Source organism: Sulfitobacter sp. M13 (genome assembly GCF_053474885.1).
The window spans coordinates 776,316-1,003,387 of record NZ_CM130281.1; the positions used below are offsets into that span (position 1 = coordinate 776,316).

At 60.1% G+C, this 227,072-nt stretch carries 216 protein-coding genes, 2 tRNA genes, 1 pseudogene and 1 riboswitch (2 of these 220 cut by a window edge); of the genes and pseudogenes, 112 read left to right on the forward strand and 107 right to left on the reverse strand.

Annotated elements, in window-relative coordinates:
• The 6 genes in view from ACVBAU_RS03665 to ACVBAU_RS03690 are tightly spaced (at most 59 nt apart) and all read right to left on the reverse strand, a layout consistent with a single transcriptional unit that may run on beyond the window.
• Positions 1 to 633, reverse strand: the 5' portion of a protein-coding gene (locus ACVBAU_RS03665) for a 2-hydroxyacid dehydrogenase (RefSeq protein WP_448327952.1). It extends 300 nt beyond the left edge of the window; the window shows 633 of its 933 coding nt (coding positions 1-633); the start codon lies at positions 631 to 633; its stop codon lies off the left edge, out of view.
• A 7-nt stretch (positions 634 to 640) separates the two neighbouring features.
• Positions 641 to 1,780, reverse strand: coding sequence for a rod shape-determining protein RodA (gene rodA / locus ACVBAU_RS03670; RefSeq protein ID WP_138924376.1), 1,140 nt, complete (start codon positions 1,778 to 1,780; stop codon positions 641 to 643).
• Positions 1,777 to 3,720 (reverse strand): penicillin-binding protein 2, encoded by a 1,944-nt coding sequence (gene mrdA, locus ACVBAU_RS03675; RefSeq protein ID WP_138924375.1) that lies wholly within the window; start codon positions 3,718 to 3,720, stop codon positions 1,777 to 1,779. Before mrdA ends, rodA begins: the two co-directional genes overlap by 4 nt.
• A 10-nt stretch (positions 3,721 to 3,730) precedes the next feature.
• Positions 3,731 to 4,366: a rod shape-determining protein MreD gene (locus ACVBAU_RS03680; protein ID WP_448327955.1), complete on the reverse strand. Its 636-nt coding sequence runs from the start codon at positions 4,364 to 4,366 to the stop codon at positions 3,731 to 3,733.
• Complete coding sequence (gene mreC, locus ACVBAU_RS03685) at positions 4,363 to 5,268, reverse strand: rod shape-determining protein MreC (RefSeq protein WP_093731433.1); 906 nt, start codon at positions 5,266 to 5,268, stop codon at positions 4,363 to 4,365. The genes ACVBAU_RS03680 and mreC overlap by 4 nt, the downstream gene beginning before the upstream one ends.
• Positions 5,269 to 5,327: 59 nt before the next feature.
• Positions 5,328 to 6,374, reverse strand: coding sequence for a rod shape-determining protein (locus tag ACVBAU_RS03690; RefSeq protein WP_093731432.1), 1,047 nt, complete (start codon positions 6,372 to 6,374; stop codon positions 5,328 to 5,330).
• A 173-nt stretch (positions 6,375 to 6,547) separates the two neighbouring features.
• Here ACVBAU_RS03690 and ACVBAU_RS03695 point away from each other — a divergent pair, with 173 nt between their 5' ends.
• Complete coding sequence (locus tag ACVBAU_RS03695) at positions 6,548 to 7,132, forward strand: VOC family protein (RefSeq protein WP_335744835.1); 585 nt, start codon at positions 6,548 to 6,550, stop codon at positions 7,130 to 7,132.
• A 160-nt stretch (positions 7,133 to 7,292) separates the two neighbouring features.
• The gene (locus tag ACVBAU_RS03700) at positions 7,293 to 8,156 is read left to right on the forward strand and encodes a porin (protein ID WP_138924372.1); all 864 of its coding nucleotides are present in this window, start codon (positions 7,293 to 7,295) and stop codon (positions 8,154 to 8,156) included.
• Positions 8,157 to 8,241: 85 nt separating this feature from the next.
• Here the strand turns inward: ACVBAU_RS03700 and ACVBAU_RS03705 are convergent, their stop codons facing one another.
• Positions 8,242 to 9,810, reverse strand: coding sequence for a 2-isopropylmalate synthase (locus tag ACVBAU_RS03705; protein WP_448327958.1), 1,569 nt, complete (start codon positions 9,808 to 9,810; stop codon positions 8,242 to 8,244).
• A 265-nt stretch (positions 9,811 to 10,075) separates the two neighbouring features.
• Between ACVBAU_RS03705 and ACVBAU_RS03710 the strand changes: the two genes are divergently transcribed.
• Together ACVBAU_RS03710 and ACVBAU_RS03715 are read left to right on the forward strand one after the other, a co-directional pair.
• Positions 10,076 to 10,741, forward strand: a complete 666-nt coding sequence (locus tag ACVBAU_RS03710) for an SDR family NAD(P)-dependent oxidoreductase (protein ID WP_448328901.1) — start codon at positions 10,076 to 10,078, stop codon at positions 10,739 to 10,741.
• Positions 10,735 to 12,264, forward strand: coding sequence for a cryptochrome/photolyase family protein (locus ACVBAU_RS03715; RefSeq protein ID WP_448327960.1), 1,530 nt, complete (start codon positions 10,735 to 10,737; stop codon positions 12,262 to 12,264). The genes ACVBAU_RS03710 and ACVBAU_RS03715 overlap by 7 nt, the downstream gene beginning before the upstream one ends.
• On the opposite strand, the gene ACVBAU_RS03720 is transcribed toward ACVBAU_RS03715, so the two are convergent.
• Positions 12,261 to 13,781: an MORN repeat-containing protein gene (locus ACVBAU_RS03720; protein WP_448327961.1), complete on the reverse strand. Its 1,521-nt coding sequence runs from the start codon at positions 13,779 to 13,781 to the stop codon at positions 12,261 to 12,263. The two genes, ACVBAU_RS03715 and ACVBAU_RS03720, sit on opposite strands and share 4 nt — an antisense overlap.
• 173 nt (positions 13,782 to 13,954) lie before the next feature.
• Here ACVBAU_RS03720 and ACVBAU_RS03725 point away from each other — a divergent pair, with 173 nt between their 5' ends.
• From ACVBAU_RS03725 to ACVBAU_RS03735, 3 genes are all read left to right on the forward strand, one after another.
• Positions 13,955 to 15,613 carry an NAD+ synthase gene (locus tag ACVBAU_RS03725; protein ID WP_448327963.1) on the forward strand — a complete coding sequence of 553 codons (1,659 nt, stop codon included), beginning with the start codon at positions 13,955 to 13,957 and terminating at the stop codon, positions 15,611 to 15,613.
• A 77-nt stretch (positions 15,614 to 15,690) separates the two neighbouring features.
• Positions 15,691 to 17,016, forward strand: coding sequence for a glutamate--tRNA ligase (gltX, locus tag ACVBAU_RS03730; RefSeq protein ID WP_448327965.1), 1,326 nt, complete (start codon positions 15,691 to 15,693; stop codon positions 17,014 to 17,016).
• Positions 17,017 to 17,112: 96 nt separating this feature from the next.
• Positions 17,113 to 18,510: an MATE family efflux transporter gene (locus ACVBAU_RS03735; protein WP_138924366.1), complete on the forward strand. Its 1,398-nt coding sequence runs from the start codon at positions 17,113 to 17,115 to the stop codon at positions 18,508 to 18,510.
• On the opposite strand, the gene ACVBAU_RS03740 is transcribed toward ACVBAU_RS03735, so the two are convergent.
• The gene (locus ACVBAU_RS03740; RefSeq protein ID WP_138924365.1) at positions 18,490 to 19,044 is read right to left on the reverse strand and encodes a gamma-glutamylcyclotransferase family protein; all 555 of its coding nucleotides are present in this window, start codon (positions 19,042 to 19,044) and stop codon (positions 18,490 to 18,492) included. The two genes, ACVBAU_RS03735 and ACVBAU_RS03740, sit on opposite strands and share 21 nt — an antisense overlap.
• Before the next feature lie 152 nt (positions 19,045 to 19,196).
• Positions 19,197 to 19,283: riboswitch (glycine riboswitch) on the forward strand.
• Positions 19,284 to 19,437: 154 nt separating this feature from the next.
• On the opposite strand from ACVBAU_RS03740, the gene gcvT reads away from it, so the two are divergent.
• From gcvT to gcvP, 3 genes are all read left to right on the forward strand, one after another.
• Entirely contained in the window at positions 19,438 to 20,562 is a 1,125-nt protein-coding gene (gene gcvT, locus ACVBAU_RS03745; RefSeq protein ID WP_448327968.1) for a glycine cleavage system aminomethyltransferase GcvT, read from the forward strand.
• Positions 20,563 to 20,581: 19 nt separating this feature from the next.
• Entirely contained in the window at positions 20,582 to 20,941 is a 360-nt protein-coding gene (gcvH, locus tag ACVBAU_RS03750) for a glycine cleavage system protein GcvH (protein ID WP_093731422.1), read from the forward strand.
• Positions 20,942 to 21,006: 65 nt separating this feature from the next.
• Complete coding sequence (gene gcvP, locus ACVBAU_RS03755) at positions 21,007 to 23,850, forward strand: aminomethyl-transferring glycine dehydrogenase (RefSeq protein WP_448327970.1); 2,844 nt, start codon at positions 21,007 to 21,009, stop codon at positions 23,848 to 23,850.
• Between the two features lie 67 nt (positions 23,851 to 23,917).
• On the opposite strand, the gene ACVBAU_RS03760 is transcribed toward gcvP, so the two are convergent.
• From ACVBAU_RS03760 to ACVBAU_RS03770, 3 genes are read right to left on the reverse strand one after another with little or no spacing between them, the layout of a single operon-like run.
• The gene (locus ACVBAU_RS03760) at positions 23,918 to 24,793 is read right to left on the reverse strand and encodes an inositol monophosphatase family protein (RefSeq protein WP_448327972.1); all 876 of its coding nucleotides are present in this window, start codon (positions 24,791 to 24,793) and stop codon (positions 23,918 to 23,920) included.
• Between the two features lie 33 nt (positions 24,794 to 24,826).
• Positions 24,827 to 27,355, reverse strand: a complete 2,529-nt coding sequence (locus tag ACVBAU_RS03765; RefSeq protein WP_448327973.1) for an ABC transporter permease — start codon at positions 27,353 to 27,355, stop codon at positions 24,827 to 24,829.
• Entirely contained in the window at positions 27,352 to 28,035 is a 684-nt protein-coding gene (locus ACVBAU_RS03770; RefSeq protein WP_093731418.1) for an ABC transporter ATP-binding protein, read from the reverse strand. Before ACVBAU_RS03770 ends, ACVBAU_RS03765 begins: the two co-directional genes overlap by 4 nt.
• 48 nt (positions 28,036 to 28,083) lie before the next feature.
• Between ACVBAU_RS03770 and ACVBAU_RS03775 the strand changes: the two genes are divergently transcribed.
• On the forward strand, positions 28,084 to 28,734 hold the full coding sequence (locus tag ACVBAU_RS03775; protein ID WP_448327975.1) for an arylesterase: 651 nt from the start codon (positions 28,084 to 28,086) through the stop codon (positions 28,732 to 28,734).
• 66 nt (positions 28,735 to 28,800) lie between these two features.
• Here ACVBAU_RS03775 and ACVBAU_RS03780 read toward each other — a convergent pair whose 3' ends face one another.
• A complete protein-coding gene (locus ACVBAU_RS03780) occupies positions 28,801 to 29,007 on the reverse strand; it encodes a cold-shock protein (RefSeq protein WP_138663098.1) in 207 nt (68 codons plus the stop codon).
• 283 nt (positions 29,008 to 29,290) lie between these two features.
• On the opposite strand from ACVBAU_RS03780, the gene ACVBAU_RS03785 reads away from it, so the two are divergent.
• Together ACVBAU_RS03785 and preA are read left to right on the forward strand one after the other, a co-directional pair.
• The gene (locus tag ACVBAU_RS03785; RefSeq protein WP_448327977.1) at positions 29,291 to 30,613 is read left to right on the forward strand and encodes an NAD(P)-dependent oxidoreductase; all 1,323 of its coding nucleotides are present in this window, start codon (positions 29,291 to 29,293) and stop codon (positions 30,611 to 30,613) included.
• Between the two features lie 20 nt (positions 30,614 to 30,633).
• Positions 30,634 to 31,938 (forward strand): NAD-dependent dihydropyrimidine dehydrogenase subunit PreA, encoded by a 1,305-nt coding sequence (preA, locus tag ACVBAU_RS03790; RefSeq protein ID WP_138924358.1) that lies wholly within the window; start codon positions 30,634 to 30,636, stop codon positions 31,936 to 31,938.
• A 16-nt stretch (positions 31,939 to 31,954) separates the two neighbouring features.
• Here the strand turns inward: preA and ACVBAU_RS03795 are convergent, their stop codons facing one another.
• Positions 31,955 to 32,590 carry a TetR family transcriptional regulator C-terminal domain-containing protein gene (locus ACVBAU_RS03795; RefSeq protein WP_448327979.1) on the reverse strand — a complete coding sequence of 212 codons (636 nt, stop codon included), beginning with the start codon at positions 32,588 to 32,590 and terminating at the stop codon, positions 31,955 to 31,957.
• A 168-nt stretch (positions 32,591 to 32,758) separates the two neighbouring features.
• Between ACVBAU_RS03795 and ACVBAU_RS03800 the strand changes: the two genes are divergently transcribed.
• The 6 genes from ACVBAU_RS03800 (at position 32,759) to ACVBAU_RS03825 (ending at position 39,250) form a co-directional block, all read left to right on the forward strand.
• Complete coding sequence (locus tag ACVBAU_RS03800; protein ID WP_448327981.1) at positions 32,759 to 34,009, forward strand: Zn-dependent hydrolase; 1,251 nt, start codon at positions 32,759 to 32,761, stop codon at positions 34,007 to 34,009.
• 94 nt (positions 34,010 to 34,103) lie between these two features.
• Positions 34,104 to 35,564: a dihydropyrimidinase gene (gene hydA, locus ACVBAU_RS03805; RefSeq protein ID WP_138924356.1), complete on the forward strand. Its 1,461-nt coding sequence runs from the start codon at positions 34,104 to 34,106 to the stop codon at positions 35,562 to 35,564.
• 105 nt (positions 35,565 to 35,669) lie between these two features.
• The gene (locus tag ACVBAU_RS03810) at positions 35,670 to 36,452 is read left to right on the forward strand and encodes an ABC transporter ATP-binding protein (protein WP_448327983.1); all 783 of its coding nucleotides are present in this window, start codon (positions 35,670 to 35,672) and stop codon (positions 36,450 to 36,452) included.
• A gap of 69 nt (positions 36,453 to 36,521) precedes the next feature.
• Positions 36,522 to 37,388, forward strand: coding sequence for an ABC transporter permease (locus ACVBAU_RS03815; protein WP_138924354.1), 867 nt, complete (start codon positions 36,522 to 36,524; stop codon positions 37,386 to 37,388).
• Complete coding sequence (locus ACVBAU_RS03820) at positions 37,385 to 38,224, forward strand: ABC transporter permease (RefSeq protein WP_448327985.1); 840 nt, start codon at positions 37,385 to 37,387, stop codon at positions 38,222 to 38,224. The genes ACVBAU_RS03815 and ACVBAU_RS03820 overlap by 4 nt, the downstream gene beginning before the upstream one ends.
• A gap of 36 nt (positions 38,225 to 38,260) precedes the next feature.
• On the forward strand, positions 38,261 to 39,250 hold the full coding sequence (locus ACVBAU_RS03825; RefSeq protein ID WP_093731406.1) for an ABC transporter substrate-binding protein: 990 nt from the start codon (positions 38,261 to 38,263) through the stop codon (positions 39,248 to 39,250).
• 81 nt (positions 39,251 to 39,331) lie between these two features.
• On the opposite strand, the gene ACVBAU_RS03830 is transcribed toward ACVBAU_RS03825, so the two are convergent.
• A complete protein-coding gene (locus ACVBAU_RS03830; RefSeq protein ID WP_138924352.1) occupies positions 39,332 to 39,883 on the reverse strand; it encodes a L,D-transpeptidase in 552 nt (183 codons plus the stop codon).
• A gap of 137 nt (positions 39,884 to 40,020) precedes the next feature.
• Positions 40,021 to 40,227 (reverse strand): cold-shock protein, encoded by a 207-nt coding sequence (locus ACVBAU_RS03835; protein WP_005851393.1) that lies wholly within the window; start codon positions 40,225 to 40,227, stop codon positions 40,021 to 40,023.
• Positions 40,228 to 40,624: 397 nt separating this feature from the next.
• Here ACVBAU_RS03835 and ACVBAU_RS03840 point away from each other — a divergent pair, with 397 nt between their 5' ends.
• Positions 40,625 to 41,584, forward strand: a complete 960-nt coding sequence (locus ACVBAU_RS03840; RefSeq protein ID WP_138924351.1) for a response regulator — start codon at positions 40,625 to 40,627, stop codon at positions 41,582 to 41,584.
• Positions 41,585 to 41,685: 101 nt separating this feature from the next.
• Here ACVBAU_RS03840 and ettA read toward each other — a convergent pair whose 3' ends face one another.
• The gene (gene ettA / locus ACVBAU_RS03845) at positions 41,686 to 43,341 is read right to left on the reverse strand and encodes an energy-dependent translational throttle protein EttA (protein ID WP_093731403.1); all 1,656 of its coding nucleotides are present in this window, start codon (positions 43,339 to 43,341) and stop codon (positions 41,686 to 41,688) included.
• Between the two features lie 379 nt (positions 43,342 to 43,720).
• Here ettA and ACVBAU_RS03850 point away from each other — a divergent pair, with 379 nt between their 5' ends.
• The 4 genes from ACVBAU_RS03850 to dacB all read left to right on the forward strand — a co-directional run bounded on the left by ACVBAU_RS03850 (position 43,721) and on the right by dacB (position 48,168).
• Complete coding sequence (locus tag ACVBAU_RS03850) at positions 43,721 to 44,161, forward strand: universal stress protein (protein WP_138924350.1); 441 nt, start codon at positions 43,721 to 43,723, stop codon at positions 44,159 to 44,161.
• Positions 44,162 to 44,172: 11 nt separating this feature from the next.
• Positions 44,173 to 45,726: an alanine/glycine:cation symporter family protein gene (locus ACVBAU_RS03855; RefSeq protein ID WP_138924349.1), complete on the forward strand. Its 1,554-nt coding sequence runs from the start codon at positions 44,173 to 44,175 to the stop codon at positions 45,724 to 45,726.
• A 77-nt stretch (positions 45,727 to 45,803) separates the two neighbouring features.
• Positions 45,804 to 46,433: a nicotinate-nucleotide adenylyltransferase gene (locus ACVBAU_RS03860; RefSeq protein ID WP_448327988.1), complete on the forward strand. Its 630-nt coding sequence runs from the start codon at positions 45,804 to 45,806 to the stop codon at positions 46,431 to 46,433.
• Between the two features lie 223 nt (positions 46,434 to 46,656).
• Positions 46,657 to 48,168: a D-alanyl-D-alanine carboxypeptidase/D-alanyl-D-alanine endopeptidase gene (dacB, locus tag ACVBAU_RS03865; protein WP_448327990.1), complete on the forward strand. Its 1,512-nt coding sequence runs from the start codon at positions 46,657 to 46,659 to the stop codon at positions 48,166 to 48,168.
• Between the two features lie 22 nt (positions 48,169 to 48,190).
• On the opposite strand, the gene ACVBAU_RS03870 is transcribed toward dacB, so the two are convergent.
• Positions 48,191 to 48,613, reverse strand: coding sequence for a tellurite resistance TerB family protein (locus tag ACVBAU_RS03870; protein ID WP_171048941.1), 423 nt, complete (start codon positions 48,611 to 48,613; stop codon positions 48,191 to 48,193).
• A 119-nt stretch (positions 48,614 to 48,732) separates the two neighbouring features.
• On the opposite strand from ACVBAU_RS03870, the gene ACVBAU_RS03875 reads away from it, so the two are divergent.
• From ACVBAU_RS03875 to ACVBAU_RS03885, 3 genes are all read left to right on the forward strand, one after another.
• The gene (locus tag ACVBAU_RS03875; RefSeq protein ID WP_448327993.1) at positions 48,733 to 50,313 is read left to right on the forward strand and encodes a lysine--tRNA ligase; all 1,581 of its coding nucleotides are present in this window, start codon (positions 48,733 to 48,735) and stop codon (positions 50,311 to 50,313) included.
• A gap of 62 nt (positions 50,314 to 50,375) precedes the next feature.
• Positions 50,376 to 50,789: a DUF4864 domain-containing protein gene (locus ACVBAU_RS03880; RefSeq protein ID WP_138924344.1), complete on the forward strand. Its 414-nt coding sequence runs from the start codon at positions 50,376 to 50,378 to the stop codon at positions 50,787 to 50,789.
• A 136-nt stretch (positions 50,790 to 50,925) separates the two neighbouring features.
• Positions 50,926 to 53,214: a glycosyl hydrolase family 28-related protein gene (locus ACVBAU_RS03885; RefSeq protein ID WP_448327995.1), complete on the forward strand. Its 2,289-nt coding sequence runs from the start codon at positions 50,926 to 50,928 to the stop codon at positions 53,212 to 53,214.
• On the opposite strand, the gene ACVBAU_RS03890 is transcribed toward ACVBAU_RS03885, so the two are convergent.
• Together ACVBAU_RS03890 and ACVBAU_RS03895 are read right to left on the reverse strand one after the other, a co-directional pair.
• Positions 53,211 to 53,882, reverse strand: coding sequence for a hypothetical protein (locus ACVBAU_RS03890; RefSeq protein WP_448326310.1), 672 nt, complete (start codon positions 53,880 to 53,882; stop codon positions 53,211 to 53,213). The two genes, ACVBAU_RS03885 and ACVBAU_RS03890, sit on opposite strands and share 4 nt — an antisense overlap.
• A gap of 141 nt (positions 53,883 to 54,023) precedes the next feature.
• Positions 54,024 to 54,209 (reverse strand): PLDc N-terminal domain-containing protein, encoded by a 186-nt coding sequence (locus ACVBAU_RS03895; protein ID WP_138924341.1) that lies wholly within the window; start codon positions 54,207 to 54,209, stop codon positions 54,024 to 54,026.
• 156 nt (positions 54,210 to 54,365) lie between these two features.
• Between ACVBAU_RS03895 and ACVBAU_RS03900 the strand changes: the two genes are divergently transcribed.
• On the forward strand, positions 54,366 to 54,644 hold the full coding sequence (locus ACVBAU_RS03900; RefSeq protein ID WP_448326308.1) for a hypothetical protein: 279 nt from the start codon (positions 54,366 to 54,368) through the stop codon (positions 54,642 to 54,644).
• A 75-nt stretch (positions 54,645 to 54,719) separates the two neighbouring features.
• Here ACVBAU_RS03900 and ACVBAU_RS03905 read toward each other — a convergent pair whose 3' ends face one another.
• The gene (locus tag ACVBAU_RS03905) at positions 54,720 to 54,974 is read right to left on the reverse strand and encodes a hypothetical protein (RefSeq protein WP_138924339.1); all 255 of its coding nucleotides are present in this window, start codon (positions 54,972 to 54,974) and stop codon (positions 54,720 to 54,722) included.
• A gap of 165 nt (positions 54,975 to 55,139) precedes the next feature.
• On the opposite strand from ACVBAU_RS03905, the gene ACVBAU_RS03910 reads away from it, so the two are divergent.
• Positions 55,140 to 55,325, forward strand: a complete 186-nt coding sequence (locus ACVBAU_RS03910; protein ID WP_448326306.1) for a DUF3008 family protein — start codon at positions 55,140 to 55,142, stop codon at positions 55,323 to 55,325.
• Positions 55,326 to 55,336: 11 nt separating this feature from the next.
• Here ACVBAU_RS03910 and uvrB read toward each other — a convergent pair whose 3' ends face one another.
• Together uvrB and ACVBAU_RS03920 are read right to left on the reverse strand one after the other, a co-directional pair.
• Positions 55,337 to 57,556 (reverse strand): excinuclease ABC subunit UvrB, encoded by a 2,220-nt coding sequence (gene uvrB / locus ACVBAU_RS03915; protein ID WP_448327997.1) that lies wholly within the window; start codon positions 57,554 to 57,556, stop codon positions 55,337 to 55,339.
• 99 nt (positions 57,557 to 57,655) lie between these two features.
• Complete coding sequence (locus ACVBAU_RS03920; protein ID WP_138924337.1) at positions 57,656 to 57,940, reverse strand: antifreeze protein; 285 nt, start codon at positions 57,938 to 57,940, stop codon at positions 57,656 to 57,658.
• 140 nt (positions 57,941 to 58,080) lie between these two features.
• On the opposite strand from ACVBAU_RS03920, the gene ACVBAU_RS03925 reads away from it, so the two are divergent.
• The 7 genes and pseudogenes from ACVBAU_RS03925 (at position 58,081) to ACVBAU_RS03955 (ending at position 65,186) form a co-directional block, all read left to right on the forward strand.
• Positions 58,081 to 58,392, forward strand: a complete 312-nt coding sequence (locus ACVBAU_RS03925) for an ETC complex I subunit (RefSeq protein WP_138924336.1) — start codon at positions 58,081 to 58,083, stop codon at positions 58,390 to 58,392.
• 130 nt (positions 58,393 to 58,522) lie between these two features.
• Positions 58,523 to 59,450, forward strand: a pseudogene (locus ACVBAU_RS03930) (MYG1 family protein).
• A 140-nt stretch (positions 59,451 to 59,590) separates the two neighbouring features.
• The gene (gene selA, locus ACVBAU_RS03935; RefSeq protein ID WP_448326299.1) at positions 59,591 to 60,982 is read left to right on the forward strand and encodes an L-seryl-tRNA(Sec) selenium transferase; all 1,392 of its coding nucleotides are present in this window, start codon (positions 59,591 to 59,593) and stop codon (positions 60,980 to 60,982) included.
• Entirely contained in the window at positions 60,979 to 62,850 is a 1,872-nt protein-coding gene (selB, locus tag ACVBAU_RS03940; RefSeq protein WP_448327999.1) for a selenocysteine-specific translation elongation factor, read from the forward strand. The genes selA and selB overlap by 4 nt, the downstream gene beginning before the upstream one ends.
• A gap of 42 nt (positions 62,851 to 62,892) precedes the next feature.
• Positions 62,893 to 62,987: transfer RNA gene (locus tag ACVBAU_RS03945), tRNA-Sec, on the forward strand.
• Between the two features lie 63 nt (positions 62,988 to 63,050).
• The gene (locus ACVBAU_RS03950; RefSeq protein ID WP_448328001.1) at positions 63,051 to 64,640 is read left to right on the forward strand and encodes a TlpA family protein disulfide reductase; all 1,590 of its coding nucleotides are present in this window, start codon (positions 63,051 to 63,053) and stop codon (positions 64,638 to 64,640) included.
• A 24-nt stretch (positions 64,641 to 64,664) separates the two neighbouring features.
• Positions 64,665 to 65,186 (forward strand): UGSC family (seleno)protein, encoded by a 522-nt coding sequence (locus ACVBAU_RS03955; protein ID WP_258182285.1) that lies wholly within the window; start codon positions 64,665 to 64,667, stop codon positions 65,184 to 65,186.
• Positions 65,187 to 65,246: 60 nt separating this feature from the next.
• On the opposite strand, the gene nagA is transcribed toward ACVBAU_RS03955, so the two are convergent.
• Positions 65,247 to 66,365: an N-acetylglucosamine-6-phosphate deacetylase gene (gene nagA, locus ACVBAU_RS03960; protein WP_448328004.1), complete on the reverse strand. Its 1,119-nt coding sequence runs from the start codon at positions 66,363 to 66,365 to the stop codon at positions 65,247 to 65,249.
• Complete coding sequence (locus tag ACVBAU_RS03965) at positions 66,362 to 67,249, reverse strand: BadF/BadG/BcrA/BcrD ATPase family protein (protein ID WP_448328006.1); 888 nt, start codon at positions 67,247 to 67,249, stop codon at positions 66,362 to 66,364. The genes nagA and ACVBAU_RS03965 overlap by 4 nt, the downstream gene beginning before the upstream one ends.
• A 173-nt stretch (positions 67,250 to 67,422) precedes the next feature.
• On the opposite strand from ACVBAU_RS03965, the gene edd reads away from it, so the two are divergent.
• Positions 67,423 to 69,222 (forward strand): phosphogluconate dehydratase, encoded by a 1,800-nt coding sequence (gene edd, locus ACVBAU_RS03970; protein WP_448328007.1) that lies wholly within the window; start codon positions 67,423 to 67,425, stop codon positions 69,220 to 69,222.
• A 21-nt stretch (positions 69,223 to 69,243) separates the two neighbouring features.
• Positions 69,244 to 69,891, forward strand: coding sequence for a bifunctional 4-hydroxy-2-oxoglutarate aldolase/2-dehydro-3-deoxy-phosphogluconate aldolase (gene eda / locus ACVBAU_RS03975; RefSeq protein WP_138924328.1), 648 nt, complete (start codon positions 69,244 to 69,246; stop codon positions 69,889 to 69,891).
• Here the strand turns inward: eda and ACVBAU_RS03980 are convergent.
• Entirely contained in the window at positions 69,888 to 70,412 is a 525-nt protein-coding gene (locus ACVBAU_RS03980; RefSeq protein WP_171048980.1) for a winged helix DNA-binding protein, read from the reverse strand. The genes eda and ACVBAU_RS03980 overlap by 4 nt on opposite strands.
• A gap of 184 nt (positions 70,413 to 70,596) precedes the next feature.
• On the opposite strand from ACVBAU_RS03980, the gene ACVBAU_RS03985 reads away from it, so the two are divergent.
• Positions 70,597 to 71,514 carry a lipid A-modifier LpxR family protein gene (locus ACVBAU_RS03985; protein WP_448328010.1) on the forward strand — a complete coding sequence of 306 codons (918 nt, stop codon included), beginning with the start codon at positions 70,597 to 70,599 and terminating at the stop codon, positions 71,512 to 71,514.
• 106 nt (positions 71,515 to 71,620) lie between these two features.
• A complete protein-coding gene (locus ACVBAU_RS03990) occupies positions 71,621 to 72,694 on the forward strand; it encodes a Hint domain-containing protein (RefSeq protein ID WP_448328012.1) in 1,074 nt (357 codons plus the stop codon).
• A 30-nt stretch (positions 72,695 to 72,724) separates the two neighbouring features.
• On the opposite strand, the gene ACVBAU_RS03995 is transcribed toward ACVBAU_RS03990, so the two are convergent.
• A complete protein-coding gene (locus ACVBAU_RS03995; RefSeq protein ID WP_448328013.1) occupies positions 72,725 to 73,294 on the reverse strand; it encodes a TlpA disulfide reductase family protein in 570 nt (189 codons plus the stop codon).
• A gap of 22 nt (positions 73,295 to 73,316) precedes the next feature.
• On the opposite strand from ACVBAU_RS03995, the gene argH reads away from it, so the two are divergent.
• From argH to ACVBAU_RS04020, 5 genes are all read left to right on the forward strand, one after another.
• The gene (gene argH, locus ACVBAU_RS04000; RefSeq protein WP_448328015.1) at positions 73,317 to 74,708 is read left to right on the forward strand and encodes an argininosuccinate lyase; all 1,392 of its coding nucleotides are present in this window, start codon (positions 73,317 to 73,319) and stop codon (positions 74,706 to 74,708) included.
• Positions 74,705 to 74,884: a hypothetical protein gene (locus ACVBAU_RS04005; protein ID WP_448328017.1), complete on the forward strand. Its 180-nt coding sequence runs from the start codon at positions 74,705 to 74,707 to the stop codon at positions 74,882 to 74,884. Before argH ends, ACVBAU_RS04005 begins: the two co-directional genes overlap by 4 nt.
• Positions 74,881 to 75,084 carry a hypothetical protein gene (locus ACVBAU_RS04010; protein ID WP_448328019.1) on the forward strand — a complete coding sequence of 68 codons (204 nt, stop codon included), beginning with the start codon at positions 74,881 to 74,883 and terminating at the stop codon, positions 75,082 to 75,084. Before ACVBAU_RS04005 ends, ACVBAU_RS04010 begins: the two co-directional genes overlap by 4 nt.
• 148 nt (positions 75,085 to 75,232) lie before the next feature.
• On the forward strand, positions 75,233 to 76,498 hold the full coding sequence (gene lysA, locus ACVBAU_RS04015; RefSeq protein WP_335744804.1) for a diaminopimelate decarboxylase: 1,266 nt from the start codon (positions 75,233 to 75,235) through the stop codon (positions 76,496 to 76,498).
• Between the two features lie 39 nt (positions 76,499 to 76,537).
• Entirely contained in the window at positions 76,538 to 79,120 is a 2,583-nt protein-coding gene (locus ACVBAU_RS04020; RefSeq protein ID WP_448328021.1) for a TIGR02302 family protein, read from the forward strand.
• Positions 79,121 to 79,166: 46 nt separating this feature from the next.
• Here ACVBAU_RS04020 and ACVBAU_RS04025 read toward each other — a convergent pair whose 3' ends face one another.
• Complete coding sequence (locus tag ACVBAU_RS04025) at positions 79,167 to 80,027, reverse strand: zinc-ribbon domain-containing protein (protein ID WP_448328023.1); 861 nt, start codon at positions 80,025 to 80,027, stop codon at positions 79,167 to 79,169.
• Between the two features lie 165 nt (positions 80,028 to 80,192).
• On the opposite strand from ACVBAU_RS04025, the gene ACVBAU_RS04030 reads away from it, so the two are divergent.
• From ACVBAU_RS04030 to ACVBAU_RS04040, 3 genes are read left to right on the forward strand one after another with little or no spacing between them, the layout of a single operon-like run.
• Positions 80,193 to 80,870, forward strand: coding sequence for a cell division ATP-binding protein FtsE (locus ACVBAU_RS04030; protein WP_138925190.1), 678 nt, complete (start codon positions 80,193 to 80,195; stop codon positions 80,868 to 80,870).
• Positions 80,867 to 81,772 (forward strand): cell division protein FtsX, encoded by a 906-nt coding sequence (locus tag ACVBAU_RS04035; RefSeq protein ID WP_138924318.1) that lies wholly within the window; start codon positions 80,867 to 80,869, stop codon positions 81,770 to 81,772. The genes ACVBAU_RS04030 and ACVBAU_RS04035 overlap by 4 nt, the downstream gene beginning before the upstream one ends.
• On the forward strand, positions 81,772 to 82,503 hold the full coding sequence (locus tag ACVBAU_RS04040) for a lysophospholipid acyltransferase family protein (protein WP_138925189.1): 732 nt from the start codon (positions 81,772 to 81,774) through the stop codon (positions 82,501 to 82,503). The genes ACVBAU_RS04035 and ACVBAU_RS04040 overlap by 1 nt, the downstream gene beginning before the upstream one ends.
• A gap of 99 nt (positions 82,504 to 82,602) precedes the next feature.
• Here the strand turns inward: ACVBAU_RS04040 and lpdA are convergent, their stop codons facing one another.
• The 13 genes from lpdA to ACVBAU_RS04105 all read right to left on the reverse strand — a co-directional run bounded on the left by lpdA (position 82,603) and on the right by ACVBAU_RS04105 (position 95,859).
• Positions 82,603 to 83,991: a dihydrolipoyl dehydrogenase gene (gene lpdA / locus ACVBAU_RS04045; RefSeq protein WP_138924317.1), complete on the reverse strand. Its 1,389-nt coding sequence runs from the start codon at positions 83,989 to 83,991 to the stop codon at positions 82,603 to 82,605.
• A gap of 148 nt (positions 83,992 to 84,139) precedes the next feature.
• Entirely contained in the window at positions 84,140 to 84,535 is a 396-nt protein-coding gene (locus ACVBAU_RS04050) for an MAPEG family protein (RefSeq protein ID WP_138924316.1), read from the reverse strand.
• Between the two features lie 12 nt (positions 84,536 to 84,547).
• Positions 84,548 to 84,934 (reverse strand): MAPEG family protein, encoded by a 387-nt coding sequence (locus ACVBAU_RS04055; RefSeq protein WP_138924315.1) that lies wholly within the window; start codon positions 84,932 to 84,934, stop codon positions 84,548 to 84,550.
• Between the two features lie 30 nt (positions 84,935 to 84,964).
• The gene (odhB, locus tag ACVBAU_RS04060; protein ID WP_138924314.1) at positions 84,965 to 86,494 is read right to left on the reverse strand and encodes a 2-oxoglutarate dehydrogenase complex dihydrolipoyllysine-residue succinyltransferase; all 1,530 of its coding nucleotides are present in this window, start codon (positions 86,492 to 86,494) and stop codon (positions 84,965 to 84,967) included.
• A 2-nt stretch (positions 86,495 to 86,496) separates the two neighbouring features.
• Positions 86,497 to 89,460, reverse strand: a complete 2,964-nt coding sequence (locus tag ACVBAU_RS04065) for a 2-oxoglutarate dehydrogenase E1 component (protein WP_138924313.1) — start codon at positions 89,458 to 89,460, stop codon at positions 86,497 to 86,499.
• Positions 89,461 to 89,537: 77 nt separating this feature from the next.
• Positions 89,538 to 90,425 carry a succinate--CoA ligase subunit alpha gene (gene sucD, locus ACVBAU_RS04070; RefSeq protein WP_093731362.1) on the reverse strand — a complete coding sequence of 296 codons (888 nt, stop codon included), beginning with the start codon at positions 90,423 to 90,425 and terminating at the stop codon, positions 89,538 to 89,540.
• 43 nt (positions 90,426 to 90,468) lie between these two features.
• Positions 90,469 to 91,155, reverse strand: a complete 687-nt coding sequence (locus ACVBAU_RS04075; protein ID WP_138924312.1) for a hypothetical protein — start codon at positions 91,153 to 91,155, stop codon at positions 90,469 to 90,471.
• Positions 91,152 to 91,613 carry a succinyl-CoA synthetase subunit beta gene (locus tag ACVBAU_RS04080; RefSeq protein ID WP_448328028.1) on the reverse strand — a complete coding sequence of 154 codons (462 nt, stop codon included), beginning with the start codon at positions 91,611 to 91,613 and terminating at the stop codon, positions 91,152 to 91,154. Before ACVBAU_RS04080 ends, ACVBAU_RS04075 begins: the two co-directional genes overlap by 4 nt.
• Before the next feature lie 91 nt (positions 91,614 to 91,704).
• Complete coding sequence (sucC, locus tag ACVBAU_RS04085) at positions 91,705 to 92,898, reverse strand: ADP-forming succinate--CoA ligase subunit beta (RefSeq protein WP_093731359.1); 1,194 nt, start codon at positions 92,896 to 92,898, stop codon at positions 91,705 to 91,707.
• 281 nt (positions 92,899 to 93,179) lie between these two features.
• Positions 93,180 to 94,217: a MaoC family dehydratase gene (locus ACVBAU_RS04090; RefSeq protein ID WP_448328030.1), complete on the reverse strand. Its 1,038-nt coding sequence runs from the start codon at positions 94,215 to 94,217 to the stop codon at positions 93,180 to 93,182.
• Complete coding sequence (locus ACVBAU_RS04095; protein ID WP_005851513.1) at positions 94,217 to 94,420, reverse strand: DUF1737 domain-containing protein; 204 nt, start codon at positions 94,418 to 94,420, stop codon at positions 94,217 to 94,219. The genes ACVBAU_RS04090 and ACVBAU_RS04095 overlap by 1 nt, the downstream gene beginning before the upstream one ends.
• Before the next feature lie 18 nt (positions 94,421 to 94,438).
• Positions 94,439 to 94,996, reverse strand: coding sequence for an NnrU family protein (locus ACVBAU_RS04100; protein WP_448328033.1), 558 nt, complete (start codon positions 94,994 to 94,996; stop codon positions 94,439 to 94,441).
• 5 nt (positions 94,997 to 95,001) lie between these two features.
• Entirely contained in the window at positions 95,002 to 95,859 is an 858-nt protein-coding gene (locus ACVBAU_RS04105) for an HpcH/HpaI aldolase/citrate lyase family protein (protein WP_448328035.1), read from the reverse strand.
• Positions 95,860 to 96,065: 206 nt separating this feature from the next.
• Between ACVBAU_RS04105 and ACVBAU_RS04110 the strand changes: the two genes are divergently transcribed.
• From ACVBAU_RS04110 to ACVBAU_RS04160, 11 genes are all read left to right on the forward strand, one after another.
• Positions 96,066 to 96,242: a hypothetical protein gene (locus ACVBAU_RS04110; protein WP_448328037.1), complete on the forward strand. Its 177-nt coding sequence runs from the start codon at positions 96,066 to 96,068 to the stop codon at positions 96,240 to 96,242.
• 120 nt (positions 96,243 to 96,362) lie between these two features.
• Positions 96,363 to 97,400, forward strand: coding sequence for a PRC-barrel domain-containing protein (locus ACVBAU_RS04115; protein WP_448328039.1), 1,038 nt, complete (start codon positions 96,363 to 96,365; stop codon positions 97,398 to 97,400).
• A 188-nt stretch (positions 97,401 to 97,588) separates the two neighbouring features.
• Positions 97,589 to 98,551, forward strand: a complete 963-nt coding sequence (mdh, locus tag ACVBAU_RS04120) for a malate dehydrogenase (RefSeq protein WP_138924306.1) — start codon at positions 97,589 to 97,591, stop codon at positions 98,549 to 98,551.
• Positions 98,552 to 98,925: 374 nt separating this feature from the next.
• Positions 98,926 to 99,309, forward strand: a complete 384-nt coding sequence (gene sdhC, locus ACVBAU_RS04125; RefSeq protein ID WP_138924305.1) for a succinate dehydrogenase, cytochrome b556 subunit — start codon at positions 98,926 to 98,928, stop codon at positions 99,307 to 99,309.
• 11 nt (positions 99,310 to 99,320) lie between these two features.
• Entirely contained in the window at positions 99,321 to 99,692 is a 372-nt protein-coding gene (gene sdhD, locus ACVBAU_RS04130) for a succinate dehydrogenase, hydrophobic membrane anchor protein (protein ID WP_448328041.1), read from the forward strand.
• Between the two features lie 31 nt (positions 99,693 to 99,723).
• Positions 99,724 to 101,529 carry a succinate dehydrogenase flavoprotein subunit gene (sdhA, locus tag ACVBAU_RS04135; protein ID WP_138924303.1) on the forward strand — a complete coding sequence of 602 codons (1,806 nt, stop codon included), beginning with the start codon at positions 99,724 to 99,726 and terminating at the stop codon, positions 101,527 to 101,529.
• A gap of 84 nt (positions 101,530 to 101,613) precedes the next feature.
• Entirely contained in the window at positions 101,614 to 101,949 is a 336-nt protein-coding gene (locus ACVBAU_RS04140; protein WP_138924302.1) for a hypothetical protein, read from the forward strand.
• Between the two features lie 50 nt (positions 101,950 to 101,999).
• Entirely contained in the window at positions 102,000 to 102,764 is a 765-nt protein-coding gene (locus ACVBAU_RS04145) for an FkbM family methyltransferase (protein ID WP_448328044.1), read from the forward strand.
• 53 nt (positions 102,765 to 102,817) lie between these two features.
• Positions 102,818 to 103,597, forward strand: a complete 780-nt coding sequence (locus ACVBAU_RS04150; RefSeq protein WP_093731349.1) for a succinate dehydrogenase iron-sulfur subunit — start codon at positions 102,818 to 102,820, stop codon at positions 103,595 to 103,597.
• 61 nt (positions 103,598 to 103,658) lie between these two features.
• On the forward strand, positions 103,659 to 103,874 hold the full coding sequence (locus ACVBAU_RS04155) for a hypothetical protein (RefSeq protein ID WP_448328046.1): 216 nt from the start codon (positions 103,659 to 103,661) through the stop codon (positions 103,872 to 103,874).
• A 51-nt stretch (positions 103,875 to 103,925) separates the two neighbouring features.
• A complete protein-coding gene (locus tag ACVBAU_RS04160) occupies positions 103,926 to 104,768 on the forward strand; it encodes an urea carboxylase-associated family protein (RefSeq protein ID WP_448328048.1) in 843 nt (280 codons plus the stop codon).
• An 80-nt stretch (positions 104,769 to 104,848) separates the two neighbouring features.
• On the opposite strand, the gene deoD is transcribed toward ACVBAU_RS04160, so the two are convergent.
• The 3 genes from deoD to ACVBAU_RS04175 all read right to left on the reverse strand — a co-directional run bounded on the left by deoD (position 104,849) and on the right by ACVBAU_RS04175 (position 108,031).
• Entirely contained in the window at positions 104,849 to 105,559 is a 711-nt protein-coding gene (gene deoD, locus ACVBAU_RS04165; protein ID WP_335744795.1) for a purine-nucleoside phosphorylase, read from the reverse strand.
• An 81-nt stretch (positions 105,560 to 105,640) separates the two neighbouring features.
• The gene (locus ACVBAU_RS04170) at positions 105,641 to 105,955 is read right to left on the reverse strand and encodes an H-NS histone family protein (RefSeq protein WP_138924297.1); all 315 of its coding nucleotides are present in this window, start codon (positions 105,953 to 105,955) and stop codon (positions 105,641 to 105,643) included.
• Positions 105,956 to 106,039: 84 nt separating this feature from the next.
• A complete protein-coding gene (locus ACVBAU_RS04175; RefSeq protein WP_443070055.1) occupies positions 106,040 to 108,031 on the reverse strand; it encodes a methylmalonyl-CoA mutase family protein in 1,992 nt (663 codons plus the stop codon).
• Positions 108,032 to 108,226: 195 nt separating this feature from the next.
• Here ACVBAU_RS04175 and ACVBAU_RS04180 point away from each other — a divergent pair, with 195 nt between their 5' ends.
• The 3 genes from ACVBAU_RS04180 to ACVBAU_RS04190 all read left to right on the forward strand — a co-directional run bounded on the left by ACVBAU_RS04180 (position 108,227) and on the right by ACVBAU_RS04190 (position 112,713).
• Positions 108,227 to 109,573: a 1-acyl-sn-glycerol-3-phosphate acyltransferase gene (locus ACVBAU_RS04180; RefSeq protein WP_448328051.1), complete on the forward strand. Its 1,347-nt coding sequence runs from the start codon at positions 108,227 to 108,229 to the stop codon at positions 109,571 to 109,573.
• 152 nt (positions 109,574 to 109,725) lie between these two features.
• The gene (gene ccrA, locus ACVBAU_RS04185; RefSeq protein WP_093731342.1) at positions 109,726 to 111,006 is read left to right on the forward strand and encodes a crotonyl-CoA carboxylase/reductase; all 1,281 of its coding nucleotides are present in this window, start codon (positions 109,726 to 109,728) and stop codon (positions 111,004 to 111,006) included.
• A gap of 168 nt (positions 111,007 to 111,174) precedes the next feature.
• Positions 111,175 to 112,713, forward strand: coding sequence for an ATP-dependent DNA helicase (locus ACVBAU_RS04190; RefSeq protein ID WP_138924293.1), 1,539 nt, complete (start codon positions 111,175 to 111,177; stop codon positions 112,711 to 112,713).
• Between the two features lie 32 nt (positions 112,714 to 112,745).
• Here ACVBAU_RS04190 and ACVBAU_RS04195 read toward each other — a convergent pair whose 3' ends face one another.
• The 12 genes from ACVBAU_RS04195 to ACVBAU_RS04250 form a co-directional block, all read right to left on the reverse strand.
• The gene (locus ACVBAU_RS04195) at positions 112,746 to 113,516 is read right to left on the reverse strand and encodes a TIGR02186 family protein (protein WP_138924292.1); all 771 of its coding nucleotides are present in this window, start codon (positions 113,514 to 113,516) and stop codon (positions 112,746 to 112,748) included.
• On the reverse strand, positions 113,513 to 114,421 hold the full coding sequence (locus ACVBAU_RS04200) for a sulfite exporter TauE/SafE family protein (protein WP_335744791.1): 909 nt from the start codon (positions 114,419 to 114,421) through the stop codon (positions 113,513 to 113,515). The genes ACVBAU_RS04195 and ACVBAU_RS04200 overlap by 4 nt, the downstream gene beginning before the upstream one ends.
• A gap of 79 nt (positions 114,422 to 114,500) precedes the next feature.
• Positions 114,501 to 115,469 (reverse strand): ABC transporter permease, encoded by a 969-nt coding sequence (locus ACVBAU_RS04205; protein ID WP_138924290.1) that lies wholly within the window; start codon positions 115,467 to 115,469, stop codon positions 114,501 to 114,503.
• A complete protein-coding gene (locus ACVBAU_RS04210) occupies positions 115,469 to 116,599 on the reverse strand; it encodes an ABC transporter permease (protein WP_448328054.1) in 1,131 nt (376 codons plus the stop codon). The genes ACVBAU_RS04205 and ACVBAU_RS04210 overlap by 1 nt, the downstream gene beginning before the upstream one ends.
• Position 116,600: 1 nt before the next feature.
• Positions 116,601 to 118,229, reverse strand: a complete 1,629-nt coding sequence (locus ACVBAU_RS04215; RefSeq protein ID WP_448328056.1) for an ABC transporter ATP-binding protein — start codon at positions 118,227 to 118,229, stop codon at positions 116,601 to 116,603.
• A 2-nt stretch (positions 118,230 to 118,231) separates the two neighbouring features.
• On the reverse strand, positions 118,232 to 119,227 hold the full coding sequence (locus ACVBAU_RS04220; RefSeq protein WP_138924287.1) for a BMP family lipoprotein: 996 nt from the start codon (positions 119,225 to 119,227) through the stop codon (positions 118,232 to 118,234).
• 160 nt (positions 119,228 to 119,387) lie between these two features.
• Complete coding sequence (locus ACVBAU_RS04225; protein ID WP_448328058.1) at positions 119,388 to 119,804, reverse strand: GNAT family N-acetyltransferase; 417 nt, start codon at positions 119,802 to 119,804, stop codon at positions 119,388 to 119,390.
• A complete protein-coding gene (tsaB, locus tag ACVBAU_RS04230) occupies positions 119,801 to 120,457 on the reverse strand; it encodes a tRNA (adenosine(37)-N6)-threonylcarbamoyltransferase complex dimerization subunit type 1 TsaB (RefSeq protein WP_448328060.1) in 657 nt (218 codons plus the stop codon). Before tsaB ends, ACVBAU_RS04225 begins: the two co-directional genes overlap by 4 nt.
• Positions 120,450 to 121,010, reverse strand: a complete 561-nt coding sequence (locus ACVBAU_RS04235; protein ID WP_335744788.1) for a NifU family protein — start codon at positions 121,008 to 121,010, stop codon at positions 120,450 to 120,452. The genes tsaB and ACVBAU_RS04235 overlap by 8 nt, the downstream gene beginning before the upstream one ends.
• A gap of 98 nt (positions 121,011 to 121,108) precedes the next feature.
• Positions 121,109 to 121,567 (reverse strand): universal stress protein, encoded by a 459-nt coding sequence (locus ACVBAU_RS04240; protein ID WP_448328063.1) that lies wholly within the window; start codon positions 121,565 to 121,567, stop codon positions 121,109 to 121,111.
• A gap of 32 nt (positions 121,568 to 121,599) precedes the next feature.
• The gene (locus tag ACVBAU_RS04245; RefSeq protein WP_448328064.1) at positions 121,600 to 122,466 is read right to left on the reverse strand and encodes a branched-chain amino acid aminotransferase; all 867 of its coding nucleotides are present in this window, start codon (positions 122,464 to 122,466) and stop codon (positions 121,600 to 121,602) included.
• Positions 122,467 to 122,480: 14 nt separating this feature from the next.
• Entirely contained in the window at positions 122,481 to 122,717 is a 237-nt protein-coding gene (locus ACVBAU_RS04250) for a hypothetical protein (RefSeq protein ID WP_093731329.1), read from the reverse strand.
• A gap of 124 nt (positions 122,718 to 122,841) precedes the next feature.
• Here ACVBAU_RS04250 and ACVBAU_RS04255 point away from each other — a divergent pair, with 124 nt between their 5' ends.
• Together ACVBAU_RS04255 and ACVBAU_RS04260 are read left to right on the forward strand one after the other, a co-directional pair.
• Positions 122,842 to 123,549: a M48 family metallopeptidase gene (locus ACVBAU_RS04255; protein ID WP_093731328.1), complete on the forward strand. Its 708-nt coding sequence runs from the start codon at positions 122,842 to 122,844 to the stop codon at positions 123,547 to 123,549.
• 9 nt (positions 123,550 to 123,558) lie between these two features.
• On the forward strand, positions 123,559 to 123,909 hold the full coding sequence (locus ACVBAU_RS04260; protein WP_448328903.1) for a YigZ family protein: 351 nt from the start codon (positions 123,559 to 123,561) through the stop codon (positions 123,907 to 123,909).
• 6 nt (positions 123,910 to 123,915) lie between these two features.
• Here the strand turns inward: ACVBAU_RS04260 and trhA are convergent, their stop codons facing one another.
• From trhA to rimO, 3 genes are all read right to left on the reverse strand, one after another.
• Positions 123,916 to 124,536 (reverse strand): PAQR family membrane homeostasis protein TrhA, encoded by a 621-nt coding sequence (gene trhA / locus ACVBAU_RS04265; RefSeq protein ID WP_448328066.1) that lies wholly within the window; start codon positions 124,534 to 124,536, stop codon positions 123,916 to 123,918.
• A gap of 124 nt (positions 124,537 to 124,660) precedes the next feature.
• Positions 124,661 to 125,080 carry a hypothetical protein gene (locus tag ACVBAU_RS04270; protein ID WP_448328068.1) on the reverse strand — a complete coding sequence of 140 codons (420 nt, stop codon included), beginning with the start codon at positions 125,078 to 125,080 and terminating at the stop codon, positions 124,661 to 124,663.
• Positions 125,081 to 125,253: 173 nt separating this feature from the next.
• Positions 125,254 to 126,624, reverse strand: a complete 1,371-nt coding sequence (gene rimO, locus ACVBAU_RS04275; RefSeq protein ID WP_448328070.1) for a 30S ribosomal protein S12 methylthiotransferase RimO — start codon at positions 126,622 to 126,624, stop codon at positions 125,254 to 125,256.
• Between the two features lie 64 nt (positions 126,625 to 126,688).
• On the opposite strand from rimO, the gene ACVBAU_RS04280 reads away from it, so the two are divergent.
• The gene (locus tag ACVBAU_RS04280) at positions 126,689 to 128,641 is read left to right on the forward strand and encodes an AsmA family protein (RefSeq protein ID WP_448328071.1); all 1,953 of its coding nucleotides are present in this window, start codon (positions 126,689 to 126,691) and stop codon (positions 128,639 to 128,641) included.
• A 159-nt stretch (positions 128,642 to 128,800) separates the two neighbouring features.
• A complete protein-coding gene (gene trpB, locus ACVBAU_RS04285; protein ID WP_138924277.1) occupies positions 128,801 to 130,027 on the forward strand; it encodes a tryptophan synthase subunit beta in 1,227 nt (408 codons plus the stop codon).
• A gap of 48 nt (positions 130,028 to 130,075) precedes the next feature.
• On the opposite strand, the gene ACVBAU_RS04290 is transcribed toward trpB, so the two are convergent.
• From ACVBAU_RS04290 to trpA, 8 genes are all read right to left on the reverse strand, one after another.
• Positions 130,076 to 130,657, reverse strand: a complete 582-nt coding sequence (locus ACVBAU_RS04290; protein ID WP_448328073.1) for a DUF4893 domain-containing protein — start codon at positions 130,655 to 130,657, stop codon at positions 130,076 to 130,078.
• Positions 130,657 to 131,046, reverse strand: coding sequence for a DUF2237 family protein (locus ACVBAU_RS04295; RefSeq protein WP_448328075.1), 390 nt, complete (start codon positions 131,044 to 131,046; stop codon positions 130,657 to 130,659). The genes ACVBAU_RS04290 and ACVBAU_RS04295 overlap by 1 nt, the downstream gene beginning before the upstream one ends.
• Positions 131,043 to 132,215 (reverse strand): serine hydrolase domain-containing protein, encoded by a 1,173-nt coding sequence (locus ACVBAU_RS04300; RefSeq protein WP_448328076.1) that lies wholly within the window; start codon positions 132,213 to 132,215, stop codon positions 131,043 to 131,045. The genes ACVBAU_RS04295 and ACVBAU_RS04300 overlap by 4 nt, the downstream gene beginning before the upstream one ends.
• A 67-nt stretch (positions 132,216 to 132,282) precedes the next feature.
• Positions 132,283 to 133,317 (reverse strand): DUF2332 domain-containing protein, encoded by a 1,035-nt coding sequence (locus ACVBAU_RS04305; RefSeq protein WP_138924273.1) that lies wholly within the window; start codon positions 133,315 to 133,317, stop codon positions 132,283 to 132,285.
• Positions 133,314 to 134,036, reverse strand: coding sequence for an aminoacyl-tRNA hydrolase (gene pth, locus ACVBAU_RS04310; protein ID WP_448328078.1), 723 nt, complete (start codon positions 134,034 to 134,036; stop codon positions 133,314 to 133,316). Before pth ends, ACVBAU_RS04305 begins: the two co-directional genes overlap by 4 nt.
• A 152-nt stretch (positions 134,037 to 134,188) precedes the next feature.
• The gene (locus ACVBAU_RS04315) at positions 134,189 to 134,836 is read right to left on the reverse strand and encodes a 50S ribosomal protein L25/general stress protein Ctc (protein WP_138924271.1); all 648 of its coding nucleotides are present in this window, start codon (positions 134,834 to 134,836) and stop codon (positions 134,189 to 134,191) included.
• A 227-nt stretch (positions 134,837 to 135,063) separates the two neighbouring features.
• Entirely contained in the window at positions 135,064 to 136,230 is a 1,167-nt protein-coding gene (locus ACVBAU_RS04320; RefSeq protein WP_138924270.1) for an alpha-hydroxy acid oxidase, read from the reverse strand.
• 98 nt (positions 136,231 to 136,328) lie between these two features.
• Positions 136,329 to 137,120, reverse strand: coding sequence for a tryptophan synthase subunit alpha (trpA, locus tag ACVBAU_RS04325; protein WP_138924269.1), 792 nt, complete (start codon positions 137,118 to 137,120; stop codon positions 136,329 to 136,331).
• Between the two features lie 177 nt (positions 137,121 to 137,297).
• Between trpA and ACVBAU_RS04330 the strand changes: the two genes are divergently transcribed.
• The 6 genes from ACVBAU_RS04330 (at position 137,298) to ACVBAU_RS04355 (ending at position 143,705) form a co-directional block, all read left to right on the forward strand.
• Positions 137,298 to 137,489: a hypothetical protein gene (locus ACVBAU_RS04330; protein WP_138925188.1), complete on the forward strand. Its 192-nt coding sequence runs from the start codon at positions 137,298 to 137,300 to the stop codon at positions 137,487 to 137,489.
• Positions 137,490 to 137,548: 59 nt separating this feature from the next.
• Positions 137,549 to 138,646, forward strand: a complete 1,098-nt coding sequence (gene ychF, locus ACVBAU_RS04335) for a redox-regulated ATPase YchF (RefSeq protein ID WP_448328081.1) — start codon at positions 137,549 to 137,551, stop codon at positions 138,644 to 138,646.
• Between the two features lie 236 nt (positions 138,647 to 138,882).
• A tRNA-Ser gene (locus ACVBAU_RS04340) sits at positions 138,883 to 138,972 on the forward strand.
• Positions 138,973 to 139,141: 169 nt separating this feature from the next.
• Positions 139,142 to 139,363: a hypothetical protein gene (locus ACVBAU_RS04345; protein ID WP_448328083.1), complete on the forward strand. Its 222-nt coding sequence runs from the start codon at positions 139,142 to 139,144 to the stop codon at positions 139,361 to 139,363.
• Positions 139,364 to 139,620: 257 nt separating this feature from the next.
• Positions 139,621 to 142,812 carry an autotransporter domain-containing protein gene (locus ACVBAU_RS04350; protein ID WP_448328085.1) on the forward strand — a complete coding sequence of 1,064 codons (3,192 nt, stop codon included), beginning with the start codon at positions 139,621 to 139,623 and terminating at the stop codon, positions 142,810 to 142,812.
• Positions 142,813 to 142,931: 119 nt separating this feature from the next.
• On the forward strand, positions 142,932 to 143,705 hold the full coding sequence (locus ACVBAU_RS04355) for a DeoR/GlpR family DNA-binding transcription regulator (protein ID WP_448328086.1): 774 nt from the start codon (positions 142,932 to 142,934) through the stop codon (positions 143,703 to 143,705).
• A gap of 166 nt (positions 143,706 to 143,871) precedes the next feature.
• Here ACVBAU_RS04355 and ACVBAU_RS04360 read toward each other — a convergent pair whose 3' ends face one another.
• From ACVBAU_RS04360 to ACVBAU_RS04375, 4 genes are all read right to left on the reverse strand, one after another.
• Positions 143,872 to 144,186, reverse strand: a complete 315-nt coding sequence (locus ACVBAU_RS04360) for a hypothetical protein (protein WP_448328088.1) — start codon at positions 144,184 to 144,186, stop codon at positions 143,872 to 143,874.
• Positions 144,187 to 144,392: 206 nt separating this feature from the next.
• Positions 144,393 to 146,447: an oxidoreductase gene (locus ACVBAU_RS04365; protein ID WP_448328090.1), complete on the reverse strand. Its 2,055-nt coding sequence runs from the start codon at positions 146,445 to 146,447 to the stop codon at positions 144,393 to 144,395.
• 14 nt (positions 146,448 to 146,461) lie between these two features.
• Positions 146,462 to 147,514 carry a flavin reductase family protein gene (locus tag ACVBAU_RS04370; protein ID WP_448328092.1) on the reverse strand — a complete coding sequence of 351 codons (1,053 nt, stop codon included), beginning with the start codon at positions 147,512 to 147,514 and terminating at the stop codon, positions 146,462 to 146,464.
• Positions 147,511 to 148,779 (reverse strand): aromatic ring-hydroxylating oxygenase subunit alpha, encoded by a 1,269-nt coding sequence (locus tag ACVBAU_RS04375; protein ID WP_448328093.1) that lies wholly within the window; start codon positions 148,777 to 148,779, stop codon positions 147,511 to 147,513. Before ACVBAU_RS04375 ends, ACVBAU_RS04370 begins: the two co-directional genes overlap by 4 nt.
• Positions 148,780 to 148,924: 145 nt before the next feature.
• Between ACVBAU_RS04375 and ACVBAU_RS04380 the strand changes: the two genes are divergently transcribed.
• Entirely contained in the window at positions 148,925 to 149,833 is a 909-nt protein-coding gene (locus ACVBAU_RS04380) for a LysR substrate-binding domain-containing protein (RefSeq protein WP_448328095.1), read from the forward strand.
• Positions 149,834 to 149,921: 88 nt separating this feature from the next.
• Here the strand turns inward: ACVBAU_RS04380 and ACVBAU_RS04385 are convergent, their stop codons facing one another.
• A complete protein-coding gene (locus ACVBAU_RS04385; protein WP_448328096.1) occupies positions 149,922 to 151,253 on the reverse strand; it encodes an aspartate aminotransferase family protein in 1,332 nt (443 codons plus the stop codon).
• A 201-nt stretch (positions 151,254 to 151,454) separates the two neighbouring features.
• Here ACVBAU_RS04385 and ACVBAU_RS04390 point away from each other — a divergent pair, with 201 nt between their 5' ends.
• Complete coding sequence (locus ACVBAU_RS04390; RefSeq protein ID WP_448328098.1) at positions 151,455 to 153,047, forward strand: FAD/NAD(P)-binding protein; 1,593 nt, start codon at positions 151,455 to 151,457, stop codon at positions 153,045 to 153,047.
• On the opposite strand, the gene ACVBAU_RS04395 is transcribed toward ACVBAU_RS04390, so the two are convergent.
• From ACVBAU_RS04395 to ACVBAU_RS04415, 5 genes are all read right to left on the reverse strand, one after another.
• The gene (locus tag ACVBAU_RS04395; protein ID WP_138924235.1) at positions 153,044 to 156,160 is read right to left on the reverse strand and encodes an efflux RND transporter permease subunit; all 3,117 of its coding nucleotides are present in this window, start codon (positions 156,158 to 156,160) and stop codon (positions 153,044 to 153,046) included. The genes ACVBAU_RS04390 and ACVBAU_RS04395 overlap by 4 nt on opposite strands.
• Positions 156,157 to 157,416, reverse strand: coding sequence for an efflux RND transporter periplasmic adaptor subunit (locus ACVBAU_RS04400; RefSeq protein WP_448328100.1), 1,260 nt, complete (start codon positions 157,414 to 157,416; stop codon positions 156,157 to 156,159). Before ACVBAU_RS04400 ends, ACVBAU_RS04395 begins: the two co-directional genes overlap by 4 nt.
• 93 nt (positions 157,417 to 157,509) lie before the next feature.
• A complete protein-coding gene (locus ACVBAU_RS04405; RefSeq protein WP_448328102.1) occupies positions 157,510 to 158,244 on the reverse strand; it encodes a TetR/AcrR family transcriptional regulator in 735 nt (244 codons plus the stop codon).
• 273 nt (positions 158,245 to 158,517) lie between these two features.
• Positions 158,518 to 159,354: an NAD-dependent epimerase/dehydratase family protein gene (locus tag ACVBAU_RS04410; protein ID WP_171048979.1), complete on the reverse strand. Its 837-nt coding sequence runs from the start codon at positions 159,352 to 159,354 to the stop codon at positions 158,518 to 158,520.
• 102 nt (positions 159,355 to 159,456) lie between these two features.
• Positions 159,457 to 160,659 carry an NAD(P)/FAD-dependent oxidoreductase gene (locus tag ACVBAU_RS04415; protein ID WP_448328104.1) on the reverse strand — a complete coding sequence of 401 codons (1,203 nt, stop codon included), beginning with the start codon at positions 160,657 to 160,659 and terminating at the stop codon, positions 159,457 to 159,459.
• Positions 160,660 to 160,943: 284 nt separating this feature from the next.
• Here ACVBAU_RS04415 and ACVBAU_RS04420 point away from each other — a divergent pair, with 284 nt between their 5' ends.
• The 4 genes from ACVBAU_RS04420 to ACVBAU_RS04435 all read left to right on the forward strand — a co-directional run bounded on the left by ACVBAU_RS04420 (position 160,944) and on the right by ACVBAU_RS04435 (position 163,436).
• A complete protein-coding gene (locus ACVBAU_RS04420) occupies positions 160,944 to 161,486 on the forward strand; it encodes a sigma-70 family RNA polymerase sigma factor (protein ID WP_335744959.1) in 543 nt (180 codons plus the stop codon).
• Complete coding sequence (locus ACVBAU_RS04425) at positions 161,483 to 162,172, forward strand: anti-sigma factor (RefSeq protein ID WP_335744960.1); 690 nt, start codon at positions 161,483 to 161,485, stop codon at positions 162,170 to 162,172. Before ACVBAU_RS04420 ends, ACVBAU_RS04425 begins: the two co-directional genes overlap by 4 nt.
• A gap of 404 nt (positions 162,173 to 162,576) precedes the next feature.
• On the forward strand, positions 162,577 to 163,071 hold the full coding sequence (gene msrB, locus ACVBAU_RS04430; RefSeq protein WP_448328107.1) for a peptide-methionine (R)-S-oxide reductase MsrB: 495 nt from the start codon (positions 162,577 to 162,579) through the stop codon (positions 163,069 to 163,071).
• The gene (locus ACVBAU_RS04435) at positions 163,071 to 163,436 is read left to right on the forward strand and encodes a DoxX family protein (RefSeq protein WP_448328109.1); all 366 of its coding nucleotides are present in this window, start codon (positions 163,071 to 163,073) and stop codon (positions 163,434 to 163,436) included. Before msrB ends, ACVBAU_RS04435 begins: the two co-directional genes overlap by 1 nt.
• On the opposite strand, the gene hrpB is transcribed toward ACVBAU_RS04435, so the two are convergent.
• Positions 163,433 to 165,847 carry an ATP-dependent helicase HrpB gene (hrpB, locus tag ACVBAU_RS04440; RefSeq protein ID WP_448328111.1) on the reverse strand — a complete coding sequence of 805 codons (2,415 nt, stop codon included), beginning with the start codon at positions 165,845 to 165,847 and terminating at the stop codon, positions 163,433 to 163,435. The genes ACVBAU_RS04435 and hrpB overlap by 4 nt on opposite strands.
• Positions 165,848 to 165,959: 112 nt before the next feature.
• On the opposite strand from hrpB, the gene meaB reads away from it, so the two are divergent.
• The gene (gene meaB / locus ACVBAU_RS04445; protein ID WP_448328113.1) at positions 165,960 to 166,931 is read left to right on the forward strand and encodes a methylmalonyl Co-A mutase-associated GTPase MeaB; all 972 of its coding nucleotides are present in this window, start codon (positions 165,960 to 165,962) and stop codon (positions 166,929 to 166,931) included.
• On the opposite strand, the gene ACVBAU_RS04450 is transcribed toward meaB, so the two are convergent.
• From ACVBAU_RS04450 to fsa, 3 genes are all read right to left on the reverse strand, one after another.
• Complete coding sequence (locus ACVBAU_RS04450) at positions 166,928 to 167,875, reverse strand: tyrosine recombinase XerC (RefSeq protein ID WP_448328115.1); 948 nt, start codon at positions 167,873 to 167,875, stop codon at positions 166,928 to 166,930. The two genes, meaB and ACVBAU_RS04450, sit on opposite strands and share 4 nt — an antisense overlap.
• The gene (locus ACVBAU_RS04455) at positions 167,872 to 168,579 is read right to left on the reverse strand and encodes a DUF484 family protein (RefSeq protein WP_138924223.1); all 708 of its coding nucleotides are present in this window, start codon (positions 168,577 to 168,579) and stop codon (positions 167,872 to 167,874) included. Before ACVBAU_RS04455 ends, ACVBAU_RS04450 begins: the two co-directional genes overlap by 4 nt.
• A 251-nt stretch (positions 168,580 to 168,830) precedes the next feature.
• The gene (gene fsa, locus ACVBAU_RS04460) at positions 168,831 to 169,484 is read right to left on the reverse strand and encodes a fructose-6-phosphate aldolase (protein WP_448328118.1); all 654 of its coding nucleotides are present in this window, start codon (positions 169,482 to 169,484) and stop codon (positions 168,831 to 168,833) included.
• Between the two features lie 118 nt (positions 169,485 to 169,602).
• Between fsa and ACVBAU_RS04465 the strand changes: the two genes are divergently transcribed.
• From ACVBAU_RS04465 to ACVBAU_RS04480, 4 genes are all read left to right on the forward strand, one after another.
• The gene (locus ACVBAU_RS04465) at positions 169,603 to 171,798 is read left to right on the forward strand and encodes a primosomal protein N' (protein WP_448328119.1); all 2,196 of its coding nucleotides are present in this window, start codon (positions 169,603 to 169,605) and stop codon (positions 171,796 to 171,798) included.
• Between the two features lie 143 nt (positions 171,799 to 171,941).
• Entirely contained in the window at positions 171,942 to 173,174 is a 1,233-nt protein-coding gene (locus ACVBAU_RS04470; RefSeq protein WP_448328121.1) for an MFS transporter, read from the forward strand.
• A gap of 59 nt (positions 173,175 to 173,233) precedes the next feature.
• A complete protein-coding gene (locus ACVBAU_RS04475; protein WP_138924219.1) occupies positions 173,234 to 174,106 on the forward strand; it encodes a 50S ribosomal protein L11 methyltransferase in 873 nt (290 codons plus the stop codon).
• Positions 174,107 to 174,215: 109 nt separating this feature from the next.
• On the forward strand, positions 174,216 to 174,563 hold the full coding sequence (locus tag ACVBAU_RS04480) for a hypothetical protein (RefSeq protein ID WP_138924218.1): 348 nt from the start codon (positions 174,216 to 174,218) through the stop codon (positions 174,561 to 174,563).
• A 133-nt stretch (positions 174,564 to 174,696) separates the two neighbouring features.
• Here ACVBAU_RS04480 and ACVBAU_RS04485 read toward each other — a convergent pair whose 3' ends face one another.
• Positions 174,697 to 174,915, reverse strand: coding sequence for a DUF1127 domain-containing protein (locus tag ACVBAU_RS04485; RefSeq protein WP_093733392.1), 219 nt, complete (start codon positions 174,913 to 174,915; stop codon positions 174,697 to 174,699).
• 329 nt (positions 174,916 to 175,244) lie between these two features.
• Here ACVBAU_RS04485 and ruvC point away from each other — a divergent pair, with 329 nt between their 5' ends.
• The 16 genes from ruvC (at position 175,245) to folD (ending at position 190,618) form a co-directional block, all read left to right on the forward strand.
• Positions 175,245 to 175,751, forward strand: coding sequence for a crossover junction endodeoxyribonuclease RuvC (gene ruvC, locus ACVBAU_RS04490; RefSeq protein WP_335744966.1), 507 nt, complete (start codon positions 175,245 to 175,247; stop codon positions 175,749 to 175,751).
• On the forward strand, positions 175,748 to 176,413 hold the full coding sequence (gene ruvA / locus ACVBAU_RS04495) for a Holliday junction branch migration protein RuvA (RefSeq protein ID WP_138924217.1): 666 nt from the start codon (positions 175,748 to 175,750) through the stop codon (positions 176,411 to 176,413). The genes ruvC and ruvA overlap by 4 nt, the downstream gene beginning before the upstream one ends.
• A 49-nt stretch (positions 176,414 to 176,462) precedes the next feature.
• Positions 176,463 to 177,482, forward strand: coding sequence for a Holliday junction branch migration DNA helicase RuvB (gene ruvB, locus ACVBAU_RS04500; RefSeq protein WP_138924216.1), 1,020 nt, complete (start codon positions 176,463 to 176,465; stop codon positions 177,480 to 177,482).
• A gap of 47 nt (positions 177,483 to 177,529) precedes the next feature.
• Complete coding sequence (locus ACVBAU_RS04505) at positions 177,530 to 178,153, forward strand: hypothetical protein (RefSeq protein ID WP_448328124.1); 624 nt, start codon at positions 177,530 to 177,532, stop codon at positions 178,151 to 178,153.
• The gene (ybgC, locus tag ACVBAU_RS04510) at positions 178,150 to 178,536 is read left to right on the forward strand and encodes a tol-pal system-associated acyl-CoA thioesterase (RefSeq protein ID WP_138924214.1); all 387 of its coding nucleotides are present in this window, start codon (positions 178,150 to 178,152) and stop codon (positions 178,534 to 178,536) included. The genes ACVBAU_RS04505 and ybgC overlap by 4 nt, the downstream gene beginning before the upstream one ends.
• Before the next feature lie 132 nt (positions 178,537 to 178,668).
• Positions 178,669 to 179,364: a protein TolQ gene (gene tolQ / locus ACVBAU_RS04515; protein WP_093733387.1), complete on the forward strand. Its 696-nt coding sequence runs from the start codon at positions 178,669 to 178,671 to the stop codon at positions 179,362 to 179,364.
• A gap of 3 nt (positions 179,365 to 179,367) precedes the next feature.
• Positions 179,368 to 179,847: a protein TolR gene (tolR, locus tag ACVBAU_RS04520; protein WP_138924213.1), complete on the forward strand. Its 480-nt coding sequence runs from the start codon at positions 179,368 to 179,370 to the stop codon at positions 179,845 to 179,847.
• A gap of 2 nt (positions 179,848 to 179,849) precedes the next feature.
• Positions 179,850 to 180,995 (forward strand): energy transducer TonB, encoded by a 1,146-nt coding sequence (locus tag ACVBAU_RS04525; protein WP_448328127.1) that lies wholly within the window; start codon positions 179,850 to 179,852, stop codon positions 180,993 to 180,995.
• Complete coding sequence (gene tolB / locus ACVBAU_RS04530; RefSeq protein WP_093733384.1) at positions 180,992 to 182,314, forward strand: Tol-Pal system beta propeller repeat protein TolB; 1,323 nt, start codon at positions 180,992 to 180,994, stop codon at positions 182,312 to 182,314. The genes ACVBAU_RS04525 and tolB overlap by 4 nt, the downstream gene beginning before the upstream one ends.
• Before the next feature lie 99 nt (positions 182,315 to 182,413).
• Positions 182,414 to 182,938 carry a peptidoglycan-associated lipoprotein Pal gene (gene pal, locus ACVBAU_RS04535; RefSeq protein WP_138924211.1) on the forward strand — a complete coding sequence of 175 codons (525 nt, stop codon included), beginning with the start codon at positions 182,414 to 182,416 and terminating at the stop codon, positions 182,936 to 182,938.
• Positions 182,939 to 182,966: 28 nt separating this feature from the next.
• A complete protein-coding gene (gene ybgF / locus ACVBAU_RS04540) occupies positions 182,967 to 183,818 on the forward strand; it encodes a tol-pal system protein YbgF (RefSeq protein WP_448328130.1) in 852 nt (283 codons plus the stop codon).
• Between the two features lie 4 nt (positions 183,819 to 183,822).
• Positions 183,823 to 185,082 carry a tRNA lysidine(34) synthetase TilS gene (gene tilS / locus ACVBAU_RS04545; protein WP_448328132.1) on the forward strand — a complete coding sequence of 420 codons (1,260 nt, stop codon included), beginning with the start codon at positions 183,823 to 183,825 and terminating at the stop codon, positions 185,080 to 185,082.
• Positions 185,083 to 185,160: 78 nt separating this feature from the next.
• On the forward strand, positions 185,161 to 187,077 hold the full coding sequence (ftsH, locus tag ACVBAU_RS04550; protein ID WP_138924208.1) for an ATP-dependent zinc metalloprotease FtsH: 1,917 nt from the start codon (positions 185,161 to 185,163) through the stop codon (positions 187,075 to 187,077).
• Positions 187,078 to 187,191: 114 nt separating this feature from the next.
• Positions 187,192 to 187,773 (forward strand): MOSC domain-containing protein, encoded by a 582-nt coding sequence (locus ACVBAU_RS04555; protein WP_448328135.1) that lies wholly within the window; start codon positions 187,192 to 187,194, stop codon positions 187,771 to 187,773.
• 171 nt (positions 187,774 to 187,944) lie between these two features.
• Positions 187,945 to 189,621: a formate--tetrahydrofolate ligase gene (locus ACVBAU_RS04560; RefSeq protein WP_138924206.1), complete on the forward strand. Its 1,677-nt coding sequence runs from the start codon at positions 187,945 to 187,947 to the stop codon at positions 189,619 to 189,621.
• 94 nt (positions 189,622 to 189,715) lie between these two features.
• Complete coding sequence (folD, locus tag ACVBAU_RS04565; RefSeq protein WP_335744972.1) at positions 189,716 to 190,618, forward strand: bifunctional methylenetetrahydrofolate dehydrogenase/methenyltetrahydrofolate cyclohydrolase FolD; 903 nt, start codon at positions 189,716 to 189,718, stop codon at positions 190,616 to 190,618.
• Here folD and ACVBAU_RS04570 read toward each other — a convergent pair.
• The 17 genes from ACVBAU_RS04570 to ACVBAU_RS04650 form a co-directional block, all read right to left on the reverse strand.
• A complete protein-coding gene (locus tag ACVBAU_RS04570; RefSeq protein WP_448328137.1) occupies positions 190,615 to 191,043 on the reverse strand; it encodes a PaaI family thioesterase in 429 nt (142 codons plus the stop codon). The two genes, folD and ACVBAU_RS04570, sit on opposite strands and share 4 nt — an antisense overlap.
• 41 nt (positions 191,044 to 191,084) lie before the next feature.
• Positions 191,085 to 191,750 (reverse strand): ligase-associated DNA damage response endonuclease PdeM, encoded by a 666-nt coding sequence (gene pdeM, locus ACVBAU_RS04575; RefSeq protein ID WP_448328906.1) that lies wholly within the window; start codon positions 191,748 to 191,750, stop codon positions 191,085 to 191,087.
• 262 nt (positions 191,751 to 192,012) lie between these two features.
• Positions 192,013 to 194,457, reverse strand: a complete 2,445-nt coding sequence (locus ACVBAU_RS04580; RefSeq protein ID WP_448328139.1) for a ligase-associated DNA damage response DEXH box helicase — start codon at positions 194,455 to 194,457, stop codon at positions 192,013 to 192,015.
• A 102-nt stretch (positions 194,458 to 194,559) separates the two neighbouring features.
• On the reverse strand, positions 194,560 to 195,867 hold the full coding sequence (locus ACVBAU_RS04585) for an ATPase (RefSeq protein WP_448328141.1): 1,308 nt from the start codon (positions 195,865 to 195,867) through the stop codon (positions 194,560 to 194,562).
• Between the two features lie 62 nt (positions 195,868 to 195,929).
• Complete coding sequence (locus ACVBAU_RS04590) at positions 195,930 to 196,424, reverse strand: prepilin peptidase (protein ID WP_448328142.1); 495 nt, start codon at positions 196,422 to 196,424, stop codon at positions 195,930 to 195,932.
• Positions 196,425 to 196,429: 5 nt separating this feature from the next.
• A complete protein-coding gene (locus ACVBAU_RS04595) occupies positions 196,430 to 197,284 on the reverse strand; it encodes a tetratricopeptide repeat protein (protein ID WP_138924199.1) in 855 nt (284 codons plus the stop codon).
• Between the two features lie 28 nt (positions 197,285 to 197,312).
• Positions 197,313 to 197,867, reverse strand: a complete 555-nt coding sequence (locus ACVBAU_RS04600; RefSeq protein WP_335745115.1) for a tetratricopeptide repeat protein — start codon at positions 197,865 to 197,867, stop codon at positions 197,313 to 197,315.
• A 56-nt stretch (positions 197,868 to 197,923) separates the two neighbouring features.
• On the reverse strand, positions 197,924 to 198,880 hold the full coding sequence (locus ACVBAU_RS04605) for a type II secretion system F family protein (RefSeq protein WP_254700451.1): 957 nt from the start codon (positions 198,878 to 198,880) through the stop codon (positions 197,924 to 197,926).
• Between the two features lie 12 nt (positions 198,881 to 198,892).
• The gene (locus ACVBAU_RS04610; RefSeq protein ID WP_138924198.1) at positions 198,893 to 199,855 is read right to left on the reverse strand and encodes a type II secretion system F family protein; all 963 of its coding nucleotides are present in this window, start codon (positions 199,853 to 199,855) and stop codon (positions 198,893 to 198,895) included.
• Positions 199,856 to 199,867: 12 nt separating this feature from the next.
• Positions 199,868 to 201,313, reverse strand: a complete 1,446-nt coding sequence (locus ACVBAU_RS04615; RefSeq protein WP_138924197.1) for a CpaF family protein — start codon at positions 201,311 to 201,313, stop codon at positions 199,868 to 199,870.
• 39 nt (positions 201,314 to 201,352) lie between these two features.
• Complete coding sequence (locus tag ACVBAU_RS04620) at positions 201,353 to 202,591, reverse strand: AAA family ATPase (protein ID WP_448328145.1); 1,239 nt, start codon at positions 202,589 to 202,591, stop codon at positions 201,353 to 201,355.
• A gap of 270 nt (positions 202,592 to 202,861) precedes the next feature.
• Positions 202,862 to 203,566, reverse strand: coding sequence for an OmpA family protein (locus ACVBAU_RS04625; RefSeq protein ID WP_138924195.1), 705 nt, complete (start codon positions 203,564 to 203,566; stop codon positions 202,862 to 202,864).
• Complete coding sequence (locus ACVBAU_RS04630; protein ID WP_138924194.1) at positions 203,553 to 204,992, reverse strand: type II and III secretion system protein family protein; 1,440 nt, start codon at positions 204,990 to 204,992, stop codon at positions 203,553 to 203,555. The genes ACVBAU_RS04625 and ACVBAU_RS04630 overlap by 14 nt, the downstream gene beginning before the upstream one ends.
• Before the next feature lie 211 nt (positions 204,993 to 205,203).
• Positions 205,204 to 206,067 (reverse strand): Flp pilus assembly protein CpaB, encoded by an 864-nt coding sequence (gene cpaB / locus ACVBAU_RS04635; protein WP_138924193.1) that lies wholly within the window; start codon positions 206,065 to 206,067, stop codon positions 205,204 to 205,206.
• A 127-nt stretch (positions 206,068 to 206,194) separates the two neighbouring features.
• Positions 206,195 to 206,368 carry a hypothetical protein gene (locus ACVBAU_RS04640; RefSeq protein WP_448328148.1) on the reverse strand — a complete coding sequence of 58 codons (174 nt, stop codon included), beginning with the start codon at positions 206,366 to 206,368 and terminating at the stop codon, positions 206,195 to 206,197.
• A 90-nt stretch (positions 206,369 to 206,458) separates the two neighbouring features.
• Positions 206,459 to 206,650, reverse strand: a complete 192-nt coding sequence (locus ACVBAU_RS04645) for a hypothetical protein (RefSeq protein WP_448328150.1) — start codon at positions 206,648 to 206,650, stop codon at positions 206,459 to 206,461.
• Between the two features lie 147 nt (positions 206,651 to 206,797).
• On the reverse strand, positions 206,798 to 207,088 hold the full coding sequence (locus ACVBAU_RS04650) for a hypothetical protein (protein ID WP_448329017.1): 291 nt from the start codon (positions 207,086 to 207,088) through the stop codon (positions 206,798 to 206,800).
• Between ACVBAU_RS04650 and ACVBAU_RS04655 the strand changes: the two genes are divergently transcribed.
• Positions 207,015 to 207,818 (forward strand): lytic transglycosylase domain-containing protein, encoded by an 804-nt coding sequence (locus ACVBAU_RS04655; protein WP_171048935.1) that lies wholly within the window; start codon positions 207,015 to 207,017, stop codon positions 207,816 to 207,818. The genes ACVBAU_RS04650 and ACVBAU_RS04655 overlap by 74 nt on opposite strands.
• Positions 207,819 to 207,902: 84 nt before the next feature.
• Here ACVBAU_RS04655 and ACVBAU_RS04660 read toward each other — a convergent pair whose 3' ends face one another.
• From ACVBAU_RS04660 to tldD, 6 genes are all read right to left on the reverse strand, one after another.
• Positions 207,903 to 208,529: a 3-oxoacid CoA-transferase subunit B gene (locus tag ACVBAU_RS04660; RefSeq protein WP_335744978.1), complete on the reverse strand. Its 627-nt coding sequence runs from the start codon at positions 208,527 to 208,529 to the stop codon at positions 207,903 to 207,905.
• Complete coding sequence (locus ACVBAU_RS04665) at positions 208,529 to 209,224, reverse strand: CoA transferase subunit A (protein WP_138924190.1); 696 nt, start codon at positions 209,222 to 209,224, stop codon at positions 208,529 to 208,531. Before ACVBAU_RS04665 ends, ACVBAU_RS04660 begins: the two co-directional genes overlap by 1 nt.
• Before the next feature lie 196 nt (positions 209,225 to 209,420).
• Positions 209,421 to 209,993: a L,D-transpeptidase gene (locus ACVBAU_RS04670; protein WP_448328153.1), complete on the reverse strand. Its 573-nt coding sequence runs from the start codon at positions 209,991 to 209,993 to the stop codon at positions 209,421 to 209,423.
• Positions 209,994 to 210,095: 102 nt separating this feature from the next.
• Entirely contained in the window at positions 210,096 to 212,762 is a 2,667-nt protein-coding gene (gene topA, locus ACVBAU_RS04675) for a type I DNA topoisomerase (protein WP_448328155.1), read from the reverse strand.
• A gap of 246 nt (positions 212,763 to 213,008) precedes the next feature.
• Positions 213,009 to 214,148, reverse strand: a complete 1,140-nt coding sequence (gene dprA, locus ACVBAU_RS04680) for a DNA-processing protein DprA (RefSeq protein ID WP_448328157.1) — start codon at positions 214,146 to 214,148, stop codon at positions 213,009 to 213,011.
• A 195-nt stretch (positions 214,149 to 214,343) separates the two neighbouring features.
• Positions 214,344 to 215,768 carry a metalloprotease TldD gene (gene tldD, locus ACVBAU_RS04685; RefSeq protein ID WP_448328159.1) on the reverse strand — a complete coding sequence of 475 codons (1,425 nt, stop codon included), beginning with the start codon at positions 215,766 to 215,768 and terminating at the stop codon, positions 214,344 to 214,346.
• 179 nt (positions 215,769 to 215,947) lie between these two features.
• On the opposite strand from tldD, the gene coxB reads away from it, so the two are divergent.
• The 9 genes from coxB (at position 215,948) to ACVBAU_RS04730 (ending at position 223,463) form a co-directional block, all read left to right on the forward strand.
• Complete coding sequence (gene coxB, locus ACVBAU_RS04690) at positions 215,948 to 216,844, forward strand: cytochrome c oxidase subunit II (RefSeq protein ID WP_093733360.1); 897 nt, start codon at positions 215,948 to 215,950, stop codon at positions 216,842 to 216,844.
• A gap of 65 nt (positions 216,845 to 216,909) precedes the next feature.
• Positions 216,910 to 217,845: a heme o synthase gene (cyoE, locus tag ACVBAU_RS04695; RefSeq protein ID WP_335744982.1), complete on the forward strand. Its 936-nt coding sequence runs from the start codon at positions 216,910 to 216,912 to the stop codon at positions 217,843 to 217,845.
• On the forward strand, positions 217,845 to 218,021 hold the full coding sequence (locus tag ACVBAU_RS04700; RefSeq protein ID WP_093733358.1) for a cytochrome C oxidase assembly protein: 177 nt from the start codon (positions 217,845 to 217,847) through the stop codon (positions 218,019 to 218,021). Before cyoE ends, ACVBAU_RS04700 begins: the two co-directional genes overlap by 1 nt.
• On the forward strand, positions 218,021 to 218,596 hold the full coding sequence (locus ACVBAU_RS04705; protein ID WP_138924185.1) for a cytochrome c oxidase assembly protein: 576 nt from the start codon (positions 218,021 to 218,023) through the stop codon (positions 218,594 to 218,596). Before ACVBAU_RS04700 ends, ACVBAU_RS04705 begins: the two co-directional genes overlap by 1 nt.
• A gap of 23 nt (positions 218,597 to 218,619) precedes the next feature.
• Positions 218,620 to 219,423 carry a cytochrome c oxidase subunit 3 gene (locus tag ACVBAU_RS04710; RefSeq protein ID WP_093733356.1) on the forward strand — a complete coding sequence of 268 codons (804 nt, stop codon included), beginning with the start codon at positions 218,620 to 218,622 and terminating at the stop codon, positions 219,421 to 219,423.
• Positions 219,424 to 219,542: 119 nt separating this feature from the next.
• A complete protein-coding gene (locus tag ACVBAU_RS04715; protein WP_448328163.1) occupies positions 219,543 to 220,223 on the forward strand; it encodes an SURF1 family protein in 681 nt (226 codons plus the stop codon).
• 8 nt (positions 220,224 to 220,231) lie between these two features.
• Positions 220,232 to 221,620 (forward strand): threonine synthase, encoded by a 1,389-nt coding sequence (gene thrC / locus ACVBAU_RS04720; RefSeq protein ID WP_335744984.1) that lies wholly within the window; start codon positions 220,232 to 220,234, stop codon positions 221,618 to 221,620.
• Entirely contained in the window at positions 221,617 to 222,879 is a 1,263-nt protein-coding gene (locus ACVBAU_RS04725; RefSeq protein WP_138924182.1) for a M16 family metallopeptidase, read from the forward strand. Before thrC ends, ACVBAU_RS04725 begins: the two co-directional genes overlap by 4 nt.
• Complete coding sequence (locus ACVBAU_RS04730) at positions 222,879 to 223,463, forward strand: GNAT family N-acetyltransferase (protein WP_138924181.1); 585 nt, start codon at positions 222,879 to 222,881, stop codon at positions 223,461 to 223,463. The genes ACVBAU_RS04725 and ACVBAU_RS04730 overlap by 1 nt, the downstream gene beginning before the upstream one ends.
• Positions 223,464 to 223,546: 83 nt before the next feature.
• Here the strand turns inward: ACVBAU_RS04730 and ACVBAU_RS04735 are convergent, their stop codons facing one another.
• Entirely contained in the window at positions 223,547 to 224,146 is a 600-nt protein-coding gene (locus ACVBAU_RS04735) for a GcrA family cell cycle regulator (RefSeq protein ID WP_448328166.1), read from the reverse strand.
• 245 nt (positions 224,147 to 224,391) lie between these two features.
• Positions 224,392 to 224,532, reverse strand: a complete 141-nt coding sequence (locus ACVBAU_RS04740; protein WP_448328167.1) for a hypothetical protein — start codon at positions 224,530 to 224,532, stop codon at positions 224,392 to 224,394.
• A gap of 45 nt (positions 224,533 to 224,577) precedes the next feature.
• Between ACVBAU_RS04740 and ACVBAU_RS04745 the strand changes: the two genes are divergently transcribed.
• From ACVBAU_RS04745 to ACVBAU_RS04755, 3 genes are all read left to right on the forward strand, one after another.
• Positions 224,578 to 225,753 (forward strand): acetylornithine transaminase, encoded by a 1,176-nt coding sequence (locus ACVBAU_RS04745; protein WP_448328168.1) that lies wholly within the window; start codon positions 224,578 to 224,580, stop codon positions 225,751 to 225,753.
• 77 nt (positions 225,754 to 225,830) lie between these two features.
• Positions 225,831 to 226,736, forward strand: a complete 906-nt coding sequence (argF, locus tag ACVBAU_RS04750; RefSeq protein WP_138924178.1) for an ornithine carbamoyltransferase — start codon at positions 225,831 to 225,833, stop codon at positions 226,734 to 226,736.
• Positions 226,733 to 227,072, forward strand: partial view of a 2-dehydropantoate 2-reductase gene (locus ACVBAU_RS04755; RefSeq protein WP_448328170.1) — the start only. The gene runs 659 nt beyond the window's last position; only the first 340 of its 999 coding nucleotides appear in the window; its start codon is at positions 226,733 to 226,735; its stop codon lies off the right edge, out of view. Before argF ends, ACVBAU_RS04755 begins: the two co-directional genes overlap by 4 nt.

Consider the following 227,072-nt stretch of genomic DNA (forward strand, 5'->3'; position numbering starts at 1 on the left):
TAGGGTTTCGGCATTCAGCGTGTTCTCGGTATCAGGGGTGTTGGGCAGCAGCAGTACCGCGATCTCGGCGCTGCGTAGGGCATCCTTTAGCCCGTCGTTCCCATGCAGACACGTTACGCCTGAAATCTCTTTGGGGCTGCGCGACCAGCCGGTGACGTTGAAGCCCAGAGACACCAATGTCTCGGCCACAGCCGCGCCCAAGGCACCAAGGCCCAGAATGGTGATCTGACGTTCCTGTGCCAGCGGCGGGGTGCGCGGGGTCCAATCGGTGTCCGTCTTGCGAATGTCCTCGTCCAGCCCCAGATGATAGCGCATCACATGGCCCGTGACCCATTCAACCATGCCCTTGGTCAGGCCCGGATCCACCATCCGAGCCAGCGGGATATGCAGCGTGTCATTGTTGGTGATATTTTCTACCCCCGCCCAGAGGTTCAGCACCGCCTTGGCCCGCGTGTAGGGGGTGAAATCCTGTAGCGTGCTATTGGGTGCATAGACGATGTAGTCGACATCTTGGGCCGGAATATCCGTTGACAGATGCGCCGTGATCCCTGCGGCGTCGAGCGCTTGGCGTAGGGGGGCTTCATACGTCACCCAGCGTTCGGGGCGGGCGGCGAAAAGGACGTTCAGGGACATAGGTTTCCTATCTGGGGCGGTGGACATGCGCCGATTGTACAAGGCCAAAGGCCAGCAGCAACACCAGCATTGCCGATCCGCCATAGCTGACGAGCGGCAGCGGCACACCGACAACAGGTGCCAGCCCCATCACCATCGACATGTTCACGGCGAAGAACAAAAAGAAGTTCAGCGCGATACCAAGGGTTAGCAGCGACGAGAAACGGTCCTTGTTGATCAAGGCCGCCGCGACGCAGAACACGATGATCAGCGCATAGAGGCCCAGCAGGGAAAAGCCGCCGACAAAGCCGAATTCCTCGGCCAGCGTGGTAAAGATAAAATCGGTGTGTTTCTCGGGCAGGAAGTTCAGGCGCGACTGGGTGCCTTGCATGAACCCGCGGCCGGTCCAACCACCAGAGCCTAGCGCGATCTTGGATTGGGTGATGTGATAGCCCGCGCCCAACGGGTCGGTACTGGGGTCGATGAAGGTATCGATCCGCCTGAACTGGTAGTCCTTGATCAGTTGCCACGGGGTGCCGCGGGACTGGAATACCGCCGTCACCAGTCCCACCGCGCCTGCGATAACGACGGCGAAATAGCCCCAGTGCACCCCTGCAAGGAACATCAGCCCGCCGCCGGCGGCCATCAACAGGATCGCGGTGCCCAGATCGGGCTGCTTGAGCACCAGCGCTGTGGGGAACAGAATCATCAGGACCGGCAACAACACCCACAGCGGCCGCGAGGTTTTCTTGGGCGGGAGCCAGTCGTAATAGGCCGCCAGCATCATCACCAGTGTGATCTTCATCAGCTCTGATGGTTGCAGGCGGAACGACCCGAGCTCGATCCAGCGCTGTGCGCCCATGCCGACGGCACCGAAAAGTTCGACCCCGATCAACAGGATCACCGTGCCGAAATAGGCCACGCCCGCGAGGTTCCGCCAAAGCCAGATCGGCACCATACCGGCGGCAATCATCAGCACGATCCCCAAGGCAAAGCGTTTCATTTGCGGTTCGGCCCAAGGGTTAAAGCTGCCCCCCGCGACCGAGTACAGCATCAAGAACCCCACCCCCGAGACAGCGGCCAGCAGGATGGTCAGCGGCCAGTTCAGATGCAGGATCTTGGCAAAGCCTGTGGGGACATGTTTGACCGTATATTCAAGATAGCTCATGCTTGGTCTTTCCCGCTGAAATCCGCTTGGGGCTGGATCGCGCGCAGGGCTTTTTGTTGTTCGGCGATGCGGCCACGGTCGGCGGTGGGGTAGGCGTCCAGCGGTGGCTCTCCGCCATAGATCGCTTGCAGCATGACGTCGCGGGCGATGGGGGCGGCTGCGGTCGATCCACCGCCGCCGTGTTCCACCAGCACCGATACCGCATAGCGCGGCTTGTCATAGGGCGCGAAGGCGACGAATAGCGCGTGGTCACGGCGCTCCCATGGCAGGTCTTCGTTGCGGCTGACCCCCCGCGCGCGTTCGGCGGCGGTGATGTTGCGTACCTGACTGGTGCCGCTTTTACCCGCCATGCGCACCCCGTCGGCGATGACCCGCGACCGGTAGCCCGTGCCGCGCCGGTCGTTGACCACCGAATACATGCCTTTGCGGACCTGACGCATGTTGTTTTCGTTCATGCCCAAGGTCTCGCCCGCGCCGCTGGCTTGTTCGACGCCGTCGATCGATTTGATCAGCCGTGGGACCACGGCGCGGTTGGTCGCGATCCGCGCCGTCATCACCGCCAGTTGTAGTGGCGAGCTGAGCGTGAAACCCTGCCCGATAGAGGCATTCACCGTATCCCCGATCACCCATGAATCGCCACGCGCGCTTTGTTTCCATGCTTTCGTCGGGGCCAGACCTGCCGCAACAGAGGACAGTGGCAGATCATGTTTCCACCCCAGTCCAAAGCGGTTTGCCATGGCCGAGATTTTCTCGATCCCGACTTTCATCGCCAGATCATAGTAATAGACGTCGCAGGATTGCTTGAGCGAGTTTTCAAGGTCGATCCAGCCGTGCCCTGCGCGTTTCCAACAGTGGAACCGGCGTCCGCCCACTTCGAGGTGCCCGGGGCAGTATGTGGTTTCCTCGGGGCCGACGATGCCGTCTTCAAGTGCGGCCATGGCGACGACCATCTTGTAGGTCGATCCGGGCGGATAGGTGCCCTGCACGGTCTTGTTCACCAGCGGGCGATAGATGGATTGCAGCAGCGGGTTGTAGTCCGCTGAAGAAATCCCCCCGATAAAGAGGTTCGGATCATAGCTGGGCGACGAGGCGTTTGCGACCAGATCGCCGTTATCACAATCCATGATCACCACCGCAGCGCTTTCGTTACCCAGACGGGCCTGTACGAAGTTCTGCAGATTGGAATCGATGGTCAGCTGAATGTCAGCACCGGACTGCCCTTCGCGGCGGGCCAGTTCGCGCATCACGCGGCCGGTGGCGTTGACTTCGACCTGTTTGGTACCGGCAGAACCCCGCAAAAGGGATTCCTGGCGGGCCTCTACGTTGATCTTGCCGATCTGGAACCGCGGGATACGCAGAACCGCATCGGGGTTTTCCAGCGCGTCCAGATCGGCTTGGCTGACGCGGCCCACACGGCCAACGATATGGGCAAAATCCGATCCGCGCGGATAGACACGGGTCAGGCCGACTTCGGGGCTGACACCGGGCAGGGCAGGGGCGTTCACCGACACGCGGCTGACTTCATCCCAGCTGACATCGTCGGCCACCGTGACAGGCAGGAACGGGGCAGATCGCTTGATCTCGGCCATCGCGCGTGCGCGCACTTCGGGGTCAAGGTCGATCACTTCGCCCAGACGTTGCATCACCGCGTCGACATCATCGGCGTCTTCGCGCACAATCACGATACGGTAGGACGGCACGTTCTGCGCCAACCGCACCCCGTTCCGGTCGAAAATCTCTCCACGCGCCGGCGGGATCAGCCGGATGTTGATCCGGTTCTCTTCGGCCAGCAGGCGAAACTGATCGGCCTGATCCACCTGCAAATAGTTCATCCGTGCCGCCAGCCCGCCCATGAACAACAGCTGCGCGCTGCCCAGCAATACAGCACGGCGGCTCAGCTTTGAGTGGCTGGCGTCGCTATCGGCTCTGCTGCGTCTCATTCTGCTCTCCTCATGAGCGACCGCCCATACTGTCCAGATCACCGGGGGCGGATTTGCGCACGCCCATCAGCGCATGGGTCACGAACACCACAGCCGGATAAGTCAGGATCGTCATGCCCAGCTCAAGCAGGCTAAGCGACCATTGTGGCGGCGGGACCAACAGCAAAGATAACACGATCCGGTTCAGCATCAAAATACCGATCAGCCACAGCGACACCGCCAGCCATTCGGCGCCGAAGGTGCTGTCACGCAGGGTGCGTCCGCGGGTCTTCATGTTTTCGCATGCCAGCAGCGCAAGCAGCGACCATAGGCCCGGTGGACGTTGCAACAGCAGATCGGTCAGCAGAAACGCAACAGCCAGTAGCACCGCAGGCACATAGTCGGGCCGCCGCACAGACCACGCCAACGCAAAGGCGATCAACAGATCAGGGGCAATCCAGATGCGGTCGCTGCCTTGATCCAGCAAAGCGCGCAACCGCGCCTCTGCGGGGTCGATGGTCGCAAGGGGGGGCGACAGGTCGGGTGCGAACAACGCGATCGGCTGGGTATCAAGCGGCAGCAGATGGAAAAACAGCAGCACCAGCGCCAACAGCAGAAACGCCGCGCGCATCAGCCATAACCGCAGGGTCGACAGATCATCCATCATTCAGTCTCAGGTGCAATTGGCAAAGGCGCGATCAGGCGGGGGCCGTCTTCGCGGATGACCGCCGCGTCTTCGTTCACCTTTTCGGACCCATGGTGGCGCAGGACGCGCAGGAACTCTAGCCGTTCAAAGTCAGCCGCAAGCCGCACGCGCAGCCGCCCGCCCGGGTCGGCGGCAACCTGTCCGATCAAGATACCGGCAGGAAAGACACCGCCGTCGCCCGAACTGCTAACACGATCGCCGGGGCGTACCAAATCAGGGTTTTCGAGGAAATCAATCGGCGGCGCGGCTGAATTGTCGCCCGCGATAATCGCCCGTTGCCCCGACGGCTGGATCACGGCTGGTATCCGGCTTGAGGTGTCGGTCACCAGTATCACGCGCGCGGTATTCTCACCCACACCAGAGATACGGCCCACAAGCCCGATGCCGTCCACGGTCGCCCAACCATCAACGATGCCATCCCGCGCACCGACGTTCAGCAACACCGATTGCCGGAAGGGCGAACCCGAGTCTGCCTGCACCACGCCGGTAATATGGGTCAGGCGCGGGTCCAGACGAACCTTGTTCAGGTCCAGCAAACGGGCGTTTTCCTGTTCAAGCTGCAAGGCGGCTTCTTTCCAGGTCTGCATCTTGCGCAGCTCGGAACGCAGTTCCTGATTCTGCACGGTCAGCCGTTGATAGCTTTGGAAGTCGCGAAACAGGTTTACGGTACCGGTGACCGGTGCCATGGCCCATTCCAGATTTGGAACAAAGCGGTCGGTGATCTGGGCCCGAAACCGTTCCACACGGGGGCTGTCGATCCGCCACAGCAGAAAGATACCAGCCAGCACCAGCACGATCACGGCCAGCAACAAGCGGCGCAACGGGCGCCCAAAATCGTTCGAAGAGGATCGGTCGATGGCCATGCGTTATACGTTTCCTACCGCGAGGGCCGCGCCGTCCTGCCGCATCCCGGGCTGTTGGGTTAGCTGTCGTAGTCGATGGCGTGGCGCAGCTGTTTTTCGTACTCCAACGCCTTGCCGGTGCCCAAAGCCACGCAGTTCAACGGCTCGTCCGCCACAGAAATGGCCAACCCCGTCTGTTCGCGCAGCGCCAGATCCAGATCTCCCAGCAGCGCACCGCCGCCGGTCAGCATGACGCCGCGGTCTACGATATCGGCCGCCAGATCGGGCGGAGTGGTCTCAAGCGCGGTCATCACGGCCTCGCAGATTTGCTGCACCGGCTCGGCCAGCGCTTCGGCGATCTGGGCTTGGGTCACTTCGATCTCTTTGGGTACGCCGTTCAACAGGTCGCGTCCGCGGATATGCATCGAGGTGCCACGTCCGTCGTCAGGCATCCGCGCCGTCCCGATAGAGGTTTTCACCCGCTCGGCAGTTGTCTCGCCGATCAACAGGTTATGCTGGCGGCGCAGGTAGTTGATGATCCCTTCGTCCATGCGATCCCCACCGACACGTACAGAGCGTGCGTAAACGATGTCGCCCAGCGACAGCACCGCAACCTCTGTTGTACCGCCACCGATATCGACGACCATGTTACCGGTCGGATCAGTGATCGGCATACCCGCACCAATCGCGGCGGCAATCGGTTCGGCAATCAGACCGGCGCGGCGTGCACCTGCAGACAGCACCGACTGGCGGATCGCACGTTTCTCGACCGGCGTCGCGCCATGTGGCACGCAGACGATGATTTTGGGCTTAGAAAAGGTCGACCGTTTATGCACCTTGCGAATGAAGTGTTTTATCATCTCTTCGGCGGTGTCGAAATCGGCAATCACGCCTTCGCGCATGGGGCGGATCGCTTCGATGCTGCCGGGGGTCCGGCCCAGCATCAGCTTTGCGTCTTCACCCACCGCAAGTACCTTTTTGACGCCGTCCTTGACGTGATAGGCCACGACCGACGGCTCCGACAAAACGATGCCCTTGCCTTTGACGTAAACCAGCGTGTTCGCGGTCCCGAGGTCGATGGCCATATCGGACGAGAACATACCACGGAATTGATCAAAAAAGGACATGAGCAGTGGACCTTGCAAAAATTCATTTTGGCCCGTCGACTCTGACAAGTCCCGGGCTCATCGGCTTATAGGCTGATGACGTCAAAGACGAAAGGGGGGTTGACCTTTGGGGTGGCATGATGCCGCCGCTGCGCTATGGTTTCCGTCAGGGCAGATATACGGGGATGCGAGAAATGCAGAAGATTCAAGTTATTGGTGTGCATCATATCACTTTGATGGGCGCGGATCGTCAGACCAGTATTGATTTCTGGGAGGGGTTGCTGGGCATGCCGTTTATCTTCGATCAGCCAAATCTGGACGATCCCGACGAAGGGCATCTGTACTTTGATCCCGGCGATGGCCGTTTGATCACCATCTTTACCAATGAAAACCGCAAACCCGTGCACAACCGCACACCGACCGATGCAGGCTGCGTGCACCACGTCGCGTTCGAGGTCGACCGCGCCATGTTCGACCAGGTTCTGGATCGGCTCAAGGAACGCGGGATCGGCAATTCCGGCGTCAAGGATCGCGGGTTCATGCATTCGATCTATTTCAAAGATCCGCTTGGATTCCTGATCGAATTGGCCTGCTATACCTTTATTCCGCCGCGCGGGTCATCCCATGCCGAGGTCATGCTCGAAGCGCATAAATTGCGCGTTGCACGTGGCGATCACCACATCGAACGCCAGCATCTGGCCGATGCCACCGTGATGATCGTAGAGCGCTCGCAGAGGTCCCTGTCGGAGGATCGCAGCGCAAAGAACCCCTATCGCTAAAGGCCGTCCGGCACCGATGCAGGCGGGTCAAACGCAGGCGGGTCAAAAATACCACATTCAAACGCATCATGACGGTGATTTCTCTTGGTGGTTGCAGGCGGATTCCGCCGCGCCTAAGAGCTGCCACACGAGCAATCATAAATTGTGCGAAGGAACCAGCATGATCCGTAATCTTTTTATCGCCTCCGTCTTGAGCGTGTCGGCAACCGCCGCTGCAGCCGAACTGACCTACGGCGCAGCATTCGCGAAGCTTCACGACTTTGACGTTGACGGCGCAGGCACGATCGACGTGAAATCCTTGGGCGGTGGCATCGAATACCGCTACGACAACTTCATCTTCTCGGGCGAATTGTCGAACATCGACATCGAAGGCGTCGACATTGAACTGGGCACCGTGGGCGTTGAATACGCGTTGGCCAACGGGTTCAACATCGGTCTGGACTACTCGCGTTTCGACCTTGCGGGGATGGATGCCGATGTGACCAGCCTCTTCGGGATGTATCAGTCCGGCGCACACACTTTTGGTGCCGCGATCGGTGATTCCTCTGATCTGGACGACATGACCTTCAGCATTTTCGCCGCTTGGGATGTAACACCCACAGGCACCGTCGGTCTGGACCTCGTTCACATCGAAGACGAAACGCTGTACGCTGCCTACGCCGACTATGACGTTGCGCAATACAACGTGCAGGCCGATCTGGTGAAACTGGACGATCTGAGCATCGTAGCCGTTGCTGGCGGGTATGAATTCGCCAACGGTTTCTCGGCCATCGGTTCTGTCGGGTTCCTTGATCTGGGCTCCGAAGATGTACGTGCGATCACCATCGGTGGTCAGTATGAATTCACCCCCGGTGCGAACGTAGAGCTGGCCCTGGGCCGCTTGGACTTCGACAACGGCGCAGACGTCGATCAAGTGACATTCGGCGTGAACTACGAACTGGGCCGCCGCACATCCAAGCGTCGTTCGTTGGGCAACATCTTCTCGAGCGCGACAGGTTCCTTTGCAGGTCTGACAGATTTCTAATCTGCGCTAACAAGACGACAGACAAAGAAAAGGCCCCCGAAATCGGGGGCCTTTTTTGCATCTTCGGGGCCGTGGTGCCGATGGTTCAGCCCACGTCCTTATAGCTGATCTCGCGCTTGTCCGTGCCGCCTCTTTCGCGGCGCACCAGCAGGCGGTTCAGCGCGTGGATATAGGCGCGGACCGATGCGACAACCGTATCGGTATCCGCTGACTGCCCTGTGACGATCCGGCCGTCTTCCTCGAGGCGTACAGAAACCGTCGCCTGCGCGTCGGTGCCTTCGGTCACGGCGTGTACCTGATACAGCTGCAAGCGCGCCGAATGCTCGACCAGCGCCTTGATACAGTTGAACGACGCATCCACAGGACCATCGCCAGTCTGCGACGTTTTTGCTTCGGTGCCATCAACGCTCAAGGACATCTCGGCCTTTTGCGGACCTTCGGTGCCGCAGACCACAGTCATGCTGACTAGCACAATACGGTCGCTTTCAGGGTCGGTCGCGGTGCGCATCAAGGCGATAAGATCGTCGTCGTAGATCTCTTTCTTGCGGTCGGCCAGTTCCTTGAAGCGGACAAAGACGTCCTTCAACTGGTTGTCGCCCAATTCATAGCCGAGGTTTTCAAGCTTTGAACGCAACGCTGCACGGCCAGAGTGTTTGCCCATCACGATGTTGGTTTCGGTCAGGCCCACGTCTTCGGGGCGCATGATCTCGAATGTTTCGGCGTTTTTCAGCATGCCATCTTGGTGAATGCCGCTTTCGTGGGCAAAGGCGTTCTTGCCGACGATGGCCTTGTTGAACTGCACGGCAAAGCCAGACACCGCAGCCACGCGGCGCGAGATATTCATCAGCTTGGTGCTGTCGATCTTGGTCTGGAACGGCATGATGTCGTTGCGGACCTTCATGGCCATTACGACCTCTTCCAGTGCGGTGTTGCCCGCACGTTCGCCCAAGCCGTTGATCGTGCATTCGATCTGGCGTGCGCCCGCTTCGACGGCGGCAAGGCTGTTGGCGGTCGCCATGCCCAAGTCGTTATGGCAGTGCGTGGCAAAGATGATGTCGTCCGCGCCGGGCACGTTCTCCAACAGTTTGCGGATCAGATCGGCGCTTTCGCGTGGTGCGGTATAGCCCACGGTATCGGGGATGTTGATCGTGGTGGCCCCTGCCTTGATCGCGATTTCCACGGTGCGGTAAAGGTAATCCAGCTCTGTCCGCGTGGCATCCATCGGGGACCATTGCACGTTGTCACACAGGTTGCGGGCGTGGGTAACCGTTTCGTGGATGCGGTCCGCCATCTCGTCCTTCGTGAGGTTCGGAATGGCGCGGTGCAGCGGCGAGGTGCCGATAAACGTGTGAATGCGGGGCTGTGCGGCATGTTTGATCGCCTCAAAGCACCGGTCAATGTCGCCGAGCTGGGCGCGGGCCAAGCCGCAGATGACCGAATTCTTGGACAGTTTCGCGATTTCGCTGACGGCGGCGAAATCCCCTTCGGAAGCAATGGGGAAACCGGCTTCGATCACATCAACGCCCATCTCGTCCAGCAGGCCCGCGATCTCTATCTTTTCGGCGTGGGTCATGGTCGCGCCGGGGGATTGCTCGCCATCCCGCAATGTCGTGTCGAAAATCAAGACGCGGTCTTGTTGTGTAGTATCTGTCATCTTTTGGGTTCTTTCATTCTGCTGTCTAAATCCGTGGCGCGCGGCACATCCCTCTGAGCGGGCGCGCCGGATGGCACGCTCAGAGGCGGATTAGGAGCAGTAGGTTGGCACGCAGGAAAGTCGCGCAGCGGCGCGGCAGGATCGACATATGATCGGCGTGTGTCATGGCGACAAGTTATACCCGCGCATTCGCAAATGGGAAGGGTTTTTCTGCGCCCTTTTTCCCGCGCTTGAAGGGGGGCTGTTTTCCGCTACGTTTCCCTGCATGAAACAGGTTTTGATTATAGGGGCCTCGGGCGGTGTCGGTGCCGCCTTGGCCGCCGCCTACGCGGCGCGCGGCGATGCGGTCACGCGGCTGTCTCGGTCGGTGGATGGGTTCAACATCACCGATGAGACAAGCGTGGATCGCCACATCACCGCTGTGGGCGGGCCGTTCGACGTGGTGCTGGTCGCCACCGGCGCGCTTGAGATAAACGGCGCTGCGCCCGAAAAATCTATCAAATCCATCAGCCGCGACGGGATGATGGATCAGTTCGCGCTGAACGCCGTCGGCCCCGCGCTGGTGTTGCGCCATGCGGGCGACCTGCTGCGGCGCGACAAGGGGTGCGTGTTTGCCGTGCTCTCGGCACGGGTGGGGTCGATCGGGGACAACCGGATCGGCGGCTGGATCAGCTATCGCAGCGCCAAGGCGGCGCTTAACCAGATCGTGCACACGTCCGCGATTGAACTGGCGCGCAGCCACAGGCACAGCATCTGTGTCGCACTGCACCCCGGCACGGTCAAGACCGGTTTCACTGCGAAATACCTTGCCCGTCATCCGGCTGTGGAGCCATCAGAGGCAGCGGGGAATTTGCTGGGTGTGGTGGACAGTTTGACGCCGAAAGACACAGGCCAGTTCTTTGATTGGTCAGGAAAGCCGGTGCCGTGGTAGGGCGCTTGGTGCTGGTCTTGGGCGACCAGTTGAACCAAACGCTTAGCGCGTTGGCACAGGCGGATAAAACGCATGACACCGTCGTCATGGCCGAAGTCGCGGACGAGGCGGCCTATGTCAGGCATCACCCTAAAAAGATCGCCCTGATCTTTGCCGCGATGCGCAAATTTGCCCAAGCCCTAGAGGCGGACGGCTGGACCGTCGCCTATACGCAGCTGGACGACACGGAAAACGCGGGCTCTATCGTGGGGGAATTGCTGCGCCGCACCGCGCAGACCGGTGCCAGCGATGTGCTGGCGACAGAGCCGGGGGAATGGCGTTTGATCGACAATTTGAAAGACGCCCCGCTGAAGGTGCAGATCCTGCCCGACGACCGCTTTCTCGCATCGCATGCCGAATTCGAGGCGTGGGCCGAGGGGCGCAAGGCGCTGCGGATGGAGTATTTCTACCGTGAAATGCGCCGCAAGACTGGCCTGCTGATGGACGGAGACCAACCCGCTGGCGGCAAGTGGAACTTTGATCACGACAACCGCAAGGCCGCGCCCGATGACGTGACCGTCGATGGCCCCCTGCGGTTTGAACCGGATGCCACCACCCGCGAGGTGCTTGATCTGGTGCAGGCGCGTTTCGGCGATAACTTCGGGGATCTGGAGCCGTTCTGGTTCGCCACCACTCGCGCAGAGGCCTTGCAGGCGCTGGACCATTTCATCGCCAACGCCCTGCCACAGTTCGGCGATTATCAGGATGCGATGCTGAACGATAACGCATTTCTCTACCATGCGATCCTGTCGCCTTACCTCAACATCGGCCTGTTGAACGTGACCGAGATTTGCGAGGCCGCCGCCGACGCCTATGCCGCAGGCGATGCGCCGATCAACGCGGTCGAAGGGTTCATCCGGCAGATCATTGGCTGGCGCGAATATGTGCGCGGCATCTATTTCCTCGAGGGGCCTGACTATACCAGTCGCAATGTCCTAGGGCATGACCGCGCCCTGCCGTGGTTCTACTGGGGTGGCGAAACACGGATGAACTGTGTGGCCAAGGCGGTAGGGCAGACCCAGACGCAAGCCTATGCGCATCATATCCAGCGGCTGATGGTGACAGGCAACTTTGCCCTGCTGGCGGGGATTGATCCGGCGCAGGTGCATGAATGGTATCTGGCCGTCTACGCCGACGCGTTCGAATGGGTGGAGGCCCCGAACACAATCGGCATGAGCCAGTTTGCCGACGGCGGTGTCATCGCGTCCAAGCCCTATGTCTCGTCGGGGGCTTACATTAACCGCATGTCGGACCACTGCAAAAGCTGCCATTATTCGGTCAGTGCGAAAACGGGCGACAAAGCCTGCCCGTTCAATCTGTTGTACTGGCACTTTCTGGACCGGCATCGCGACCGGTTCTCGAACAATCCACGTATGGGCAATATGTACCGCACATGGGACCGGATGGACGCCGACAAACGCAAGACGGTTCTGGCCGAAGGCGATGCCCTGCTCGCCCGTCTGGACGCGGGCGAGGTGGTCTAGCCGTCGTTGCTGTCTGCGTCGGTCGTGCTGTCCGCAGGAGCCTCTGCTGGTATTTCAGCCGTTCCCTTGGGCGTGGTATCGGTGTCGGCATCACTCGCGGGGGCCGCGCCCGTTTCCTGCGCGCCCGTTTCCTGCAATGCACCGTTCACCCACTGGCCAGTGACTTCCTCGCCCGTCTTATAGCGCATGGTGCCTTGGCCCTGACGTTTGCCGCCCTCGAACGACCCTTCGTAGATATCACCGTTGGGGTAGGTCGCGGTGCCGGCGCCGTCGATCTCTCCGCCGGACCACTGGCCGTCATAGGTGAACCCGTCGGGCATGGTGATCTTGCCGGTGCCATCGCGCAACCCGTCGGCAAAGCTGCCGGTATAGACTGTGCCATCGGGATAGGTCGCCGTGCCCATGCCGTTGCGCTGGCCATCTTTCCAGCTGCCATCGTATTTATAGCCGTCGGCATAGGTCATCACGCCCTGACCATCATTGCGGGCATTTTTGAACCCGCCCTCATAGACGATGCCGTTGGGATAGGTCGCTCGGCCTTCGCCTTCGATGACGCCAACGACCCATGATCCTTCATAGGTTGATCCGTCCGGATAGGTGATCTTGCCCTGACCGTCTGCCAGATCATCGCGAAAACTGCCTTCGTAGACTGAACCGTCGGGGTAGGTTACCTTGCCCATCCCCTCGATCTTTCCCGCAACCCAAGAGCCTGTGTAGACATAGCCATCGGTGCCGGTGAATGTGCCTTGTCCCTCGCGGCGGTCTTCCGCAAAGCTGCCCTCGTAGATGTCGCCCGTGGCGTAGGTCACTTTGCCGGTGCCTTGGCGCTGGCCGGCGACCAGATCGCCTTCGTAGATGTCGCCATTGGGCTGGGTCAGCGTGCCGGTGCCGTCGATCTGCCCGTCTTGCCACTGGCCGGTATAGGTCAGCCCGTCGGGCATGGTCAGCGTGCCGGTGCCATTGCGGTCGCCATCGACGATTTCACCATCATAAAGCGCGCCATCGGGGTAGGTGATCTTGCCCACGCCCTGCTTGACGCCGTCCACCCAGTCGCCCTGATACTCATAGCCGCCGGGGGATTGCATAACGCCTTTGCCGTGGTGGTTGGCATTGCGGAACGACCCTTCGTAGCGCACGCCATTGGCATATTGCGCGATGCCCTGACCGGTGATCGCGCCGGCTTCCCATTCGCCCTCGTAAGTGCCGCCATCGGCAAAGGTGATCTTGCCGAATCCGTCCGGCTTGCCCTTTTCAAAGTTGCCCTCGTAGACCGATCCGTTGGGAAAACGCGCGACGCCTTTTCCTTTGATCTCTCCGTCGACCCAATTGCCTTCGTATTCATAGCCGTTGGGCAGCGTGTAGGTGCCTGTCCCGTGCTGAACGCCGTCTTTAAACGTCCCCTCATAGACGCCACCATCGTCGTATTGCTTGCTTTGTACGTCGCCATCTTGCGCAAGTGCGGTGAAGGGCAGCAGCCCAAGGCAAAGGATCAGCGGGGTCAGGTTCAATTTCGTCATACAGCAACTTTCAAAAGAGAGTGCGGCCAAGAGCGGCGGGCGAGTTTGTTAACGCTTAGCCTATTCAATGGCCTGCGAGGGGGCAATCGTCTTTTGCCCGGCGGTGCGCCTTGGTCTTTTACTTGGCGCGTGATCTGCTACATCACTTGCGTAGATTATCGAAGGATCGCCTCATGACATCGCGTTTTCGCATCACGCTTGGCCAGTTGAACCCCACCGTCGGGGATTTGGCCGGAAACGCAGACCTCGCGCGGGATGCCTGGGCCCAAGGCAAAGAGGCCGATGCCGATCTGGTGGCTCTGCCAGAGATGTTCCTTGCCGGATACAATGCCCAAGACCTTGTGATGAAGCAGGCGTTCCAGCTGGATGTCATGACCCACCTCGAAGCGCTGGCCGCTGATTGTGCCGACGGGCCCGCGCTGGCCATTGGCGCACCTTGGGTCGAAGGGGCCAAGCTTTATAACGCTTATGTGATCCTCAAGGGCGGCAAGATCGCCAGCCGCGTGTTCAAACACAACCTGCCAAACGAGACTGTCTTTGACGAGGTGCGTATTTTCGACAGCGCGCCTTTGGGTGGGCCGTACGCCGTCGGCGATACCCGCATCGGCAGCCCGATCTGCGAAGACGCATGGCACCCCGATGTGGCCGAAACACTCGCCGAAACCGGGGCGGAGTTCTTGCTGGTGCCCAACGGATCGCCCTATTATCGCGGCAAGTTCGAGACGCGGTTGAACCATATGGTTGCCCGTGTGGTCGAAACTGAACTGCCGCTGATTTACCTCAATATGGTGGGTGGTCAGGATGATCAGGTCTTTGACGGGGCGAGCTTTGCGCTGAACCCCGGCGGCAAGCTGGCGTTTCAAATGCCGGCCTTTGACGCGCAAATCACCCATGTCGATCTGGAACAAACCGCCGAAGGCTGGCGCGTGGTCGAGGGCGAGAAGGTGCCGATGCCATCGGAGCTTGAACAGGACTACCGCGTGATGGTGCAGGGCTTGCGCGACTACATGGGCAAGACTGGCTTTAAGAAAGTGTTGCTGGGCCTGTCGGGCGGCATCGATTCGGCGATTGTGGCAACGATCGCTGTGGATGCGCTTGGCGCTGACAATGTGCGCTGTGTGATGCTGCCGTCCGAATACACGTCCCAAGCCTCGTTGGATGATGCTGAATCCGTCGCCAAGGCGCTTGGCTGCCGCTATGACTATGTGCCTATTGCGCAGGGGCGCGCGGCGATCACCGACACACTGGCCCCGCTGTTTGATGGCACCGAACCCGACCTGACCGAGGAAAACATCCAGTCGCGCCTGCGCGGGCTGTTGTTGATGGCGGTCAGTAACAAGTTCGGCGAGATGCTGTTGACCACAGGCAACAAGTCAGAGGTCGCGGTGGGCTATGCCACGATCTATGGCGACATGGCGGGGGGCTATAACCCCATCAAGGATATGTACAAAACCCGCGTCTTTGACAGCTGCCGCTGGCGCAATGAAAACCATCGCGATTGGATGATGGGCCCCGCAGGGGAGGTGATCGCGCCGCGTATCATCGACAAGCCGCCGACAGCCGAACTGCGCGAAGACCAGAAAGACAGCGACAGCCTGCCAGATTATCCCGATCTGGATGCGATGCTGACGATCCTTGTCGACGACGATGGGTCCATCGCCGATTGCGTGGCGGCGGGGTTTGACCGCGATGTTGCCAAAAAGGTCGAGCACCTGCTTTATATCAGTGAATACAAGCGGTTTCAGTCCGCCCCCGGTCCCCGTTTGACCAAAGGCGCGTTCTGGTTGGACCGCCGCTATCCCATCGTGAACCGCTGGCGCGACCCCAGTTGATCGCGCGCGAGCTGCTGCACGTTATCTAGACAATGACGCCGCGCTGTGACAAGCCAGCGGCCAATCAGGAGAACCCAATGACCATCACCCGCTTCGCCCCGTCCCCGACCGGTTATATCCACGTAGGCAACCTGCGCACGGCGCTGATGAACTATCTGATCGCCCGCAAAAACGGCGGCGAGTTCATCCTGCGGATCGACGACACCGATCCGGTGCGCAGCAAGGAAGAATACGTCGACGGTCTGAAAGAAGACCTGACGTGGCTGGGCCTGCATTGGGATCGCGTTGAACGCCAGTCCGAGCGGTTGGAGAAATACCACGCCGCCGCGGACGAGCTGCGCAAGATCGGGCGCTTCTATGAAGCGTGGGAAACGCCGACCGAACTGGATCTCAAGCGCAAGAAACAGCTGAACATGGGCAAGCCGCCGGTCTATGACCGCGCTGCGCTGAACCTGTCGGATGCGGAAAAAGCCAAGCTGCGCGACGAACGCGGCCCGGGCGTGTGGCGCTTTAAGCTGGATCAGGAACGGATCGAATGGAAGGACGGCATCCTTGGCGACATCTCGATTGATGCGGCGTCGGTTTCGGACCCCGTTTTGATCCGCGGTGACGGCCAGATTTTGTACACACTGGCGTCAGTCGTGGATGATACAGAGATGGGCGTGACCAATGTTGTGCGCGGGTCCGACCACGTGACCAACACGGCGACACAAATTCAGATCATGCACGCACTTGGCGGCACCGTTCCCTCCTTTGCGCACCATTCGCTGTTGACCGGTCCGCAAGGCGAGGCGCTGTCGAAACGTCTGGGCGTGCTGGCGCTGCGCGATCTGCGCGAACGCGGCGTGCATCCGTTTGCCTTGCTGTCCATCATGTCGCGTCTGGGGTCGTCTGATCCGGTCGAGCTGCGCACCGACATGGAGGCCTTGATCGATGGCTTTGACATCGAACGCTTTGGGTCTGCGCCGACCAAGTTCGACGTCGAAGACCTGTTCCCGATGACGGGCCGCTATTTGCAGACCCTCCCGCTCGAGGCGGTCTCTGATGAGATCGCAGCCCTTGGTGTGCCAGACGACAAGGCTGCACTATTCTGGCAGGTCACCCGCGAAAACGTCACGACACTTCGCGATCTTGAGGGATGGTGGCAGATGTTTAGCGTGGGCGCGGAGCCGGTGATCGCGGACGAAGACAAAGAGTTCGTCGCCGAGGCTTTGGCCTTGTTGCCCGAGGGCGAATTTGACGAAAGCACATGGAGCACATGGACTGCCGCAGTGAAAGAGCAGACAGGCCGCAAGGGCAAAGGGCTGTTCATGCCGCTGCGTCTGGCGCTGACGGGCAAGCCCCACGGGCCGGATATGGCCGCCGTGCTGCCGTTGTTGCAAGTCGTGAAGGCACGCGGGTGAAACGGGTCGGGTTCGCGGGCGCAAGTTCGGGAGCCTTCGGCGAGAGTTTATCTGGCAAAATGAAGCCGCTGTCGGCTGACATAAGGCGCGTCCATCATGGTTGATGGGCGCGCCAAATTTTTATCGGGCAACCTGTTCGGCCATGTGGCCAACATGTCTTTGCTGGCCTCTGTCGGGCTGGTGGCCGTGTTCCTTGTCGATTTCGTCGACATGATTTTCATTTCTATGCTGGGCAAGGCCGAGCTGGCGGCGGCCATCGGCTATGCCGGGGCGATCTTGTTTTTCACCACGTCTTTCGGGATTGGTCTGGGGATTGCGGCCGGTGCTTTGGTCGCGCGGGCCTTGGGGCAGGATGATGCGCAGCTTGCGCGAGAACGTACGACCCATGCGCTGTGCTATGGGGCGTTTTTCGGCGTGATCTTTGCGCTGTGTGTGTTTCTATCGCTGGATGTTCTGGTCGGATTGGTCGGCGCGCGCGGTGAGACGGCGACACTGGCGGTGCATTTCTTGCAGATTGTTGTGCCGTCCGTCCCGTTCCTCATGGTTGGGATGATGGGCAGCGCCATCCTGCGGGCGCATGGGGATGCACGCCGCGCGATGATGGCAACGATCGCGGGGGGTATCGTGAATGCCATTCTTGACCCCATCCTGATCTTTACCTTCGACCTGGGCCTGACCGGTGCCGCCTGGGCGTCTTTTGTCGCGCGGGTGGTGATTGCCTATACCGCGTTGATGCCGATCGTGCGCCATTATGGCGGGATCGCGATGCCACGTCCTTCGGGGCTGTGGCGCGATCTGTTGCCGGTGTTGGCCATCGCGGTGCCTGCCATCCTGACGCAGGTCGCAACGCCTGTAGGACAGGCATATGTCACCCGCGCCATGGCGGCCTATGGCGAAGACGCGGTGGCGGGCATGGCGATTGTCAGCCGGATGATGCCTGTGGCCTTTGCCGTGATCTTTGCCCTGTCTGGAGCGGTGGGGCCGATCATCGGGCAGAATTTTGGCGCGGGCGATCTGGGTCGGGTCAAACGGACCTATGCCGCGGGGGTCAGCTTTGCCGCCTTGGTGATCGTGGCGATTTCCGCCGCGCTGTTTGCGTTCCGCGCACCGCTGGCGGCGATGTTTGACGCCGAAGGCATTACGTTGACGCTGATCTATCTGTTCTGCGGCCCGCTTTCGCTGGCGTTCTTTTTCAACGGCGTGTTGTTCGTGTCGAATGCAGCGTTCAACAATATGGGCCACCCCTATTATTCGACGGTCACCAACTGGGGTCGCAACACGCTGGGGATGATTCCCTTGGTCTGGGCCGGCAGCCTGCTGTTCGGCGCGCCCGGCGTGCTGATCGGGCAGGCGGCGGCGGGGGTGGTCTTTGGGACGCTGGCGTGGCTTCTGGCGCGTCGGATGATCGCGCAAGGGGGGCAGCGCAAACGCGCCAAGCCCGAGGTCTTTGCCCGCGACGGGCGGTTGATGTCGCTACTGCACCTGCGCCGATAGGCGGGTCAGATTGTCGTCCACCAGCGCGGTTTCCTGCGCGGTAAGCGCTTGTGCACGCGGGTATTTCGGCGCGGCGCGGTCATTCAGGATCGGCGTGTCCCAGCCCCGCGTCGTGTCAAAGAACCGCTGCACGCCGTCGACCCCGTATTCGCGCAGGAACCCTTGGACCACGACATCAATATAGCTGAGCAAAATGGTGTGGTCGCCGGATGTCACATGGGTGTCCGTCGGCACTGAATAATGCGCCATGTCGGGGGCGGGAATGATGTCGTGTACGACAGCCCCGTTCGACCCGATGCGGTTGTAGTTGGTTTCGCGGGTATCCAGCGCCACCCAGTCCGCACCAGGCACCGCCGCGATCAACCCGTCGATGACGGTGTCTTTTTCAGGCAGCACGCTGAGAAAGACGTGCGATGCCCCTGCGATGCGAACCCAAAGCCGGTGCCACCCGTGCAACTGCGCCGGACGGGCGTCGGGGTAGGCGTGGGTACTGCGGTTTACGAGGCTGCCATAGCCGAAAAAATATGGTGTCATGCGCGTGTTTTGGCGCCGTGCGGCGCTGATGTCCACATCTTGCGCCTGCAGGTCGCGGTAGGCTGCTCAATATCGCGGCACGGGATGAAAGTTTTAGCGCTGCGCTGTCAACTTTGCTTGACGCAGCGCCGCGATCCGGCATAGCACTTGCCCACACCGTTACGGGAGAACCGGCGCAAGCCGGTGCCGAAGGAGCAACCGCCCCGGAAACTCTCAGGCGCAAGGACCGCAACGGGACCTAACAACTCTGGAGAGTGACGCAACAGCGTCCGCCGAAGGGATAACGATCTCAGGCGAAAGGACAGAGGGGGCATTTGACGGGCTGCATTCCTGCGGTCTGCTGGGTGCCAGTATGGTCAATGGCCTTCTGGATATGGAAAAGGCCGCGTGACCATGAGCGATTTGCAACAGACACCGCTATACGATCTTCATCTGGAACTGGGTGGCAAGATGGTGCCCTTTGCGGGCTATTCCATGCCTGTGCAGTATCCGATGGGCGTGATGAAGGAACACCTGCATACCCGTGCCGCTGCGGGCGTATTCGACGTCAGCCACATGGGGCAGGTGATGGTGACCGGCCCGTCGTGGGAGGCCGCAGCACTGGCGTTTGAAACGCTGGTGCCGATGAACGTGCTGGGGCTGGAAGACGGGCGTCAACGCTATGGGTTTTTCACCAATGACGCGGGCGGGATCGAGGATGATCTGATGTTTGCGCGTCGTGGCGATGACCTGTTTGTTGTCGTGAATGCGGCCTGCAAGGAGTCCGACATCGCGCGGATGAAAGCGGCGCTTGAGCCTGAGCTCACCGTTACACCGATCACCGACCGTGCCTTGATTGCTGTGCAGGGGCCGACCGCAGGCGCGGCCATCGCCACGCTTGATCCGGCCGCAGACGCGATGCGGTTCATGGATTTTGCGACGTTGACGCTGGACGGCGTAGAGGTCTGGGCCTCGCGGTCGGGCTACACCGGCGAGGACGGATTCGAACTGTCTGTACCAGAAGCGCAGGCCGAAGCATTGGTCCGCCGTTTGCTGGAGATCGAGGGCGTCGCGCCGATTGGTCTGGGCGCGCGGGATTCGCTGCGGCTCGAGGCGGGGTTGTGTCTGTACGGCAATGACATCGATGCGGGCACAAACCCGGTGGAGGCAAGCCTGACATGGGCGATCCAGAAGGCCCGCCGCGTTGGTGGTGACCGTGCAGGGGGCTACCCCGGTGCCGACGCTGTGCAGGCCGCGTTCGAAACTGGCACGGCGCGCAAGCGTGTCGGTCTGGCCCCCGAAGGCCGTGCCCCCATGCGCGACGGCACACCGCTTTTTGATGCCGCGACAGGTGGCACGCAGGTGGGCGAAGTGACGTCGGGCAGTTTCGGGCCGACGGTAGGCGGGCCTGTCGCAATGGGCTATGTCAGTGAGGCGCAGGCGGGTATTGATACGATGCTGTGGGGCGAAGTCCGCGGCAAGCGTCTGCCAGTGACCGTTGCCAAGCTGCCCTTTGTTGCGGCGAATTTTAAAAGATAATCTAGTGAAGGATGGAAGTATGAAGTTTACCGAAGAACACGAGTGGCTGCGGGTTGAAGGCGACGAAATCGTCGTTGGCATCACCATTCACGCGGCCGAACAGCTGGGCGACGTGGTGTTTGTCGAGCTGCCCGATGAAGGCACGACTGTCAGCAAGGACGACGAAGTTGTCGTGATCGAATCCGTCAAGGCGGCGTCCGATATTCTGGCACCGATTGATGGCGAGATCATCGAGGTCAACAGCACGCTGTCCGACAACCCCGCCCTGGTGAATGACGACCCGCAGGGCGAGGCGTGGTTCTTTAAGATGAAGGCGTCCGACCCGAGCCAGATGGACGAGTTCATGGACGAAGCCGCCTATCAAAAGTTCATCGGGTAAAGCCCGCTGCCCCGCCGGAGCCTCCGGCGGGGATTTTATACCATTTGGAAGAGGGGCCCTGCGCCATGGTTTTCAAACCGACCGAATATTTGCCGTATGATTTTGCCAACCGCAGACATATCGGGCCTTCTCCGGCAGAGATGTCGGACATGTTGAAAACTGTCGGCGCGCAGAGCCTTGGCGCGTTGATCGATGACACGATGCCCGCTCAAATTCGCCAGAAAGAGCCGCTGGATTTTGGCAAGCCGATGTCAGAGCGCGAAGTGTTAGAATACATGCGCGTGGTAGCGGGCAAGAACAAGGTGCTGACCTCGCTGATCGGGCAGGGCTATCACGGCACGGTGACGCCGCCTGCGATCCAGCGCAACATTTTTGAAAACCCCGCATGGTACACCGCCTACACGCCCTACCAGCCCGAGATCAGTCAGGGCCGGCTTGAAGCGCTGTTGAACTTCCAGACTATGATCAGCGATCTAACCGGCCTCGAGGTCGCCAACGCGTCTCTGCTGGACGAAGCGACGGCCTGTGCCGAAGCGATGACGATGGCGATGCGCCTGTCGAAATCGAAGGCCAAGGCGTTCTTTGTCGACCGCGATTGCCACCCCCAGAACATCGCCGTGATCCAGACCCGCGCGGCCCCGCTGGATATCGAAGTGATCATCGGCGATCCGGACAAAATGGACGCGAGCGCTGTTTTCGGTGCCCTGTTCCAGTATCCCGGCACCTACGGCCATGTGCGCGACTTTACCGACCATATGACTGCGCTGCATGACGCTGGTGCTTTGGGTGTCGTATCCGCTGATCCGATGGCGTTGACGCTGCTGAAAGAACCCGGTGCCATGGGCGCGGATATCGCTGTCGGGTCCACCCAGCGGTTTGGCGTGCCCGAAGGATATGGCGGCCCGCACGCGGCCTATATGGCCTGCAAGGACGCCTATAAGCGCGCCATGCCCGGCCGCATTGTTGGCGTGTCGATTGATGCCCACGGCAACCGTGCCTACCGTTTGTCACTGCAGACGCGTGAACAGCACATCCGCCGCGAAAAGGCGACGTCGAACGTTTGTACCGCGCAAGCGCTGCTGGCGGTGATGGCGTCGATGTATGCGGTTTTCCATGGGCCAGACGGTCTAAAGGCGATTGCACAGCGTATTCACCGCAAGGCTGTACGCTTGGCCAACGGGCTGGAAGAAGCCGGTTTCAAGGTCGATCCGAAATCCTTTTTTGATACGGTGACGGTTGATGTCGGCCCCTTGCAGGCCGCTGTGATGAAATCTGCCGTGGACGAGGGCATCAACCTGCGCCGCGTCGGTGAGACCCGCGTCGGCATCAGCCTCGACGAGCGCAGCGTGCCTGCCACGATCGAAGCCGTCTGGCGTGCCTTTGGTATTCGCCGCACAGATGAGAAGTTCGAGGCGCAATATCGCTTCCCCGACGACATGCTGCGCGAAAGCGCATATCTGACCCACCCGATCTTCCACATGAACCGCGCCGAGACCGAAATGATGCGCTATATGCGTCGTTTGGCCGATCGTGATCTGGCCTTGGACCGTGCGATGATTCCGCTGGGGTCGTGCACGATGAAGCTGAATTCGGCTGCGGAAATGATGCCCGTCAGCTGGCGCGAGTTCTCGATGATCCACCCGTTTGTGCCGCAAGATCAGGCGCTTGGGTATAAGCATATGATCGACGACCTGTCCTCCAAGCTGTGTGACATCACCGGCTATGACGCGATTTCCATGCAGCCCAACTCGGGTGCGCAGGGTGAATATGCGGGTCTGCTGGCGATTGCGTCCTATCACCGTGCCAACGGGCAAGGGCATCGCAACATCTGCCTGATCCCCATGTCGGCCCACGGCACCAACCCCGCCAGCGCAAATATGGTTGGCTGGAAGGTTGTTGTGATCAAAACCGCCCCCAACGGCGATATCGATCTGGACGACTTCCGCGCCAAGGCGGAAAAGCACAGCGAAAACCTTGCGGGCTGCATGATCACCTATCCCTCGACCCACGGCGTGTTCGAGGAAACCGTGACCGAGGTGACCAAAATCACCCACGATCACGGCGGTCAGGTCTATATCGACGGGGCGAATATGAACGCCATGGTCGGTTTGGCGCGTCCGGGCGATGTGGGCGGCGATGTCAGCCACCTCAACCTGCACAAAACATTCTGCATTCCGCATGGCGGCGGTGGCCCCGGCATGGGTCCGATTGGTGTGAAATCGCACCTCATCGCGCATGTTCCGGGCCATCCGAACGGTGGTGAAGGCGCTGTTTCGGCTGCACCCTACGGGTCGCCGTCGCTTCTGCCGATCTCGTGGTCGTATTGTTTGATGATGGGCGGTGACGGGCTAACGCAGGCCACACGCGTCGCGATCCTGAACGCCAACTACATCGCCAAGCGGCTCGAAGGGGCGTTCGAGGTGCTGTACAAAGGGCCAACGGGACGGGTTGCGCATGAATGTATTTTCGATGTGCGCCCGTTCGAGGAAAGCGCAGGCGTGACGGTGGATGACATCGCCAAACGTCTGATTGACGCGGGCTTCCACGCGCCCACGATGAGCTTCCCTGTCGCTGGCACCTTGATGGTGGAACCGACCGAGACAGAGACCAAGGCCGAGCTGGACCGTTTCTGCGACGCGATGCTGGCGATCCGCGAAGAGATCCGCGCGATCGAAAACGGTGACATGCCGCGTGAAAACAACGCGCTGAAGAATGCGCCGCACACGGTCGAAGATCTGGTCGGCGAATGGGATCGCCCCTACACCCGCGAACAGGGTTGCTTCCCCCCCGGTGCGTTCCGCGTCGACAAATACTGGCCTCCGGTCAACCGCGTCGACAACGTGCATGGCGACCGCAACCTGATCTGCACCTGCCCGCCGATGGAGGAATACGCAGAGGCGGCTGAGTAAGTTTCAAGAGATATGAGTGACAAAACGGGCGCGGGGAAACCTCGCGCCCGTTTTGCGTGGGGCGGCCTTAGCTGTCGGCGAGAAAGGCAAAGACCTTGCGCAGGCGGTTCCATGTGGTCTTGTCTGGTGCCACCAGAATATGCCCCGTCCGCAGGGTCGCGTCATAGGGGCCGCCCGACAGCATCTCGACGTGGGCACCGGCTTGGGCGCAGATCAAGGCACCGGCGGCATGGTCCCAAGGGTGCAGTGTGCCGCTTAGGATGAAATCGGCATGGCCTTGGGCGACGGTGCGGTATTCGTGGGCCGAACAGCGCAGGGAGTTCACCTTGGCAAAGCTCGGCAGGGTGGCGGCAACCTTGACCCGAAGCTCCTTGGTAAAGTTTCCCAGCGGGACAAATCCGCTGAGCTCTTCGATCTGCTTGCCCATGCCGACGCGCAGCGGACGCGAAAGCCCAAGGGCGCGTTCAAAGCGCGGGGTGCTGGTATCATCGGCAATCACCCAGTCATCGTTCACCGGATCATAGATCACGCCAAAGGCCGGTTTACCGAAGCGTGTCACCGCAAGGATCATGCCGAAGGTCGATAGCCCGTGGGTGAAGTTCGATGTGCCGTCGATGGGATCAAGGATAAAGGCCAGAGGGGCTTCGGCGATCTTGTCGAGTAATCCGGGGTTCGCCGATACCGCTTCTTCGCCGATGACCAGCGCGTCGGGATAGGCCGTGGCAAGGGCGCGGGTGATCATCGCTTCGGCAGCAAGATCGGCAGCGGTGACCAGATCATGCGGGCCGGATTTGGTGTCAATGTCAGCCGGTGCCAGATTGCGGAAACGCGGCAAAACCTCGGCCCGCGCAGCACGGCGCAGGACATTTATCACATGGGTTTGCTGGGCTGCCGTCAGCACCGGCGGCAGGGGGGCGGGCAGCGTCTGGGTCGTCTGCGTCATTGTCGTTTCCCTTTTTGGTCTATCGGATCCATCTTATTCGCGGGCGCGCAGCACCTGTGCGGGTCTGGCGTTCAAGGCATTGATCGCAAAGCCAAGCGACGCAAGGATCGACGCCAGTGCACCGCCGGTGATGATCAACAGTGCCGAGGGCCAAACCACGGCAAAGCTGGTATCCATCACAAAGCGGCTGACGGCCCACCCGCCCAAAATACCTGCCAGCAGCGCGACGGTCCCTGCGAACAGCCCCAACAGGGCGGCGCGCAACAGAAAGCTGGTGGCGATGCTGCGGCGCGAGGCTCCGAGCGTTTTCAGCAAGGCGGCTTCATAGCGACGGGCGTCTGCCCCTGCCGCGGCTGCCCCGATCAATACCAGAAAGCCGGTCAAAAGAGTAGCCGCCGCGCCGTAAGATGTCGCCGCGGCCAACCCGCTAAGCACCGCCGCCACGCGGTCGATCGCATCGCGCACGCGGATCGCGGTGATATTGGGGTAAGCCGTGGCCAGATCGCGCAGGATCGGTGCTTCGGCTTCGGGGTCGGCATAGACGGTCGAGATATAGGTATGCGGTGCGCCGGTCAGCGCGGCGGGGTTCATGGTCAGGATAAACCCGATCCCTGCGGACGAGAAATCGACCTCTTGAAAGCTGGCGATGGTGCCGGTGATATCGCGCCCCAGCACGTTGATGGTCAGCGTGTCACCAAGCTCTAGCCCGATCTCTTCGGCTTCTTCGGCGGCAAAGCTGATCAGCGGCGGGCCGTCATAATCAGGTGCCCACCATTCGCCCGCGGTGATCACCGTGTCGTCATCAGGGGCCTCGGCATAGGTCACCCCGCGGTCGCCCCGCACAACCCAGTGATCGCCTGCCACATCTTTGGCGGGCCTGCCGTTGATCTGTGTGACGACCCCGCGCAGCATCGGTGCGCTATCGATGCGGCGCACAGCCGGGTCATCGGTTAGCCGTTTAGTGTAGCCCTCGATCTGGTCTTTCTGGATATCGACAAAGAAATACGACGGGGCAACATCGGGCAGGTTGCCCGAAATCGCCTGCCGCAGGTTGCCGTCGATCTGCCCCACGGCGGCCAGTACCGATAGGCCAAGACCGAGCGACAAGACCACGGCACCCGCCCCTTCGCCACTGCCGCCAATCGCAGTCAAGGCCCAGCGAAGCCGCGGTCGTCCGCGTGCCAGAACGGCAGCGCGTTGCGCAAGGAAACGCACCAGCAGTGCAGCCAGCGTGAGTATCCCGAGCGCGCCTGCGATGCCACCCAAGGTCCAAAGCGTCAGCCACCAGCTGCCATTGAACCACCCCGCCAGCCCGACCAGCAGCGCGACGGTCAGCAAGATGACCGCCACGTAGCGCGGCGCGGGAAAGCGTGCGGCCCCGTCCCATGCATCCCGAAACAGGGTCGCCGCGCGGATGTTCTCGCTGCGCGCCAGTGGCCAGAGCGTGAAGGCAAACGCCGTGAGCAGCCCGTAGATCGCCGCCTCGGCCAGCGGTGCGGGGTAGATGGCAAAGGCCGCAGGGATCGGCAGCCGCGCGGAAATTAGTGGCGCAAAAACCAGCGGGGCCACGGCCCCCAACACCACGCCAATGGCGACGCCCAAAAGCGATAGCGCGCCGATCTGGATAAAGTATGTCTGGAAGATCGTCGCACGGTCTGCCCCAAGGGCTCGGAGCACGGCAATGACCTCTGTCTTGCCGGTCAAATAAGACCGTACAGCAGCCGACACGCCGACGCCGCCCACAGCCAGACCGGACAGGCCCACAAGGATCAAAAACGCAGTGAGCCGTTCGACAAAGCGCGATACCCCCGGTGCGCCATTGCGCGCATCGGTCCAGCGCATCCCGCTGTTTTCGAACCGCGCACGGGCGGAGGACTTAAGCTGATCGAGATCGGTTTCGGGGGGGAGCAGCATCCGGTATTTAGAGTTGAACAGCGTCCCTTCGGCCAGCAGGCCGGCACCCTCCAACGCATCGGTGCGCAGCAGGGTACGGGGGCCAAGGGCAAAGCCGCTGGCGGCGCTGTCGGGTTCGCGGGCGATCAGGGCGGACAGGCGGAACTCCTTGACGCCAAGCTTGAAGGTATCGCCGGGGGATAGGCCCAGACGGTCGGACAAGGCGCGCTCCATCACGGCACCCGACAGCCCGTTTTCTATGCCAAGCGCCTGTTCCAGCGGCATCGCGGGTTCCAGCACCATGTCGCCCACCAGCGGGTACAGATCATCGACCGCCTTTACCTGCGTCAGCGCACGGTCTGCTGCGGAGCCGTCACCGGCGACGGCCATGGACCGGAATTCGACGACCTCGGACACGGCGCTGGCTTGGGTTTCGATCCAGTCGCGTTCGTCTTGGGTGGCGAAACGATAGGTGAAATCAATCTCTGCCGCGCCCCCCAGCAGGGCCGCGCCTTCGCGTTGCAGCCCGCCTTCGATAGCGGACCGTACAGACCCTACGGAGGCAATCGCCGCGACGCCAAGGGCGAGGCAGGCCAGAAACAGACGGAACCCGCGCAGCCCCCCGCGCATCTCGCGGCGGGCAAAACGGCCGGCCAGACGCAGGCTCATGCGCCGGTCCCGCCGACGATGCGCCCGTCGGTCAGCGTCACCACCCGATCACAGCGGGCGGCCAGATCATCGGCGTGGGTCACCAGCACCAGCGTTGCCCCATGCTTTTCGCGCAGATCGAACAACAGCTCCATAATCGCGGCCCCGTTGGTGCTGTCGAGATTGCCGGTTGGTTCATCCGCCAACAGGATCGCCGGTCGCGGGGCAGAGGCGCGGGCCAATGCAACCCGCTGCTGTTCGCCGCCCGACATCTGTGCGGGATAGTGGTTCAGCCGGTGACCCAGACCCACGGCGTGCAATTCGGCCTCGGCGCGGTCAAAGGCATCAGCCACGCCGTTCAGTTCAAGCGGGGTGGCGACATTTTCCAGCGCGGTCATTGTGGGGATCAAGTGGAAAGACTGGAACACGATGCCCATCCGTCCGCGGCGAAACTTGGCCAGCCCGTCTTCGGACAGCGTGCTGAGGTCTTCACCCAAGGCCCGCACGGAACCGCCTGTGGCCCTCTCGAGCCCGCCCATCACCATCAGCAGCGAAGACTTGCCCGACCCCGACGGGCCGGTAAAGGCGACCGTCTCGCCTTGTGCGACGTCCAGAGTGATCCCATGTAGGATGTCGACCTTTCCGGCGTTGCCATTCAGTTTCAGGGATGCATCTTGAAGCTGGAACACCGGGTCGGTCATAGGGCTGCCTTTTGAAATACGGTCCCTGTTGGATATGGAGGTTCGACCATGATGCGCAAGGTTACGACGGCACTTGTTCTAGTATTAGCAGGCCCCGCACTGGCGGAACCGCTTGTTCTTGCGGCATTGGGCGACAGTCTGACGCAGGGATACGGTCTGCCTGCCGAAGACGGGTTCGTGCCTCAACTGCAAAACTGGCTGGATCAGAACGGGGCCGAGGTGACGGTCATCAACGCGGGCGTGTCTGGGGATACCACCGCCGGCGGGCTTTCACGTGTTGCCTGGACCATGACGCCCGAGGTGGATGGCATGATCGTGACGCTTGGCGGGAACGACCTTTTGCGCGGGATCGATCCGTCGGTCAGCCGTGCCAATCTGGACGGGATACTCAAGGCCGCGCAGGACGCCGAGGTCGAGGTGCTGCTGGTCGGCATGACGGCACCGGGCAACTTCGGGCCAGAGTATAAAACGACTTTTGACAGCATCTATCCCGATCTGGCCGCGCAGTATGACGCGACGCTGATGGGCAGCTTTTTCGACGGTCTGTCAGAGAATGGCAAACAGCCTGATCTGGCGCAGGCACGGAGCTTTTTCCAAGCAGACGGTGTGCACCCGAACGCGCAGGGCGTCACCAGAATCGTCGATGCACTGGGGCCCAAAGTGCTGACCCTGATCGATCAGATCAACGAGAACCGGTAACTTTGCACAAAAAACGGGCACCGAAGCGCCCGTCGTCAAAATTATTATGATCCGGCGTGGGCCGGGTCAGGCCAGTGCGATATTTGCAGCACTTTCACGGCCGTCACGGCCTGCCTCGATGTCGAATGTCACCTTCTGGTTGTCGGCAAGCCCGGTCAGGCCAGCGCGTTCAACCGCCGAGATGTGAACAAAGATATCCTTGCCGCCGCCATCAGGCGCGATAAAGCCATATCCCTTTGTAGTATTGAACCATTTTACGGTGCCAGTCGCCATGCCCCGTTACTCCTGTGTTTGTCCTGCCCACATTATGCGGCAGCGTGGCTCGGTCAGAACTTGATCGCACCAGCGCCTAAGGGCTGAGGGGTCGAAAGTCTTTCGCGTCGCACCTCTGATTTTGGCGCCAAAAAGGACAAAATCAAGAGTTTTTGCCCGCAAATTCACAACAGGCGGGCGTTTGCGCATGAAATTTCACAACAGTGAAATAATTTTACCAGTTGATAAAAAAATCATTCCGTGGGAGCGTTTCTGAATAAATAGTGACAGCAGGGATAAAAAAATGTCGCAGAAAATCTTTGAACCGGGGGTCGCTGCCGGAAGGCTGGACGCTGATGCCTACACCGCGCAGTTTTCGGATTTGCACCCGCCGCTGGATGTGCACGAGGCGCTGGTCGCCGCAGACCGATGCTATTTCTGTCACGACGCGCCGTGCATCACGGCGTGCCCGACGGACATCGATATTCCGCTGTTCATCCGGCAGATCGCCACCGGCACACCGGATGCTGCGGCCAAGACCATCCTGAGCCAGAACATCATGGGCGGCATGTGTGCCCGCGTTTGTCCGACCGAACAGCTGTGCGAACAGGCTTGCGTCCGCGAAGCGGCCGAGGGCAAGCCGGTCAAGATCGGCGAGCTTCAACGCTATGCCACGGACCATCTGCAAGCCAAGGGGTCGCATCCGTTTAAACGCGCAGCACCGACGGGCAAACGGGTCGCGGTTGTGGGAGCGGGTCCGGCAGGGCTTTCTTGTGCGCACCGTGCGGCGATGATGGGTCATGATGTCACCGTCTTTGACGCGCGACCCAAGCCCGGCGGCCTGAACGAATACGGGATCGCCACCTACAAAACACCAGACGGGTTCGCGCAGGCAGAGGTCGACTGGCTGCTCAAGATCGGCGGCATCACCGTGCAGAATAACGCGGCCCTCGGTGCGGCAATGACGCTGGACAACCTGCGGGCCGACTATGACGCTGTGTTCCTTGGTATGGGCCTTGGCGGTGTGAACGCTTTGGGTGCTGAGGGCGAGGATAAGGCCGGCGTCCTGGATGCCGTCGATTTCATCGCCGATCTGCGTCAGGCCAGCGATGTAGCCGCCGTGCCAATCGGCCGCGACGTTGTGGTGATTGGCGGCGGGATGACCGCGATCGACGCGGCCATTCAGGCGAAACTGTTGGGGGCGTTGAATGTGACGCTGGTCTATCGCCGCGGGCGGGACCGGATGAACGCCAGCGTGTTTGAACAGGATCTTGCCGCCTCTAAAGGGGTGCGGATCGTGACCCATGCCACGCCGGTCGCCGTGATCGGCAACGGTGCCGTGCGCGAGATCGAATTCGAGTATGTGGATGACCAGATGCAGGGCACGGGTCAGACCCTGCGCCTTGCTGCGGATCAAGTGTTCAAGGCCATCGGCCAGACGTTGCAGGGCGACGCGCTGCCGATGCTTGAGGCGCGCAAGATCAAGGTCGATGGCACCGGACGCACTAGCGTTGATGGGGTCTGGGCAGGCGGGGATTGCGCCAGCGGCGGCGATGACCTGACCGTGACAGCCGTTGCCGAAGGGCGCGACGCGGCGATGGACATTCACATGGTATTGATGGGCTAAGCCCCTACAGGAGAACGCAAATGGCTGATCTAAGAAGCGACTTCGTGGGCATCAAAAGCCCGAACCCGTTCTGGCTGGCATCCGCGCCGCCAACGGACAAGGAATACAACGTCCGCCGCGCCTTTGAGGCGGGATGGGGCGGTGTCGTGTGGAAAACGCTCGGCATGGAGGGCCCGCCGGTCGTCAATGTCAACGGCCCGCGCTACGGTGCCATCTATGGGGCGGACCGGCGGCTGTTGGGGCTCAACAACATCGAGCTGATCACCGACCGTCCGCTTGAAGTGAACCTGCGCGAGATGAAAGCGGTCAAACGCGACTACCCCGACCGTGCGCTGATCGCCTCGATCATGGTCCCGTGCGAGGAAGAGGCGTGGAAAGCGATCCTGCCGCATGTGGAGGACACCGGTGCCGACGGGATCGAGCTGAACTTTGGCTGCCCGCACGGGATGGCCGAACGCGGCATGGGGTCTGCCGTGGGGCAGGTGCCTGAATACATCGAAATGGTGACCCGCTGGTGCAAAATGTACACGCGGATGCCGGTGATCGTAAAGCTGACGCCGAACATCACCAATGTGCTTTATCCCGCCGAGGCCGCGAAACGCGGTGGTGCGGATGCGGTGAGCCTGATCAACACGATCAACTCTATCACCTCGGTCGATCTGGACCTGTTCGCGCCCGAACCGACAATCGACGGCAAAGGCACCCATGGCGGCTATTGCGGTCCGGCGGTGAAACCCATTGCGCTGAACATGGTGGCCGAGATCGCCCGCAACCCTGCCACGGCTGATATGCCGATCAGTGGTATCGGCGGCGTGACCACATGGCGCGACGCGGCAGAGTTTCTCGCACTTGGGGCGGGGAACGTGCAGGTCTGTACCGCCGTGATGACCTATGGCTTTAAGGTCGTCGAGGAAATGATCAGCGGCCTGTCAGAATATATGGACGACAAGGGGATGACGTCGGTCGATCAACTGGTCCGCCGCGCGGTGCCCAACGTGACCGACTGGAACCAGCTGAACCTGAACTATGTCGCCAAGGCCAAGATCGATCAGGATTTGTGCATCTCGTGCGGGCGATGTTTTGCAGCCTGCGAAGACACGTCGCACCAGGCGATTGCCATGTCCGAAGACCGGACGTTCAGCGTGATCGACGATGAATGCGTGGCCTGCAACCTGTGCGTCAATGTCTGCCCTGTCGAGGATTGCATCTCTATGGTGGAACTGGCCACGGGCACCACGGACCCGCGTACCGGAAAAACGGTCGAAGCGGCGTATGCCAACTGGACGACGCACCCGAACAACCCCTCCGCCACGGCGGCAGAGTGAACCTTGGCCCCCGCCGCTATTTTGCCGGTGCGGCGGGGGTCAGCAACGTAGAGAACATCAGCCGTAGATGATCCGACGCCTGTTGATGCTGTTCGGCGTCGCCCTCAAGCAACAGCGCCACCTGTGGGGCAAAATCCGCATAGTGCTGCGTTGTGGACCAGATCGAGAATATCAGATGCCGCGGGTCCATCCGTGCGATCCTTCCTGCGTCCATCCAGGCCGCAATGACGGCGCATTTTTCATCAAAAAGCGGCTTTAGATCGCTTTGCAATCGAGGGCCCATATGCGGCGCACCGCGTAAAATTTCACCAGCGAACAGCCGGCTCTCGCGGGGCAAATCCCGCGCCATATCCAGCTTGCGCTGCACGTAATCCAACAGCTCTGTGCGCGGGTCACCGTGGGCGTCGAGCTCTACCAAAGGGTCCAGCCATGTTTCCATAAGCTGGCTGAGAAGGGTCGTATGAATTTCTTCTTTGCCACTGAAATAATACAATATATTTGGTTTGCTGAGCCCCGCCTCTGTGGCAATCTGATCCAGCGTTGCGCCCCGAAATCCGTAGCTGGAAAACACATCCAGCGCGGCGTCCAGTATGACACGCCGGTTGCGCCTTTGGATTCGGCTGGGCTTTTTCTTGGCGGTGGCGTCGGGCATGGCGCGGTCCCTTCCGGTGTAAGTGCCTGAAAATGCGGCAGTCCGCCAGTGACGGGTGGCCCCAAGGAAAGCATTTCTTGACAGACTTAACCCTAGCCGCAATCGTGGATTTACCAAATGGTAAAAATTTACACCTTCCACAAGGTAGAAAACGCAAAGGAAACCGCTATGGCCGCGCCCGGTGAAAACCTGAAGATCAACCCTGATCGTCTGTGGGACAGTCTGATGGAGATGGCCAAGATCGGCCCCGGTGTGGCAGGTGGGAATAACCGCCAGACGCTGACCGACGAAGACGCCGAAGGCCGCGCCCTGTTCCAGAAATGGTGCGAGGAGGCCGGCTGCACCATGGGTCTCGACACGATGGGCAACATGTTTGCGCAGCGCGATGGCACTGACCCCGATGCACTGCCGGTCTATGTCGGGTCGCATCTGGATACGCAGCCTACGGGCGGGAAATATGACGGCGTATTGGGCGTGCTTGGCGGGTTGGAATTGCTGCGCACGATGAACGATCTGGGGATCAAGACAAAGCACCCCGTGGTCGTGACCAACTGGACCAACGAAGAAGGCACCCGCTATGCGCCCGCCATGCTGTCGTCCGGTGTCTTTGCCGGCATCCACACGCAAGAATGGGCCTATGCAAAGACCGATGCCGAGGGCCTGAGCTTTGGTGATGAGCTCGAGCGGATCGGCTGGCAAGGCGACGAAGAGGTCGGCGCCCGGAAGATGCACGCCTTTTTCGAGCTGCACATCGAACAGGGCCCGATCCTTGAGACTGAAGGTAAGGATATCGGTGTCGTCACCCACGGGCAGGGGCTGTCGTGGACCCAAGTCACCGTGACCGGCAAGGATGCACACACCGGATCAACCCCGATGCCCATGCGCAAGAACGCAGGGCTTGGCATGGCGCGCATGCTTGAGGCCGTGGACCAGATCGCATGGTCCCACGCGCCCCACGCGGTTGGTGCCGCAGGGCATTTCGAGGTCTACCCGAATTCGCGCAATGTCATTCCGGGCCAAGTGATCTTTACCGTCGATTTCCGGTCGCCTGATTTGAGCGTGATCGAAGATATGGAAAAGCGTCTGCGGGTCGAAGGCCAGAAGATCGCCGATGACATGGGGCTTGAGGTTGCCTTTGAAAAGGTCGGCGGCTTTGATCCCGTAACGTTTGACGAAGGCTGCGTCTCCGCAATCCGGTCTGCAGCAGAGCGGCTGGGGTATAGTCATATGGATGTCATCTCGGGGGCCGGTCACGATGCCTGCTGGATCAACGGGGTGGCGCCGACAGCAATGGTCATGTGCCCCTGCGTCGATGGGCTAAGCCATAACGAGGCCGAAGAAATCACCAAAGACTGGGCCAAAGCGGGTGCCGATGTACTGCTGCACGCGGTGCTGGAAACAGCCGAGATTGTGGGCTGATCCGGGCGGGGGCCGCAGCTATTGCGCAGTGGGGGCCAGCCCCCACACCCCCGGGATTTAGGCCAATTGGAAGACAGATAGGGGAGAGGGAAAAATGAGTAAGGTTATCAAGGGCGGCATGGTCTGCACGGCGGATCGGACCTGGAAAGCGGATGTGCTGATCGAGGGCGAGATCATCAAACAGATCGGCGAGGATCTGGTGGGCGACGAATACATCGACGCCGAAGGGGCCTATGTCATTCCCGGCGGTATTGATCCGCACACCCACCTCGAGATGCCCTTTATGGGGACCACGGCGGCCGAAACCTTCGAGACGGGGACTTGGGCCGCGGCTGTGGGCGGGACCACGATGATCGTCGATTTCTGTCTGCCCGGTGCGGATGGGTCGATCAAGAACGCGATCAATGAATGGCACCGCAAATCCGCACCGCAGATCTGTTCGGACGTCGGCTATCACATGGCGATCACCGGTTGGAACGAGAATGTCTTTGACGAGATGAAAGACGCCGTCGAGATGGGGGTGAATTCGTTCAAGCACTTCATGGCCTACAAGGGTGCCTTGATGGTCGAGGATGACGAGATGTTTGCATCCTTCCAGCGCTGTGCTGAACTGGGTGCGCTGCCCATGGTGCACGCCGAAAACGGTGATCTGGTTGCGGCCTTGCAAGAGAAGTATTTCAATCAGGGGATCACGGGGCCAGAGGGGCACGCCTATTCCCGTCCGCCCGAGCTGGAAGGCGAAGCCGCGAACCGCGCGATCACCATCGCAGATGCCGCAGGGGTGCCGCTTTATATCGTGCATGTGTCCTGCGAGCAGACCCACGAGGCGATCCGCCGTGCGCGGCAAAAGGGGATGCGGGTCTACGGCGAGCCACTGATCCAGTTCCTGACCTTGGACGAATCAGAATATTTCAACAAGGATTGGGATCACGCCGCACGCCGTGTCATGTCGCCGCCGTTCCGGTCCAAGGACCATCAGGACAGCCTTTGGGCGGGCTTGCAGTCGGGATCGTTGCAGGTGGTTGCGACGGACCACGCCGCGTTCTCGACCGAGCAAAAACGCGCGGGCAAGGACGATTTCCGCATCATCCCCAACGGGTCGAACGGGCTGGAAGAGCGTCTGGCAGTTCTGTGGACCGAAGGCGTCGAGACGGGCCGGCTGACACCGAATGAATTCGTCGCCGCGACCTCTACCAACGTGGCGAAAATCCTGAACATCTACCCGCGCAAAGGGGCCATCGTCGAAGGGGCGGATGCGGATATCGTCGTCTGGGATCCAAAAATCAGCAAGACGATTTCAACCGCGAACCACCATTCCATTCTGGATTACAACGTCTTTGAAGGCTTTGAGGTCAAGGCACAGGCACGCTATACTCTCAGTCGCGGCGAGGTCATCTGGGCCTGGGGGCAGAATTCGCAGCCCAACCCCGGACGCGGACGCTTTGTGCCGCGGCCTGCCTTCCCGTCGGCCAACCTTGCGCTGAGCAAGTGGAAAGAGTTGACTGCGCCGAAACTGATCAAACGCGATCCGTTGAACATCCCTGCGGGGATCTGAACGCGGACCCGCCAAAGCGGCGCGGCGGTTGCGCCGCGCTGACATATGAAGAAAAAGGCCAGCATAAATGCGAGCACGTTGTACGGCAGAAGAGGGACGCAGCATATGAGCACCGCGCCCGTGATCTCGGCCCAGAACCTATCCCTGACATTTGAAACGAACGACGGCCCTGTCCACGCGCTGAAAGACGTCTCGCTTGATATCGAAAAGGGCGATTTCGTTAGCTTTATCGGGCCATCGGGCTGCGGCAAGACGACGTTTCTGCGCTGTATGGCGGACCTTGAGCAGCCAACGGGTGGCGAGATAACGGTGAATGGCGTGAGCGCTGCCGAGGCACGCAGGGCGCGGGCTTATGGCTATGTGTTTCAGGCGGCGGGGCTTTATCCATGGCGTACGATCGGTGGCAACATCCGTCTGCCTCTCGAGATCATGGGGTATTCCAAGGCGGATAAGGCGGCGCGTGTCCGTCAGGTGCTGGAGCTGGTCGAGCTGGCGGGGTTCGAGCGCAAGTACCCTTGGCAACTGTCGGGCGGGATGCAGCAACGGGCATCTATCGCGCGGGCCTTGGCGTTTGATGCGGATATCTTGTTGATGGACGAACCCTTTGGTGCGTTGGACGAGATCGTGCGTGACCATTTGAACGAACAGCTTTTGCGTCTGTGGGCGCGCACGCAAAAGACCATCGCTTTTGTCACCCACTCCATCCCCGAGGCGGTGTATCTGAGCACAAAAATCGTGGTGATGAGCCCGCGCCCGGGACGGATTGCTGATGTGATCGAAAGTACGCTGCCGCGAGAGCGCCCTTTGGACATCCGCGAAACACCGGAATTTCTGGAGATCGCGCATCGGGTGCGCGAAGGGTTGCGGGCAGGGCATGCGGATGATTGATCGCGCACCTGCCGCAGCCCAGCCCTTCGGGGAGGATTTGCAAACCATTTGGAAGCAAGGGGGCGCGCGATGAGGGCGAGCTTTCTGCCTGTGCTGACCGTGGTCGGGGTTTTGTTTGCGCTGTGGTATGCGGCGGCAATCTGGCTGAATTCGGACTGGACCTATGACAAGGCGACGCGGTCGGGTGAGGTGGTGACGACGACATCGCTGGTCGCGGACACGTGGTCGCAGAAAAAGCCCAAGCTGCCCGCCCCGCATCAGGTTGCGTCCGAGATTTGGGATACGACGGTGATGAAAAAGATCACGTCGAAACGGTCTTTGGTGTATCATTCGTGGGTCACGCTGAGCGCGACCCTTCTGGGGTTTGGCATGGGGACGTTGCTTGGCGTCTTGTTGGCCGTGGGGATCGTGTTCAACCGCGTGATGGATATGTCGGTAATGCCGTGGGTCATTGCCAGTCAGACCATTCCCATTCTGGCGATTGCACCGATGATTATCGTGGTGCTGAACGCCGTGGGCGTGTCGGGCTTGCTGCCCAAGGCGATGATCAGCATGTACCTGTCTTTCTTCCCCGTTGTCGTGGGCATGGTCAAAGGGCTGCGTAGCCCTGACCAAATGCAACTGGACCAGATGCGCACCTGGCATGCGAGCACGGCCCAGTCGTTCTGGAAGCTGCGCTTGCCTGCCTCGATGCCGTATTTCTTTACCTCGCTCAAGATTGCTATGGCGGCGTCCCTTGTCGGGGCCATCATCGGTGAACTGCCAACGGGGGCGGTCGCGGGACTTGGGGCGCGGTTGCTGGCGGGCAGCTATTATGGCCAGACGATCCAGATCTGGAGCGCGCTGATTATGGCGGCGGCGCTGGCGGCGCTGCTGGTGGGGATCATTGGTCTGATCCAACGGGTGACGTTGAAACGGATGGGGATGGCGCGATGATCTGGCTGGTATTTGCAGCGCTGGCGTGGGCTTTCGGCATGTGGGTCAACATTCGGCTGGCGCGGTTGCGTCCGGCGCGGTGGGTGTCTTTGGCGGCACCGTTGGTTTTTGGGGCGACGCTGATCGCCGTGTGGGAAGGCATCGTGCGGGGGCTCGAGATTTCGCAGGTCTTGCTGCCTGCGCCGTCGCTGATCGCGCTGCGGTTGGTGTCGTCGGTCGATATCCTTTGGGTGGATTTTGTGCAGACCGTGCTGAAGGGCGCGCTGTCGGGCTATGTTCTGGGCTGCGGTGCGGCCTTCCTGATCGCGATTGCGATTGACCGGTTTCCGTTTTTGCAACGCGGGCTGTTGCCGGTTGGTAACTTTGTCGCGGCACTGCCGGTGATTGGCATGGCACCTATTCTGGTCATGTGGTTCGGGTTTGATTGGCAGTCAAAGGCCGCCGTGGTGGTCGTCATGGTGTTCTTTCCGATGCTGGTGAACACCGTGCAGGGCCTGCAAGCGACGGATGCGATGCAGCGCGATCTGATGCGGACCTATGCAGCCAGTTATTGGGCGACGTTGTTCAAGCTGCGCTTGCCTGCTGCGATGCCTTTCGTGTTCAATGGTCTCAAGATCGGCACGACCTTGGCGTTGATCGGGGCGATTGTTGCTGAATTTTTCGGCTCTCCCGTGCGGGGAATGGGGTTTCGCATCTCTACCTCGGTCGGTCAGCTTGCGCTTGATCTGGTCTGGGCCGAGATTGTTGTCGCGGCGATTGCCGGCTCCGCCTTCTATGGCGCGATGTCCTTGTTTGAACGGCGGGTGACCTTTTGGCACCCCAGCCAGCGGAACTAACCAAAACGACCAACCAACCAAGAGGGAGATATAATAATGAAAAAACTATCAACATATGTCGCCGGGGCCGCTGTGGGCCTGATGGGGACCATGGCGCAAGCTGCGGATGATGTGACGCTACAACTGAAATGGGTCACGCAAGCGCAGTTCGCGGGCTATTATGTGGCGCAGGATAAGGGGTTCTATGAAGAAGAAGACCTGAACGTCACGATCAAACCGGGCGGTCCGGATATCGCGCCAACACAGGTTCTGGCCGGTGGCGGAGCGGATGTTGCCGTTGAATGGATGCCTGCCGCTTTGGCCGCGCGTGAAAAAGGCCTGCCGATGGTCAATATCGCACAGCCGTTCAAGTCGTCTGGCATGATGCTGACCTGCCGCAAGGACGCCGGGATCGAGACCACCGACGACTTTAAGGGCAAGACCTTGGGCGTCTGGTTCTTTGGCAACGAATTCCCTTTCCTTAGCTGGATGAACAAGCTTGAGCTGCCCACCGAAGGCGGCGAGGATGGGGTTACCGTTCTAAAGCAGGGCTTTAACGTGGACCCGCTGCTGCAAAATCAGGCGGCTTGCGTGTCGACCATGACCTATAACGAATACTGGCAGGTGATCGACGCAGGTCTGACACCAGATGATCTGAACGTGTTCAAATACGAAGAGCAGGGCGTCGCCACATTGGAAGACGGGCTGTACGCTCTGGAAGAGAACCTTGCCGATCCGGCGTTCGAGGAAAAGATGGTGCGCTTTGTGCGGGCGTCGATGAAGGGCTGGAAATACGCCGAGCAAAATCCTGATGAAGCCGCGGAAATCGTCTTGGACAATGACGCTTCCGGTGCCCAGACCGAAGAGCATCAGAAACGCATGATGGGCGAAGTGGCCAAGCTGACCGCAGGCAGCAACGGCGCATTGGACGAGGCAGACTATGAGCGGACGGTACAATCGCTGCTGTCTGGTGGCTCCGATCCCGTCATCACAGCCGAGCCGTCGGGAGCCTGGACCCATGCGATCACTGACAAGGCGCTGAACTAAGAGGGTATATCCCTAAGGGTATGCCGAAACGAGAAGGGGCTGGCAGTGATGCCAGCCCCTTTTACGTTGCGAGTCCGATACTTAAAGAACGGTAACTTTGGTGCCGATAGGCACGCGCTGGTAAAGGTCCTTGACGTGTTCGTTCAGCATCCGGATGCAGCCATTCGAGACAGAGCGCCCGATGCTGCTAGGTTGGGTGGTGCCATGGATGCGGAAATACGTGTCTTTGCCGTTCTGGAACAGGTACAGCGCGCGCGCGCCCAGTGGGTTGCTGGGGCCGCCCGGCTGCGCGTCGGTGTTCCCGATGAACCGCGCATAGGATTTGGGTTCGCGTTCGATCATCTCGTCCGTGGGGCGCCACGTGGGCCATTCCTTTTTGACGTCGATCGTCGCGGTGCCGGTGAATTCCAGACCCGCTTTGCCGACGCCCACACCGTATCGCATGGCCTGACCGGGGGCGGTCACCAGATACAGGTAGTGGCTGCGGGGCAGGATCAGCAGTTCACCCACGGCATATTGCGGTTTGATCGACACCATTTGCGGCATGGGATCATAGGCGGCACCCGCGGCGAACAGCGCGTGCGGAAAGGCGAGGGCGGCCAAAGAACCTGCGATAAACTGACGACGGCGCATGGGGGGCTCCTTTAGGATATGATGACGGTATTTTGCCACTTGGGTTGGGTTTGGCAACCCTGAGGGCATAAAAAAACCGGCTGTCCCGTGAGGGTCAGCCGGCAAATTCATGGTGCGGGCCTAAGGCCCTGCATGGCTTATGCCAGTGCGATGTTCGACGCGGATTCGCGGCCGTCACGGCCAGCTTCGATGTCGAATGTCACTTTCTGGTTGTCGGCCAGACCGGTCAGGCCTGCGCGCTCAACAGCGGAGATGTGTACGAATACATCTTTGCTGCCGCCATCGGGTGCGATAAAGCCGAAGCCTTTAGTTGTGTTAAACCATTTTACGGTGCCAGTGGCCATATCCGTAGTCTCCTCTAGTATGCCATCCGCGTCGTGCGATGGCTCGGCGTTGTCGGTCTGGATCGAAGTCTGAACGCCGTATGAGGGAGACAGTTGGTCGAAAAAGAATAACGTTAGCTCCTTCGATATGGCAGGTCGCAGAGATTCGCGCAAGAGGCTGTCAATGGGCGTTAAAAAACAGGCCGTTCATCGCTTATTTCGGCACATTCTTGCCTCACTTCCTTCGGCGAAGGCGTTTTACGCCAATAGATGTTGGCCGTTTGCAACCTCAAAACGGTTAACGCCTTGGCTCATTTTGCCCCACTGCTGACAGATTCTTTTGCGATTTTGTTCCGAGCCGTATCACAAACTTAACGATTCCCCCTTTCTGGTAACCCGACAACGAGTGAGCCCCCTTATGAAAATCCTTGCCGTAGACGACGACCCTACCATCCTCGACCTCCTGCGCGACTGCCTCACGCCGTCGCTTGGGTTTGATCTGGTCTGTGCCGTCTCGGCCGAGGACGGGATGGCCAAGATCGAAGACCACGGGGCAAGTTTTGACTGTTTCTTGCTGGATATCATGTTGCCCGGCGTCGATGGGATTACGCTGTGTGACGATATTCGCACCATGCAGGCCTATAAAAGCGCGCCGATTATTATGATTACCGGCAGCCGCAAACACGATCTGATGGACACGGCATTCCGTGCAGGGGCGACCGATTTCATCTTCAAGCCGCTCAACGGTATCGAGCTGGGCGCGCGGATCAACATGGCGGGGATGCTCAGCGACAGCCTGCGCCGTGAACGCGAGGCGGCCCACACGCTGGCGGAACTGTCGGGCTTAATGAAGGTCCGCGTGGACGAAAGCTTTGATCTGAACGTCGTGGGGGTCGATGATCTGCACGGGTTCGAAAACCACATGCTGCGCCTGCCCGAAGGCTGCTATGCCATGAGCCTTTTCGCGGTGAAGCTCCCACAAATCCGCAATATCTTTGACGCGGCAAGCCCGGCTGAATTCTGCCGCCAGATGGGTTTGGTTGCGCAGGCCACTGTCGCGGCGCTGGTGCACGAGAAATGCTATATGGGCTATGCGGGCGACGGAATCATCGTGGGGACCGTGATCGGCCGCCACCGGATCAAGCCGGATGAAATTCAGAAAGACATCGAGGATATCCTCTCCCATGACGGCACTGCGGTGCGGATTGGGGGGGACTTTAGCGCAGATGTAACCGTAAAGCTCGTGTCGAACCAGCGGCTGTGGTCGGGGCTGTCTGCCTGCAACACGCTGCGCGACTTTCTGGGCCGTGAAACCGTACCAGACAGCGCCAGTACGGACCGCACCGACGGCTATGCCGAGCTGGCCGACGGGGTATAATCGCCCCCCCTTTTTTGCATCGCACTCGCGATGCCCACTAGAAACGAAAAGGCCCCCGCAGTTTCCTGCAGGGGCCTTTGTCATTAAAACCTACGGCTGGATCAGCGCGAGAATTTCTTGTGTTTCATGCGCTTGGGTTCCATGGCGTCTTCGCCCAGACGGCGTTTCTTGTCTTCTTCGTAATCAGAGAAGCCACCTTCGAACCATTCGACATGTGCGTCGCCTTCGAATGCAAGGATGTGCGTACAGATCCGGTCAAGGAAGAAGCGGTCGTGCGAGATGACCACGGCGCAGCCCGCGAAGTCGACCAGCGCGTCTTCGAGCGCACGGAGCGTTTCAACGTCCAAATCGTTGGTCGGTTCATCGAGCAGCAGTACGTTGCCGCCTTCTTTGAGCAGACGCGCCATGTGCACACGGTTGCGTTCACCACCTGACAGCAGGCCGACTTTCTTCTGTTGGTCGCCGCCCTTGAAGTTGAATGCACCGCAATAGGCGCGGGAGTTTACTTCGGCGTCGCCCAGTTTGATGATCTCGGCCCCGCCAGAGATGGCCTGCCAGACGTTATCGTCCGGGTTCAGGTCATCGCGCGACTGGTCGACGTATGACAGATCAACCGTGTTCCCAAGCTCGATCGTGCCGGTGTCGGGTTGTTCGTGGCCGGTGATCATTTTGAACAGGGTCGATTTACCCGCGCCGTTGGGCCCGATCACGCCGACGATCCCGCCCGGTGGCAAGGTAAAGTCCAGCTTTTCGATCAACAGCTTGTCGCCCATAGCCTTGGACAGGCCTTCGACCTCAAGCACCTTGTTGCCCAGGCGTGGGCCGTTGGGGATAACAATCTGAGCGCGCGTCAGACGCTCGCGCTCTGAGCTGTCGGCCATTTCGTTGTAGGCGTTAATACGTGCCTTGGATTTCGCCTGACGGGCCTTGGCCCCCTGACGCATCCATTCAAGTTCGCGCGACAGCGTCTTTTGCTTGGACTTGTCTTCGCGGGCTTCTTGCTCAAGCCGTTTGGCTTTCTGGTCGATCCAGTTGGAATAGTTCCCTTCGTAAGGGATGCCATTGCCGCGGTCCAACTCAAGAATCCAGCTGGTGATGTTATCCAAGAAATAACGGTCGTGGGTCACGATCAGGATCGTGCCCTTATAGTCGATCAGGTGCTGTTGCAGCCAAGCGATGGTTTCCGCGTCCAAGTGGTTGGTCGGTTCATCGAGGAGCAGCATTTCAGGCGCTTCAAGCAGCAGTTTGCACAGGGCAACACGGCGGGCTTCACCACCAGAAAGGGTTGTGACATCCGCATCATCAGGGGGGCAGCGCAGGGCTTCCATCGATACGTCGATCTGGCTGTCGAGATCCCACAGGTTCTCTGCGTCGATCTGGTCTTGCAACGCGGCCATCTCGTCGGCGGTTTCGTCGGAATAGTTCATCGCCAGTTCGTTATAGCGATCCAGAATATCTTTCTTCTTTTTGACGCCCAGCATGACATTCTCGCGCACGGTCAAAGCGGGGTCGAGGTAGGGTTCTTGCTCGAGGTAGCCAACCTTGGCACCCTCGGCGACCCATGCTTCGCCCGAAAAGTCTTTGTCCTGACCGGCCATAATCCGCATCAACGTCGACTTACCCGAACCGTTGATACCGACGACGCCGATTTTCACACCCGGCAGGAAGTTCAGGTTGATGTTGTCGAAACATTTCTTACCGCCCGGATAGGTCTTTGAGACACCGGACATGTGATAGACATATTGAAAGGCGGCCATTGAGAATCCTCGGATAAGCTGAATACGATTTGGAGCGTGCAATATCGCCACTGGCGGGCAAGAGCAAACGTTCAATATATTAGGCTCATATATAAGGCATCTCGTGCGGTTTTGAAGACCCGCCGCCGAGGGACCGCTTTTAGGGTGTGGTGCGCTTTGCTTTGGATCATGGCCCGACGACCCGTCAGCGGAGTTTTGGCAGCAGGTTTCCGTTTTAACTGAGCAAAAGCCGGTAAATGGGGACGATTGACCGCATTTTATACGAAATTCAGTCGAAAAAAATTTCAGACCTCGTTTATATTCTGCAGACTCGGGTGTGTTTGGCGCCCCGATTCAACGCGGCCGCAAAAAGACCGTGTCTCAACATAGGGATAAATACATGACAGCTTCGACTATTATAGTTGGTCTGGACGGGGGAGAGGCCGGAGCGCGCGCTTTGGATTTCGCTATGACCCAGGCCAGATTGATCGGGGATTGCGAGCTCAAGCTCGTGTATGTGATCGAATGGTCTCCGTTCAGTTTCCAGACCTCAGAGGAAAATGACCAGCGTCACAAACGGCGAGAAGAAGAGCTGGCGCTTGCCCGTGAACGCATTGTCGATCCGGCGGTGAAAAAAGCGGACGAAAAGGGCGTAACGGTTCAGGGCATCGTAAAGCACGGCGATGTTGCCGATATTCTGGACGATCTGGCCAAAAAGCATGGCGCACAGCAGATCGTCGTGGGCCGTGTCGGTTTGCGCGGTTTGAAAGAGCGTATGTTCGGTGGCGTGACGGGCCGTTTGGCCGTCGCCTCCCGCGTGCCTTTGACGATCATTCCTTGAAAGGTCATATCATGAAAAACTTTCTGACAACGGGTGTGGGGGCTGCTGCTGTCTCTGCCTTGCCGATGGTTGCCTCTGCACAAGAGGCCGTGGGCATGGATCAACGCATCAACGATATCTTTGCCGGTTCGACGGGCTGGTTCGTGAACCTGATCTTTATGTCGCTGCCGGGCACCAACTTCCCGTGGATCGTGCTGTGGCTGGTGGTCGCGGCGTCTGTGTTTACGCTGTACTTTGGTTTTATTCAGATCAAGGCGTTCTCGCATGCGATATCGCTGGTGAAAGGCGATTATTCCGATCCCGACGACGCGGGTGAGGTCAGCCACTTTCAGGCGCTGACGACGGCGCTGTCGGGGACTGTCGGTCTGGGGAACATCGCGGGCGTCGCGGTGGCCGTGGGCATCGGTGGGCCGGGCGCAACCTTCTGGATGATCTTGGCCGGTTTGCTGGGCATGGCATCCAAGTTCACCGAATGTACGCTGGGTGTGAAATACCGCAATGAATACGCCGATGGCACCGTGTCCGGTGGTCCGATGTACTATATGACAAAGGGCTTTAAGGAACGCGGCCTGCCTTTGGGCGGCTTTCTGGCGATTGTCTTTTCGATCTTTACCATCGGCGGCGCCTTGGGCGGCGGGAACATGTTCCAAGCCAACCAGGCACATGCGCAGCTGTCCGGTATCATCGGGGACTACCCCGGATGGATCACGGGCATCGTGTTTGCCGCCGTGGTGTTTTCGGTCATCGTGGGCGGGATCAAATCCATCGCCAACGTGACTGAAAAGATCGTACCGCTGATGGGTGTGATCTATGTCGGGGCCGCGCTGATTATCCTGATCGTTGAATACGACAAGATCGGTTGGGCCTTTGGCCAGATCTTTGAAGGCGCATTCAGCGGTCTGGGTGTTGCAGGCGGCCTGGTCGGTGCGTTGATTCAGGGCTTTAAACGGGCGGCGTTCTCTAACGAAGCGGGCGTGGGATCGGCTGCGATCGCACACTCTGCCGTGCGCACCAAAGAGCCGGTGACCGAAGGCGTGGTTTCCCTGCTTGAGCCGTTCATCGATACCGTTGTGATCTGTACGATGACGGCTTTGGTGATCACCATCTCTGGCGTGTTGGTTATGGACCCCGAAACAGGGCGTTTCATCCTGAACGAGGCAGGCACCGCGATCCAGACCGTTGACGGGTCCAGCGGCGTGCAGCTGACATCCGCCGCCTTTGCGACCGGGTTCAGCTGGTTCCCCTATGTCCTAGCTGTGGCGGTGATCCTGTTCGCCTTTTCCACCATGATCAGCTGGTCCTACTACGGGCTGAAAGCGTGGACCTATCTGTTTGGCGAAGGCAAAACCAAAGAGATCGTGTTCAAGGTGATCTTCTGCCTGTTCATCATCGTGGGGGCTGCGGCCAATCTTGGGGCGGTCATCGACTTTTCTGATGCGATGATCTTTGCTATGGCGGTTGTGAACATCACGGCGCTGTACTTCCTGATGCCGATCGTCAAACGCGAGATGAAGAGCTATTTCGCACGGCTTAAATCCGGCGAGATCAAGAAGTTCGTCGATTAACGCACGGACTACGCGATTGACAAAGCGGCGTTGCTGCCCTTCTTTCGGCCCCTGATGTATATCGGGGGCCGTTTTCGTTGGGTTATCCATTTCCATATGCGCCCCCAGGGCAGGTGATCGGACTGCTGGGCGGGTCGTTTGATCCGGCACACGAGGGGCACGCGCATATCACCCGCGAAGCGATAAAGCGTTTCGGGCTGGATCGCGTGTGGTGGATGCTGAGCCCCGGCAACCCGTTGAAGGCACAAGGTCCGGCCCCGATGGAGCAGCGTCTGGCGATGGCGCGGCAGGTGATGCAGCATCCGCGGGTCGAGGTCACGGACATCGAGGCCCATCTAGGCACGCGCTATACCGCGCAGACCCTTGCCGCGCTGCGTGCGCGCTATCCCGGCGTGCGGTTCGTCTGGCTGATGGGCGCGGATAATCTGGCGCAGTTCCACCTGTGGCAAGACTGGCAGCAGATCATAGAAACGGTGCCCTTGGGTGTTCTTGCGCGACCCGGCCAGCGGATCTCGGCGCGGATGAGCCGCGCGGCGACGCTGTATGCGCCCTACCGGATTGCGGGGCGGCACAGCCAGCTCTTGGGGCGCTCGCAAGCGCCGGCGTGGTGTTTTGTGAATGTGCCGATGGTCGATGTCAGTTCAAGCGCGATCCGCGCTGCGGGCAAATGGTCAGCGCAGTCTGCAAAAGGCGACGCCCGCCCCTAGATCGTGTCCCGCCCTGCCCAAGGCAAAAGGGACCTCGGCGCAGATGCCGGACCCGCGCCAAGCTCGATTGGCAGGAAATCGCCTGCGGGAATCAGTGACAGGGCGTCAAACATGATCAAAATGGCCCGTTGCGTGTCCCGTCCGTTTCCATGGCCCCGTTGCCCATGAAAATGTGATTTGCTACTGCTTGTGTCACTGGGTCCTGTCAGGTTTAAGTCGCCTCATGAAAACTGTTTTATCACGTCGTTTCTTTCTGGGGTCCGCTGCGGCGGGCATTATCGCGCCGGCTGCGTTTGCGGCCCCGCCGACTGAATCGCTGCGCCCTGTGTTGCGCGGGGATGATCTGTTCCGGCAGTCGATCCCCTCTGCGCAAGAGCTGATCGACAAAGCCAAGCTCGACGGGATGGTGACCTTTAGTCTGGCAGACGCCGAAACCGGTGCGGTGCTTGAACAACATGGCCCGCTTGAGGGCATGCCCCCTGCCAGCGTAACCAAGGCGATTACCGCGCTGTACGCGCTGGACACGCTTGGCGCGGCGCATCAGTTCGAAACGCGGATCATGGCGACCGGCGGTGTCGTGGGCGGCGAAGTGCAGGGCGATCTGATCCTTGTGGGCGGGGGCGATCCGACGCTGGATACCGCCGGGCTCGCGAGGCTGGTGGACGACCTGAAAGCGGCCGGGATCATAGGCGTCAAAGGCGAGCTGAAAGTCTATGAACACAGCCTGCCGATGTTCCCGTTGATTGATGCCGACCAGCCGGATCACGTGGGTTACAATCCGGCAGTGTCGGGGCTGGCGCTGAACTTTAACCGCGTGCATTTCGAATGGAAGCGCGAGAACGGCAGCTATGCGGTCACGATGGACGGACGGTCAGGGTCTTACCGCCCCGATGTCGCAATGGCCGCGATGGAGATCAGCGACCGCAGCGCACCGGTATTTACCTATCGCGATGCGGGCACGCGCGATGATTGGAGCGTTGCCCAAAGCGCCTTGGGGAATGGCGGGTCGCGGTGGTTGCCTGTGCGCAAACCGGGGCTTTATGCGGGCGACATATTCAAGACGTTGGCAGGATCACAGGGCATCCGCCTGCGCAACATGAGCCTGATCACCAGCCTGCCAGAGGGCGAGGTTCTGGTGGCCCGAAAAAGTGCGCCTTTGCGCGATATCCTGCGCGATATGTTGAAGTATTCCAACAACCTGATCGCTGAGATGGCGGGGCTTTCTGCCACGGTCTATCGCACCGGAACGCCGGTCTCCTTGCGGGCCTCGGCGGCAGAAATGAACGTTTGGGCCAAGGCCAATCTGGGCATGAATGCGCCTGCGCTGGTCGATCATTCCGGTCTGGGTGAAGACAGCCGCGTGTCTTCGCAGGACATGGTGACAGCGCTGGTCAGGATCCACGGGTCAGGCACGTTGAAACCCTTGCTCAAGTCGATTTCCTTGCGGGATTCCAAAGGCCGCCCCGTGCAAAACCATCCGATCAAGGTCGAGGCAAAAACCGGAACGTTGAACTTTGTCTCGGCGCTGGCAGGATATCTGACGGCACCAGACGGGCGGGTGATGGCGTTTGCCGTGTTCACTGCCGACACGCCCCGTCGCGCGACCCTGACGCGCGCGCAACGTGAACGCCCTGACGGGGGGCGGGCCTGGAATGGGCGGGCCAAACGGCTGCAGCAGGGGCTGATTGAACGCTGGGGGGCGTTTCATCAGGCCAAGGATACAGCCTCGCTTTAGCGGATCGGCCCGACCAACTGGTTTATTTTACATGGCGCGCGCGGGCACCGCGTTCGATGGCGGCAGCGTGCAGACGGTCCAGATCCAGTTCATAGCGGATTTCTTCGAGCAGGCGCAGCTCTGCCTCTTCGAGGGTGCCGTCGGCTGCGGCCACGTCACAGGCCAAGGCATATGCCGTCTCGTTTAGGCGGTCAGGCATCGCGGCTTTGACCAGCCCGAACAGGGCATCCAGCCCGTCCTCTTGTTCGAACAGATCAAAGACCATGGAACTGACAGTGCTAATGCGGTCCAGATCATAACCTGAGAACACGGGTAGCATATTCACTGCCGACTGAATCTTGAGCAGTTCCGTGGTGCGGATGTCCTCGTCCGAAGCGGAGACCGCGATCATAATGGCGACAAGACAGTCTTGCGCGCTTAAGCTGAGGGAGGTGTCGTCAATCATGCGCATTTCCGTTCGGTTATTGCGTTGATCTGCAGATTATTGACGGGCCTACAGGGACGCAATAGGTACAGCCTGCCTGCGCGCATTGGGTGCGGGGTGAAAATGATGGAATTGATGACATGTCGCAGATGCGTGAAGCAGCCCTAACCAGCAAAGCGTGGCCGTTCGAGGAAGCACGTCGGGTGTTGAAACGCTATGCAAATAAGGCTCCCGAGAAGGGGCATGTCTTGTTCGAGACCGGCTATGGCCCGTCGGGTCTACCGCATATCGGGACCTTCGGCGAAGTTGCGCGCACGACGATGATCCGCCGCGCTTTTCAGCTGATCAGCGACATTCCGACGCGGTTGGTGTGCTTTTCGGACGATCTGGACGGGATGCGCAAAGTGCCGAGCAACGTGCCGGACCCCGAAGCCTTGGCCGAACATCTGCAAAGACCACTGACATCTGTGCCCGATCCTTTCGGCACGCACGACAGCTTTGGCGCACATAACAACGCGATGCTGCGCCGGTTCCTTGATACATTCGGGTTCGAATATGAATTCATCTCGGCCACCGAATTCTACGGGTCGGGCAAGTTCGACGAAGTGCTGCTGCGCGCCGCCGAGAAGTATGGCGAGATCATGGAAGTGATGCTGAAGTCGCTGCGCGAAGAGCGCCGCCAGACCTATTCGATCTTCCTGCCGATCCATCCTGAAACGGGGCGGGTGATGTATGTGCCGATGAAAGAGGTCAACGCCAAGGAAGGCACGATCACTTTCGACGACGAAGACGGTACAGAAATGACCTTGCCGCTGACCGGTGGCCACGTAAAATTGCAGTGGAAGCCTGACTTTGGCGCCCGTTGGGCAGCGCTGGATGTCGACTTTGAGATGTACGGCAAGGACCACAGCACCAACACGCCGATCTATGACAAAATTTGCCGCATTCTGGGCAACCGCCCACCAGAGCATTTCACCTACGAGCTGTTCCTTGATCAGGACGGGCACAAGATTTCCAAGTCGTCGGGAAACGGGCTGACCATCGATGAATGGCTGACCTACGCCAGCGCGGAATCGCTGTCGTATTTCATGTATCTCAAGCCCAAGACGGCCAAGCGCATGTATTTCGATGTGATCCCCAAGGCGGTTGATGAATACCACCAACAGCTGCGCGCGTTTGAGACGCAGGATGACAAGGGCAAGCTAAACAACCCTGTTTGGCATATCCACGGGGGCGATGTGCCCAAGTCGGATATGATCGTGCCGTATTCGATGCTGCTGAACCTTGCGTCTGTTTCCTCGGCCGAGGAAAAGTCGCAGCTGTGGGGCTTTATCCAGCGTTATGCGCCTGATGCGACGCCCGAAGGCAACCCCGGTATGGATGCGGCGGCCGAACATGCGGTGCGCTATTACAACGACTTTGTGAAGCCCACCAAAGTGTTCCGCGCGCCCACCGATCTGGAGCGAGAAGCGCTGGAAGACCTGCGTGACCAGCTGAAAACATGGGACGGCGGGCTGGATGCCGAGGCGTTGCAAACGATGGTTTTCGCTGTCGGGAAAGAACGTTTCGACCCGCTACGTGATTGGTTTACTGCGCTTTACGAAGTGTTGTTGGGCGCAAGCCAAGGCCCGCGTTTCGGCGGCTTCATCGCGCTTTATGGTGTGGATGAGACTGTCGCACTGATCGACGACGCGCTGGCAGGCAAGCTGACCACGGCGTGAAACTATTGCCCTATGGTGTGCGTGGATTAAGTTAAGTCCAACACATCATAGGGAGCATTCTCATGCGTGGCGCGGTTCTTTCGGCCTTTTTCGGGATGGTTTTGACCTTTGCGACGGCGTTTGGTGCCACGGCGCAGCAGTCGGATATCGAAAGCACGATCACCGGCCAGTTCGAGGCCTTTAAGGCAGATGATTTCGAGGGCGCGTTCGAATATGCGAGTCCCAATCTGCAGATGATGTTTCAATCCACCGAAAATTTTAAACGTATGGTGACCTCGGGCTATCCGATGGTCTGGAAAAACACCGAAGTGCGGTTTTTGGACCTACGCGAGATCGCGGGCGCACAGTGGCAGAAGGTGCAGGTGACGGACCTGAAGGGTTTCACCTATTTGCTGGATTATCAGATGGTTGAGACGCCGGAGGGCTGGCGCATTGCCTCTGTTCAGCTGCTGGATGCGCCAAGCGTTTCGGCGTGACGTTGCCCCCGAGCGCCGTACGCTGCGGTTAGCCGTGATTAACCACTTGTGAATATTTCTATCCCCCTGCCGGCCAAGCGTCGGAGTTTTGCAATTCATGGGGGGCGACATCGCACCCTCGGCGAAGGGGATGACGATGAACAAGGCAATCACGGACGGTCTGCTGCTGACACCTGCGGCTTTTGCACAAGGCTTGGATGTGTATTCAAGCGGGGATGGCACGGCGGGGTCTGACACCTATGAAAATGCGATAAATGCGGCGTTTATCCCTGCGGATCAGGACTTTGGCGGGGCGCTTGAGCTGATCAAGACGCAATCTACGCAAAAGCTGCGGTACATGGGGCAGACGCCGCTTTTACCGGGGTGCTATTTGCGGATTACGGCGCGGGTCAAAGCGATCGGTGGGAATTTACCCTCGGTGCGGATCGCGGGGTATCCGGCGCTTGGCAATGGCACCCGTGTGGGAGGGCTGGTCGAAGTGGGGCCGGCGGTGGCGCTTACGAGCTATGGCGAAGTGGTCGAGGTCAGCGCGATTGTCGGGTCGGGGCTGCGCGGCGGTGTCGATATGGTCTGGGGCAACGCGCCGGTCTACGGGCATTTTGGACTGGATCTGACGGGGCAGAACGGCGGTGTCGTTCGTATTGATGATGTGCGGATCGAGGATGTGACCAGCGTTTTCCTGCGCGACATGCTGGCACAGGTCGACGTGCGGGACTATGGCGCGGTGGGGGATGGCAGCACGGATGATACGGCTTCCTTTGTTGCGGCGAATGCGGGTGCACAGGGGCGCAGCGTGTTGATCCCGAGCGGGACGTATCTGCTGAACGGTGATGTGACCTTTGACGCGCCGACACGGTTTGAAGGGACGGTGACCATGCCCGCCAGCGCGATCCTGCTGCTGCGGCGGAATTTCGATCTGCCCCATTATATCGAGGCGTTCGGGAATGAAGAGATCGCGTTTCGCAAGGCGTTTCAGGCGTTGTTGAATAATGCGGATCATGAATCGCTTGATCTGGGCGGACGCAAGGTCAACGTTACCGGCCCGATCGATATGCAGGCGGCGACGCCTGAACGCACCAGCTATGCCACGCGACGGGTAATCCGCAACGGCCAGCTTGAGGCGGCGAGCAATGGCGATTGGGACACGGTAACGGTGACCTCGCAGGCAAGCTATTCGCCCTCGGATGCGCGCAAGCTGACGAATGTCGTGAACGTCGCGAATGTGCCTGTGGGGGCGTTGATCACCGGCAACGGGGTGGGGCGCGAGATTTATGTGCGGGCCAAGAATGTCGCCACACGAGAGATCACGCTGAACGCACCGCTGTATGACGCGGCGGGGACACAGAATTTTACCTTTACGCGGTTTCAGTATCTGCTGGATTTCGGCAACTATAGCCAGCTAAGCAAGTTCGTCCTCGATGACATCGAAATCCAGTGCAACAACGTGGCCAGCGGGATCAACCTTGCGCCGTCGGGGACGATTTTCCATGTGCGCGACTGCTTTATCTCGCGACCCAAGGATCGGGGGATCACGTCGAGCGGCGGCGGGTGTCAGGGGATGTTCGTGGATCGCTGCCAGTTTCTGTCCGCCGAAGACGCGCTGGACGTGCCGGACCGGACCACGATTGCGATCAACTGTAATGCCAATGACGTCAAGATCCGCGATAACCGTGCCACGCGCTTTCGCCACTTTGCGCTGCTTGCGGGGCAGAATAATATCGTCACGGGGAACCATTTCTTTCAGGGGGATACGGTCAAAAACGGCGTCCGCTCTGCTGGGTTGATCCTTGCGGCGCAGCATACGGCGAGCGTGGTGAGCGGAAATTACATCGACAATTGTTTCGTCGAATGGACCAACGAACAAGACCCCGCGCCGGAATACAGCAGCGAGTATTCTTTCAGCTCCCTGTCGATCAGCGGCAATATATTTCTTTCGGGCGAAGTCGCCCCGTGGTTCAGCTATATCGTGATCAAACCCCATGGGGCGGGCCATGTGATCAACGGGCTTACGATCAACGACAACCGTTTCCGCAGCATCAATGGGTTTATTGATCGGGTGGAGCGTATCGACACGAGCTTTGCCGATATGGATTTCTCGCGCATGCGCAACATAGAGATGACCGGCAATTCGTTTCACGGCATCAGCAATCCGGTCTCTAATCCCGTGCAGGTCGAACATACCGAAGGCAGTTTGGCCAAGACCTGGGTGGTGGATATTGCCGGCCGTTTCCCCTTTGGCGGGTGGGCGATCGCGGTGGACAGCATCACAATGGATGGGCCGGTGCGCGACGGATCGAACGTAGCGCAGTACAGCGCACCCTATGTCTTGACAGATCAGGGAACGGAGCGTGATCTGTTGCATCTGGTCTGGAGCACCAGCGTCAAAGGATCGATCTTTATGCAGGCGCGGATGGATAAACGCTAGAATTCGCGCCAAATCGACAGTTTCAGCGCGGGGTTGGAACTGTCGCTTATCAGCGTCTCGGCCCCGATTTGCAGGCGAATATCAGGGCGGCTTTTGATCGGACGCACAACGATGGAGGGCGCGACAGAGGTCGCGGTGGTGGCAGAGGTCGACGCGTAGAAAATTTGCAGCATCCCTGAAAACCTATCGCCAAAGTTGATCCCGAAGGTGCTGTCCACTTTGGCCAGATGCTCTTGAAGATATACGTCCCACGAAAGCGAACTGTCGATGGTGATCCAGCCGTTTTTCTGCGCGAGCGTGAAGCCGCGGCCCCATGACAGCCCCGCTTTTACATTCGGAGTGACCACATCCCCCACCCACGCCGCGCCGATGCCCAGTTCGGCGGACCAAACGCTTGGGCGATCCCGTCGGCCCAACGGACGGCGTAGGAAAAAGGTAGCGGACCCCGACTGCAGCCCATAAGCGCTTGCGAGAAAACTGATCTCTGCCCCGAGGGTGAGGTCATCGCGGGCGCCGTATTCGAGAAACGTGCTTTCCGAGATGTCATAATTTTGCGTGACACTGACAGTATTTGAACTGAAGCCTTTGCCTTTTTCCCGTAACCAAGCGCCGCTGTGGGCGGGGGCTGGGAAAGTGAGGAGGATAAGGAGGATTGACCATAAGCGCATCGGGTACCCTTTCAACGGGTAGCTTGGCGCTTCATGCTTAATAAATTACTTATAACTGAGGGCGGGGGCGCGGTGACGACGGCATGCAAAAAGGCCCGTAGCGTTGCTACGGGCCTTTTTCGTTAGATCATGTAGGGCCGTTTAGACTTTGACGCTGCTGCCGCGTGGGCCAGCAATCAGCCATACGATAAAGCCAACGACGGGGAAGATTAGGACGCCGAGAATCCAGAGGATTTTCGCAAGGCCCGAAGCGCCGGAGGTGAAGATTTGGTAGATCGCGTAAATGTCTGCGATCAGAATGATTAGTCCGAGAATGCCGAATTCCATTGTAAAGCTCCTGAGTTGTAATCTGAATTACTGTCTGGGGTCACAACTTCGTATCTTCGAAAGATGTTCCCGAAATTGTTGTTGGAACTTTTTCGTGATCGACCGAGTTGCTCTCCCGATAGCCCTGACGGGACAGTGTAATTTGAAGGAAATACTATGAAGACCTCTACAGCAGTTATCGCAGGGCTCGCCGCTATTCTGGTGATCGCATTTGCAATCTTTTTCATCGATATTGATCAGACAGAAGAAGGCGCGCTGCCTGATGTCGACGTCTCTGTTGAAGGGGGAAACCTTCCTAAATTCGACGCCGATACCGGTTCGGTTAACGTGACCGAAGAAGAGGTCGATGTTAAAGTTCCTGACGTCGAAATCACCACCGAAGAGAAAACCATCAAAGTTCCCGGTGTTGAAGTAACGCCGCCGTCGAACGACTGATAATACGCATCAGTTTCAACGAAAAAAAACGCCCCCTGATTTGGTCAGGGGGCGTTTTTTCATGTCTGGTTGGTCTCAGTTTCGGGTGAGTTTAGACGCAGGTTTCGCGCCGTTGTCCCCGTCAGATGTAAAGGTGAGCGTGACCTTGTCGCCTGCCATCAGGTCAGACGGAACAAGGGTCTTTGCATCCAAGGTCCACGATGATTTGTCTTGCAGAACAATGATATTGGCCAAGCGATCGTAGGCCAGGATCGTGCCGGTTGTTTCGTCGGCAAAGGCGGGGGCAGAGAGGGCGGTCAGGCCCAGGGTGGCAAGGGCGATCAGGCGCATTTGGGATCCTCCGATAAAGCGCAGATTCCGAATGTGGGGTGGGCGCGGGTGCAAAGCAATCACCTGACAACGGGTGCATGAAAATAATTATGCGTCATGTGATGTCGGGGAACTGCGGACTGTTCGATGTGTTGTGCCGCTACATCCAGCCGAAAGGAGAGAGCGATGAAAGCCCAATCAAAATCCCAGCAACGTGCCGCTGGCGCGGCCCTGTCTGCAAAACGGGGCGAGACAAAGGTGAACGATCTGCAAGGCGCGTCGAAAGATATGTACGACAGCATGTCCGAGGACGAGCTGGAGAAAATGGCCTCGACCGAGCATGATGGATTGCCGGACGAGGTCGAAGACTAGGCGCGCGCCTCTTAGCGTTTTTTGCCACCGTAACGGGATTTACCACCGCGCATCCCGCCGCGGCCACCGGTTGACCGGCCCGATGCTTTTTTTTGCGCGTTGTCAACGGCTTTATCCACCGCATACTGGCGGGCCATTGGATCATCGGCGATGGCGAGATCGACGGCTTCAAGCCGTTTGACCTCGTCGCGCAGACGTGCGGCTTCTTCAAATTCAAGGTTCTCGGCCGCTTTGCGCATGTCGGTGCGCAACCCGTCGAGCACGGTTTGCAGGTTGCCGCCCGCCAAAGGGTTGTCGATCTTGGCGGTGACGCGGCTCATGTCGACATCGCCTTTGTAGAGACCGGCAAGGATGTCATCGACGTTCTTTTTCACTGTGGTCGGCGTGATCCCGTGCTCTTCGTTATAGGCGACTTGCTTGGCACGACGGCGATCGGTTTCGCCCATGGCGCGTTCCATCGAGCCGGTGATGCGGTCGGCGTACATGATCACGCGGCCTTCGGCATTCCGCGCGGCACGACCGATGGTCTGGATCAGCGAGGTTTCAGAGCGCAGGAAGCCCTCTTTATCCGCGTCGAGAATTGCCACCAGCCCACATTCGGGGATGTCCAAGCCTTCACGCAACAGGTTGATCCCGATCAGCACGTCAAACGCGCCGAGCCGCAGGTCGCGCAGAATCTCGATCCGCTCAATCGTGTCAATGTCGCTGTGCATATAGCGCACGCGGATGCCCTGTTCGTGCATGTATTCTGTCAGGTCTTCGGCCATGCGCTTGGTCAGCACGGTACACAGCGTGCGGAAGCCGTCGGCAGCGACCTTGCGCACCTCGTCCAGCAAATCGTCGACCTGCATTTCCACGGGGCGAATTTCGATCTGAGGGTCGACCAGTCCAGTGGGACGAATGATCTGTTCGGTGAAGACACCGCCGGTTTGTTCGATCTCCCACGCTGCGGGCGTCGCCGAGACAAACACCGATTGCGGGCGCATGGCGTCCCATTCCTCGAACTTCAAAGGACGGTTGTCCATACAAGAGGGCAGGCGGAACCCGTGTTCAGCCAGCGTCATCTTGCGCCTAAAGTCACCCTTGTACATGCCACCGATTTGCGGGACCGACACGTGGGATTCATCTGCAAAAACAATGGCGTTGTCAGGAATGAATTCGAACAGGGTGGGGGGCGGTTCGCCCGGGGCACGGCCCGTCAGATAGCGCGAGTAGTTCTCGATCCCGTTGCACACGCCTGTGGCTTCCAGCATTTCGATGTCAAAGTTGCAGCGCTGCTCAAGCCGTTGCGCCTCCAGCAGTTTGCCTTCGCCCACCAATTGATCAAGCCGCATCCGCAGCTCTTTCTTGATGCCGATCACCGCCTGATTCATCGTCGGCTTTGGGGTCACATAGTGGCTGTTGGCGTAGACGCGGATTTGGTCGAAGGTACCGGTTTTCTCGCCCGTAAGAGGGTCGAATTCAGTGATGCTTTCCAGCTCTTCGCCAAAGAAAGACAGACGCCAGGCGCGGTCTTCAAGGTGAGCGGGGAAAATTTCGAGGCTATCACCGCGCACACGAAAGGTGCCGCGCTGGAAGGCGGCGTCGTTGCGTTTATAAGCCTGTGCGATCAGGTCGGCGATCACCTGACGCTGGTCGTAAGAGCTGCCGGTTTTCAAATCCTGCGTCATCGCGCCATAGGTTTCGACAGAGCCGATACCGTAGATGCACGAGACAGAGGCGATGATGATCACATCATCGCGTTCCAGCAGCGCCCGCGTGGCAGAGTGGCGCATCCGGTCAATCTGTTCGTTAATCTGGCTTTCCTTCTCGATGAAGGTGTCAGAACGGGCGACATAGGCTTCGGGTTGATAGTAGTCATAATAGCTGACGAAATATTCAACCGCGTTTTCGGGAAAGAACCCTTTGAATTCGCCATAAAGCTGCGCTGCCAGCGTCTTGTTCGGCGCAAGGATGATGGCGGGGCGCTGTGTTTCCTCGATCACCTTGGCCATCGTGAACGTCTTGCCCGTCCCCGTGGCCCCCAACAGGACCTGATCGCGCTCGCCTGACCGCACCCCTTCGGACAGTTCCTTGATTGCGGTGGGCTGGTCGCCTGCGGGTTCGAATTCGGTCGAAAGCATGAACTTCTTGCCGCCCTCAAGTTTGGGGCGGTCGCGCACATTGGGCGCGGGGTTGGCAAGATAGGCGTCTTTGCGCTCGGGCAAACTATCAGAGTGGGCGTAGGCCATAACATCGTCCTTTGGGGGTGCCCCTAAGGTGTCATGTTTTTGCGCGGGTTCAAGGGGCGTAGCCCTGCGCGAGGCGCATATGTCGCTTTCGTCGCAGGCTTATTTGGTCAGGCGCTTGCGGTTGGCACTGACCTTTTTGCTAACCGGTGCCATCGCGGCCGAAAGAATCTGGTCCGGTGTGCCGCCTGCAAAGGCTGCTTTGGTGGCCGCCTCATAGGCTTTTGCCATGGCAGGGCCCTTTTCATTGACCATGCGGGCGTTTTCTCCGCGGGACTGCGGTAGGGCACCGGCCATCCCCAAAAGCCTAAGCGTCATAACAGCTTGGGTGTCGATCATCAGCTTGGCGAGGTTGGTATTTAGCGTCATCAGGGTAAGAGGGTTCATGGGATGTGCTCCAATTGCATGGGACCAGCTTATGCTGCGCCGCAGCATATGTAACCCGAATTTGTCACAATTCACCGTGATGCCTTGATCCTTGGCTGTATTTGGCTGATAAACCGCCTAATCACAGCGGAGATTCAGCGATGCGCGCGCGTATTTATCAGCCTTCCCGAACTGCCATGTCCTCGGGCACTGCCAAAACCCGTGTTTGGTTGCTTGAGTTTGACCCGGAGCACGCGCGCGAAATTGACCCGCTGATGGGCTGGACCTCGTCGAAAGACACGCAAACACAGGTGCGTTTGCAGTTCGCGACCAAGGAAGAAGCGGTCGAATACGCCCGTGACCACAATATCGACGCGATGGTTCAAGACCCCAACAAGCGCCGCGCGAATGTGCGTGCTGGTGGCTATGGCGAAAACTTTGCCACAGCGCGCCGCGGGTCCTGGACGCATTAACACTTTCTACTTTTTCTCATGTTAGGCCCGATGTGGGCGGTGTGAGCGAGACGCAATACACAGGGCGGCCCCTTCCAAGGTCGCCCGTTTTCTTTTCGACCGATGAACAGACGCGCAAAGGTACAAACTCATGACGATCACCCAACTCGTGACCCACTCCGGCGGCTTTCATGCGGACGAGCTATTGTCGTCAGTCATCCTGACACGGCTGTTCCCCGATGCAACGATCCTGCGCAGCCGCGACACGGCGCTGATCACGCCGGCGGAAGGGCGCATCATCTATGATGTGGGCGGCGACTTTGACGCTGAAGCCGGGATATTTGACCACCACCAACGTCCCAATCCACTGCGCGAAGACGGCCAGCCCTACAGTTCATTCGGGCTGATCTGGGCGCATTACGGGCACGATTATCTGCGCGCGCTTGATGTGCCCGAGGCGGATGTAATCACCATTTACGACAGCTTTGATCGCGGGTTTGTCCTGCCGATCGACCTGCTGGACAATGGTGCCGTCAACGCGTCAGAGGCGGGGCCGCTGTTTGCCGGTCTTACCCTGCCGGCACTGCTGGAAAGCCTCAAGCCCGTGTTCGATGACCGCGAAGAGGGTGTGGACGACCGTGCCTTTGCCGCCGCCTTGCCCATTGCGCGCGCCTTTGTCGAAGCCTCCATCCGCCGAAAGGCCGCCAAATTCCGTGCCGAAGCGATGGTAATGGCCGCGATTGACGCTGCGGGTGACGGGCATGTGCTGGACTTGCCGATGGGCATGCCGTTTCGGGGGCCGGTGATCAAGGCGGGTGCAGACCACCTGCTGTTTGTCATCCACCCACGTGGGTCTGAATGGACGCTGACGACGATCCGGTCGGGGGATGATACCTTCGAAAACCGTGCAGATCTGCCGGTAGCATGGGCTGGCCTGAAAGACGCCGCGCTTGAAGAGGCGTCCGGCGTAAAGGGGGCCAAGTTCTGTCACAACGGTCGTTTTATTGCGGTTGCCGACAGCCGCGAGGCTATCTTGGAAAATGGCCGATATCGCTGTGCGCGAGGCCACGGCGGCTTAGCATTGGCGATGTAATGGGCCGCGGTTTGCCGGTGGTGGTGGTGTGCTGCTGTACCGCGCGGCGCTGATGCGGTGACCGATCTCGCTTGCCCCCCGGGCGGGCGTGAATACACTGCACCTCCAGCCATCGGGGGGCGACGCGTGAACAGCCAGCTAAGACATTTGCCACAGATCGACACGTTGTTGCAGCAGCCACCGATTGCCCAGGTGGTCGCCGCCTATAGCCACGAGGAAGTGCGCAGCGCCCTGCGGCTGACACTGGACGCGCTGCGCGGCGAAATCCTGAGCGGCGCGGCTGTCGAGCTGCCTGATTTTACCAGCGAGGGTTTTGCCCGCACCCTTGCAGATCGGATCGAGGTGGCCCGCCAGCCAAACCTGCGTCCCGTGATCAACGCGACGGGTATCATCATCCACACCAATCTTGGCCGTGCCCGCCTTGCGCCCGAAGCCTTGCAAGCGATGCGCGACATCGGTGCGCGTCCGTCGAACCTTGAACTGAACCTTGCTACCGGCAAGCGTGGATCGCGGTATGACCATGCCGAGGCGCTGATTTGCCATTTGACGGGTGCAGAGGCGGCGCTGATCGTGAACAACTGCGCCGCGGCGGTGGTGCTGGCGTTGATGGGAACCGCGTCGGGGCGCAAGGTGATCGCGTCGCGGGGGGAGCTGATCGAAATTGGCGGATCATTCCGCCTGCCCGACGTCATCGCTCAAAGCGGGGCAGTCCTGAAAGAAGTCGGCGCCACGAACAAAACACGGCTTAGCGATTATGCCGACGCGGTGGATGAGGACACGGCGGTTCTGTTGAAAAGCCATACCAGCAATTTTCGCATTGTTGGATTTACCTCTGCCCCGTCACGCACGGCTTTGGCGCAATTGGCAGCAGAGCGGGACCTGATCCTGATGGAAGATCTGGGCAGCGGCGTGCTGATTGACCTGTCGCCCTTCGGTCTGCGGGATGAACCGGTGGTGGCGGATATTTTGAAAGCGGGCGTCGATCTGGTCATGTTCTCGGGTGACAAGCTGTTGGGCGGGCCACAGGCGGGCATCATTGCGGGGCGAGCCGACATTATTGCAGGGTTGCGCAAGCATCCGCTGCTGCGGGCTTTGCGGATCGATAAGCTGTCCCTCGCCGCACTTGAGGCAACTTTGCGACTGTACCTGCCGCCCCATAATCCGCTGTCACGGGTGCCTGTGTTGCAAGCGTTGTCGCAGCCCCTGGCTGAAGTCGAGGTGCGGGCGCACAAACTGGCGGCGTCTGTAGAAGCTATGAATGGCGTCACAGCATCGGTGACCCCGTCCGCTGCCTATGTCGGTGGCGGATCGTTGCCACAGCAGGACTTGGAAAGCGTAAGCGTCGTGGTGGCCTGTGATCCCCTTTCACCGGAAGCGCTTAGCGACCGGCTGCGCGGGGGGCCGGTGCCGGTCGTCGCGCGCATCCATCAGGGAAAGTTGTGGCTGGATATGCGCACAGTCACCGATGCGGAATTGCCTGATATCGTTGCCGCACTCGGTACGATTGCCGCCCCATGACATCGGCCTGTGTGATCGTGATCGGCCATGTGGACCATGGCAAGACGGCGTTGGTGCGGGCGTTGACAGGCATGGAAACGGACCGGCTGGCCGAAGAGAAAGCCCGTGGTCTGTCGATCGCGCTGGGCTTTGCGCATTGCGAGATGGCAGGCGGTACACTTGACCTGATTGACGCACCGGGACACGAGGATTTCATGCGCACGATGGTGTCTGGCGCAAGCGGGGCGCAGGGCGCGCTGCTGGTGGTTTCTGCTGTGGATGGCGTCGCTGCGCAAACGCGCGAGCATGTGCAGATTGCGCAGCTGTTGCAGGTCCCAGTAGCTGTCGTCGCGGTGACAAAGGCCGATTTGATCCCTGCTGACGATCTGCCAGCGCGGCTGGCCGCGATTGGCGATGCCGTTGCGGCGCAGGGTGTCACGCGGGCCGAACTGGTGCCCTGTTCAGCCACGACCGCTGGCGGGGTGGACGGGCTGAGACAGGCGCTGGCGGCGCAGTTTTCAGACCTGCCACCACGGGCGGTTCCGGCGGGCGCTTTCCTGCCGGTGGATCGGGTGTTCACTTTGGCGGGGCGTGGCACGGTGGTGACGGGGACGTTGCTTGGGGCGGCGCTGTCTGTTGGCGATGCGCTTGTGGTTCAGCCACGCGGCGCAGCAACGGTCGTGCGCGGGCTGCAATCGCGCGGTACTGCGCGGAAACGGGTCGAGATAGGCGAGAGGGTTGCCGTGAACCTGCGCGGCATCTCGGTTGAAGAGGTGGCGCGCGGTGATGTCCTGTGTGGGACCGCATACGCACCGTCTGCATGTATGGACGTGGCGCTGACCGTCTCTGCCAGTGCGGCGCGACCGGTCAAACATATGCAAAAGCTACGCGTGCTCTGGGGCACCGCGCATGAGGTCGCGACACTGCGGCTGATGGGCGGCGGGCAGATCGCGCCGGGTGGGACGGGGCTGGGGCAGCTTCGGTTTAAACAGCCGGTGGTCGGCTTTGCGGGGCAGGCGGCGGTGCTGCGCCAGCTTTCGCCCGCGGCGACGCTGGCGGGTGCGGTGATTCTGGACCCGCAAGCCACTGCGGTCGGGGCGGGCGACAAGCGGCGGCTTGCGGTTCTGCAGGCGGCACACACTCAAGACGCGGCGGCCATCGCGGCAGCGCTATGTGGTCAAGGGCGCGGTGTAGCGTTTCGGGCTGATATGATGCGACTGGCGCGTGGTGCAGAGACTGTAGGCTTGCCAGAGGGCACTGTGCCCCTGTCCGCAGATCATCTCGCGTTGACCGATGATTTTGCCGCGGTGCAAGAGGCGCTGCTGGGGGCGTTGCGGGGATTTCATGCCGAACATCCGATAAAGCAGGGGGCCGCGCCTGCTTTGCTACAACAGGTGACGCCGCTGCGGGCGCTGGTGCCTTTTGCCCAAGCCGCGCTGGTCAAGGCGGGCGAGGTCATGTTGCGCGATGGTTTGATTGGTCTGGCGCAGCATGATCCCTTTGCAGCACTTGCCGCGCAACAGGCGGCGCGCCTGACGGAGATTGAAGAGAGTATTCGTACCGGCGGCACCACCCCCCCTGACCTGCGGCAGTTCGATGCGCCGGACGACGCTGATCTGATTGCCCTGATGGTGGGTCAGGGGCGGCTGGTATCGCTGCCTAATATCGCGCTGAAGCAGCAGGTTGTGTTTCATGAAGCGACCATCAGACAAGCGCAGCGGACCCTCGCGGCGGCCTTCCCTCCGCCCATGGTCTTTACCACCGGCGAGGCGCGCAGTGCCTTGGCGACGAGCCGCAAGTTTATCGTGCCGCTGCTTGAGCATCTGGACGCCCAAGGTATCACCCTGCGGGAGGACGACACACGGCACATGGTAAAGCCTGCGCATTAGACTTTCCCCCGCACCCCACCGCCGCTAGTCTGCCCTCAGTGCGGAGGCGACCGGAGTCTGGTGGCTTCCCTGGTCTTCAAAACCATGGACGCGTCGATACGGCGTGTGGTGGGTTCGATTCCCATCCGTCTCCGCCAACCCGTCTGGACATGCCCTTCGATCCCCCACAGTATGCAGCGGCATACTTGGGAGGGGGCGACATGAGCGATCAGAAACCGGAATTTACGCTGAATGATCTGGAGGGGGCAGCCCATCGTTTTGACGGCACGGGCCCTGCGTTGATCTGTTTTGTGAAAGAGGATTGCGAGACCTGCAATATCGCGGGGCCTGTTCTGCAAGCACTGTCGCAGGCCTATGGCGATGCTGTCCGGTTTTTGGTGCCGGGGCAGTCGGGCGAGAAGAACGCCGATTTCGCACAGCGTCACGGGCTGACCATGCCGGTGCTGGAGGATGCGGGGTGCAAGACCTCGTTCAACTGGGATTTCGAGATCGTGCCGGCGGTGTACTGGATCGACGAAAGCGGCGAGGTTGTGACTCATTTCGAAGGCTTCGTGCGCGATGACTGGCAGGCGTTGTCTGATCAGATGGCCAGTGCCACGGGCAGAGCTGCGGCGCAGATTGATTGGGACGGCCTGCCTGCCTGGCGCCCTGGATGCGGGTCGAAACACTTTGACCCCGAGGTGTATGACACCCTGCGGGCAGAGGCCGACGGCAGCCGTCTGCGCGCCCGCAAGGTAGAGGTCGCCAGCGGGGATGACATGGCGGAATTCATGTTCGATCAGGGCTTTTCGGACGGGTTGCCCTTGGTGCCGCCGACGCCTGAACGGGTGATCCGCATGCTAGAGGGGACGCACCGTGATCCGCAGGATGTCGTTGCCACGGTGCCGCCAAACATGGGCATCGCCACGGTCGAAAAGATCGCGATCAATGCGGTGATGGCAGGGTGTAAGCCCGAATATCTGCCCGTAGTGATCGCCGCGGTAGAGGCCGTCTGCACCGACGAATTCAACATTCACGGGGTCACGGCCACCACCATGGGCGCGGCCACGGTGATGGTGGTCAACGGACCGATTGTGGACCAGATCGGGTTGAATGGCGGGCTAGGGGCTTTGGGGGCCGGCAACCGCGCCAACGCCACCATCGGGCGCGCCCTGCGGTTGATCATTCGCAATGTCGGCGGCGCGACTACGGGCGGCGTCGAACGGTCGGTTTTGGGCAATCCGATGAAATACACCATGTGCTTTGCCGAGAACGAAGAACGCTCCCCCTGGGAGCCGCTGCATGTGGAGCGGGGGTTCAAGGCGGAGGAGTCTGTCGTGACCGTCTTTGCCATGACCGGTGGGCCGGTGCATCTGGTGGACCAGACCTCGCGCAAGCCGGACCAGATTGCAGGGTCGCTGGGGCAGGGGCTTGAAGGGGTTTTTCTGTCCAAGATGCACAACCTGCCCATCGACGCGCTGCTGGTGGTCTGCCCTGAACATATCAACACGCTGACCGTCGATGGCCCCTATTCCAAGGACCGGCTGCGCGACCGCATTCAGGAGGTCACCGCGCGCCCGCTGTCCGAGATGGTGCAGGACGATCATTCGGGTGCGGGTATCCCCGTGGCGGATGCCGAACGCATGGGGCCGGAGAAGCTGGCGCAGCTTGCCCCCAAATTCGCAAGCAAGGAATACATCCATATCGTCGTGGCTGGTGGGGATGCGGGCAAATTCTCGTCCGCGTTCCACGGGTGGGCCACGGGCGAAGTGGGGTCGATTTCCGTTTCCAGAAAGATCGATCTGGGCTAGGTTTCACAGCAGAGGAGGACGTGAATGACAATAATTCTTGACCCGACGGACGAACGTGTCCCCGTCGCGCGTCAGATCAGCGAACGTTCCGGTTCGGTGCAGGGGGTTGTCGGGCTGCTGAATATCAGCAAGCCACGTGGCAATATCCTGCTGGATGAACTGGACAGGTTGCTGACCGAAAACGCACCCGGCGTTGAGATCCGGCACTATACCAAGCCGACTTTCGCCAAACCGTGCCCCGACACGCTGCGCCACCAGATCCGCGATGAATGCGATTTTCTGGTCGAAGGGCTGGCGGACTGAGGATCATGTACCACGTGCAGTATGCACGATACAGTCTGGTTTGAAATCCAGGGGATCCCGTCTGTTTCTATCGCTTCGAGCGTGTTCGGCCAAGCCGCTGAAACGCAGCGCAAGGCGTTAGGCATGGAGGGCGCGCGCTATGTGCTGGTGCCGCATCCTATTCAGGATGCCACGGACGACGAAATGCGGGCCAAGGCCCGCGAGGCGTTCGACCAGATCATCGGGGCGTTGCGCGACGCGTGACTGACGCAAAAATATGAGGCGGCGCGGGGAAACCTGCGCCGCCTTTCTCGTGGGCGGGTGTTAGAGCTCGGACAGCCAGCGCAGAGATGTCAGGTCATCCGCGATCCAGATCATCGCTTTGGCGTGGTCCAGTTCCGGAGGTTTCGGCAGGATGCCGGCAGGGATCACCGTGGCGCGGGCAAGGGATCGCTCGAGAGGCTCGCCCACCGTTTCATGCATGTACCGCACGGCTTGAAGCAGGCTCAGGTCGGCCCCTGCCAGCGTCCCGTCGGCCAGTGTTAACCGTCCGTCGCGGCGCAAGATCTCGCGTCCGTTCAGGGTAAAGCAGGTGAGATCAGAGCCGCCGGTCGCCATTGCGTCGGTCACCAGAAACACCTCCTCCGCGCCACGGTTGGCGGCAAGTGCTGCGCGGATCATCGCAGGATGCACGTGCACGCCATCCGCTATCAGCCCTGAAGCCACGCGCGGATGATCCAGCGCGGCCCCGACCAGACCGGGGGCGCGGGCGTTGGCTTGGCTCATGGCGTTGAACAGATGCGTCGCCATGCGGGCACCCGCATCAAAGGCGCGCATCGCCGTGTCGTAATCGCAATCGCTGTGCCCCAACGATACCAGCACGCCTGCCTCGGTCAGCGCCGCGATCTGGTCGGGGGTGGCGTTCTCGGGGGCGAGGGTCATTATCAGGTTCGGGATTTGCGCGACAGCGTCGGTCAGCATCGATATATCGTCAGCCGTCAAAGAGCGGATCAGGCTACCATCATGCGCCCCTTTGCGGGCAACGGACAGATGCGGCCCCTCAAGGTGGAGGCCCGCGATGCCGGGAATGCCTTGGTGCAGCGCCTCGGTCACGGCGGCGATGGCGGCGCGGCTGTGGGCGGGCGTATCGGTGATTAGCGTGGGCAGGAGCGCATGGGTGCCAAGCCGCCGGTGTGCTGTGGCCATGATACGCAGCGTGGCCAGATCAGGGGCGCTGTTCAGCATCACCCCGCCGCCGCCATTCACTTGTAGATCAACAAGACCGGGCGACAGGATGCCGCCTGCAAGCGGATGTGTCTTGGTACCCTGTGGCAGCTCGGCCTGTGGCATGATGTTGGTCGCGCCGCCGGCATCGACCACCAGCGCATGATCGACCAACAGCGTCTGGCCGTCGAACACACGGGCTCCGGTAAAGGCAATCATGGGCGGGTTCCTTCGTGGGCTGCGCGCAAGGCCAGCGCGATCGCCCCGTCCAGTGCACGGCCCTTGGCATCGATGAGATGAGCGGTCTGGGTTTCGGGCAGATAGGCGGCGTAGTGCGGGCCGACCCCTCCGGTCAGACACAGATGGTCGTCGGGCCGGTGATCCAGCGCGATTAGGGCGCGGGTCAGGTAGTCAGCTCCGCGTGCCATCAGCGCCCGCCCGATGCTGTCGCCCTCTGCGGCGGCCTGTACCACATCAGGGGCGAGGGTGGCGAAGTCGCCGGGTCGCGCCTTGAGGCTGAATTGGACGATGCCCGTGCCGCCGCTGAACCTATCCAGCATCTGTTGTGAAAGCGGGCTGGCGGGGGTGATTCCGTCAACGGCCAGTAGCGTCTGTTCCAGCACCCCGTGCCCCAGCCACGCGCCAGAGGCCTGATCCGACACCTGATAGCCCCAGCCGCCGATGCATGTTTGCACACCTGCCTTCTGACGGCCCACAATAGTGCCTGTGCCAAGCGCGATCAGATAGCAGTCTTGCGCACCCACGGCACCGACGAGGGTGGTGGTCGTGTCTTCGGTCACGACGGATTTGGCAAAGGGCAGACCGGCCTGCACGCGCGGGCCCAATTCGGGCCCTGTGTACCCTGCGAGCCCCAGATGCGCCACGGCGCGGGACATATGGGACACGTCCAGACCCGCCTGCGCAACTGCCTCGCGGGTGGCGGTCAGGATGTTGTCGATTGCGGCGGCGCAGTCTGTGCTGACATTCGCGCGACCCCCTGTGGCTTCGGCAAGGATACGGCCATCGGGGGTGGCAACAGCGACGCGGCATCCGGTGCCGCCGCCATCAACGCCGATCAGAAAGGGAGGGTCAATTTGTGTCATTCGAATTGTGTAGGCCACCTGTTTTGGCGGGGAAAGACAATTTTCACCCTTCGGTTTGCCCGTGACGGCAACGGGTTTGCAAACGGCACTCTGGTGTGATAAGTTAGCGCTAACATACTCACGTATTTGCAGGGAGGCCCCTAGGGTCAACCCCCGCCGCGAAGGGAAGCCTGATGTTGAACGAGACCGTAGCCCGCGTCACCGACCGGATCATCGAACGCAGCGCGCCAAGCCGTGATGCCTATCTTGCACGGATGCGTCGCGCCGCCGAAGACGGGCCAGCGCGGGCGCATCTGTCGTGCAGCGGGCAGGCACATGCCTATGCCGGTGCGGGGCAGGATCAGGCGGCACTGGCGACGCAGTCGGCGGGCAATATCGGGATCATCACGACCTACAACGATATGCTGTCGGCGCACCAGCCGTTTGAACGCTACCCCACGTTGATCCGTGATACAGCGCGTGCCGCGGGCGGTACGGCACAGGTTGCGGGCGGCGTGCCTGCCATGTGCGACGGCGTGACCCAAGGCACACCGGGGATGGAGCTGAGCCTGTTTTCGCGCGATATCATCGCCATGGCGGCGGGGGTCGGGCTGAGCCACAACACCTTTGATTCCGCGATCTATCTGGGGGTTTGCGACAAGATCGTACCGGGGTTGGTCATCGCCGCGCAGGCGTTTGGTCATCTGCCTGCGATCTTCCTGCCAGCGGGGCCAATGACATCGGGTGTTTCCAACGATGACAAGGCGATCGTCCGCCAGAAGTTTGCCGCAGGCGAAGCCACCCGCGAAGAGCTTATGGCCTCGGAGATGGCGGCCTATCATGGGCCGGGCACTTGTACCTTTTACGGCACGGCCAACACCAACCAGATGCTGATGGAATTCATGGGCCTGCACCTGCCCGGCGCGTCCTTCGTGAACCCCAACACGCCCCTGCGCGATGCGCTGACGGTGGCGGGCACGCAGCGGGCTTTGGCTGTCAGCCATCTGGGCAATGAATATACGCCTGTCTGCGATGTCCTGAACGAAAAGGCCTATGTGAACGGCATCGTCGGGCTGAATGCGACGGGCGGGTCGACCAATCTTCTGATCCACCTTGTCGCCATGGCGCGGGCCGGTGGTATCGTGTTGGACTGGCAGGATTTCTCAGATCTGGCTGATGTCACGCCCCTGCTGGCGCGGGTCTATCCAAACGGTTTGGCCGACGTGAACCACTTTCACGCGGCGGGGGGCTTGGGCTTTATGATCGGGCAGCTGATGTCGGGCGGTTTGCTGCATGACGAGGTCAAAACGATCGCGGGCGAGGGGCTGTCGCGCTATACCCAAGATCCCAAGCTCAAAGACGGTGCTGTCGAATGGGTGGCGGGGCCGACCAAGACGCTCAACGAAAAGATCGTGCGCCCCATTGGCGACCCCTTCCAGCCCACGGGCGGGTTGAAACGTCTGGCGGGCAATCTGGGCAATGCGGTCACCAAGGTCTCTGCCGTGAAGCCGGAGCATCACATTGTCGAAGCGCCGGTCCGCGTGTTCCATGATCAGGAAAGCGTGAAAGACGCCTATCGCAACGGTGAGTTCAACGAAGACGTCATCGTCGTCGTGCGCTTTCAGGGGCCCAAAGCCAACGGCATGCCCGAACTGCACAGCCTGACGCCGGTGCTGGCGAACCTGCAAGCGCGCGGGTTGAAGGTGGCGCTGGTCACCGACGGGCGTATGTCCGGCGCGTCGGGCAAGGTGCTGAGCGCGATCCACGTCTGCCCCGAAGCGGTGGACGGCGGACCGATTGCACGTTTGCAAGACGGTGATATCGTGCGTGTCGATGCCCGCGACGGGCAGCTGACGGTATTGACCCCCGGCGCGATGGAGCGTCCGATCACCACGGCTGATCTGTCGGGCAATGAATACGGGCAGGGGCGCGAGCTGTTTGCCACTTTCCGCAACACAGTTGGCACGGCCGATACCGGCGCCAGCAGCATTTGAACCTGACCAGAGGATGACCCGATGACCCCGCAAGACGCCAGCGCCGCTGCCTATGCCATCTGTAAACGTGCGCCCATCGTGCCGGTATTGGTGGTGCATGACGTGCTGCACGCCCGTCCCTTGGCCGAAGCGTTGGTCGCCGGCGGTTTGCCCGCGCTAGAGGTGACGTTGCGCACGGATGCCGCCCTTGAGGTCATTGCCGAAATGGCAAAGGTCGAAGGCGGCATTGTTGGGGCGGGCACGTTGCTGACGCCTGATGACGTCAAGCGTGCGGTGGATGCGGGGGCGACATTCGGTGTGTCCCCCGGTGCCACGGACAAGTTATTGCAGGCGGCCGAAGATCTGGGGCTGCCCATGCTGCCCGGTGCCGCCACCGCGTCAGAGGCGATGCGCCTGTATGAACGTGGCTATGACATGCTGAAATTCTTCCCCGCCGAAGCAGCGGGTGGGGCGCCGTTTCTGAAATCGCTGTCTTCGCCACTGCCACAGGTGCGGTTCTGCCCCACAGGCGGCGTCAGCCCCGCGAATGCGGAAAGCTATCTGTCGCTGCCGAATGTCGTCTGCGCGGGCGGCAGCTGGGTCGCGCCGGACAATCTGATGCGCAAGGGCGATTGGGCGGCGATCACCGAACTGGCCCGCGCCGCCAGCACCCTTGGCAGCCGCGGTTAAAGCGACGCCGCCGCACGACTGGCCTGATCATATTGACCCGAGATCGCGCGCAGCTGCGCCGCGATCTCGCGCAGGTCGTCGCCCTTGATATCGGTGCGCCCCATGCTGTCGATCAGGCAGGTGTTGCGCACCGCGCGGTAGGTCTCTATCAGCTCGGCCCCGCTGGCGGAGGTGCGATAAAAAACCTCTTTGCCACGTTTCTCTGCATCGAGCAGGCCGGACTTCAGCAGTTTGCGCAGCGCATAGTTCACCGTGTGCGTGTCTTCGATGTTCAGCAAAAAACAGATGTCCGTCAGCCGCTTTTCACGGTCGCGGTGGTTGGTGTTGTGCAGCACCAGAATTTCAAGCGGCGTCAGATCGGCATTGCCCGCCGCCGCCATGCAACGCGACATCCAGCGGGAGAAGGCGTTGTAGGCAATGATCATCCCGTATTCGAGCTCGGACGCCTCCCATCCTTCGCCCTCGGCAAGGTGGCGGGACGATACGATACGGCGGGATGGGTGCGATTTTGGGTCTGACATCGGGGCCTCGAGACTGGTTTTCACTGTCGTTATGTTAGCGTATTGTCGGTATGGCGCAATCGGTCTGTGCGCCAAGGACACGCCCGCCCGAGAAAAATGTAGCAAGGATGGCGTGACGCGGCGGGGCACGCTAGCAAAGGGACAACGGACGACGACCCTCACAGCCTTTGCGATAGGATAGACGATGCTGCGATTTCTTATGCCGGTATTGGCCGCGCTTTTGCTTCTTCCCATGGATGCACAGGCGACAGAACGGATGCGCCTTGGCTATGGCCGTCTGATCACCAATGACGCCATCGCAGAGTTCCGCGATCGCGAGCGGACCGGTTCCTACGTGTCCTCGCGTGTCTGGGGGCCAGAATGGACAGGTCGCTTGCCAGACCGCTTTGGGCAGTTGATCGAGCTGCGTTTGGGGGTAGAGCTGCTGGCCCCCGCGAGCCTGCGTCGCCCGCGACCTGGATCGCGCCCTTGGGCCGGTGCGTTGTCTGCCGGGGTGCACACGCATTTCGAACGTGACAGCGTCGAATATTCGGTCGGGGCCGCGATCTATGCCACAGGTCCGCAGACCCATCTGGATGACCTGCAACGGGGGCTTCACGATCTAATCGACGCGACCTCGCCCTCGGATTGGGTGCTGGATAACCAGATCGAAGACGGCTTTCACCCCACGGTTCTGGTCGAGGCGGCTCGCAGCTTTCCGATTGGCGCGCGGACAACGTTGCGCCCCTTTGTCGAAGGGCAAGCGGGGATAGAGACATTCATGCGCGTGGGCTTTGATCTGACCTTTGGCGACATCACGCGGGGCGAGCTTTTGGTGCGCGACAGCACCACCGGCCACCGTTACCGCGTGGTGCAGAACACTGACGCGACGGGGTTCGGCTTTGTTATCGGGGCGGATATGGCGCGTGTCAGCGACAGTGTGTTCCTGCCGTCGGACCGTGGCTATGACCTGACATCGCGCCGGGATCGTGTGCGTGCGGGGGTGCATTGGCAGGGCGAGCGTGCGTCGGCCTTTTATGGTCTGACGTGGCTGGGCAAGGAATACGAGACGCAGCCCGACAACCAGCTGGTGGGCTCGGTGCGCCTCAAACTGGTATTCTGACCCTCAAAGCGCGGCCTGCGCGTTGATTCGTTCTTTCCAGCTGGCGATGGCTTTGATACCGTTGCGTCAATAATAATGCGAAATAATACGACGAGGCATCAGAGCAGTGGTCAAAACGGGCTTTCGAGGCACGTTTGTCATAAGCTGGTCGCAGACAGAAATAGACGGGCTGGACGCCGCACCGGTGCAATCCCTGAAAGTGGGGGCAGCCTGGGCGTGGCGAGGCGATTCACTTCGCGTTGACGGGCCGAATGACGTGTTGCGGCTGGATCAGGCAGACGAAGCAGGTGACCTGCGCAGACGGGCTGCGCGGATGGTGCATCGTTTGGTGGGGACTGCGTTGGACGGCACCGTGCCACCACACCGGACCTTTGCCAGCGACCGTGACACCCCGTTGATGGACAACAGTTTTACCGTGACCGACGGGGCGCAAAGCTATCTGGTGACGGTGATCGAAGTCGGGCAGGGCAGCCAGCCGCTGCTGATGTTCCTCGACGCACTGCCGCCGCGTAACACTGATTTGTGGGTGGTTTCGCATACGCTGAATACAGCCGCTGCAGATCGCGCGGCGCAGTATAGCAGCGGGGTGATCTGTTTTACCCCCGGTACGATGATCCGCACCGCCGACGGTGCCCGCCTCATCGAGCATCTGCGCGAAGACGATTTGATCCAGACCAAGGACAACGGCCTGCAACCCGTGCGCTGGATTGGCAGCCGCCGGATGAGCGGCGCACGTTTGTTCGCCATGCCTCAGCTGCGGCCTGTCCGCTTTCGCGCCAATGCTTTGGGGGCTGCGCGGCCTGACGCGGATTTGCTGGTGTCGCCCAGCCACCGGATGCTGGTGAAAGGCCCCGTCGCACACGCGCTGTTTAACACCGACGAGGTCTTGGTCACCGCACGTGATCTGGTGAACGGGCGCAGTGTCACCATCGATGCCCACGCGCGCGAGGTGACCTATATCCACCTGCTGCTTGATTTCCACGAGGTGCTTTGGGCCAACGGCGTCGAGACCGAGAGCTTTCACCCGGCCTCTGCCGCGCTGGAAGCATTAGACGCCGCAGACCGTGCGCGTCTGCTGGACCAGTTCCCCCAGATCGGGTCCGATCCGCATACCTATGGCGGCTATGCGCGGCGCAATCTTTCGATGTCCGAAGCGGCGATCCTGGCGCACGCCGCCTGACGTCGCCGGACCGCCTGCTTTGCAGTGGGGTTAGCTGTCTGTCTTGCCCGAGATCAACGCCTGAACGATGGCTTTTGCACTGTCGCTGGACCAATCCGCATCGCCGCGCAGGCGGGCAATCTCGCGGCCTTCAGGGTCCATCACCACGGTGATCGGTAGCCCGAAGATGCCCATCTGGCTGGCCAACGCCTGTTTGGGGTCTTGGTGACGGGGCAGGCTGTCGACACCCGCGTCCTCAAAGAACCGTTTGATCCCGTCAGGCGTATTGCGGCCTGTCGCAATTGTCAGCACCTCGAAATCATCCCCGCCGAATTCCTTTTGCAACGCGTTCAGCTGGGGCATTTCCTTGCGGCACGGCGCGCACCATGTGGCCCAGAAGTTGACCAGCACATATTTGCCCTGCCATGCCTCAAGCGTGGTTTCGCCGCCGTCATCCTCAAGCTGGAATGCGACAGACGACGTGGCGACGGGGGAACCGTGGACGACCAGTTTCTTCATATCACCGTCGCGAAGGGTCTTGATGTCGGCGCTTTGGGCAAAGCTGGGGTTTGCACCAAGGGCAAGGGCCGTATAAACGAGCGCGAGCATAATCTTTTTCATTTTCCCTCCGAGGGGTTGCCTGATGACCGAAACGACTTCGAACAAAATGTGGGGTGGCCGTTTTGCCGCCGGACCAGACGCGATCATGGAGGCGATCAACGCCTCGATCTCGTTTGACCAGCGTATGGCCGCCCAGGACATTGCCGGGTCGCGCGCCCATGCCGCCATGTTGGCTGCACAAGACATCATTAGTGATAACGATGCCGACGCCATTCGAAAAGGCCTGCTCACGGTGTTGTCAGAGATCGAGGGCGGTACCTTCGCTTATTCGGCCGCGCTGGAAGATATTCACATGAACGTCGAGGCGCGCTTGAAAGAAGTTATCGGCGAACCGGCAGGGCGTCTGCACACGGGCCGGTCGCGCAACGATCAGGTGGCGACAGATTTCAAGCTGTGGACCCGCGACCAGTTCGACGCCGCCGAAAGCGGATTGTTGGCGTTGATCAAGGCGTTGCTGGATCAGGCAGAGGCCGGGGCCGATTGGGTAATGCCCGGTTTCACCCATTTGCAAACCGCGCAGCCGGTCACTTGGGGCCATCACATGATGGCTTATGTCGAGATGTTTGGCCGCGACCTGAGCCGTATGCGGGACGCACGGACACGGATGAATGAATCGCCTCTGGGCGCTGCGGCACTGGCTGGCACATCCTTTCCAATCGACCGCGACATGACGGCGCAGGCGCTTGGCTTTGACCGCCCGTCGGCCAACTCGCTCGATGCGGTCAGCGACCGTGACTTTGCGTTGGATTTCCTAGGCGCGGCGTCGATCTGCGCCATGCACCTGAGCCGTTTCGCCGAAGAACTGGTGATCTGGTCGTCGGCGCAATTCCGTTTCGTGACCCTGTCGGACCGTTTCTCGACCGGGTCCAGCATCATGCCGCAGAAGAAAAACCCCGACGCGGCAGAGCTGATCCGCGCCAAGATCGGTCGCATCATGGGGGCCAATGTGGCGCTGATGATGGTGATGAAGGGGCTGCCGCTGGCCTATTCCAAGGACATGCAGGAAGACAAAGAACAGGTCTTTGACGCCGCCGACAACCTGATGCTGGCACTGGCCGCGATGGAAGGCATGGTCAAGGATATGTCCGCCAACCGCGAAAGCCTTGCGGCAGCGGCGGGGTCGGGCTTTTCCACCGCGACGGATCTGGCCGACTGGCTGGTCCGCGTGCTGGGGCTGCCGTTCCGCGATGCGCACCACATCACCGGATCGTTGGTAGCACTGGCCGAACAGAACGGCTGCGACCTGCCGGACCTGACGCTGGAGCAGATGCAATCCGCTCATGGCGACATCACGTCGGACGTCTTTGACGTTTTGGGCGTGGAAAATTCTGTCAATTCGCGTATGTCTTATGGCGGGACCGCACCTGCCCAAGTGCGCGCGCAGGTGGCCCGTTGGAAAGGGATCATCGGATGAAACCCGTCGCCGTTATTGCCTTGTTGCTGACCCTCGCCGCCTGTGGTGTGGACGGGGAACCCGTGCCGCCGCAGGTCAATAGCACGGTGACGCTGTCGTCGTCAGGCATGTCGGTCGGGACAGGAGTCACCCTTGGCCGCGGCCCGTTCCGGCTGGGTCTGGGGGCGGCGCTATGATCCGCGCGGCGGCTCTGGCTGTGATCGCGGTGGCGGTGCTGGCGGGCTGTGACGGCCCGCAAGCCCATGCGCCACCTGCCTATGACAGCCGCGCCTACCCCCCCGCGACGGACACCAGCACCCGCAAGAACCGCAGTAACTACCAACCCGGGGTGCATGTCTCGGGGCATGTGGATGTCGGTGTTTCCAAGACGTTCTGACCTTTGGGGCGACTGGCGTTGATTGCCATTCCCGCGCCCTTTGGTATTGGGGTAGGCAATGGTCTGCCGCTGTCTCTTTTCCTGCGGTCCGCCGCCTTTAAAATATCGCCGGCAGCTTTCGGCGGGAAAAGCTTAGGAGCCCGAAAACATGGATCATTTCCTGTACCGTGATGGCGCGCTGTTCGCCGAAGATGTCGCCGTATCCGAAATCGCAGCCGCGGTCGGCACGCCTTTTTACGTCTATTCAACCGCCACGCTTTTGCGCCACTTCAAGGCGTTTGATGATGCGCTCGACGGGATGGACCATTTGGTTTGCTACGCGATGAAGGCGAATTCAAACCAGGCGGTTCTGAAAACGCTGGCACAGGCCGGTGCGGGCATGGATGTGGTGTCGGCGGGCGAATATCTGCGTGCCAAGGCGGCAGGCGTACCGGGTGACAAGATCGTTTTTTCAGGCGTAGGCAAAACAGTGTCGGAAATCCGGCTCGCCCTCGAAGGCGGCATCCGGCAGTTCAACGTCGAATCCGAACCCGAGATGGCGGTGCTGGACGCCGTCGCACGCTCTATGAACAAGGTCGCGCCGATCACGATCCGTGTGAACCCCGATGTCGACGCCAAAACGCACGCCAAGATTGCCACCGGCAAGTCCGAGAACAAGTTCGGCATCCCCATCGCCCGTGCGCGCGAAGTCTACCGCATGGCCGCCGCGATGCCGGGGCTGGAGGTCGTGGGCATCGACGTGCACATCGGCAGCCAGTTGACCGATCTGACGCCATTCGAACTCGCGTACCAGAAGGTTGCCGAGCTGACAGAACAGCTGCGTGCCGACGGGCATACCATCCGCCGTCTGGATTTGGGCGGGGGTCTGGGTATCCCGTATGAGCGCAGCAACGCGGCCCCGCCACTGCCCACAGACTATGGTGCGATGGTGCAAAAGACGCTTGGCCATCTGGGCTGCGAAATCGAGATCGAACCGGGCCGCCTGATCGCGGGCAACGCGGGCCTGATGGTGAGCGAGGTGATCTATGTCAAATCTGGCGAGGGCCGCGATTTCCTGATCATCGACGGCGCGATGAACGACCTGATCCGCCCCGCCATGTACGACGCCTACCACGACATCGTGCCCGTCGTCGAAGCCGAGGCGGGGGCAGAGCAGCAGCCCTATGACATCGTCGGACCAGTCTGCGAATCCGGTGATACCTTTGCCAAACAGCGTATGATGCCAAAGCTGGTTGCAGGCGATCTGGTGGCGTTTCGCAGCGCAGGTGCCTATGGCGCGGTGATGGCCAGCGAATATAATTCGCGCGCGCTGATCCCCGAGGTCTTGGTCCATGGCGATCAATTTGCGGTTATCCGCCGACGCCCGACCTTTGACGAAATGATAAATCGCGATACCATTCCTGAATGGCTGTGACCGCGCTTTGCGTGTCCGGCTTTTAAAGGCAGGGCCCGCATGACGCTTTTCACCGCCAAGGATCACGACACCACGCCCGAGCAGGGTCTCAAGGCGATCCGCTGGCCCTTGCGTCTGACGTGGGCCGGTATCTGGGCAGAGGTAGTGGTGCAGGCGTTCTGGCCGCTGATGGCATTGGTGCTGGCGGTGCTGGCTGTGCTGATGCTGGGGTTGCTCGATAGCGTTCCGATGTCCGTGGTGATGGGCGCTGTCGTCGTTGTGGGGCTCACGGGGGTGGGGGCGCTGGTTTATGCACTGCGCCACCTGCGGTTTCCCCGCCGGATAGAGGCGCTGACCCGCCTTGACGCCAGCCTGCCCGGACGTCCTATTCAAGCGCTGATGGATGTGCAGGCGATCGGTACGGGGGATGACGCCTCTGCCGCGGTGTGGCAGGCGCACCAGCGCCGCATGGCCGCCCGTGCAGCGACCGCGCAGGCGGTGCCTGCAGATTTGCGCGTCGCAGGGCGTGACCCTTTCGCATTGCGCTATGTGGCACTACTGGCCTTTGTGACCGCGGTGGTTTTCGGATCGGTGCTGCGCATCGGATCGGTGGCGGGATTGACCGCGGGCGGGGGGGCTTTGGCCTCGGGTCCGGTCTGGGAAGGCTGGGCCGAGCCGCCGCGCTATACCGGCAAGCCGACGCTGTATTTGTCAGACCTTGCCGAAGGGCCGCTGAACCTGCCTGCGGGCACGCTGATCACCCTGCGCATGTATGGCGAAGTCGGTGCGTTGTCTGTTTCCGAGACCGTTTCGGGCAAGTCCCAACCAAAGGGGGACGCCCCCGCAATCGTGCAGGATTTCAAGGTCACGCAAAGCGGGCAGATCGCCATCGAGGGGCCGAACGGGCGGGCGTGGAACGTGACAATGCTGCCCGATGCCAAGCCGCAGATTGAAATTACCGGACCGCCGGACGTGACCGCGCTTGGCGAGATGCAGCTGCCGTTCGTGGCGCGGGATGATTATGGCGTAGAGGCGGGCGAGGCGCGGATCGATCTGGATCTGACCGCCGTGGATCGGCGCTATGGGCTGACCATCGCCCCTGACCCGCGTGCAAAGCTGATCGTACCACTGTCGCTGCCCATTGCGGGGGATCGCCGCGATTTCGAAGAAAACCTGATCGACGATTTTTCGAAACACCCTTGGGCCAACCTGCCAGTCGAGGTTTCGCTCAGCGTGCTGGACGCATCAGAGCAGCAGGCGACCACTCCACCGACGCAAATGATCCTGCCGGGTCGGCGCTTTTTCGACCCGCTGGCGGCGGCGGTGATCGAACAGCGGCGCGATCTGCTGTGGTCCAAAGGCAATGCCGACAGTCTCGCGCAGGTGTTGCGGGCGGTGTCCTATCGCCCTGCGGATGTGTTCCGCTCTGACACGGCAGCGCTGCGTCTGCGGCGGCTGATTGAACGGATCGAAATTCGCGCCCGCTATGGATTGCCAGACGAGGTGCAGACCGAGATCGCGGATGACCTGTGGGATTTGGCGATTGAACTGGAAGAGGGCGTGCTGGCCGATGCGCTCGACCGGATGCGCCGGGCGCAAGAACGTCTGCAAGAGGCGATGAAGAACGGTGCCTCGGATGCCGAGATCGCAGAGCTGATGGAAGAGCTGCGCCGCGCCACTGACGACTACATGCGCCAGCTGCAACGCCAGCAGGCGCAAGAAGGGCAAGACGGCGAACAGCAGCAGGGCGAGACCATGCAGATGACGCAGGACGACCTGCAACGCATGATGGACCGCATCCAAGAGCTGATGGAAGAGGGCCGGATGGCGGAGGCTGAACAGGCGCTGCGCGAGCTGCAAGAGATGATGGAGAACATGCGCGTCACCCAAGGTCCGCCGGGTGAAGGTGGGCAATCTCCGGGTGAGCAGGCGATGGAGGGGCTCGCCGACAGTCTGCGCGAACAGCAAGAGCTGAGCGATCAGGCGTTTCGCGATTTGCAGGACCGTTTCAACCCCAACGCGGATGACGGCCAGCAGCAGGGGCAGGAACAGGGCCAACAGTCCGGCCCGCCGCAGGACGGGAACCAGCCGGGCCAACCGGGGCAGCAACCCGGTCAGAACAACGGCCAAGGCGAACCCGGACAGGGGCAAGGATCAATTGCGGACCGCCAGCAGGCACTGCGCGATGAACTGCGCCGCCAAGAGGGGCGTCTGCCCGGTGGCGGCACCCCCGAAGGCGACGCTGCCAGTGATGCACTGGACCGCGCCGGTCGTGCCATGGACGGTGCCGAAGAGGCGCTGCGCCGCGATGATCTGGCCGAAGCGATCGACAACCAGTCGCAGGCAATGGAAGCGCTGCGCGAGGGGATGCGCGCCTTGGGCGAGGCGATGGATCAAGACCAGCAGGCGTCCGAACCGGGGCAGGGCACAGCCCAAGGCAACCGCCGTGCCGAGAATCAGGATCCTCTGGGCCGTGAACAGGGTGCCAATGGCCCACAGGGGTCAGAGGGCGAACTTGCGCTTGATAATGACGCCTATGGCCGTGCACGCGAACTGCTGGACGAAATCCGCCGTCGCTCGGGCGAGGCGACACGGCCAGAGGTTGAACGCGATTACCTGCGCCGTCTGCTTGACCGGTTCTGATACGCTTGTTGCAGTCTAGGCGTCAGCGCAGGCTGCCCGCGCGGCCCTAGCTGCCTGACTGGGATGCCCGCGCATCGAGCCATTGCAGCGACACCTGCAATGCACCGTCAAGCCATTGCCGTCCGTTATCCACCTGCGCCACATAGCTGGCAAGATAGGGGCGCAACGCAGGAACAGCCTCTGAAATCTGCGGCGAAAAGACATAGAGCAGCACCAGCACCGACGCGAGTAGCACGATCAGCACGAAACCGCGGCTAAACCCGCTGCGCTTTTGCGGATCAGGCTGTGCGGCGTCGCCACCGGCATTGGGGATTGTGCGTCGCTCTGATCCGGTGCGCAGGGTCGAATTGATTTCTTCGATGTCGGGCAGCAATTCACGGCGCGATCCGACAGCCGCCGCCGCATTGGTTTCGGCCACGCTGGGTTGCGCCTCGCCGCGCAGACGCGACATGCGGACCTTGGCCTGCTGCGCACGGTCGCTCTCGCTTGGGTGATCCGCCTCTTGCAGACCCAGCTCGGGCTGGCTTTCCAGCGGCTCTGCCTGACGGCGACGGCGGGCTTCCTGTTCGGCTTCGGCCTCTTGGCGCAAAATATCAGCAACCGAGGGGTCAAGCTGTTTGCGGGGCGGCGCGGCAGGAGGCACAGGGGCTGGCTGTGCCGGTTCCGGCTCTGCGGGCGTGTCAGCGGGGGCTGGGTTTACCTTGGGGGTATCCTCATCGGGCTGCGACACGGCAGCGGTGACAGTGCTAAGCCGGCCGCCATCCTCTTCGTCAAGGGGCATGAAATCGGGGTGATGCTGGAACCAGGTCTGGCCGCAGTTGGAGCATTGCACATCACGCCCGGACAAGGGCATCACCTCGTCCGGCACTTCGTACTGCGCATCGCAATTGGGACAGATCAGTCTCATGTTGCGCACCGAGCCATTGGAAACCTCTTTGTTTTCACGTCAGATCAACCTTATGTCCTAGAAAACCGTAGGAAAAGTGCAATCTTCATGCAATGCCTGCGCCGGGGTGCATTGAAACCCAAGCGGTGCTGGGGCACAACAGTTCAAACCAAGCGGGATATGCGTGTGATCGAGTTTGAAAACGTGGCCTACAGCTATGGCGGGGGCGAGCTTTTGTCCGATATCTCGGTCAAGCTGGCACCGGGATCGTTCCATTTTCTGACGGGTCCGTCCGGCTCTGGCAAAACCACCTTGATGAAGTTGTGCTATGGTGCGCTGCTGCCGACGGCAGGGCATGTGTCGCTGTTTGACAAGGACGTCCGCACAATGGAACGCGACGACATTGCGATGATCCGGCGGCGTGTGGGCGTGGTGCATCAGGACTGTCAGTTCCTGAACCATCTGCCGGTGGCCGAAAACATCGGGCTGCCGCTGACCGTTTCGGGCCGCCATGCGGAAACCGGCGGTGAAGATCTGCAAGAGCTGCTGTCCTGGGTCGGGCTCAGCAGCCGTGCCGATGCGCTGCCACCAGAACTGTCGGGCGGTGAACGCCAACGGGCCGCATTGGCCCGTGCGGTGATCATGTCGCCCGATGTGGTGCTTGCGGATGAACCCACTGGCAACGTCGACTGGGAGATGTCGCAGCGGTTGTTGCGCCTGCTGGTCGAGCTGAACCGCATGGGCAAGACGGTGCTGATCGCGACCCATGATCTGGGACTTATCCGCGCCACCAAGGCACAGGTGCAGGCGCGGGTGCTGCGCATCGCGAACCGCCGCATCCAGCTGGCGGGGGCGGATCTATGAAGATATTGCGCATTGCGCTGACGTCACTGTGGAACGGCGACCGTCAAGCGGACCGTGTGGTGCCACCGTCAGGATTTACCGCGCAGCTGACCTTGTTTGCTGCCGCAACAATGGCTTTTCTGGCGGTATTTGCGCTGGCGCTGTCGCTCGCGTCGGGGCGGTTGGCGCATATCTGGGGGCAAGAGCTGGCGCGTACCGCAACGATCCGCGTCGTAGCGCCCATTGACCAGCGCAGTGCCCAGACCGACGCCGCGCTGCGCATCCTCGAGACCACCAAAGGCGTCGCCACGGCGCGTGCATTGACCGATGAAGAACAGCAATCACTGCTGGCCCCTTGGTTCGGACCAGAGCTGGCGATTGACGCCCTGCCGGTACCGCGCCTGATCGAGATTATCGAAGAAGACGACGGCATGGACGCCGACGGTCTGCGCTTGCGCCTTGCGGCAGAGGTGCCCGGGGCGGTGCTGGACAACCACAGCCGCTGGCGCGCACCGCTGGTCAAAGCGGCATCGCGGCTGAAGCTTCTGGGCTGGGTGTCCATGACGCTGATCATCGCGACCCTTGCCGCGATGGTGACACTTGCCGCCAATGCAGCGCTGTCGGCCAACGCTCAGGTCATCGCCGTGCTGCGTCTGGTGGGCGCGACCGACAGCTATATCGCACAGGCTTTCATCCGGCGCTTCACTCTGCGTGCGCTATCGGGGGCTGCGGCGGGTACGGGGCTGGGGCTGCTTGCCATTCTGCTGCTGCCAAGCACCGCGGACGCAGGGGGCTTTCTGACCGGCTTGGGCTTTCAGGGCTGGCACTGGATTGTGCCGTTGGTGATCCCGTTTCTCTCTGGTGGGGTGGCGTTTGCCGCGACAGGGGCCGCGGCGCGCCGTACACTGAAGGACCTTGCATGATGTTGCAGTGGGTACGATCGATCACCTTCATCGTGCTGGCCACCGTCTATATGCCCATGATCGGGTTGTTTTACGCACCTTGGGCCATGTTCTCGCGGCGGGGGGCCTATGCCGCGTGCAAGGCCTATGCGGCAGGGACCATGTGGATGGCCAAGGTCATCGTGGGGCTGGGGTGCGAGGTCCGCGGCGACGTGCCGGACGGGGCTGTGCTGGTTGCCGCTAAACACCAGTCATTTCTTGATATCCTGATGATCTTCCATGCCCTGCCGCGCGCGAAATTCATCATGAAGCGTGAAATTTTGTTCACGCCGGTGATTGGGCAATACGCTAAACGCATGCAGATGATCGCGGTAAATCGGGGCAAACGCGGTGCGGCGATTTCCAAGATGCTGGCCGATGTTAAAGCGGGCGAAGCGGAACCGGGCCAGCTCGTTATCTATTCGCAGGGCACACGCGTCGCCCCCGGCCTGTCCGTGCCCTATAAGGCGGGCACTGCCGCGCTGTACGAGCAGATGAACCAGCCCTGCATCCCCGTTGCTACCAACGCCGGATACTTCTGGCCAAGGCGCGGGCTGTACCGGCGACCGGGTATTGCGGTGGTCGAATTCCTGACCCCGATTGCGCCGGGGCTGGAGCGGGGCACGTTCATGGAAATTCTCGAAAAAACGGTCGAGACACGGTCAGACGCGCTGCTGTCAGAGGCGGGCTTCAAGGCATTTCAACCGACATAGGCGCTGCCAACACGGATCGACGCGCAATACAATTAGAACACAATAAAAAAGGGTGGGCCTATCGGTCCACCCTTTGTCGTTTCACTGCAGGCGGCTGCCTTACATGTGGATTGCACCGTCCCCGCAGGCCAGTGCGGCTTCGCGGACCGCTTCGGAATAGGTCGGGTGCGCGTGGCAGGTCATGGCCAGATCTTCGGCAGAGGCACCGAATTCCATCGCGACGCAGACCTCGTGGATCAGATCGCCGGCACCGGGGCCGATGATATGTGCGCCAAGGATACGGTCGGTTTCCTTGTCGGCGATTAGCTTGACGAAGCCTTCGCCCGCGAAGACGGCCTTGGCTCGGGCGTTGCCCATAAAGCTGAACTTGCCGACCTTATAGGCGCGGCCTTCTTCTTTCAGTTGCTCTTCGGTGGCACCGACATTGGCCACTTCGGGGTGGGTGTAAATCACGCCGGGGATCACGCCATAGTTCACGTGACCATGCTTGCCCGCCACGACCTCTGCGGCGGCCATGCCTTCGTCTTCGGCTTTGTGGGCCAGCATCGGGCCTTCGATCACATCGCCGATGGCGTAGATGCCTTTGACAGAGGTTTCCCACGTGTCGTTCACCGCGATCTGGCCGCGTTTGGTAAGCGCGACGCCCAGACTTTCAAGGCCCAGCCCGTCGTGGAACGGCTTGCGGCCTGTCGACACCAGAACAACGTCGGCGTCCAGCGTGTGTTCGCTGTCATCCTTGCGCAGTTTGTAGGTCACTTTGGCTTTGGTTTTGCTCGCTTCTGTGCCCTGCACCGCGGCCCCCATGACAAAGTTGACACCTTGCTTTTTGAGAATGCGCATGAAGTTCTTTTGCACTTCGCCGTCCATGCCGGGGGTGATCGCGTCCAGATATTCAACGACGGTCACTTCGGTCCCGAGGCGCGCGTAGACGGACCCAAGCTCGAGCCCGATCACGCCTGCGCCGATCACGACGAGTTTCTTGGGGACCTTGTTCAGCGACAGCGCACCGGTGGAGGTCACGACGACAGTCTCGTCGACCTCGACGCCGGGGAGGGAGGCAGGCTCGGAGCCCGTGGCGATGATGATGTTCTTGGCCTCGTGGACCTCGTCACCGACTTTGACCTTGCCGGCCTCGGGGATGGTGGCCCAGCCTTTGATCCAGTCGATCTTGTTCTTCTTGAACAGGAACTCGATCCCCTTGGTGTTGGTGTCGATCGTGTTCTGCTTGTAGGTCTGCATCTGCGCCCAGTCGACCGACGGGCTTTTGCCCTTGAGGCCCATGTCGGCAAAGTTGTGTTCGGCTTCGTGCAGCATATGGGTGGCATGCAGCAGCGCTTTGGACGGGATACAGCCGACGTTCAGGCACGTGCCGCCCAACGTCTCGCGGCCTTCGACGCAGGCGGTTTTAAGGCCCAGTTGGGCACAGCGGATCGCGGATACATAGCCGCCGGGGCCGGAGCCGATGATGATGACATCGTAGCTGGACATGGAAGGTCTCCTTGGTGGTCGGAAAGTGGGTAATCGGGAAGGTGTGGGCGGTCAGGGCATAGGCGGGCGGGGCGTGATGTGGCCAAGGCTAGGGGGCGCTGCCCCCGTGCGCAAGCGCACGCCCCCGGGATCTATGCCAATTGGAAGATCAAAAGAGCGCGGCCAGCAGCATCAGCACTGTCGCGCCAAGGCCAACTGCCCAGATCAGCGAGCGTCCGGGGCGCAGGCCAAATGCATAGGCCGGCACGTAAGCGACGCGGGCCGCGAGGAAGACCCACGCGAGGATCGCGGTGTAGGTCGTGTTCTGGCCAGACAGGTGGAGCACAACCACAGCAACGGCGAACAGAGCAAGTGCTTCGAACATGTTATCAAAGGCGCGGCCCAGACGGGCGGTGCTGTCGGACAGCGACTTTGACGGTTCACGGTCGCGCGCGGACATGGTGTAGCCGGGTCCAAGCTGCCGGTTGGCGGGGATCGCATAGGCAACGAACGTCGCGACCTGAAGCAGCGCCGCAAGGGTGAGAACGGTAAGTTCGGGTGTCATGGGCGCGTTCCGCTATAGAGCGAGGAAGTAGAGAATGGCGGTGGCCGCAAAGCCTGCCAGCCAAGCGAGGGTACGAATTGCCGGCACGCCGAGGGCATAGACCGGCAGGTAGATGATCCGCGCAAGCAAGAAGACCTGCGCCGCCAGCAATGACGTTGCATTGGTCCGGTCCAGCAGTTCAAGCAGCAGGATCGCAGGCGCGAAAAGGGCGAGCGCCACGACGGAGTTGTCTAGCGCACGTTTCACCCGGGCCGTCATACCTGTCATCGAGCGGCCTTCGTCGCGCGACGAGATCAGATAGCCCAAGCTGAGTTGTTGGACACCGCCCAGAACCTGAAGCAAGATTGTCAGCATAACGAGCAGGCCGTAAGCGGCGAGGATCGTGGTCTCTGTCATCATATGTCCTTTCTGGGCGGTGGAATGCGTGGATTACAGGTCCATCAGCAGGCGACGTGGGTCTTCGAGCGCTTCTTTGACGCGCACAAGGAAGGTTACAGCACCTTTGCCGTCAACGATACGGTGGTCATAGCTCAGCGCCAGATACATCATCGGACGGATCACAACCTGACCATTGATCGCCATGGGGCGGTCCTGGATCTTGTGCATCCCCAAGATACCCGACTGCGGCGGGTTCAGGATTGGCGACGACATCAGCGAGCCGTAGACACCGCCGTTGGAGATGGTGAAAGTGCCGCCCTGCATGTCGGCCATCGACAGTTTGCCGTCGCGGGCCTTGGCCCCGAGTTCACCGATTTCCTTTTCGATGGCGGCAAAGGACATCGCTTGCGCGTCCTTGACCACAGGCACGACCAGACCGGTTGGTGTTCCAGCCGCGATGCCCATATTGACGTAGTTTTTGTAAACCACATCGGTGCCATCGATTTCGGCGTTCACTTCGGGGACTTCGTTCAGGGCGTGGATACAGGCCTTGGTGAAGAAGGACATGAAGCCCAGTTTCACGCCGTGCTTTTTCAAGAACAGGTCTTTGTATTCGTTCCGCAGGGCCATGATCTCTGTCATGTCGACCTCGTTATAGGTCGTCAGCATCGCGGCGGTGTTCTGGCTTTCTTTCAGACGCTTCGCGATGGTCTGGCGCAGACGGGTCATCTTGACGCGCTCCTCGCGGGAGGCGTCTTGGGGGGCGGAAGGCGCGCGTGGCGCGGCGGCTGCGGGTTTTGCGGCGTTGGTCCCCGCGGCGACGGCCTTGGCCACGTCTTCCTTCATCACACGTCCGTCACGGCCGGTGCCGGTGACCTGATCACGGCTGATGCCTGCTTCGGCCATGGCTTTCTTGGCGGATGGCGCGTCTTCGACGTCGCCCGAGGGGGCGTTGCCTGGCGCAGACACCTGACCGCCGGCTTTGGGCTCGGAGGTTTTGTCAGCAGGGGCGCTGGCGCTGCCGCCTTCGCCCTGGCTGATCACCGCAAGCTTGCCGTTTGCCTCGACGGTGCTGCCTTCTTCGGCGATGATCTGGGTCAAGGTGCCAGAGGCCGGCGCAGGGACTTCGACGCTGACTTTGTCGGTTTCCAGCTCGCACAGCATTTCGTCTGCTTCGACGTGATCGCCGACATTTTTGAACCAAGTGCTGACTGTCGCCTCAGAGACGGATTCGCCAAGTGTGGGGACCATGACATCGACATCATCCGCGGCATCGCGGGGTTTGACGTCTTCGGCACCGGCATCGACGGATTTCGGCGCGTCATTCTTGACCGGTGCGGCGTCCCCTTCGGAGATATTGGCCAGCAGCGCATCAACGCCGACGGTTTCGCCTTCGGCAGCAACGATATCGGCCAGAGTGCCCGCCACGGGAGAGGGCACTTCGACGGTGACCTTATCCGTCTCAAGCTCGCAGAGCATTTCGTCAACTGCGACGCTATCGCCCGGCTTTTTGAACCATGTCGCCACGGTCGCTTCGGTCACGGATTCACCCAGAGTAGGGACGCGTACTTCGCTTGTCATGGTTATTTTCCTTCGATGGTCAGCGCATCGTCAACGAGGGCTGCTTGTTGTGCTTTGTGTTGGGAGGCAAGGCCGGTTGCAGGCGAGGCCGAAGTGGCGCGGCCGACATAGGTCGGACGGGTGTGGGTGGCGTCAATGCGGCCCAGAACCCATTCGATGTTGGGTTCGATAAAGGTCCAGGCCCCTTGGTTCTTGGGCTCTTCCTGACACCATACCATTTCCGCATTCTTAAAGCGTTCCAGCTCTTTTACCGCGGATTGTGCAGGGAACGGATAGAATTGTTCAAAACGCAGCAGGTAGATGTCGTCGATGCCACGCGCGTCGCGTTCTTCCAGCAGGTCGTAGTAAACCTTGCCCGAACACATCACGACGCGTTTGATCTTGTCGTCTGCCGCCAGTGTCGTGTCGGAGTTGCCCTGTTGTGCATCGTCCCACAGGACGCGGTGGAACGAGGAACCGGTTGTGAACTCTTCGGCCTTGCTGACAGCCAGTTTGTGGCGCAGCAGCGATTTCGGCGTCATCAGCATCAGCGGTTTGCGGTAGCTGCGGTGCAACTGGCGGCGCAGCAGGTGGAAGTAGTTCGCAGGCGTGGTGCAGTTGGCCACGATCCAGTTGTCGCCACCACACATGGTCAGGAAGCGTTCCAGACGGGCAGAAGAGTGTTCGGGCCCTTGGCCTTCATAGCCGTGCGGCATCAGGCAAACGAGGCCGGACATGCGCAGCCATTTGCTTTCGCCTGAGCTGATGAACTGGTCGAACATGATCTGCGCGCCGTTGGCAAAGTCGCCGAACTGGGCTTCCCACAGGGTCAGGGCGTTGGGTTCAGCCAGCGAGTAGCCGTATTCAAAGCCCAATACCGCGTATTCCGACAGCATGGAGTCGATGACTTCGTATTCTGCCTGACCTTCGCGGATGTGGTTCAGCGGGTAGTAGCGGTCTTCGTTTTCCTGATTGATCAGGGCCGAGTGCCGCTGAGAGAACGTGCCACGGGAGGAGTCCTGACCGGACAGACGTACCTTGTACCCTTCGGTCAGCAAGGACCCAAAGGCCAGCGCCTCGGCGGTGGCCCAGTCGAAACCTGTACCGGAGTTGAACATCTCGGCTTTGGCATCCAGCAGGCGCGCGACAGTTTTGTGCAGCGGGAACCCGTCGGGTGCGGTGGACAGCGCCTTGCCGACATCGGCCATGGTTTCGGGCGCGATGGCCGTCTTGCCGCGCTGGTATTTCTTTTCTTTCGCCTTATCGAGGTGCGACCACTTGCCATCCAGCCAGTCAGCCTTGTTGGGGCGGTATTCTTTCCCGGCCTCGAATTCGGTGTTCATCTTCGCTTGGAAGGCGGCCTTCATGTCCTCGATTTCGCCTTCGGGGATCAGACCGTCCTTGACCAGCCGCTCGGTATAGAGCGTCAGCGTGGTCTTTTGCTTTTTGATCTTTTTGTACATCACCGGGTTGGTGAACATCGGCTCGTCGCCTTCGTTGTGACCAAAGCGGCGGTAGCAGATGATATCCAGCACCACGTCTTTGTGGAACTTCTGGCGGAATTCGGTGGCCACGCGGGCGGCGTGTACGACCGCTTCGGGATCGTCGCCGTTGACGTGGAAAATCGGTGCCTCGACCACCAGCGCGTTATCGGTGGGGTAGGGGCTGGAGCGGCTGAAATGCGGCGCGGTGGTAAAGCCGATCTGGTTGTTCACCACGATATGCATGGTCCCGCCGGTGCGGTGACCGCGCAGACCCGACAGCGCGAAACATTCGGCTACAACACCCTGACCGGCAAACGCGGCATCGCCGTGCAGCAATATGGGAAGAACGGAGGTGCGTTCCTTGTCGTTCAACTGGTCCTGCTTGGCGCGGACCTTGCCCAGAACAACGGGGTTGACGGCCTCAAGGTGCGAGGGGTTGGCGGTCAGCGACAGGTGGACGGTGTTGCCGTCGAATTCACGGTCAGAGGACGCGCCAAGGTGGTATTTCACATCGCCGGACCCATCGACATCATCGGGTTTAAAGCTGCCACCCTGAAATTCGTTAAAGATCGCGCGATAGGGTTTCTGCATGACGTTTGCCAGCACAGACAGACGGCCGCGGTGCGGCATACCGATGACAACGTCCTGAATGCCCAGCTGACCACCGCGCTTGATGATCTGTTCCATCGCGGGGATCAGGGATTCACCGCCATCAAGGCCGAAGCGCTTGGTGCCCATGTATTTGACGTGCAGGAATTTCTCGAAGCCTTCGGCTTCTACCAGCTTGTTCAGGATGGCCTTGCGGCCATTACGGGTGAACTGGATTTCCTTGCCGTAGCCTTCGATCCGCTCTTTCAGCCAAGCGGCCTGTTCGGGATCAGAGATGTGCATGTATTGCAGCGCGAAGGTGCCGCAGTAGGTGCTTTTGACGATATCGACGATCTGCTTCATGGTCGCGATCTGCAGGCCAAGCACATTGTCGATAAAGATCGGGCGATCCATGTCCTTTGGACCAAAGCCATAGGCGGCAGGGTCCAGTTCGGGGTGGGTGTCGCTGTCGCGCATGCCAAGCGGGTCAAGGTCAGCGGCCAAGTGGCCACGGATACGGTAGGCGCGGATAAGCATCAACGCGCGGATACTGTCGAGCACGGCACGTTGCACCTGCGCATCAGACAGTTCGATCCCCTTGGAGGACGCTTTTTCAGTAATCTTCTGACCGGCGGCTTTTGCTTCGGTCGGGACGGGCCATTGGCCGGTCAGCGCCGCAGTCAGGTCGTCTTGGGGCATGGGGGGCCAGTCGCTGCGTGCCCAGGACGGGCCAGCGGCCTCGGCCTTCACGTCGGCGTGGTCGTCATCCATCGCTTCGAAGAATGCCTGCCATGCGCCATCAACCGCATTGGGGTCGTCTGCATAGCGGGCATACATTGCCTCTAGGTATTCGCCGTTCTGCCCCTCAAGAAAGGAGGTATCGTGGAACTGGGCGTTTTTCGGTTGGTCTGTCATGGCGATACCTCTGATGAGAGCGCGACGTTTAAGTAATAGCGGTCGGGCCTGACGAATGCAGGCCCGACCATCTGGCGTTAGCCGTTGTTGATGGCTTCCTGAACGGCTTCGCCCAAAGTTGCGGGGCTGTCCGCAACGACGATGCCTGCTTCTTTCATGGCTGCGATCTTGGATTCCGCGTCACCTTTGCCGCCTGCGACGATCGCACCGGCGTGGCCCATGCGGCGGCCGGGAGGGGCTGTACGGCCCGCGATGAAACCGGCTGTTGGCTTCCAACGGCCTTTTTTCTTTTCGTCGGCCAGGAACTGTGCCGCTTCTTCTTCGGCGGACCCGCCGATTTCACCGATCATGATGATCGACTGTGTCTCTGGATCGGCCAGGAACATCTCGAGGATATCGATATGCTCGGACCCTTTGATGGGGTCGCCGCCGATACCAACCGCAGTGGATTGGCCGAGGCCAAGATCGGATGTCTGTTTCACAGCCTCGTACGTAAGCGTGCCCGAGCGCGAGACAACCCCGACGGTGCCGCGCTTGTGGATGTGGCCGGGCATGATGCCGATTTTGCAGGCGTCAGGCGTGATCACGCCGGGGCAGTTTGGCCCGATGAGGCGCGACTTGGACCCTTCGAGCGCGCGCTTGACGCGCATCATGTCCAGAACCGGGATGCCTTCGGTGATGCAGATGATCAGTTCCATCTCGGCGTCGATCGCCTCGAGGATCGAATCCGCTGCAAAGGGGGGCGGCACGTAGATGACTGTCGCGTTGGCTTCGGTGACGTGGCGGGCTTCGTGGACAGAGTTGAACACGGGCAGGTCAAGGTGCGTCTGGCCGCCTTTGCCGGGGGTCACACCGCCGACCATTTTGGTACCATAGGCGATGGCCTGTTCGGTGTGGAACGTGCCCTGCGAGCCGGTGAGGCCCTGACAGATCACTTTGGTGTTTTCGTTTACGAGTACGGCCATGTTATGTGCTTTCTTCTCAAGTTCAATTCAGGTGGCGCCGGTCTCAGGGCGCGGTGGAAGGGGCCGCCGCCGCAATGCGCGGCAGTCGGTATGTCAGATAAATCGCAACGGCGAACATCAGCGGGATGCCCAGTTCGCCGACTTCCTCGATGACGTAGGCAAGGTCGATCTGTTCGCGGCCGAGCGTGATGCCAAAGGGTTCCAGCTTGCGGGCCAGCCCGTCGGTCAGCTTGTAGACGACGATGAACAGCAGGCCGATCAGGACAGCCAGCTGCGGTGCCGCGCCTTTTACGACCCCACGGATGAAGCCCCGCGTTTCGCGACGCAACAGGATCAGACCCGCCACGATGATTGTCAGCAGGATGATGCCGGCAATGCCCTTTTCCATCAGGCTGACGCCATCGCTGGAAAACTGGCGCGCTTTCAGCAGGCCTTCGGTGAACGGCTTTTTATCCAAGTCCAGCTCGCGGGCAGCGAACAGGGCCATGAACACCGCAAAGTACCACCGACGCGCAACCGATGCCTTTGGCCACAGCGCGAACATCATCAAGATGCACAGGCCATAGCCGACCACAGACAGCGTCTCGAACGGGCCGCCTTCGGCCAGCAGGGAGCCCTGCATTGGCAAGGGCAGCTGCGCGACAACCGCCATCATTGCGAAAACCAGAAGGGTCATCCCAAGGACGATGGTTTTGCCACCCAAGACGGTGTTTTGCGGGGCTGTAGTCATTGGTTTGCCTCGTTCAGCGGGATCAAGCGTTCGACCCGCGCAAAGGTTTCGACGCCTCGTGCCCCGTCACGGACCCCCGATTGCACCACAGCGATGCGGTTGGGGTTCAGCATAACGGCGGCGCGATAGGTGGCCCCCGTCGTGGTGGGGAACCCTGCGGGGATGTCTACCAGATCAGTCAGGTTTTCCTGTGCCAATCCGGTCGTGATCCCTTGGTGCGCAGCCTGCGGTTCAGCCCCGTCAAAGGACACTTCGCAGCGACGGTCCGTGCCCGCTGTTGCAGCCGCGCCCGTCACCGGAGACTGAGGTGCCGAGGTAAAGGGACGCAGGTCATAGAAATCGACCCGCGCCCCTGTGGTGCCAAGCTGTGCCAGCGCCGTCCAGGCCGTCAGTCGCGGGCTGAAACAATGGTCTGCAAAGGCTTGGGCGATGTCCGCCGCGCGCGTTGTCTGTGCCATAGCGCTACTGGCCGCCCCGAAAGGGACAGCCAGCAACGTGATGGAAAAACAAAAGGCGAGACGATGCATCATCCAAGCTTTCCAGCCAGTTTTAGCCCTTGACCGCTTTCACGATCTTTTGCGCGCCATCTTTCAGGTTGTCCGCAGCGATCACGTCCAGGCCGGAGTTGTTGATGATGGCTTTGCCTTCTTCAACGTTCGTGCCTTCCAGACGGACAACCAGCGGAACCTTCAGACCGACTTCTTTTACGGCTGCAACCACGCCTTCGGCGATGACGTCACAGCGCATGATGCCGCCGAAGATGTTCACCAGGATACCTTTGACCTGCGGGTCGGAGGTGATGATCTTGAACGCTTCGGTCACTTTCTCTTTGGTCGCACCGCCACCAACATCAAGGAAGTTCGCGGGCTCGGCACCGTAGAGCTTAATGATGTCCATTGTGGCCATCGCAAGACCGGCACCGTTCACCATGCAGCCGATTTCACCGTCCAGAGCGATGTAGTTCAGGTCGTACTTTGACGCCTCGAGCTCTTTGGGGTCTTCTTCGGTGGTGTCGCGCAGGTCGGCAATATCGCCGTGGCGATACATTGCGTTGCCGTCAAAGCTGACTTTGGCGTCCAACACTTTCAGGTCGCCGCCGTCGGTGACGATCAGCGGGTTGATTTCAAGCATCTCCATGTCTTTTTCGACGAATGCTTTGAACAGCTGGCCCATCAGGGTGACACACTGTTTGACCTGCTTGCCTTCAAGCCCAAGGGCGAAAGCAACGCGACGGCCGTGGTAGGGCTGGAAGCCCGCGGCGGGGTCTACAGAAAAGCTGATGATTTTTTCAGGAGTGGACTCGGCCACTTCTTCGATGTCCATGCCGCCCTCGGTGGAGCAGACGAACCCGATGCGCGACGTCTGGCGATCCACCAGCAGCGCGAGGTACAATTCGGTTTCGATGCCCGAACCGTCTTCGATGTAGATGCGGTTGACCTGTTTGCCCGCGGGGCCGGTCTGGTGCGTAACCAAGGTGCGGCCCAGCATTTTCTTGGCTTCTTCGGCGGCTTCTTCAACCGATTTGGTCAGGCGTACACCGCCTTTGTCGCCAGCGTCGGCTTCTTTGAAAGAACCCTTGCCGCGGCCACCTGCGTGGATCTGTGCCTTGACGACCCAAAGAGGTCCGTCCATCTCGCCTGCGGCTGTTTTCGCATCTTCGGCTTTCAGCACGACCCGGCCTTCGGATACTGGCGCGCCGTAGCTACGCAAAAGGGCTTTTGCCTGATATTCATGGATGTTCATAAAAAACGGTCCCGTCTTTGTTCCAGTCTAATCGCGGTATACGATTGAGTCTTGATACTCGGTAAACAGTTTTTCGGAGAAATACAGGATTATCCAGAGAAAAGCGACATTTGTGATCACACGAATTTCGCGTGTGATCACAAATTAGCGCTAACGGTGTAAAATCTGCGGAATGTTGCCGATGCAACGGCTGTCGCGCTCGAAATCCCCAAGTTTTAAGGGCCGAACGCGACATATAGTTGTTTGTTTTGCGACCGATCTGGTGTCGTCAAGGGGGCGTCTTACTTGGGAATCAGTGCCCAGTAATCGAGGTCGAGCAGGACATCGGGCAGATATTTGCCGTCTTCGCCCTTCAGCTTGAACGGCTCCCCGCCTTTGGTCGCGACCAGACGCAAGCGCAGCGCGCCGACGCCAGGTTTGTCGGTATCGGCTTTGTCCAGAACCTCGGTCCAGGCGCGGATGGTGTCGCCGGACAGGCAAGGGTTCGCATGGGCCCCGCCGTTCAGCCCGACGATCATTTGCGCATTGGCCAGCCCGTTGAACGACAACGCACGGGCCATCGAAATCACGTGCCCGCCATAAATCAGCCGCGACCCGTCAGGGCGGGCGAAGGTGTCAAAGTGCACTTTCGCCGTGTTCTGCCACAGGCGGGTGGCCAGCATGTGTTCGGCCTCTTCGACAGTAACGCCGTCAACGTGGTCGATCATCTCGCCCACCGTATAGTCGTCCCAGCGGTGCGCTTCGCCCGCGAGGGTAAAGTCATAATTGCTAAAATCGAGCGTTTCGGGGATCGACAGATCGGCAACCGCCAGCGCGTCGGGCAGGTCGGGCACGACCGTTTCGGGGGCAGGCGCATCGACATCGCGTTTGCGCACCATCACCCAGCGGACATATTCCAGCACTTTGGTGTCGTTCTGGTTAAAGCCGGTGGTGCGTACGTAGACGACGCCGGTTTTTCCGTTGGAGTTCTGCTTGAGCCCGATCACTTCGGATTCCGACCGCAGGGTATCGCCGGGCCAGACCGGTGCCAGCCAGCGACCCTGCGCATAGCCAAGGTTGGCGACTGCGTTCAGCGATACATCAGGCACAGTTTTCCCGAACACGATGTGAAAGGTGATCATATCGTCCAGCGGGCTGGCGGGCAGGCCGCAGCTTTGCGCGAACTGGTCAGAGGAATAAAGCGCATGACGCGCAGGATATAGTGCGTGGTATAATGCCCGCTCGCCATCTTTGACGGTGCGCGGCACCGCGTGGTGCAGTGTCTCGCCGACTTTATAGTCCTCGAAGAAGCGCCCTTTGTTGGTTTTTGCCTGTGCCATCAATGCGCCCCTAGTTTTGTATCCGGCGTGTAGGTGCCTTCGACTTCCTTGGTGACGGCCTGACCGCAGCGCATAACATTCGCCGCCGCGTCCCATGTCTGTGTGGGCGTGCCGTATAGTTCCCAACCCTTGTTCAGCGCGTCGGTGACTTTGTGACAAAAGGCGGAAGTGTCCTCTTCGGACAGGAAACGATAGAGTTTCATGGGGGTTCTTTCAGTAACTCAGGAAAAGGGAGAGACGCCAAGCAGGGTGTGGATCGCGGTCACAACAACCAGCATCACCAGCGTAATCACCACAAGGCGGATATAGGTAGCTTTGCCCGCAGGGGCAGGGGGCGTCCAGTTGGGTTCGGCGCGGTTGATCAGGATCACGGACCCGACGGCCCAAGCCAGCATAGAGCCAAACAGCAGGATAGACGCAACATCGCCGTTCACCAGCAAGTGCGCGACCGCCCAGATTTTGACGGCCATCAGCTGCGGGTGGCGGGTTTTCGACGCGGGCCATGCCTTGGCCCCTTTGGCGGCGCTGGACCCGTAGACCCAGAATGCCAGCACCATCAACAGGTTGTTAAGATGCGTCAGGAAGGCCGGAGGCGTCCAGACGGGGATAAACTCGGCCCCGCGGTATCCGATGATGATCAACACCAGCGCCACCACGATGGCGACAGCGATGATGCCTTTGCCCTTTTTACCCATGGCGGCGCGTTGGTCCGGCATGAAGCGACGGAAATAATGGGCACCGACCCATAAGATCAGACCAAGGATCAAAAGCGCCATCATCAAATTCACTCCGTTTGCAGGGCCGCAATTGCGTCCAGTTTTGCCAATGTTTCGCGCGCGGTGGCGACATGCAGGTTTTCAACAATCCGCCCGTCCACAACCGCCACACCCTGACCTGTCGCTTGCATTTCGTCAAACGCTGCAATCTGACGGCGGGCCAGATCGGCCTCGGCCTCGGAAGGGGAGAACGCCTCGTTTGCGACGTCCAGCTGGGCGGGGTGGATCAACGTCTTGCCGTCAAACCCCATGTCACGGCCCTGATCACATTCGACGCGGTGACCTTCGTCGTCCTTGAACGCGTTATGGACACCATCCACAATCGCGATGCCGTTGGCTTTGGCGGCCAGCACACATAGGCCAAGCCCCGTCATCAGCGGCAGCCGGTCCGGGCGCACGCGGGTTTGCAGGTCTTTGTTTAGGTCGTTGGTGCCCATTACCATGCACTGCAATTTCGAATGCGCGCCGATCGCGGCAGCGTTCAGCATAGCGCCGGGCGTTTCCATCATCGCCCAAAGCGGGATGTCGCCGGTGATTTCGGCCAACGCGTCCAGATCGGCAGGGCTGCCGACTTTGGGCAGCAAAATGGCGTCGCATTCCATGTCGACAGCGGCGCGGGCATCGTCGGCCCCCCACTCGGTGTCCAGCCCATTGATGCGGATTACCTTGAACCGGGTGCCATAGCCGCCGTCTTTCAGCGCCTTGGCGAGTGTTTCACGTGCAGCGGTTTTCTCTTCGGGGATTACGGCGTCTTCGAGATCAAAGATAATCGCATCGGCTGGCAGTCCGCGGGCTTTGTCTAACGCACGGTCCTTGGAGCCGGGGATATATAGAACAGAACGCAGGGGGCGGGTGATTTTCGACATTTGCGAGTCTCCAAGAAATAATGTTGCGTGCAGGTCTGCATTTTTAGACGAAAACTTCAAGCTCAAACACGCCGCAGCGCAGCGTCGGATTTTTTGCGGCTTTAACCTGACCTTCAGCTTTCTGCGCCACAAAGACCCGGCAGGATCATGAGGGGTGTCGTCTAGGCTGGCGAAATACGCGTGGTGCCACGTGGAAAGGGGCGAGAATGATAAAGTTTTTTAATCTCATCGGGCTGGCGACGGCCGCGGCGGCGGTGGTCGCGTTGACGCAAGATGTGTCAGCAGCCGTGCTGATGTGTACTGCGGATGATCGAGTGACGATTTTCGTTAGAAATTCTTCTTCGATGGATGATCAACAAACAAAGGGGAATGACGCCATTTGATACGTCATAGATTAATAAATTTGCGAAAAAAGATGCGGAGCGTCGGAACGCAATCGCCTGATCTTGGTTGATATCACAACGGAGTGATTATCACCCGGAACTTCTAAAGGAGTATCATCAATGAAACGTATTCTTGGCACAACCGCAATCATCCTGAGCTTGACTGGCCCCGCATTTGCAGACGCACATTCTGCTGGTTTTGGTACCGTGACAGCGCAAGAAACTGACTTCTTTGCGTCCGACCTGATCGGCATGCGCATCTACAATTCCGAGACCGAAGTCGAAGCGAACTCCACCATCGCTGCTGACGGCGAAAAAGAATGGGACGACATTGGCGAAATCAATGATGTTCTGCTGGATGCCGAAGGCAACGTAAAAGCTGTTATTCTTGGCATTGGTGGCTTCCTCGGCATGGGTGAGCGCGACGTAAGCGTTAATATGGACGAAATCCGCATCGTGACCGAAGAAGGTGACATGGGCGATCGTTTCCTTGTCGTCACCACAAGCAAAGAGATGCTTGAGCAAGCCCCCGTTTTCGAACGTATGGACGACGACGCGGACATGGACAAAGAAGCGAAAGTGGACGCTGACGCCGACATGAAGGCCGATGCTGAAGTTAAAGAAGCAGATGTAGACGCCAACGCCAACGCCAACGCTGACGTCGACACCGAGACCGAAGTTGAAGCAGATGCCGAAGCACTGGCAAACGAAGCTGAAATGGAAGCAAAAGAAGCTGCGGCTGACACCGAAAAGGCCGTTGACGAAGCAACCACCGAGCTGAACGAAGAAGCGAACGACGTTGAAAAAGCCGACATGGACCGCCCCATGCTGACAGCCCCAGCGGTTGAGCGTGAAGGCTATGCCAACGCCACAGTTGACGACCGGAATGCGCTGACCGCAGAAGATCTGGAAGGGTCCTATGTTTACGGTGCTGACGACGAAACTGTTGGTGAAATTGGAGCCTTGGTGATGGGTGACAACGGCGAAGTAAGCCAGGTTGTGATCAACGTAGGTGGTTTCCTGGGCATTGGCGAAAAGCCAGTAGCCGTTACATGGGACGAGCTGCAAATCATGAAGAACGCTGAAGGCGACGACTTCCGCATCTACATCGACAGCAGCGAAGAAGCTCTGGAAGCACAGCCCGAATACAAAGGCTAAGCTTTCGACCCAGCAAACCTCAGCAATAACTTGCTGAAAAGCTGATCAGACGGGATCGTTTCGCAAGAAACGGTCCCGTTTTTTATGACGTTCGCGATGGTGACGTGACGCAGGTTGACGCGCAACTTGCACGGTGCGCCGCATTTCGGTATCCCGAGGCGAAATGTAACCCTGTCGGAGTATACCACATGGCCAGACCCAAGATCGCGCTTATCGGCGCAGGGCAAATCGGGGGCACGCTTGCCCACCTCGCAGCAATCAAAGAACTGGGCGACGTTGTCCTGTTCGATATCGCCGAAGGCATCCCACAGGGTAAAGCCCTCGATATCGCAGAATCAGGCCCATCCGCCAAATTCGACGCGACGATGACCGGCGCGAACGACTATTCCGAAATCGCTGGTGCAGACGTCTGCATCGTCACCGCCGGTGTCGCCCGCAAGCCCGGGATGAGCCGCGATGACCTGCTGGGCATCAACCTCAAGGTTATGAAATCCGTTGGCGAAGGCATCGCAGCCCACGCGCCAGACGCATTCGTTATCTGCATCACCAACCCACTGGACGCTATGGTTTGGGCGCTGCGCGAATTCTCCGGTCTGCCGCACCACAAGGTATGTGGCATGGCTGGCGTTCTTGATTCGGCGCGCTTCCGTCACTTCCTCGCGTCGGAATTCAATGTTTCCATGAAAGACGTTACGGCCTTCGTTCTGGGCGGCCACGGCGACACCATGGTCCCCCTGACGCGCTATTCCACCGTTGCGGGCATCCCTTTGCCTGATCTGGTGAAAATGGGCTGGACCACACAGGACAAACTGGACGCGATCGTTCAGCGCACCCGTGATGGCGGTGCCGAGATTGTTGGCCTGCTAAAGACCGGTTCGGCTTTCTATGCGCCTGCTACTTCGGCAATCGAAATGGCCGAAGCCTATCTGAAAGATCAAAAGCGCGTCCTGCCCTGTGCCGCCTATGTTGATGGTGCCTATGGTCTGGACGGTTTCTATGTCGGCGTGCCCACCGTGATCGGTGCCGGCGGCGTAGAGCGTGTTGTCGAGATTTCTATGAACAAAGACGAGCAGACGATGTTCGACAACTCTGTCAGCGCCGTTAAAGGTCTGGTCGATGCGTGCAAAGGCATCGATGAATCGCTGAAATAATGTGACGGGGCGCAGCGGGCGGGGGCGTAATATCCTCCAGTACCACCCGCTGCGCCCGTTTTTCGATGACAGAGCCGCCGGGACCACCAGTGCCCGAATTGCTCTGCCACTCGGCGTAGATGCCGCTGTTGACCCAACCGCATCTCACAGTTTCCGGATCATTTTCTGGCATTCAGCCCAGCTATATTCACGGTTCTCCGGAGTTGTGATCACACTTTCAAAATTAGTGATCACAAATATCATCAATGTCCGGCGCTAACCGAAGGGTTTCGGCAACTGGGCCAATAAACCGTTGCAAAATCACGCCTCTGGACGTGACAGTGCGGAAAATACCGTTATCTATGACCGTAACCTGACGAGAAAAGGAATCCATCATGGCAGATGTGAACCGGGGCAACCGCCCGCTGTCACCCCACCTGACGATCTATCGCCCGCAACTGACCTCCATGACGTCGATCCTGACGCGCATCACCGGCAACGCAATGCTGATCGCTGCGCTGCTGATCGTATGGTGGTTCCTGGCAGCTGCGACGTCGGCGGATTATTTCGACTTTGTAAACGGTTTCATCACCAGCTGGTTCGGTGACCTGATCATGTTCATGTCGCTGTTGGGGCTGTGGTATCACACGCTAGCCGGCATCCGGCACCTGATCTGGGACAACGGCTATGCGCTGGACATCCCGACGGCTGAAAAGCTGGGCTGGGCCGCGCTGATCGGTTCCGTCGTTTTGACCATCATCACCGCGCTGATCATCTGAGGAATAGACACATGGCTTATTTGACAGACCGCAAACGCGCTATGGGCTTGGGCTCGGCCAAATCGGGCACCGCACATTTCTGGGCGATGAAAGTCAGCTCTGTTGCGCTGCTGATCCTGATCCCCCTGTTCGTTTTCACCTTCGGGTCCGCCCTGGGTGGCACCTACGAAGCGATCATCGCCTACTACAGCAGGCCCTTCCCTGCGATCGTCGCTGCCCTGACGCTGATCGTTGGCTTCAAACATTTTAATGACGGTGTCCAAGTGCTGATCGAGGATTACGTCCACGGGCTGTCGCAGAAAGTTGCGATCATCCTGATGACCTGCCTCAGCTATGGTGCGGCCGCGGTTGGCGTTTTCGCCATCGCCCGCATCGCGCTTTAACACACGCCTACGCTATACCGGAGACCGAGACATGGCTGCATATGAATATGAAACGCATGAATATGATGTCGTTGTCGTGGGGGCTGGCGGTGCTGGCTTGCGTGCGACACTTGGCATGGCCGAGCAGGGGCTGAAGACAGCCTGCGTCACCAAAGTTTTCCCGACCCGTTCGCACACAGTTGCGGCGCAGGGCGGCATCGCGGCGTCCTTGTCCAATATGGGCCCCGACAACTGGCAGTGGCATATGTATGACACCGTTAAGGGGTCGGACTGGCTGGGCGACACGGATGCGATGGAATACCTCGCGCGCGAAGCCCCCAAGGCCGTGTACGAGCTTGAGCACTACGGTGTGCCTTTCTCGCGGACCGAAGCGGGTAAAATCTACCAGCGTCCGTTCGGTGGCCACACCACCGAATTCGGCGAAGGCCCCCCCGTGCAGCGCACCTGTGCTGCAGCCGACCGGACCGGCCACGCGATCCTGCACACGCTTTATGGTCAGTCGCTGAAGCATAATGCTGAATTCTACATCGAATATTTCGCCATTGATCTGATCATGTCAGATGACGGTGTGTGTCAGGGTGTGCTGTGCTGGAAGCTGGATGACGGCACCATGCACCTGTTCAGCGCCAAGATGGTTGTTCTGGCGACAGGTGGTTACGGTCGCGCCTATTTCTCGGCGACATCGGCGCACACCTGCACTGGTGATGGCGGCGGTATGGCGGCACGTGCAGGCCTGCCATTGCAGGATATGGAATTCGTGCAGTTCCACCCCACCGGCATTTATGGCGCGGGTTGCCTGATCACCGAAGGCGCACGTGGCGAAGGCGGGTATTTGACCAACTCCGAAGGCGAACGCTTTATGGAGCGGTATGCCCCCACCTACAAAGACCTTGCCAGCCGTGACGTTGTTTCGCGCTGTATGACGATGGAAATCCGCGAAGGCCGCGGTGTGGGCGAGAACAAAGACCACATCCACCTGCACCTGAACCACCTGCCCAAAGAAACGCTGGATCTGCGTCTGCCGGGGATCTCTGAGTCCGCGCGCATCTTTGCCGGTGTGGACCTGACCAAAGAACCGATCCCGGTTCTGCCGACCGTGCACTACAACATGGGCGGCATCCCCACCAACTATTGGGGCGAAGTGCTGGCACCGACCGACGACGCACCGGACCGCGTGGCACCCGGGCTGATGGCCGTGGGCGAAGCTGGCTGTGCCTCGGTGCACGGCGCTAACCGTTTGGGCTCGAACTCTCTCATCGACCTTGTGGTCTTTGGCCGCGCCGCTGCGATCCGCGCAAAAGATGTCGTCGACGCAGAGGCCCCCGTGCCAACGCCGAACCAGAAATCGGTCGACGCCGCGTTTGAACGCTTTGACAGCCTGCGCTATGCCAAGGGCCAGACCACCACAGCCGAGCTGCGCCTCGAGATGCAGAAAACCATGCAGGCCGACGCCGCCGTTTTCCGCACCGACAAGACGCTGAACGAAGGCAAGGCCAAGATGGATGAAGTCGCGGCCAAGATCGCTGATCTGCACGTGACCGATACATCGCTGGTCTGGAACTCTGACCTGATGGAAACGCTCGAGCTGACCAACCTGATGCCGAACGCCGTGGCCACCATCACCGCCGCTGCCGCACGCAAGGAAAGCCGCGGTGCCCACGCGCACGAGGATTACCCTGATCGTGACGACGCAAACTGGCGCAAGCACAGCCTCGCGTATTTCGACGGCAACAATGCCACGCTCAGCTACCGTGGCGTGCACCTTGATCCGCTGACGACAGAGGCCGAAGGCGGCATCGATATGAAAAAGATCGCACCCAAAGCACGGGTGTATTGATCTTAAACCCTGCTCCCGCTTTTGGGGGCAGGGGACCAAACTGGGGGCTCTTGCCCCCGTCCTGCAAGGCGGAGGGCAGGCGACATGAAACAGTTTATCGCTATGACCATGATCCTGGCCGCGTCTGCTTGTGCGCAAGCAACGCAGCAGGTTGACAGCATCGGCCGCGAAGCCGCCAAAGGGGTCATCACCGAAACCCTTGCCACCCGCTTTCCGCAGGTGCCCAAGCAGCTGATTACGCCGTTTACCAATTGCATCGTCGACAACGCCGACGCCCTAGAGGTGCGCGTTTTCGCCAAATCCGCTGTGATCGGCGTGGATGATACAACCGTCGCCACTGTGCGCTCGGTTCTGTCGCGCCCCGAAACTGTGCAATGTCTGTCGCGCTCTGCCAGCGGCGTCCCGGGGCTTCTGGGCTAATGGGTCACCCGATTGCCACCTCAGATGCGGACGTCGTAGATGCGGGCCATATGGCCGATTTGCGCGCGCAATTCCGAGAGGGCGATACCCATGTGCGCACCCGTATCAAGTCGCAGCTTGGCCCCACAGAGGTTGAGTTTGCCGACATCCGGATGGTGGTGGACCCGCGCGACAATTACACCGAAACCTGCATCTGGCTGAACGAATACCCGCCAGAGATTAAATCGCTGGTCGCCTTGGTCGAACTGGTCGAAGATCGCAACGTGCTGGTTTTTGATATCGGTGCGAACTGCGGTGCGTATTCGATCCCGCTGGCCATGGCTTCGGGCGAAGGGTCGCGCGTCGTTGCGTTCGAACCCAACCCGCTGATGATTGGCCGCCTTGGAATGAACATCGCGCTGAACAATCTGGCCGACAAAGTCCGCATCGAAGGCTGCGCACTGTCCGACCGCGACGGCGAGGCGATGCTGAACTTCCGTGGCCATAACTACGGTCAGGCATCGCTGCTCCCGATCGAGGGTAAGCAACAAAACGGCGGCGTTCTGGTGCCCACCCGGCCCCTGTCCGCCTTTACACACGCCGCACGGCACCACGATGCGGCGATCCTCAAGATTGACGTCGAGGGGGCCGAAGAAGTCGTGCTGAAGCCGATCCTCGCGCAGGGCAAATCCGGCGGCTGGCTGCCCGATGCGATCTTGATAGAGGTCCGCCACGCGGACCAATGGGACACCGACTTGTGTGCAGAAATACTGGCCTGCGGGTACCGCCAAACCCTGCGCGCCGAAGGAAATGCGCTTTACATCCGAAAGACGTAAGCGCCAGAATTGTAACGAACTGGGCATCTGCCCGACAGACCAGGAGAAGCGATATGGTTCAACTCACGCTCCCCAAGAACTCCCGGATGACGACCGGTAAGACATGGCCGAAACCCGAAGGTGCCAAAAATCTGCGGCAGTTTCAGGTGTATCGCTGGAACCCCGATGACGGGAAAAACCCGGCGATCGACACGTATTTCGTCGATATGGATACTTGCGGCCCGATGATTCTGGACGCGCTGATCAAGATCAAGAACGAGATCGACCCGACGCTGACCTTCCGCCGGTCCTGCCGCGAGGGTATCTGCGGGTCTTGCGCGATGAACATCGACGGGATCAATACGCTGGCCTGTACCTATGGCGTGGACGAGGTGAACGGCGCGGTGAAAATCTATCCGCTGCCTCACATGCCCGTGGTCAAGGATCTCATCCCCGACTTGACGCACTTCTATGCGCAGCACGCATCGATCCAGCCGTGGCTTGAAACCAAGACAGCTGAACCCGCCAAGGAATGGAAGCAGTCAATCGATGACCGTGCCAAGCTGGACGGGCTCTATGAATGTATCATGTGCGCCTGCTGCTCGACATCCTGCCCCAGCTACTGGTGGAACGGCGACCGCTACCTCGGGCCAGCAGCATTACTGCATGCCTACCGCTGGATCATCGACAGCCGCGATGAGGCCACAGGCGAACGTCTGGACGAACTTGAAGATCCGTTCAAACTGTACCGCTGCCACACCATCATGAACTGCGCCAAAACCTGCCCCAAGGGCCTGAACCCTGCCGCAGCCATTGCCAATATCAAAAAGATGATGGTCGAACGCACCGTTTGATCCCATCGCAACCCACGGCCCCCGCCGCCATTGGCGCGTGGGGCCGTGACAAGTGCCCCTTATGATCCTCATTGCCTTTGTTATCGCCTTTGCGATTGTCGCCTATTTTGCCTACCGCGATAAAGCGGTGCGCGGGTGCCGCTGGCGCAAGGACAGCAACCGCGACAAAGGCAGCCTTCAGTTCTATCACTGCGTTGCGTGCGGTGCCGAAGCCTATACCGGCACCAATGGCCCGCCCCGCGACTGCAAGGCCAACGTTGGCGGCCGGCCGCTCTGATGTCGCGAAAGCTTGGCACGGGATCGAACCCTAGCAGACAGGATACCCCCTATGACCATGCCCATCGATGCGGATGCCCGCCGCGCTGTCGCGCCCGTGATTTGCTACCCCGTTGAAACCCTGCCCGCGCCTGACATGGCACAATATGGCCGTGCGCGCGAAACGCTGACCAAGGTAGACGAGGTCCTGGTCGCGCCTCGCGACGCGCGCTGCTTTACCGTGCCCGCGGGGCATTTCTTTCGCATCACTTCAGTCGAAGGGCCGCAGGTCGGCGATTTGAACCTTTGGGCACAGCACGACCTGTCTGAACGGTTCTATTCCGGCAAGACGCGCGCGCTGCATGGCACGCATATCACCACAGGCCAGCGTATGTGGTCCAGCTTTCCTACGCTGCGCCCCATGGCGACCCTGACCCATGATACGCTGGATTGGTACGGTATCGATGATTTTGGCGGCTCTGTGCATGATGTGATCGGCACGCGTTGCGATCCTTATACCAACCAGCTTTTATCCGGCGGGCAGTATCACCATTGCTGCCATTCAAACCTGATCCGGGCATTGGCGGACAATCAGGGTATATCCTACGCCGAAGCAGAGCCGTTTGTGCATGATGTGCTGAACGTCTTTATGTGCACCGGCTTTACCCGTGATACCGGCCAGTATTTCATGAAGGCCAGCCCGGTGCGCCCCGGTGATTACCTCGAGTTTTTTGCCGAGATCGACCTGCTCGGCGCGCTCAGCGCTTGTCCGGGCGGCGACTGTTCGTCGAAGCATTCGGCCGATACCGCCGCTTGCTATCCGCTGCTGGTAGAGGTTTTTGCCCCCGCAAGTGGCACGCTTGACGGCTGGCAAAGCCCGCAGCCTAACGGATACGACCGCAGCCACGGGGGCTGAGGGCTAGGGTCGACACCGGCCTGATAATTCAAAATGGCAATAAATCCCCCGCGGAGCGTCCGACGGGGGATCAAGACGCATCAGCTGTTCGGGAACGCCGCCTGCAGCGCGATCTCTACCATATCGCCAAACGACTTCTCACGCTCTTCCGCAGGCAGCGCCTCACCGGTTTGCAAGTGGTCGCTAACGGTCAGCACAGCCAGCGCACGGCGCTTGTGACGCGCGGCAAGCGTATAGAGTTCAGCTGCTTCCATCTCGACGCCCAGAATGCCGTGGCGGGTCATCTGTTCGTCCAGATCAGGGCGTTCGGCATAGAATACATCCGAGGAATAGATCCCGCCGACATGGGTTTTTGTGCCTTTTGCTTCGGCAGCATTCACAGCGGCACGCAGCAGGGACCAATCGGCGCAAGGGGCGTAATTCATCTCGCGGAAGATACCGGAAGAAGGTGAGGTAATTGTCGTCGCCGTCATGGCAATAATCACATCGCGAATACCAACTTGCGGTTGCATCCCGCCACAAGAGCCAATCCGAATTAGGGTTTGTGCGTTGAATTCGGAAATCAATTCATTGGCATAAATCGAGAGCGACGGCATCCCCATGCCTGAGCCTTGAAACGTGACGCGGTTGCCATTCCATGTGCCCGTGAAACCCAACATGCCGCGGACTTCATTCACAAGTTTTGCATCTTTAAGAAATGTTTCCGCCGCCCATTTCGCGCGATAGGGGTCGCCCGGCATGAGAACTGTTTCCGCGATGTCGCCGGGTTTTGCGCCGATATGAATTGTCATAGGATGCTCGTCTATTTCCAAAGCCAAGAGGATGCGCCGCGGGGGCACGGACATCGCAAGGGGTGCGATGTCCAAGTTTACTTACAGTTCCAGGGATTCCGGTGCTGTGCCATTGGAAACAAGATTGCGGAACCAGTTGGGCTGACGGCCTTTGCCGGTCCATGTCTGGCTAGGATCTTCGGGGTTGGCGTATTTCGCGGCAGCTTTTGCAGCTTTGCCCTTTTTCGCGCCGCTGGAAACTTCGTCCAGCGAAAAGCCGTATTCGGCGGCTGCTTTTTCAGCTGCTTTGCGGGCTTCTACACGGTCGCGTTCATATGCGTTTTTAATCGCCATCTTCACGTCTTCCAAATGCTGTTCAAGCTCTTTGTGGGACATTGTGCTCAGATCAATACTCATTTCGCTCATTCCTTTGTCGAAAAGCCATTCGTTGCTTTACTCCAAAAGAATGAACAAAAAAAGTATTTATTGAATAAGCGGCTTTTATTCCGCGGCCACTGTTTCAGGATCGGCCAGTGTGACGATGTCTGCCATAATCGTATTCAATTCAAAGTCCTTCGGCGTGTAAACGCGGGCAACACCCATGGCGCGCAATCTTTTGGCGTCTTCTTCTGGAATAATTCCACCTACGATTACGGGAATATGCGCCAATCCGGCGTCGCGCATTTGTTTCATCAAATCCTCGACCAATGGAATATGCGATCCCGAAAGAATGGAAAGTCCGACGACGTGATGCTCTCCCTCCAGGGCGGCGGAAACAATTTCGGAGGGGGTAAGCCGAATACCCTCGTAGGCGATTTCCATACCGCAATCGCGTGCGCGCACGGCGATCTGTTCGGCACCGTTGGAATGGCCGTCCAGCCCCGGCTTGCCCACCAGAAAGCTCAGGCGGCGGCCCAGACGGGTGCTGACGGCGTCAACGGCGTCGCGCAGATCGTCCAGCCCTTCGGTCTTGTTCGACCGGCCTGATGCGACACCTGTGGGCCCGCGGTATTCCCCGTGGACGCTACGCATCTGTTCCGCCCATTCGCCCGTTGTGACGCCCGCTTTGGCGGCTGCGATCGACGGCTCCATGACGTTGCGACCTTCGGCGGCGGCGGCGCGTAGATCGGCAAGGGCTTTGTCTACGGCCGCTTGATCGCGGCTGTCGCGCCATGCATTCAGACGGTTGATCTGGTCTGCCTCAACCGCGGGGTCCACGACCATGATGCCACCATCGCCGGTCATCAACGGCGAGGGTTCGCCCTGCTGCCACTTGTTGACGCCCACCACGATCGTCTCGCCCGCTTCGATGCGGCCCAGACGGTCGGCGTTGCTTTCGACCAGACGCGACTTCATGTAGTCAATCGCGGAAATTGCGCCGCCCATGTCGTCAAGGTTGGCAAGCTCGGCCCGTGCGCCTTCTTTCAGCGCTTCGACTTTGCGGTCCACAGCGGGGTTGCCGTCGAACAGGTCGTCGAACTCCAGCAGGTCGGTTTCGTAGGCCATGATTTGCTGCATCCGCATTGACCACTGCTGGTCCCACGGGCGTGGCAGGCCAAGCGCTTCGTTCCAGGCGGGCAACTGCACGGCGCGGGCGCGAGCGTTCTTTGACAAGGTCACCGCCAGCATCTCGATCAGGATACGGTAGACGTTGTTTTCGGGCTGTTGTTCGGTCAGTCCCAGCGAATTCACCTGCACACCATAGCGGAAGCGGCGGTATTTGGGGTCCTCGACGCCATAGCGTTCAAGGCAAATCTCGTCCCACAGATCACCAAAGGCGCGCATCTTGCACATCTCGGTGACGAAACGGATGCCGGCATTCACAAAGAAGGAGATCCGGCCAACGAGTTTCGGAAAATCTTCTTCGGGGACGCGGGGGCGCAGAGCGTCCAGCACGGCGGTCGCAGTGGCAAGGGCAAAGGCCAGTTCTTGCTCGGGCGTCGCGCCGGCTTCTTGCAGGTGGTAGGAACAGACGTTCATCGGGTTCCATTTGGGCACGTTTGTATAGCAGTATTCGGCCACATCCGCGATCATCTTGAGCGACGGGGCAGGCGGGCAGATATAGGTGCCGCGCGACAGGTATTCCTTGATCAGGTCGTTTTGTACGGTGCCTTGCAGCTTGGACACGTCCGCGCCCTGTTCCTCGGCTGCGGCGATATACAGCGCCAGCAGCCATGGGGCGGTGGCATTGATCGTCATCGACGTGTTCATCTGTTCAAGCGGGATGTCCTTGAACAGGCTGCGCATGTCGCCCAAATGGCCCACGGGCACGCCCACCTTGCCGACTTCGCCGCGCGACAGGATGTGGTCGCTGTCATAGCCAGTCTGTGTGGGCAGATCAAAAGCGACCGACAGGCCGGTTTGCCCTTTCAAAAGGTTTGCGCGGTACAGCGCATTGGATGCCTCGGCGGTAGAGTGTCCGGCATAGGTGCGGATCAGCCAGGGGCGGTCTTTTTGCGGTTGCGACATGGGGCGGCCTTTCGTGAATCGAATGGGTAATATTGTTGCGCTGGTTGATTGATACGTGAAACAATCGGGCGCTGTCAATTCGCTGCATCGCGGCATGGCAGCTAAAGGCTTCGCGCTGCCTTAGGCGGCGGCGGGTATGGCGTTCTTTCGGGTCTTCTTAACGCAGCGCATTTTGCTTTTGTGTTGCCCAGACTGTGCGCCTCCTGCAAGGGTTGGGCAATGACGCAAACTATTGAACTTCCCGTTTGGCTTTTCGCCGTGATCCTGCTGTTCGCCGCGGTGACCGCGCTGAGCCACTTTTTACTGCCCTCGGTCAGGTGGTTTTTTCGCAGACGGCTGGAAAAGGCTGTCGCGCAACTGAACACGCGGCTGACCCGCCCAATCGAGCCGTTCAAGCTCGCGCGGCGTCACGATATGATCCAGCGGCTGATTTATGATCCGCAGATCAGTCAGGCCATCGTGGATCACGCCCGCGCCAACGGCATCCCTGAAAACGTCGCGTCAGAACAGGCGCGACGCTATGCCCGCGAAATTGTCCCGAGCTTTAGCGCCTTTGCCTATTTCAGCTTTGGCATCCGGCTGGCGCGGTTTCTGGCGAACGCGCTTTATGATGTGCGCACGGGTACCCAAAATGACGCCGTGATCGAAGGTATTCCGTCAGACGCCACGGTCATCTTTATCATGAACCACCGAAGCAATATGGATTACGTGCTGGTCACCTACCTCGCGGGGGAGGCATCCGCGCTGAGCTATGCCGTGGGGGAATGGGCGCGGGTCTGGCCCCTAAGCCGGTTGATCCGGTCAATGGGGGCCTATTTCATCCGGCGCAAATCGCGCGGTGCGCTGTATCGCAAGGTGCTGGCGCGCTATGTGCAGATGGCGACCGAAGGCGGCGTGACCCAAGCGATCTTCCCCGAAGGCGGGCTGAGCCTGAATGGCAAGCTGATGCCGCCCAAGATGGGGCTGCTCGGCTATGTACTGGAGGCCGACCTGAAAGACCGCGATGTCGTTTTTGTGCCCGTGGCGATCAACTATGACCGGGTACTGGAGGATCGCGTCCTGATCTCGGCGGATGAGGCGGGCACGCGGCGGTTCGACGCGCAAATCTCGGTCATTCTGAAGTTCATTGTGCGCAAGGTCTGGCTGCGTATGCGCGGCAAGTTCCTGCGCTTCGGAGAGGCCGTGGTGGTGTTTGGCACGCCGGTGCATCTGCGCGACTATGGCAGCACCCCCGATGTCGACGGGATCGCGCAGGACCTGATGGGCCGGATCGAACACGAGATGCCGCTGCTGTTTGTACCCTTGCTGGCACGGGTGTTGTTGTTGGCGGAAGTGCCGCTGGACGGTGTGGCGCTTGAACAAGAGATGGCCCGTACGGCAGCCCTTGCTCCGGTCAATACATTCGAAGGGGACGAAGGGTTTGGCACCAATGTGGTCAAGGCACGCCAACATCTGTTGCAACGCGGGATAATCACAGCGGTAGAGCGGGGATATCGCCCTGCTGACAGTCAGCGGTCGGTGCTGCGCTTCTATGCGAACTCGATCGCGCATTTCTTTGATCGATAGGTCAAACAGGTGAAATTGCTGCGACTGCAAAGTCATAAAGTTACAATTGGAGGGCAATTGGTGTTGCATTGTTGCGTCAAGGATCATATTCCACCTGTAGACGCCGCGATTCTGCACTGCGGCACAAACCTATTCTGACTGTGGAGACCGACATGGCCTTGGACACGAATATCGCGCAATATGACGCTCCGGAAAAAGACCTTTACGAAATCGGGGAAATTCCTCCGATGGGCTATGTTCCCAAGCAGATGTACGCATGGACCATCCGCAAGGAACGTCACGGGAATCCCAATACGGCGATGCTCGAAGAAGTCGTGGACGTGCCGACGCTCGACAGTAACGAAGTGCTTGTCCTCGTGATGGCAGCGGGTGTGAACTATAACGGTGTCTGGGCTGCGTTGGGCAAACCGATTAGCCCGTTTGACGGGCACAAGCAGCCCTTCCACATCGCGGGCTCTGATGCGTCCGGTATCGTCTGGGCCGTCGGTGACAAGGTTAAGCGCTGGAAGATCGGCGACGAGGTCGTGATCCACTGCAACCAGGATGACGGCGACGACGAAGAGTGCAACGGCGGCGATCCGATGTATTCCCCGAGCCAGCGCATCTGGGGCTACGAGACACCCGACGGGTCGTTTGCACAGTTCACCAACGTTCAGGCGCAGCAGCTTATGCCACGCCCCAAGCACCTGACATGGGAAGAGGCGGCGTGCTACACGCTGACGCTGGCCACTGCGTACCGGATGCTGTTTGGCCACGAGCCGCACGATCTGAAACCTGGTCAGAACGTTCTGGTCTGGGGCGCATCGGGTGGTCTGGGGTCTTATGCGATCCAGTTGATCAATACCGCAGGTGCCAATGCGATCGGTGTGATCTCGGACGAATCCAAGCGTGACTTTGTGATGGATCTGGGCGCCAAAGGCGTGTTGAACCGCAAGGATTTCAACTGCTGGGGCCAGATGCCCACCGTGAACACGCCCGAATACGCCACGTGGTTCAAAGAGGCGCGCAAATTCGGTGCCGCAATCTGGGAGATCACCGGCAAGGGTGTGAACGTCGATATGGTATTTGAACACCCCGGCGAGGCGACATTCCCTGTATCCACCTTTGTCTGCAAAAAGGGCGGCATGGTCGTGATCTGCGCGGGGACCTCGGGCTTTAACCTGACGTTCGACGTGCGCTATATGTGGATGCACCAGAAGCGCTTGCAGGGCAGCCACTTTGCCCACCTCAAGCAGGCGTCGGCGGCGAACAAGCTGATGGTCGAACGCCGTCTTGATCCATGCATGTCCGAAGTGTTCACTTGGGCCGATCTGCCTGACGCGCACATGAAGATGCTGGCAAACGAACACAAGCCCGGCAACATGTCGGTGCTGGTGCAGTCGCCTAAAACCGGCCTGCGCACTCTCGAAGACGCGCTGGACGCGAAAAAATAATCAGACAGCTCATTTCGCGGGGGCACTGACCAGACACCCGTGCGCCGCATCCCGGCGTGCGGGTGTTTTGCGTTTCGGGCCTCGCAGGGACGTTGTGGCGCAAGCTGAATGTGCGAATAACCGTGATGCCATCTGGCCCCCGGCGCGGCGCTCAATTAGGGTCGCGCCATGACAGTACCTGCCCTTACCTATTCCGACGATCAGGCCGCTGCCTTTGATAGCGTAGCCGAAATGTTGCGCCATGCGGGCATTGATCTTGATGACAACTTGCTGATGCCGCCTGCGGGCGGTGCAGATCAGGTGCTGGCGGTGACCGGCAAGGCGGGGTCGGGCAAGACTCTGCTGCTGGCAGAGCTGTACAAGGCATTGGAAAACGCGGGCGTCGACATCGTGTCGGGTGACTATGAACGCAAAAAGAAAGACAAGCGCACGCTGGCGATCCTCGCGCCCACCAACAAGGCGGCATCGGTCCTGCGTTTGCGCGGTGTGCCGGCGACCACGATCCACCGTATCCTCTATACCCCTGTGTATGACCCCGAATATGAACGCATCGCAGAGTGGCTGGCAGGCAACGGCGACCGTCCGGTGATCGAAGGGATGAACGAGATTGCGTTGGATAGGGCACTGGCGTTCTATCAGAAAAACAAATCAATCCCCGGCGCATTGGCTGCAGCGGGGCTGCGCGGCAGTGATTTCATCACCGGATGGAAACGCCGCGAAGAACCGCTCGACATCGGTTTCGTCGATGAAAGCTCTATGCTGGATGACAAGCAGTTCGAGGATCTAAAAGAGATTTTCCCGACGCTACTGCTATTTGGCGATCCGGCACAGCTGGCCCCCGTGGGGCAGTCCGGCACGATGGTGTTCGAAAAACTACCCAAAGAACGCGTGTTGAACCTGAGCCGTATCCACCGGCAGAAGGCCGACAACCCGATCCTTGATCTGGCGCACGCGCTTGCCGATCCGGCGCTGACATTCGAGCAGTTCGAACGCATGATCGAAGACGCGTCAAAGAAAGATGACCGCGTGGTCTGGGGCCAGCGGGTAGAGGTTGACCTGATGGCGCGTTCGCCTGTGCTGGTCTGGCGCAATGCGACGCGCATCCGGCTGATCAACGCATTCCGGGCGGTTTATGGGGCACCAGAAGACGCGCTGCTGGAAGGCGAGCCGCTGATTTGTGACGGGATCGAGCTGCCACTGAAACACCGCAAGAAACGGCTCGACCTCGAAGCACGAGGCCTGATCAAAGGCGCGCAGGTCGTCTATCTGGGCAATGGTCGCAAGCCGGGCTTCAGCCGCCTGCATGTGATGGGGGCCGAAGACCCTCAGATCTCTGCCGCGTCCATCGTAAAGATCGAAAAACCGGACGAGGAAGAGCCGTTCATCCCCTTTGCCGCGCGCATGGGGGCCACGTTCTTGCACGGGGCTGCCGTCACCATCCACAAGGCGCAGGGCAGCCAGTGGGATACAGTGCAGGTGTTTGCACCCGATCTGTTCGCAGCGGCGCGTATGGGCCGGTCTGAGGCGGGGCAACCCCTGTGGAAGCGCCTTGCCTATGTGGCGATCACCCGTGCGCAGGAGCGCCTGATTTGGGTGGTGCGTAACCGTCTGTCGAAACCGTCGGGCGTGTTGCGAGTAGATGACTTGCGTGCAGCCCCTGCGGCACCGCTCAGCCTTGATGTGCAGACGGATGACCCCGCCGCATAAAGGCTGGTTTTGGCTGCTCCCTGCACCGCCACTTAGCGGCGCAGCGCACCAAAGATGGCAGATGCACCCCATCCTGCGGCAATAGCGATGGCGAGTGACATCAGCCCGTATAGCAGCGCGTTTTCACGCGACATGTTGTAAAGCCAACGTTCCAACCCGACCTTGCGCACGTCGATTAACGTCCCGTATTGGGCCACGACCGATCCGCCACGGGTCAGGAAAATGCGGGTATTATAGTCGCCCTCTATCAATGATGCGGGCAGCTGTACCGTCGCCCGGAACAGGGTTTGTTCGTCAACGCTCACGCCTGCTTCGTCCAGCTGGTACTGGTTTGCGTTGCTGCGGATACGGATCAGCGCGTCTGAAAAGGCGGCGGAATCCTCGATATCCATCGGGGCCCCGACAGATCGGATGGCACGGGGCACAGAGATTTTGTAGCGCAGGTCTTCGGTGCGGCTCAGGACGTCTTGGAGTGGGCCGCTGGTGGCGACGGCGTAAAAGCTGGGGGCGCGGTCCACCTCTACGGCAGCGGTGTTAATCCAGATGCCAAAAGTCTTTTCCTTGCGCCGGACTGTCACGGGGGCAGACGGGCCCGAAACGGTAACCACGACCTCAAGCTCGGGGCCCTCTGGGATAGGCTCCTCGCGTTTAACCGCGCCAAAAATGATGATCTCGGACCCGTTAAAGTTGGTCGAGATAGATACTTCGCTTTGGTTCAGCCCCAAAACGATTGCCTCTTCGGCGAGCGCAGAGAACGCGATGCAGGTCAGGACTGCAGCGATTAAAGCACGCCAACGGATCATGATTTGAACCCGATGGAGTAAAGTTCAGCCGGTTGCAACAGCAGGTCCAGCGCCAGCTTGCCGCAGACGATCAGCACCAAAAGCGCCAACAGGATGCGCAGCTGTTCCGCCTTGAGCTTGGTCCCAAGGGTGGTGCCGAACTGTGCGCCGATGACGCCGCCGATCAGCAGCAGCACGGCCAGCACGATATCGACGGTATAGTTGGTGGTGGCATGTAACATCGTGGTAAATGCTGCGACAAAGATGATCTGGAACAGCGACGTGCCGACAACGACTTTGGTCGGCATCCCCAGCAGATAGATCATCGCGGGCACCATGATGAAGCCGCCGCCAACCCCCATGATCGCGGCCAGAAGCCCGACAAAGGCCCCGACCAGCAGTGGCGGAATGACCGAGATATAAAGCCCCGTAACCCGAAAACGCATCTTGAATGGCAGCTTTTGTATCCACGTGTGTTTCTTGCGCGGGGGGCGTTTTCCGGTGCGTGTCTTGTACATCGCGTTCAGCGATTCAACCAACATCAGCCCGCCGATGATCCCAAGGAAAACGACGTAGCAAAGGTTTACCAGCAGATCGACCTGGCCCAGCGATTTGAGGTAGTTAAAGATCGTGACACCAGCCGCAGCCCCGACCAGACCGCCCGCCAGCAAGACGCTGCCCATGCGCAGATCAACCGTCTTGCGTTTAAGATGCACCAACAGCGCCGAAAACGACGACGCCACAATCTGGTTCGCGCCTGTGGCCACGGCCACCGCTGGGGGGATGCCGATAAAAAACAGCAGGGGCGTGATCAGAAACCCGCCTCCGACGCCGAACATGCCGGATAGAACGCCCACAATCCCGCCCAACCCCAAAAGGAGGAACGCGTTGACCGACAATTCGGCGATGGGCAGATAAATTTGCATAGACGCAGTTAGTCCGATCGAAAGGTTGAAATCAATCGTGGATGCTGCGCCGCCGCAATTTGCAACGGCGCAACGAGAGTTAGCGTTCTTTCACGTAGGGCTCGCCACCGGCACGCGGCGGGATCGCCTTGCCGACAAAGCCCGCCAGAATGATCACGGTCATCACATAGGGAAGGGCCGCGAGCAACTGCCCCTGAACCTTGAAGTTCACCAGCGCCTCGATCACGTCGGGGCGGGTTTCAAGCGCACCGAACAGGCCGAACAGCAGCGTCGCCCATAGCGCGTACCACGGGCGCCATTTCGCAAAGATCAGCGCCGCCAATGCGATATAGCCACGGCCTGCGGACATGTCCTTGATAAAGCCGGCCTGAAGCGCTGTGCTAAGATACGCGCCCGCAACGCCGCAAAGCACGCCGCAGATCAACACCGCCGCATAGCGCAGGCCAACGACGGAAACCCCCGCCGTATCGACTGCCGCAGGGTTTTCACCCACCGCGCGCAGGCGCAGGCCGAAACGTGTACGATAGAGCAGCCACCACGTCGCAGGCACCGCAAGGAACGCCATATAGACAAGGATCGAGTGACCCGAGATCAGCTCGGCGTAGAGCGGTCCGATGATGGGTGTCTGAGCAATGTCGTCAGCGAAAGGCAGGGTGATCGGGCTGAACCGCGCCCCGCCGATCAGCGACGGCGTACGCCCGCCTTGCTGGAACCAGTCTTGCGCGATCAGAACGGTCAGCCCCGCCGCGAGAAAGTTGATCGCAACGCCTGAAATCAGCTGGTTGCCCCGAAAGGTAATCGATGCAAGCCCGTGCAGCAGGCTCAGCGCCATCGACGCCGCGATCCCCGCCAACAGCCCCAGCCAGACGTTACCCGTCAGTGACGCCACTGCCGCCGAGAAGAACGCCGCCGCCAGCATCTTGCCATCAAGGCCGATGTCGAAAATGCCTGCACGTTCTGAAAACAGACCGGCAAGGCACGCCAGCAGCAATGGTGTCGCAAGGCGCACGGTGCTGTCGAACAGTTGGATGAGCGTGATGTAATCCATTATTCAACTGGCTCCACCGGTTTGCGTTCAGGCTTGGGGGCGCGGGCGGCGCGCAGCGCCAAAAAGATTTTCTCGAGCGGCATACGCACCATATTGTCCAATGCGCCGGTAAAGAGGATCACCAGCGCCTGGATCACGACGATCAGCTCGCGCGGGATCGAGGTCCAGAGCGCCAGTTCCGCGCCGCCCTGATAGAGGAACCCGAACAGGATCGCGGCAAGGAACACGCCCAAAGGATGGCTACGCCCCATCAGTGCAACAGCGATGCCGATAAAGCCCGCGCCTTCCGTGGCGTTCAAGACCAGCCGTTCGGCTTCGCCCATGACGTTGTTAATCGCCATCATCCCCGCCAGACCACCCGAGATGGTCATCGCGATCATGGTGATCTTGACCGGAGAGATACCGGCGTATTTCGCAGCCGATTCCGAATGGCCATAGGCGCGGATTTCATAGCCAAGCCGCGTGCGCCAGATCAGCACCCACAAGAAGATACAGGCCGCAACCGCCACCAAAAGCGAGATATTGGCCGGTGCCGCCTTGGAAAATTCGATCCCGAGCGGGGCCAGAAGATCGTGCAACGTTGGCAGTTTTGTCGCGTCAGGAAAGCGGGCGGTCGCAGGGTCCATGCTGCCTTGGGGGCGCAGCATGTTGACCAGAATATAGTTCAGTGCCGCGGCGGCAATAAAGTTGAACATGATCGTTGTGATCACGATATGGCTGCCGCGCTTGGCTTGCAGGAACGCGGGGATCGCGGCCCATGCGGCACCAAAGACAGCCGCCATCGCAGTGGCACCAAAAAGCGCCAGCGACCAGTGGGGCCACGGGATATACAAACAGGCGAGCGCCACACCCAAACCGCCCAGCATTGCCTGACCTTCGCCGCCGATATTGAACAGCCGCGCATGAAAGGCGATGGCGACGCACAGGCCGGTGAACATAAAGTTGGTCGCGTAATACAGCGTATAGCCCCACCCATAGGTGCTGCCCAAAGCGCCGGTTACCATCAGTTTGACGGCTGCAACGGGGTCTTCACCGATGCCCAGAATGACCAGCGCCGACAGGATCGCTGCCAGCAAAAGCGATATCAAAGGCACGAGGACGACCTCGGCCCATTTTGGCATTACGTCCATGTCACACTTCCTTATGCGGATCGCCGCCCGCATGGGCCAGATTGTCTTCGATTTCGTCGATGGAATGGGGCGCATCGGTATCGGTGATGCCGGCCATCAACAAGCCCAGTTCTTTTTCATCGGTCTTGCTGGCGTCGCGAATGCCCATGACCTGACCGTCGAACATGACGGCAACCCGATCGCTCAGCGCCAGAATTTCCTCCAGCTCGACCGACACCAGTAGGATCGCCTTGCCCTGATCACGCAGGGCGACAATCTGTTCGTGGATGAATTCGATCGCACCGATGTCGACGCCACGGGTCGGTTGACCGATCAGCAGCAGGTCCGGGTTGCGTTCGATCTCGCGGGCCAAAACAATCTTTTGCTGGTTGCCGCCCGAAAAGTTCTTGGCCGCCAGTTTGGGGTTGGGGGGGCGCACGTCGAAACGTTCCATCTTTTCGACAGTGTCCGCTTTGATCGCCGCGTTGTCCATCAGCAGGCCGCTGCGATAGGCGGGGTCTTTGTGATAGCCGAAAGCGGTGTTTTCCCACGCCTGATAGTCCATGATCAGACCTTCGCGCTGGCGGTCTTCGGGGACGTGGGCGATGCCATGATTGCGGCGCGACTGGCCGTCGGATTTATTGCCGGTGAGGTCCAGCGCCGTGCCATTGACGCGCACGCTGCCCTTGCCGGGCCGGTAGCCGCCCAGAACCTCCAGCAGTTCGGATTGCCCGTTGCCAGCCACGCCAGCGACGCCAAGGATTTCGCCCGCACGGACTTGCAGATCAATGCCGCGCAGACGCTCTACGCCTTTTTCATCAACGACGCGCAACCCTTCGATATCCAGAATGACAGGGCCGGGGGCGGCGGGTTTTTTGTCCACACGCAGCAGGACCTTGCGGCCGACCATCAGCTCGGCCAGTTCGGCGGGCGAGGTCTCGGCGGTTTTGACGGTGGCGGTCATCTGGCCACGGCGCATAACGGATACGGTGTCGGTCGTTTCCATGATCTCGCGCAGCTTGTGGGTGATCAGGATGATCGTCTTTCCCTCAGAGCGCAGACGCCCGAGGATGCGGAACAATTGATCCGCTTCGGCAGGGGTCAACACGCCGGTGGGTTCATCCAGAATGAGAATATCTGCCTGACGATACAGCGCCTTGAGGATCTCTACGCGTTGCTGCATGCCCACGCCGATGTCTTGTACCAGCGCATCGGGATCGACCTTGAGCCCGTAATCATCCGCCAGTTTCAGCAGCGACTTGCGCGCCTTGGCGAGCGACGGTTTCAGCAGCCGTCCGTCTTCGGCCCCCAGAATGATATTTTCCAGAACCGTAAAATTTTCAACCAGTTTAAAGTGCTGGAACACCATCCCGATGCCTGCGGCAATCGCGGCCTGGCTGTCAGGGATATCGGTCTTTTTGCCGGCGATAAAAATGTCGCCTTTGTCCGCTTTGTAGAATCCGTAAAGGATCGACATCAGCGTCGATTTGCCCGCACCGTTTTCACCGATAATCCCGTGGATTGTACCGGGCATGACGCGGATAGAGATGTCTTTGTTGGCCTGTACCGGACCAAAGGCCTTGGAAATGCCTTTCAGCTCGATCGCCGGAGCGGCAGTTTCCTGCCGCTCCGTCTGTGTTGCAGTGCTCACGCTTAGAAGCTCAGGCTCGGGCAGCTGTCGTCGGACATGTAATCATGTACCTCAAGCGACCCGTCCGCGATCTTGGCCGAAGCTTCGTCGACAGCGGCTTGCATTTCAGCTGTGATAAGCGGCTTGTTGTGTTCGTCGATCGCAACGCCCACGCCTTTGTTGCCCACGCCCATGACGTTAAAGCCTTTTTCCATGCCGGGGCCGTCGGACATCGCGTCATACACAGCGTTATCCACGCGTTTGATCATCGAGGTCAGGACCTTGCCTGCGTGCAGGTGGTTTTGGTTGCTGTCCACGCCGATCGACAGGATGTCTTCGTCAGCGGCGGTTTGCAGAACGCCGACGCCTGTGCCGCCAGCAGCCGCATACACAACGTCAGCACCTTGGCTGATTTGCGCTTTGGTCAGTTCGGACCCTTTTACGGGGTCGTTCCATGCAGCAGGAGTCGAACCGGTCATGTTCGAGATCACGGTCGCGTCGGGGTTCACGGCCAGAACACCTTGGGCATAGCCACAGGCGAATTTGCGGATCAGGGGGATATCCATGCCGCCAATAAAGCCGACCGTGTTGGATTCGGACGCCATCGCCGCCATCATGCCAACCAGATAGGACCCTTCGTGCTCGTTGAAGACCACGGACCGAACGTTCGGCGCATCGACAACCATGTCGATGATGACGAAATCGGTGTCGGGGTAATCGCCGGCCACTTGACCAAGCGCATCACCAAAGGCAAAGCCGGTCATCACGATGGGGTTGGAGCCCGCTTCGGCGAAACGGCGTAGGGCCTGTTCACGCTGCGCTTCGGACTGCAGTTCAATCTCGCGGAAGCTTTCGCCGGTTTCTTCGGCCCAGCGTTGCGCGCCGGCAAAGGCGGCTTCGTTGAAGGATTTGTCGAATTTGCCGCCAAGGTCGAAGATCAGGGCAGGTTCGGCCAAAGCAGCACCGGCGCTAAGCGCGGTTGCCGCAGCGGCGCCGAGGAATTTGGTCATAAGGGTCATGGAGTGTCTCCCGGTTTATTGTGTTGGGGCGCAAGCAAGGAGCCTTTGCCCGGTCGCAGGTCCGCACTTGTGCACGGCTCCGTTGATCAGATGTACGATACTGCGTAGCCCATGGGTGGGGTCAACCGGATTCTCAAGCGGGGGCAGATGATATTGCGCGTTAACCCTGCGTAAAGCATCGCGAAAGGATCGACGCATCAACTGGCGGCGTATCTTTACGCAGATAATACCCGCGTCGGCTGGCCGTTTGGCTAAACCCCGCCGCCGTATAAAGCGCGATGGCGGCAGCGTTATCTGCGGCCACCTCAAGAAAGGCGGTTTCTGCCCGCCCCTCGAGCCCGTCCAGCCAGCGTTGCAACAGCCTGCGGCCAATGCCCTGACGCTGTGCCGCGGGATCAACGGCGAGGGTCAAAAGCTCTGCTTCGCCCGCAATCAGGCGGGTCAGGGCAAAGCCGTGCGGCTCTGCCAGATGATCCACAAAGGGGGAGCTTAGCAGATCAGCAAACTCTTGCGCGCCCCAGCTGCGGTCATGGATGAAAGCGGCAGCATGGATCTGCGCCATGGTTTGCGGGGTCATGCAAGGATCGTTGGCGGCTTGTCGCGGGCGGGGGCGGCATCGGCCGGGCGCAGATATAGCGGAGCAGGGCGCGGGTTTTGCGTGCCCAAGCGGGCCCTCGCGATATGCGCCGTCGCCTCTGCCACGGGGCTGCGCGGGGGTAGGGCGGTGCCATTGCACAGCGCTGCTATCAGGTCAGCCTGATGCCCCACACAGATCGGGTCGGCACGCGATGGCACTGCGGGCAAATTATCAAGGCTGCACATCACCGGTTCGCGGTCGTCCATGGTGCCGAATACCTGCACGAACAGCTTGTCCTGACGGGCATCGATGCTGCTGATGACCACACCGTCATGCCCATAGGCCAGCGCCTGCAAATGCGACACGCCAATCGAGGGCACCCCAAGTCCAAGCGCCAGCCCGCGTGCGGCGGAGACGGCGATGCGGATGCCCGTGAAATTCCCCGGCCCGACGCCGACGCCGATCGCGGTCAGATCGCCATAGGCCACATCCGCGCTGGTCAGAACCTCGGCGCAAAGGCCAAGCAGACGTTCGCCCTGGCCCTTGTTCATAGGTTCCTGAACGCTGGCGATAATCTGCTGACCTGACAGCAAAGCGGCCGCACAATGTGCGGCCGATGTATCAAACGCCAGGATAAGAGGCGTCTTAGGCAACCGGGCGTACCTCGGTCACTTCGGGGATGTAGTGACGCAGCAGGTTTTCAATGCCCATTTTCAGCGTCAATGTGGACGATGGGCAGCCAGCGCAGGCCCCTTGCATGTGAAGGTATACAACACCGCGCTCAAAGCCGTGGAAAGTAATATCGCCGCCATCTTGGGCAACAGCAGGGCGCACGCGGCTGTCCAGCAGTTCCTTGATCTGGCCTACGATCGCACCGTCTTCGCCGGTGTGTTCTGCGTGGCCCGATGCGTGGTCATGGCCCTTTTCCATCACGGTCTGGCCGGATTGGAAATGCTCCATGATCGCGCCAAGCAGGGCGGGTTTCAGGTGGTCCCACTCGATCCCGTCGGCCTTGGTGATGGTCACGAAATCAGTGCCAAAGAACACGCCGGTCACACCTTCGACGGCGAACAGACGCGTGGCCAAGGGCGATGCGCTTGCTGCTTCGGGGGCGGGGAAATCGGCAGTGCCCATTTCCAGCACGGTCTGACCGGGCAGGAATTTCAACGTTGCGGGGTTGGGCGTGGATTCGGTCTGAATAAACATCACATGCTCCTCAAAGGGTTGATGCAGATATGCGACTTGAACGCGGCCAAGTCAAGGTTTGGAACGATTCTAAGTTGGCGGAGGCTTGCCGTGCCGCCTTAGGTAATCATCTCTAGGCGCTCTTTGCTCATGTCGCCGGGAACGATCGTAATCGGCACCGGCAGCGAGCCTGCATTGCGCGACAGCTGGGTGACCAAGGGGCCGGGGCCGGATTTCTTATCCGTACCCGCGCCAAGCACCAGCACGCCGACTTGGGGGTCTTCGTCCAGCTGGTTGATGATCTCGTCCACGATCACACCTTCGCGAATGACCAAAGTGGGTTCCACGTTCAGCCGGTCCCGCATCCATTTCGCGAAGACCTCGAAATGCACCTCGATCCGATCGCGGGCCTCGTCACGCATGACCTCGGCCACACCGATCCAGTGGTTGAATTCATCCGGCGGGATGACCGATAGCACAACGACGCCGCCGCCAGAGTTGGACGCCCGCATCGCGGCAAATCGCATGGCATTCAGGCATTCGCGGCTGTCATCCAGCACGACCATAAATTTACGCATAGCTTTCTCCTGCAAAGCAGCGGGGCGCGGGATCAGCCACGGTCAGAGGCCGCCCAATCCCAATACATCTCGCGCACGCGGCGGGTCATGGGGCCGATGTTGTACTGGGTGTCATCAAAGGCCTTTACCGGCGTGACTTTCATCATGTTGCCGGACAAGAACACCTCGTCTGCGGCGTGAAAATCATCAAAGCTCAGGACGGTTTCGTGCACCTTGATCCCGTCGGCGCGCATGTTCGCCATGTGCCGTGCGCGTGTGATACCTGCCAGAAACGTGCCGTTGGGGATCGGTGTGAAAACCTCGCCATCCTTGACCATAAACACGTTGGCAGAGGCCGATTCCGCAACATTGCCCATCGCGTCAGCCACCAGCGCGTTGCCAAACCCTTTGGAGCGTGCCTCGACCATCATACGCGCGTTATTCGGATACAGACATCCCGCCTTGGCGTTTACCACGTTATCTTCGAGCACGGGACGCCGGAAACGAGTCCGCGTGAGGGTGGTGGCTGCATCGGGTGCGGCCATGGGGATCTGTTCAAGGCTGATGGCGAAACCGGTCGCGTCCTTCAGTGGCACGATGCCCAATTCATCGCCCGCCAGCGCCCAGTACATCGGACGGATATAGACGGCGGCGTCCTTGGGGTAGCTTTTCAGACCTTCGCGCACCATCACGATCATATCGTCTGTCTCGACCGTGGGGGTGATCATCAGCGCCTCGGCAGACCGGTTGATCCGGGCGCAGTGGGCCTCCAGATCCGGGCTCAGTCCGTCGAACAGGCGGGCGCCGTCGAACACGGTCGTGCCCAGCCATGCGCCGTGGTCAGCGGCCTTGATGACAGAGATGTCGCCCTCGTGCCAACTGCCTTCGAAGTACGTCTTGATATGTGTGCCGGTGGCCATTTTCTTTCCTTTAACTACCGCTTGGGCGCGGTGCGGTAGATGCCTTCGGGCAGGTTCAGCGCAGCTGTCAGATCATTCAGCTGCTCTGGCGAGAGGCTGATCTTGGAAACAGAGTTTGTGCGCGGGTCCCACTGCTCGATTGTGATGACGCTGGCAAAAGCCTGCACCGTCACGTCTTCACGCAAGGGTGCTTTGCCTTCGTCGATCAGCGTGATCACACTGGCATCGAATTCGTGTTCAATCGTAAACATGCCGGCACAGTATTCTTTCGGCGGTCCAATGCAAGAGCAGCACTGCACCGTCTGTTCAAATCAGCGCTGCCACGTTAAACCAGTGGTAGTTCTATTCGGTGCCCTTTTGAGGATACGTTACGTAATGTTGAGATACTGTTTTGCTCTGGCCGCAGTGGCATTCATCGCCGCGTGTGAACCGACAACACTGTCGGGACCTGTCACCACCCAACCTGATCAGGGGCAACCCGCAGGCTTTTCGGCCAATGAATCGGCACGCAGCTTTATCCGCGTGTTGCGAACCGTCGAACCCGTCGCGGAACGCGAATGTCGGACGCGCACGTCGCAAGTCAATTGCGATTTCAACATTGTGGTAGACGACCGTCCGGGCCAGCCTGCCAACGCCTATCAGACCGAAGACAAGGCGGGGCGTCCCGTTATTGCCTTTACCCTCGCGCTGATTGCGGATGCGCGGAACGAGGACGAGCTCGCCTTTGTCATGGGGCACGAAGCCGCCCACCACATCGAAGGCCATATAGCGCGCCAGCAACAAAACGCGGTGGCCGGTGCGGTGATCTTTGCCGGTCTTGCCACACTCAGCGGTGGCGATCCAACTGCGGTCGAATCGGCGCAGCGACTTGGGGCACAGGTGGGGGCGCGGCGATATTCAAAGGATTTCGAGCTTGAGGCAGATGCTTTGGGCACCATCATCACCGCGCGTGCCGGCTATAATCCGCTGCGGGGGGCCGAATTCTTTACCCGTATCCCTGATCCCGGCGACCGTTTCCTCGGAACTCACCCGCCCAATGCGTCCCGTCTGGATACGGTGCGCCGAACAGCGGCAGGGATGTAACGACACTTGATGCGGCAGCTTGGCCAGATACTTTCGGACCGCGGGTCCAAGTATGCCGTGTCGGGCTGCCCCGCATCTGATCGCGCTGCGGTGTATGCTGCGCTGAAAGAGCTTAAGCGCGATAAAAGCTATGCCAAAGCGACCCATAACACCTGGGCGGTGCTGCTGTCAGACGGCGGCCCGCTAAAAGGCGATGACGGGGAATCCGGTGCGGGGATGGTCATCATCCGCATGTTGGAGCGCGAAGGTCTGAAAGATCATCTGATCGTGGTCACCCGCTGGTATGGCGGCAAACATCTCGGCGGCGACCGTTTTCGCCATGTGCAATCCTGTGTGCGCGCCTATCTGGATGCAGCCTAAGGCGGGCTACAGGCTGATAGAGATCGCTGCGAAAAAGCAGATGGACGCGGTCAGCACAAAGCTGTGCCAGATTGCATTCTGAAAACGCATGCCGGGGTGGGCAAAAATCACAGTGCCCAGCGAATAGATCAACCCGCCAGCGCCAATCAACGTCAGCGCCATAGGGGGCAGGCTTTGCCACATCGGCCAGACCAGCAGCACAGACAGCCACCCCATGCCAAGGTACAGATACAGCGACGCTTTGGATTCCGTGCTCCAGAACGACAGTTTGGCGATGGCCCCGATAATGGCAAGCGCCCAGACGACCGCAAGAATGCCATAGGCGAAACCCGTCCCAATCAACACGACGAGAGGGGTGTAGGTGCCCGCGATTTTGAAATAGATCGCCGCATGGTCGATCCGCCCCAACAGGGCACGGGGGCGGTCAAAGGGCACAAGATGGTAAATCGCAGATGCCAGAAGCGACATGACGAAGCAGGCCGCATAGACCAGCGTCGGCGTAAGCGCACCCCCCTGACCCGCGACATCGGTGGTCAGTAAGATCGTTGCGGGTATGGCGAACCCCAAACCCAGCACGTGGATCGTGCCGTCGGCGAGGGTGTCAGCGGTGGGGTGCGGATAAGCCATGAAACAAATCTAGCACTGGATTATGTCATTCCAATATCCGATTTCACCTAAATCACGTCACTTTGGTATCACGCCCTATCCAATGGCATAGGCACCGCCACAAGACGATTGGCTTGCAGCCGGATCAACGGGGTTTGTTTCCGTCGATCCAGCGTGACATCATCGTCTTGTCGCGAAAACATTCCTGCGGGATATCGCGCCGCTTTAGCCGCGCGATGCGTTCGGCAAAGGCAACCTGCTTTGACGACGGGTACAGTGAAAACGGCCCTTCGACCGACTTGGGCTTGTGGGCATCGATCCATTCAGACAATGCGGCGCGGTTCTTTTGCACCTGCTTTGGCACCGGCGCGCCGGTCTTGAGGCTTAGGGACGCGGCATAGTGCATCTGCTTTTCCGTTGGCGGCAATGTTGCGCGCGCGTCGCGGGCGGAATCTTCTGTCTCGGCAGGTACGGCCCCTTGGCCGGGATCGAACATGCCGGGAAACTGCGGTTGGTAGGACATCGTGTGGACCCCCTTGTTCTGGTTGGAACATATATAGAACATCGTTGATGCTTTTTCAAGAGCAACGCTCTTTCTGCGCTGCTACATGTCTATATGTAGGGCGATGTTGTTGGTTGTCCACAATATAGGGTGCTGTCGCGGTGGGGTGTAGCAACGCCAACAGGAACGCCAAAGCGCTTCGTCTGTTCCAATCGTGCAGGAATAAGCGCGGTGGCCTAGACCACGCGCCCCCAAAGATCGTATTCGCCGGCTTCTTCGACTTCGACAGTCACGATCTGGCCAACGCTCAGGTTTTCAAAGCCTTCGTCGATGAACAGGTTGCCGTCAATCTCTGGCGCGTCGGCCTTGGTGCGACAGGTGGCGGCCTCGTCATCGATCTCGTCGATGATCACATCCATGCGGCGGCCGACCTTGGCTTCCAGCTTGGCGGCAGAGATGGCCTGCGCCTTCTCCATAAAGCGGTTCCAGCGGTCCTGCTTAATCTCGTCCGGCACGTGATCCGGCAATGCGTTCGACCGCGCCCCAGCGACGTTCTCGTATTGAAAGCAGCCCACACGATCAAGCTGTGCCTCGTCGAGCCAGTCCAGAAGGGTCTGGAATTCGGCCTCGGTCTCGCCCGGATAGCCGACGATGAAAGTCGACCGCAGGGTAATGTCGGGGCAGGTGTCGCGCCACGCGGCGATTTCATCCAGCGTTTTCGCCGCAGCCGCAGGGCGGGCCATGCGTTTGAGCACATCGGGATGTGCGTGCTGGAACGGAATATCGAGATAGGGCAGCACCAAGCCTTCGGCCATCAAGGGAATGAGGTTGCGTACATGGGGGTAGGGGTAGACGTAATGCAGCCGTACCCATGCCCCAAGCGAGCCCAGATCACGCGCCAGATCGGTGATATGCGCGCGGTGACCGCGGTCTTCGGCGTGTTTGATATCGACGCCGTAAGCCGAGGTATCCTGAGAGATCACCAGCAGCTCGTTCACGCCGTTCTGCACCAGCTTTTCAGCCTCGCGCAGGATCGCGTGCGCAGGGCGTGACTGCAGGCGGCCCCGCATGTCGGGGATGATGCAGAACTTGCACTTGTGGTTACAGCCTTCGGAAATCTTCAGGTAGCTGTAGTGGCGCGGCGTCAGGCTGACGGCTTGCGCTGGCAGCAGGTCAATAAATGGATCGGGCGAAGGCGGCACGGCCATATGCACGGCGTCCAGCACCTGTTCGTATTGGTGCGGGCCAGTGACGGCCAGAATGCGGGGGTGATGTTCGCGGATATAATCCGGCTCGGCCCCAAGGCAGCCGGTCACGATCACCTTGCCGTTTTCCTTCAACGCCTCACCGATGGCATCAAGGCTTTCGGCCTTGGCGGAATCAAGGAACCCGCAGGTATTTACGATCACCGCATCTGCGCCGCCATAATCGGGCGACACGCCGTAGCCTTCGGCACGCAGGCGCGTCAAAATCCGTTCGCTGTCGACAAGCGCCTTGGGGCAGCCAAGCGATACCATGCCGATGGTCGGCTGGCCGGGGCGGGACGGATTGCTGATCTGTGCCTTGGGCGCAAGATCGGGGCGTAGATTTGGTGGGTTTGTGCTCATGAACTGCGCTATAAGCCATGCAAAGGGTCTGGGAAAGGCCTCGCATCGGGCAAGGAGACGGGCAATGAAGTGGATTTTTCGGGCAATTGGCATTCTGTTGCTGATTTTAGCGGTGGCCGCGGGGTCGCTGTTTCTTTTGCCTGCCGATCGCATTGCGCGAATCGCGGCGGATCAACTGCACAACCTGACCGGCCGCGAGGTCACGATTACGGGCGATGTAGGCCTGACGTTCTGGCCTGTGCTGGGGGTGACCGCAGGCGGGCTTGAAGTCGGCAACGCAGATTGGGCCAAAGACGGGGCGATGTTGTCTGCGGCCAATGCGGCGATTGGCGTCGATGCCATGGCGCTGCTCCGGGGCGAGATCAAGATCACTAACATCGAAGCCCAAAGCCCCACGATCCGGCTTGAGCAGCGGCGTGACGGCCGCGCGAGCTGGCAGTTCAGCGATGGCGGCGGTGCCGCGTCAATCGAAACCGCGCCCACAGCCCCCGCCCGCAGCCCGCGCCCGCTGACGATCCAGCGGCTCGATATTACCGACGCGACCTTGATCTATGATGCCGAAGGTGCCGATCTGGTGCGTTTCGCAGGCGTCGACCTGTCGCTCGATTGGCCTGAACGTGCGGGCAAGGCCGTGATCAAGGCCGCGCTGCGCCCTGCTGCAGATCGCGTGACGATCGAGGCGACGATTGACCGCTTTGACCAATTTCTCAACGGCGACATCCGCCCGCTGCGCGCCCGTGTCGACACCAAAGGCGGTGGCGTCACGCTGGCCGGTCGGGCGGGGTTGAGCGGGGCGGTTGCAGGTGACTTGTGGTTCAAGACGTCGAATACAGAGCGCTTCCTTGCTGCTTTAGGGGCAGGTGCCGTCGCGCTGCCGCAAGGCCTGGGAAAAACGACTGATATAAAGCTCGACTTGACACTGACGCCGGACCGACGTTTGGCCCTGCGCGATGTGGTGGCTGATCTGGGCGGCAATGCGTTGACAGGTGCGGCAGATATTACGCTGAACGGCACGCCGGATGTGAACGCGCAATTCAACGTGGGCACGCTGGACCTGACCGGATTTGCACGAAGCGACACCAGCGGTAGGCCCGCGCCGGCATCGGGCACCGCAGCACCTGCGCCTGCATCGTCGTCGGGCTGGTCAACCGCGCCGATTGATGCCTCTGCGCTGGCGGGGTTTAACGGCGAAATCGCGCTGCGGGCGGACAGCATTGATCTGGGCACGCTGTCACTTGGTGCAACGCGTGTGCTGCTGCGCAACGACCGGTCGCGACTGGTGGCCGAACTGCGCGAGATCAGAGCCTATGCCGGTGTGATCAGCGGCGAGTTCGTAATCAACAACCGCAATGGCCTGTCTGTGGGCGGCGCGTTGAATGCGCAATCCATCGCCATGCAGCCGTTGCTGCAGCAAACCGCTGGGCTGGGCCGGTTCCATGGGACGGGCGATGCCGAAGTGTCCTTCCTTGGCTCTGGGGCGTCGTTGAACGCGATCATGCGCTCGCTCAGTGGATCGGGGGCGGTGAATGTCGGGCGTGGCCATATCGACGGCATCGATCTGGACGCGCTGATGGGGAACTTTGATGCCGAGGGCGGTACGACTGTGTTTGATTCACTTGCGGCGACATTCGACATGGATCAGGGCGTGCTGCGCAATGATGACCTGCTAATGCAGCTGCCTAACTTTACCGCCACGGGAACGGGGCAGGTGGGGTTGGGGGCACAGACACTGGATTATACCGTTACACCCAAGGCGCTGCAGGTAAACGGCGATCGCGGTCTGGCCATTCCGGTGCGCATCTTCGGACCGTGGGCCGCGCCCCGGATCAAGCCGGATTTGCAGGCGGCGGTCGACATGAACTTTGCCAAAGAAAAAGAAAAGGCCCGCCAGAAGCTGAACGAAAAACTTGAGGAGGAGCTTGGCGTGTCGCGGCAGGACGGGCAATCGGTCGAGGATGCGTTGAAGCAAAAAGTCGAAGACGAGCTGCGGCGCGGTTTGTTCAAGCTCTTCGACTAGGGGCAGATGCCTCGGCGGTCGGAAACGTCAACGAGATACGCGCTTTTCCGCAGCGTTTTGCAGGTGGCGGGCGGCGCAGACACGTTGCCGCCCGCGCCCCGTCTTTACCTGCCGCGGCGGGGGCGTTAAGGCTGGTCGCCAAGCGCAAGGAGCACCTCCATGGACAATGATCTTTTCAACTCTTTCATGACCGGCCCTGACGAAAATGGCCGCTTTGGCGATTTCGGGGGGCGGTTTGTGTCGGAAACCCTGATGCCGCTGATCCTCGAGCTCGAGGCGGAATATGAAAAGGCCAAGACGGACGACATCTTTTGGGCTGAAATGAACGACCTGTGGACCCACTACGTCGGTCGCCCCAGCCCCTTGTATTTCGCAGAGCGTCTGACCGATCATCTGGGCGGTGCCAAAGTCTATATGAAGCGGGACGAGCTGAACCACACCGGCGCGCATAAGATCAACAATGTGTTGGGCCAGATCATTCTGGCGCGTCGCATGGGCAAAAAACGGATCATCGCGGAAACCGGTGCGGGCCAGCACGGTGTGGCCACTGCGACCGTCTGCGCCAAGTTCGGTCTGCAATGCGTCGTTTATATGGGTGCGCATGACGTTGAACGTCAGGCCCCCAACGTGTTCCGCATGCGTCTGCTTGGGGCCGAAGTGATCCCCGTGACGTCTGGGCGTGGCACGCTGAAAGACGCGATGAATGACGCGCTGCGCGATTGGGTGACCAACGTGCGCGATACCTTCTATTGCATCGGCACAGTTGCCGGCCCGCACCCCTATCCCGCCATGGTCCGCGATTTCCAATCGATCATCGGCAAGGAAGTGCGCGAACAGATGGATGCCGCCGAAGGCCGTCTGCCCGATACGCTGATTGCGGCGATTGGCGGCGGGTCGAACGCGATGGGGCTGTTCTATCCGTTCCTTGACGACAAAGACGTGAACATCATCGGCGTCGAAGCAGGCGGCAAGGGTGTGAACGAAAAAATGGAGCATTGCGCGTCGCTGACCGGTGGCCGCCCCGGCGTGCTGCACGGCAACCGCACCTATCTGTTGCAGGATGACGACGGGCAGATCCTCGAAGGCTTCTCAATCTCCGCGGGTCTAGATTACCCCGGTATCGGGCCTGAACATTCCTGGCTCCACGACATTGGCCGCGCGCAATATGTGTCGATCACCGATAAAGAAGCGCTTGAGGCGTTCCAGCTGAGCTGCGCGCTCGAAGGGATCATCCCCGCGCTCGAACCCAGCCACGCGCTGGCGCATGTGATGAAGATCGCGCCAGAGCTGCCCAAGGATCATATCATCTGCATGAACATGTGTGGGCGCGGCGACAAAGACATCTTTACCGTCGCCAAGGCGCTTGGTTTTGACATGAAAATCTAGGCGATCAGAGGGGGCGGTTCATCGCCCCCTTTGCTTTTTGGGCAGCCTTTAGCGGGTCAGTTCCAGAATATCGAAATCGCTTTCGACCACAGGTGCAGGAAACATCAGCCGCGCACGCTGGTTGTTGACGCGTTCAAACACCGCCACATCAGGCTGCACCGTGCCATCACCGGCAAACTCGGGTGGCAGCGCGTCGTAAGCGGGGGGCGTCTCCCCCGCGACGTAACCCACGCCCGCATAGATCGCCTGCCCGTCCCGCAGCGTGATGAACCCCGAAGTGCGCTGCGATCCGCTGAGCTTTTCGAATAGATAACCGTTGCCCTGAAAGGTCAGGCGGCATTTGAACGGGCTATAGACCACCAGCGCCGGCATGCCCCCCAGCTTGATCGTGCGGCAGGACCAATCCCCTGCTAACCCTTCGTCAAAGGCGACCTGCGGCGTGCCGGAAAGTGCGCCCGCCAGCGCGGAGAGGTCCTCCGCGCTGGCGCTCTGGAGCGCTTGCAGCAAGGCGTTGCCCGCGACGGCTTCGAACCGGTCAAGACGGAGTTGTTCCTGCGGGCGCAGCGCCTCTTGCGCAATTGCGGGCAGTGCCCCCAGCATCGCGGTCAGGGTCAAGGCATACCGCAGCATCAGTTGCCCCCTGCCTCAGGGGTCAGCGCATGGGCCTGCAGCACGCGCAGCGGCACGATATCCAGCGCGCGCTGATGGGTCGCCTCAAGATGGACCAATGGCCCGCACCCTTCGTCGGCGGCCTGCAGGAACCGTCCCGCGCATAGGCACCACGCATCCCCCGCAGACAGTCCGGCAAAGCCGAATTCGGGGCGCGGGGTGCTCAGGTCGTTGCCGACATATTTGGAATAGGCCAGAAACTCGGCCGTCATGATCGCGCAGACCGTGTGGCTGCCCTGATCGGCGGCACAGGTATTACATGACCCGTCGCGGAAAAAGCCCGTCACAGGGTCGGTGCCACAGACGGCCAGCGGGCCGCCAAGGATATTGATGCTGTGGTCAGGTGTCATTTGCCCCCCAAGGCTGCGCTGATCTGGCGGAAGATGGCGATGTTCTGATCGCTGACGCCCGCCTCGCGGAATTTGCGGTCGGCGGCATTTGTCGCGATCACCACCCCGTCGGCGCGGTTGATGTAGATGTATTGACCATACACACCGCGGGCCATGAATTCACCCTCTGTCGCACTCTGGGGGATCCACCACTGGTAGCCATAGCTGATTTGCCCCTCTGCCGTCGGGGCCGAAGGCGCGGTAGAGGCGGCGACCCATTCCGCTGGCACGATCTGCTGACCGTTGTAGCGCCCGTTTTGCAGGAACATCTGCCCCATGCGGGCATAATCACGGGTGGTGAGGTTCAATCCGCCCAGCACAAACGCCACGCCCGCGCCGTCGGTGACGTAATAGGGGGCGTGTTCCAGCCCCATAGGTGTGATGACCTTTTCCGACAAAAGATCGGTGACAGACCGCCCCGTCGCCCCCCGCACGACCATGCCGATGACGTGGGTGTCGATCGACACATACTGCCACTGGCTGCCCGGTGTGGTAAACGTATCCTTGAGGCCTGCGGTAAAGTCGTCCAGTTCTCCGCCAAGTGCGAGGGCGCGGCCCATTTTGTTGATGTCCGAATCCGGGTCCAGATAGTCTTCGTCAAAGGTGACGCCGCTGGCCATGTTCAACACGTTGCGCAGGGTCGCCCCGTCGTAGGCGGTGCCTTTCAGCTTGGGCGCATAGGTCGTGACCTGATCCTCAATCGAGGCGATGGCCCCTTCGTCCAACAGGATGCCTACAAGGGCGGAAAGGTAGCTTTTGGCGACCGACCAGCTGATCCGCAGGTCATCTGGCTGGGTGCCCCTAAAGTAGTTCTCGTAGACGATCTGCCCGTCCTTCAGCACCACCAATGCCGTCACATCCCGCGCCTCGATCCAATCGTTGACCTCGGCGGGTGGCGCGTATTCGGCACCGTAAGACAGCTCTGCCGTGGGGCCATCGCCGCGCGACAGGGGTTTGGACAGAAAGGCCGCGTCCATATGGCTGAAGTTATGCACGATCTTGTCTTCGGCAAAGAGCGAATTCACCGCCAGCAGCCGCGTGATCTCTTCGCGTTTCCACAGTCCCACAACGACCATAGCCACGACAAGAGCCAGTAAAATACGGCCCAACCACTTCCCGAATGTGCGCATGAAATCCTCCCTGATATGCGGGGGTACCCAAGCACGAAGGCTGCGGTGGTGCCAGATAAACTTGGCGTCAGCCGGTGTAGGTCCAATCGATCCAGCGGCCGTGAAAATCGACCCGCGCCAAGGGCAGGGTGATGTCACCAGGCCAGAGCCTTAGGGTCAACGCGGCCCCTTTCAGGCCCGAGCCGTCTTGCTCCATCGACAGCCACGCCAGCGGGCGGTTGCGTGTGGCGCGTTTGCCGGCGGCCTCTATCAGGGCCTTGCCGCGGGCCTGTGCGTCCTTGGGGAAATATTGCCAAGCGACGGTGTGCTGGATCAGATGCAGGCAGCCTTCGGGGGATTTGGGCAGCGTGCGCGCCAGCCAGTCTACCGCATCACCGCCTTGCACCTGCGCCGCCATGACCGAAGCAGCCGTCCGGGTCAGCGTCAGCCGGTCGGGTTGGTCCGCCCAGATATAGGACATCAATCGCAGCAAATGATCGGGCCGCGTCGGATCAAGGGGGTTCAGATCGACGCCCTTGCGCTTTTCTATCTGCGGCGTGATCGCTGGCGGCAGCTTGCCGCTCCAGTCCGGAGACAGCAGGATCGTTGACATATTCGGACCGTACCGGTGCCCGTCGATCTCAAGCACGAAGTGGTCCCACATCAGGTTCAGCCCGCCGCTGGCCCCCAGTTCGGACAGCCGGATCGGCAGGTTGAAATGCTGCGCAGCGACGCGGGCACCTGCGATCAACGCGGCAGAGCGTCGGACCTCGTTCGTCTGCGGCGCGCTGTCGGTCCAGTCAAGCAGGAAGGCTTCGTGCGTGGTGATCGCGTCGCGCACGGCCTCTGACAAGGCGGCGTCGCTGGCCTTATGGGGCGGGTAAACGGCGATCAGCGCAGGCGCTTTGCGTTTCAACACCAATGCATGCAGCCCGCCGGCGATGCGCAGCGGCAGCGAGGCACCAGAGGGCCCGATATCCCCCTCAAAAGCTGCGAATTTGCGGCCAAGGGCTGTTTCTGCGGGCCAGTCCCGCGCCAGCACGCGCATCAGCTGCCCCATGAAGGGAGAGTCTAATGCGATGCAATGGTCTGCCTGCTGTTCAAAGGCGGCTTGCAGTGTCATTTGAACCGGTCCAGTAGCTTTTGCATCGGGTTGCGCTCGTCTGATTTGGCGGCAGGCTCGGGGTGTGCCGCTGGTTGTGGGGGCTTTGGCGCTGCGGCTTGGGGGTTGGCCGGCGCAGCCGCCGGTTTCTTCGTGCCGGTACCAGATCGTGGCGGGGCGACGCGCAGGGCGACGGCGTTCATAAACTTGGCCATATCGGCACGCGCCAGTTCGGCTGCACCGTCACTGATACCGCGCAAAACATCATCCAGCCAGTCCTGGTCTGCCTTGGCAAAGTCGCGCAGCACATAGCCGGGGACGGCGTCCTTGTGGCCCGGGTGCCCCACGCCAAGGCGCACGCGGTCATAGTCGGGGCCGATATGCGCATGGATCGACCGCAAGCCATTGTGCCCCGCATGCCCGCCGCCAGTCTTGCATTTTACCTTGCCGGGGGCGAGGTCGATCTCGTCATGCAGCACAATCACATCCGCCGGTTCAAGCTTGTGAAACCGCATCGCCGACTGCACCGACTGGCCAGAGTTGTTCATGAACGTTTCGGGCTTGAGCAAGACCACACGATCCGCGCCAATGCGTCCTTCGACCGTCAGCCCGTTATGTTTGGTTTTCCATCCGGCAAAACCGTGGTCCTGCGCGATGCGGTCCAGCGCCATAAAGCCGATGTTATGCCGGTTGCCCGCGTATTTCGCGCCCGGATTGCCAAGCCCTACGATCAGTTTCATGCGGACCCCTTATGATGGATAGAAACGTTTGTTTGGCCAAGGATAACAGACCGTAGAGCCAAACGAAATAACGCCCCAACGAAAAACGGGGCCGCCCATGGCGACCCCGTCTCGATCCAGCCGCACCCGTTGGCGCGGCGGATATAGCAGTATCAGTCTTCTTTGACTTCTGTTGCTGGCACTTCGTCTGCTGCAACGTCTTCGTCTTCTTCGTCGTCCTGGCTCGCCAGACCGGAAGGTGCGGAAACCTGAGCAATCACAAAGTCACGGTCGATGACCGGCTTGGAACCGTCTGGCAGCTTCACGCTCGAGATGGTCACGCTGTCGCCGATTTCCAGACCGGAAACGTCGATTGTGATGTGATCAGGGATATCGCCTGCGGTCACAACCAGTTCGACCTCGGGACGGACCAGCGTCAGAACGCCACCTTTTTTAATGCCGGGGCTGACTTCTTCGCCTTCGACTTCAACCTGGATGAAGAGGTTGATTTGGGTGGTGCGCTTCAGGCGCATGAAGTCGACGTGCGTTGGCAGGTCTTTAACAACGTGACGCTGAACATCGCGGCAGATGACGCGAACGTCTTCTTGGCCTTCGATTTTCATATTGAACAGTGTCGCCTTAAAGCGGCCTGCGCGCAGCTTGGTCAGCAGCTTGTTAAAGTCCAGGTTGATCGGCATGGGATCAAGGTCACCGCCGAAAATAACACCAGGAACCATGCCGTTGCGCCGTGCTTGACGAGCGGCGCCCTTGCCTGTCCCCGTACGTTCGAAAGCTTCAAGATCAGGAATCTCGCCAGCCATTATAATCTCCAATATGTTTAGGGCGGACATCCTCCAAGGCTGTATGTCCGCGTGAAGTCGCGCATATAGACGGGTTTTGGCTTGCGGAAAAGGCTAAAACGCCGATTTTGCGCAAGTGTGACGTGGTTTGCGACCTTGGCGGGCAGCACCTCCGGCTATCTGCGCCCCCCTTCACGCGCCCCGCATAGCAACGGGGGCACGTGTATGTGGAAGGGGTGGCGTACGGATCAGGGCTGCCAGTCGCCCTCAAAGCCTTTTGGAATAAGCAGGTTATGCTTGCCCAACGCCGCGACAGAGGTCTCACCGCAAAGCGCCATGGACAGGTCCAGCTCTTTGTGGATCACCTCTAACGCAGAGGTGACGCCGGCCTGACCCATCGCCCCGAGCCCGTAGATGAACGCGCGCCCGATATAGGTGCCCTTTGCCCCCATCGCCATGGCCTTGAGCACGTCTTGGCCGGATCTGATTCCGCTGTCCAAATGCACTTCGATCTGGTCGCCGACCGCATCAAGGATCGACGGCAGTGCGCGGATAGAGCTGATGGCCCCGTCCAGCTGGCGTCCGCCGTGGTTGCTGACGATAATCGCATCCGCCCCGACTTTCAGCGCCATCCGGGCATCGTCCGCATCCAGAATGCCCTTGAGGATGACCTTGCCGCCCCATTGTTCCTTCAGCTTGGCGATCTTGTCCCAGTCAAGCGTCGGGTCGAACTGTTCAGCCGTCCAAGCGCCAAGATCTGCGGTATCGTCAACGCCGTGCACGTGGCCCACGATGTTACCAAAGCTGCGCCGCTTGGCCCCCATCATGCCGATGCCCCAGCTCCACTTCGTTGCCAGATTGGCGAGCGTTTTGGCGGTCAGCTTGGGCGGAGCTGACAGACCGTTTTTCAGGTCCTTGTGCCGCTGCCCCAGAATTTGCAGATCAAGCGTGATCACAAGGGCCGAGCATTTGGCATCCTTGGCGCGCTGGATCAGGCGGGCGACGTAATCTTCATCGCGCATGGTATATAGCTGGAACCAGAAGGGTTTTGTTGTCGCCTCTGCCACGTCCTCGATCGAGTTGATGGACATGGTCGACAGGGTAAAGGGCACGCCAAAGGCTTCGGCGGCGCGGGCGGCCTTGATCTCTCCGTCGGCGTGCTGCATGCCGGTCAGCCCAACGGGGGCCAGCGCCACGGGCATCGCCACATCCTGCCCGATCATCTGCGTCTTGGTGCTGCGGCCGCTCATGTCCACGGCGACACGCTGGCGCAGGCGGATCTGTTCAAAGTCGGTCGTGTTCTCGCGGAAGGTCTGCTCTGTCCAGCTGCCCGATTCCGCGTAGTCATAGAACATCCGCGGCACACGGCGTTCATGCAGGCGCTTGAGGTCATCGATGGTTGTGATCACGGGCATGATGGCAGGTTCCTATGTATTGGTCAGATGATCTAACCAATACGGCCCGTTGAAATCAATCGCTTTACGCTACGACACCTGGACGGCAGGCAGGGGCCTTAGGCCCGATGCGCACCATCCGCGAGCGATTTGACAAAGCTCAGCACGTCTTCAACCGGCAGCCCGTCTGCGATTTTGGACACGATAGCAGACCCGACGACGACGCCATCCGCGACACCTGCAATGGCCTCGGCTTTGGCGGGCGTGTTCACACCAAACCCGACGATTACGGGTAGGCCGCTGGCTTTTTGGATGCGTACGACTTCGGGGGCGACATCGCCCGCGTCCGCTTCGGCGGAACCGGTGATGCCGGTGATCGACACGTAATACACAAAGCCCGAGGTGTTCTGCACAACGCGCGGCAGACGCTTGTCATCGGTGGTCGGCGTGGCAAGCCGGATAAAATTCATTCCGGCGGCTTGTGCTGGCAAACAAAGCTCGTTGTCTTCTTCGGGCGGCAGATCCACAACGATCAACCCGTCGACGCCGGCCTTTTTGGCGGCCTCAAGGAAGGTATCCACGCCCTTGGAATAAATCGGGTTGTAATACCCCATCAAAACGATCGGCGTCGTGTCATCGTGTTCGCGGAAAGCAGCGGCAAGCGCCAGCGTCTTATCCAGTGTCATCCCGCCTTCAAGGGCGCGTTGCCCCGCCAACTGAATGGCGGCACCATCGGCCATCGGATCGGTGAAGGGCAGTCCCAGTTCTATGACGTCGACGCCAGCGCCGGGCAGACCGCGCACAATCTCGAGCGATGTATCAAAGTCTGGGTCGCCGGCCATCACATAGGCAACAAAGGCTTTCTTGCCTTGGGATTTCAGGTCAGCGAATTTGGCGTCGATACGTGTCATGAGGGCGGCCTTTTTACGTTACCCTGCTGCAATGCCGAATATATCGCGGGAAATCAATCCAACTCCGCGGGTGTGCTTGGGGGATTTTCTGAAAAACTTCGCGGCAAGGCGCTGTTTTTATGCATCTACGCGAGGCGCGGTCCTTTAAATTGCGCCACCCCCGCCTACATCAACGTCATGAATTATGTACTCGCCCTGCTGTTGCCGCCGCTTTCCATCCTGCTGACAGGACGGATTTTCACGGCGATTGTCGTTTTCCTGATCTGGATTCCGGCTGTGATCTTTTCGGGCGGGTTGACCCATCCGATGTTCATCATCCTTGCGTGGATCCTGATTTATCAGACGCGGCAGGACCGGCGGATGCGCTAAGACTTGCGTAAAGTCAGTTGAAACCCTAGGACAACGCCAACTTATAAAGGATGCTTGTCATGGGCTTTAAGATGGGAATCGTGGGTCTGCCGAATGTCGGCAAGTCGACCCTCTTCAACGCGCTGACCAAAACAGCGGCAGCGCAGGCGGCCAATTTTCCGTTCTGCACAATCGAACCGAACGTCGGCGAAGTCGCGGTGCCGGATGCGCGCCTTGATAAACTGGCCGAAATTGCCGGGTCCAAGCAGATCATCCCCACACGGATGACGTTCGTCGATATTGCCGGTCTGGTCAAAGGCGCGTCCAAAGGCGAAGGACTGGGCAACCAGTTCCTTGCAAACATCCGCGAAACAGACGCCATCGCCCATGTGCTGCGCTGTTTTGAAGACGGCGACGTGACCCACGTAGAAGGGCGCGTTGACCCCGTGGCTGACGCCGAAACCATTGATACCGAACTGATGCTCGCCGATCTGGAAAGCATCGAAAAACGCCGCGCCGGTCTGGTCCGCAAAATCAAGGGCAACGACAAGGACGCAGCGCAACAAGACCGCCTGCTGGCCGCCGCGCAAGCCGCCATCGAAAACGGCAATCCCGCACGCACCGTCGACATAGATGCCGACGATGCAAAAGCCTGGCGCCTGTTGCAGCTGCTGACTTCCAAGCCGGTGCTTTACGTGTGCAACGTTGGCGAATCCGAGGCCGCAGAAGGCAACGCGCTGTCCGCCAAAGTAGGCGAGATGGCCGCGGCGCAGGGCAACAGCCACGTCGTGATCTCGGCGCAGATCGAAGAGGAAATCAGCCAGCTGGAGCCCGAAGAAGCCAGCATGTTCCTTGACGAAATGGGTCTTGAGGAAGCCGGGCTCGACCGGTTGATCCGCGCGGGTTACGAGCTGCTGCACCTGGAAACATACTTTACCGTCGGCCCCAAAGAGGCCCGTGCCTGGACGATCAAGGCCGGCACTTCTGCGCCCAAAGCTGCGGGTGTGATTCACGGTGATTTCGAAAAAGGCTTTATCCGCGCTGAAACCATCGCCTATGACGATTTCGTCGGTCTGGGTGGCGAAGGCCCCGCCAAAGAGGCCGGCAAGATGCGCGCCGAAGGCAAAAGCTATACCGTCAAGGACGGTGACGTGTTGCACTTCCTTTTCAACACCTGATCCAAACCGGCGGGCCCGTCACAAACGGCCCGCCGGTTCCCTGCGAAACGATGCTGGCACCGCCCCTGACGCACCATCTGCGCAGATCGGCGACCCCGAGGGCGCTCACGTGGGCGCATCGCCCTGCGCGCACCCACAAGCAGCGATAGCCCCCGCATCCGGCTATAACGACATTCATCCTATTTTCTCAGATTACCGCTTGTGCCCCATGGGTTTTCTTGGATATACGCGTCGACGGAGACGTGGCCGAGTGGTCGAAGGCGCTCCCCTGCTAAGGGAGTAGGCCCGGAAGGGTCTCGAGGGTTCGAATCCCTTCGTCTCCGCCATCATACCTTTTTGTTGGATTTGAATGGGCCGCTTCAAGCGGCCTTTTTCTTGTTTTTTCATCGGCTTGATGTCGCCTTACTGTCGCCTCGAGTTCCTTTCGGTGGTGTCTGCATTCTTTCCTTGAGTGGTATGGAATGTCGCCTCTAATATTTGGCCTTATCCAGCAAATTGGCCAAGAAGCTGGTTGAGAGCTTCGGCGGTAGGCGGCATGGCGATAGTGGGCTCTATCTGGGGGGTGGCCCCTCAGGTGCGCGACGCTGGATCGTGCGTGTGGTCGTCAACGGTTGGAAGAATAAGAAAGGCGCACTCCTGCGTATGGGCTTTGGCCTTGGCAGCGCGGATATCGTCACGATCAACCAAGAGCGTGAGCGGGTGCAGGATAATCGGTAGCATTAAACAGACACCCAGCATTTAAACACAAGGCGGTGGATTGCAGAACTTTGGTTCGCATCGCGCAAGGGGCTGCACTGCGGGACAAGAGCCCGCTTGCGCAAGGTGGCATTTCGGCCGGTCTCACAGGGGGGTGAAATGTAACTTATATTACATCACGTAATATAAGTTACATAAGAATCGGTCAGAAGGATTTTACGCCACAACGCTTTGACGTTTGGTGCCGCCCTTTGTTCAGACAAATCTAGCAGGATCCAATGACCCAACATGCCCCCCAAGCGCAGTCCAAGCTGCGGTATTCGCAAAATTCCCTGAGACTTGCCCTGCTAAGCGGGGTCGCAATCGCCAGCTTATTCACCACGCCAGTTGTGGCCGATTCCAATGGCGCGCTGCGCGTCCTCACCTTCAATACATGGGCCGACCAATTCAGGAACAACCTCGATGATATTGCTCCGCTTTTCGTCAATGGCGGCTACGACGTGATCGCTTTTCAGGAATTGTGGAGCGAGGCCTATTTGACCGGATTGCAACAACGTCTGCGCGATGCAGGACTTGGAGAGTATACCTATGTAAAAAAGGGGGATACTGGAATTCTCAGCCGCCTGGAGGGCGTCACCGGGACCAATTCTATGGGCGATTCAATCGCCTATCAGATAACTGACGGTAGCAATGCGATCCCCGAAACCGTCTTTGGGTCTGTTCACCTCGATTATCGTGATACCTCTGTGCGACGCTTGACCGAAGTAGAGGGCCTCGCTGAATGGGCGAAGTCGACCAATCGCTCAGTTGTGCTCGTGGGCGACTATAACGCGGCGGACACCTCGGAGCGTGGGCTCAATCGGGCGAGCCAACAGAAGCTTATCCTCCAGAACTACTTGCGTTCGGGCAACAGTTTCTACGGCACTTTGCTTGAGCAGTACGCCGTTGATCAGGCGGCGATGACACAGTTCATCTCCGAGCACAGCGGGCAGAACCTCGCGCTTGCCGACATTCCCGATACGCTCTTCGCAGACGAGATGTATCCGATCCAAGACAACTTGCCTGTCACGATGAATAAGATGAAGCACGACTTCATCCTTCTTGAGACAGAAGCGCAGCGCGAGCCGTTCGCCCCTCACATTTTGGCCGATGGCAGCACGACCTGGACCTCGGTTGAAGAGGATCATACCAACGTTTGGCCGAGCTGGGATCGCGGAGCGATTGATCATTTCATGGTGTCTCGCCCCTTTGGCAAATGGTGGGCAATCGTTAATCAGGAAGATGATCCATATACAGGCGTCTTGGACCAGACTGACGTAACTGCCGACGGCAAGGCCTATTCGGATCACGAGCTCGTTGCCCATGATCTTGCTTGGATTGGCCCCAAACTGGAATACGAGCTGGACGAAAACGATGACGAAGTAACCCGTCTCGTGTGGAGCGAGGACGCCGCTGTCTTCGACGAGAGCGAAGGAGAATTCTACCTGACGCGCAACAACATGCGTAAAGATGTTTATCTGGGTCAGGTTTCTGATGCTGACGGAAATCCAATCCTCGATTGGCTTAGCGAAAGTGAAAAGAAGACTTTGTTGGACTGTGGAACAGCGGATGCCCGTCTTGCCCAAGCTGTCAGCGACTATTGCATCGACGACCACAGCTTTATCTCCGAAACACTTGTCAAAGATGGCGGGACGGTGCGCGTTGACGAGGATGCAGCACTTGGCACCTCGGCTGCGACATTGCGCCTCGACAACGGCGGCCTCGCAGTCACCGGCACGCAAATGGCGACATTGGATCGTGAGGTCAGCCTAGAGGGTACGGAGGGCGGCTGGCTCGACATCCGGGGCACCGGTACGACGGTCGCCGCGCTCAAGGAGATTTCGGGCACTGGCGCGCTTGAAAAGCGCGGGGACGGCACGCTCACATTGGAGGCCAATAACAGCTACACTGGGGCAACTCTTGTGTCGGATGGCCTTTTGGTCGTCAACGGGTCGATCGCCCAATCTTCGGGCGTTAGCCTCATGTATGGCGCGACGATCGGTGGTCGTGGTACGGTCAGCTCACTGAAAGTAGGCAGCGGCGCAATTTTGGCCGCAGGCAACAGTATCGGCACGTTAAATATTGACGGCGATTTGACCATAGATGCTGGCGCACTCTTCGAAGTCGAAGTGAATGCTCAGGGTGGTTCCGACGTCGTCACGGCGACAGGAGATATCACAATCGGTGGCGGAACAGCGGTGGCGCTTGCCGCAGCTGGCGACTACGCCCCACACACTGACTATGTCATATTACAGTCTGGTGGCGCTGTATCAGGTCAATTTGACAGTGTGACGTCCTCGCTTGCGTTTCTCGACGCAGCCTTGAGCTATGGGGTGCAAGATGTCTCGTTGAGCCTTGAGCGTAATGACACAGCCTTTGATCAGGTCGCGACAACGGCAAATCGGGGGGCCACGGCGGCTGGCGTTGAAAGCCTCGGCTTCGGCAACGCCCTCTTTGATAAGGCCGTGATGCTTGATGCGGCGGCTGCGGACCAAGCCTTCGACGCTCTTTCGGGTGAAATCTACGCCGCCAGCATGACGGCCCTCGCAGATCAGGGCAACGACTTGCGCTCCGCTGCATTGTCGCAACTGCGCGGTTATAAGGGCGGTGACGCGACTTCATTCTGGATGCAAAGCTATGGTGGCCAAGCCAGTATCGACGGCGAAGAAACGCGTGACCTAAACCATTCCTCCTTTGGGACACTTGTTGGGATCAACGGGGCACTTGGCAGCGAATGGGTCTATGGCGCGATGCTTGGCTTTGGCAAAGGGTCCGCCAGTTTAGATGGCGCACGCGATACATCGGAAAGCGACTTCACCAACCTTGGCTTTGTTGCCGGGCGCGATTTCGGCGCGGCCCGTATCACAGCTGGGGCGACGTGGACCCACAGCGAAATTGACAGCACGCGTGGCGTCTTTTTTGCAGACTTTTCTGATACTCTGACATCAAGCTACGGCGCGGACACAACGCAAATCTTTGCCGAGGCGTCTTATGACTTCGCGGTTGGGACCTCGGTCCTTCAACCCTATGGTAGCATCGCCCACGTTGCCGTTAATACCGACGCGGCTTCGGAAAACGGCAATGATGCTGCGCTGAACGTTCAAGGCAATAAATTTGATGCGACGGTGGGCGAATTGGGCCTGCGGGGGCAGATGCACCTCTCCGAAGGTGCGACCCCCATCCGCCTTTCGGGCGGTGCAGCGTGGCGGCATGTCTTTGATGCGAATGCGCCACAAGCAGGCATGGCGTTCTCGGGCGGCGATGCGTTCACTGTCAGCGGCACCAATGTTGCCAAAGACGTATTCAAAGTGAACCTTTCAGTCGGTATCGACCTGACGCAGAGCACGGCGCTGACGGTTGGCTACACGGGTGAATTTGGTGATGCGGGGCGTAGCGGTAACCTTGCAGCCAGTCTGCAAGTGAAATTCTGATCTATCACAAAGCAATATAAAGAGGCCGCGACAGAAGACTGTCGCGGCCTCTTGATTGAAAATGAACGGTCTGCAGGCGATAAAACCTGAAGACAAGGTTGAGATGGGTGCCCACTGACATGGACGGTGAAGACAAAAAGAGCCACAGACAGCGCCTGTTATTGAAACAACTTGAGGCTCAGCGCTACATATCACTGGACGAGGTGGCGAGCCGGTTTGCCGTGACCCAGCAAACCGCACGCCGCGACATCATGGAACTGGAGAGCCGTGGCAAACTGCGGCGTCTACACGGTGGCGCGATGATTTCGAATTCCGTTGAACCAAGCGAGTTACGTAATCGGCGCATCCGCAACGCACAGGCCAAGGAGCAGATTGGCACATGTGTGGCGGACCTTGTCGAGGACGGCGCGTCGCTCTTTCTTGACACGGGTACCACCTGCGAGGCCGTTGCGCGTGCTCTTGTACGACGTCGCAACCTGCGCGTGGTCAGCTATAGCTTGCGTATCGCCGCCTACCTCAGTGAAGTGACTGATTTCACCATCGCCGTCCCGGGGGGCTTTGTGCGTCAAGTAGATGGCGGCATTTTCCAAGAGCAGTCGCAGTCATTCATCACGGGTTTCAAGTTCGACTTGGCAATCCTGTCAGTCACCGGCGTCGACGACGACGGTGATCTTGGCGACGATGATCAGGCCGAGGTAGAGACGGTGCGCTCAGCCATGAGACGATCGCAAAAAGTCTTGCTTGCCGTGGACAGCAGCAAGTTCGGGCATCGCGGTTTGGTGAATCTCGGCTCACTGTCGGACGTCGATTTTCTGGTATCTGACGCACCATCCTCCCGCGCCATCGCAGCGGCAGTCGCCAGAGGCCGCTTGACGTTTCATCAAGTGGGGTGAGCTTGGTCCGCGGGTCAGGGCAATCCGCACCGCATCTTGCCGCAATTCGCCCGTCCGTTTCAGTCCCATAGTCAGTCTCCTTTGGTGCCGTTGCTATCAAAGGAGCGGTATCGAACCGCGGCAGGTACAGGTACCTGTTTCTTGGCCTCGGTTCGCAGGGGGCCGTTCAATTCGCCGATATTGAGCACCAAAATCTGACAGCTTCAGTGAATTCAGCCGCATAAAAGTCGGACGCTTCGGGGCCTAACGGATCGCCTTCAAAACGCCCATGGCGCTTGGCGCATTCGAAAAAGCCGGGGGCCGGTATGCCGCCTCTTGCCTTGCTGATCACAAGTGCTGAGATCAATGGATGACCGGCGGCAACATCTTCTGCTATCAGGCATTCGAGGGCCACAGTAAGCTGGTGGATGGTATTTGGCGGCGAAAGCCCAAGGGTCTTTGCCAGTGCCTGATACGTGACGGGACGCGCGTCCTGTGCCATCTTACAAAGGTGATCCCTTATACGTTGTGGTAACATCATCAGGGCCTTTCACGGGGCGTGATTTCTGAGGCAACTGTCTATGGGCGCCGCCTGTCTCAGTCCTACGTCGCATTGATCTGCTGTGCAAACATCGCGCATGTCCGGCCAGACCCTTCCTTGCCAAGGCCGCGTTCTGAATGAATGTCCCCAATCGGCGGCCCTAGCGGTTAAACGGCAGTCATCAAACGTAGCGCGTCGTAGATCGCCGCGTGGGTGTTGCGGGCAGAGACGGCGTCCCCGATACGGAAAAGCTGGAACGTGCCTTGCGTGTTGCGGACCGTTGTCTGCGGTTGGATGGCCAAAAAGGCCGCTTGATCGATCGCACCGCCGTTCGACGAGGACGGCCGCAGGTCGTGGTAAAGCGCATCAAGCGGCATTGTGCCATAGTTTACGACAATCTGGTCGTAGTCTGCTTGCGCCAGCTTGTCGGAATAATCGGTCCCGATGATCGCGCGCAGCCGGTTGCCGTCTTTGAGAACCCCGCGCAGCCGTTTGGTGACGGTGAAAGTCACCTCATCACGTTGCAGATTGCGCATGTAGGGCACAAGGTTCATCGCCATGACTTCGGGTGCAAAGGTGCGGTCTGGGGTCATGATTTCGACGGTGCAGCCCGCGTCGACGGCCATCTCGGCGGCTTGCAGCCCGCTGTGGTCGCCCGCTTCGTCGTAGATTAACAGGGATCCAGCCGGTTTTACATCACCCGATAATATATCCCAGGCTGATACGACGTGATCTGGCGTGTCCCCTTCATAGAGGGTGGTGTTGGCCATGCCGCCGGTGGCAATGATCACGACGTCAGGGCTTTCGGCCAGCACGTCCGCTGCCTCGGCATATAGATTATAGCGCAGGTCAACGCCGCCAGCTTCGCATTGTGCAACGCGCCAGTCGACGATCTGCATCATCTCGGCCCGTCGCTTTGTGCGCGCCGTCAAAAGGAGCTGCCCGCCGGCGCGGTTGGCGGCCTCGAGCACAACAACCTCATGCCCGCGCGCGCTGGCGACGCGTGCGGCTTCCAACCCCGCGGGGCCCGCACCGACGATAACGATCTTGCGACGGTCGGCAGCGGGTTTGATGATGTGGGGCAGGGAAAGCTCCCGGCCTGTCGCGGGGTTGTGGATGCACAGGGCTTCGCCCCCCTGATAGATACGGTCAAGGCAGTAATTCGCCCCGACGCAAGGGCGGATATCATGTTCACGGCCCTCCTCGATCTTGCGCACAATATGGGGGTCGGCCATATGCGCGCGGGTCATGCCCACCATGTCCAGCAAGCCCGAGGCGATGGCGTGCCGCGCGGTCGCGACATCCTGGATCTTGGCGGCATGGAAGGTCGGCATGCCCGTCGCGCGCCGGACCTCTCCGGCGAAATCCAGATGCGGCGCCGAGGGCATGCCCTGGATCGGGATGACATCCGTCATCGCCGGATCGGTATGGATACGGCCCCGAATGACATTCAGAAAATCGACCTGCCCTGTATCACGCAGCAGTTTTGAAATTTCGATCCCTTCTTCGGCGGTGATGCCGCCCGCCTGAACTTCGTCGGCAGTATAGCGGATGCCAACTATAAATTCCGGCCCGACACGTTTGCGCACGGCGTCCAGCACATCGGTCGTAAAGCGAAGCCGGTTTTCCAGCGTATCCGCGCCGTAGGGACCGCTAAGCTTGTTCGACAGTGGAGACCAGAACTGGTCCATCAGATGGCCGTAGGCCTGAATTTCGATCCCGTCCATGCCACCGGCCTGCATCCGTTCGGCGGCGGTTGCATAGTCTTCGATCACGCGCTCGATATCCCAATCCTCCATCATCTTGGGAAAAGCGCGGTGTGCGGGTTCACGGTCCGGGCCTGCCGAAATCGAGGGCAGCCAATCCCCTTTGTTCCAGTTGGTGCGGCGTCCCAGATGCGTCAGCTGGATCATCGCCGCGCAGCCGTGTTCGTGCAGGGCATCGGTCAGTTCGCGGATCCAAGGCACGACCTCGTCGCGATAGGCGAGGATATTGTTGAAAACCGGCGGGCTGTCGCGACTGACGGCAGCGGAGCCAGCGGTCATTGCCAGCGCCACCCCGCCCTTCGCCCGTTCCTCGTGATAGAGGCGATATCGGGCCTTTGGCATGCCGTCCTCGGGGTAGGCCGGTTCGTGGCTTGTGGTCATCACCCGGTTTTTCAGCGTCAGATGCTTGAGCGTATAAGGCTGAAGCAGCGGGTCGGTGGTGACGTGGTCTTTCATGGCGGGGACTTTCTTTAGCAATCGAGGATGATGTCGGTCAGCGGGCGGCTGACACAGGGAAGGATGAAACCGCGGTCGATCTCGCGCTGGCGGATGCCGCCTTCGTGGGCCATGACGACCTCGCCCGCGTGTTTGAACGTTTTGCAGGTGCCGCACATGCCGCGTGCGCAAGAAGACGGCAGTGGCAGCCCTGCCTGCTTGAGTGCAGCAAGGATCGTGGTGGTTTCAGCACATTCGAACGCGTGGCCCGTCCGCGCAAAGGTCACGGTCCGGCGCGGCGTATCACCCCCGCCAAGAGCCTCGGGTGGGGGGGCGGAGAAATCAAAGCTTTCCTCGCCGTAGCGGTCATCGGGGACGCCTGCGGCCTGTGCGGCGGCGCGCACCATCTCCATGAAAGGCTGGGGCCCGCAACATAGCACTGTGCGCGTTGCGAGGTCCGGCATGACACGGGTCAGAAAATCGGCATCAGGACGCATGCCGCCGGGGCCGCGGGTGATCGTGGGGAGATGCACCAACCGGGGCAGCCGGCGCGCGAGACCGTCAAGCTCGGCCAGCGCCACAAGGTCCTGCGGCGTCGACACGACCTGCAACAGCACGACATCCAGATCCAACCCCCGGTCAGCGGCGGTGCGCAGGATGGACAGCATCGGTGTGATACCACTGCCAGCCGCCATCAGCGCATAGGCCGACCCGTGCCAAGTGGCCGGACCAAAGCGGCCAGACGGGCCGAGGGCTTCTATCTCTGCGCCCGGCACCAGCATCTCGTGAAGCCTGCGCGCACCCGGTCCTGCCTGTCGCTTGATCGTGATCTCTATCCCGCCGTCGCGCGCGGCAGACGAGGCGATGGTATAGCACCGCTCTATTCGACCCTCTGGCGTATCAATGCGAAACGTCATGAACTGACCGGAGGCGTGTTCGATCCGGCTGCCGTCCTGCGGCGTCAGAAAGAAACTGCGCATGTCCGCTGTTTCGTCCCAGACCGCGCGGCACACCAGCGTGCCCCAGCGGTCAGGGGCGAACCGCCGCCGCCGCCGTGCACCCCAATCTGCGAGATCTACCTCGGTCATGTTTCGTACCCGCTTGCCCGCATACGGGCGACGTACCAGCCCGCGAATTCGTCTAGCGCACGCTCGGTGTAGGGCGAATAGGGCCCGGGCCGATACCCGGGCGAGCATGCACCCCGATGGGCCAGCCCGACCAGATGCGCGTCTTCGGCATTCGTTGTTTTCCAGACCGCGGTAAGCGTTTCAAGGTCGTAGTCCTCGCCCTCGACTGCGTCTGCATGGACCAGCCACTTTGTGCGCACCAATGTCCTGTCTGGCCCGAGCGGGAAGGCGGTGAAGATTACGGCATGATCAGACATCACGTGGTTCCAGGAGTTGATCCCCCACAGATGTACATCGCCCATCCACGGCCTGTGCGCCTGGCCCAAAGGTATCTGCACGGCGGCGCGGGTGTCCGGTGTCTGGCTTTCGCCAAGCCCTGCGATAATCAAGCGCTGCGTGCGGAAGTTGGTGGGCCAGCCGACGGTATGCTCTACCGCCTCGAAGGGCATATCCTCGTCGCGCCAGTATTTTTCATAGCTGGCATAGGCGTCCAGAAGCGCATTCGCCTCGGCCTTTTCGGTATCGGTCAGCCCCTCCGGGTCATAGCCGAAATCCGCGGCGTGGAAGGACAGGCTGAGCTGGGGATGGTTCGACGCGCAATGGTAGCACTCGCGGTTGTTCTCCATCGTCAGCTTCCAGTTCCCTTCCTCGATGAGGTCCTGTTCAAAGGCGACCTTGGCGTTGCGAAGATCATAGGCTGCCAGACGCGGTTCAACCACCGCCGCCAACTGCGCGATATCTTCGGGGGGATCATCCGAAAGACAGGCATATAAAAGCCCCCCTATATCGCGCAGAGCGACGGGCTTGAGGTGATGGAGGGACCGGTCGAAATCGATGCCCATATGCGGTGCCCGCGCCAGCGCCCCGTCAAGATCGTAGGTCCATTGGTGATAAGGGCAGACGAGCTTGCCAACCACCGACCGGCCCGGTGGCACCAGACGCGCACCGCGATGCGCGCACACGTTGTGAAAGGCGCGCAGCATGTCGTCGTCATCGCGCAGGAGCACGATCGATACAGGCCCGATATCGACGGCCATGACATCGCCCGCTTCGGGCACATCGCAGGTCACGCCCACGGCAATCCAGTGCCGCCCGAATATCGCGTCGCAATCCGCCTGCCAAGCCGCTGCCGACGTATAAAGAGCCGCGGGAAGGCTATGGCCCGCACGGCGTGAAGCGAGCAGGGCAGCGATGTCTTGCGTGCGGGGGGAACCATGATCCAGCATTATGCCTCCTCGGCGTCAGGCGCGCCGCGTTGCGGGGTGTCGTGTATGCTATGCTGCGCTTGACAGGGGAAACCGACAACCGCACAAATGAACGTCAATCCATACGGTCAAGTTATGAATCGCATGTCGTTTTCCGGAGAGTGCAATGCCCCATCCCATCCGACGCAGTGTGCCTTCCCTAACCGCGCTTGTGGCATTCGAAGCGGCAGGTCGACGCGAAAGCTTTACGCAGGCGGCGGCAGAGCTTGGCGTGAGCCAGGCCGCCGTCAGCCGCCAGATCGCAGCGCTCGAGACGGATCTTGGCCTCGCGCTGTTCGAGCGCGCGAACCGTCGCGTCCGCCTGACCGTCGGTGGCAAATCGCTTCATGATGCGGTGAAAGGCGGGTTCGACGGGATCGCCGATGCCATTACCGAACTGCGCACGACCCACATCGATTTGACCGTCAGCGTGTCCGTCGCGTTTGCGCATTTCCGCCTTTTACCGATCTTGTCCTCCTTCCGTGCAACCGCGCCGCAGATCGGTGTACGGGTCATTTCAGAGGATGATTGGCGCGCCCCGCTTGATCGGACGATCGACATGGCCATCCGGTATGGTAGGCCCCCGTTTGACGGCATGTCGATCGTCGGATCGCTGCGAGAAACGGTCGTGCCGGTGTGCGCCCCCGAGATCGCGGCACGGCTTGCGGGGGTCTCGATTGACGAGCTGATGCACCAGAGGGATGTGGCGCTGATCGAAAGCGACGCGCCGGAGCCAAGCTGGCTCAACTGGTCGCAATGGTTGTCGCGGATCGGAGTGACCAAGCCCTCTGTCAAAGCAGGGTTGAACTTTACCAGCTATTCGGACGCGGCCTATGCGGCCATGGCAGGACAGGGCGTTCTTCTTGGCTGGACCGGCCTTCTGGACCGCCCCCTTGCGGATGGCCGTCTGGTTGAACTGGAGCTGCCCCGCCTTAGACCGGAAGAACGCCACTATGCTCTCGTGCCTGAACGGGGCCGACCCTCTGTTTCTGTGGACGCCTTTGTGCGCTGGTTCAGTGAGGACGCGTTTCAATAGACGTTAGCCATCGATACCGCCCTTTCGCTTTGACCGGTAAGGCGGGCTCGACCGTTGGAGTAATGCGGGTGCCGCCACGGCTCGGGGGCTACGGCGTAATAACGTCTGCGACAGCGTCTGCGAGGGTTTGGACGATGATATCTATCTCTTGCGGGGATGAGGTATAGGCGGGCGCGAGGAGCACGTGGTCCCCGTTTGTGCCATCGGCGCAGCCTTGCGAGGGGTAGACCATCATGCCACGTGCCTGTGCGGCGGCACCAATGCGGGGGGCGATGGCGTCAGCGGCGCGGAAGGGGGCTTTGTCGGCGCGGTTGGCGACGAGTTCGATGCTCCAGAACAGGCCGCGACCTCGGATGTCGCCCACGTGAGGGTGATCTTTGAAACGGGCGGTGAGCGCGGCGTGCAGTTGCGCCCCCAGCTCGCGGACACGGGCGAGCAGATCATCATTTTCAATGACCCTCTGCACAGCCAACGCGCCGGCGGTGGCGATGGCATGGGACATATAGGTGTGCCCGTTCCACAGCTTACCGCTGCCCTGTTCGATGACCGACGTCACCTTTTGCGCGGCCATGACGGCGGCGATGGGCTGATAACCTGCCCCCAATCCCTTGGCGGTGGTGGTGATGTCGGCGGCAATGCCTTCTTGCTCTAGTGCAAACAGCGTGCCAGTGCGCCCCATGCCGCACATCACTTCGTCCGCGATGTAAAGCACACCATGCGCGTCGCATATCTCGCGGATGCGTTTGAAATATCCGGAAGGGGCGGGCTGGGAACCGAGCGAGGCCCCGACGATAGGCTCTGCCACAAAGGCCATCACGGTTTCAGGCCCTAGGGCGCGGATCTCGGCGTCCAGCAGGTTGGCCATGCGCAGGGCGAAATCGCCCTCGGATTCGCCCTCGTTCCGCATGCGGTAGTCATAGGCCGCATCGATATGGCTGACGTCGATCAATAGGGGCGCGAACGGGGCGCGGCGTCCGGCGTGCCCCCCTGTGGCCAGCGCGGCCAGCGTGTTCCCGTGATAGCTGGGCTTGCGCGCGATAACCTTGCTGCGCGCGGTGTCGCCGCGTTCCACGTGGTACTGGCGGGCAAGCTTAAGCGCGGCCTCCATCGCTTCGGACCCGCTGCCCAGAAACATCACGCGGCCCTGACCGGTGCCCTCGGGGGCGCGGTCGATCAGAAATTTGGCGAGGTCTTCGGCAGGTTGGTTGGTAAAGGCCCCTGTATGGGCAAAGGCAAGCGTGTCGACCTGCGCCTTGATGGCGGCCCGAACGGTGGGGTGATCATGGCCAAGGCAGGACACCGCAGCCCCGCCACAGGCGTCCAGATACCGCTTGCCGGTGTCATCGATCAGATAATTGCCTTGGGCGGAAACGATACGGGGCAGATCGGCGTTAAGATCACGGTGGAACAGGTTGCTCATGGGGGGGCCAATGGTTGGAGAGAACTGCAAATTGCTTAGGCCGCATTCTCACCATGCTCAAGATTTTCTTGGGACGAGGGCACGGCCAGCCCCGCGACAGCAGGTCTTGTGCTTGTACCACATTGCTTTCTGCCGTGACGGTTTAAATAGTCAGTCAGCCCGACATATCGCGAGGGCTGCCTTTTGAGAGATGGAAAACCAATGAAAAGCGCCAAGAACATTGCGATCATCGGCGCGGGGCCGATGGCGATCTATACGGTCAAGGAATTGATCAAGAGCGAAACGCCGCTGTGCCTGTCGATCTACGACAAAGAGCAAGAGATGGGCTGCGGGATGCCGTATCGGTCGGGCATGAACGCGGATTACATGTATTGTAACGCGTTCAGCCGCGAGATCCCCCCGATCACCCGCGGTCTGGTCACATGGTTGCATGAACAGGACGACGACGCCCTGCGCGGCTTGGGGCTGACGCGGGACGAGATTGACGCGCGCGACTTTTACCCACGGGTGTTGCTGGGTGCGTTCTTTAGTGATGCGTTTCTTGATCTGTGCGAGGCGGGGCGCACGGCGGGGCATGACATACGGCTTTATCCACGTCACGAGGTGACAGATATCGAACCGCTGGCAACGGGCGCGCGTCTGCACTTCACAGCCGCCGGCGACAGTCAGACAGCAAAGTTTGACGAGGTGGTCATCGCGACAGGCCATGACTGGCCCGCGTCTCCGCATATTGGCGAGGCTGATCTTGTGTCGCCTTGGCCCTATACCAACATCACCGCACTTCCCGCCGGAGAGATTGGCATCCTCGGGTCGTCCTTGTCGGCGATTGATGTGATTGTGACGCTGGGCCAAACCCACGGGACCTTCATTCATAAAGGCGACGATGTGCGCTGGTTCCCCAAAACCGATAGCAACGTGCCGCTGATCACGATGGTATCGCATAAAGGCATCATGCCAGAGCCGGACTTCTTCTACCCCTATCCCTACGCGCCGCTGCGCCATATCAATGCAGAGGCGGTAGCGGCAGAGATTGCCAAAGGGTCAGACGGGCTGCTGCAACGGGTGTTTGATCTGCTGATGGCAGAGCTGAACGCCGATGCCCCCGAGTATATCGAAACACTTGGCCCGCAGGGGCAGACGATTGATGGCTTTGCCGAAGCCTATTTCGATCACCGTGTGACGATGGGGGGGCTTCGGGCGTTGCGCGATACGTTGAACAGCGCGGTGGCTACGATGCGCAACAAGGAGACCCAGCCGCACCGATATGTCTTGCTGCGCGGGCACGAGAACTTTGACCTGATCCTTGAACATCTGACGCAGGACGACCGCGCACGGTTCTATGACAAGCTGATGCCGGTCTTTGGTGATTGCTATGCCGCGATCCCGCATATTTCGGTCAAGCGGGTGTTGGCGCTGTATGATGCGGGTGTGCTGCGGATCGTGCCAACGGGCGAGGAAGCTTCGTTCCGCAACACCCAAGACGGCGGCGTCTGCGCGCAAACGCTGGACGGCGATCTACGCTTTGACGCGATGATCGACGCACGCGGGCAGGCGGCAGCACCTTTGGGCAAGCTGCCCTTCCCGACGTTGACCAAGGGGCTGTCGGCCAAGAACAATCTGAAAATCCCGTTCCGGCTGGATGTGCCAGCGCAGGATCGCGGCGCAATCTATTGCCTCGCGATGCCGCAAATCCTGACGCAGCATCCGTTCTCCCAAGGCCTGCCGAACTGCGCCGAGCTGGCACAGGTCGCGGTGCAGGACATGTTCGACCGGATGGCGGGGGCTGCGGCTTAGGCCGCGCTGCCCGCCGGCTGGGCACGCTGCGCTTTCTTTTCGCCTAGCATCAACATGGCAGGGGTGACGATCAAGGTCAGCACCGTTGCAATCACCAACCCGCCGGCAATGGCCGAACTCAGCTCGGTCCACCACTGCGTCGAGGGCGCGCCATAAACGATCTCTCGGGTGAAGAAGTTCAGGTTCACGCCGATCACCATAGGTAACAGCCCAAGCGCGGTGGTCACAGATGTCAGCACCACGGGCCGCAAACGCTGTGCGCCTGTGCGCAGCGCTGCCTCAAGCGGGGACAGGCCCGTCTTCTTGAGGTCGTTATAGGTGTCGATCAGGACGATGTTATTGTTCACCACGATACCGGCCAGCGCAATCACCCCGATACCGCCCATCACGACGCCAAACGGGCGGCCTGTGAGGATCAGTCCGAACAGCACACCGGTCACCGAAAAGACGATCGCGCTCATCACCACAAAGGCTTGGTAGAAGCTGTTGAACTGGACCACGAGGATGACGAACATCAAGAATATCGCAGTCGCAAAGGCCCCGACGAGGAAGATCATCGAATCCTGCTGGTCCTGTGCTTCACCCGCAAAAGACGCTTCGACGCCCGACGGCAGGTCCATTCCGTCAATCGCGGCCTGTAGCGCGACCACCTGATCGTTAACCAACACATTCGGTGCCACATTCGCCTCGATCGTGATGACGCGGCGCTGGTCCACACGGGTGATGGTGCCACTGCGCGGGGCTGGCTCGAAGGTCACGAAGTTCGAGATCGGGACCAGTCCCGCAGAGGTGGGTACGCGCAGGGATTGCAGCTCTTCCAGGGTGCGTTCCTGCGACGGGAAGCGCACGTTGATATCGACCGATCCGTCTGCATCATCGGGGCGGTAATCCGCCACGGTAATGCCACGGGTCAGCAGTTGCACCGCTTGCCCCAAGGTAGAGATATCGGCCCCGAAACGCGCAGCTTCTGAGCGGTTGACGGCCAGCCGCCATTCGACGCCGGGCAGGGGGCGTGTGTCGGTGACATCGGTGAACCCGCCAATCCTGTCCATAGCCAAACGAATGCTCTCGACCGCAGCGGCCTGCGCGTCCGGGTTGCTTGACCGGACCCGCAGATTGATCGGCTTACCCGCCGACGGCCCGCTAGAGGCCGTTTGAACCTGCACATTGATCCCGGGGATAGTGGCCATATCGATACGGATATCCTCGCCAATCTCGGCGGCAGTGCGTCGGGTGTCCCACTCGGTAAACTCGATCTGGATGGTGCCGATCAGGTCAGCCGCATCCTGATTGCCCCCGCCCGAACGCGCATAGACCGATGCGATTTCATCATAGTCGAACAACCGTTCCTCGACCTGCCGCACCAGCGCGTCTTTTTCAAAGATCGAAAAGTTGTCCCGCGCACGGACTTGTACTTGGGCAAAGTCCGGCTCTACCGACGGGAAAAAGCTGATGCCGTTGCCAAATTGGCCATAGGCACCGAAACTCGCTAGCAGAAAGGTCACCGCCATGATCAGCGTTGCCCAGGGACGCAGGATCGCGAATTGCAGCACACGGACGTAGCCGCCAGTGAACCCCCCAAGCGTACGGGGGTCCCCGTTTTCGGCCGCATATAGCGCCTGTTTCGCTGCCGCCGATTGCGGGGGCTTCTTGCCGATCAATCCGCCAACCACGGGGATAAAAACCAGCGCCATGAACAGCGACGCGGTTAGGGTCAGGATCACGGTGATCGGCAGGAACTTCATGAATTCGCCAACGGTACCGGTCCAGAACAGCAGCGGGAAGAACACCGATAGCGTGGTCGCGGTGGACGCGATGATCGGCCATGCCATGCGTTCAGCGGCAAAGCGGTAGGCTGCTTTGGGTGTATCCCCTTCTTGCAGCCGCCGGTCGGCCAGTTCAGTCGTCACGATGGCACCATCCACCAGCATCCCCACCACGAGGATCAGCGAGAACAGCACCACAAGGTTCATTGTGTAGCCCATGACCAGCAGCGCGGTCACACCCGCCAGAAACGCACCGGGGATCGCAAGACCCACCAGCAGCGCAGACCGTATCCCAAGCGCCCAAACGATTACGATCATCACGAGGATGACGGCGGCGATCACATTCGCCTCCAGATCGCTGAGCATTGTTTCCACCTGCTCGCTTTCGTCCTGCATATAGTCGACTGTCACGTTTTCGGGCCAGTCGGCGCTGGCCTCTTCGATCAGCGCGCGCACGGCTGCAACCGTTTCGATAATGTTGGAACCGGACCGTTTCTTGATTTCAAGCGCCAGCGCGGGTTGGCCGTCAATGCGGGCAAAGCCGGTGGGGTCTTCGAAGGTGCGCCGGATCGTGGCCACATCGGCAAAGGTCACCACCGTATCGCCACGCACTTTGACGGGCAGGGCCATAACATCTTTGACATCCTCGATCAGACCCGGGACTTTCAGCACGATACGGCCCGCGCCGTTTTCGATGGCACCAGCGGCAATCAGGCGGTTGTTGCGGTTGATCTGACCGATCAGCTCTTCGAAGCTGATGTTATAGGTCTCGAACACGGTGGGGTCGATCAGGACTTCCAGCAGCTCGGTACGGGCCCCGCCAACATCGACTTCAAGCACGCCTTGCAGCCCTTCGATACGGTCCGAAAGGTCTTCGGACAGCGTGTTGAGCGTGCGTTCGGGCACAGGGCCGGACAGTATCACCGTCAGGATCGGGAAAAGCGCCGTGTTGATTTCGGTCACAGTGGGGTCGGTGGCGTCTTCGGGCAGGTCCGGTTGGGCGCGGTCCACGCCTTCCTTGACCTTGTCCAGCGCCGCTTCGGAATCGAAGCCCGGTTCGAATTCAAGCTGTACGCTGGCATAACCTTCGCCCGCGTTGCTGGTCATCTGCTTGAGCCCCGTGATCGCGCTGAGCTCTGTCTCTAGCGGTTCGACCAGCAGCCGTTCGGCATCCTGGGGAGAGATACCATCAAGCACGGTGGACACATAGAAAATCGGGATCGGAATCTCCGGAGAACTTTCCTTGGGGATCGACACATAGGCATAGGCCCCGACGGTGAGGATCATAAGCAGGGCCATGACCACCACCCGCGAGCGGCTGAAGGCCGCCTGGATCAGAGCGTTCATTGTTTGGCTTCCTGTGTGCTACCGGCTGGCGCTGCGCCGACGTCGCCGCCGATGATCTGGCCGTTGCCCTTGGCGGGGGTCTTTGCCTTCGACGCGGCGGTAACGGGGGGCTGCGCAGGGGTATCGTCATTCTTCGCGTCGTCGTTCTGGATTGTGGGATCAACGGTTTCGCCGTCATTCACAAACCCCTGACAGATGGTGATGATCTGGGCGGTTTCCGGCAGGCCCGAAATCCAGATGCCATCGGTTTGCGCGCGCACGATGTCGACCTCGTGGAAGGTGACCTTATTGGCCCCCTCCACCGTCTTGATCCCAAGCGTCCCGTCGGTATCCAGCGACAGGATCGCAGGCGACACGAAATGCGCGGTCAACGTGCCCGTGGGAATGCGCAGCTGCGCGCTGATGCCGGCGGGGATCGTGCCGTCGGCGTTGGGCACGTCGATATCGGCGGTGAAGGTGCGGGTTTCGGCATTGGCACTGGTGCCGACAAACGACACGGTGCCGGTGCTGGTTATGCCGGTGATAAAGGACACTTCGGCCGTTTGACCGACCTTGATATCTTGTAGCGATTGCTGCGGGATCTGGATGCGGATCGACAGGGGCGTGTTGTCCACGATGCGGCCAATGTCACTGGCGTTTTGCACAATCTCGCCCTCGTTGATGTCCAACGCCTCTAGGCGTCCGGCAAAGGGGGCGCGGATTTCGGTATTTTCAATGGCGTCCTGCGCAGAGGCAACACCTGCTTGGGCGGCGGCTAGCGTGGCTTGGGCCTGTGCGACCCGATCCACGGTGGACACGCCACGGTTCAGCAGCGCTTGGGCATTGTCGAATTCACGTTGCGCGCGGTTCAGCTCTTCTTCGGCACGGGTGAGGTCGGATTGGCGCGTGGTCGTATCAAAGCGCGCGATGACCTGTCCGGCCTCAAGATCGGCCCCTTTGGCGACCAATACCTCTTTGATCTGGCCGGAAATCTCGGCGCGGATCGCGGTGTCGCGGTCGGGCAGGGCCTGACCTTCGGCCACGAACACCTGTTCGATTTGCTGTGCCTGAGACTGGCGCACCGCAACCGAGACGGCCTTGACCGGTGTCGCGGACTTGGCGACGGGCTCTGCACTTTCGGACGGCAGGATATACCCGCTGCCCATCCACCCGATGATGGCGACCGCAAGCCCGCCTGCAACCCAGCGGGAGCGGCTAGAGCCCGCATCGCTTTCAAAGCGAAGCGTCTGGCGGTCGGTTTTAAGTGTCTCGTTCATCTATGTCGTTCCTATGCAGTGCCGACTGATGTGATCGCGGCGGGTGTCACATTCGGCGATGGGGTCATGCGGCGATGGGGGCGCAAGGGCGTGCTATGCGTGCACGATCGCCTCCAGCATCAGCCGGTAATCAGAGGGTTTAGACAGCATGATACTGCCCTGCGGCAGGCCGAGCATCCTATCCATAAGCGCAGCTTCGGCGGTCATGCGATCATTCAGACGGGTCGTGGCCTCTGCAATGTCGCCCGCCTGAGCCGTCTGCACCGCGCTTTGAAGCGCCTTGCGCCGGTCGTGCGACATGGCGATGATCGTTCCCGCGACGAGGTTTATGTCAGGCACGTCAAAGGCACCTTCATCGACCCCATGAGAAATAATGTCGTGCAATACGGGCAGGGCAATTGCATCGACCGATGCGGTGATCCGGTGCGACAGCATCTCGTTTCCGGGACGTAGCATCATATCAATAAAGAACTTGAGCTGCGCGCCTTGCTGAACTTTCCAGCGGTTCGTCTCGGCTAGAAACGCGTTGAACCTGTCCAGCGCGCCCCCTTTTGCTGCGGCCCGCACGGCCTGCGCGGTTTTCAAAGCCTCGCCGGTGAAATGCTGCACGATACCGTCAAGCAAATCTTCCTTGGCGGTGAAGTGGTGGTAAAATCCGCCCTTGGAAATGCCCGCCTGTTTTAGCACATCTGCGATGGTCACGTTGTCCCAGCCATGGGCAAAAAACAGCGATTGCGCCGCGTCCAGAATATGCGCGCGACGCTCGTTCGGTGCCATACGCTGCCGCTTGGGCACGCTGGGTTTCTGCTTTTGCTCTGTGGTGTTCATGATCAACCTTACAAACCGACGGTCGGTAGGTAGGTGCGGTGGTGCGTGCCGTCAAGTGGTATGCCACTTGCCCTTACGTTAGCGAAAGGGACCTCGATCCGTTCCCCGACGCGGTACATAGTTTTCGCGCGGCGCACTTCAGGCCGTAGCTTGCCGTGCCGCTCGTGCCACGTGAAACAGGGGCTGGCGTTTTGTCATGCGTTGATCGCTCAGCGGTCGCTGGACGCGTGGAGCACGGGGCAGCAGGCAATCAGCCGCCCCGTTTTTAAGGCCTCAGGTGGTTTTCTTGTCGTTGACGATGTTCATCGACGCCACGCCGCTTTCGCCCAGATCAACGGCGGCAAAGGGGCCGCCGTGGTGCATCTGGCCGGGGTCTTTCAGATCGACCGGTGGTGCTTGGGCAAGGATTTCTGCAGCGAACTGTTCCGCGTTGTCTTTCGGGCGGTAACCGAGGAAAGACGCTTTGGCATTGTCCACTGGGGCGCGGTCGTTGTTGGACACGCCGTAGACAACGCTAAAGCCGACCGACGGCGTATCAACGGCACGGGTGACCAGCTGGATCAGATCGTCATAGGACAGCCAAGACCCAAGGGCGCGGGTGTTGTTGACCTGTGCGCAGCTGAGGATACGCAGGCACACGGCCTCTAGCCCGCGTTTGTCCCAATACATCGACGCAAGGTTTTCGCTAAAGCATTTGGCAAGGCCGTAAAACGTATCGGGTTTGTGGGGCGCGTCGATGCCGATGAAATCGGATTTCTTGTGCATGCCCACGGCGTGGATGGACGAGGCATAGACGACCCGTTGCAACCCGTGCTGATAGGCCGCTTCCCAGACGTTGTAAGACCCGACAAAGTTCGGCCCCAGCAGTTCCTCGAACGGTTTTTCGTCAACGATTGCGCCAAAGTGGACAACCATATCAGCGCCTTCCAGCAGCGGCGCGATCTGGTCATAGACGGCGACATCAGCCTTGGCATAGCTCTCGCCTTCATAGAGTGTGCCGATATCATCGACGATGTCGGTGCTCACCAGTTCTTGGCACATCTTGGACAGGGGTTCGCGCAGATAGGACCCAAGCCGCCCTGCGGCCCCTGTCAGAACCAGTTTCTTCATCATGTTGTCTTCCTTCCACTGTCATTTTGCGCGGCTGTGCGATGGTATGGGCCGACGCAAAGGGGTGTTGCTCGGCATGGGTAAGTCATTGAGGCAGGCGGATCAAATCACCGCTTTTTCGATCAGTGACTGGTTTTGCTCGATCCGGCGGTAGGCATAGGGATTCAGGTCCAGCGTGCGGTATGCGCCATAGGCGATCCATTCAGCGATCCCGCGCCCCAACGCAGGGGCCTGCTGTAGCCCGTGACCCGAGAAGCCGTTCAGACACAGGAAATTCTCGACCACGCTGTGGGGGCCGACAATCGCGTTCTGGTCCAGTGTATTATAATCATAGTGCCCGACCCATTCATTGATGACTTTGACCTGATCGAACTGTGGGATACGGGTCGCGATGGCGGGCCAGACCTTGTCTTCCCACAGGCTGTGGTCAAAGGCGAAGTCGTCATAGGCCACGGCAGGGTCTTCGTGCGGGGGGCAACCGGCCATATAGTATTTCCCTTCGGTTCTGAAATGCACGCCCGAGGGGTCGATCGTCAGCGGCAGGTCGCGGTCCAGCGGCTTGGCGGCATCGAACACAAAGGTATAGCGTTTGCGCGGCTCGACCGGCAGGGTGATCCCGGCCATGCCCGCCGTCGCAGCCGCCCGCGGACCAGAGGCATTGACCACGGTCCCGCAGGCCACGGTCGCGCCGGATTTCAGCGTCACATGGGTGACGGATTTGCCATCGGCGGCTTTCGTCATTGCAGTCACTTCGTCGTGCAGATATTCTACCCCGTTGCGGCGGGCCATGCGTTTGAACCAGTCAAACATGGTGCCGCCGTCAAAATAGCCTTCGTCCACACGGTTGTGATTGGCGGCTAGAATGTCATCAAGCTGGTAGAAAGGATAAGCGGCGGCGACCTCGGCGGGGGTCATGTGTTGCGTGCCCGCCCCCAATGCCATTTGGATTTTCTGGTTCTGCTGCAGCGTCTTTGCGAACTCGGGCGTGTCAGCGAGGTAAAGATAGCCAAAGCTTTGCAGCGCCAGATGCGGCACCTCTGGATCATCGCCCATAAACCGGCGGAAGTTCTTGATGAATTCGGCCCCGAACTGCGACACTCGCACGTTAATTGCTGAACTGAACTGCTGCCGGATGCAGCTGTTGGTATGGCTGGTGGCCGCAAATTCATAGGTCGGGTCGCGCTCGACCACCAGAACCTTACCATCAAAACCGGCCATCTGCGTCAGCCACCATGCGACCGACGATCCAAAGATCGCGCCGCCAATGATGACAACGTCGTAGGTGTGGTGTGTCGGGTGCGGCATTGCGATGCTCCTTTCGTGACTTGCAAGCAGCCTTGGCGCGATGCGCCGCTGGCCAGCCATGGCCCGACTAAACGCGCAAGATTGCGCTGCGTCCATAGCTTGTGAACATGGGCATCCATTTCTGAGGCCTCGGGCCGGCGAACCGATTACGCATTGGCCAAACTGCTGAAGCTGGGGTACACAAAGCTGTCCGATGTTAATGCTGTGCTGGACAAATGTAGTGAGTGCCGTAGGTTTCGGCGTAACGCTGAAAACACGTTCTGGTGGAGAGATGGCCCGTGCAAATGGACCGACAAGAGATCGAAAACTTGATTGCCCGTGTCGCATTGAACGACCGCGCGGCTTTTGACCAACTGTATGATCGCGTTTCTGCGAAACTTTTTGGGGTTTGTCTGCGTGTGTTGAACAAACGCGCCGCAGCAGAGGACGCCATGCAAGACAGTTTTGTCAAAATCTGGAACAATGCCGACAAGTACAACGCCAATGGTCTTAGCCCGATGACGTGGTTGATTACGATTGCGCGGAATACGTCGATTGACCGGCTGCGCGCGCGTAAAAAAGGCCATCAGGATGTGAACACGCCCGGCTTTGAACTTGTGTCGCCCGGTCCCACGCCGGAACAATATGCCGTGGCCTCGTCCGAGGCGTCGCGCCTTTCGGGGTGTCTTGATACGCTGGAAGAAGACCGCGGCAGCGCCATTCGCGGGGCCTATCTGGACGGCGATACCTATTCGGATCTGGCCGAACGCTTTGGTGTCCCGCTGAACACGATGCGCACATGGCTGCGCCGTGGCCTGATCGCCCTGCGGGAGTGTATGAGCCAATGACCCAAACGCCTGAAATACCCGATGACGATCTGCTCGCCGCTGAAATGGTGCTGGGTCTGTCCTCTGACGATGATATGATCGCTGCCCGCCGCCGCATTGGAACCGAGCGTGATTTCGCTGACCGCGTTGTGTTCTGGCAGGAACGCATGACCGCGATGACGGACGGGATTGACCCTGTCGCACCGCCTGCGCGGATTAAGAAAAAGCTGATGGCACAGGTCTTCCCGAAACAGCGGGTGACGATCCTGCAGCGCCTGTGGCTATGGCAAGGTGTGGCGATGGCATCGCTGCTTTTCGCGGGCTACCTTGGGGTGCAACTGCTTGAGGCCAACACGCGACCTGATGGTCAGCCGATCGTTCTGGCGGCGCAGCTGGTCAGTGAGAGCAGCCCGCTTGAAATGTTGGCCGTCATCGAACCCGTCAAGCACGAGATCGCGCTGCGCCGCGTCGCGGGCGAGCCCATTCCGGGCCGCGAGTTTGAAGTTTGGGCGATTTTGCCGGATCAGGCCCCTGTATCGCTGGGTGTCTTGCCAGACAGTGAAACGACACGGATTCTTGTACCGGCAGAACTACGCAGTCGCGCCGCACAAATCACGCTTGCTATTTCGGACGAACCGATCGGCGGCTCGCCCACGGGTGCACCTACCGGCGCTGTGCTGGCCGCAGGTGCCATGTCTGAACTATGACCCGCATTTAACGGGCTAACCACTGTATGTACTCGGGTTTCGCGCGCTTCAGGGCGGGCGAAACTTCTGTTTATAAACGGTTTTCAAGAAAGTTTACTAAAAGCTGCGATTTTTTTCGTTCGCAGCGAAACTTCTTATTTCCGTCTTCCGTGTATCTCATCAACTCAGGTCGACACAGGCAACGCGCCCATGTCGCTGAGGGTCCGCGCCGTTTTTGTTTGGCGTGGTTTGGTAACAAGTTTGTTGTCGCGGAACCTTGTGTTCCGCCAACGGGTTTATCCAGTAACGGCACCTTTGTGTCAGGTAACGAGTACCGCCGGATGACTGCGCCCTGCGCAACATCCGGCGGCCCTTTCAACGGACACACAGTTTTAATCGCACAGACGCAACCTTAAGGGGGCACTATGAAACGCCGGAATTTTTTGAAATGCACAACACTGACCGTAGCGCTTTCTCCGTTTGGCGTAGGGGCCGCGGCGCAGGCGGGCACGGTGGCAGAGGGAAGGTTCGACGTCAGCCGAACGCCCGATCAATGGCGCGCACAGCTGGGCGACGATGCTTATGCGGTCCTGCGTGAGGGTGATACCGAACGCGCGTTTACCAGCCCGCTGAACGACGAGGTCCGCGCAGGTGTTTTCCACTGCAAGGGGTGTGATCAGGCGCTTTATAGCTCGAAGACCAAGTTCAAAAGTGGCACCGGCTGGCCCAGCTTCTTTGCGCCGCTGAACGATGCCGTCGAAACGATGCCCGACAAGGGGTTCTTTACAACGCGTACCGAGGTCCACTGCGATCGTTGTGGCGGGCATCTGGGGCATGTGTTTGACGACGGTCCCGCACCCACTGGCAAACGTCACTGCATCAACGGTCTGGCCATGACCTTTGCGCCCGCTGCCGCCTGATGTCGAAGGTGTCGTCGATTGTGATTTACGTGGGCCGCCTGCTTTTGGCGGCCCTTTTTGTTGCGGGGTGTGTGCAAAAGCTCGTTGATCCCGCTGCAGCGCAAGCCTTGTTGGCAGAGCGCGGTTTGCCCGTATTGCTGGTTTGGCCAGCGATGGTGTTTAACGGGGTGGCCGCACTTAGCCTCGTGTTCGGACTATGGCTTGCCCCGATGAGCTTTGCCCTGGCACTGTATTCTATGGGGACGAGCGTGTTTCACTTTATCCCTGATGATCCGTGGCAGATGTCGATCTTTGTCAAGAACTGGGCGATTGCGGGCGGGCTGCTGGTCCTTGCTGGCCACGCCGCGACAAAACCTGCAGCTTAGGTGCCGCGTGGCTTGACCCGCAGCGTCGGGTCGGCCTGCGTCGGGTCTTCGGGCCAGGGGTGACGCGGATAGCGGGCGCGCATATCCTTGCGCACATCGGCATAGGACCCCGCCCAGAACCCCGGCAAATCGGTCGTGACCTGCACCGGACGCTGCGCGGGCGACAAAAGCGTGACCTGTAAGGGCTGGCCTGCGATCATCGGGTGGCGCGTCGTGCCAAAGACCTCTTGCAGGCGCAGGGCGATCTGGGGGTGCGCGGCACTGTAATCAATCGCGATCTTGCGGCCCAACGGGGTGGTGAAATGCGCAGGGGCGGCCCGGTCGAGCGCCTGCTGGTCGTCCCAGCTTAGCCGTGCCGTCAGGGCGGGCAGCAGGTCGAACGCCTTCCAGTCGGCGGTGCTGCGCACGCCTGTCAGATGCCCCGGCAGCCAATCCTCCAATGTCTCGAGCAGATGATCCTCGCTGAAATCGGGAAAACCGTCGCCCATCAGCCGCGCCCGCGCCAAAAACAGCGCCGCAGCCTTGCCCGGCATCAGCCCCAGCTGGCGCACCCCGTCCAGCATGGCGTCTGCGATGTCTTCGGCGGGCGCGTCGGACCAAGCCCTGTCGTCCAGCACCAGCGCACCAAAGCGTTCGTGCTGCCGCGCCAACACGCGGCCCTCGCGTCGGGACCAAACGCAGACCTGATGCCATGCAATCTGGTCGGGGAACGTATCGCGCAGATCGCTGTCGGACAGGCGCGCGGCCTGACGGATGCGCGCCTCGCGCGGGTCGCCATCAAGGTCGGTCGCCACCAGCAAACGTTCCCCCGCAAGGGGATCACCATCGCGCAATATCGCGCCTTTGCCGCCGGACATCACAAACCGCGGCGCGTCCCCTTTGCGCCGCAGCGCGATTCTGTCGGGATAGGCGAGCGCTGCGAGCACCCCAAGCGTGTCGGGGCCGATGCCGGTCTGGCCGCGTGCCAGCCGTTTGGCGTCTTGTTTGATGCGGGCAAGGGCGGCGTGGTTGACCTCGGCGGGAACACGTTTGCCCGCGACCGCATCCAGACGCAGCCCCAAATCGACAGAACCGCCGCGCAAAGGGTCACGTTCCGACAGGATCGCAGCAAGGGTCGGGGCGCTGCGTCCGCCCTTGGCAACCATATGGGCCAGTCGCGGGTGCAACGGCATCTTGGCCAAAACGCGGCCATGGCCGGTGATGCGGCCCGTCGCATCCAGCGCCCCGAGCATATGCAGCACACTTTGCGCCTCGGCCAGACGGCCTTCGTGGGGCGGGGTCACAAATTTCAGATCGCTGGCCTGTGCGCCCCAGACCGCCAGTTCCAACGCAAAGGCACATAGATCGCCCGCCTCGATCTCGGCGGGGGGGTAGGCGGCAAGCGCACCTTCCTCGCCGCGTGTCCAAAGCTTGAACGCGGTCCCTTCGGATACACGCCCCGCACGGCCCGCGCGCTGCGTCGCCTCGGCGCGGGTCACGCGGTCGGTGACCAGCCGCGACATGCCCGAAGACGGATCGAACTGCGCCCGCCGTGCGCGACCCCCGTCCACCACGATTTGCACCCCTTCGATGGTCAGCGAGGTTTCCGCGATAGAGGTCGCCAGCACAATTTTGCGTCCCGTTTTGGCGGGGGCAATCGCAGCGCGCTGCGCTTTGAAATCCATCGCGCCGAAGAGCGGAGCAAGCGTGCAATCCGCGGGCAGCCGTCCGGTCAGCGCGCTCTCAACCCGCCGTATCTCGCCTTCGCCCGGCAAAAAGACCAGCGCCGAGCCGGAGGCGGTGGAGAGAGCATGCACGACCAAGTCGGCAACGGCCTGTTCAAACCGTTGCTTGCCGATGGGGCGGTCCAGCCAATTGGATGTGACCGGAAAACTGCGCCCTTGGGACGTTACAACAGGGGCGGCCATCAGCGCGGCGACGGGGCCAGCATCCAATGTGGCGGACATGGCGACGATCAACAGGTCATCGCGCAGCGCCTCGGCGACCTCCAGACACAGGGCGAGGCCCAGATCAGCATTGAGGGACCTTTCGTGGAATTCGTCAAAGATAACCGCACCGACACCGGGCAGGTCGGGGTCGTCTTGCAACATGCGGGTCAGGATGCCCTCGGTCACGACCTCGATCCGCGTGGCCTTGCTGATGGCGCTGGCACCGCGCACGCGAAAGCCCACGGTTTGCCCCGGTTCTTCGCCCAGTGTCGCTGCCATGCGTTCGGCGGCGGCACGCGCGGCAAGGCGGCGCGGTTCCAGCATCAGGATGCGGCCAGCGGTCAGCCCTGCGTCCAGCATTGCCAGTGGGACGCGGGTGGTCTTGCCCGCACCGGGGGGCGCTTGCAACACAACGCGGCCACTGCTGCGCAGCGCGTCGATCACCTGTGGCATGACGTGGTCTATGGGAAGGGTAAAAGCCATATCCGTGGTTATGGGCGAAAGCCGCGGCGGGGCCAAGGGCCGGCCTGCGGTCTGGACATTTGCGCCTGTGGGATTGAAAACATGGGGCAAGAGGCGCGAGGGGGCAGAACCTATGAACATCGATGATTTGGCCAAGGGCATTGCAGCAGGCGAACGCCGTGCGTTGGCACGGGGGATCACGCTGGTCGAATCCGGGCGTGAGGATCACCGCGCACAGGCAACGGAACTGCTCGCAGCTCTGCCAAAAGGACGCGAGGCGCTGCGGATTGGTCTTTCGGGCACGCCGGGGGTTGGGAAATCCACGTTTATCGAAAGCTTTGGGATGATGCTGATCCGGCGCGGGCTTAAGGTGGCTGTGCTGGCGATCGACCCGTCCTCTTCGCGGTCCGGCGGGTCGATATTGGGGGATAAGACGCGCATGGATTTGCTGGCGCGCGAACGTGATGCGTTTATCCGTCCGTCGCCCAGCCAGACCCATTTGGGCGGCGTTGCCCGCCGCACCCGCGAGGCGGTGACCCTGTGCGAGGCGGCTGGCTTTGACGTGGTACTGATCGAAACGGTCGGTGTCGGACAGTCCGAGACCGTGGTGGCCGAAATGTCAGATGTGTTCTTGCTGTTGCTGGCCCCCGCAGGCGGGGACGAACTGCAAGGTGTCAAGCGCGGCATCATGGAGATGGCGGATATCATCGTGATCAACAAAGCCGATGGGGACCTGAAACCCGCCGCGTCGCGCACCTGTGCCGATTATGCCGGCGCCCTGCGCTTGCTGCGCAAACGGCCGCAAGATCCCAAGGGATTTCCCAAGGCGATGATGGTCTCTGCGTTACAGGAAAACGGGCTGGACGAAGCGTGGGCAGAGGTAGAGACGCTGACAGACTGGCGGCGTGCCCAGGGGTTCTGGCAACACGCCCGTGCCACGCAGGCGCGCTATTGGTTCGAGCAGGCGGTAAAACAAGCGTTGTTGGCGCAGTTGGAAAAGCCCAAGGCCAAGGCCGCGCTGACCGAGCTGAGCGACCGTGTGGCGCAGGGGCTGGCCGACCCGACCAAAGCGGCGCAGGATTTCGTCACGCAGCTGGACCGTTAACTGCCGCCGCCCGCCTTGGGGTGGGCGCGGTTATAGACATCCATCAGACGCGCGGTATCGACGGCGGTATAGGCTTGGGTGGTGGACAGCGACGCATGGCCCAATAGCTCTTGGATCGCACGCAAATCGCCGCCCGCGTCCAGCAGATGTGTAGCAAAGCTGTGGCGCAGCGCATGGGGTGTGGCGCTGGCGGGCAGGCCAAGCTGCATCCGTGCGTCCGCCATGACCTGCGATATTGCCCGCGCTGCCAAGGGGCCGCCACGCACCGCGCGAAACAACGGCGCATCGCGTTCGCGACCGTAGGGGCAGACCTGCAAATAGGCGTCCACCGCATCGCGTGCCGCGGGCAGGACAGGCACCACCCGTTCCTTGCCCCCCTTGCCGACGATGCGCAGCACCTCTGGCAGGGGCGCGTCGGCACCCTTGAGGCCAAGCGCCTCGGATATGCGCAGCCCGCAGCCCCACAGCAGGGTCAGCACCGCCACATCCCGCGCGGCCACCCACGCATGGCGCGATTGCATTTCAACGCTGTCGATCATCGCTTGCGCCGCATCAATTGCCAGCGGACGCGGAAGCTTTTTGGGGAATTTCGGTGATCTGGTCGACAGCACGGCGGTGGGCTCGAACCCCTCACGCTCTGCCAGCCAGCGGTAGAACGCTTTGACCGCCGACAGTTTGCGGGCCATCGACCGCGGTCCGACATCGGCGCTGCGCGTCTGCGCCATCCAAGCGCGCATGTCTGTGATGGTGATCTTTGACAGCGCGCCCAGACCTTGGCTGTCGCCTTTGTGCAGGGTCATGAAAGCGAGGAAATCGATCAAATCTCCCCGATAGGCGGTGATCGTATTTTCAGCCGCGCCCTTGAGCGCGCGCTGATGGTCCAGCCAGTTTTGCAGGGCGTCCCGCGCGGCGGGGCTGATCAAAATCGCGTTTGCGCCGCTCAAGACAGCCAGCGGCGCATTGTCCGCTCGAACACACCGGCGAAGAACCCCAGCAGGTCGGTGCCTTGTTGCGGGCTGAACATATGGGGGTCTTCCGACCCGAGGATCAGCAGGCCCGGCAAACGGCCCGCACCAAAGTTCAGCTTGAGGCAGGCTTCGGACCGGATCCAGTCGGCAGATCCGCCGTAGATATGTTCGGGGCTGTGCTGGACACCGCGCAAGGTAACCTGACGCACCGTGCCGCCGCGCCCGTTTGACAGATAGTCGTCGATGAACCCCGGCTCCGCCACGTTGAGAACGTCGCCCAAGCGCTTGATCGCGGGATCGTCGTCATTCTCGGCAGATTCCAACACCAGTCGCACTGCATCGACCCGCAGGATATCGGCAACCTCGCCCCCAAGATCCTTGAGGAAGGGTTCGAAATCAACGGGGTCAAGCATGCGCAGGATCGCACGGTGAATCTGGTTGGTCCCCGCAAGGTTTTCATAGGCGGCGGCGATGACATTGCGGTGCGTATCCTCAAGCCGGTCCAGACGGGTCTCAAGGCGGTCCATGGCGATGCCGCGCAGATCGACGATGTTGCCCCCCATCGCGCGTTCATTCGCCGCGATCAGGGCCTGCATCACGTCGTTGTCGTCAAGGATGACGTCGGGCTGTGAAATAATCGCTTCCCGAAGGGAATCTTCGATTTTATGGTTACTGCTCATGCGGGTCTCTTTTTTATATTTGGCACTGACATAGCATGCGCGTCAGGCTAAATCTGCTTTTTTCTTTTGGTATATGGGTGGTATTTCGGCGTCAAACCGCCCGTTTGCGATGCAACGGCGGGGCGGAGGCAAGGCAACGTTGGCGCGGCTTTGATCCGGGGCGCATGTGGCACTGTCGCGTGACATGCGGGGTGGGGTGGGCACGCGCAGAAGTGTGGCGCGTACCCCTTTGTCTGGGCCTGATCAGGCGATCAGAGGATGTTCTGACCTGTCTTTGCCCAGTCTGCCATAAAGGTCTCAAGACCCTTGTCTGTCAGCGGGTGCGACGCCAGCTTCTTGATCACTTCTGGTGGGGCGGTCATAACGTCGGCACCGATACGCGCGGCATCCAGCACGTGGTTCACGGTGCGGATCGACGCGGCAAGGATTTCGGTCTCGAAGCCGTAGTTGTCATAAATGGTGCGGATGTCCTGGATCAGGTCCATACCGTCAAGGTTGATATCATCCAGACGCCCGATGAACGGAGAGATGAATGTAGCGCCGGCTTTGGCGGCGATCAACGCTTGGTTTGCCGAGAAGCAGAGCGTGACGTTAACCATCTTACCCTCGTCCGAAAGCACTTTACACGCTTTCAGGCCGTCCCAGGTCAGGGGCAGCTTTACGGCGATGTTTTCAGCGATCTCGGCCAGCTTGCGGCCTTCGGCGATCATGTCGTCCGCTTTGGTGGCGACAACTTCGGCAGAGACGGGGCCGTCGACCAGATCGCAGATCTCTTTTGTGACTTCCAGAATGTTGCGGCCGGATTTCAGGATCAGCGACGGGTTTGTTGTGACCCCGTCTACCATGCCCAGATCGCTCAGCTCGGCGATGGCATCGATTTCGGCGGTATCTACGAAGAATTTCATGTTACGTCCTTCAGGTTGGAATAGGCAGCAGGAATGGCTATGTCTGTCGCCTAGGGCTTTAGCGCATCATCCGACAAGCTGGAACCCTAATTCCCGTAACCCCGGCCCGGAGCACTTGGTGAAACCGCCAGAATTTTTTCATGTAAACGAGCTGGTGGCCGTAATGACCACCCAGCCACTGGGCCGTGCGCTGGATTACAAAGCGCCCGAAGGCGGCTGCCATATGGGTGCGTTCGTCGAGGTCCCGTTGGGCCCGCGCAAGGTGATCGGTGTTGTCTGGGGCGCTGGGCAGGGCGATTACGAGCTGTCCAAGATACGGTCTGTGATCCGTGTGCTCGATGCCGCCCCCATGCGCGAAGAATTGCGCAGCTTTTTGACTCGCGCTGCCGCTTATACCCTGACGCCCATGCCCGCGATGTTGCGGTTGGCGACGCGCGCGCCGGGGTTGGGTGATCCGCCGTCGATGCGCAAAATCTACCGGCGTGGAGAAGGGGAGCCCGACCGCATGACCGATGCGCGTCGTCGCGTGCTCGAGACATTGGCGGAATATGGCGACCTTTCGTTCACGCTCAAGGAACTGGCCGAGATGTCGGGGGTGACGGCCTCCGTGATCAAAGGGCTGGTGACCCAAGGCGCGGTGCTTGAACAGGACAGCCCGCGCGATCTGCCGTTTATGCGCATGGACCCCAGCCTGCCCAGCAAAGAGCTGACAGACGATCAGGCCTCGGCCTCGGTGCTGTTGGCGGCGGGTGTGGCGTCGGGGAAGTACGGCACCACGTTACTGCGCGGTGTCACCGGATCGGGAAAAACCGAAGTCTATCTGGAGGCCGTGGCCGCCGCGCTAAAGTCCGGCAGGCAGGCCTTGGTGCTGCTGCCGGAAATTGCGCTGACCGAACAGTTCTTGCACCGCGTGCAGGCGCGGTTTGGCGCGAAGCCTGCCGAGTGGCATTCGGGGGCGACAACGACAGAGCGTCGCCGGATCTGGAAGATGGTGGGGCAGGGGCAGGCTCAGGTGGTGATTGGCGCGCGATCGGCGCTGTTTTTGCCGTTTCAGAACCTTGGCTTGATCGTTGTCGATGAGGAACATGACACCTCGTACAAGCAAGAAGAGGGCGTGCTGTATAACGCCCGTGACATGGCCGTACTGCGCGCGTCGATCTGCCGGGCGCAGGTGGTGCTTGCCTCGGCTACGCCTTCGTTGGAAAGCTGGGCCAATGCAGAGGCTGGGAAATATACGCGGGTCGAGCTGACGTCACGCTTTGGTCCGGCGGTGATGCCGACGATGGGCGCGATTGATATGCGCAGCGAAGCTCTGCCTGGCGACAAATGGGTGTCGCCCAGTCTGCGCGCCGAAGTCGACAAGCGGCTTGAGCGTGGCGAGCAGGCAATGCTGTTTATCAACCGTCGCGGCTATGCGCCGGTGACCTTGTGCCGTGCCTGCGGTCATCAAATAGGCTGTGACCATTGCGATGCACGTATGGTCGAACACCGATATCTCAAACGGCTCGTTTGCCACCAATGCGGCGAAAGCAAACCCATGCCCGAGGCCTGCCCGTCGTGCGAGGTTGAAGGCAAGCTGGCCGCAGTTGGTCCGGGGGTGGAGCGGTTGGGCGAAGAGGCCGCAGCGCTTTGGCCAGAGGCGCGGGTCGCGACGCTGAGTTCGGATATGTACGGATCGGCCCGCGCGCTGAAGGCCGAGATCGCGGGGATTGCCGACGGGGCGGCGGATATCATCATCGGCACGCAGTTGGTCGCCAAGGGGCACAACTTTCCCAACCTCACGCTGGTCGGGGTGATCGACGCCGATTTAGGCCTGATGGGGTCGGATCTGCGCGCGGCAGAACGGACCTATCAGCTGATGCGGCAGGTCGCGGGGCGTGCCGGACGGGCAGAGGCCCCGGGCACCGCGCTGCTGCAGACGTTTCAACCTGACCATCCCGTGATCCGCGCTATTCTTGTGGGCGACGAAGAGGGCTTTTGGAAAGCCGAAGCCGGAGAGCGACGTCACGCGGGCGTGCCGCCCTATGGCCGGATGGCGGGGATTATCCTGAGCGGGCCGGATGTCGCCGCGCTGTTCGATGCTGGCAACCAGTTGGCAAGGCAGGACGGGCCGCTGCGTGCCGTCGGGGCGCAGGTCTATGGGCCGGCCCCCGCGCCGATCGCACGGGTGCGCGGGCGCCACCGCGTGCGGCTGCTGGTCAAAGCCGAGAAGACCGCCCCCTTGCAAGAGGCGCTGACAAAATGGGTCGCACAGTTGCGGTTGAAGAACGACGTGCGCATCGCTGTCGATATTGACCCGCAGAGCTTTTACTAGGCGCGGCTCTCTCTTGCCCGATGGGCAAGAATGCCTTCGGCGAGGATTTTTGGCCATTTGGAAGCTGCCGTTGCTACCGGCGTCCGGCCGGACTGGGTGATTTGATCTCGTCAAGGGGTGGGAACAGGGGTAAGGAAATGCCCATGACCCAATATGTGACCCTTGAAGATGCCAAGCATCAGCCGTTCTGGCGACGTCCTGTGGCGCTGCTGTTCCTCATGGCGCTGGCCATGCCGATTGCGTTCAATACGTGGTCGGCGCTGCTGAATAACTTTGTGATCGAGGTCGCGGCGTTTGACGGATCGGACATCGGGTTGCTGCATACAGTGCGCGAGATTCCGGGCTTTCTGGCGGTCGGAGTGATTGCGATCATCCTGTTTGTGCGCGAACAGGTTCTGGGGCTGGTGTCGCTGGTGCTGCTGGGGGTCGCGACGGCGCTGACCGCGTGGTTCCCGTCGATGGGCGGTATCCTGACCATCACGATGCTGAGCTCTATCGGGTTTCACTATTACGAAACGGTAAACCAGTCGTTGCAGCTACAATGGCTGAAGATCGAGGATGCGCCGCGGATGATCGGCTGGCTGATGGCGGCGGGATCGGCGGCGACGCTTGTGGCCTATCTGGCGATCATGGGGCTGTGGGAGACGTTGTCGCTGTCTTATAACATCGTCTATCTGATCGGCGGCGGCGTGACGGCGGTGATCGCGCTGGTGGCGCTGGTGGCCTATCCTCAGTTCGAGGCCCCGACACCGCAGATCAAGAAGATGGTGCTGCGCAAACGGTACTGGCTTTATTATGCGCTGCAATTCATGTCGGGCGCGCGGCGGCAGATCTTTGTCGTTTTTGCGGGTTTCATGATGGTCGAACGGTTCGGGTTCGATGTGCACGAGATCACCATGCTGTATCTCATCAACCTGATCGCCAATATGATTTTTGCCCCGCTGATGGGGCGGGCTGTGGGGTTCTTTGGGGAACGCCGCACGCTGAGCTTTGAATATATCGGGCTGATCCTGGTGTTTCTGGCTTATGGTGGTGTCTATTATCTGGGGTGGGGCGTGGTGGTGGCTGCGACGCTTTATGTGCTGGATCACATGTTCTTTGCGCTGGCGCTGGCGCTCAAGACCTATTTCCAGAAGATCGCCGACCCTGCCGATATCGCGCCTACGGCGGCGGTGGCCTTTACCATCAACCATATAGCGGCGGTGTTCCTGCCTGTGGGGCTGGGCCTGTTGTGGCTGGTGTCGCCTGCGGCGGTCTTCTTTCTCGCGGCGGGGATGGCGCTGGTGTCGCTGTTGTTATCGCTGATGATCCCGCGTCATCCCGTACCGGGAAACGAGACGATTTTTTCCAATCCGCTGCCCGCCCCGGCCGAGTAGCATTCATTGACCCTGCCTGATGTCGCGCGGCGATATCGGCGATCCTGACGGAGTTTCCCATGCCAACATTCACAGCTTTGACGACCCTCGAAGGACGCAAGCCCGCCTATGCTTTGGGCGAAGCGATGGAGCGGCTGGTGCCGGAACCTACCGGCGTCGGCGTGTTCGAGATCGAAGACGGATCGGGCCTGTGGGAGGTCGGCGGCTATTTCGAAGAGGCACCGGACGAAACCGCGCTGGCGGTTCTGGCGGCCTCCATGGGGTCGAAGGAATTCGTCGTGTCGGAACTGCCTGAAACCGATTGGGTTGCGCATGTGCGCCGCGAGCTGTCGCCGGTCGAGGCGGGGCGGTTCTTTGTCTATGGCAGCCATGACGCTGACAAGGTGCCCGAAGGGTGTGAGCCGCTGTTGATCGAGGCGGCGATGGCCTTTGGGACGGGGCACCATGGCACGACGTTGGGCTGTCTGCGTGCGTTGGACCGGCTGGCGAACGGCGGCATGGTCGGGCAGAACGTGGCGGATATCGGCTGCGGCACGGCGGTTCTGGCCATGGCGGCGGCGCGCATCTGGCCGAACCCGGTGTTGGCCAGCGATATTGACGAGGTCGCAGTTGACGTGGCCCGCGCTAACGCTGCCGCGAATAATCTGACCGACCGTCTGATCTGCGTCGAGGCGGCTGGGTTTGACCATCCTGAACTGGCATCGCGCGCGCCATTCGATCTGGTATTCGCAAATATCCTCAAGGGGCCGCTGGTCGCGCTTGCCCCCGATATGGCCGAGGCGCTGGCCCCCGAGGGCTATGCGATTCTATCTGGCATTTTAAACGAACAGGCAGACGACGTGGTCGAGGTTTATGCGCAATCCGGCATCAATCTGGTCAATCGAGAGGTGATTGGCGACTGGACCACGTTGACTGTCCAGAAAATGCCATAATCTTTGTCACTTTTCGCCACGAACAAGGTCGAAATGCAGAGAATTTGACACATTCTTGCTTTATTGTGATCCTGCGAGAGGTGGGGGCCTTTAGCAAATAGAGGCTGCCATGGTTGATGCTCGTCAACAATTTGGATCACGCGTAAAGAGTTTAGAAAGTAAGAAAGTCAGGCTCGCTCAGGGCTATTACACCACCATTCGCGCCGACGGGCTGGTGGTCGCGCATCCGGCGCGGCGCGGCCTTCGGGTGCCGACCAAGCTGCTGGTTGGGCTGGTGTTGCTTTTCGTCTGCTTCAAAGGGTTTGTTTTGGCGGCCATCGGCCCCATGACCTATGATGCGCGTCTGACGACATTGGCGCAGGGCACAATTGTCGAACAGGCGGGGGCGTGGGTTCTGCAGGCCGATCCGGTGACGCAAGCGTTGGCGCGTAAGCTGGGCCCGGTCTTTCGCGGATAGGGTCGCTGGGGGACGGTGAGCTGCACCGTCATATTTCACTGACGTAAAATAAAGGAAGCCACGCAGATCATTCAGATGTGCGTGGCTTGTGCTTTGGGTTGGCAGCCCCTTGGGCGCAATCAGTCATCGAACCTTAGCGGATAAAGTGGTTCAGTGCGACGCGTTCGATGTCACCACGGACCAGACCGATATCGTCGAGCTCACGGTCGGACAGTGCGGAAAGAGCGTTGCGTGTCACGCGGGCATCGTTCCATTTGGTCAGGTTGCCGGCAACATCGCCAAGACGCGCGAAAAAGCGATTTACAGCAGCAGCGGTGCCGTAGGTGGTTGGGGTATTATAGTAAACAGCCATGAGAGCCATCCTTGAATAAAGAAAGCCGGATTATCCGGCGGTGCGCTGTGCAATTAGGCAGAATAAAAACACTTCACAACACCTACCGGCGCATGTGTGTCTTGCGTTTGCTGCATAGCAGCATTTGGCGGTTTCGCGCCTATAGATAAGGGATTTGCGCCGATGCGAAGGTAGGTCGTTTTCGACGATCCGAGCGTCGCTAACCGCCGCAAAAACGCGGCTTCTGGTTCAATTGTGACTTTTGTGTGGCGATGTGCAAAACCCTTGGTGGATGTTCGCGTTTCGTGCTACTGCCTTGGAAAAATAAAATACGTGAGGATAATGGGCATATGATACGGGTAATCGGCATTGATCCGGGGTTGCGCAATATGGGCTGGGGCGTGATCGACGTCGCCGGAAGCCGGATTACGCATGTCGCAAATGGCATTTGCCAGTCCGAAGGGGTTGAGCTTGCCGCGCGCCTGCTGTCGCTGCACGCGCAGTTGACCCGCGTCATGGTGACTTACCGTCCCGGCTCTGCCGCGGTGGAACAGACGTTTGTGAACAAAGACGGCGCGGGGACGCTCAAGCTGGGGCAGGCGCGGGGGATCGCGATGTTGGTGCCCGCACAGGCGGGGCTGGCTGTGGGTGAATATGCGCCGAACACGGTCAAGAAAACAGTCGTTGGGGTTGGTCACGCGGATAAGGGGCAGGTGCTTCATATGGTGCGCATGCAGCTTCCAGGGGCAGAAATCGCGGGACCGGACGCGGCGGACGCACTAGCGATTGCGATCTGTCACGCGCATCATGGTGGGGCCAGTACGCTGGCGCAGGCCGTCGCAAGGGCAAGCGCATGATTGGCAAGATCACAGGACGCATCGACTACCGCGCGCCGGACCATCTGCTGATTGATGTGCGCGGTGTGGGCTATCTGGTGTATTGTTCGGACCGGACGATGGCCGCGTTGCCCGGCGTGGGCGAGGTCGTAGCCCTGTTCACCGATCTTGTGGTCCGCGAAGACCTCATGCAGCTTTTCGGCTTTCAGACCTTGGTGGAAAAAGAATGGCACCGGCTGCTGACCTCTGTTCAAGGGGTGGGGGCGAAAGCGTCCTTGGCTATTCTGGGCGCGCTTGGGCCAGACGGGGTCAGCCGTGCAATTGCGCTTGGCGACTGGAACGCGGTCAAAGTGGCCAAAGGCGTCGGCCCCAAGATCGCGCAGCGTGTGGTGCTTGATCTCAAGGACAAGGCCCCCGGCGTGATGGCAATGACCGGCACTTTGGCAGAGGCGCATGGCGAGGTAGAGGCGGCGGAGGTGATCGAACCGGCGTCACCCAAACGTCGCCCCGTCGCCCCGCCCAACCAGTCCGCCCAGTCAGAGGCGCTGTCGGCGCTTGCCAATCTGGGTTATGGGCCGGGGGATGCAGCAGGGGCGGTGGCGCAAGCCGCCGGAGAGAACCCCGAGGCCGACACCCCGCAGTTGATCCGCGCGGCGTTGAAACTGCTTGCTCCGAGAGAGTAGGATGCGCATAGGCGCGTGACCTTCGTGATGAATTTTGCTTGGATATTTGATGATCGACAGTGACCCAACTTTGCGGCCGGACCCGCTGCCCGGTGATGGTGACCGCGCCCTACGCCCGCAGATGCTGGATGAATTCGTCGGTCAGGCAGAGGCGCGGGCGAACCTCAAGGTGTTCATTCAGTCGGCCAAGCAGCGCGGCGAGGCGATGGACCACACGCTGTTCCACGGCCCACCCGGTCTGGGCAAGACGACGTTGGCGCAGATCATGTCGCGCGAGCTGGGGGTTGGTTTTCGGATGACCTCTGGGCCTGTGCTGGCCAAGGCCGGCGATCTGGCAGCGATCCTGACCAATCTCGAGGCCCGCGATGTGTTGTTTATCGATGAAATTCACCGCCTGAACCCCGCCGTGGAAGAAGTGCTTTATCCCGCGCTTGAGGATTTCGAGCTGGACCTCGTGATCGGCGAAGGGCCCGCTGCGCGGACGGTGCGCATCGAATTGCAGCCCTTTACGCTGGTTGGTGCGACAACGCGCATGGGCCTGTTGACCACGCCGCTGCGCGACCGTTTTGGCATTCCTACGCGTTTGCAGTTCTATACCGAGGACGAGTTGTTCATCATCGTGGACCGCAACGCCCGCAAGCTGGGGGCCCCTGCCGATGAGGGCGGCGCGCGCGAGATTGCCAAACGCGCCCGTGGCACGCCGCGCATCGCGGGCCGGCTGCTGCGCCGCGTTGTGGATTTCGCTGTCGTCGAGGGTGATGGTCGCGTGACCCGCGCACTGGCCGATATGGCGCTGACGCGTCTGGGAGTCGATCAGCTGGGACTGGACGGCGCGGACCGCCGCTATTTGCGCCTGATCGCGGAAAATTATCAGGGCGGACCGGTCGGGATCGAGACGATGTCGGCAGCGCTGTCTGAATCGCGCGACGCGCTGGAAGAGGTGATCGAGCCCTTTCTGCTACAGCAAGGCCTGATCCAGCGGACCCCGCGGGGCCGGATGCTGGCGCAGAAGGCCTGGACGCATCTGGGGATGGCCCCGCCCAAGCCGCGGGCGGATTTGTTTGGCTGAGGGCGGGGATGCCTTCGGCGAGGATTTAAGACCATTTGGAAGTTGAGATGACACCACAAGAGATCGAAGCGCTGTTTACCCGAAGCGACGACACCTATGCCTTTGCCCGGTGGGGCCGCCCCTTGGCGCCTGTCGTGTTTGGCGTTGATGATACGACGCTGACCGTGGTCAAAAGCGCGATAGAGGCGACATGCCAGCTGGCGGGGCATAGCATGTCCGAAACCGATCCGGAGCTCGGCAGCAATCTGATGATGTTCTTCTTTAAGGATTGGTCAGAGCTGACAGAGGTCCCCGATCTTGATCGGCTGGTCCCCGACCTTAGCCCCTTGGTCCAAAAGCTGGAGGCGGTGGGTGCCAATCAATACCGTCTGTTCCGGTTTGACGAGGCGGGGGCGATCAAGGCCTGTTTCGTTTTCCTCCGCATGGATGCTCAGCTAAGCGCGATGCCTGCGCAGGCTCTGGCGCTTGGGCAGATCGTGCAATCGTTTGTGCTGTGGTCTGATGCCGCGTTTCGTGAGGCATCGCCGCTGGCGCTGCACGAAGGGGCAACGATCCTGAAGCCCGAGATCGCAGCGCTGTTGCGCGCAGCCTATGACCCTGTGATGCCCGCTGTGGCACAGGACCCATCGCACGCATTGCGCCTGTTCGCCCGGATCGGAGCCGCACAGTGACCCACCATCTGTCCATCCGCGTTTACTATGAAGATACCGACATGGCGGGGATCGTCTATTACGCGAACTACCTGCGCTATATCGAACGGGCGCGCAGCGATTGGGTGCGCGAGATGGGCATCGACCAGCTGGCGATGAAGGCCGAAGGTGTGGTCTTTGCTGTGCGACGGGTAGAAGGCGACTATATCCAGCCCGCCGTCTTTGATGACATGCTGGATGTCGTGACGTGGCCCACGTCGATCACGCCCGCACGCATGGTCATGCAGCAAGAGGTCAAACGCGGCGATGTGGTCTTGTTTCGGGCGGTGGTCACGATCGTTTGTATCGCGGCGTCCGGTAAACCCTGTCGATTGCCAGCGAAACTTCGCTCAATCCCTGTCTAGCCGGCGGATAGCCCCCATAATCCTAGCAATAGATATTGCCTTCGGCTAAGCTTGTGCCAAATAGCGCCTTGGAAAACAGGGCCGTTGAGGCAGATGAAGCCCCTAAGGGGCGCAACGAAAAGAGCAGGACCGATGGAAGCAGAAACGCTGGCGGCGGCGAGCGAGATTGATTTCTCGCTCTTGGGCCTATTTCTCCGTGCGACAATTACCGTAAAACTCGTGATGATCATGTTGATCGCTGCGTCCTTCTGGTCGTGGTCGATCATTGTCCAGAAGATGATCCAGTATCGCCATGCCAAAGCCGAAGCCGAACGGTTCGATCAGGCGTTCTGGTCGGGCGAGCCTTTGGATGGGCTTTATGACACAATCGGCTCGAACCCCGATGGGGCCGCCGAAAAGATTTTCGCCGCCGGTATGACCGAATGGCGTCGGTCGCATCGCGAGGATGGCGGGCTGATCCCCGGTGCCACCGCGCGGATCGACCGCAGCATGGACGTGGCAATCGCCAAAGAAGCAGAGCGTCTGCAAAAAGGCTTGCCCGTGTTGGCAACCACAGGGTCCACTGCGCCGTTCATCGGTCTGTTCGGGACCGTATTCGGGATCATGAACTCCTTTATCGAGATCGCCGCACAACAAAATACCAGCCTTGTGGTCGTTGCCCCCGGTATCGCCGAGGCGTTGCTGGCCACGGGGATTGGCCTTTTGGCAGCTATTCCGGCAGTTATTTTCTACAACAAGCTGAGCGCGGATTCAGACCGCATTCTGGGCGGCTACGAAGCCTTTGCCGATGAATTTGCCACCATCCTTAGCCGCCAGCTGGATAGCTGAGCCATGGCAGGTGGGGTGATGAAAAAGCAAGGCGGGGGTGGCCGTGGCCGTCGTCGCGGTCGGGCGCAGCCGATGGCAGAGATTAACATCACGCCGTTTGTTGACGTGATGCTGGTGCTCTTGATTATCTTTATGGTCGCGGCCCCTTTGTTGACGGTCGGTGTGCCGGTTGAACTGCCCAAGACGGCGGCAACGGCCCTGCCTTCGGAGCAGGAGGAGCCTTTGACGGTGACCGTTCTGGCTGACGGGTCTGTGCAGATTCAGAAGACCGAAACCGGCCGCGATGATCTGGTGTCCAAGCTGCGTGCCATTTCGGCAGAGCGTGCCAGCGACCGCGTGTTTCTGCGGGCTGACGGGGCTGTGCCTTATGCGTCAATCATGGAAATCATGGGCGCGTTGAACGCAGGTGGCTTTAGCAACATTGGTCTGGTCACTGAAACCGGCGGGCCAAAGTTGGACGGCACAGGCGCGTCAGGCGGGTAAGTATGCACAAGGGGCATTACATCTCTGGCGCGGGTCACCTGGGGCTCATTGGCTGGCTGTTGCTAGGTAATATCTTTACCTCGCGCACCGAACCTGTGGAGATTCAGGAAGTTTCGGTCATTTCGGCCGCGCAATATGACGAGATGGTCGCTGCAGCGCAGTCTGCGCAGGCAGAGGCAGCAGCGAAGCCCGCGCCCGAACCCGAGCCTGAACCTGAACCCGAGCCCGCACCCGAGCCGGAGCCTGCGCCCGAACCAGAGCCCGTGCCGGAACCCGTCGCGCCGCCCCCCTCTGAAGAGGTGAGCGAGCAGGCACCGGAACTGCCCGAGCCGCCGGCAGATGTCGCCGTTCTCGCACCCGAAGAGGCCCCCGTCGCAGTACCGCGCCCCGTAGAACGTGTGGCCCCTGAACCCGTAGAGACGCCGGACCCCGAGGCACGCACCGATGATGTTTTGCGCGAAGCGGCGACACCGGACGCACCGGCAGAGAAAGTCGTGGAAGAGGCACAAGAAGCCACCGCTCCCGAAGAGGCGACGACCCAGATCGTGACAGAAGCCGCGGAAGCACCTAAAGCGTCGCCAAACCAATCGGCCCGCCCACCCGCACGTCGCCCGACCCCACCCGCGCCGCAGGTGGCCGAGAAACCTGTCGAGACGCCGAAGCCCGAGACGCCCAAGCCTGCGACCCCAAAACCGGAAACGCCCAAGCCCGAGGCCCCCAAGCCCAAGCCTGAGCCGACAACGGACAAAGACGCCGTGGCGGCAGCGCTCGCGGAAGCTATGGGTACACCTGATGCGCCGCCCGCGCCGTCGGCCCCGTCCGGTCCGCCTTTGTCTGCGGGTGAGAAAGAATCGCTGCGCGTGGCGGTTTCTTCGTGTTGGAACGTCGGTTCGCTTTCCTCGGAGGCATTGCGCACTACTGTTGTGGTAAGCGTCGCCATGAATCAGGATGGCACGCCACAGACCAATTCGATCAAGCTGACCAGCAGTTCAGGCGGGTCGCAGGGGGCCGCCGATCAGGCATTCGAAGCTGCACGGCGGGCAATTATCCGCTGTGGTGCGCGCGGCTACCAGCTTCCTGTAGAAAAATTCGGTCAATGGCAGAATATTGAGATGACCTTTAATCCTGAAAGGATGCGCATCAAATGATTGTACGAATTCTGAGCATATGTCTCGCGCTTATCGGCGGTGTTGCCTCGGTTGCGCAGGCGCAGGACGGACCTTTGCGGATCGAGATTACTGAAGGTGTCATCGAACCCTTGCCCTTTGCCGTGCCCAGCTTTCAGCCCGAAAGCGGTGACGCCGGGCAGATGGCTGTCGATTTGGCGCGTGTCGTGTCCGAGGACCTAGTTGGCTCCGGTCTATTCCGCGAAGTGCCGGCCAGCGCCTATATCTCGACGGTAAGCGATTTTAACGCGCCGATCCAATACGCCGACTGGAAGGCGATCAACGCGCAAGCGCTGATCACCGGTGCCGTAAGCGTGTCGGGCAATACGCTGAACGTGAAATTCCGTCTGTACGATGTGTTTTCCGGTGCCGAACTGGGATCGGGTCTGCAATTCGCGGGCACAGTCGATGGCTGGCGCCGGATGGCGCATAAGGTGGCGGACGCTGTCTATTCGCGCATCACTGGCGAGGGCGGCTATTTTGACAGCCGCGTCGTCTATGTCTCGGAAACGGGCCCCAAGGATGACCGCGCGAAACGGCTGGCTGTGATGGATTATGATGGGGCCAATGTGCGCTATCTGACCGACAGCTCGTCCATCGTGCTTGCGCCGCGGTTCTCGCCGTCGGGGGATCGTATTTTGTACACCAGCTATGAAAGTGGGTTCCCGCGGATCTATGTGTTGGACATCGGATCGGTACAGCGCCGCGTTCTGGAAAGCGCCGAAGGCACGATGAGCTTTGCGCCGCGGTTCTCTCCGTCCGGGAATACCGTCGTCTATTCGCTGACCCAAGGTGGGAACACGGATATCTTTACGATGGATATCGGCACGGGCCAATCGACCCGTCTGACCAATACGCCCGCGATCGAAACCGCACCCAGCTATTCGCCCGACGGCAGCCGGATTGTGTTCGAAAGCGATCGTTCCGGGTCGCAGCAGCTTTACGTCATGCCCGCGTCAGGCGGCGAGGCGACGCGGATCTCGTTCGGCGAGGGGCGTTATGGCACGCCGGTCTGGTCGCCGCGCGGCGATCTGGTGGCCTTTACCAAGCAGAACAAAGGCCGGTTCCACATCGGTGTGATGCGTCTGGACGGGTCCGAGGAACGTCTGCTGACCGCCTCCTTCCTGGATGAGGGCCCGACATGGGCGCCAAACGGACGGGTCATCATGTTTGCGCGCGAAACCCAAGGGGCAGGCGGAGCGTCGTCGCTGTATTCGGTCGATATCTCTGGCCGGAACCTCAAGCCTGTGCGCACCCAAGAGGGCGGCTCCGATCCGTCCTGGTCGCCGCTTCAAAAGTAAAAATGAGCCATAGTGCCTTGGTGTTTCCCAATACCAAGGCACTATGGTACCACCGTCACAACAGACACACCAAATGCTATCGTCAAAAAGGCACAGTCCATGAACCGCATTCTTACCGCAACTCTATTGATCGCAGCCCTGGCCGTTTCGGCCTGTACCAACCCTGACCGCTTTGGTGCGGACGGCATGAACAACGGGGCCGCGAACGGCGCGGGCCTCAACGGGGGTATCGTTCCTGGCAGCGTGAACGACCCGGCGTCCACCGCCTATTTCCAACAAGCCATCGGTGACCGCGTCTTGTTCTTGATCGACCAATCTACCCTGACCCCCGAAGGACAGGCGACGCTGGACGGTCAGGCCGCGTGGTTGAACACGAATACCGACTACCAGGCCGTGATCGAAGGTCACGCGGACGAGCAGGGCACACGGGAATACAACCTTGCGCTTGGCGCTCGCCGTGCCAATGCCGCACGCGAATATTTGCTCTCTCGCGGGATCGCATCCAGCCGTCTGCGCGTTGTAAGCTATGGTAAGGAGCGCCCGATCGAGATTTGTTCGAACGAGGCCTGCTATGCCAAGAACCGTCGGGCCGTGACCGTACTCGCGGGCGGTCTGACCAGCTAAGTTGTCTACGATAGGTTAGGAATTTAATATGCGGTTTGCTTTGATTGTCGCGCTTGGACTGGCCTTTGGGCCGGTGACGGCGCAAGCGCAGGACGCGCAGACTTTGGCGGATGTGCGTCAGGAACTGACAGTGCTGAACGTCGAGGTGCAAAAACTGCGCCGGGAACTATCTACTAGTGGCAGCGCAAGCGTTGCGGTTACTGGTGGATCGGTGCTTGAGCGTGTCAACGCAATGGAAAGCGAACTGCAACGCCTGACCTCAAAAACAGAAGAGCTGGAAAACCAGATCAACCGGGTGGTCACAGATGGGACCAACCGGATCGGTGATCTGGAATTCCGGCTCGTCGAACTAGAAGGCGGTGACGTCGGGAACCTTGGTCAGACCTCTACCCTTGGCGGGGGCGAGATGCCTGCGACCATGGCACCGGCCACGCCAGTACCGGCACCGGTTGATCCTTTGACCTCCAACTCTACCACAACCAACACCGCGGAACTTGCTGTCGGGGAAAAAACAGACTTTGAGCGGGCGAAGGCGGCGCTCGCTGACGGTGACTTTCGCACCGCCGCGGACCAGTTTGCGACCTTTAATCAGACCTACCCAGGCGGGCCGCTAGGCCCCGAGGCCGATCTGCGGCGCGGCGATGCCTTGGACGGATTAGGCGACACGCGCGAAGCTGCTCGGGCCTATCTTGCGAGCTTTAGCACCGATCCCAACGGCCCCGTCGCGGCAGAGGCGCTGTACCAGCTTGGCAGTTCCCTTGGGGCACTGGGCCAAACCCAAGAAGCCTGCGTCACACTTGGCGAAGTCGCGTCCCGTTTCCCAACGAGCCCCTTCGTCGCCCAAGCCCAATCCGAACGCAGCGTGCTTGCCTGCCAGTGATCTTATGACTGTCGGGTTGGCGGAAAAGATCGCCGCCAGCTTTGACCTCGCGCCGCCCGCCGCCCTTGGTGTGGCGGTGTCGGGGGGCGGCGATTCAATCGCGCTTTTGCATCTGTTGAATGATTATGCCGCCCCGCGGGGCATTCCCCTTTTTGCGGCCACCGTCGATCACCGTCTGCGCCCCGAAGCCGCCGCAGAGGCCGCGATGGTTGCCGATCAATGCCACGCGCTTGGCGTTTTCCATGAAACACTGCGGTGGTCAGATTGGGACGGCAGCGGAAACCTCCAGAACGAAGCCCGCAAAGCTCGGTACCAGCTGCTTGCTGATTGGGCGCGTGGGCATGGTATCGGGGCCGTTTGCATTGGCCACACCGCTGACGATCAGGCCGAAACATTCGTGATGCGTTTGGGGCGACGTGCAGGGGTCGACGGATTGTCGGGTATGCCTGCCGTCTTTGACCGCCACGGAATGCGGTGGCACAGGCCCTTGTTGGACGCACGTCGGGATGATCTGCGTCAGCTTCTCAGGCAGCGCGGGATCGCGTGGGCCGAAGATCCGAGCAATGAGGACGACAGTTACGCGCGGGTCCGCATCCGCAAGGCGCTTGTCGTATTAACCGATTTGGGCGTTGATTCTGTGGCACTTGCAGATGTCTCGCGTAACCTTGCGGATGCCCGTAGGGCGCTTGATGTGCAGATGTGCGCCGCTGCACGTGCCCTTGCCACAATAGAGTGCGGCGCGGTGGCAATCGACTGGCAGGGTTTGCGCGACCTCCCGACAGAGACCCGCCGCCGTCTGGTCACGCACGCCATCGCTTGGGTCAACGGGGCACCCTACGCCCCCCGCAGCAGCGCGTTGGCCGAAGTGATGGCAGCGCTTGAGGCGGCAGGGGCGGCGACGGTACAGGGCTGCGAATTGCGCCTGAAAGATGATAAACTGTGGATCTTCAGAGAGTTGCAGGCTGTGCGGGCCCTCAGTTGCCCCGCTGATGCGCTTTGGGATGGGCGTTGGCGCATGAAGCCTTGCACGGGCATGTCATCCCCTTCGGACCAGCCCATCATCCGGCCCTTGGGCGCAGATGCCTTGCGCAGCTTTGCGGATTGGCGCGATCTGGCGGTGCCGCGGGGGGTGCTATTGTCCTCTCCGGCGGTGTGGCAGGGCGCGGAACTGGTCGCTGCCCCCCTTGTCGGTCGGTCGCAAAACTGGCAAGCAGTGCTCGAACGCGGTGAAGATGCCTTTTTCGCCGCACATATGACGCATTGAACATGTGCCGATCGTGTCTATCTTACACACATCGGGCATTGTGTTTGGTGCCGTCCCCCGGATTTAGGAGACTTTCCTTTGGGTAATATGCGCAATCTCGCCTTTTGGGTTGTATTGATGCTTTTGGTTTTGGCGCTGTTCAATCTGTTCAGCGGTTCGACTGGCGGGATGCAAAGCCGCGAAATCAGCTATTCCGAATTTGTGACCGCTGTAGAAGCAGGCGACGTGCGCAACGTCACGCTGGACGGCGAACAGGTTCGTTTCCGCCGTGCCGATGGCAGTGACTATGTCACGATCCGGCCCGAAGACGCCGAAGTCACCAGCCTGCTGATGTCCAAGGACATTCCGGTGCGCGCCGAGCCCCAGCAACAGTCCGGTTTCCAGACATTCCTGATGTCGCTGCTGCCGATCCTTCTGCTGATTGGTGTATGGATCTATTTCATGAACCGCATGCAGGGCGGTGGCAAAGGTGGGGCGATGGGCTTTGGCAAGTCCAAGGCCAAGATGCTGACCGAAAAGCATGGCCGCGTGACCTTTGACGACGTTGCGGGCATCGACGAAGCAAAAGAAGAGCTGGAAGAGATCGTTGAATTCCTGCGCAACCCGCAAAAATTTAGCCGCTTGGGCGGCAAGATCCCCAAAGGTGCCTTGCTTGAGGGCCCTCCCGGTACCGGTAAAACACTGCTGGCACGCGCGATTGCGGGTGAGGCGGGTGTGCCGTTCTTCACCATCTCTGGTTCTGACTTTGTCGAGATGTTCGTCGGTGTGGGTGCCTCCCGTGTGCGCGACATGTTCGAACAGGCCAAGAAAAACGCACCGTGTATCGTATTCATCGACGAAATCGATGCCGTGGGCCGGTCCCGTGGTGCGGGCTATGGCGGTGGCAACGACGAGCGCGAACAGACACTGAACCAGCTGCTGGTTGAAATGGACGGCTTTGAGGCGAACGAAGGCGTGATCATCATCGCCGCGACCAACCGCAAAGACGTGCTGGACCCTGCCTTGCTGCGTCCGGGCCGCTTTGACCGTCAGATCACCGTGGGCAACCCCGACATCAAAGGCCGTGAAAAGATCCTTGGGGTGCACGCTCGCAAAACCCCGCTTGGCCCCGATGTGGATCTGCGCATTATCGCACGCGGCACGCCCGGCTTCTCTGGTGCGGATCTGGCGAACCTCGTGAACGAGGCCGCCCTCACCGCCGCCCGCGTGGGCCGTCGCTTTGTCGCGATGATGGATTTCGAATCTGCCAAGGACAAGATCATGATGGGGGCGGAACGCCGCTCTATGGTCCTGACGCAGGACCAGAAGGAAAAGACCGCCTACCACGAAGCCGGTCACGCCATCGTCGGGATCAAGCTGCCGAAATGTGATCCGGTCTATAAGGCCACGATCATTCCGCGTGGCGGTGCCTTGGGTATGGTGATGAGCCTGCCCGAAATGGACAAGCTGCAGATGTTCAAGGACGAAGCCGAGCAAAAAATCTCTATGACTATGGCGGGCAAAGCGGCTGAAATCTTCAAGTACGGCGCTGAGACTGTCTCCTCCGGCCCAATGGGCGATATCATGCAGGCCAGCCAACTGGCTCGCGGCATGGTGATGCGCATGGGTATGTCGGACAAGGTCGGGAACATCGACTATTCCGAAGCAGCAGCCGGTTATCAGGCCAATGGCGGCGCAGGCGGGTTCAGCGTTTCTGCGGCCACCAAGGAACTGATCGAATCCGAAGTGAAGCGGATCATCGACGAAGGTTACGACCGTGCCTTTAAAATGATCACTGACCACGAGGAAGAATTCGAACGTCTGGCCCAAGGCTTGCTGGAATACGAAACCCTTACCGGCGAAGAGATCAAACGCGTGATGAGTGGCAAACCGCCGCAAGACCCCGATGGTGAGGATACCAGTGGTTTGGATAAACCAAGCCTGACCGCGATCCCAAAGGCAAAGGGCAAAAAGACGCCTCCGCCAAGCGGGATGGAGCCTGAGCCAAGCGTCTGACGCTTTCGCGCTAAGTTAGTTTGAACGAAACGAAAGGCCCTGCACCCGCGGGGCCTTTTCTTTTGGTGCGGCTTTGCGCAGATTGCCGACAACGCATCACAAAGGACGTGCGCAATGCCCACGATGAAAGAAACGAAATTTACCGCTACGATTACGTGGCTTGGCGTGGTGCCGAAACTCGCCAAGGGTCGCCGCGCAGAACCCGTCGACGCGGCCTTTGCCAGCTATGCCGGTTTCGAAGATGACGTACACGCAGGGCTGACCCGTGCGTCCTGTGTGCGGGTGACCAACCTCTACCCCAAAGGCACCGACATCCGGAATGTGCGCCAGCTGTCGATCCTGTCGGCCGAAGAGATGGCCCTGATCGCGGCAGATATGGGGTTGGACACGCTGGACCCCGTGCACCTTGGCACGTCTATGGTGATCAAAGGCATCCCCGATTTCACCCATGTGCCGCCCAATGCGCGGTTGCAAGCGACCTCTGGTGCGACGATCACGATTGACACGGAAAACCGCCCCTGCGTGCTGCCCGGTCGCGAGATCGAAAAAGACAGCCCCGGCCACGGCCCCAAGTTCAAGTCCGCCGCTGCCCACCGACGGGGCGTGACCGCCTGGATCGAGCGCGAGGGGCTGCTGAGGGTCGGGGATACGCTGCGCCTGTTCATCCCCGATCAACCCGCCTGGCAGCACGGCTAAGCCCGTTTGCGGCGTATCATCGCGCCTTCAACGGGCAAAACCGCGGCACGCCCGCCCGTCTCGCCGCATCAAGAGCCGGATATGTCGGAATTGCGCCCTCTGCCCATGGCCCCGCAGGCATATTGAGGAAATAACAAACACAGAATGCCGACGGCGCATCAGGGAGCACATATGACATTTAAATCCGACATCCAAATCGCACGCGAAGCCAGCAAACGCCCCATCCAAGAGATCGGGCAAAAACTGGGGATCAGCAGCGATGATCTGCTGCCCTACGGCCACGACAAGGCAAAGGTATCGCAGAAGTTCATCAACTCTGTGCAGGACCGGCCCGATGGCAAGCTGATCTTGGTTACGGCGATCAACCCCACCCCCGCGGGTGAGGGCAAGACGACCACGACCGTCGGATTGGGTGACGGGCTGAACCGCATCGGCAAGAACGCTGCCGTTTGCATCCGCGAGGCGTCGCTTGGGCCGAACTTTGGCATGAAGGGCGGCGCCGCAGGGGGTGGGTATGCGCAAATCGTTCCGATGGAAGAGATGAACCTGCATTTCACGGGCGACTTCCACGCGATCACCTCGGCGCACAACCTGCTGAGCGCGATGATCGACAACCACATCTATTGGGGCAACGCGCTTGAAATCGATCTGCGCCGCGTCGTCTGGCGTCGTGTCGTCGACATGAACGACCGCGCCCTACGGCAGATCACGGCATCACTGGGCGGTGTCTCTAACGGGTTCCCGCGCGAAACGGGGTTCGACATTACAGTCGCATCCGAGGTCATGGCGATCCTTTGTCTGGCCAAAGACCTGAGCGATCTGCAACAGCGTCTTGGCGATATGATCGTAGCCTACACCCGCGACCGCAAACCCATCTATGCGCGCGATATCAAGGCAGACGGCGCGATGACCGTGCTGCTGAAAGACGCGATGCAGCCGAACCTTGTGCAGACGCTGGAAAACAATCCTGCCTTCGTACACGGCGGGCCCTTTGCGAATATCGCCCACGGCTGCAACTCTGTCATCGCGACGACCACCGCGCTGAAACTGGCAGATTACGTGGTGACCGAAGCCGGATTTGGGGCCGATCTGGGGGCTGAAAAATTCCTGAACATCAAATGTCGCAAAGCGGGGCTTGCGCCGTCTTGCGTTGTGGTCGTGGCCACCGTGCGGGCGATGAAGATGAACGGGGGCGTTGCCAAGGCCGATCTGGGCGCTGAAAACGTCGACGCGGTGCAGGCCGGCTGCCCCAACCTTGGCCGCCATATCGAGAACCTGAAATCCTTTGGCGTGCCCGTCGTTGTCGCGATCAACCATTTCGTCACAGATACGGATGCCGAAGTGCAAGCGGTCAAGGACTACGTCGCTTCGCAGGGCTCCGAGGCCGTGCTGTCACGCCATTGGGAATTGGGCAGCGCAGGGTCCGCTGATCTGGCGCAAAAGGTCGTCGAGACGATCGAGAAGGGGCAATCCAATTTCACCACGCTGTACCCCGACGCGATGCCGCTGGCCGAAAAGATCAACACGATCGCCACAAAGATCTACCGCGCCGACGCGGCGGTCATGGACCAGAAAATCCTCAATCAGCTGAAGGACTGGGAAGAGCAGGGCTATGGCGATCTGCCGGTCTGTATGGCCAAGACGCAATACAGTTTCACCACCGATCCCGAAGCCCGCGGCGCGCCGACCGGCTTTACCATCCCCGTGCGCGAAGTCCGTCTGTCCGCGGGTGCCGGCTTTGTCGTCGCCATCTGCGGCGAGATCATGACCATGCCGGGCCTGCCACGGGTGCCTTCTGCCGAAAATATTCGTCTCAATGACATCGGCGATGTTGAAGGTCTGTTCTAAGCGCGTATGAACAGGGCGCGGAGGATCGCTCCTTCGCGCCGTCATCTGCTGTAGCAGGTGATACCAGCGCCACTACAGACAAAGGACGGTCCCTATGACAGCGACGATCATTGATGGCAAAGCATTTGCAGCACAGGTGCGGGGGCAGGTCGCCCAGCATGTGACGCGGCTGAAAGACGATCACGGGATCACGCCGGGGCTGGCTGTGGTGTTGGTCGGTGCCGATCCCGCGTCCGAGGTTTATGTCAAATCCAAGGGTAAGATGACCAAGGAAGTGGGCATGAAGTCGGTCGAACACCGGCTTGAGGACACAACATCAGAGGCGGAACTGCTTTCCCTGATCGACGCCCTGAACAACGATGACACGATCCACGGCATCCTCGTGCAGCTGCCCTTGCCCGATCACCTGAACGAAGACCTCGTGATCAGCGCGATTGATCCGGCCAAAGATGTAGACGGATTTCATATTTCGAACGTAGGGCTTTTGGGCACAGGACAGAAGTCCATGGTGCCCTGCACGCCGCTTGGCTGTCTGATGATGCTGCGCGACCACCACGGCAGCCTGTCGGGGATGGATGCGGTCGTGATCGGGCGCAGCAATATCGTCGGTAAGCCGATGGCACAGCTTCTGCTGAACGACAGCTGCACCGTCACCATTGCCCATTCACGGACCAAGGACCTCGCCGCCGTCGTGCGCCGCGCTGACATCGTGATTGCGGCCGTGGGCCGACCCGAGATGGTGCCCGGCGACTGGATCAAACCGGGCGCGACCGTCATCGACGTAGGCATCAACCGCCTGGACGCGCCAGAGCGGGGCGAAGGCAAGACCCGTCTGGTGGGTGATGTCGACTTTGATAGCTGCGTCGAGATGGCCGGTGCCATTACGCCCGTGCCAGGGGGCGTAGGGCCGATGACGATCGCCTGCCTGCTGGCCAATACGGTCACGGCCTGCTGCCGCGCCCATGATCTGCCTGAACCCGAAGGGCTGACGGCCTAGTCCACAGCCGCTGGAACCGGCACCATCGTGCCTTGCAACAAGGCGATCAGCACCTGCTGGTCGCCGCTTTGAGCAAACACTTCTGCCGTGACCACACACAGCCGCCTGCCCGGTTTGACCACCTTGCCAATCGCGATCAGCCTATCTCCGCGTGCGGGGGCCAGCAGGTTGATCTTGATCTCGGCGGTGACGACCTCGGTATCCAAGGGCAGTGTCGTCAGCGCGGCATAGCCCGCAGCGCTGTCACCGATAGAGAAAGTCAGACCCGCATGCCCGAACCCTTGCTGCTGCCGCGTGCCGGGCAGGATCGGGGCTTCGATCCGGATCAGCCCCTTGGACACATCGCTCAATTCTGCGCCGAGGGTCTGCATCATGGTCTGTGCGGCAAAGCTGTCGCGGATGCGGGCGATTTCTTGCGGAGTCATGGGGCCTCTTTCAACGTCGATATCCGGCCCCGTGACTGCGACTAGCGTGGCATGGGGATCGCGGTGGGCTGCGGTCCGGTGAGTATGGCGCAGGCCCGTGGCCCCATCAATGCCTGTAGCACCGGGGCGTCGCTGAACAGCCCGCCGGTATAGGTACCAAACGCCGGCATGATCAGCCGCTGGTCGTCATATAGAAAAGCCGCGCGGGATACCGCACGCCCGCGTAGTCGCAGCCGTGCCTTGGGGTGGTAATGCCCCGATACCTCTGCCTGCGTATCCGGTTGCGCAATATGGCGAAACCGCAAGGGGCCGATTGCGACCTCGGCCAGATGTTCCCCGCCCAATGCAACAGGTCCGGGATCATGGTTGCCCTCGATCCACAACCACTGCCGCCCTGCTTGAAGCTGGGTCAACGTCAGCCGCGCTGCTTCGGGCAATGCATGGGCCGCCTGCAGATCGTCGAAACTGTCGCCCAAACACATCACGACGCGCACCGGTAAACGATCAAGCTCTGCTGCAAGGCGGATCAGCGTATCGGTTGTCTCGTATGGGGGCAGCGCAGATCCGCCGCGCCGCGCGACCCGTTCTGCCTTGCCCAGATGCAAATCAGAGACACAGAGCAATCCATGCTCGGCCCACCAGAGTGCGCCAGACCCAAGCGCGGTGAGCCGCGCGCCGCAAAAGTCAAAGGCATACCCGGTGTTCATGTTGCGTTCATCACCAAGTTTACCCGCAGGCGCAAGGGGCGCGGGCCGAAGTTTTGGTGTGACGCAGGGGCGCAGGAGTATTTGTAAAAGGGTGAAGCGGAAGGCACCCCCGACACGCACAGAGGCTGCGGGTGGCGGCATCTTCACCCTTTACGGTCATCGGCTCTCCAGCCTGTACCGCGGGGTATGTTTGGCAGAGATACCGTTATCCAAGGTTAATTCACCCTTTTGAAAATACTCATATGCCGGACGGTTGCGGGGTTTAACGTCGCTTAAGGGGGATATTGTCAGGCGCAGGGGTGATCTGCGCGAGGCCCGAGGCCTCCATCAACCGGGCGGATTCCTCGGCTAGAAGGCGTTCTTCAGCTTGCCCTTTGACCGGCACACGTCCCATTTCCAAAAACAGTGGCGCTGACAGCGGGCTGACACGGTCGAGGCTGCGGTGATCGATACGGCCCTTGATCCGGTGCAGCATCTCTTCGATGCGGCCAAAGTCCACCAGTCCGCGTAGCGCCTCTTCGCGGGTGATGTCGAGCAGCAGGTGATCCGGTTCGTATTTCAGCAGTGTATCGTAGAGAATATCCGAGCTGAAGGTCGCCTGACGGCCTGATTTGCGGGCCTGTGGGGTGTTTCGTTCAATCAACCCAGCGATCGTGGCGGCAGCGCGAAAGGTGCGTTTCATTACAGCGTTGCCCGCCAGCCAAAGGTCAAGCCCGTCATGTAGTGCCGTGGCATCAACAAGCGGGGCCGGATCATCAACCGGATCAAGCCCCCAGATCAGCGTGGCATAGTCAGTGGCGACAAAACCCAGAGGGTTAAGGCCAAGCTCTTCCATCCGTTTGGTCAGCAGCAAGCCAAGAGTTTGTTGCGCGTTGCGACCGGCAAAGCCGTAGAACACCGTTTGGGCGCGGCCATCGTGGGGGAAGCTTTCGATCAGCAAGCGCCCCGGTTGCGGCAGCTGGCTGACGTCGCGCTGCAGCGCAAGCCATTCGGCAGTATGACGCGGCAGATCGGGCCAGCTGTCTTGGGTAAACATGCGTTGCACGCGGGCCGAAAGCTGGGTGGAGGTGGCGAATTTCGTGCCCATGAACGTGGCAACGCGTGGTTTCTTGGCGGCAGAGCGGCTGACCTCGACGGTCATTTCGCGCAGGCCTTCGTATTTGACGATCTGCCCGCCAATCAGAAATGTGTCGCCTGCGCTCAGCGATGCAGCAAAGCCCTCTTCGATCTCGCCCAGTGGTTTGCCGCCGCGATTGCGTTTCATCCGGACCTTTAGTGTATCGGTATCTTGGATGGTGCCGATGTTCATGCGGATGCGCTGGCTGCTGCGGGGGTCGCGCAGGTGCCATTTACCGTCCGTATACAGCAGCCGTTGCCACCTGTCATAGGCCCGCAGCGCATAGCCACCCGTGGCGCAGAAATCGAGGCAGGCGTCGAACTCTGCGCGGGTAAGGCCCGCGTAGGCGCCGGCCGACGTCACCTCGGCATATAGCGCATCGGCGTCGAAGGGACCGGCGCATGCGGTGATCAGGATATGCTGGCACAATACGTCTCGGGGGCCGGGGCCGCGCGGGTCGCCGTCAAGCTCTCCGGCCAATACGGCGTCGAGCGCGGCAACGCATTCAACGACTTCGAACCGGTTCGCGGGCACCAGCAGCGCTTTGGACGGGGCGTTGTAGCGGTGGTTAGCGCGCCCGATGCGTTGCACGAGACGTTTCACATTCTTCGGGGCACCGATCTGAATCACAAGATCGACGTCGCCCCAGTCGATCCCAAGATCGAGGCTGCCGGTGCAGACAATGGCCCGCAGGTCGCCGCGCACCATCGCGGCTTCGACCCGTTCGCGTTGCTGACGGTCAAGAGAGCCGTGGTGGATACCGATGGGCAGGCTGTCTTCGTTGGCAAGCCAGAGGTTGTGAAAGAAAATCTCGGCTTGGGCGCGGGTGTTGTGGAAGATCAGGGTGGTTTTATGCTGGCGTACCTGTTCGAGCACCGCAGGGATCGCATAGGCGGCGCCGTTGCCGGACCACGGCGGGGCCGCGTCTGTGTGCAGCATCTGGATATCGGGCGCCGGTCCGGGGTCGGCCAGCAGGATCGGGCAAGGATCGGGGTGGCGTGCCATAAAGTGGGCGATGGCTGCGGGGTCTTCGACCGTGGCCGACAGGCCCACCCGTTTCAGGCCCGGACATAAGCGTTGCAGTCGCGCCAGTGCCAGCATCAGCTGATCGCCGCGTTTGCTGTCGGCGAGCGCGTGGATCTCGTCGATCACCACGCGTTTGAGCCCTTTGAACATGCGTGGCGCGTCCTCGTAGGAGGTCAGCAGCGCGAGGCTTTCGGGGGTGGTCAGCAAGATGTGAGGCGGGTCCGCGCGTTGCCGCCGTTTGCGGGTCTGCGAGGTGTCGCCGGTGCGGTCCTCGATCCGGATGGGGAGGCTCATCTCGGTCACAGGGGTGGTGAGATTGCGTTTGATATCCGCCGCCAGTGCCTTGAGCGGTGAGATATAAAGCGTGTGCATCCCGTCATGCTCGCCCTCCGCCAAATCAACCAACGTGGGCAGAAAGCCTGACAGCGTCTTGCCACCGCCCGTGGGGGCGATCAGCAGCAGCGCGGGGGCATCGGCGCGGTCCAGCATATCCTGCTGGTGCGGGTGAATAGTCCAGCCTTTGGTGGCGAACCAGTCAGTGAATTTGGGGGGTAGGGTTTGCATGGGGTGCAAGATAGGGTGTTTGCAGACGGGGGCCAGCCCCCGCACCCCCGGAGTTTACAAGGCAAAATGAAGGGCGGGACACGCCCGAGTGCCAGCGGCGGCCTATCTGACGATGGTTTCATCCGCGACGAACATATTGGCCCATGCGCGGTCAACCAGATCGGGGCGCATCTGGTGGGGAATGCCTTCGAAGTCGCAGATCGCGATCATCTGGTCGATCAGGAAAATCGGTTGGTAGTTGGCAAAGGTGTTGTCGATGGTGGGGTATTTGGTTTTTAGCAGGTGGATCAGCGACGCCTCGTCGAGCTTGATGTTCCGCTTTTTGGCGACCATGGCAAAAATCTTGAGAAAGATTTCCTGATTGGGGCCATCGATCTTGATCTTGAAAAAGATCCGGCGCAGGGCGGCTTGGTCAAAGATTTCATTGGGGTGAAAGTTGGTCGAGAACACCACCAGCGTGTCGAAGGGCACTTCGAATTTCTCGCCTGATTGCAGGGCCAGGATGTCTTTGTTTTCTTCCAGTGGCACGATCCAGCGGTTGACCAATGCCTGCGGTGGTTCGGACTGGCGGCCAAGGTCGTCGACGATAAAGATGCCGCCCGTGGATTTCAGCTGCAGCGGTGCCTGATAGGTGCGTGCGGTGGGATTATAGACAAGATCGAGCATATCAAGCGTCAGCTCGCCCCCGGTGATCACGGTGGGGCGTTCGCATCTGACATAGCGGGAGTCAAAGCGGGTAACGCGGCGCAACGATGTCGGGTCTTGTTCTTCCTCGATCGCAGCGGAGTGGACGATAGGGTCGTAGACGGTGATCACCTGTCCGGCATATTCGATGGCCCGCGGGACGTAGATCTTGTCGCCAAGCGCATCGCGGATTCCGTTTGAAATACTGGACTTGCCGTTTCCGGGGGGGCCGTACATCAAGATGGATCGGCCTGCCGTAACAGCCGGGCCCAGATTGCCAATCAATTCCGGAGGAAGCACCAGATGGCCCATCGCGGCTTCGAGGCGGGCGCGGGTGATCTGCATGTTGCGCACCGACTGGCGTTTGACCTGTTCACGGTAAACATCAAGCGGCACTGGCATCGGACCAAAATATTCCGATTGCGCCAATGCATCCAGCGCGCGGTTCTTCCCCAGATCGGTCAGCTGGTAGCCCATTTCGGTGCCGCTATTCGCGTTGAGCGTGCCCGTCGCTTCGAGAAGGCGTTGTTCGCGCGCCAGGTCCACCAATTCCTGCGTGACCTGCAAGGGCAGGCATATGGCTTTGGCAAGCTCGCTGACCATGGTGACATTCTTGCGGAACATCGTCTTGATCATGATGTCGCGCATCATCACCACGGGCAGCTTCATTTCTTGGATGGTGCGTGGCGGAGGAGGGGCCATGACGGCGCTCTTTTGCATATTCACGAAGGGCTACTTTCATGGAGGTACAGGCTTGCCCCACGTCATAGCGGCCGAATATGGCAAATTCAGGCCCCGAAGTAGGCACCGAGCATTAAATATGCGCCAAGCACAGTGCCAAGCGCGAGACCCATGGGGAATTTTTTGGCTTCATGCCAGCTGATCCACTGCGGCGCGAGCTTGCGCAGGGGGGAGTATTTGGCAGCGCGATGAATGATATAGGCCGCGATCAGCGTGGTCATGAAAAGCGCCATCAGAAACTGAAGATCCCCGAGCGCGAAGAACGGGGTGGCCGCAGCAATGAATTTCGCATCGCCTGCACCCATCAACCCACCTGCGTTCATAAAGATTCCCACCACGAGCGCCATGGCCATCGCCAGCAGGTGCCAAAGATAGCTGTCAAACGGTAGGACGATGGGGCCGATGATGACAAACACGCCGGCCAGCGCGATCACCGTGACGTTGGTGATCCGCATAAAGGCGAGATCGGTATAGATCGTATAGGCGCAAAGCGGCAGCGCGAAGGGTAAAAACCAAAGCGCGGCATAGCTGGTGATCTCCACCGGGGCTAGGCTGCGTTTTCGAGTGCGCGCAGGGACCGGACAGCGGCTTCGAAGTGTTGCGGGTGGGTGCTGATGGCGTCGCGCAGCAAGCCTTTGCCCGTTTCAACATCGCCCTTTTTGATCGCGGACAAAGCAAGCGTATGCAGCAACTGCGCACGTTCGGTCTGGTCCATCTCTATCGGCGGCAGGCTGTACTCGCGCTGCGCGCCACGGGCGAGGATCAGGTTGTTCTTGGCGGTAAAAAGGGTCGGATCCTGTTTGACGGCTTCACCGAACAGACGTTCTGCCGCCTGATAATCACCGCGGGTGAGCTTGGAATAGCCCCAGTTGTTCATGACCGAACCGGGTTTGGTGGTCAGTCCGATGGCGATTTCGTAAAAGCTGTCGGCCTTGTCCCATTCCTGCTTGCTGTCGGCGACGATCGCCTCGAGCCGGTAGCGATTATAGGTTTCATGGGTTGGCGGGACAGAATCCAGTGTCTTTTCGGCCTTGGCCCAATCGCCTGCACGGATCAGCGCATCGGCGTAATCGATCTTGTCATCGGCGGTGGCATCTTTTGAGCCCGCGACCTTGCCCCAAACAACAGCTGCTTCTTGGTTGCGCTTGGCGCGGATCAACGATTTGCCAAGGCTGCGCTGGATGTCGATGCGATCGGGCTTTTCCTGTGCGGTGCGGGTGAAATAGCTCACGGCCTCGTTCGGGTCCGCGACAGTCAACATCACATCATTCAGGTTGCTTTCATCCACGACGTTTACGTCTTGGAACGCGCGAGTCACTGTGTCCTCGCCGGATTTTTTGCCGCAGCCTGCTAGTGCGACGACGCCTGCAATGCAGACGGCCGATAGGATAGGGTGGCGCATTTTTGCGTCCTTTTACTGCTCTGCCTCGTCATGATGCTGGCCGAACCAGATAGTCCCCCGAGCCGCGCCGCACCAATTTATAACTGTCTTCTTGCTCTGGGATCGTAACAGAGTTTTCCGATTTTGCGAGTGCTAAGCGTAAATTGTCACGGATTGCGTCACTTTCGCCATTATCGAGAGCATATGCCTTACGGAAGGTCAGTTGGGCTTCGGCGAGTTTGCCGCTTTCCATCAGCACAACGCCGAGATTATTCCAGACCTCGGGGTGAGTTTCATCCTTTTCGACGGCATCTCGTAGCAGGCTTTCGGCCTGGCCCAAACGCCCCAGTCCCAGATTGGCGCTGCCCAGACCCGACAGGATTTCGGCATTTAGTTCAGAGGCGAGCGCGGCACGATTAAAAGCGCGGATTGCGAGTTCGTATTCACCGGCGTGCATCAAACGGTGGGCGACCTCTACCCCGTCTTCGGCGTCTTTGCGGGTGTTAACGCCGGGGGCAAAGGGGCTGTCAGATGTGGTGCGTTCGCCCCCCAACGCGGAAAGACCGCCTGCAGAGCAAGCGGCCAGTCCGGCGATCAGGGTCATACAAAGCGCGAGCTTAGCGGGGTACGCGCGCTTGGAGGTGTGGAACATGCGGGGCCTTACTGACCTAGTTTGGTAATGTTCATCACCGATGGTGCGACCAGAATGATCAGCAGCGGTGGAACGGTCAGCATCATTGTGGCAAGTGTCATCTTGGTTGGCAACTTGTTTGCGGCCTCTTCGGCACGCATCACACGTTTGTCGCGCATCTCGGCGGCATAGACCCGCAGGGCGTCGGCGATGGATGTCCCGAAGGCCGCCGATTGCACCAGCACCGTGACAAAGGACGATACGTCTTGCACACCGCAGCGTTCGCCCATGGCGTTCAATACGCTGACCTTGTCCTTGCCGGCCTTCATCTCTTGGGCGACGATTTCGAATTCTTCGGCCAACGCAGGATAAGAGGCGCGCAATTCGGCAGCGACACGGACGATGCATTGGTCCAGCGATTGCCCTGCCTCGACGCAAACCAGCATCATGTCGAGCGCATCGGGGAAACCACGGGTGATTTCCTCTTTGCGTTCCTCGACACGGCGGGTCACCCAATAGCGGGGCAGGAAATACCCGATCGCACCGGGGCCGACTGTATAGATCATCATCTTATTGGTGCTCAGGCCTTCGCCACCGCCAAGAAAGTTGACGTAAACGGTGCCGATCACCAAGCCTGCAATACCAAGTGCCATCTGCGCAAAGTGAAAGAATCGCACTGCATCGCGCGAGCCATAGCCCGCCTGCCGGAGTAGCAGCGCCTTGGCGCTGAGCTCTTCCATGTTTTCGGGTTCAAGGAACTTGGCGAATTTTTGCAGCTGTTCGTTGCGGTCTGACTGGCGCAAGCGCTGTTGTTTGCCTGCGTCAGAGGATTCGGATTGGCTGCGTTTCAGCTTGGCCAGCGGATCTTCGGGCTGGCGCAGGATCATGATCAGCGTGGCACCGACCATGGTCAGGCCAAGTACGCCCAGAACGGCGATCCAGCCGATGGGACCAAGTGTGGTGTCGAGTGTGGTCAGGAAATTCACAGTGAAGCCCCCTTAGACTTTAATATCGGTCAGCTTGCGCATGACGATGAGGTTAAGCGACAGGAACACGACCACGGCAATGCAGCCGGGAACGAACAGCGGGTGGGTCATGACTTCGTCATAGTAATGCGGGTCGCCAAGTCTGATCACGATCAGCGCAACAACGGGGAAGGCTGAAAGGAACTTGCCCGACCATTTCGCTTCGGCCGTGATGGCACGTACGCGGCGGAACAGGCGGAAACGGGCGCGGATCACCTTGGCCAGTCCCGCGAGGATCTCAGCGAGGTTACCGCCGGATTGCTGCTGGATGGTCACCGCAACCGCAAGGAAGCGCATATCCTGCATATCAAGCCGTTCGGCCATATCCTTGAGCGCCTCGCCAATGTCGCGGCCATAGGCGGTTTCATCCGCGATCACCCCGAATTCCGACGCAAGCGGGTCCTGGATTTCCTTGGAGACAATAGAGATGGCGCTTGTGAACGGGTGGCCGACACGCAGCGAACGCACCATCAGTTCGACCGCATCAGGCAATTGTTCTTCGATCAGATCCATGCGCTTTTTAGCTTTGGACGAGATCCAGAAATAAACCGCCCCGACCCCGATGCCGACAGAGATCAGGATACGCACGGGGACTTCGGTGCTGGTACCGATGGTCAGGCCCAAAAAGGCGACAACGGACAGCCCGGCCATAATCATGATTAGCTGTTTTGGCGCAAAGGCAATCGCGGCTTTTTGCGCTTTTGCGGCGAGCATTGAATAGATGGGAATGGATTTGTTATCCATATGCTGCTGCATTTCCTTGCGCAGCTTGTCCAGAACCTCTTCGCGGCCGGCCCCTTTTTCCAACATTTCCAGCCGGCGGTTGACCTTGCTGTTGAGGCTGATGGATTTACCGAAGGCGACCAGGTACAGCCCTTCGACCAGCACAAGGACACCGATAAAGATCAGGCCATAGATAATGGGTTCTGCGCTCATGATTGATAATCCTTACTTGACCACAACGGGTTCGTAGATGGACGACGGCAGGTCATAGCCCCACATTTTGAAGCGTTCAGAGAAGTGGCTGCGCACGCCGGTGCCGGTGAAATGGCCGATGATCTTGTTCTCGGGTGTCAGGCCGACGCGTTGGTACCGAAAGATTTCCTGCATCGAGATAACATCACCTTCCATACCGGTGATTTCGGTGATCGATGTCATACGACGCGAGCCGTCTTGCAAACGCGACGCTTGAACAATCAGGTTCACAGCCGATGAAATCTGGCTGCGCACCGCTTTCAACGGCATTTCGATACCGGCCATCGCAATCATGTTTTCCAGACGGCTCACACCGTCGCGGGCAGAGTTGGCGTGGATTGTGGTCATCGACCCGTCGTGGCCGGTGTTCATGGCCTGCAGCATGTCGATGACTTCCTCGCCACGTGTCTCGCCGACGATGATCCGGTCCGGACGCATCCGCAGAGCGTTTTTGAGACAATCGCGCGGCGATACTTCGCCTTTGCCTTCGACGTTGGGCGGGCGGCTTTCCATGCGGCCCACGTGGGTCTGTTGCAGTTGAAGTTCGGCGGTGTCTTCGATGGTCAGGATGCGTTCGTCGTTCGCAATGAAAGAGGACAGTGCGTTCAGCGTGGTGGTTTTACCGGACCCTGTACCACCCGATACGATGATATTCAGGCGGGTTGCCACGGCGGCCTGAAGATAGGCGGCCATCTCTTCCGAGAAGGCACCAAAGCTCACCAGATCGTCAATGCCCAGTTTGTCTTTTTTGAACTTACGAATGGACACAAGGCTGCCGTCCACGGCAATCGGCGGCACCATGGCGTTGAAACGCGAGCCGTCTTTCAAGCGCGCATCGACGTAAGGGTTGCTTTCGTCGACACGACGGCCAACGGCGGACACGATTTTGTCGATGATCCGCAGCAGGTGCTTTTCATCCTTAAAGGTCACGTCGGTCAGCTGCAGTTTGCCGTCACGTTCGACAAAGATCTGCTGGGGCCCGTTCACCAGAATATCGTTGATGGTGTCGTCTTTCAGCAGCGTTTCCAGCGGCCCAAGGCCGGTCACCTCGTCATAAAGTTCGGAGTTCAGCTGAATCCGGTCTTCGCGGTTCAGGACGATGGATTTCTCGGCCAGAATTTCTGCAGATATTTCGTTGATTTCGCTGCGCAGATCCTGTTCAGACGCATGTTCAAGAGCTGCAAGGTTCAGGTTCTCAAGTAGGGCGCGGTGCAGTTCAAGCTTGATCTCGCTCATGCGTTGCTTGCGCTTTACGTCGCGATCCTGTGGCGCGACGGATGCGGCTTGGGCCACGCGGCGCATGCTAACGGGCTTGGGGGCGACCGCGGCCTCTGGCTGTTGCTGGGGGGCAGGCGCCTTCGCCTTTGGCGCGGGTGTGGCTGCGGCAACGTCACCTGGCTTTTTATACTTCGAGAACATCTGATTACTCTTTCTAAATTATCTGGCGCTAGGGCCGGATCAGGCGGCTTTGGCTTCGTCAGCCTTGAGATCGTGGATCGAACCGGCGAGCTTGGCGATCTCGCGGCGTAGGGGGTTTTTCGCGGCGGTGGTGGCCAGCGGCAGACCGTGGTCGTTGGCTTGGGTTACCTGTTTTCCGCCATCGGGTAGTTGCACATCGATCGAAATCCCTAGGCTCTCTGCCATCCGTTTGACGCGCGCTTTGGCGTTCAGGTCGGTGAACTTCGGCGCGCGGTTCATGACATACCGCAGCTTTTCGATAGGAAGGTCTTCGGATTGCAGGGCGCGTTTGAAGCGCAAGGCGTTCTGGGCGCAGCGCATATCCAGTTCGAGCATGGCAAAATAGACATGTGCATTGGTCAGTACGGTTTCTGTCCACTGCACCAGCGTCGAGGGCATATCGACGACCACATAATCGAACTGATTGCGCGCCATATTCAGGATCCGTGTCACATCTTCCGAGGTGATCAAATCAAGCGGCAGCATGTCGGCAGGGGCGGTCAAAACCTGGAGCTTTTCTTCGTAGGTCAGCAGGGCTTGACCAAAGCTTTCCTCGTCCATCGCGTCGGTTTCGATCAGCATATCATAGACCACTTCGCGACGCGGCAGGTCCAGATAGGTCGCCACGGCCCCGAATTGCAGGTCAAGATCAAGCAAGCACACTTTGGGCGGGTTCTTTTTGTCAGATGTCGCCAGTTCCCATGCAAGGTTCACCGCAAGGCTGGTGGCACCGGTGCCGCCGGCCAGTCCGTGCACCACGATCACAGCACCATCCTTCTGGGTGCCGGGTTTCAGCTTGGGGCCTGTCTCCGCGGGTGCCACCATAGGTTCGGGGGAGGCGCGCAGACGAATTATAGTCGAGGCCAATTCACCTTCGGGTAGAGGGTAGGGGACAAATTCATCCGCGCCCTGGCGCAACAACGAATGGAGCGAGGCGGGGGACATGTCTTCGGCGATCAGGATCACTTTGATATGACGTGCTTTTGCCTGCGCGATGATCTCGGACATCATTGGCAGGTTCTCTTCGTCTTTCGAATCGAGCGCCAGCGCAATAAGTTCAAGCGTCGCCGCTTCGGGTTGGCTGAAAAACGCAAGACTTTCAGAGAAGCCCAGATCGCCCCAGGCCTCGCCCAAAGCTGATTCCATATCTTCGATCAGCAGGTCAAAGTTCTGCACATCCCGGCTGACGGTGCACGCGATGATCTGTGGCGCGTCAATCTGTGGTATATGGCTGCTCATACCGAAACTTCCCCTTCTTCTATGCGGGCGCTGGCAAGGGCTGGTCGGGTGTTACCCTTTGTTGCCTTGCGGTCCCCTGCATCCAGACCACAATGGCCGGACGCAACTGTCCTATTGCAGTGAATATCCCTGCTAACTGGGGCAAGATTGGGGCCAAATAGTTTCTATTGTTTGGTCTTTTGAAACGATCCGCACCGTTTAAGCAGATTGAAACGAAAAAGGCCCGACCGTCAGCGACGATCAGGCCCTCTCGAAAAGTTTGAAAAGCGGTTATTCTCCCACAGCGCCGGTGGGGGCGGCACCGCCTGTCAGCAGGGTCGGCGGCACGGCGCTGGCGACATAGTCGCGATAGATAATCTGGGCATATTTCCCGTCCAGCACAGTCGGATGACGCCCGACAAAGCCGCTAACTTCGGTCACAGTCCGGCGGTTTGCACGTGCGCGACCTTGGGTCACGATCAGGGGCTGTGTTTCGCCAAAGGAAACAACGGCTTCTAGGCGGCTGCGGCTGATACCTTGTGTGGACAAGAAGGCCACAACGGATTGCGCGCGGCGCAGGCCCAGTGTTTTGTTATAGCTGTTCGACCCGACGGCATCAGTATGGCCATAGACGCGAAAGCGGACTTCGGGGAACTGGCGGATCCATCCGGCCTGACGTCGCAGAACCGACTGCGCGACCCCGTCTAGTTGTGCAGAGTTAAAAGCAAAGGTGACGGTCGATTCGACTTCGCCGGCAAAGCGGTTGGCCAGATCGAATGTATACTGGCGCTCACCGGTCATCACCAAGCGGTTGTTCAAAGTCGCGTTTCCAAAGGTGCCCAGATCGGTCAGCGACCCTGCTTCGCGGTGAAACTGGGTAAAGACCGGATCAGGGCTGCTGACACAGCCTGTAACAGTCATGGCCAAGGCGACGCATAACCCGGTGATTTTGCCTGTCGAAGCGATCGCTGAAGTCATCTGATCAATCCAATACATAGCCATACGACCCGCTAAAGTCCTGCTTGGCAACTTCGCCAGCGGCCCCTTTGGTGGGGGCCGTGCTGCCTTTGGACGTGCGGCCAGACAGGAACAATTCGCTTTCGGTGGGCGGCTTGATCCGGTCGGTGGGCAGGGCCAAGGCCTCGCCACGGGTCGGGGTCACAAGGTGTGCGGTGATAATAATCACCAGCTCGGTTTGGCTGCGCTGGTAGTTTGCGCTGCGGAACAACGCGCCCAATACAGGCACGTCGCCGATCCAGGGCAATTGTGTTGAGGTGTCGGTGAAATCATCTGTCAGCAGTCCGGCGATCGCAAAGCTTTCGCCGTCGCGCATTTCAACCGTGGTCGAGGTCTCGCGGCGGGTAAATGCGGAAATATCAAATCCGTTGCCCAAGGACACGCTGTTGCTGGCATCAATCGCCGATACGGCCGCCTTGAGTTCGAGGTTGATCAGGTCTTTGTCCACGACCCGGGGTATAAAGCTCATCTCTACGCCGAAGGGTTTATACTGAACCGAAATCTGGTCGCCGGTCTGCGCCACGGGGACAGGATATTCGCCCCCCGCGAGGAAAGTCGCCTCTTGCCCCGACAGCGCCACGAGGTTCGGTTCAGCCAGAAAACGCACCGCGCCTTTTTGTTCCAGCGCCTCAAGCAGCAGACCGACCTGCGTCGATCCGGCGTTGAAGCCAAACAAAACCGCCCCTGCGTTGCCATTCGATGCCGGGGTCGACCCGCCAAGCGAATTGGCGATTGCGCCGGATGTGTTCGTCGAATTGGTGCCGCCATTCAATGCCAGATCGCTGCCCACAAGGCCGTTCAGCGCCAGTGATGCGCTTAGGGACTTAGAGACGGATCGGCTCATCTCGGCAAAACGAACTTTCAACATCACCTGCTGGATGCCACCGACGCTCATCAGGTTGGACACGCGTTCAGGGGCGTAGCGTTCGGCCAGATCAAGGGCCCGCTGCAAGCGTTGGGTCGAGGACACGATGCCCGACAGCACGATACCGTCGTTCGCCGTGCGGACTTCGATCTTTTCACCGGGCAGGATCTGACGCAGGCGTTCCTTGAACTCGGAGACATCCGCTGCGACGCGCACATCAACGTTCGTGATCAGTTGCCCCGCGGCATCAAGCAGTGTCAGCGTTGTAAGTCCGGGGGATTTGCCCAGAACATAAATCGTGCGATCCGAGAGCGACGAAATATCTGCGATACCGGGGTTGGCAATGCTCAGCTCCGCAAAGGGAATGTCGCTTTCAACCACTACAGCGCGGTTCATCGGGACTTCCAACACGCGGTTGGTACCTTTTTTGACCACGCGCAGCGTGTTCGCCTGAGCGTCAAGCGGGGCGGTCAATGCAATCGGCATCGCGCCAATCGTCAATCCCAATAGGACTGCTTTGATAAATTTATCAATTTTCATGTGACCTGCCTTTGTGATCACGCCTCAAAATAGGGTCTTTGCGCCCGCCGTTTGCGACACTCTGCGGTTCTTTTGGTATTTTTGCAAGAATCAATGACGTCGAGCCGCAGTAACCTGTGGATTCGTGGCAACATACCCGCGCAATGCCAAACGCCGCACAGGGGGCTGCGCGGCGCGGACATAATTTTGGAAGGCCCTGTTCAAGAGCACATCAGTTGGTGCAGGGGATCGGAATTTCGAGCACTTCGGCACCACGGCGTGTCCGGATGGTGCAGACTTTCTGTGTCGTTGCCTCGACCTTGACGGTTTCTTCGGCGAGACCCAGAAGGCTACGTTGGTCGACTTCGATCTCTGCAGCAACCGTGTCATCCTCTGCCCCGACAAGCGACAGGGACAGATTGCCGGTAGATTGTGCCTGTGCCAATGCTGCCACTTGGTAGGGCTGAACTGCAACAGTCACGGTGTTGGCGATCGCAGCTTCGCTGCGTTCCCCGCCGGCGCTTTGGTCAATGGCGATAATCTTGACGCCAGCCTCGATCAGCTTGGTGACGTCACCCGTGTCGCCACGGTCGTTGCCGCCCCGGTTGATCCGGCCCGTCCAGTAAACATCGACACGGTCACCTGGTCGCAGGAAGCCTGACACGCCACTGGATACATCGACGCGGATGGCGAACGCACGGCTGCCGCGTTCCAACTGCGAGGTGAGGCCAATGTCTGCACCGGGCTCGGTTACTTTCACAGCCATGATGGCTTCGTCTTTTTCCATGGCGCGCAGCACGACCCGCAGGTCATCTCTGTTTTCAGGGAATAGCGCGGCTTCTTCGATAAAGGAGCCTTCGGGGATCGCGTTTTCAGGCCAGCTTACCTGACGCACATCCTCGCGGGTCAGACGCTGCCCATATTTCAGCGGTCCGGTGGCGACATAGACGCCCACCGTTGGTACGATTTGCGCCAGGGCTTCTTGTGCCTGTTGGTGCGCCATTTGATATTCACCGATACGGCCCTTTGCCAGATACACAGCACCACCTGCCAAGGCGATACCGGCGAGCAAGACCAGTCCAAAAACCATCCGCATGTTACTTACCTCTCTTGAGTGGGTGCCGGTCCGGGACACGGCGTAAAACGTATACCGATGGATAGGCGGTGATTGTGTTCAGACTATGAACAATCCGCGACCAAGCTGGGTCATTATAGGGGGGGGGTTAGAGGCCGCCCGGCGTCTGGGTCATCAGCTTATCAGCCAGTTCGACGGTCCCCGTGGTCATGGCAACGATAGTCAACACAGCCAAGGAAACGACCGCGGCACATAGAACGACCCAGTCAACCGTGACGGCTCCGGATTGGCTCTTGCTAAATTTTTGAATCTTTAAACGCATGGGGGTGATCGCTTGTGATTGCCGAACTACGCCTAGAACGTAAAGCTGCTGCAATCAGGGAATTGATTGCAGCAGCTTATGTAAGATTTATTATTCGCCCAAAGTGTCGGTTTGGTGCGTAGTCATTACAGCGGCGGTCCTCGCTGTCAGGTCCGACGCGCTGTCTTCGATCGAGGAGTAGGCTGCGACGGCCAGGCCAACAACGGCGGCGGTCAGAACAACCCAGTCAACAGTCACGGCACCGGATTCGTCATTTTTGAAGTTTTTGATAAAGTTCATCATGGTATGTCCCTCCAAGGATCATAAAGTTTTCAATCTCAACCGTGTCGTCCGTTTCGATGCTTCTCTCTCAATTCCGCATCTGGCTGACTTGGTATGAGCCTATATAGCCCTGCGATTGGGGCACGAATTTGGCGGCAAATGTGACTTTTAGCCTATTGCCGTCACTTTCCTAAAAAAATCACTTAGGCGACTGATCTGAAAGGATTCTCCTCCTTCATTTTTTGTTTGCCCAGTCTCAAAGCGGGGCAGGATTGCATCAATTAAGGCGAAATCGCCATGTTCCTTGCCATGTTTGGTTGGTCTGACAGCAGATTCCGTGCGAGGTTGCTGAAAAAGAGCAATCAAAAAACCAGTGCAGGCAGTGATGTTTCGACGATTGACCGTATCTTTGATGGTGGGGATGCTGGCGGCTTCTGTTGCCTGGGCTGACGTGCCCAAACCGTTTCCCAAATTCGAGGCCAAGCGGGTGAAGCCGCCCAAGGCGGGCAGCACCAATCGCATCAACGTCTTCATCGAACCCAAGGTCGCTGATGTGCCCGAGGTCGTGGCAACCGCGTCCGGTGCCATCGTGCCGGCCTCACCTGGTCAATATGACTGGTTCTGGGATCGGGTGTCTCCGGCGGTCGAGAAATCCGGCCCGGGTCGGCTGGAGACCGCAATGGTGACGCTTGCTACGGCCAGCAGCAAGATCCCCGCGCCGCGCATGCAACAGATGCAAGAGATCGCGAAAGCAAACGGTATCGACATTCTTCGCTCTACCATCGGCACGCAGGTCTCGCCCGCGTTGGTGCTGGCGGTGATCACTGTGGAATCCGCCGGGCGTGCTGATGCCATCAGCGGGGCAGGGGCGCAGGGGTTGATGCAGTTGATGCCGGATACGGCGACGCGTTTTGGCGTGATTGACAGCATGGCCCCGACGCAGAACATCGCGGGCGGGGTGAAATACCTTGATTGGTTGATGGGCGAATTTGACCGCGACCCGATACTGGTGCTGGCCGGGTATAACGCGGGCGAAGGATCGGTGCGCAAACACGCCGGCGTGCCCCCCTTTGCCGAGACACGCGATTATGTGCCCAAGGTGCTGGCTGCTTTTCAGGTCGCCAAGGGGCTTTGCCAAACCCCGCCCGAGCTTATTTCTGATGGCTGCGTCTTTGCCGCAATGAACTGACACGCCCCTCGATCGAGTGCAGGACGTGAAAGAGGGGCGCAGCCAATGCTGGCAGCGCCCCTCTTTGGTCTCTCGTATCGGCGTTTAGATGATGGTCGCTTCGGTCGCCGCGCGTAGTTCGTCTTCGGTCACGCCTTCGGCGCATTCCACGATCTTCAGCCCGCCTTCGACGACATCCAGCACACCAAGGTTGGTGATAATGCGGTCGACGACAGCTTTGCCGGTCAACGGCAGCGTGCATTCCTTCAACACTTTGCTGTCGCCATGCTTGCTGGCGTGGTCCATGACCACAACAACACGACCGACGCCCGCGACCAGATCCATCGCGCCGCCCATGCCTTTGACCAGCTTTCCGGGGATCATCCAATTGGCAAGGTCGCCGTTCTCAGCAACTTCCATCGCGCCCAGAATGGCCATGGCGATCTTGCCGCCGCGGATCATGCCGAAAGACATCGAACTGTCGAAATACGAGGTGCGATCCAGCTCGGTGATTGTCTGCTTTCCGGCGTTGATCAAATCGGCGTCTTCCTCACCGTCGATCGGAAACGCACCCATGCCAAGCATGCCGTTTTCCGATTGCAGCGTCACATCCATGCCTTCGGGGATGTAGTTGGACACAAGCGTCGGAATCCCGATGCCAAGGTTCACATACCAACCGTCTTGCAGTTCTTGCGCGGCGCGTGCCGCCATTTGATTGCGATCCCAAGCCATTATGCAGTCCTCACTGTGCGCTGTTCGATGCGTTTTTCGTGATCACCCTGAATGATGCGGTGTACATAGATGCCGGGCAGGTGGATCGCGTCGCCGTCAAGGCTGCCGCGTGGCACGATCTCTTCGACTTCCGCGATGCAGATTTTGCCGCACATGGCCGCAGGCGGGTTAAAGTTGCGGGCCGTCTTGCGGAACACGAGGTTGCCGGTGTCGTCCGCTTTCCACGCTTTGACGATCGCCAGATCCGCAACGATACCGCGTTCAAGGATATAGGTCTCGCCGTCGAAATCCTTGTGCTCCTTGCCTTCGGCGATCACCGTGCCGACGCCGGTCTTGGTATAGAAGCCAGGGATACCAGCACCACCAGCGCGCATGCGTTCAGCCAAGGTGCCTTGGGGATTGAATTCCAGCTCAAGCTCGCCCCCCAGATACTGGCGCATGAATTCTTTGTTCTCGCCGACATAAGAGCTGATCATCTTTTTGACCTGCTTTGTCTGTAGCAGGATACCGATGCCGAAGTCGTCCACGCCCGCGTTGTTCGAGGCAAAGGTCAAATCCTTGGTGCCCGCGTCGCGGATCGCGTTCAGCAGCAATTCAGGAATACCACACAGGCCAAAGCCCCCTGCCGCGATCAGCATGCCGTCCTGCAGCACGCCCTCCAGCGCCTCGGCAGCGCTTCCATAGATTTTTTTCATTCCGGCTCCTTTCACGAGAGGCTCACGGCCCTGTCGTTTATATTTATACGACTTCTATGACGTGGCGTAACGAACGTGTCAAACCGGCGCACCGGCTGTCAGCGCTACCAGCGGAGCCTACTGGTATTTTGCTAAATCTCGGTGGCCTGCCCCAGCGTAGGGCAGGCACCTCTATTCAAAGGGGGGAGTGACCGTGTCAGACGATACGGACCTGCGTCCCGATGGGGGCAATCTGGTACAGGGCCTCGATCATGTGGTTGTAAAGACCGATGCACCCGTCAGAGCTTTGCCGCCCGATCTTGCGCGTATCATGTGTGCCGTGGATCAAATAGGCAGGCCAGCTGAGGTACATCGCGTGGGTCCCAAGCGGATTGTCCGGCCCCGGAGGCATGTATTTCAGGTCCGGATCGCGTTCGATCATGCTGGAGGTCGGCGTCCAGTCCGGGCCAACACGTTTGCGCACGATACTTGTGTAGCCGCGTTTGGTCAGCTCGTCGCTGCGCGGGACTGACGTCGGGTAGATTTTGTAGGTGTCACCATCGCCGCCCCAATAATGCAGCGCGCGTGACGAGGTATCGGCGACAATGGCGGCCTTACCCAGGGTGTCAAAGTGGTCCTGCCAGTTCTGGCTGGAGAACCCGTTTGTGTTGTGGCGTACCACGTCGATGACTTCAGGTGTCGGCGTCTGCGCGCGCAACACGGCGGGCGTAAATAGCGCCGCGCCTGCCGTCAGGATCAACCCGCGTCGTGAAAATGTCTGCTCTGCCATCTTGATCTCCTTCTACCGTGGCGATTGCCACAGGTAAAAGCATCGCGGGCAGGGTGTGGCAACTCACATATTCATTAAATGACATATATGTGAGTTGCACTCTTACGCGTCTGGAGTCGAGGCCGCTTTGGTCGCGGTTTTAGAGGCGGTCGCCTTTTTGGCCGGAGCCTTCTTTGCCGCTGCTTTCTTGGGTGCCGCCTTTTTCGCAGCGGGTTTCTTTGCCGCAGGCTTTTTGGTCGCGGCTTTACGCTTGGCGGGGGATTTCGCCAGCTTTTCCTCGATCAGCTCAACGGCGCGTTCCATGGTCAGATCAGCAGGCTCTACCTCTTTGGGGATGGTGGCGTTGACCTTCTCCCACTTCACGTACGGCCCATACTTGCCTTCCATGATGTTCACCTCACCGCCCAGATCAGGGTGTTCCCCCATCTCGCGGATCGGCATGGCAGCTTTGCCACGGCCACCACGGCTGGCGACTTTTTCAGCCAGCAACTGTACGGCACGGTTCATGCCGACGGTGAACACCTCGTCAAGACCTTCAAGGTTGGCGTTGGTCCCGCCACGGTTCGACGTGCTTTCGGCGTGCTTGATGTAGGGGCCGTAGCGCCCGATATTCGCCCAGACCATGACGCCATCCTCAGGGTGCGGCCCGATCTCCCGCGGGAGCGATAGCAGCATGACAGCGCGTTCCAGCTCCAGCTCTTCGGCGGGCCAGTCCTTGGGCACCGATTGACGCGGCGGCTTCTTGTTTTCTTCCGTGACGGGGCCGCGCTGCACATAGGGGCCAAAGCGCCCTTTGAACACACGAATCTCCTCGCCCATATCCTCGCCCAACAGCTTGCCATCCGGCGGGATCGCCGAGGCTTCTGCCTCGGGGTCGGGCGGGCCGAAGGGGCGGGTATAGCGGCATTCAGGGTAGTTAGAGCACCCGATAAACGCGCCGCCGGACCGTGCTGTGCGCATCGACAAGCGCCCGATTTCACAATTGGGACACAAGCGCGGGTCGCTGCCGTCTTCGTTTTGCGGGAACAGATGCGGCTCGAGTACCTCGTTGATCTTTTCCAGCACCTCGGTGATGCGCAGATCGGCCGTTTCGGCAATCGCAGCCGAGAAATCCTGCCAAAAGCGGCTCAGCACATCTTTATAGTTGGCGTCTGCAGAGCTCACCTTATCCAGCTGGTCTTCCAGATCGGCGGTAAAGTCATAGCCCACGTATTTGCGGAAATAATTCTCGAGGAATGCGGTGACCAAACGGCCCTTGTCCTCTGGGAACAGGCGGTTGCCTTCCTTGCGGACGTATTCGCGGTCCTGAATGGTGGTGACAACGCTGGCGTAGGTCGACGGGCGCCCGATACCAAGCTCTTCCATCCGTTTGACCAATGTCGCTTCGGTATAGCGGGGGGGCGGCTGGGTGAAGTGCTGCTCTGGCGTAACGGATCGTTTGTCCATTTTGTCGCCTTGAGTGATCTGCGGCAGACGCTTGTCGTCTTCGTCCACAACGTCATCCCGGCCTTCTTCATAGACGCGCAGGAAGCCGTCGAATTTCACAACCTGACCGGTGGCGCGTAGGCCGACCTGTTCATCCTTGCTGCCGATCTCGACCGTGGTGCGTTCCAGACGCGCGCTTTCCATCTGGCAGGCCAGCGTCCGCTTCCAGATCAGGTCATAAAGCTTGCGTTGATCCGATTCCGTCAGTTTCAACGCGGCGGAATCTTTGGTCATGTCAGTCGGGCGCACACATTCGTGCGCCTCTTGGGCGTTCTTAGCCTTGTTCTTGTAGATACGTGGCTCTGATGGAACGTACTCCGCGCCAAACCGGTCCGTGATCGCATCCCGCGCCATCGTAATCGCCTCGGGGGCCATGTCGATGCCGTCGGTCCGCATATAAGTAATGTGACCGGCTTCATACAGGCGCTGCGCCGTGCTCATGGTCTGGCGGGCACCCATGCCGAACTTGCGGCTGGCTTCCTGTTGCAACGTCGACGTCATGAACGGGGCCGAGGGGTTTCGGCTGGCAGGCTTTGCCTCGACGCTGGTGACGGTCAGATCGCGGCTGGTGATGGCTTGCACGGCCATTTCGGCCTGCGTTTCATTGGTCAGATCAAAGCGGTCCAACTTCTTGCCGGCCATTGTCACGAGCCGCGCCTCGAATTCCTGCCCGCGTGGCGTGGCGAACAGCGCCTTCACGCTCCAGTATTCGCGGTTGCGGAAGGCTTCGATTTCCATCTCGCGCTCGACAATCAGCCGCAAAGTGACCGATTGCACGCGCCCCGCCGACTTTGCGCCGGGCAGTTTGCGCCAAAGAACAGGCGACAGGTTGAACCCCACCAGATAATCCAGCGCACGCCGTGCCAGATAGGCCTCGACCAGCGGCATATCCACCTGACGCGGGTTCGCCATCGCTTCGGTCACGGCCTTTTTGGTGATCTGGTTGAACACCACGCGGCTGACCGGCGTGTCCTTCTTGATCGACTTGCGCTTGGTCAACGTCTCTTGCAGGTGCCAGCTGATCGCTTCGCCTTCGCGGTCGGGGTCAGTCGCGAGGATCAATGCGTTGTCGTCTTTCAGCGCATCAGCGATGGCTTTGACGTGTTTCTTGCTCGCTGCGGCGACTTCCCAAGTCATGTCGAACCCGTTGTCGGGGTCGACCGATCCGTCCTTGGGGGGCAGGTCGCGGACGTGGCCGTAAGACGCAAGCACGATGTAATCACTGCCCAGATACGAGTTGATCGTTTTGGCTTTTGCAGGTGATTCGACGACGACAACTGGCATAAAATTCGGCACCTTGGATCAAATTAATTCGCGTGGCTTATGCTGTGACATGTGGCGTGAAGCGAAGTTTGTCAATCCGCAGAACAGCGCGACCCCTTTGATATACGGGGTTTGAAGCAGCGCCTGAGGCCGATTTGACGACCTGAACGCGCCTCTTCGCCACCTTCCAAATGGTCCAAAATCCCGGGGGAGCTTTGGATGAAATCCAAGGCGGGGGCTGGCCCCCAAGCGGCGGTTGCGCGGTGTTCAGTCAGCCCGAGATACCAGACCGCCCGCATGGCGCAGAATGCGGCCGTTCAACTCAAGTTCTACCATAACAGGTGTGGCAATAGCCGGTGCCACGGCCAAATCGCGCAACAGTTGATCTTCGGCGACGGGGCTGGGGCCGAGGCGCGACAATATCTCGATGTGCAGGGATGCAGTGTTACGGTCGGGTGACGGTGGTGGGCTGTGGAGGGGCGGCGCAACGGGCTGCTCTTGCCGAGCCGGGCCCAAAAGCTCGATCACATCTGCGGCATTGCGCACCAGCGTGGCCCCGTCACGGATCAACATGTTGCAGCCCGCGGCACGTGCATCGAACGGGTGGCCGGGCACCGCCAGCACATCGCGCCCCTGGTCCAGCGCATCGCGGGCGGTGATCAGGCTGCCCGACTTCGCCGCCGCCTCGACCACGACGGTTGCGCGGGCCAGCCCTGCGATGATCCTGTTGCGACTGGGGAAATGCCGCGCCATCGGTTGCAAGCCCATGGGCTGTTCCGAAAGGCGCAGGCCTTGGGTGGCAATATCGTGGGCAAGATCGGTATTCTCGACCGGATAGATCACGTCGACGCCACCCGCCTGAACGGCGATGGTGCCGGTATCCAGCGCGGCCTGATGCGCCGCGGCGTCGATGCCCCGCGCCAGCCCTGATACGACAGTAAACCCCGCCTCTCCCAAGCCGCGCGCCAAGGCGCGTGTCATGCGCGTCCCAAGGGAGGAGGCATTCCGCGCGCCCACAATTGACACCAAGGGGCGGTGCAGCAGGTCGATATCTCCGATGGCCCATAGAAACGGGGGGGCGTCGTCGAGTTCTGCTAAATGAGGGGGGTAGGCTACGCTGTCGTGGGTGACCAGCCGCGCGCCAGCGCCTTTGGCCGCGCGCAACTCTGCCTGCACGATGTTCTCGGGGCAGATGCGATAGTCTTTCACGCCTGCGGCGCGTGCAACCTCGGGCAGAGCCTCCAGCGCGGCGCGGGCTGTGCCGTATTCACGCAGCATCCGGTAATATGTCACGACGCCGACGCGGCGCGAGCGCAACAGACGAAGCTGGGCAAAGCTGTCGTCTTCCAAGGTGGCTGGGACCATGGGGGGCGTGGAAGAGGAAGGAGCGTTGTTCCTGTCAGTCATCCCGTGTCTCCGTCCGTTGCTCCACCAGTTTTAGGCAAAGCTGCTTAACAGAGTATGAACGGCGTCGAACTAATTTGACTTGAATAGAGTTTGTGGACCTTCACGCCCCTGATCTCACGCCGCTGATCTCGCGGCCATGTTGGATCAACCGGATGGAGCGCGTCACCCCCGCCCATCCGGTTGCCCCTTAGCCCATTATGCGGCGGCGGCACCGCCGACGGTCAACCCGCCGATCATCAATGTCGGCTGTCCAACACCAACGGGCACCCATTGGCCCGCTTTGCCGCAATTGCCCATCCCTGGGTCGAGCGCGGGGTCGTTGCCGATGGCGCGAATCTGCTGCAGCGCGGTGGCACCATCGCCAATCAGAGTGGCCCCTTTGACCGGATCGCCCACGACCCCGTTGCGCACGCGGTAGGCTTCGGTGCAGGAGAACACGAACTTGCCGTTGGTGATATCCACCTGACCGCCGCCAAAGCCGACAGCATAAATACCGTCCTTCAGGTCGGCGACGATATCACCGGGGGCCACGTCACCGCCCAGCATATAGGTGTTGGTCATGCGCGGCATCGGCGCGTGTGCATAGGATTCGCGGCGGCCATTGCCGGTCGGGGCAACCCCCATAAGTCGCGCGTTCTGCCGGTCCTGCATATAGCCGACCAGCACGCCGTCCTCGATCAGCACATTCTTGGCCGAGGGCGTGCCTTCGTCATCAATAGAGATAGACCCGCGCCGATCAGGCAGCGTGCCGTCATCCAGCACCGTCACGCCTTTGGCCGCGATGCGCTGCCCCATGAGGCCTGCAAACGCGCTTGATCCCTTGCGGTTAAAGTCGCCTTCCAGCCCGTGGCCAATGGCCTCGTGCAACAAGATACCGGGCCAGCCGGGGCCAAGCACCACATCCATCATCCCCGCAGGGGCAGGCACGGCGCGCAGGTTCACGCAGGCGATGCGCAAAGCCTCGCGAATTTTGGCCTGCCAGTCGGCGGGGTCCAGCAGCCCGTCCAGCCCGACACGGCCACCGCCGCCCGCGGTTCCGCTTTCGCGGCGTCCGTCTTGTTCTACGATCACCGACACGTTGACCCGCGTCATGGGGCGCACATCGCGGACGGATGTTCCTTCGGGGCGCAGTATTTCGACTTCTTGGATGGAGGCAGAAATAGAGGCAGAGACCTGCACGACACGGGAATCCAGGCTGCGGGCGAAATCGTCGATCTCGCGCAGGGTGTCGACCTTGACGGGGAAGGCCGCGCCAGCGATCGGGTCTTCGTCGGTATAAAGCTTTTGATTGGTCGCTGCGGGCGCGTCCGCCCAAGTGCCACCTCCCGCACCCACGGCCAGCCGCGCCGTCTCGCTTGCGCGGCGCAAAGCGGCCTCTGTGATCTCGGTCGAGTGGGCATACCCAGACACATCGCCGCGCACGGCGCGCAGCCCGAACCCTTCGGAAGCGTCGTAGCTCGCTGTTTTCAGTCGCCCGTCGTCAAACACCAACCCTTCGGAGCGGCGGCGCTCGAAAAACAGTTCCCCGTCATCGGCACCTGCAACAGCGTCACGCAGGATGGACAGTGCGGCGTCACGGTCAAGCTGCGCCTCAAAGGGGTTGAAAGGCGGCTGGCTCATAAAAATGTTCCTTGAATCGTGTCATAAAAATCGCTTCGCGTCCGTTTGACGCAAGCAGAAGTCTTTATCTTGAAGTTAGAATATGATTGTAAGCGCAAAGATTACAACGGGACAGCTGACTCCATTTGCGGGGTGGTGCTGGGATTCGCTTATCAATGGTCACAAGATCAGGACGACATATGAAACATCTTCTCTCTTTTTCGGGTCTCATGGCCGCTTTTTCCGCCGTGCCAGCAATGGCGCAGGAAAACCTTCGCATCGACGGGCTGGAAATCATTGGTGAGCCGATTGACGGCAAGATGGGCTTTCAGCCAGCCGTCACCCGCGTGGCGCAAGACATCCACGATCTGGACTATCTTATCCTGATCATCATCACCTTGATCACCATCTTCGTCACCGGTTTGATCCTTTGGGTGGCATTCCGCTACAATAAGAAGCGCAACCCTGTTGCCGCTTCCTTTACGCACCACACGCCGGTCGAGATCCTTTGGACCGTTGCACCTATCCTGATTCTGGTACTGATCGGGGCCTATTCGCTGCCAATCCTGTTCCGCCAACAGGAAATTCCCCAAGCCGATCTGACGATCAAGGCAACGGGCAACCAGTGGTATTGGTCCTATGATTATGTCGACGAAGGCTTTGGCTTTGACAGCTACATGATCGGTGCGCCTGCTGTTGGTGGTGAAAATCGCAAAACACCCGAGGTCATCGCCCAGCTCGAAGCCGCCGGCTATACCGAGCGCCAGTTCCTGCTGGCGACCGATACCGCTGTCGTGATCCCCGTGGGCAAAACGATCGTGGTTCAGGTCACGGGGTCCGACGTGATCCATTCGTGGGCAATGCCTGCCTTCGGCGTAAAGCAAGACGCTGTACCTGGCCGTCTGGCGGAAACATGGTTCACCGCCGAGAAAGAAGGCGTGTACTTTGGCCAATGCTCCGAATTGTGCGGCAACGCCCACGCCTATATGCCGATCACTGTGAAAGTCGTCTCGGAAGAGGTTTACGCACAGTGGCTGGGTAACGCGAAAGAAGAGTATGCGGGCATTCCGCAAGCTCTGACCGTTGCGTCCAAGTAAGGCACAATTGCTGATGCGGGGTGCGCGACGTGCGCGCCCCGGGTTCCTTTTGTATGAGAGATCGCATGACTGATACCAGCACGACACCTGCGGGCGAGTACGAAGCGCAGTTCGGGGATTACTTTGCCCTGATGAAGCCGCGCGTCATGCAGCTGGTGGTTTTTACCGCGCTTGTCGGCATGTTGGCCGCGCCGAATTCTGTTCATCCGGTTGTTGGCTTTGCGTCGATCCTGTTCGTCGCTATCGGGGCAGGGGCCTCTGGTGCGCTGAACATGTGGTGGGACGCTGACATCGACGCGATCATGCGCCGGACCCAAGGCCGCCCGATTCCGTCGGGCCGCGTCCAGCCGGGCGAAGCGTTGGCGATTGGCGTAACGCTGTCGGGGATGTCGGTTGTGATGCTCGGGTTGGCCGCAAACCTGCTGGCCGCAGGCATGCTGCTGTTCACGATCCTCTTTTACGCTGTTTTCTATTCCATGTGGCTCAAGCGCGCGACACCGCAGAACATCGTTATCGGTGGGGCTGCGGGTGCGTTCCCGCCTGTGATCGGCTGGATTATCGCCACCGGCAGCTTCTCTGTCGAGGCATGGCTGATGTTCGCGCTGATCTTCATGTGGACACCGCCGCACTTCTGGGCCTTGGCGCTGTTTATGCGCAATGACTATGACGACGCGAAGGTGCCGATGCTGACCGTGACCCACGGTCGCCGCTCTACCCGTCGTCACATTCTGGCTTATACTGTTTTGCTGGTCATTCTGGCTGTCGGTACCGGCTTTACCACTATCGGTGGGCCGATCTATCTGGTCACCGCCGGCGTTTTGAACCTGCTGTTCCTGATTGGCGCGTTCCGTATCTGGAAGCGTGACGAAGATGACAGCGAAGCTGATGATTTCCGCGTAGAGCGCAAGTTCTTCCGTCTGTCCCTGTGGTATCTTTTCCTGCACTTCGGGGCCATTCTGGTAGAGGCGACCCTGCGCGGCTATGGCATGGGAGGCTGGTAATGGGCATTCGAGCAGAACACGAAATTCACACCCGTCGTCGCGGGCGCAACCTGGGCGTTGGTCTGCTTTTGGCTGGCTTTGTTGTGCTGGTCATGGCGCTGACTTTTGTTAAAATCACCAACATCGATTTCAACGATCTGCCGGGTGGAGACATCCAAACGCAGGAGAGCAACTGATGGCTTTGTCCGGACCCGCCAAGACTGTCATGCAGACCGTCACTGTAGTGGTTCTGATGGGCGGCCTCGCGTGGGCGTCTGTTCCGTTTTACGACTGGTTCTGCCGCGTCACCGGCTTTGGCGGGACGCCGGGTCAGGTCGCAAGCGCAGACGGCGACGTTCTTGACCAGACGATCACCGTACGTTTTGACGGTAGCCTGAACGACAACATGCCGTGGGAATTCAAACCCGTTGCAACCGAGATGACGCTGCGCATCGGTGAAACAGGGCTAGCCTTTTACGAGGCCTATAACCCCACCGATCACCCGGTTGCGGGGCAGGCGTCTTATAACGTGACGCCCTATGCCGCCGGGGCGTTTTTTGAAAAGATCGAATGCTTCTGCTTTACTGAACAGGTGCTCGCCCCCGGTGAGCGTGTTCAAATGCCCGTCAGCTTCTTTGTTGACCCCGAAATCGTCGAAGACCGTGATGGCAAGTATGTACATACGATCACACTGTCTTATACGTTCTATGAAATTGACCTGCCCGAGGGCTATGAAGCCCCCGATCAGGACAGCGCGATAAACCTGAATTAAGAAAAAGGTGAGGGACTGAACCAATGGCCCATGAAAAGAACCATGACTACCACATTCTGCCGCCGTCCACATGGCCATTGCTCAGCTCCATTGCCGGCTGCGTCATGCTGGTTGGTGGTGTTTTCTGGATGCACGATGTAACCCCCTTCGTTTTCTTGGGTGGTCTGGTTGCTGTGCTGTATTGCATGTTCGGATGGTGGTCCGAGGTTGTCGCCGAAAGCCACGTCGGCGATCACACCAACGTCGTGCGCATCGGTCTGCGCTATGGCTTCATCCTGTTCATCATGTCCGAAGTGATGTTCTTTGTCGCGTGGTTCTGGACCTTCTTCAAAGAAGCCCTGTACCCGATGGACGAATTTCCGGGCTCCACCTATGTGCAGCCGGATATCATCCCGGTTGACGCCTTCCACCTGCCGCTGATCAACACGCTGATCCTGCTGCTGTCGGGCTGTGCCGTAACTTGGGCGCACCACGCGCTGGTCCACGAGAACAACCGCAAAGACCTGATCGCCGGCCTGTCCATCGCGATCGTTCTGGGCATGCTGTTCACCGCGTTCCAAGCCTATGAGTATTACGAACTGCTGGTCCACGACGATTGGACCTTCGGGGGAGACCTGTTCTTCTCCAGCTTCTTCATGGCGACGGGTTTCCACGGTTTCCACGTTGCAATCGGTACGATCTTCTTGGCGGTCTGTCTGGTCCGCGCGATCAAAGGCCACTTTACCCAAGAGCAGCACGTCGGCTTTGAGGCCGCTGCTTGGTACTGGCACTTTGTGGATGTGGTCTGGCTGTTCCTTTTCTTCGCCGTCTATATGTGGGGCATCTAAGCCCGCAGTCGGCTTGCAAATCGGGCCGCAATCACTAAAAGCAAAGGCGCGCGAGGGGGACCTTGCGCGCCTTTGCATTGCCGCCACCCGACCACGGGTGCCAACCTCAAGAGAGCTTTATGCGTCGCACGCTATTCCTGCTGATTGTCGGCCTTGGCGGCGCCGCTATCCTGATATGGCTGGGCGTTTGGCAGTTTCAGCGGTTGGCCTGGAAAGAGGCGATCATCGCCGACATCAACACCCGCATCGCTGCCGCACCGGTTGACTTGCCTGCGTCGGTGAACCGCGACCTTGACGCCTATCTGCCCGTGACCGTGTCGGGCGCGTTCGAACAGGGTGAGGTGCATGTGCTCGTGTCCCAGAAGGACGTCGGTGCAGGCTACCGGATCATCACACCCTTCGTTCTTGAGGATGGTCGCCGGATCATGGTGGATCGCGGTTTCGCGGTGGCCAGCGCCAAGGACGCCGCGCGCTCCGATGGCCCCGCAACCATCACTGGCAATCTGCAATGGCCGCAGGAAACCGATAGCTTCACGCCCGAGGCCGACCTGAAGGGCAACATCTGGTTTGCCCGCGATGTCCCAGACATGGCCCAAACCCTTGGCACGCAGCCCGTGCTGCTGGTCACACGCAGCAGCACCCCGCCGGCAGCGGGGATCAGCCCGTTGCCTGTTGATACCGCCCGAATTCCCAACGATCACTTGCAATATGCGATCACTTGGTTCTCTCTTGCCGCGATCTGGCTTGGGATGAGCCTTTTCTTCCTGCGCCGCCGCCGCGCACCCAAAACCGAAAGCTGACCAACCCTATGCGTTATGTCTCTACCCGTGGTTCCGCCCCCGTTTTGTCGTTTGAAGAGGCGCTGCTGACCGGCCTTGCCCGTGACGGCGGTCTGTATGTGCCCGAAACGATCCCGACACTCAGCACCGATGAACTGCGCGAGATGGCCACGATGTCCTACGAGGATGTCGCCTTTCGCGTGATGAAACCCTTTGTTGGTGACACGTTCAGCGACGAGGAATTCAAGGCGCTGATCGCCAAGGCTTATGCCGGGTTCAATCACACCGTTCGTGCCCCATTGGTACAGCTTGAACAGGGCCACTTCCTGCTAGAGCTGTTCCACGGCCCCACGCTGGCGTTCAAGGATTTCGCCATGCAGCTGATCGGCCACATGTTTCAGGCCGTGCTGTCACGCAAGGGCGAACGGGTGACCATCGTTGGTGCGACTTCTGGCGATACCGGCTCTGCCGCAATCGAGGCGTTTCGCGGGCTGGACAACGTCGATGTGTTTATCCTCTTCCCCCATGGCCGGGTGTCCGACGTGCAGCGTCGCCAGATGACCACGCCATCCGAAAGCAACGTTCACGCGCTGGCGCTGGACGGTGATTTCGACGATTGTCAGGCGCGTCTGAAGGATATGTTCAACGATCACGCCTTCCGCGACGGGGTGCAACTGGCAGGGGTCAACAGCATCAACTGGGGCCGCGTGCTGGCGCAGGTAGTCTATTACTTTACCGCAGGGCTGGCCATGGGCGCGTTGGACCGCAAAGTCAGCTTTACCGTGCCTACAGGCAACTTTGGCGATATCTTCGCGGGCTATATCGCGCGTGAAATGGGGCTGCCGATTGCTGATCTAGTGGTCGCCACAAACCAGAACGACATTTTGCACCGCTGCCTGACCACGGGCGGATACCACAAGGGCGAGGTCCATGCCTCGATCAGCCCGTCGATGGATATTCAGGTGAGCTCCAACTTTGAACGCGCGTTGTATTTTGCCTATGGGCAGGACAGTGACGCGATCAACACCCTGATGGACGATCTGGCCAAGGGCGGGTTTGACGTAGGCGACAATGCCCTGCGCGATCTACAGAACACCTATAAATCGGGCCGCGTTTCCGAAGACGAAACCAGCGAAACGATCAAGGCTTTCTACGCCGACACAAACGAGCTGCTGTGCCCGCATTCCGCCATCGGTGTGCGTGTGGGGGCCGCATTGCGCGATCCCGCGACGCCGATGATCACGCTGGCCACTGCGCATCCGGCCAAGTTCCCTGATGCCGTGGAAGCCGCCACTGGCGTGCGCCCGCCGCTGCCGGAACACATGGCCGATCTGTTTGACCGCGAAGAACGCGTGACCCGCGTGCCGAACGATCTAGAGGCGCTTAAAGATATTATCAAAGGGGGCATTGCTCAGTGAGCTTGCAACAACACCGCCTGTCCAACGGCTTTCGCATTGTAACCGAACATATGCCTGGGCTCGCGTCGGCGTCTATCGGGGTTTGGGTCTCAGCGGGTGCGCGGCATGAAACGGCCACGCAAAACGGTATCGCGCATTTCCTTGAGCATATGGCGTTTAAAGGCACGGCCAAGCGCACATCGCTGCAAATCGCCGAGGCGATAGAAGACGTAGGCGGCTATATCAACGCCTATACCTCGCGCGAAGTGACGGCGTACTACGTGCGCGTGCTGGAAAACGACGTGTCGCTCGGGCTGGATGTGATCGCTGATATCCTGCGCAATCCGGTGCTTGATAACGGTGAGATAGAGGTAGAGCGCGGCGTGATCCTGCAAGAGATCGGCCAAGCGCTAGACACGCCGGACGACGTGATTTTCGATTGGTTGCAGGAAAAGGCCTATCCCAACCAGCCCATCGGACGCACCATTCTTGGGCCGTCCGAGCGCGTGTCGAACTTCACCCGCGAGGACCTGTCAGGCTTTATCGGCGAGCACTACGGTCCCGACCAGATGATCCTCGCCGCAGCCGGTGCCGTCGATCACGATGAGATCGTGCGTCTGGCCGAACAGCTGTTTGGTGATATGCCACCCAAACCCTTGTTCGATGTCGATGCGGCCAAGTTCAGCGGCGGCGAAGTGCGCCAATTGAAACCGCTAGAGCAAGCCCATTTCGCGCTCGGCTTCGAATCCCCCGGCTACCGCGCTGATGATATCTATGTCGCGCAAATCTATGCCTCCGCGCTTGGGGGCGGCATGTCCAGCCGCCTGTTCCAAGAGGTCCGCGAGAACCGTGGACTGTGTTATACGATCTTTGCGCAGGCAGGGGCCTATGCCGATACAGGCATGATGACGGTCTATGCCGGCACAAGTGGCGAACAGCTGCCCGAACTTGCAGGCATCACCATTGACGAGATGAAGCGCGCTGCCTCTGACATGTCCCCGGCCGAGGTCGCGCGGGCACGGGCGCAGATGAAAGCAGGGCTGCTGATGGGGCTGGAAAGCCCGTCAAACCGTGCCGAACGACTGGCGCGTCTGATCCAGATCTGGGACCGCGTGCCTCCGCTGGAAGAAACCATCGCGCAGATTGATGCCGTGACCACCGGTGACGTGCGTGATTTTGCCCAGAACATGGCCGCAAGCGCACCTGCCGCGCTGGCACTTTATGGTCCGGTCGATGGGGCCCCCACTTTGGAAGAGCTGCAGGAGCGTCGCGCTGCCTGATGCAACTGCTGAAACGAAAGCTGGCCATTGAAACCGAAAGGCTGACCTTGCGCCCGCCGGTGCATGCTGACTTCCGCCCTTGGGCAACCTTGCGGTCGGACAGCAGCACCTATCTTTCCCCGTGGGAGCCGTCTTGGGCACCGGACCATCTGTCGCGCAAGGCGTTTACCAATCGGGTCTATTGGGCGAACCGCTCTGTCTCTGCGGGCACCGCGCTGCCGTTGTTCCTAATCCGGCGCAAAGACAACATGCTGATCGGTGCGATCACGCTTGATAACATCCGCCGGGGTCCCGCACAGGCGGGGACATTGGGCTATTGGACCGGCGAACAATTCGCTCGCCGTGGTTATATGCGCGAAGCGATCGAAGCGACAGTGCACCACGCATTCACCCGTCTGGACATCAGCCGGGTAGAGGCCGCCTGCCTGCCTGAAAACATCGCCTCGCGCGGGTTGCTGGAAAAAACCGGCTTTAAATACGAGGGCGTCGCCCAAAGCTATCTGCAAATCGACGGTCGCTGGCGAACCCATGTGCTTTATGCGCAGCTGCGCGGCGACAGACGGGGCAAAACCGCCGCGGGGTAGAAAAGCCTTCCACGCACCGTACGAACACGAAAAAGGCCAGACATCGCTGTCTGGCCTTTCGTTTGTCTGATGTCCGTTGCGGTTTAGCGGCGGCGGTCGCGCCGCGCGCTCATCGGCTGGAACGCGACGCCAACGTGGGCCTCGCAATAGGGCTTGCCTTGCTGCACAGGCAGACCACAGAACCAGAAATCATCTGTCGCGGGGTCACCGACAGGCCATTTGCAGGTCCGCTCTGTCAGGTCCATCAGGCCGATCTTCTTCGACTTTTTCTCGACTTCGCTGACTTTCGCCAATGCTTCGGGGCTGATCTCGTTGGCCGAAGGCTGCGGGGGCAGCGGCTGGCCGGCGGGAATGATCTTGGCGCGCGCTGGCAGGTTGGGGCGGGGCGCTGGCACGGCCTCTGCTGCTTCGGGCTCTGCCGCTTCGGGGGCGGGTTCTGCCTTTGCCTTAGCGGCGGCAGGCTTCGCTGCTGGCTTGGCCTTGGCTTCGGGCTTGGCGGCAGCAGCAGCAGGGGCGGCCGCGGGCGCTGCGGTTGCGGTCCGGTTGGACAGGCCCAAACGATGCACCTTGCCGATTACGGCATTGCGGGTCACGCCGCCCAACTCCTTTGCAATCTGGCTTGCGGATTGGCCCTCGCCCCACATTTTCTTCAGGATCTCTACGCGGTCATCGGTCCAAGACATTTGGCGTCCTTAGCTATCAAGCGGCCCTTCTCAGGACCGCCTTGGAAAAATCTCAAGTCCCTATACTAATCACTGACAGCTTGGGTGCAAGGCGGGAACGGGCGATTGGGCCTGCGCTGAGGCCAATCGCTCCTTTAAAACAACAGCAAAAGACCTGCAGCACGGCCCGCGCCACGGTTTGCGGCCATCACGGGCATGTTTTTTGCTTTGCAAGGCGCAAAAAGCTGCCTATGCAAACGACATGATCAACCGTTCAACATCTTCTTTGCGACGACGCCAAGGCTAATTGGCGACACCGGCCCCTGCATAGGGGCGCGGCTTTGATCATTTGCGACATAAATTGCGTCGCTCCCCTTCAAATCATATTGACCCTCTCCGTCACTCATGGCCTTTTGTGCCTTTGATGCGGCCAACCTATAAGGATGATCCTGATGTTCCCATCTGTTCTGCCGACCTATTCCCGTGCCCCCCTGAGCTTTGTCAAAGGCGAAGGCTCGTGGTTGATTGAACAGGACGGCCGCCGATTTCTGGATTTGGGCGCAGGCATCGCGGTGAACGCCCTTGGCCACGCGCATCCTGCGCTGGTGGCCGCGCTGACCGAACAGGCTGGCAAGCTTTGGCATACCTCGAACCTGTACGAGATTCCCCAGCAGCAAGAACTGGCCGACCGGCTGGTCGCGCTCAGCTTTGCTGATACGGTGTTTTTCACCAATTCCGGCACAGAAGCCTGCGAGCTGGCTGTCAAAATGGCGCGCAAGTATTTCTACGACAAGGACCAGCCTGACCGGACCGAGATTATCACCTTCTCGGGCTCTTTCCACGGGCGGTCCTCGGCGGGGATCGCGGCGGCGGGGTCTGAGAAGATGACCAAGGGCTTCGGCCCGCTCCTACCCGGTTTTAAGCATATCGAATTTGGCGATATGGATGCGCTGACAGCTGCCATTACCGATACGACAGCTGCGATCATGATCGAACCGGTTCAGGGCGAGGGCGGTATCCGTCCCGTTCCCGATGCTGATCTCAAGCAGATGCGCGCGCTGTGCGAAGCAAACGGTCTGTTGCTGATCTTTGACGAGGTACAATGCGGCGTGGGCCGGACCGGCAAGATGTTCGCCCACGAATGGGCAGGGGTCACACCCGACATCATGATGGTCGCCAAAGGCATCGGCGGCGGCTTCCCTCTGGGCGCGGTGCTGGCCACAGAAACCGCAGCATCAGGAATGACAGCGGGCACCCACGGGTCGACCTATGGTGGCAACCCTCTGGGCTGTGCCGTGGGCAATGCGGTGATAAATATCATCGGCACCGAAAAGTTCCTTGAGGACGTGAACCGCAAGGCAGGCCTGATGCGGCAAAAACTTGAGGGTCTGGTCGCAAGCCACCCCGACGTGTTCGAAAGCGTGCGCGGCAGCGGATTGATGCTGGGCCTGAAATGCACCGCCACCAACAGCGACGTCGTTGCTGCGGGCTACCGTCATCAGGTCATCACAGTGCCTGCGGCGGACAACGTTATCCGCCTGCTGCCTCCGCTCAATATCACCGATGAAGACATCGCAGAGGCCGTCTCCCGCCTTGATCAGGCCGCCAGCAGCCTTGCTGCCGGCTAACCTTCATTTTGCCTTAAAAACTCCGGGGGGCCGGGGGGCTGGCCCCCCTAACTCTGGGAAAAATTAAAAGAATACCTATGAAACATTTTCTCGACATTCACCAAACCGACCCGGCTGACCTGCGCAGCATCATTGATAACGCCGCCACGATGAAGGCAGCCCGTCTGGGTCGTCCGCGCGGTGCACCTGATGATGACCAGCCGCTCAAGGATCACATGGTCGCGTTGATCTTCGAAAAACCCTCGACACGGACACGGGTCAGCTTTGACGTGGGCGTGCGTCAGATGGGCGGGCAGACGATGGTGCTGTCCGGCGCGGATATGCAGCTGGGCCACGGAGAAACCATCGCCGATACGGCGCGCGTGCTCAGCCGCTATGTTGATCTGATCATGATCCGCACCTTCGAAGAGGCGACTTTGCTTGAAATGGCGGAATACGCCTCTGTGCCGGTGATCAACGGTCTGACCAACCGCACGCACCCTTGCCAGATCATGGCCGATATCATGACCTTCGAAGAGCATAACGGCCCGATCAAAGGCAAAAAGGTTGTCTGGTCCGGTGACGGCAATAACGTCTTTGCCAGCTTTGCCCATGCCGCCAAGGCGTTCGACTTTGAACTGGTGTTCACCGGCCCGCAAACGCTGGACCCGGAGGCCGCGCTGAACGGGCTCTACACCACCGAACGCGACCCGAACAAAGCGGTCGAGGGCGCTGATCTGGTGGTCACGGACACGTGGGTGTCGATGCATGACCCCCAATCGGCGCGCGAACGTCGACACAACCAGCTGCGCGGCTATCAAGTGAATGACGCGCTGATGGCCAAGGCAAAGCCCGACGCGCTGTTCATGCACTGCCTGCCAGCGCACCGCGATGACGAGGTCACAAGTTCCGTCATGGACGGGCCAAGCTCGGTTATCTTTGACGAGGCCGAGAACCGGTTGCACGCGCAAAAATCCGTCATGCGCTGGTGCTTGGGGAAATGACCGACCGGCGGCCGATCGTTGTCGCAGGTGCGGGGGCGATTGGCTGCTTTGTGGGTGGCATGCTGGCCGCCCACGGCCACGACGTAACGCTGCTGGTCCGCCCGGGCGTGGCCGGTCAGATCAGAACGCATGGCCTGCGCCTGACGGACTTCGACGGGCTGGATGAAAATGTGCCGGCGTCAAAGCTGACCCTGTCCCAAGACCCTGCCTGTCTGGCGGGGGCGGGCATTGTGCTGGTCACGGTCAAGACTGCCGATACGGCGGGCATGGCCCGTCTGATCGCTCAGCACACCCCTGCGCTGTCCACCGTGCTGAGCCTGCAAAATGGTCTCGACG

Coding starts and splice junctions, on each gene's coding strand:
- rodA (WP_138924376.1), bottom strand. CDS start 1,780: ATGAGCTATCTTGAATATACGGTCAAACATGTCCCCACAGGCTTTGCC.
- mrdA (WP_138924375.1), bottom strand. CDS start 3,720: ATGAGACGCAGCAGAGCCGATAGCGACGCCAGCCACTCAAAGCTGAGC.
- ACVBAU_RS03680 (WP_448327955.1), bottom strand. CDS start 4,366: ATGATGGATGATCTGTCGACCCTGCGGTTATGGCTGATGCGCGCGGCG.
- mreC (WP_093731433.1), bottom strand. CDS start 5,268: ATGGCCATCGACCGATCCTCTTCGAACGATTTTGGGCGCCCGTTGCGC.
- ACVBAU_RS03690 (WP_093731432.1), bottom strand. CDS start 6,374: ATGTCCTTTTTTGATCAATTCCGTGGTATGTTCTCGTCCGATATGGCC.
- ACVBAU_RS03695 (WP_335744835.1), top strand. CDS start 6,548: ATGCAGAAGATTCAAGTTATTGGTGTGCATCATATCACTTTGATGGGC.
- ACVBAU_RS03700 (WP_138924372.1), top strand. CDS start 7,293: ATGATCCGTAATCTTTTTATCGCCTCCGTCTTGAGCGTGTCGGCAACC.
- ACVBAU_RS03705 (WP_448327958.1), bottom strand. CDS start 9,810: ATGACAGATACTACACAACAAGACCGCGTCTTGATTTTCGACACGACA.
- ACVBAU_RS03710 (WP_448328901.1), top strand. CDS start 10,076: ATGAAACAGGTTTTGATTATAGGGGCCTCGGGCGGTGTCGGTGCCGCC.
- ACVBAU_RS03720 (WP_448327961.1), bottom strand. CDS start 13,781: ATGACGAAATTGAACCTGACCCCGCTGATCCTTTGCCTTGGGCTGCTG.
- ACVBAU_RS03725 (WP_448327963.1), top strand. CDS start 13,955: ATGACATCGCGTTTTCGCATCACGCTTGGCCAGTTGAACCCCACCGTC.
- gltX (WP_448327965.1), top strand. CDS start 15,691: ATGACCATCACCCGCTTCGCCCCGTCCCCGACCGGTTATATCCACGTA.
- ACVBAU_RS03735 (WP_138924366.1), top strand. CDS start 17,113: ATGGTTGATGGGCGCGCCAAATTTTTATCGGGCAACCTGTTCGGCCAT.
- ACVBAU_RS03740 (WP_138924365.1), bottom strand. CDS start 19,044: ATGACACCATATTTTTTCGGCTATGGCAGCCTCGTAAACCGCAGTACC.
- gcvT (WP_448327968.1), top strand. CDS start 19,438: ATGAGCGATTTGCAACAGACACCGCTATACGATCTTCATCTGGAACTG.
- gcvH (WP_093731422.1), top strand. CDS start 20,582: ATGAAGTTTACCGAAGAACACGAGTGGCTGCGGGTTGAAGGCGACGAA.
- gcvP (WP_448327970.1), top strand. CDS start 21,007: ATGGTTTTCAAACCGACCGAATATTTGCCGTATGATTTTGCCAACCGC.
- ACVBAU_RS03760 (WP_448327972.1), bottom strand. CDS start 24,793: ATGACGCAGACGACCCAGACGCTGCCCGCCCCCCTGCCGCCGGTGCTG.
- ACVBAU_RS03765 (WP_448327973.1), bottom strand. CDS start 27,355: ATGAGCCTGCGTCTGGCCGGCCGTTTTGCCCGCCGCGAGATGCGCGGG.
- ACVBAU_RS03770 (WP_093731418.1), bottom strand. CDS start 28,035: ATGACCGACCCGGTGTTCCAGCTTCAAGATGCATCCCTGAAACTGAAT.
- ACVBAU_RS03775 (WP_448327975.1), top strand. CDS start 28,084: ATGATGCGCAAGGTTACGACGGCACTTGTTCTAGTATTAGCAGGCCCC.
- ACVBAU_RS03780 (WP_138663098.1), bottom strand. CDS start 29,007: ATGGCGACTGGCACCGTAAAATGGTTCAATACTACAAAGGGATATGGC.
- ACVBAU_RS03785 (WP_448327977.1), top strand. CDS start 29,291: ATGTCGCAGAAAATCTTTGAACCGGGGGTCGCTGCCGGAAGGCTGGAC.
- preA (WP_138924358.1), top strand. CDS start 30,634: ATGGCTGATCTAAGAAGCGACTTCGTGGGCATCAAAAGCCCGAACCCG.
- ACVBAU_RS03795 (WP_448327979.1), bottom strand. CDS start 32,590: ATGCCCGACGCCACCGCCAAGAAAAAGCCCAGCCGAATCCAAAGGCGC.
- ACVBAU_RS03800 (WP_448327981.1), top strand. CDS start 32,759: ATGGCCGCGCCCGGTGAAAACCTGAAGATCAACCCTGATCGTCTGTGG.
- hydA (WP_138924356.1), top strand. CDS start 34,104: ATGAGTAAGGTTATCAAGGGCGGCATGGTCTGCACGGCGGATCGGACC.
- ACVBAU_RS03810 (WP_448327983.1), top strand. CDS start 35,670: ATGAGCACCGCGCCCGTGATCTCGGCCCAGAACCTATCCCTGACATTT.
- ACVBAU_RS03815 (WP_138924354.1), top strand. CDS start 36,522: ATGAGGGCGAGCTTTCTGCCTGTGCTGACCGTGGTCGGGGTTTTGTTT.
- ACVBAU_RS03820 (WP_448327985.1), top strand. CDS start 37,385: ATGATCTGGCTGGTATTTGCAGCGCTGGCGTGGGCTTTCGGCATGTGG.
- ACVBAU_RS03825 (WP_093731406.1), top strand. CDS start 38,261: ATGAAAAAACTATCAACATATGTCGCCGGGGCCGCTGTGGGCCTGATG.
- ACVBAU_RS03830 (WP_138924352.1), bottom strand. CDS start 39,883: ATGCGCCGTCGTCAGTTTATCGCAGGTTCTTTGGCCGCCCTCGCCTTT.
- ACVBAU_RS03835 (WP_005851393.1), bottom strand. CDS start 40,227: ATGGCCACTGGCACCGTAAAATGGTTTAACACAACTAAAGGCTTCGGC.
- ACVBAU_RS03840 (WP_138924351.1), top strand. CDS start 40,625: ATGAAAATCCTTGCCGTAGACGACGACCCTACCATCCTCGACCTCCTG.
- ettA (WP_093731403.1), bottom strand. CDS start 43,341: ATGGCCGCCTTTCAATATGTCTATCACATGTCCGGTGTCTCAAAGACC.
- ACVBAU_RS03850 (WP_138924350.1), top strand. CDS start 43,721: ATGACAGCTTCGACTATTATAGTTGGTCTGGACGGGGGAGAGGCCGGA.
- ACVBAU_RS03855 (WP_138924349.1), top strand. CDS start 44,173: ATGAAAAACTTTCTGACAACGGGTGTGGGGGCTGCTGCTGTCTCTGCC.
- dacB (WP_448327990.1), top strand. CDS start 46,657: ATGAAAACTGTTTTATCACGTCGTTTCTTTCTGGGGTCCGCTGCGGCG.
- ACVBAU_RS03870 (WP_171048941.1), bottom strand. CDS start 48,613: ATGATTGACGACACCTCCCTCAGCTTAAGCGCGCAAGACTGTCTTGTC.
- ACVBAU_RS03875 (WP_448327993.1), top strand. CDS start 48,733: ATGTCGCAGATGCGTGAAGCAGCCCTAACCAGCAAAGCGTGGCCGTTC.
- ACVBAU_RS03880 (WP_138924344.1), top strand. CDS start 50,376: ATGCGTGGCGCGGTTCTTTCGGCCTTTTTCGGGATGGTTTTGACCTTT.
- ACVBAU_RS03885 (WP_448327995.1), top strand. CDS start 50,926: ATGAACAAGGCAATCACGGACGGTCTGCTGCTGACACCTGCGGCTTTT.
- ACVBAU_RS03890 (WP_448326310.1), bottom strand. CDS start 53,882: ATGCGCTTATGGTCAATCCTCCTTATCCTCCTCACTTTCCCAGCCCCC.
- ACVBAU_RS03895 (WP_138924341.1), bottom strand. CDS start 54,209: ATGGAATTCGGCATTCTCGGACTAATCATTCTGATCGCAGACATTTAC.
- ACVBAU_RS03900 (WP_448326308.1), top strand. CDS start 54,366: ATGAAGACCTCTACAGCAGTTATCGCAGGGCTCGCCGCTATTCTGGTG.
- ACVBAU_RS03905 (WP_138924339.1), bottom strand. CDS start 54,974: ATGCGCCTGATCGCCCTTGCCACCCTGGGCCTGACCGCCCTCTCTGCC.
- ACVBAU_RS03910 (WP_448326306.1), top strand. CDS start 55,140: ATGAAAGCCCAATCAAAATCCCAGCAACGTGCCGCTGGCGCGGCCCTG.
- uvrB (WP_448327997.1), bottom strand. CDS start 57,556: ATGGCCTACGCCCACTCTGATAGTTTGCCCGAGCGCAAAGACGCCTAT.
- ACVBAU_RS03920 (WP_138924337.1), bottom strand. CDS start 57,940: ATGAACCCTCTTACCCTGATGACGCTAAATACCAACCTCGCCAAGCTG.
- ACVBAU_RS03925 (WP_138924336.1), top strand. CDS start 58,081: ATGCGCGCGCGTATTTATCAGCCTTCCCGAACTGCCATGTCCTCGGGC.
- selB (WP_448327999.1), top strand. CDS start 60,979: ATGACATCGGCCTGTGTGATCGTGATCGGCCATGTGGACCATGGCAAG.
- ACVBAU_RS03950 (WP_448328001.1), top strand. CDS start 63,051: ATGAGCGATCAGAAACCGGAATTTACGCTGAATGATCTGGAGGGGGCA.
- nagA (WP_448328004.1), bottom strand. CDS start 66,365: ATGATTGCCTTTACCGGAGCCCGTGTGTTCGACGGCCAGACGCTGTTG.
- ACVBAU_RS03965 (WP_448328006.1), bottom strand. CDS start 67,249: ATGACACAAATTGACCCTCCCTTTCTGATCGGCGTTGATGGCGGCGGC.
- edd (WP_448328007.1), top strand. CDS start 67,423: ATGTTGAACGAGACCGTAGCCCGCGTCACCGACCGGATCATCGAACGC.
- eda (WP_138924328.1), top strand. CDS start 69,244: ATGACCCCGCAAGACGCCAGCGCCGCTGCCTATGCCATCTGTAAACGT.
- ACVBAU_RS03980 (WP_171048980.1), bottom strand. CDS start 70,412: ATGTCAGACCCAAAATCGCACCCATCCCGCCGTATCGTATCGTCCCGC.
- ACVBAU_RS03985 (WP_448328010.1), top strand. CDS start 70,597: ATGCTGCGATTTCTTATGCCGGTATTGGCCGCGCTTTTGCTTCTTCCC.
- ACVBAU_RS03995 (WP_448328013.1), bottom strand. CDS start 73,294: ATGAAAAAGATTATGCTCGCGCTCGTTTATACGGCCCTTGCCCTTGGT.
- argH (WP_448328015.1), top strand. CDS start 73,317: ATGACCGAAACGACTTCGAACAAAATGTGGGGTGGCCGTTTTGCCGCC.
- ACVBAU_RS04005 (WP_448328017.1), top strand. CDS start 74,705: ATGAAACCCGTCGCCGTTATTGCCTTGTTGCTGACCCTCGCCGCCTGT.
- ACVBAU_RS04010 (WP_448328019.1), top strand. CDS start 74,881: ATGATCCGCGCGGCGGCTCTGGCTGTGATCGCGGTGGCGGTGCTGGCG.
- lysA (WP_335744804.1), top strand. CDS start 75,233: ATGGATCATTTCCTGTACCGTGATGGCGCGCTGTTCGCCGAAGATGTC.
- ACVBAU_RS04020 (WP_448328021.1), top strand. CDS start 76,538: ATGACGCTTTTCACCGCCAAGGATCACGACACCACGCCCGAGCAGGGT.
- ACVBAU_RS04025 (WP_448328023.1), bottom strand. CDS start 80,027: ATGAGACTGATCTGTCCCAATTGCGATGCGCAGTACGAAGTGCCGGAC.
- ACVBAU_RS04035 (WP_138924318.1), top strand. CDS start 80,867: ATGAAGATATTGCGCATTGCGCTGACGTCACTGTGGAACGGCGACCGT.
- ACVBAU_RS04040 (WP_138925189.1), top strand. CDS start 81,772: ATGTTGCAGTGGGTACGATCGATCACCTTCATCGTGCTGGCCACCGTC.
- lpdA (WP_138924317.1), bottom strand. CDS start 83,991: ATGTCCAGCTACGATGTCATCATCATCGGCTCCGGCCCCGGCGGCTAT.
- ACVBAU_RS04050 (WP_138924316.1), bottom strand. CDS start 84,535: ATGACACCCGAACTTACCGTTCTCACCCTTGCGGCGCTGCTTCAGGTC.
- ACVBAU_RS04055 (WP_138924315.1), bottom strand. CDS start 84,934: ATGATGACAGAGACCACGATCCTCGCCGCTTACGGCCTGCTCGTTATG.
- odhB (WP_138924314.1), bottom strand. CDS start 86,494: ATGACAAGCGAAGTACGCGTCCCTACTCTGGGTGAATCCGTGACCGAA.
- ACVBAU_RS04065 (WP_138924313.1), bottom strand. CDS start 89,460: ATGACAGACCAACCGAAAAACGCCCAGTTCCACGATACCTCCTTTCTT.
- sucD (WP_093731362.1), bottom strand. CDS start 90,425: ATGGCCGTACTCGTAAACGAAAACACCAAAGTGATCTGTCAGGGCCTC.
- ACVBAU_RS04075 (WP_138924312.1), bottom strand. CDS start 91,155: ATGACTACAGCCCCGCAAAACACCGTCTTGGGTGGCAAAACCATCGTC.
- ACVBAU_RS04080 (WP_448328028.1), bottom strand. CDS start 91,613: ATGGCACAGACAACGCGCGCGGCGGACATCGCCCAAGCCTTTGCAGAC.
- sucC (WP_093731359.1), bottom strand. CDS start 92,898: ATGAACATCCATGAATATCAGGCAAAAGCCCTTTTGCGTAGCTACGGC.
- ACVBAU_RS04090 (WP_448328030.1), bottom strand. CDS start 94,217: ATGGCACAGGCAAAAACCAACAAAGGGCGCTTCTTCGAGGACTATAAA.
- ACVBAU_RS04095 (WP_005851513.1), bottom strand. CDS start 94,420: ATGAAACTCTATCGTTTCCTGTCCGAAGAGGACACTTCCGCCTTTTGT.
- ACVBAU_RS04100 (WP_448328033.1), bottom strand. CDS start 94,996: ATGATGGCGCTTTTGATCCTTGGTCTGATCTTATGGGTCGGTGCCCAT.
- ACVBAU_RS04105 (WP_448328035.1), bottom strand. CDS start 95,859: ATGTCGAAAATCACCCGCCCCCTGCGTTCTGTTCTATATATCCCCGGC.
- ACVBAU_RS04110 (WP_448328037.1), top strand. CDS start 96,066: ATGATAAAGTTTTTTAATCTCATCGGGCTGGCGACGGCCGCGGCGGCG.
- ACVBAU_RS04115 (WP_448328039.1), top strand. CDS start 96,363: ATGAAACGTATTCTTGGCACAACCGCAATCATCCTGAGCTTGACTGGC.
- mdh (WP_138924306.1), top strand. CDS start 97,589: ATGGCCAGACCCAAGATCGCGCTTATCGGCGCAGGGCAAATCGGGGGC.
- sdhC (WP_138924305.1), top strand. CDS start 98,926: ATGGCAGATGTGAACCGGGGCAACCGCCCGCTGTCACCCCACCTGACG.
- sdhD (WP_448328041.1), top strand. CDS start 99,321: ATGGCTTATTTGACAGACCGCAAACGCGCTATGGGCTTGGGCTCGGCC.
- sdhA (WP_138924303.1), top strand. CDS start 99,724: ATGGCTGCATATGAATATGAAACGCATGAATATGATGTCGTTGTCGTG.
- ACVBAU_RS04140 (WP_138924302.1), top strand. CDS start 101,614: ATGAAACAGTTTATCGCTATGACCATGATCCTGGCCGCGTCTGCTTGT.
- ACVBAU_RS04145 (WP_448328044.1), top strand. CDS start 102,000: ATGGCCGATTTGCGCGCGCAATTCCGAGAGGGCGATACCCATGTGCGC.
- ACVBAU_RS04150 (WP_093731349.1), top strand. CDS start 102,818: ATGGTTCAACTCACGCTCCCCAAGAACTCCCGGATGACGACCGGTAAG.
- ACVBAU_RS04155 (WP_448328046.1), top strand. CDS start 103,659: ATGATCCTCATTGCCTTTGTTATCGCCTTTGCGATTGTCGCCTATTTT.
- ACVBAU_RS04160 (WP_448328048.1), top strand. CDS start 103,926: ATGACCATGCCCATCGATGCGGATGCCCGCCGCGCTGTCGCGCCCGTG.
- deoD (WP_335744795.1), bottom strand. CDS start 105,559: ATGACAATTCATATCGGCGCAAAACCCGGCGACATCGCGGAAACAGTT.
- ACVBAU_RS04170 (WP_138924297.1), bottom strand. CDS start 105,955: ATGAGTATTGATCTGAGCACAATGTCCCACAAAGAGCTTGAACAGCAT.
- ACVBAU_RS04180 (WP_448328051.1), top strand. CDS start 108,227: ATGACGCAAACTATTGAACTTCCCGTTTGGCTTTTCGCCGTGATCCTG.
- ccrA (WP_093731342.1), top strand. CDS start 109,726: ATGGCCTTGGACACGAATATCGCGCAATATGACGCTCCGGAAAAAGAC.
- ACVBAU_RS04190 (WP_138924293.1), top strand. CDS start 111,175: ATGACAGTACCTGCCCTTACCTATTCCGACGATCAGGCCGCTGCCTTT.
- ACVBAU_RS04195 (WP_138924292.1), bottom strand. CDS start 113,516: ATGATCCGTTGGCGTGCTTTAATCGCTGCAGTCCTGACCTGCATCGCG.
- ACVBAU_RS04200 (WP_335744791.1), bottom strand. CDS start 114,421: ATGCAAATTTATCTGCCCATCGCCGAATTGTCGGTCAACGCGTTCCTC.
- ACVBAU_RS04205 (WP_138924290.1), bottom strand. CDS start 115,469: ATGGATTACATCACGCTCATCCAACTGTTCGACAGCACCGTGCGCCTT.
- ACVBAU_RS04210 (WP_448328054.1), bottom strand. CDS start 116,599: ATGGACGTAATGCCAAAATGGGCCGAGGTCGTCCTCGTGCCTTTGATA.
- ACVBAU_RS04220 (WP_138924287.1), bottom strand. CDS start 119,227: ATGACCCTTATGACCAAATTCCTCGGCGCCGCTGCGGCAACCGCGCTT.
- ACVBAU_RS04225 (WP_448328058.1), bottom strand. CDS start 119,804: ATGACCCCGCAAACCATGGCGCAGATCCATGCTGCCGCTTTCATCCAT.
- ACVBAU_RS04235 (WP_335744788.1), bottom strand. CDS start 121,010: ATGTTTATTCAGACCGAATCCACGCCCAACCCCGCAACGTTGAAATTC.
- ACVBAU_RS04240 (WP_448328063.1), bottom strand. CDS start 121,567: ATGCGTAAATTTATGGTCGTGCTGGATGACAGCCGCGAATGCCTGAAT.
- ACVBAU_RS04245 (WP_448328064.1), bottom strand. CDS start 122,466: ATGGCCACCGGCACACATATCAAGACGTACTTCGAAGGCAGTTGGCAC.
- ACVBAU_RS04250 (WP_093731329.1), bottom strand. CDS start 122,717: ATGTTTACGATTGAACACGAATTCGATGCCAGTGTGATCACGCTGATC.
- ACVBAU_RS04255 (WP_093731328.1), top strand. CDS start 122,842: ATGTTGAGATACTGTTTTGCTCTGGCCGCAGTGGCATTCATCGCCGCG.
- ACVBAU_RS04260 (WP_448328903.1), top strand. CDS start 123,559: ATGCGGCAGCTTGGCCAGATACTTTCGGACCGCGGGTCCAAGTATGCC.
- trhA (WP_448328066.1), bottom strand. CDS start 124,536: ATGGCTTATCCGCACCCCACCGCTGACACCCTCGCCGACGGCACGATC.
- ACVBAU_RS04270 (WP_448328068.1), bottom strand. CDS start 125,080: ATGTTCTATATATGTTCCAACCAGAACAAGGGGGTCCACACGATGTCC.
- rimO (WP_448328070.1), bottom strand. CDS start 126,624: ATGAGCACAAACCCACCAAATCTACGCCCCGATCTTGCGCCCAAGGCA.
- ACVBAU_RS04280 (WP_448328071.1), top strand. CDS start 126,689: ATGAAGTGGATTTTTCGGGCAATTGGCATTCTGTTGCTGATTTTAGCG.
- trpB (WP_138924277.1), top strand. CDS start 128,801: ATGGACAATGATCTTTTCAACTCTTTCATGACCGGCCCTGACGAAAAT.
- ACVBAU_RS04290 (WP_448328073.1), bottom strand. CDS start 130,657: ATGCTGCGGTATGCCTTGACCCTGACCGCGATGCTGGGGGCACTGCCC.
- ACVBAU_RS04295 (WP_448328075.1), bottom strand. CDS start 131,046: ATGACACCTGACCACAGCATCAATATCCTTGGCGGCCCGCTGGCCGTC.
- ACVBAU_RS04300 (WP_448328076.1), bottom strand. CDS start 132,215: ATGCGCACATTCGGGAAGTGGTTGGGCCGTATTTTACTGGCTCTTGTC.
- ACVBAU_RS04305 (WP_138924273.1), bottom strand. CDS start 133,317: ATGACACTGCAAGCCGCCTTTGAACAGCAGGCAGACCATTGCATCGCA.
- pth (WP_448328078.1), bottom strand. CDS start 134,036: ATGAAACTGATCGTAGGGCTTGGCAATCCGGGCGCGAAATACGCGGGC.
- ACVBAU_RS04315 (WP_138924271.1), bottom strand. CDS start 134,836: ATGGCTGGCGAGATTCCTGATCTTGAAGCTTTCGAACGTACGGGGACA.
- ACVBAU_RS04320 (WP_138924270.1), bottom strand. CDS start 136,230: ATGCCCGTGATCACAACCATCGATGACCTCAAGCGCCTGCATGAACGC.
- trpA (WP_138924269.1), bottom strand. CDS start 137,120: ATGACACGTATCGACGCCAAATTCGCTGACCTGAAATCCCAAGGCAAG.
- ACVBAU_RS04330 (WP_138925188.1), top strand. CDS start 137,298: ATGAATTATGTACTCGCCCTGCTGTTGCCGCCGCTTTCCATCCTGCTG.
- ychF (WP_448328081.1), top strand. CDS start 137,549: ATGGGCTTTAAGATGGGAATCGTGGGTCTGCCGAATGTCGGCAAGTCG.
- ACVBAU_RS04350 (WP_448328085.1), top strand. CDS start 139,621: ATGACCCAACATGCCCCCCAAGCGCAGTCCAAGCTGCGGTATTCGCAA.
- ACVBAU_RS04355 (WP_448328086.1), top strand. CDS start 142,932: ATGGACGGTGAAGACAAAAAGAGCCACAGACAGCGCCTGTTATTGAAA.
- ACVBAU_RS04360 (WP_448328088.1), bottom strand. CDS start 144,186: ATGGCACAGGACGCGCGTCCCGTCACGTATCAGGCACTGGCAAAGACC.
- ACVBAU_RS04365 (WP_448328090.1), bottom strand. CDS start 146,447: ATGAAAGACCACGTCACCACCGACCCGCTGCTTCAGCCTTATACGCTC.
- ACVBAU_RS04370 (WP_448328092.1), bottom strand. CDS start 147,514: ATGACCGAGGTAGATCTCGCAGATTGGGGTGCACGGCGGCGGCGGCGG.
- ACVBAU_RS04375 (WP_448328093.1), bottom strand. CDS start 148,779: ATGCTGGATCATGGTTCCCCCCGCACGCAAGACATCGCTGCCCTGCTC.
- ACVBAU_RS04380 (WP_448328095.1), top strand. CDS start 148,925: ATGCCCCATCCCATCCGACGCAGTGTGCCTTCCCTAACCGCGCTTGTG.
- ACVBAU_RS04385 (WP_448328096.1), bottom strand. CDS start 151,253: ATGAGCAACCTGTTCCACCGTGATCTTAACGCCGATCTGCCCCGTATC.
- ACVBAU_RS04390 (WP_448328098.1), top strand. CDS start 151,455: ATGAAAAGCGCCAAGAACATTGCGATCATCGGCGCGGGGCCGATGGCG.
- ACVBAU_RS04395 (WP_138924235.1), bottom strand. CDS start 156,160: ATGAACGCTCTGATCCAGGCGGCCTTCAGCCGCTCGCGGGTGGTGGTC.
- ACVBAU_RS04400 (WP_448328100.1), bottom strand. CDS start 157,416: ATGAACGAGACACTTAAAACCGACCGCCAGACGCTTCGCTTTGAAAGC.
- ACVBAU_RS04405 (WP_448328102.1), bottom strand. CDS start 158,244: ATGAACACCACAGAGCAAAAGCAGAAACCCAGCGTGCCCAAGCGGCAG.
- ACVBAU_RS04410 (WP_171048979.1), bottom strand. CDS start 159,354: ATGAAGAAACTGGTTCTGACAGGGGCCGCAGGGCGGCTTGGGTCCTAT.
- ACVBAU_RS04415 (WP_448328104.1), bottom strand. CDS start 160,659: ATGCCGCACCCGACACACCACACCTACGACGTTGTCATCATTGGCGGC.
- ACVBAU_RS04420 (WP_335744959.1), top strand. CDS start 160,944: ATGGACCGACAAGAGATCGAAAACTTGATTGCCCGTGTCGCATTGAAC.
- ACVBAU_RS04425 (WP_335744960.1), top strand. CDS start 161,483: ATGACCCAAACGCCTGAAATACCCGATGACGATCTGCTCGCCGCTGAA.
- msrB (WP_448328107.1), top strand. CDS start 162,577: ATGAAACGCCGGAATTTTTTGAAATGCACAACACTGACCGTAGCGCTT.
- ACVBAU_RS04435 (WP_448328109.1), top strand. CDS start 163,071: ATGTCGAAGGTGTCGTCGATTGTGATTTACGTGGGCCGCCTGCTTTTG.
- hrpB (WP_448328111.1), bottom strand. CDS start 165,847: ATGGCTTTTACCCTTCCCATAGACCACGTCATGCCACAGGTGATCGAC.
- meaB (WP_448328113.1), top strand. CDS start 165,960: ATGAACATCGATGATTTGGCCAAGGGCATTGCAGCAGGCGAACGCCGT.
- ACVBAU_RS04455 (WP_138924223.1), bottom strand. CDS start 168,579: ATGAGCAGTAACCATAAAATCGAAGATTCCCTTCGGGAAGCGATTATT.
- fsa (WP_448328118.1), bottom strand. CDS start 169,484: ATGAAATTCTTCGTAGATACCGCCGAAATCGATGCCATCGCCGAGCTG.
- ACVBAU_RS04470 (WP_448328121.1), top strand. CDS start 171,942: ATGACCCAATATGTGACCCTTGAAGATGCCAAGCATCAGCCGTTCTGG.
- ACVBAU_RS04475 (WP_138924219.1), top strand. CDS start 173,234: ATGCCAACATTCACAGCTTTGACGACCCTCGAAGGACGCAAGCCCGCC.
- ACVBAU_RS04480 (WP_138924218.1), top strand. CDS start 174,216: ATGGTTGATGCTCGTCAACAATTTGGATCACGCGTAAAGAGTTTAGAA.
- ACVBAU_RS04485 (WP_093733392.1), bottom strand. CDS start 174,915: ATGGCTGTTTACTATAATACCCCAACCACCTACGGCACCGCTGCTGCT.
- ruvC (WP_335744966.1), top strand. CDS start 175,245: ATGATACGGGTAATCGGCATTGATCCGGGGTTGCGCAATATGGGCTGG.
- ruvA (WP_138924217.1), top strand. CDS start 175,748: ATGATTGGCAAGATCACAGGACGCATCGACTACCGCGCGCCGGACCAT.
- ruvB (WP_138924216.1), top strand. CDS start 176,463: ATGATCGACAGTGACCCAACTTTGCGGCCGGACCCGCTGCCCGGTGAT.
- ACVBAU_RS04505 (WP_448328124.1), top strand. CDS start 177,530: ATGACACCACAAGAGATCGAAGCGCTGTTTACCCGAAGCGACGACACC.
- tolQ (WP_093733387.1), top strand. CDS start 178,669: ATGGAAGCAGAAACGCTGGCGGCGGCGAGCGAGATTGATTTCTCGCTC.
- tolR (WP_138924213.1), top strand. CDS start 179,368: ATGGCAGGTGGGGTGATGAAAAAGCAAGGCGGGGGTGGCCGTGGCCGT.
- ACVBAU_RS04525 (WP_448328127.1), top strand. CDS start 179,850: ATGCACAAGGGGCATTACATCTCTGGCGCGGGTCACCTGGGGCTCATT.
- tolB (WP_093733384.1), top strand. CDS start 180,992: ATGATTGTACGAATTCTGAGCATATGTCTCGCGCTTATCGGCGGTGTT.
- pal (WP_138924211.1), top strand. CDS start 182,414: ATGAACCGCATTCTTACCGCAACTCTATTGATCGCAGCCCTGGCCGTT.
- ybgF (WP_448328130.1), top strand. CDS start 182,967: ATGCGGTTTGCTTTGATTGTCGCGCTTGGACTGGCCTTTGGGCCGGTG.
- tilS (WP_448328132.1), top strand. CDS start 183,823: ATGACTGTCGGGTTGGCGGAAAAGATCGCCGCCAGCTTTGACCTCGCG.
- ACVBAU_RS04555 (WP_448328135.1), top strand. CDS start 187,192: ATGCCCACGATGAAAGAAACGAAATTTACCGCTACGATTACGTGGCTT.
- ACVBAU_RS04560 (WP_138924206.1), top strand. CDS start 187,945: ATGACATTTAAATCCGACATCCAAATCGCACGCGAAGCCAGCAAACGC.
- folD (WP_335744972.1), top strand. CDS start 189,716: ATGACAGCGACGATCATTGATGGCAAAGCATTTGCAGCACAGGTGCGG.
- ACVBAU_RS04570 (WP_448328137.1), bottom strand. CDS start 191,043: ATGACTCCGCAAGAAATCGCCCGCATCCGCGACAGCTTTGCCGCACAG.
- pdeM (WP_448328906.1), bottom strand. CDS start 191,750: ATGAACACCGGGTATGCCTTTGACTTTTGCGGCGCGCGGCTCACCGCG.
- ACVBAU_RS04580 (WP_448328139.1), bottom strand. CDS start 194,457: ATGCAAACCCTACCCCCCAAATTCACTGACTGGTTCGCCACCAAAGGC.
- ACVBAU_RS04595 (WP_138924199.1), bottom strand. CDS start 197,284: ATGCGCCACCCTATCCTATCGGCCGTCTGCATTGCAGGCGTCGTCGCA.
- ACVBAU_RS04600 (WP_335745115.1), bottom strand. CDS start 197,867: ATGACCCTGATCGCCGGACTGGCCGCTTGCTCTGCAGGCGGTCTTTCC.
- ACVBAU_RS04610 (WP_138924198.1), bottom strand. CDS start 199,855: ATGAGCGCAGAACCCATTATCTATGGCCTGATCTTTATCGGTGTCCTT.
- ACVBAU_RS04615 (WP_138924197.1), bottom strand. CDS start 201,313: ATGTTCTCGAAGTATAAAAAGCCAGGTGACGTTGCCGCAGCCACACCC.
- ACVBAU_RS04620 (WP_448328145.1), bottom strand. CDS start 202,591: ATGAGCAGCCATATACCACAGATTGACGCGCCACAGATCATCGCGTGC.
- ACVBAU_RS04625 (WP_138924195.1), bottom strand. CDS start 203,566: ATGTATTGGATTGATCAGATGACTTCAGCGATCGCTTCGACAGGCAAA.
- ACVBAU_RS04630 (WP_138924194.1), bottom strand. CDS start 204,992: ATGAAAATTGATAAATTTATCAAAGCAGTCCTATTGGGATTGACGATT.
- cpaB (WP_138924193.1), bottom strand. CDS start 206,067: ATGCGGATGGTTTTTGGACTGGTCTTGCTCGCCGGTATCGCCTTGGCA.
- ACVBAU_RS04640 (WP_448328148.1), bottom strand. CDS start 206,368: ATGCGTTTAAAGATTCAAAAATTTAGCAAGAGCCAATCCGGAGCCGTC.
- ACVBAU_RS04645 (WP_448328150.1), bottom strand. CDS start 206,650: ATGATGAACTTTATCAAAAACTTCAAAAATGACGAATCCGGTGCCGTG.
- ACVBAU_RS04655 (WP_171048935.1), top strand. CDS start 207,015: ATGTTTCGACGATTGACCGTATCTTTGATGGTGGGGATGCTGGCGGCT.
- ACVBAU_RS04660 (WP_335744978.1), bottom strand. CDS start 208,529: ATGGCTTGGGATCGCAATCAAATGGCGGCACGCGCCGCGCAAGAACTG.
- ACVBAU_RS04665 (WP_138924190.1), bottom strand. CDS start 209,224: ATGAAAAAAATCTATGGAAGCGCTGCCGAGGCGCTGGAGGGCGTGCTG.
- ACVBAU_RS04670 (WP_448328153.1), bottom strand. CDS start 209,993: ATGGCAGAGCAGACATTTTCACGACGCGGGTTGATCCTGACGGCAGGC.
- topA (WP_448328155.1), bottom strand. CDS start 212,762: ATGCCAGTTGTCGTCGTCGAATCACCTGCAAAAGCCAAAACGATCAAC.
- dprA (WP_448328157.1), bottom strand. CDS start 214,148: ATGACTGACAGGAACAACGCTCCTTCCTCTTCCACGCCCCCCATGGTC.
- tldD (WP_448328159.1), bottom strand. CDS start 215,768: ATGAGCCAGCCGCCTTTCAACCCCTTTGAGGCGCAGCTTGACCGTGAC.
- coxB (WP_093733360.1), top strand. CDS start 215,948: ATGAAACATCTTCTCTCTTTTTCGGGTCTCATGGCCGCTTTTTCCGCC.
- cyoE (WP_335744982.1), top strand. CDS start 216,910: ATGACTGATACCAGCACGACACCTGCGGGCGAGTACGAAGCGCAGTTC.
- ACVBAU_RS04700 (WP_093733358.1), top strand. CDS start 217,845: ATGGGCATTCGAGCAGAACACGAAATTCACACCCGTCGTCGCGGGCGC.
- ACVBAU_RS04705 (WP_138924185.1), top strand. CDS start 218,021: ATGGCTTTGTCCGGACCCGCCAAGACTGTCATGCAGACCGTCACTGTA.
- ACVBAU_RS04710 (WP_093733356.1), top strand. CDS start 218,620: ATGGCCCATGAAAAGAACCATGACTACCACATTCTGCCGCCGTCCACA.
- ACVBAU_RS04715 (WP_448328163.1), top strand. CDS start 219,543: ATGCGTCGCACGCTATTCCTGCTGATTGTCGGCCTTGGCGGCGCCGCT.
- thrC (WP_335744984.1), top strand. CDS start 220,232: ATGCGTTATGTCTCTACCCGTGGTTCCGCCCCCGTTTTGTCGTTTGAA.
- ACVBAU_RS04730 (WP_138924181.1), top strand. CDS start 222,879: ATGCAACTGCTGAAACGAAAGCTGGCCATTGAAACCGAAAGGCTGACC.
- ACVBAU_RS04735 (WP_448328166.1), bottom strand. CDS start 224,146: ATGTCTTGGACCGATGACCGCGTAGAGATCCTGAAGAAAATGTGGGGC.
- ACVBAU_RS04740 (WP_448328167.1), bottom strand. CDS start 224,532: ATGAGTGACGGAGAGGGTCAATATGATTTGAAGGGGAGCGACGCAATT.
- ACVBAU_RS04745 (WP_448328168.1), top strand. CDS start 224,578: ATGTTCCCATCTGTTCTGCCGACCTATTCCCGTGCCCCCCTGAGCTTT.
- argF (WP_138924178.1), top strand. CDS start 225,831: ATGAAACATTTTCTCGACATTCACCAAACCGACCCGGCTGACCTGCGC.